We start from the raw sequence: 224,601 nt of genomic DNA, 5'->3' as shown, positions 1-224,601 counted from the left end.
GGGGCCTTCGGGGCGCATATCTCGCCGCTTCATGCGCTTGTGCTTGGCATGATCCCCGACGTGCCGCTGGACAAGGTCACCTCGGCGGGCAACGCTGCCGGCACCGGCGCGAGGATCGCGCTTTGCAATATCGCCTCACGCGCCGAAATCGAAGCTACGGTGCGCAGGATCACCAAGGTCGAGACCGCCATCGAACCGCGTTTCCAGGAGCATTTCGTCAACGCAAACGCCATCCCCCATGCTACCGATCCGTTCCCGGAACTTCTGAAGGTGGTGACGCTGCCGCAGGTCAGCTTCAACACCGGCGGCGACGAAGGCGAAGGTGGACGCAGGCGGCGCAGGCGGCGCGGCTAAGGACCCGTTTCCCGAGCGACTTTGTCGTATATCACTGCGCATGCTGCCCACTTCGATTGAAAGATGACCGGGGCGCAGATGTCTGTTGCCGCAAGATAATCATCGCCGGAAGCAACACGGGACGGTGATTAATTGTGACGGTCGGCAGTGGCCCCCCGCGCTACCCTTCGGGTCTAACCCACCAAGGAGGATCCCGCCATGTTCAGACACTCACTCGCCTTAGCAGCCCTCGTCGCCGCCGGTGCCGTCTCTGCCCAGGATGCCGTTTTCGGCACTGAAGAAGACACCGCCTATGCCGCCGAGTTGTGGTCCGTCATGGAAGAGCTTCGCATGGTCGGTGATCAGATGATCCATGCCATCCCGTACGAAGGTGTTGAGCCGCACGGCCTAATGCTCGAGACCTTCTTCACCGATGCCACGGTGGACGGTCATACCGGCACACTGGTCGTCAAACGCAACTACGGCCCCGAGGGCGTTTCGGCCGAAGAGGTGCAAGCCGATCCCCAAGGTCACCTCGGCGCGATCACCATCATGTTCCGCCGCGAGGAGGGCTACGACCCCGATAACCAGGATTGGTTCTGGGGCAAGTACCTGCCTGACGGCACGCTCGACAAGAATCCTGCCGGGATGCAGCTTGCGGGGCGGGTTGCCAAGGGCGCAGAAGCGGGATGTATCGCCTGCCACTCAGGTTCCGAGAACTATCTTTTCACCAATCCGGCCATCACCCAGTAGGCCTCTTTGGTCATGTCCCGCGGCGTGATGCGGCGGACCACGCCGCATCACGTGTTCGTGACACCACAAAACCAATCTCCGATGTGCTCCGTACTTCCTGACATCCCGCGCCGATCATGGTGCGCAGATCACAGGGAGTTACCTCATGAACCGCATTCTTCTTTCCACCGCGCTGACCGCCAGCCTCGCGACAGGTGTTTTCGCTGAAAGCCATTCCGGCACCGACAATCCCATGGTCGGCGGCGCCGCCATGTTCCCCGACAAGACCATCGTCGAAAACGCCGTCAACTCGGCCGACCACACCACGCTGGTTGCCGCCGTCAAGGCCGCCGGACTGGTTGAGACGCTGTCGGGTGAAGGCCCGTTCACTGTATTTGCGCCCACCAACGACGCGTTCGCCGAACTGCCCGACGGCACGGTCGATACGCTGCTGAAACCCGAGATGAAGGCGGACCTGACCGAGGTGCTGACCTGCCACGTTGTGGCGGCCGACGCCATGGCGACGGCGATCAAGGGCATGATCGACGATGATGGCGGCACCCACCCGGTCGAGACCGTGGGCGGCTGTACGTTGCAGGCCACCTACGATGGCGACGAGATCATGCTGGAGGACGAACAGGGCCGTACCGCCACCGTGACCATCGCCGACGTGAAGCAATCCAACGGCGTGATTCATGTGATCGACACCGTTCTGCTTCCGGCCCCAGAGGAAGACGCGATGGATCAGGCCGACATGGAGGACAACGCAGCGACCGGTGCGGACATGGCTGATGCCGATGTTCCGATGGTGGGTGGTGCGAAGATGTTTCCGCAGAAAAACATCGTCGAAAACGCCGTGAACTCGGCGGATCACACCACGCTGGTTGCCGCCGTGAAGGCCGCCGGTCTGGTCGAGACGCTCTCCGGCAAAGGTCCGTTTACTGTATTCGCACCCACGAATGACGCATTCGCCGCGTTGCCGGAAGGCACTGTCGACACGCTTTTGAAGCCGGAGAACAAGGATCAACTGACCAAGGTGCTGACCGCACATGTGGTGGCCGGAAACTGGACGGCCGCAGACCTGGTCCGTGAGGCGCGCAAGAATTCCGACCGCTTCTATCATTTCGAAACGGTTTCGGGCGATGCGCTGTCGGCCAAGGCGACCGCGGGCGGCCGCGTCTTCATCTTCGACGAGCACGGCAGCGCCTATGAAGTCACGCAAGCCGACGTCATGCAGTCGAACGGCGTGATCCACGTGGTCGAGGGTGTGCTGCTGCCCCGGTAAGCGTTCTCACCGGATGTCACAGGCCGCTCCGCAGATCGCGGGGCGGCCTCTTGCGTTGCCCCTTGGAAGCGCCCCCTCTTGCGAAGCGCAACGCCCTGCGCTATCTCAGCGGTCCAGAGCGCGGGTATGGTGAAAAGGTATCACGCGAGCTTCCCAAGCTTAAGTTACGGGTTCAATTCCCGTTACCCGCTCCATCCCCAGTTACCGATGACATCCTTCGCCGCCTCGGCCAGCGTCAGGACCTCTGGCCGCAGTGGCCCTTCCCTGTGCGCGTCCACCAGCGTCTGTGTCAGGTAGTCCGGGACCGGGCCGCGCTGTCGCGACCAAGTCAGGGAGTGCAGGACATCCCGGGCCTTTGACTCCAGCCTATCTGGCAGGTCACGCCCGGACAGAATGCCCCAGACCCCGGTCCAGAGCCGCCCCACAGACCAAGGGTTGTAGCCGCCGCCACCCAAGACCAGCAGGCGCGGCGCCATGCCCAGCACCGCATGTACCAAGTCGAAATGGGCGTTGTTGGACAAAGCCAGGCGCGCTAGGGGATCCTCAAGGACCGCGTCTGCCCCGCATTGCAGCAAGATCACCTGCGGGCGCAGCGCCTCTATTGCGGGCAGGACAACGTTGTCCCTCAAGTGCCTGAATTCGCTGTCGTTCAGCCCCTTGGGCACCGGCAGGTTCAGCGCTGCACCGCCGGCCCGGTCGGTAAAAGCACCGGTGAAAGGCCAGCGCCGCGCCTCGTGTATCGAGATCATGCGCACATCGGGCGCGCCCTGAAACGCCGCCTCGACCCCGTCGCAATGGTGCGCGTCGATATCCAGATAGAGCAACCGCGTCAGCCCCTGCGCCCGAAACGCCAGCAGCGCCAGCACCGGATCGTTGAGATAGCAGAAGCCGCTGGCGCGGTCGGCCCTGCCGTGATGCGTCCCTCCGCCGGGGTTGAAGACCACCCCGCCCTCCTGCAGAAGCGACGCTGCCAGCAGTGAGCCTCCGGCGGCAGTGGCAGGACGACGGAACATCTCGGTGAAGATGGGGTTCGACAGGGTGCCGAGACCGTGGCGGTCGCGCGCGGCCGCATCGACCTGCTGATCCGCCTCGGCCTTCTGAAGGGCTGCGAGGTAGTCGGCCGAATGAAAGGCTTGCAATGCCGCGGGCTTGGCGCGTGGGGACGTGCGGTAGGACGCCTCGGGAATCCACCCCAGCGCGCGTGACAAGTCGATCGTGGTGGGCACCCGCGGGATGCTAAGCGGATGGCGGATGCCGTAGGACGAGCCGCGGTAGATGCGCGATCCGATGAACAGCGGTGCATCGCGCTCTTTCATCTCGCGCGCAGGCTCCGCCGGGCGCGAGGGGCCAGCCCCTTGCTCGGAGGCTTCCGCCGGGCGCGTCACCCAGCCTTGTCTTCCAGCGTCAGCCATTCCTCTTCGGCCGCGGCCAGCTTTTCCTGACGTGCGACAAGGGCTTCGGTGGCTTTCTTGAACTTCACCGGCTCACGGGTGAACAGGTCTGGATCAGCCAGCAGACCTTCGAGCTTGCCGATCTCGGCCTCCAGCGTCTCGATCACGCCGGGCAGCGCCTCGAGACGATGCTTCTCGGTAAAGCTGAGCCCGCCGGCGGGCGTCCTTTCCTGCGTCACTTTCGGCTTGGAAGCCTTTGGCTTCGCGGCCTTGTACTCTGATGGCACCGACTTGTGCTGGCTTCGATAGTCGCTCCAGCCGCCTGCATAGGCGGTCACACGACCGTCGCCTTCCATGGCAATCGTCGTCGCCGCCACCCGATCGAGGAAATCCCGGTCGTGACTGACCAGCAGCACCGTGCCGTCATAATCACCCAGCAGTTCCTGCAACAGGTCCAGCGTCTCAACATCGAGGTCGTTGGTCGGCTCGTCCAGCACCAGCAGGTTGCTTTCCCGTGCCATGATCTTGGCCAGCAGCAGCCGCGCCCGCTCGCCGCCAGACAGCGACTTGATCGGAGCGCGCGCCTGCGCCTCGTCGAACAGGAACTCTTTGAGATAGCCGACGACGTGTTTCGGCTGCCCGCGCACCATGATCTGGTCGGCCTTGCCCGAGACCCGCATGTCAGGATCGCCGGTCAGGTTGTCCCAGAGCGTCGCTTCCATGTCGAGCCGCGCCCGCGCCTGATCAAAGACCGCCGGCATCAGGTTGGTGCCATGGGTGACGCTGCCCGCATCCGGCTGGACCTCGCCCATCAGCATCTTGAGCAGCGTCGTCTTGCCCACGCCGTTGGGGCCGACGAAAGCCACCCGGTCGCCGCGCTGCACTTTGAGCGAGAAGTCGCGGCAGATGAGCTTGCCTTCATAAGCCTTCGTAATCGCGTCCGCTTCAATCACCTTGCGGCCCGATTTGGATGCACTTTCCAGCGCCATCGCCGCCGCGCCCTGCCGCTTGATCATCGCAGCCCGCTCGGCCCTGAGATCGCCGAGGGCACGCACCCGGCCCATATTACGCTTGCGGCGGGCGCTGATGCCTTCCACCGCCCATCGCGCCTCGGACTTGATCTTGCGGTCCAGTTTGTGGCGGGCGGTGTCCTCCTCATCCCAGACCTTGTCGCGCCAAGATTCGAAGTGCGCGAAGCCCTTCTCTTGCCGGCGCACCATTCCCCTGTCGATCCAGAGGGTTGCGCGGGTCAGTTCATTCAGGAAGGCGCGGTCGTGCGAGATCAGGACAAAGGCCGCACGGGTCGCTTTTAGCTCACCCTCCAGCCACTGAATCGCCTCGATATCGAGGTGGTTGGTGGGCTCGTCCAGCAGCATCAGTTCCGGCGCCTCGGCCATCAGCTTGGCCAGCGCCGCGCGCCTGCGTTCCCCGCCCGAGGCGGTCGCGACCGGGCGCGCGGGATCGAACTTCAGGCCCTCGCCCGCACGCTCCACCTTGTACAACTCGCCCGGCTCCAGCCCGCTCGCGGCGAAATCACCCAGCGTGGCAAAGCCCGACATGTCCGGCTCCTGCTCCATGTAGCCGACGCTGACACCCGGCGGAACGACCCGCGCGCCGCGGTCAGGCTCGACCAGCGCGGCCATGACCTTCATCAACGTCGATTTGCCCGAGCCGTTGCGACCGACCAGCGCGACCCTGTCGCGTTCGTGCACGACCAGATCGAGATTATCGAAAACCGGATCGCCGCCAAAGGTCAGCGCAATATCGGAGAGTTGCAGAAGCGGTATCTGTGCCATGGCCCGCAGCTATTCGCACCGCAGTGAATGGTCAAGTCAGGACAGCGCCCGAAGCAGGCGCTTGCGTGCCGGCGGGATCAGCCCGATCTCGACCCCGGTGAAGACGTGAAGCGTGTTCATACGTGGGTCGACAACCGCGTGATCGCTGACCCAGCCCCCCATCAGCAGATAGGTCTTCAGCAGCGGCGGCATACGGCGCATGGCGGTCTTCATGTCGGGCTTGCGCCGAAACCTTGCGGCAAAGCGAATGACGTCGGGCGCCTTGACCTGCGGAAGCCAGCGTTTCGGAGCGAGGTGGCGTTCCCCGAGTACCGCAAAGGCATCGTGATATTCGCGCGCCTCGGTGCCTTGGAAGGAGGCGCAGCCGAACAGCAGCTTGACGTCGTTGTCATCGACATAAGCGGTCATCGCGCCCCATGCCACGCGCAACACATCCGGATCGCAGACTTCGGGGTGGACGCAGAACCGGCCCATCTCGACCATGCGACCTTCGTATGCGGTCAAGGCGGAAAGTTCATAATACTGGGCAGAATAGGATCTTGCGATCTCACGTCCATCGGACAGCGGAAGTATGCGGAAACAGCAGACGAGCCTGTCGTCACGCGTATCCTCGATCAGCACATGAGTGCAGGCGGCGTCATAGGCATCCGCGTCGCGTCCGGCATGGCCGTGAAAGGCAAGATGGCGCAGGGTCTGCGCGGCCTCGATGTCCGTCTCGGTCTCGGCAATGCGCGACCGGTAGCGGCCCATGTTCGGAACTCTCATCTCACGCGCACCCCTTCGATCCGACATGCCATATGTGATGACATGTCTGCTGCCAGACAAGTATGACGGACGGATGAAGTGAAATGACGGCATGATCAGATGCCACGATCCCGAGGTCTATTGGCCGGTCAGCCCGCCTAGATCGAGCCCGCCGATATTGCCGAACAGCCGGCGGATAAAGCCGATGTTGCCATCGCCGACCTTGGTCACACGGCGGGTCAGGGTGATCACGCGCCCGTCTTCAAGCCCGTATCGGGTGATATTGCTCACCACGCCGGACGGATCGAATTCGACGGCGACGATCTGGCGCTCCACGGTCTGTGGCGCGAGCAGCCCGAAGTGGCGCACACGGCTTCCGATGTAATAGAAGTTGCCTCCGTTCAGCACACCGCTGGTGCCGGGGTTGCCTATGGTCTCGGCCACGCTGTCGCGGGTGTCGACGCCGACGATGACGTTTTGCAGGTCTTCGTCGGTTGGCAGATAGCCGTGGTTGCGGTACTGGGACACGCAGGCCGACAGCAACAGCACGGCACAGGTCAAAGCAACGAAAACGCGCCTCGCTCCGGTTCTGCCTGTCATTGCCACCCTCTTGTTTTGCACTTGCCCGACTTTTATCTCGCTTACAGAAGGTTGGCCCCCGGTTCAAGAAAGGATGCTCCAAGGCTCATGCCCCACAAAGATCAAAACTTTTGTCATGCTTTTCCGGTCACGGCCCTGCCGCAGAACAGCCCGCAACCGTTCGATATTGTTCCGGACGAAGGCGCGCGCGCGGCACTGGCGCAGGAACTGGGACTGAGCGGCCTGCGTAAGCTGCGTTTCACCGGCGAGATCCGCAGCAGCGGCAAACGTGACTGGGTTCTGAGCGGCCAGCTTGGAGCAACCGTGGTCCAGCCCTGCGTGCAGACGCTGGCGCCGGTGACGACCCGCATCGATGTCCCGGTCGAGCGGCGTTATCTTGCCGATTGGACCCCCTCGGAAGAGCCGGGCGCCGAGACCGAGATGCCCGAGGACGTCAGCGTCGAGCCGGTACCGGCCACCATCGACGTCTGGACCGTGATGGCCGAAGACCTCGCCATTGCGGTGCCCGACTATCCCCGCGCCGACGACGCGCCGCCACTGGGCGAGGTGGTGCTGACGGAACCTGGAAAGACACCTTTACGGGAAGAGGATACCAAGCCTTTCGCCGGGCTGGCGGCGCTGAAGGACAAGTTGGGCGGCAAGTCCGGAGACTGAAATACGTTGCCTCGTGGCCGGTACCGGACCGGCACGTGACGGACTGGCGCAAGTTCGCCGGACCGTGACGCCCGGACAGAAAGGAATCGCTTGCAACATGCGGCAAACTTCGTATTTTCGCGCCCTCTGAGAGATTTGGGGTTGTATACACCGCCTGAGTGCGCGTATCTGCCCGGAAACACCCGAAACCGCGGGCGCCGCACCATCTGCGCCCCAAGAACTTGAGATTGAGCCATGGCTGTTCAGCAGAATAAAGTGTCCAAATCGCGCCGCAACAACCGCCGTGCGCATGATTCCCTGGTCGCTGCCAACCCCAATGAATGCGACAACTGCGGTGAGCTGAAGCGCCCGCATCATGTCTGCCCGTCCTGCGGCCATTACGCGGAACGTGAAGTCATTGCCGTTGCCGACGATATCGAACTGGACGACGACGCAGCCTGAGCTTCCTCAACGCAAGGCCCCTCATGACCGCGCGCATTGATCACACTGCGGCTGGACCCGGGGCCGAGGACGGCACGGTCATCCTTTCCATCGACGCCATGGGCGGGGACCGCGGTCCCGGCCCTGTCGTTGCTGGCATCGACATGTCGGCGCGCATCAATCCGGAATTGCGCTTCATCCTGCATGGTCCCGAGGACCAGCTGCGTCCCTTGGTGGACAAGCGCAGGAACCTCCGCGACCGCTGCGAAATCCGCGATGCGCAGGGCGTTGTCTCGATGGAGGACAAGCCCAGCCAGGTGATGCGCAACGGCAAAGACACCTCGATGTGGTCGGCGATCGACGCGGTGCGCGCGGGCGATGCCTCGGTCGCGGTGTCCTGCGGCAATACCGGCGCGCTGATGGCGGTTTCGATGCTGCGCCTGCGCAAGCTGCCCGGTGTCAACCGCCCCGCCATCGGTGTGCTCTGGCCGTCGCGCAGCAAGCAGGGCTTCAACGTCATGCTCGATGTCGGCGCCGATGTCCGCGCCGATGCCCATGACCTGCTGCAATACGCGCTGATGGGTGCCTCATACGCCCGCAATGGCCTTCAGGTCGACCCGCCGCGCATCGGCCTGTTGAACGTCGGCACCGAAGAGCACAAGGGCAGTCAGGTTCTGAAGGAAGCGCATGACCTGATCCGCGATCACGCAGCGGACGCGCGGTTCGACTTTGTGGGCTTTGTCGAAGGCGGCGACATCCCCGGCGACCGCGCCGATGTGATCGTCACCGACGGCTTCACCGGAAATATCGCGCTGAAGACTGGCGAAGGAACCGCCAGCCTGATCGGCGAACTGCTGAAAGAGGCCTTCAAGTACACCCCTCTGTCGCGTCTGGCTGCACTGCTGGCCCTGCCCTCGCTGAAACGGTTGCAGAAGCGCATTGATCCCCGGCGCGTCAATGGCGGCGTGTTTCTAGGTTTGAACGGAACCGTGGTGAAATCCCATGGGTCGGCCGACGAAATGGCCGTGAGCGCCGCCGTGAAATTGGCCTTTCAACTGGCCCGCGCCGGCTTCAACGAAAAAGTGGCCGCCCGGATCGCCGCCGCCGCGAAAATCGCGGAAGAGGCGCGGCAAGAGGATGCCACGGGAGAGCAGAAATGACGCGACGCGCGGTTGTCATCGGCGTTGGACACTACCTGCCCGAACGGGTGGTCGAGAATCACGAATTCGAAAAGTCGCTGGAGACATCGGACGAATGGATTCGCTCGCGCTCGGGGATCGAGCGCCGCCATTTCGCTGCCGACGGCCAGACCACCTCTGACCTTGCGACCCTCGCGGCACAGGCGGCCCTCGACGATGCCGGCCTGACCGGCGACGACATCGACGCCATCGTTCTGGCCACGTCGACCGCCGATCTGACCTTTCCATCGGCTGCCAGCATGGTTCAGGCCAAGCTGGGTATGACCCGCGGCTTTGCCTTCGACCTACAGGCCGTCTGCGCCGGCTTCGCCTACGCGCTGACGAATGCAAATGCGCTGATCCTGTCGGGCCAGGCAAACCGAGTGATGGTTATCGGGGCCGAGACCTTTTCCCGGATCATGGACTGGACCGACCGCTCGACTTGCGTACTTTTCGGTGATGGCGCCGGCGCCGTGCTGCTGGAGGCGCAGGAGGCCGAGGGTACAGCGCAGGATCGTGGCATCCTCGCCACCGATCTGCATTCGGACGGGCGGCACAAGGATATCCTCTATGTTGATGGCGGCGTGTCCACGCAAGAGACCGGCCATCTGCGGATGCAGGGCAAAGAGGTCTTCCGCCATGCCATCGAAAAGCTCGCCGCAACCGCGCATACCGCGATGGAACGCGCCGGCGTGACCGCAGACGAGGTCGACTGGGTGGTGCCGCATCAGGCCAATATCCGTATTATTCAGGGCACCGCGAAGAAGATGGGCCTGTCGATGGACCGCGTCGTCGTTACCGTTCAAGATCACGGCAACACGTCGGCTGCCTCAATCCCGCTGGCGCTGTCGGTGGGCGTCCAGCGCGGCCAGATCAAGCGCGGTGACCTGATCGTGACCGAAGCAATCGGCGGCGGCCTGGCATGGGGCGCGGTGGTGCTGCGCTGGTAATTGCCGGTTTTCGCACCGCTTTAGGCCTCTTCTGTAAGTCCTTGATATTGACTCGGAATTGATCCCCTGCCTAAGCTACGGGAAATTCAGGGGGATCTACTCATGGGCGACAAAACACTGACACGCATGGACCTCAGCGAAGCGGTGTTCCGCGAGGTCGGGCTGTCCCGCAACGAATCCGCAGAGCTTGTAGAACGCGTTCTGACGCTGATGTCGGACGCGCTGGTCTCAGGTGACCAAGTCAAAATCTCGTCCTTCGGGACCTTCTCGGTGCGCGAAAAGGCGGCTCGCGTCGGCCGCAATCCCAAGACCGGCGAAGAGGTGCCGATCGAGCCGCGCCGCGTGCTCACCTTCCGGCCGTCGCACCTGATGAAGGACCGGGTTGCCGCGGGCAACCGGCGCTAAGGATCCGGAGGCGATGCCGAGCAAATCACCCGACGCCTTCCGCACCATCTCGGAAGTGGCCGATTGGCTGCAGACACCGGCGCATGTGCTGCGGTTTTGGGAAAGCAAGTTCAGTCAGGTGAAGCCGGTGAAGCGCGCTGGCGGGCGGCGTTATTATCGTCCGGTCGACATGGCGCTGATCGGCGGGATCAAGAAGCTGCTGCACGACGACGGCATGACCATCAAGGGCGTGCAGAAGGTGTTGCGCGAACAGGGCATCAAGTATGTCTCGGCATTGTCGCCGCCGCTGGACGAGGATCTGGAGGCCATGATCGCGCCGACAGGCCAAAGTGCCCCCGCCCCGGCGGTTGAAACCGGACAGGTGCTGGACTTCACGTCGCGACAGACCCCGGACCCCGGGGACGCCGCAGAGACGTCCGACGCCGGCACAGCGGCCCCAGCCGCGTCGCCCACGGCCGCGGCCGCCGGAGACCTTTTCGACGAAAGCGACGACGGGGCTGCCGACGACGTTGCCGTAACCGCTGCGCCCGACGGGACCTCGCTGAGCGGGACGTCTCCGGCTGCGCAGGACGACACCAAGGTATCGCCGTCGACAGAAGTCGAGCCCGTCATTTCAGAAAGCGCCGCGCCTGACCTGCCGGAGTTGCCGGAGTTGCCGGAGTTGCCGGAGCTTGCCGAGAGCCGACCGGAGGTGCCAGAGCCTGACATTGCCGCATCGATCCCGCAAGAGACAGCGCCGCAATCCATAACCGCTGACGATTCCGAACCCGCCCCCCGTACCTTGAATGACGACGTGTCGGATGCGGTGCATTCGGAGCCATCCGAGGTAGCAGCCAAATCCGCGGACCTTCAACCGCAAGAGGGTTCCGAGGACCTGCCCGACTTCTTGCAGAAGCCGATGTCCGAGCGTATGGCCGAGGGCGTTTCTCCGAAGCCGGAGGCCGCCGCGGCGGAACCTGACCTCTCCGAACCTGGCGAAACCGCAAGGGAAAGGGCATCCGACGCTTCCTCGGACTTGGCCGAAGAATCCGCGCAAACCGATGCGCTGCCGACCGAGGCTGGCCCAGGCCAAGGGTCCCTGCCCGAAGACCCCCAGGATCACGAGCTGGGCGACCTAACCGGTCCGCTGACCCTTCTGACTTCGACTGAAATGCGCGCGGCACGACACTCGGCAGAGCAGATTGAAACCCTCATCATCCGCGTCCGCAACCATCAGCGCGCCATGAGCCACGCGGCCCGGGGCTGACGCCGAACATGGCGGAAATTACCTCTTGCCCCCCGGGTGAAAACAGGTATGAAGGCACTCCAGTCGGGCTATGGCGCAGCCTGGTAGCGCGTCCGTCTGGGGGACGGAAGGTCGCAGGTTCGAGTCCTGCTAGCCCGACCATTACACTCCTCCCCCATCAGACACACCCGACTGCGGCCGGCCCAATGCAACCCGGAGCCAGCCGATGACAGGTGTCCTTGCCAGCCAGCAAATTCGCGGACTGATCGACAGCGGCGCCCTGACCGGCGATCCTGCGATCACCGACGAGCAGATCCAGCCGGCCAGCCTCGACCTTCGCCTTGGCACCGTGGCCTACCGCGTGCGGGCCTCGTTCCTCACGGGCAGGGACCGCACGGTCACCGACCGTTTGGCGGAATTTGAGATGCACCGCATCGACCTGACGCAGGGTGCCGTCCTCGAGAAGGGCGCCGTCTACGTGGTTCCGCTGATGGAGAGCCTCGCCCTGCCCCCGGGCATCCAGGCCGTCGCCAATGCCAAGAGCTCGACCGGACGGCTTGATCTGTTGACCCGCGCGATCACTGATCAAGGCACCGAGTTCGACCGCATTGCCGAAGGCTATACCGGCCCGCTCTACGCCGAGATCTGCCCGCGCAGTTTCTCGGTCCTTGTGCGCCCCGGGATGCGGCTCAACCAAATCCGCTTCCGCGAGGGCGCGGCAAAACTCGACGACGACGCCCTGCGCGCCGTACACGCCGATACACCGCTGGTCGACAGCGAGCCGGTGATCGACGATGGGCTGGGCTTCTCGGTCGATCTGAAGCCAGGCGAAGGCACCCTCGTCGGCTACCGCGCCAAGCCGCACACCGGGGTCATCGACCTCGACCGGATCGGCGGATACGATCCGCGCGACTTCTGGGAAGAATTGCACAGCGACAACGGCCACCTGATCCTCGATCCCGGTGCCTTCTACATCCTCGTCAGCCGCGAGGCAGTGCACATCCCACCCGAATACGCCGCCGAGATGGCACCCTATATCGCCATGGTGGGCGAGTTCCGGGTGCATTATGCCGGGTTCTTTGACCCCGGGTTCGGCCACGACGCCGCCGGCGGCAAGGGCGCGCGCGGGGTGCTAGAAGTGCGCTGCCACGAAGCGCCCTTCGTGCTGGAACACGGCCAGATTGTTGGCCGTCTGGTTTATGAACGGATGAGCCAGAAGCCCGAAATCCTCTATGGAGCCGGGCTCAAGTCGAACTACCAGGGTCAGGGCCTCAAACTGTCAAAGCACTTCCGCTAGGCTCACATCCGCCGCATCATCCGCGCCGCGCGCCGTGCCTGCCGTACCTGTGCCTTGCTCTGTTTCGCCGTCCTGTCGTCGCCGGCGAACCGGTCGATCCCGGCATCGATGCCACGGTTGATTGCCTTGCGCAGCACCAACCGCACGACCATGTTGATCAGCTGATTTGCATTCATTGCCTCACCCTCTGTCTGCCTTTCACTGGCATACCTGTGAAACATGCCGATTTCAGGGCAGACAGCTGAAACCACGCTGGACAAAGCAACGTGATCGGCTCGCGCGCGGAAGCGGACGTCCTGATCAGTCTTCGAACAGCTCGCTCTGGCCCTCGGTGGCTTCCGGCTCGTCCTCGCCATCGCCGAATTGGGGCGTCCCGGGCAGCGGTCGGTTTTCCAGCAGCCCCGCCTGACGCAACTCTTTCAGGCCAGGCAAATCGCGCGCGGATTCCAGACCGAAGTGATCTAGGAACCCCTCAGTCACCACGAAGGTCACCGGTCGTCCTGGCGTCATCTTGCGCCGGCCGAAACGGATCCACTCCATTTCAAGCAGCTGGTCCACGGTGCCACGCGACACCGACACCCCGCGGATTTCCTCGATCTCGGCCCGCGTCACCGGCTGATGATAGGCGATGATGGCGAGGGTCTCGATCGCCGCGCGGCTCAGCTTGCGGGTCTCCACCGTTTCCTTCTGCATCAGGAACGACAGGTCCGCGGCCGTGCGCATGGCATAGGAATCGCCCACCTTGACCACCTGCACCCCGCGCCCCTCGTAACGTTTGCGCAGATGCAACAGCGCCTCCGCCGCGTCACAGCCGTGTGGCATACGTGCTTCCAGATCCCGCACCGTCACCGGTTCGGCACTGGCGAAAAGCACGGCTTCCACCATCCGCTCCTGTTCGGCCACAGGGGGCGCGGCAAACAGGCTTCTCTCTTCGTCTTCGATTTGATGGGCGTCGTCGTTCATCTATTTATCCGTGATCCGCCGCAGCTGTATCGGCTGGAAGGTGCCCTCTTGCCGCAGTTCAGCCTTGCCTTCTTTCACCAGTTGCAGCGAAGCCGCGAAGGTCGCCGCCGTGGCCGAGCGCAGCCGCACCGGATCAGATTCCCACCCGTCAGGCAGGTAGACCGAGATCTCGGTCCAGGTTCCGGCAAAGCCGATCAGCCCACGCATCCGGTCCAGCGCCTGTTCCATGGTGTAGACCGCATCCCGGTCCATCACGAAAGGTCGGAATTCATCACGGGTGCGGATACGCGCGTAGCCCTGCATCAGGTCCAGCAGCGTCGCGGTATAGGTGACCTTCTTGACCCGCTCGACCGTCTCGGGCACACCCCGGGCAAAGACGTCGCGACCCAGACGGTCGCGCGCCATCAGCTTTGCCGCCGCGCTGCGCATGGCTTGCAGCCGTTCCAGTTGAAAGGCCAAGTGCGCCGCCAATTCCTCGCCCGACGGGCCCTCTTCCTCTGGATCGGGGGGCAGCAGCAGGCGCGATTTCAGGAACGCCAGCCAGGCCGCCATCACCAGGTAATCGGCGGCCAGTTCGATGCGCAGCTTCTTGGCCCGGTCGACAAAGCTCAGGTACTGCTTCGCGAGATCGAGCACAGAGATCTTGCGGAGGTCGACCTTCTGCGTCCGCGACAGCATCAGCAGCAGGTCCAGCGGCCCCTCGAAACCATCCACGTCGACGATCAGCGCCTCGGCGGCCAGCCGGTCGGCAACGCTTTCAGGCGCCTCGGGTGTCGCGTCGAAATCGTCTTGATCCATGTCCTAAGGCCCGGCCAGCAGCGCCTCAAACTGCTGTGCCAATGCGTCGGTGTCAACCTCGTCGCCGCGGTTCCTCATGGCCAGCGCCGCATCGGCACGAAGCTGTGCACCATCACTCAGCACGCCGGCCTTGTCCGCGACGTCCTCCATCTCATCGAGATGGCCGTTACAGTGCAAGACCACGTCGCAGCCAGCTGCTATCGCCGCCCCGGCGCGTTCACCGGCGCTGCCGCTCAGCGCCTCCATCGAAATGTCGTCGGTCATCAGCAGTCCGGAAAAGCCCAGCTCTTCACGGATCAGGTTTATCATGCGGCCCGACTGGGTGGCCGGGAAATAAGGGTCGACCGCTTCAAAGATCATGTGCGCCGTCATCCCCAGCGGCATGTCAGCCAAGGCCGAGAACGGTACGAAGTCCCTGGCCCGCAGCTCATCCACCGCGGCCTGTGTATGCGGTAGTTCCAGATGGCTGTCGACGCGGCCCCTTCCGTGCCCCGGCATGTGCTTCAGCACCGGAAGAACGCCCCCGTCGAGCAGCCCACGCGCCACCGCCCTGCCGACCTCGGTCACGGTGTCCGGCGTCTCGCCGTAGCAACGGTTGCGCAGGAAACGGTGGGTCCATTCGCCGGCGACGTCCAGCGTCGGAATGCAGTTGACGTCGATGCCGAAGCCTCTCAGTTCGTCGGCCATGATCCGCGCGCGCAGGTACATGCCCTGCGGGGCCATGACGCCCAGCTTGTGCACATCGTCGAGCGGCGGTTTCCAGCGTCTCGCCAAGGGTGGCTTGATGCGCTGCACCCGTCCGCCCTCCTGATCGATCAGGATCGGTGCATCACGGCCCACGGCCTCGCGCAATTCGGCACAGAGCCCGCGAATCTGATCAGCGCTGTCGATATTGCGGGCAAACAGGATGAATCCCCAAGGGTCTGCCTCGCGGAAGAACGCCTTCTCGCCGCCGGTCAGAGCTTCGCCCCGCGGGGCGAATATGGCGGCAGAGGCGGTCACTTGGTCACCACCGGAATGCAATCGGGGCCTTCCGCAACCAGCAGCGCACAGAAGCGGCGCGCGTCGGCCAGGTCCTCGAACCCATGGGCGCGCAGGCGATAGAAGGTGCGCCCGCCGCTCTGGGCCTTCTGGATGACCTGCGCCTTGCTGTCGAAGAAGCTGGCGAACCGGGTCGAGATGCGGCGCCATTCCTCTTCCGCGATGGCAGCGCTTTCATAGGCACCGAGTTGCACCAGCCGGGTGCCCGCCGGCAGGGTCGCGACATCCACCCGCGGCTTGACCGGTGCGGCCACGGGGGCCGCGGGCTGCGCAAGGGAGGCTTTCACCACATCCGCAGGCCGCTTGCGCGGGCGCAGCGACCGACGAACACCCGGCGCGTCGATGGCGGCAGCGGTGGGGCTGCGGGTCGGTGTGACCTTGGTCTTGACCGCGGGCGTCATGACCGACGCAGAGGCGGTTAAGGGTTTCACGTCGGCGGCAATCTGATCTGCCAGCGCCTGAATCGTGGTATCCGCGATCTCGCGTCGCGGCGTGCCGCTTTCCACGCGGTTTGTCATGATTGCAGAGGGGACGGTTTCGGAAGCCGGCTGGGCGCTGCGGGCGGGACTGCGCGCAGCAAGCGGCATGACCGGTGCGTTCACCGCGTCATGCGTCGAAAGGGCCGCAGGAACTTCGGATGCGGGTATGTCTTCGTCCGCGTCCAGCCCGACCGGGCGCGGCGCTAATGCCACCTGTGCCACCGGGCCCGAGGCGCTGCCCCGTCCGGCGACCTCGTTGACCGCGAGTCCTTGGTGATCGGCTGCAAGCCCGCCGGGTTCCTCAGGGGCCACGCGCCACGGGCCTTCGGCCGCACGCACCACCGGCACGCCCGACACGTCACGAACCAGAAGCTGATATCCCCAGATGCTGACCCCGACGAGAAGCGCCAGCGACACCATGGCGCCCGCTGCGTTGGCATAGGCTCCGAAGCCCGCGACGCGCGGACCCGCTTGTTGCGATGATGCACCCTGATCGCCGTATCCCGCATGGGACCCGGTCATGTGAATATCTGCCATATTCGCCTCTCCGCTCCCTGCGATACGTGCCGCAGGGTATGCTCTGTCCGACTGCTCCGTAGCCGGGCGAGAGGTGTCTTAGCGCATCTCTTCCACCGGCGTTACGCCCAAAATACCCAAGCCCGCCGAAATGACAACCGACACAGCCCGCGCCAGAGCGATTTTGGATTGGCTTGTTGCGGGGTTGCCCTCTTGCAGGAAACGCAGCTCGGGCAGGTCATGGCCGCGGTTCCACAGGGTGTGGAATTCACCAGCGAGTTCATAGAGATAGAAGGCGACACGATGCGGTTCATGGGTGCGCGCGGCGATCTCGATCAGGCGTGGCCATTCGGCCAGCTTTTTGGCCACCGCAAGCTCGGTCTCGTGGCTCAGCTGCTCCAGATCGGCACCGGTCAAAGCCTCGTCCGAGACCTCGACCCCCGCGTTCCGCGCCTTGCGCAGCACCGAATGCACGCGGGCGTGAGCGTACTGCACATAGAACACCGGGTTCTCGCGGCTTTGCTCCAGCACCTTGTCGAAGTCGAAATCCAGCGGCGCGTCGTTCTTGCGCGTCAGCATCACGAAGCGGGTCACGTCCGGGCCGACTTGGTCGACCACGTCGCGCAGGGTGACGAAGGTGCCCGCACGCTTCGACATCTTGAAGGGTTCACCGTTCTTGTAGAGCTTGACCAACTGGGTCAGCTTGATGTCGAGCGGCGTCTTGCCATCCGACAGCGCCGAAACCGCGGCCTTCATGCGTTTGACATAGCCGCCGTGATCCGCGCCGAATACATCAATTAGCCCGTCGAAGCCCCTGGAAACCTTGTCATAATGGTAGGCAATGTCAGGCGCGAAATAGGTCCAAGACCCGTCGGATTTCTTGACCGGGCGATCGACGTCGTCACCGTGTTCGGTGGACTTGAACAGCGTCTGTTCACGCGGTTCCCAGTCCTCGGGTTTCTTGCCCTTTGGCGGCTCCAGCACGCCTTCGTAGATCAGCCCCTTTTCATCCAGAGTCTGGATCGCCGCCTCGATCAGTCCGGTGCCATAAAGCGATTTCTCCGAAAAGAAGTGATCCATCTGCACGCCCAGCAGGCCCAGATCGGCGCGGATCAGTTCCATCATCGCCTCGGTGGCGTATTCGCGCACCTCCGCCAGCCAGACCGCTTCGGGCTGATCGACATAGGCATCACTCACCTTGTCCTTCAGCGCCTCGCCCACCGGGATCAGGTAGTCGCCGGGATAGGTGCCATCCTCGAAGGCAACCTCCTGTCCGTGCGCCTCGAGATACCGCAGGTAGACCGACCGCGCGAGCACATCGACCTGCGCGCCGCCGTCGTTGATATAGTATTCGCGGGTGACATCGTGGCCGGAATAATCCAGCAGGCTGGCCAGCGCATCGCCGAAGACAGCGCCGCGAGTGTGGCCCACGTGCAGCGGGCCGGTGGGGTTGGCCGAGACATATTCGACGTTAATCCGCTGCCCCTGCCCCATGGTCGAGCGGCCGTAGGCAGTGCCTTCTGCCAGCACCGCACCGACGATCTTCTGCCAGACGGATGGTGCCAGCCGCAGGTTCAGGAACCCCGGCCCTGCCACTTCGGCCGAGGTGATGCGGTCGTCGGCGCCCAGTTTCACGGCCAGCGCCTCGGCAATATCGCGCGGCTTTTGCCTTGCGGGCTTGGCCAGAACCATCGCGGCATTGGTCGCCATGTCGCCGTGCAGCGGGTCGCGCGGCGGCTCGACCGCGACGTTGGCGAAATCGAGGCCCTCGGGCAGCGCGCCCTCGGATTGCATCTGCTCCAGAGCGGCAATCACCGTGCCGCGCAGGTCGGAAAAGAGGTTCATCGGTTTGTCCCTTGTGCTTGCCGGCGGTTTATCACGCCCGGCGCAGCCGTCAATCAGGAGGCCTTGGTCCGTTGACGGAACTGCACCGATCCAGCCATGGATCAGGCGCCCGCCGTCTTCTTCTTTTTCTTCTCCGCCACCACCTTTTCGGCCAGATCGCGGGCGATGGCGAAGGCCCCTTTGATCTTGTCGGCGTCACTCTTCCAGTCGCGGCGAACGACGATCTTGTTGTCCTTCACCTTGGCCAGCCCGCGCTGGTCCTTAATGAATTCAACCAGCCCCTGCGGCGAGGCGAACTTGTCGTTGTGGAACTGGATCGTGGCCCCCTTCGGCCCACCGTCGAGCTTGGCGATGCCGGCACGCTTGCACATTGCCTTGATGCGAACAACAAGCAGCAACGTATTGACCTCCTTCGGTAATTTCCCGAAGCGGTCGATCAGTTCGGCGGCAAATCCCTCAAGCTCCACCTTAGTGGTCAGCGACGAGAGGCGGCGGTAGAGTCCCAGCCGCACATCGAGATCGGGCACGTAATCCTCGGGGATCAACACCGGCACGCCGAGGTTGATCTGCGGCGCCCACTGGTCGTCGGCCTCTGACAGGCCCTCCATCTCCCCGGCGCGGATCTTGGCGATCGCCTCCTCCAGCATCGACTGGTAAAGCTCGTAGCCCACATCCTTCATCTGGCCCGACTGTTCCTCGCCCAGCAGGTTGCCCGCCCCACGAATGTCGAGGTCCTGGCTGGCCAGCGTGAACCCTGCCCCCAGCGTATCGAGCGAGCCCAGCACCCGCAGACGCTTTTCGGCCGTCGCGGTCAGGCGCGCGCGCGGCTTGGTGGTCAGATAGGCATAGGCGCGGGTCTTCGAGCGCCCCACCCGGCCCCGGATCTGGTAAAGCTGCGCCAGCCCGAACATGTCGGCGCGGTGCACCACCATGGTGTTGGCGGTGGGGATATCCAGGCCCGACTCCACGATGGTCGTCGCCAGCAGCACGTCGTACTTGCCGTCATAAAAGGCGTTCATCTTGTCGTCGAGCTCACCCGCCGCCATCTGGCCATGCGCCACCACGTAGGACACCTCGGGCACCTGGGTCTTCAGGAAGTCCTCGATCTCGGGCAGATCGCTGAGGCGTGGCACAACATAGAAGCTTTGCCCGCCGCGGTAATGTTCGCGCAGCAGCGCCTCGCGGATCGTGACCGCGTCGAATTCGCTGACATAGGTGCGGATCGCCAGCCGGTCGACGGGGGGCGTGCCGATGATCGACAAGTCGCGGACGCCCGACAACGAGAGCTGCAGCGTGCGCGGAATTGGCGTCGCGGTCAGCGTCAGCACGTGGATGTCGGTGCGCAACTGCTTCAGCCGCTCCTTGTGCGACACTCCGAAATGCTGCTCTTCGTCGATGATGAGAAGGCCGAGGTTCTGAAACCGGATCGCCTTGGCCAACAGAGCATGGGTGCCGATCACGATATCCGCCGTGCCCTTCGAGATCCCCTCACGCGTCAGCGCTGCATCGCGCGCAGACACGAAGCGCGACAGCGGGCGGACGTTGACCGGGAAACCGCGGAACCGTTCGGCAAAGCTCTGGTAGTGCTGGCGCGCCAGCAGCGTCGTTGGTGCGATCACCGCCACCTGCATCCCCGACATGCCGGCCACGAACGCCGCCCGCATCGCTACCTCGGTCTTGCCGAAACCCACATCGCCGCAGATCAGCCGGTCCATCGGCTGACCCGAGTGCATGTCGTCCATCACGTCCGCAATGGCGCGAAGCTGGTCGTCAGTCTCCTCGTATGGAAACCGTGCGCTGAAATCCTCGTAGGCACCGTGCGGTGGGTCCATCACCGGCGCCTTGCGCAGCGCGCGTTCCGCTGCCACCCGGATCAGCCGTTCGGCCATCTCGCGGATGCGCTCCTTAAGCTTGGCCTTCTTGGCCTGCCACGCACCGCCGCCCAGCTTGTCGAGAAGCCCTTCCTCATGGCCGTATTTCGACAGCAGTTCGATATTCTCGACCGGCAGGTAAAGCTTTGCCGTCTCGGCATATTCCAGCGCCAGACATTCATGCGCCGCGCCCGCCGCGGTGATCACCTCAAGTCCCAGGTAGCGGCCGATGCCGTGGTCGACGTGCACGACAAGATCACCGGGACTGAGGCTTTGCGTCTCGGTCAGGAAGTTTTCCGCCCGGCGCTTCTTCTTCGGGCTCCGGATCAGTCGGTCGCCCAGCACGTCCTGCTCTGACACGACGGTAATCCGCGACTTGCCGCCGTCGCCCCATGGTCCCTCGAACCCGTGCTCAAGCGCCCAGACGGCGAGATGCAGCCCGCGCTTGCCGACGCCGCTTGCATCGCGCACATGCACAGTCTCGGCCAGTCCCTCGTCCTCGATCAGGCCCGACAGACGCTCGCGCGCACCCTCGGAATAGGAGGCGATGACCACCGGACCCGCGGCCATCTTCGCCTTAACATGATCCGCCAAGGCCCCAAAAAGACTGATGTTCTCCTGCTGACGCTCGGGCGCGAAATTGCGTCCGATGCGGCCGCTCGCATCCGTCACCCCCGGACCGGAGGCCTGCGGCAGCGGATGGAACTGCAACAGTCTGCGTCCGGCGACAGCGGCCTCCCATGCGGCATCGTCCAGGTAAAGCGTCGCCGGCGGCGCAGGCTTGTAGACGGTGTCCATGCGGCTCTTGTTGGCCATTGCCAGCCGCCGGGTTTCATACTGGTCCTCGATCATCTCCCATCGCGACAGCCGCGCCGGGGTGGCCTGATCGTCCTGTGTGATGGTGGCTTGCGGCAGATAGTCGAACAACGTCTCCAGTCGCTCGTGAAACAGGCCCAGCCAGTGTTCCGCGCCCTGGTGCTTGCGCCCGGCGCTGATCGCCTCGTACAGTGGGTCGTCGCTGCCTGCGGCGCCGAACTCGATGCGGTAATTCTGACGGAACCGGGTAATCGCCGCGTCGTCGAGGATCACCTCGCTGACAGGCGCCAGCTCAACCAGGTCGAGCTTCTCCGTGGTCCGCTGGCTGACCGGGTCGAAGCGCCGCGCCCCGTCCAGCGTGTCGCCGAACAGGTCCAGCCGTACCGGCCCGCCCTCGCCCGGAGGGTATATGTCGATGATGCCGCCGCGCACCGCGTAATCGCCCGGCTCCATCACCGTGGGCGCCTGCACGAAGCCCATCCGAACCAGGAAGTCGCGCAGCCCCTTCTCGTCGATCCGGTTGCCGACGCGGGCGGTGAAGGCGGCCTCACGCAGAACGTCGCGTGCGGGGATCTTCTGGGTAGCGGCGTTGAGCGTGGTCAGCAGCACGAAGCGTTCGGGCATGCCGTGCACCAGCCCGGCCAGCGTCGCCATGCGCGCCGCCGAGATGTCGGCATGCGGCGAAACCCGGTCGTAGGGCAGGCAGTCCCAGGCCGGGAAGGTCAGCACCGGCATGTCGGGGGCGAAGAAGGCCAAGGCCGCCTGCATCGCGGCCAGCCGCTTGTCGTCGCGGGCGATGTGCATAACCGGGCCGCCGCTTTTCGCGACTTCCTGAAGGATCAGGCGGGCGTCGAAACCTTCGGGCGCGCCGCCGACAATGCGGGTCTGAGGATCGGACATCCCGCTTAACTGTGCCAGCGGCGATGCAACGTCAACCGCCGAGCGCCCCGAGCGAGAAATTCTTGTACATGCCCCACATCGCGGTCACGAAGATCGAGAAGACGCCCAGCAATTGAACGTAGAAGCGGTGCCGCACCAGCCGTTTGCGCAGCGCCGCGCCATCCAGCTGCTCGTCGGCAATCCGGCGGGAGGTGCTGATGCTCAGCAGCCAGACGAGGCACATCGGAAAGGCCATCAGAAAAACCGCCTGCGCAAATTCCACGTCGTACCAGAAACCCAGGACCACCAGACCGCTCAGCACGAAACAGGCAAACCCCAGCAGCCAAAGCCCGGCCACACCCGCAATATACAGCAAGCGTCCGGTGTTGATGCGCACCAGTTCCTCGAGATCGTACTGCATCTGCCCGCCGCGGCGGTTTGCATTGGTGACCATGTCGAAAGGCACGCCCAGGACCCAATGGCTTGCGGTCGACCACATCACGGCAAGGCCGATCCAGTACCATAGGTTTGAAAACGACCGCATGTCGATATGCTCGAAGATGGCAAGTTGCAGGTCGTTCACCGCGGGCTCCTGAATAGTGCGTCCGGTTTCCTTAACCCAGCCTTGCGCGCTTGCCCAGAGGGGTCCTTGCAGCCCTTCCCGACGCGCGTCAGGTCTGGACTTGGGCGCGCGGGCTTGGCAGGTATCGCGGGCCGCTATCCGGAGAATGCAATGACTGTTGCCCCCTATCCTGCCGCCCGTTTCCGCCGCCTGCGCAAGTCCGCCGCTGTGCGCGATCTGGTGCGCGAAAACCACCTGAGCCCCGCCGATTTCATTTGGCCGGTCTTCGTTCGCGACGGCGAGGGCATCGAAGAGCCGATCCCATCGATGCCGGGTGTCACCCGGCGGTCGGTCGACAAGGTGGTCGCAGCGGCACAAGAGGCCCACGCGCTCGGCATTCCCGCGATCTGCCTGTTTCCCTATACCGATCCGTCGCTCAAGACCAAGGACTGCGCCGAGGCCTGGAATCCGGAGAACCTGTCGAACCGCGCCACCCGCGCCATAAAGCAGGCGGTGCCGGACATGGCGGTGATGACCGATGTGGCCCTGGACCCGTACAACATCGACGGACATGACGGTTTTGTAGTCGACGGCGAGGTGGTCAATGACGCCACCGTCGAGGCACTGGTGAAGCAGACGCTCAGCCAGGCCCTGGCCGGCGCCGACATCATCGGCCCGTCAGACATGATGGACGGCCGGATCGGCGCGATGCGGCAGGCGCTTGAGAGCGCCGGCCATCATAACGTCTCGCTGCTCAGCTATTCGGCGAAATACGCCAGCGCCTTCTATGGACCATTCCGCGATGCAGTGGGCGCGTCGGGTGCGCTCAAGGGCGACAAGAAGAGCTACCAGATGGACCCCTCCAATTCAAACGAAGCGCTGCGGCTGGTGGAACGTGACCTTTCGGAAGGCGCCGATATGGTGATGATCAAGCCCGGCCTGCCGTATCTGGATATCTGTCGCCGGGTAAAGGACACCTTCGGCGCACCGACCTTCGCCTACCAGGTCTCTGGCGAATATGCGATGATCCGGGGCGCGGCACTGAACGGCTGGGTCGACGGCGAGCGGGTGATGATGGAAAGCCTGATGGCCTTCAAACGCGCCGGCTGTGACGGCATTCTCACCTACTTCGCGCCAGAGGCATCCCGACTGCTGAATGGGTGAGCGGCAAGAAGCACGCGGGATTTTATCTGATGACGTCTCGTTAGGGTCTGTGCGCTAGAAGCCTATGGGAGTACGCCGAGTGTTCCCAGTTTCAGCCCTTCGGAGACCCCTATGATCAGCAGCACCCTGTCTGTCAGCACCGTCAGCCTCGCAAGGACCGCAGCCAGCACCCAGTCGGCTGCATCGTTCGAACCAGCGCCCGAGGGCGCCCCCGACAAGCGCGGGACATCGGTGGGCCATCAGGCGAAGGCCTTGGTTCAGGCTGCCCAAGAGCAGGGTGAGAGCCTGCCGAAGAACGCCCAGGGTCTGGCGGCTTCGGCCATTGCGCGGGGCACCGACCCCGCTGCGATTGCCGCCAGCCTCGTGGGCACCAGCGGCGCAGACCTGGACGATGTTGGAGTGATCGACGGCTTTGACGATGAAGGAGGCGAAAGTGACGACGCGGCCCAGCCCATTGTCGCAGGGTCCGTGCCACAGCCACCTGCCGAGATGTCTTTTGCCTACATGAGTGTTAGCCTCACGTCCGAGGTATCCCCCTCCGATGACCAAACATCCAGCGTGATCCAGCAGGCATCCCTGTCCTATGCCAGCCTGTCGGTCGCAACCAGCTATGGCAGCAACACCGCGGCTGAGAACGCGCTCGATCTGTTGACCTGAGCCGACGAGTCTCACCCACGCTCAGCGCCGTCCCGCCGCCCGATGTAGCGTCCGCTTTCGCGGCGTGACAGTGCGCACACATCTGCCTATACTGCGCGCGACCGGCGTCAAGACCGGCACCGAGGATTTTCGAGCAGAGGTATCAGATGACCCAACTTCCCCGTCGTTCCTTCGTCCTGTCCGGGCTGGCCGTGACCGCGCTGGCCGCCTGCGGTAACGGCGTCGGCTCTCGCGGGCCCGCCATGATCGACGCCCGCGTCGATTCCACCCTGGCGCAGCTTTACGCGGACTTTCCCGGCACCCGGCAGGTGGCGGAGAAATCTGTTGGCATGCTGGTGATGCCACTGGTGACCGAGGCAGGACTTGGCTTCGGCGGCGGCTACGGCCGTGGGGCGCTCCGGATCAACGGTGCAACGGTGGATTACTATGCGCTGACCAAGATCTCGACCGGTCTGCAGATCGGCGCGCAGCAATACGCTCACGTGCTGTTCTTCATGACCAACGAGGCGCTGGAAAACTTCCGGCGTTCGCCCGGTTTCGCGGCAGGTGCCGGCGTGACCTATGCCATTCCCGACAGCGGCGGCAACCTGAGCGCTGAAACGACCACATCGCTGGCACCGATCATTGCGGTGATCTTCGGTCAGGCCGGGCTGCGCGTCGGCGCGACGCTGGAAGGCGTGAAGTATACCCGGATCATTCCCTAACAGTGGCGCGGTTCGGGGCTCTGCGCCGGACAGCAGGGCCGTCGCAATTGAGCAAGGCGTCGGCGGCGTCGGACCGCGATCGCTTAGTGATAGGTAAACTCACCCACCACGTTCTGCCACTCGCCGGAGGCCAGCATCTTTCGGTGTGAAAAACGCACCGAGTGCAACGGCCCCTCGATCTCGTCCTGCCAGAACTCGATGAATTTGAACAACCGCGGATGATCGGGGGCGGTGTCGTAATCCTGCCAGATATAGGAGTTCAACACATGGGTGTAATCGGGCATGCGGTAGAAGAATTCTGCCGTGGTCAGCCCGTAGCCACGCAGCATCATTTCCGTCTCGGACATCTGCATCTTGCACCTCGTAGTTTCTTATGTTTTTCGAATCTTGCCATCAAATTGTGACTTTTCAAAGAAAACAGTGTGTTAGCAGATCGTGCGCTTGGCTGCCAAACCCCTCGAAAGCAGGCATTGCACCCCATATCCTGCTTCTGATAGAGTGTCCGACAACAATATATAGAAACCGACAAAAAGCGGTGAAGACGACGTGAGCGACGACCCCCAAGCCCCCGACAACGAAGAAGAAAAGCCGGATCGGCCCGAGCATCACGGCCCCACCGTCTCGATCACTGACGAGATGCGGTCGGCCTATCTCGACTATGCCATGTCGGTCATCGTCTCGCGCGCGATCCCGGATCTGCGTGACGGGCTGAAACCTGTGCACCGGCGCATCCTCTATGCGATGCACGAGACCGGCAACAGCCACGACAAACCGTATCGCAAATCGGCGCGTCCGGTGGGCGACGTCATGGGGAAATATCACCCGCACGGGGATTCAGCCATCTATGACGCGCTGGTGCGGATGGCGCAGGACTTCTCGATGTCGCTGCCGCTTCTGGATGGTCAGGGCAACTTCGGTTCGATGGACGGCGATAACCCCGCCGCGATGCGCTATACCGAAGTGCGGATGGACAAACCCGCCGCCTATATCCTTGCCGATATCGACAAGGAGACGGTGGATTTTCAGGATAACTACGACGGCAAGGATCGCGAGCCCACGGTTTTGCCGGCGCGTTTTCCCAACATGCTGGTCAATGGCGCGGGCGGCATCGCCGTCGGCATGGCCACCAACATCCCGCCGCACAACCTGGGCGAGGTCATCGACGCCTGTCTGGCACTGATCGAAGACCCGGACCTGACCTCGGAGCAGCTGATCCAGTACATCCCGGCGCCGGACTTTCCGACCGGCGGGCTGATCCTCGGCCGCTCCGGCGCGCGCAAGGCCTATCTGGAGGGGCGCGGCAGCGTCATCATCCGGGCGAAGACGCGCGTCGAAGAACTGCGCAAGGACCGCTACGCCATCGTCGTCGACGAGATCCCCTATCAGGTGAACAAAGCCGCGATGATCGAAAAGATCGCCGAGGCCGCCCGCGAGAAGCGCATCGAGGGCATCGCCCACGTGCAGGACGAAAGCGATCGCAACGGCGTGCGCGTGGTGGTCGAACTTAAGCGCGACGCGACGCCCGAGGTGGTGCTGAACCAGCTGTTCCGCTTCACGCCGATGCAGACATATTTCGGCTGCAACATGCTGGCCCTGAACGGCGGCAGACCCGAACAATTGACCCTGCGCGCCTTCCTGACATCGTTCCTCGACTTCCGCGAGGACGTCGTGGCCCGGCGCACCGCCTATCTGCTGCGCAAAGCGCGGGAACGCAGCCACATCCTTTGTGGTCTGGCAGTCGCGGTGACGAACGTCGACGAGGTTGTCGCCACCATCCGCGCCTCTGCCGATGCTGCTGAAGCCCGCGAAAAACTGATGACCCGGCGCTGGCCGGCCAAGGAAATCGCGCCCTATATCCGCCTGATCGACGACCCCACCCACCCGATCAACGAGGACGGCACCTACAACCTGTCGGAAGCGCAGGCCCGCGCCATCCTTGAACTGCGGTTGCAACGCCTGACCCAACTGGGCGTCAAGGAGGTCACCGACGAGCTGGAAGAACTGGCCGGCAAGATCAAGGATTACCTCGACATCCTGTCGTCGCGCGACCGCATCATGACGATCATCTCCGAAGAGCTGCGCGAGACCCGCGACCTGTTTGCCGTGCCGCGCCGCACCGAGATCACCGACTGGGCCGGTGACATGGAAGACGAGGACCTGATCGAGCGTGAGGACATGGTCGTTACGGTCACCCAGGGCGGCTATATCAAGCGCACGCCGCTGGCCGACTTCCGCTCGCAGAAGCGCGGCGGCAAGGGCGTTTCCGGCGGCGCGCTGAAGGACGACGACGTGGTCACCACGCTGTTCGTGGCCAACACCCATACGCAGCTTCTGTTCTTCACCACTGACGGCATGGCCTACAAGCTAAAGACCTGGCGGTTGCCGCTGGGCGGGCGCACGTCGAAGGGCAAGGCCATCGTCAACATCCTGCCGATCCCGACCGGCGTCTCGATCGCCGCCATCATGCCGGTGGATCGCGACGAGGACGAATGGGACGACCTTCAGATCGTCTTTGCCACCGACAAGGGTACCGTGCGGCGCAACCGGCTGTCGGATTTCACCAACGTGAAGTCCAATGGCAAAATCGCCATGAAGTTCGAGGACGAAAACGAAGGCATGTCGCTGATCAACGCCCGCATCTGTTCGGAAGACGACGACGTGATGCTGGTGACGAACTCCGGCCGCGCCATCCGCTTCCCGACCACCGATGTGCGGGTGTTCAATTCGCGCAACTCGGTCGGTGTGCGCGGCATCCGGCTCAACAACGGCGACCGGGTGGTCTCGATGTCGGTGATCCGGCACTTCGACGCCACTTCGGAAGAGCGCACCGCGTACCTCAAGATGCGCCGCGCCATGGCCGGCCTGTCAGACGATGAGGGCGCGGACGAGGAAGAGGCGCCCGCCGATCCGAACTTCTCGAACGAGCGCTATGTCGAGATGTCGGCTGCCGAGAACCTGATCCTGACGATCACCGCCAAGGGCTCGGGCAAGCTGTCGTCGAGCCATGACTATCCGGTTCGCGGGCGCGGCGGTCTTGGCGTGACGGCGATGGACAAGGCAATGCGCGGCGGCGAGATCGTGGCCTCCTTCCCCGTCGAGTTGGACGACCAGATCATGCTCGCAACCTCGCGCGGTCAATCCATTCGGGTGCCGGTCGACGGTATCTCGTTCCGGTCGCGCAGCGCAGGTGGCGTGCGGGTGTTCAACACCGGCAAGGGCGAGGAAGTCGTCAGCGTCGCGTGGATTGCCGAACAGGGCGACGAGGAGGACGGGGCAGAAGACTAGCCCCGTTTTCCCCCAAAGGTTGAGAAAACAGCGAGCCGATGCCATTATGGGCGCAATCAGCGCAACCGGGGGGCATCTGCATCCGAAACGTCTTACTGGCCTGACGACCGGGTTTCCCGGCGGTATGACGGCCTATCCAGGCAACCTGCCCGCACTGTCAGAGTGACGCCTCAGAGCGCGTAGAGGTCCGCAAACTTCGCCTCGAGATAGCCCAGCAGCGGCACTTCAGAGGGTTCGAACCCACATGCCCTTCGTACCAAATCACGCGGCTCGTAGAGCCCGCCGTGCCGTTGCAGGTTCTCGCGCAGCCAACCCGTCGCGGTGGACAGATCGCCGGCCGCAAGATGCGCGTCCAGATCCGGCACCGCGTCCAGCAGCGAACGATGCAGGCAGCCCGCATAGACGTTGCCAAGCGCGTAGGTCGGGAAATAGCCCAACAGCCCGGCAGCCCAGTGCACGTCCTGCAGGACCCCGTTGGACGGCTTGTCCACGGCATAGCCGAAGTCCTGTTCGAACCGTGCGTTCCATGCCTCTTCAAGGTCCGAGACCTCCAGCTTGCCATGTGCAAGGTCACGTTCGAGATCGAAGCGCAGCATGATGTGCAGGTTGTATTGCACCTCGTCCGCCTCGGTACGGATATAGCCGCGATGGACACGGTTCACAGCCGCATAGAACGCCTCTTCATCCTTCACACCCAGATCGCCGAAGGCATCGCGCATCTGCCCATAAAGCCAGTGACAGTAGGCACGCGACCGCCCCAACTGGTTTTCGTAGATGCGGCTCTGGCTTTCATGCACGCCCAGTGACACGCCCTGCCCCAGCGGGCTTAGCGCATAAGCGTCGTCGATCCCCTGTTCATAGCAGGCATGGCCGACCTCGTGGATCGTCGAGTAGATGCAGTTGAACGGATCATCCGCCGCCGTCCGCGTGGTGATCCGCACGTCCGAACCGGACCCCGACGAAAACGGATGCACCGCCTTGTCTATCCGCCCGCGGTCGAAGTCGTAACCGAAGACCTCGGCCACCTTGCGCGACAGTGTCATCTGCACACCGTGATCGAAGTTGCCTGAGACCTGCGGTGGCTCAGGCTGATCGAGCACCGCCTGCCGCAAGGACACGAGGCCGGGCCTGAGCGCGTCGAACATCGCCGCGACCTCGGCGCCGCTGGCCCCCGGCTCGTAGCCGTCAAGAAGCGCGTCATAGACATCGCCCCCCTCGGCCATGTGCGCCCCTTCCTCGCGCCGCAGCGCCACCACCTCGGCCAGCACCGGAGCGAAAGCGGCGAAATCCTCGTTGCCGCGCGCCTCGGCCCATTTGCCATAGGCCACCGATGTCACCCGCGCGATCCGCGCCGCCAGCTTGCCCGGCACCCGCACCGCGCGTTTGTAATCGTGCCGGATGTGACGCAGTTGCGCCTGCCCCACCGGGTCCAGCCCCGCGTCGTCGATCGCCGCCAGCCAAGCGCCGACTTCGGGCGCTGTACGCCGGGCGTGCAGCACCTCTTCCATGGCGCCGATCTCCTCGCCCCGTTGCTCGGCGGCGCCCTTGGGCATCATGGTTTCCTGATCCCAGCCCAGCCGCCCGGCGACCTGCGCCAACGCCTCGGTCTGGCGCTGCCAGGTCATCAACTCGTCATAGGCTGTCATGTCAGACGCTCCCGCGAATGGAATCGGATGTCGGGTAACCGGCGATGAACCGCGCGCGCAGGATCAGCACCCAGAGCACCACCGCGCCCAGCTGGTGCACGATGGCGATGTGCAGCGGTGCCGAATAGACCACGGTTACCACTCCAAGAACCATCTGCAACACCATCATCGCCAGCACGGCATTGAAGGCAAACCGGGTCTGCGAATTGGGTGACTTCCGCGCCCGCAGCCAGACCACGACCCCGAAAAGTATCAACAGATATCCCGCCATCCGGTGCATGAATTGCACCAGCCCATCGTTCTCGAAGAAATTGCGCCAGACCGGCTCAAGCTCGAACGGGAACGGCGGGAAGAAGCCACCCGCCATCAGCGGCCAGTCGGTGTAGTTGCGGCCCGCGTCGATGCCCGCCACTAGCGCCCCCAGCAGGATCTGCAGAAAGGCGAAATGCATCAATCCGGTGCCCATTTTGAAGAGCTTCATCTCGCGGTTTCGGCGGCACTGCATCAGTTCACGTTCTTCGCAGCCCAGCTGAAAGACATACCAGCCCAACACGCCGAGGATCACGAAGGCCAGCCCCAAATGCGTCGCCAACCGGTAACTTGCCACGTCCAGCATGGTCCCTGTCAGGCCAGAGGACACCATCCACCAGCCCACGGCGCCCTGCACGGCCCCCAGGGCACCCGGGATCAGCAACTTGCCGGTCCAGCCCGGAGGGATCTTCCGGGCCGCCAGGAAGCCGAAGAAGCCCAGCGCCCAGACCAGCCCCACGAAGCGGCCCAGCTGTCGGTGGCCCCATTCCCACCAGTAAATGACCTTGAACTCGGAAAGCGTCATGCCCCGGTTCTGCAACTCGTACTCGGGGATCGCCTGATACTTCTCGAATTCGGTGGCCCACTCGGTGGCCGACATCGGTGGCAGCGCCCCGGTGACAGGCCGCCACTCGGTGATCGAAAGGCCGGAGTCGGTCAGCCGTGTCAGTCCGCCGACCACGATCATCGCCACCACCAGCGCGAAAAGCGCCATCAGCCAGACCCGGATTGCCCGGCGCGCGCCACGGCGACCACGGTCGATCATCCCCGTCTCGCGCGGGGGGGCGTCCTGCCGGTCGCTGCCGACTTCCTCGAAGATACTGCGTTTTTTGGCCATGCGCCTCTCCAGTTTGCGGCGGACAGTATGACGGCAGCATCGGGGCTTCAAGCGTCCCCCGGCCTGCAAACAACGGGTAAGGAATACCTCCGTCCGGAATCCCGGACTTATGGCAAGTCGGCGGAAAAGGTACCTTCAATACATCGAAAGCAGCCACCAGACACCGTTTTCAGAAAGGTCCCAGCCATGAAAAAGTTCCTGATCGCAGCCGCCATCGCCGCCTCGACCCTCGCCAGCGCAGGCACCGCCTCGGCCACCACCTTCTGGGTCGAAAAAGGCATCACCCTTAACGCCCGCACCGGCCCCGGCACCTACTACGACGTGATCGGCCAGCTCGACCAGTGCCGCAAGGTGCATGTGATCGGCTACAAGAAGGGCTGGGCCAAGGTGTCCTGGCAGGGCCACTACTTCTGGGTCGCGGCCAAATACCTGAGCAACCACAAGTGCCACTTCGGCTACAAGAAGTACCACCATACCCACAAGAACTACCACGTGAAGAAGTACTACTTCGTCACCCCCAGCTACGGCTACACCTACAGCTACGGCTACTGAGACCCGACGTCCCGATCGTGCGCGGGCAGACCGTCCCAGGATCGCGTCTGCCCGAGCCGGTCATCCGTCACGCGCCGCACGCCGTGCCCAGCGGCGTCCACGTCCATCTACCTCAAGTTGCTTCCCAAATGAGGACAATTGCCGTAGGCTGGCTCAGCCGACGAAGGGTGATCCCCGGCTCCGGCTCTGTTTTCTGACCCAAGTTTTCGCACCCGCCCCGCCAAGGGCAACCAGTTCATTGAAAGGACTTATCATGAAACGTTTTCTGACCGTAGCCTGTCTTGCCGCTGCCACGACACTCGCCGCGACCGCCGGTTCGGCGGCCACCTGGTGGGTCGAACATGGCATCACCCTGAATGCCCGCTCCGGCCCCGGCACCCATTATGACGTGATCCACACCTTCCACGCCTGCGCTCCGGTTGATGTGGTCGGCCATCAGAGCGGCTGGTCCAAGCTGTCGTGGCAAGGCCATCACTACTGGGTCGCGTCCCGGTATCTGCAGCAGCACGAATGCCGCAGCACCTCCTACACGCCGCCGAAGAAAAAGAAGAGCAGCAGCGGCTACTGACGGACATGGCAGCGGTCCGATGAACCGCTGCCGAACGTCACGGGTCTGACCAGACCTGCCTCAAGCGGATTGACCGATCGGTCAGTCCGCCCTGTCCTTCCAACGCACCATCTGCCGCATTATCCCGTGCAGCATCTGCACATCGGCCCGTGTCAGCCGCATCCGCGACCAGAGATTGCGCAGGTTGATCTTCATCCCTTCGGCCTTGGTGGGCGGAAAGAAAAAGCCTGCGTCCTCGAGCCTGTCTTCGTAATGTTCGGCCAGCTTCTCGATCTCGATGGTGCTGGCCCAGTCGGTCTTGGCCATCTCCATCGTCTCATGAGTGACCGCCGCGCTGGCGCGGCGCCATTCATAGGCCGTCAGCAAGACGCATTGCGCGAGGTTGAGCGAGGCGAATTCCGGGTTCACCGGCACCGAGATGATCGCGTTCGCCACCGCGATATCGTCATTCTCGAGCCCCGCCCGCTCCGGTCCGAACAGCACTGCCACCTTTTCACCGGCGGCCATCTTCTCGGCGGCCATCTGCATCGCGCGTTCCGGGCTGACCACCGGTTTGGTCAGGCCGCGCTGGCGAGCGGTGGTGGCAAAAACATAGGTGCAATCGCCCACCGCCTCGGCCGTGGTCTGGAAATGCCCGGCCTCGTCCAGCAGCCGCCCCGCGCCGCTTGCCATGGCCACGGCCTTGGAATTGGGCCAGCCATCGCGCGGCGCGACGACCCGCATCCGGTCCAGCCCGAAGTTCCACATGGCGCGCGCCGCGCCACCGATGTTCTCGCCCATCTGCGGACGTACGAGGACCACGGTCGGTTGCGGGCGATGTGAAGCTGTCTCTGTCATGCCCGCCCCATAAGCCGCGCGACGGGAAAGAGCAATTCCCCTGCTTCATCTTGCCGGTTAAACTCCCGCCGGAGGCATCCGACAGCAGCGGAAGGCGCAGACACATGGCCTATGACCCCGGTTTCGAAACCCTCATGCGCGATGACCTGGCCGAAGCGCTCGGCCCCCGCAGTGATGAATTGAGCGAACGCAAGATGTTCGGCGGCCTGTGTTTCATGCTGGCCGGCAATATGCTGTGCGGCGTTCACAAACGCGGGCTGATGTATCGCGTGGGCAAGGACAACGAGGAACGGGCGCTGTCGCTGGAGGGCGCGCAGCCCATGGCCTTCACCGGTCGCAAGATGGGCGGCATGATCGAGCTTTACGAGGACGATATCGACCGCGATGCCAGCCGCGCCGGATTGCTGGCGTTGGCGCTGCAATTCGTTGATACGCTGCCGCCGAAGTAGCCTTTCCGAACAATCCCTTGTATAGCACGCGGACTCACCCGTCCGCGGAGTTTTCAGATGGCCGAAACCGAGCATCCCCAGATCTACTTGATCACCCCGCCTGCGTTCGAATTGTCGAGCTTCGGCAATAACCTGGAGGCCGTCCTTGATGCGGTTCCGGTGGCCTGCCTGCGCCTCGCCCTGGCCAGCCATGACGAAGACCGCATCGCCCGCGCCGCCGACCTCTGCCGAGAGATCACCCATGTGCGCGACATCGCCATGGTGATCGACCGCCATGTGCTTCTGGCGCAGCGCCACGGGCTCGACGGGGTGCACCTGAACGACGTCCACGGAGTTCGCGCCGCCCGCAAGACCCTGGGAGAGGACGCGATCGTTGGCCTGCACGCCGGCACCTCGCGCCATGACGGCATGTCGGGCGGCGAGGCCGGGGCGGATTACGTCTGCTTCGGACCGGTGGGTGAAACCGCGCTGGACGACGGTGCCTTGGCGGAACGCGAGCTGTTCGACTGGTGGACGAATATGATCGAGCTGCCGGTGGTCGCCGAAGGCGCCTTGGACGAAGCGTTGATCCGCGATCTGACCCCGGTCACCGATTTCTTTGCCATCGGCGAAGAGATCTGGACCGCCGACGATCCCGCCGCCCGCGCCCGCACCTTCTACGAGGCGATGACCCTCTGACCCGGTGGCCGCCCGCGTCCCGGACCTGATCCGGGACCTCATGGCTGCCGATAAGGCGGAGGTCCCGGGTAAGGCCCGGGACGCGGCAATGCGTTCCGAATACCTCAGCGCTGCAGCGCCGCTTCATGCGCCGAGCGCACCGCTTCTTCCGCTGCCCACGCCAGGCTCTTGCGATCCGCGTAATCGGCTACTTTCAAGGGCGTGTGAAACACCAGCTCGGCCCGGCCGTGCCGCTTTGCCACCAGCATCGCCAACAGGTGTTCGCCGAAATCGGTGTCTCCCCACCACCCATAGAACCGCGGCTCTTCGCCTTCTGGCGGATGATAGATCAGCGTCACCGGCTGCACGTACATCTCGTCCCGCAGGGCCTCGTCAAAGAAGGCGCCGAAAAGCGTGGTCTTGAAGGGCAGCACCCGCAGGCTGTCGGTCGAAGTACCCTCCGGAAAGAACAGCAGGTGATGCCGCCCGGTCAGCCGCGCACGGAACAACTCGGTCTGGGCCTTGGCCTGCCGCCGGTCGCGGGCGATGAACACCGTGCCGGTGGCGCGCGCCAGAAGCCCGATTCCTGGCCAGGTCGCAACCTCCGCCTTGGCCACGAAATAGACGTCGCGCGCGGCGTTCAGAACGAAAATATCCAGCCACGACGCGTGGTTGGCGACGAAGGCCCCATGTTCGCGCATCGGCTGGCCGCGCAGCTGGTACCGCAGTCCGAGAATGCGCAGGACGCCCCGGCAAACCCAGACCGTGATATAGGGCGACACCGGCCTGCGAAGACCGCAAACCGGCCACTCCACCAGCCGCACCAGCATCGACAGCGCCAGACCGACGCCCAGGATTAGCAGGAACGGCAGACTGCGCCGCGCCACCCGCGCCCAGTCGCGCAGGCCTTCCGGGCGTGCCAGGGGCGGCGGCGGCCGGTCCGATATCCAGGTCGGCGTCACGCGGGACTTCCCGTCGCGGCATAAAGCCGGCGCTGCTTCTGGTTCATCCGGTCCGTATCCATCACGAGGCAGACGTCAATGGTGTTGAATGCGTGGTCGATCCAAGCGCCCTCGCCGACGCAGCCCCCCAGCCGGAGGTAGGCCTTGATCAGCGCCGGCGTCTCCAGCATCGCCTGTTTTCTGTCAATCTTCTCCGGCGGCAACAGGTCCATGCATTGGTACTGCGCCTCGCGTGCCCGGACCCGGAGCGGTTCGGGCGCAAGATGGCGGGCATGCAGAAGCGACAGCGGCTGTGCCAACCGCGAGGCATCGGTGCCATGAAAGCTTGCCACGCCGAACAGGATCTCGATCCCATGCCGCTCAACATAGGCCGCGAGCGCCTGCCAAAGGTGAAACATGGCCGCCCCGCCGCGATAGTCGCGATGCAGGCAAGAACGGCCGAGTTCCATCAGCCTGCGGCCGGAGCGCCGTAAAGCCGATAGGTCGTATTCCTCCTCGGAGTAAAATGCCCCCGCCGCACTTGCCTGATCGTCGCGCATCACCCGGTAGACGCCGACCACCGGATCGGTCTTGCGCGCCATGTCATACAGCAATAAATGGTCGAAGAACGGATCCAGCCGGTCTTGCTCAAGCTTTGCCGCGTGGTCGACCATGTCGCCGCCGCCGCCAAGCTCTTCGACGAAAACCCGGTAGCGCAGCGCCTGAGCTGCACGGACCTCGTCTTCGGTCTCGGCGAGACGGACGGTGAACTCCGGTATGCACATGGCGGTCCTGGATCCAGACGTTTCGCTGCGGTTCATAAGCGTCCCGCAAGGCAATGACAACGCTTGCGCAAAGCGGCTGACGTCGGGACCTGTTAAACCCTCGTTAACCCTTCCCTGCCTAGCCTGTCACTCGAACACCGGGTCCAGCGCGACCCGTCCTCCATCAATGACAACCTTGCCCGCTTCCCGAAAGTTGACTGTGATCTTGCCGCCGATATTCGACTGAACCTGCCCTACTCCCCAGTCCGGACGGTCAGGATGCCGGACCAGGTTGCCCGGCTCCAGCAATGCGTTCATATCTTCCATTCCGCGACCCTCCCGGAGATCAGACCCGACATGACACCCTATACGGCAAAGCTTGCCTCGCTGATAGCTTCACGCATCTGCCACGACCTGATCAGCCCGGTGGGCGCAATCTCGAATGGGCTTGAGCTGATGGCCCTTGCCGGCGGCGGCGAAGGGCCGGAGTTGACGCTGGTCACCGAAAGCTGCGAACACGCCAGTGCTCGTATTCGTTTCTTCCGGATCGCGTTTGGCGCTGCCTCGGACAACGCCCTGGTGTCGCGAAAGGAGGTCGCTTCGGTGCTGAACACGCTGAACGTCACCGGCCGCGTGACCTATGACTGGACACCCGATGGCGACCTGCCGCGGCGCGAAGTGCAATTGGCGCTGCTTGCCTTGCAGTGTGTCGAGGCTGCCTTGCCCCGGGGCGGCGCGATCGGTCTGAAATACACTCCGGGCTGCTGGACCCTTACCGGCCGGGCAGGGCGAATCGCTCCGGACCCAAGCCATTGGGACCAGATGGAATTCATTGCCAATGCGGCCGACCCGGCAAGCGTCGAACCGGTGGTGCCTGCCAACTACGTGCAGTTTGTCCTGTTGCCTGTCCTCGCGCGCGAGTTGGGCCGCAAGACTGTGATGGAACACAACGGAGACCAGATCGTGCTGACCGTATAGGTCGCTCCGTCAGGCCAATAGCCCCGTCAGTCGCGGGTCGTCCCGTCGCCCTCGACCAGATACTTGAAGCTGGTCAGCTGCTCCGCCCCGACCGGCCCACGGGCGTGCATCTTGCCGGTCGCAATGCCGATCTCGGCGCCCATGCCGAATTCGCCGCCGTCGGCAAACTGGGTCGAGGCATTGCGCATCAGGATCGCGCTGTCGATGCGCTGGAAGAACCGCGCCGCGGCGGCGTCGTCCTCGGTGATGATGCATTCGGTGTGGCTGGAGCTGTAGTCGCGAATATGAGCGATGGCCGCGTCCAGATCGGGAACCACCCGCGCCGCGAGGATGGAATCCAGGTATTCGCGACCCCAATCGTCCTCCGCCGCTGCAACAGTGCCCTCGATCTTCTGCAAGCGCGCGTCGGCGCGCACCTCGACGCCGGCATCAAGCAGCGCGCGAACCACGCCCTGGCCGATGGTGTCGACGATGTCCTCATGGATCAGCAGGCATTCCGCCGCGCCGCAAATTCCGGTGCGCCTGGTCTTGGCGTTCAGAACGACGTCGAGCGCCTTGATCGGATCGGCGGCCTTGTCCAGATAGACGTGCACGATGCCCTCGAGATGGGCAAACACAGGCACCCGCGCCTCGCGCTGCACGAGGCCCACCAGCCCCTTGCCGCCGCGCGGCACGATCACGTCGATGAAATCGGTCATCGTCAGCATCCGGCTCACCGCAGCCCGGTCACGGGTGGGCACCAGTTGTATGGCATCCTCGGGCAGCCCGGCGGCGCGCAGCCCCTCGGCCATCGCCGCATGGATCGCCTGGCTGGAATGAAAGCTTTCAGAGCCGCCTCGCAGGATGACCGCGTTGCCGGCCTTCAGGCAGAGCGCGCCGGCATCCGCCGTCACGTTGGGCCGACTTTCGTAGATTACGCCGACCACGCCCAAGGGGGTGCGCACCCGACGGATGTGCAGACCGGTGGGCCGGTCCCACTCCGCCATCACCTCACCCACGGGATCGGGCTGGTCGGCCACCGCCCGCAGGCCCTTGCAGATGGCGCCGATACGGGTCTCGTCCAGCGTGAGCCGGTCCATCATCGCCGGGCTCAACCCCTTGTCACGGCCATAGTCGAGGTCTTTCGCATTAGCCTCGATGATCCTGTCGCGGGTATTCCAGACAGCATCGGCGGCTGCGGCCAGCGCGGCTTGCTTGTCCTCGGCACTGGCATAGGCCAGCTGCGCCGCGGCGGCCTTGGCGCGGGCACCGATGTCATCCATCAGGGCGGGAATGTCTGCGAAATCTTTCATCGGATCAGCCTTTGCTGGCAATGTGCCGGAGGTCTCGTCCGCCGGCGGGGATATTTATAGACACAAGAAGCCGCGGACTAAAGCGCCATGTCGTCCCGGTGGATCAGCACCGCGCGGCCCGGATAGCCCAGCAGCGCCTCGATCTCGTCCGAGCGGTGGCCGCGAATGGTGCGGGTTTCGGCGGCGGTGTAGCGGGCCAGCCCCTGCCCCAGCTTGTGACCGTCGGGGGCGAGAATGGCCACCGGGTCGCCGCGCCCGAAGGTGCCCGCCACGCCGGCAACCCCGGCGGGTAGCAGGCTCCGGCCCTGACGCATGGCCTGCACCGCGCCGTCGTCAAGGGTAAGTTCGCCTCGCGGTTTCATCGCCGCGATCCAGCGCTTGCGGGCCTGCTGCGGATCGATATGGGCAGTGAACCAAGTGGCGTTGGCGCCGTCCTTCAGGGCCCTAAGCGGCCGCAAGGTCTCGCCATGGGTGATCGCCATGGCACAGCCGGCGACGGTAGCGGTGCGCGCGGCCATCAGCTTGGTCTTCATGCCGCCCTTGGACAGGCCCGATCCGGCATCGCCCGCCATCGCTTCGATCTCTGGCGTGATCTCGTCGATCACGTCGTAGCGTCGGGCGTGGGGGTCGAATGTCGGGTTGGCGCTGTAAAAGCCGTCCACGTCCGACAGCAGCACGAGCACGTCAGCGCCGACCGTGGCGGCCACCTGTGCCGCCATCCGGTCGTTGTCGCCATAACGGATCTCGTCGGTGGCCACGGTGTCGTTCTCGTTGACGATCGGCACCGCGCCGAGCGAGACCAGCGTTTCCAGCGTCGCGCGGCTGTTGAGGTAGCGGCGCCGGTCAGTGGAATCCTCCAGCGTCACCAGCACCTGCGCGGTGATCAGCCCGTGCGGCGCCAGCGCCTCTTCATAGGCCCGTGCCAGTTGGATCTGGCCCACCGCCGCCGCCGCCTGCGACTGTTCGAGCGGCAGATCGCCCATGCCAAGGCCCAGAACGCCACGGCCCAGCGCGATGGATCCCGAGGACACGAGGATCACGTCGGCCGATTGTTTCAGCCAGGCCACGTCTTCGGCCAACGCTTTCAGCCAATCCGCGCGCAATGCGCCGGTCTTGCGGTCCACCAGCAGCGCCGAGCCGATCTTGACGACCACCCGGCGCGCATCCGTCAGGGTTGCCACGGCGCCTCGTCCTCGTCCTCAACCTTCATCCGCAGCCGATCGTCGGTGATCTCGGCCCTCAGCGCGCGCAGCACCTCGGTCACCCCGTCGCCCGCCACGCCCGACATCAGGTGCACAGGCCCGCCGACCTCGGCCTCCAGCGTGGCCTTCGCCTCGGCGCGTTCCTCGTCGTCAAGCGCGTCAATCTTGTTGAGCGCGGTGACCCGGGGCTTGTCGGCCAGGTGCCCCCCATAGGCTTCGAGCTCGGTGATGATGGTGCGGTAATCCTCGGCAATGGTCTCCGAGGTGCCGTCGATCAGGTGCAGCAGCACCGAGCAACGCTCGACGTGGCCGAGAAACCGATCGCCGATGCCCCTGCCCTCATGCGCGCCCTCGATCAGGCCGGGAATGTCGGCCACCACGAACTCGGCGCCGTCGACACCCACCACCCCGAGGTTGGGGTGCAGCGTGGTGAACGGGTAATCGGCGATCTTCGGCCGCGCGTTCGACGTGGCCGCGAGGAACGTCGACTTGCCGGCGTTGGGCAGGCCCAGAAGCCCGGCGTCAGCGATCAGTTTCAGGCGCAGCCAGATGGTGCGCTCCACCCCGGGCTGGCCGGGATTGGCGCGGCGCGGCGCCTGGTTGGTCGAGGTCTTGAAATGCAGGTTGCCGAAGCCGCCGTTGCCGCCCTTGGCCAGCACCACCTGCTCACCCACCTCCATCAGTTCGGCGATCAAGGTCTCCTCGTCCTCGTCCAGCACCTCGGTGCCCACTGGAACGCGCAGCACGATGTCGTCGCCATCCTTGCCGGTGCGCTGCTTGCCCATACCGGGCTGGCCGTTCTTGGCGAAGAAATGCTGCTGATAGCGGAAATCGATCAGGGTGTTCAGCCCCTCCACCGCCTCGACGATGACCGAGCCGCCCTTGCCGCCGTCACCGCCATCCGGGCCGCCAAACTCGATATATTTCTCGCGCCGGAACGACACCGCGCCGCCGCCGCCGGAGCCCGAGCGGATATGCACCTTGGCAAGATCGAGAAACTTCATGGCAGGACCCCTGACTGTGTCTGCATCGCGATAGAGAAAATGCGTCCGGGCCTCAAGGCTCAGACGCATCTGTCTTGTGTCTGCTCTTTTGAAACCGGCACGTCTTGATGGCCGGATCAGCCGCCGGAATTACCTCAGCTTGCGCAGGTAGGTCCAGGTCGGCACCTGCGCGGCACGCGCCACGGAATAGCTTTCGGCATCGCCGATATAGGCGAAGCCGCAATTGGTCAGCACACGCGCAGAGGCCGCGTTGTCCTGAAAGACGCTGGCAAACATCGTGTCGTTGTCCATCGGATTGGCCTCAACCAGCGCACGGACGGCGTCCGACGCAAGTCCGGTGTTCCAGAACGCCGGCGCGACCCAATAGCCCACTTCCGACTGGTTCCGGTCCATACGCTCCAGCGAGATCAGCCCCATCAGCTCGGGTCCGCCCATACGGGTCCCGTCCATCGCCCAGACGTCTTCGGTCCTGTCAGCCGCCATGGCCCGCGTCACGAAGGCTTCGGTCACGCCCGGCGCCAGCGGATGAGGAATCGACGTGGTCATCGTGGCGACACGCTTGTCGGAGGCGTGCATCTCGATCAAGCCCATGTCAGAGCGGCGAAGCGGGCGCAGATCAACGCGCTCGGTCTGGATAACCGGTTGGACAACAACGTATTCCTGGGCGGTCATGCAGTTCCTCCTCATAAACGGCAGTCGCGGTTTCGGACCAAAGGCCCGTTCGGCACCGAAATGGCAACCGATCCGCGGGATGCCACCCCCGCAAGCCAGACAAGGTATCCGCGAAGAATGGCAAAGAAATGGCAATGCGACGATCCGCTTGCAAGACGCCCTGCCCCTCCCGGCCATGACATCTGCGAGACCAAAGAACCGTCTGCCGTGTCGAACATCTGATATTTCTACCAGAAAATGATTAACCCGTGATACACCTTCTCGGCGCATCGACAGGATGTCGCGAACGATTTCGGGGACCGGCTTGCGCCGATCCCCGAATTTGCATTGGCAAATCGTCCGGTCGACTTATTCCGCGGCCTCGGTGGCTGGCAGCACGGAAATAAAGGTACGTCCCTTGAAGCCCTTGCGGAAGGTCACGTTGCCTTCGACGGTGGCGAAGATCGTGTGGTCCTTGCCCTCGCCCACGCCTTCACCCGGCCACCACTTGTTGCCGCGCTGGCGGACGATGATGTTGCCGGGGATCGCGTGCTGACCACCGTAGAGTTTCACGCCAAGACGGCGTCCGGCCGAGTCGCGACCGTTGCGGGAGGAACCGCCTGCTTTTTTGTGTGCCATGGGTCTCTCTCCTTACTTGCCGGCCAGATCTTTGGCCTGTTCGATCCACTCGGGCTTGACCTTGACGGCATCGAAGCTGCCGGCGTCAACCTCTGCGAGCTGCGCGAAGCTGGTGATACCCGCCTCGTTCAGTTTCTTGGCGGCCGCGGGACCCACACCGGTGATCTTGGTCAGGTCGTCGTTTGCCGCGTCAGCCTTGGGCGCCTCGGCTTTCGAAGCGGCCTTTTCGGCCTTCGGGGCCGGAGTGCCGGCAACAGAGCCGGCTCCGGTGGCCGCCTTCACGCCCGACTTGTCCGCGCCTTCGGCAAGGATGTCGGTCACGCGGATCAGGGTCAGCTGCTGACGGTGGCCCTTGGTGCGCTTGGACGAATGCTTCCGGCGGCGCTTGACGAAGTGGATGACCTTGTCACCCTTGATCTGGTCGATCACTTCAGCCTGCACGGCAGCACCTGCGACGAGCGGGCTGCCCAGGACGGTGTTGTCACCGCCCAGCATCAGCACGTCGTTGAATTGAACCTTTTCGCCGGCGTCGGCTGCCAGTTTCTCGACCCGGAGCGTATCGCCCGAGGAAACCTTGTATTGCTTGCCGCCGGTCTTGAGGACTGCGAACATCCTGTACTTCCTTCGTGTTTTCCGCGTTCTGTGGCCCCGGTGTCCCGAAGTTGCGGCCCGGGCCCCTGCCCCGACCTGCCTCGAACAGCGCGCCCCTCAGGGGAGCGTCATGAACTGAAAACCCGGCGAGAGACCCGCCGGGTTGCGCGCTGATAAATCCATCCGCCGGTCAAGTCAACCACTGTGCAGGCAAAAAGCCGCCTCGGTGCGTCACAATTCCTGTGCCGTCATCTGCTGTGCAAGCGCAAGCCCCAGCGCGTAGGAGATATCGACGTACATCTTGTCAAAGCCCGCAAACAGCGCCCGGTTCAGCGCCTGGCCCGACGCGCTGGCCGCGAGGTCCACGTAGTTGCGCAGCGCCTCGTCCTCCAGCGGCTGATAGGCCATCATCATGTAGGCATAAAGCCATTCGCGGGTGTCGGTCCGGTTGTCGGCCTCGCTCTCCCAGACGACGGCGAGGATCTCCTCTTCACTCATCTCGAAGGCGCCGCCGTCGACAAGGCCGGCATAGAAGGCATAGCTCGAGTTCATCGCGCCCACGACGTTGGCGTCGATCAGGTCGTTGGTCTCGATGAAACGGCGGATCGCAGTCAGCCGCGGGTCCTCGTCGTCCTGTCCCGAGCGGCGGCGATAGGCAGCCCGTGCGGCCTCTTCGACATCCGGATCGGTCATAGCATCGCGGGCGGTGATCTCCAGCCGGACCACCTCCTGCCCTGCGTTGGAGGCGAAAAAGTCCTCCACAACCTCACGTTTCGCCCGGGTCTCTTCGGCCCAGACTTCGGCAAAGCCGTCGCGAACGGTCTGTTCCATCCGCTCGGTGTCATAGATGCGTTCCACGGCCTCGGTCCAACTGTTTCCGCCGCCTCCGGGCAGCATTTCGGCTGCGAGTTCGTTGCCGTAGCTGAGCCCCTCCTTTCGCATCACTTCGACGGTTTCGGGCAACCCCAGCCTGTCCAGCAAGAGATCGGCCGACGGTGAGATCTGCGCCGGCGCGTGTGGCACGGTGGCGATCAGCACGGCAGTGGCCAGGGCGGCGCAACGATTGAACATGTGAGGCTCCGGAAATTCGCTTTGGTGGAAACTATCCTGTGCCGCCCGGTTTTCCAAGGCGCGGCACCCGGTGAGGCCGCAGTTCGGCCCAAATCCGGGGCGCTGGAAATTTGCGCCGAAAAGTGCCCTTTGCCGCTTGCACCCTGCGAAAAAGCCGATTAAACGCACCCACCAGACCCCCGCGGAGAGGTGCCGGAGTGGTCGAACGGGGCGGTCTCGAAAACCGTTGTGGGTGCAAGCCCACCCAGGGTTCGAATCCCTGTCTCTCCGCCACTATCCCCTGAAATCACTGCGACAGTCAGATATTCACGGGTATAGTGCGCGTGTTGGAAATCTGCGCGGATCGGGCCTTAACAGTCACGCCACACCCCCTTTTCGGCTCTACCGGCTCGCGAGTAAGCGTCGTTCAGTTGTGCCCACCTCCAACGATGCCGCGCTTCAGCCTGCGGGGTCGTTCGCGATGTCCGGTGCCAAAGGGCTGCCGTCAAGAAGTCTGAGCGCATCGGCCAGCGCGGCGGACCTGAGCGAATTTGCAGCCTCTCTCAGTTGCCGTACCTTCTGACGTTGACACGGATGCGCGAACCCGCTGCCGGTCTGTGCCTGGGACATCAAGCCGTCGGCCTCCTGTAACCTGCGGAGGATATCCTGGCCGGCGTCGCCAAGCGCCGCCAGCAGCTTGACGGGATCCGGACCCCCCGCCGATGTTGTGGTGTCCATGTTTCATTCCTTCAAGGATTGCCAATCACACCCGACTGCCCTCATGCGGTCGCATGCCGCCGGGTGAAAAAGTGTCTGCTCAATCTCCTACGAACAAATGACACCGCCAGAAAAGCGAATTAGACTTTCGGTTCATCGCAGAAAAACTCATGGATGGACCCGTTGGACATTGCGCTGATCCGGACCTTTCTCGAAGTCGCCGCCACCGGCTCGTTCGTCAATGCCAGCGAACGGCTGTTCGTGACGCAATCCGCCGTCAGCCTGCGGGTGGCGCGGCTGGAGGCCGAACTGGGCAAGGCCCTGTTCACTCGGTCCAAGGCAGGGGCGGAGCTGACCCCGGCGGGGCGGGAATTCGAACGTTACGCGCTGTCGCTGATCAAGATCTGGGAAGAAGCACGGCAACAGGTGGGCGTGCCCGAGGGCTATACAAAGTCGCTGAGCATCGGCGCGCAGTTTTCGCTCTGGCCGCGGCTCGGGTTCCGCTGGATCGACGGGATGCAGGCGCGGCTGCCGACGCTGAACATTCGGGCCGAGCTTGGCATGCCCGACCGGCTGACCCGGTTTCTGGTCGAGGGCACCATCCAGATCGGCCTGATGTATGCGCCTCAGCTACGCCCGGGGCTGGCGGCCTCGCGGGCGCTGGATGAGGAACTGGTGCTGGCGGCCTCGTGGCAGGCCAGTCTTGACGAGATCGCCGATCACTATGTCTTTGTCGATTGGGGGCCGGAATTCGTCCATGCGCACGCGTTGGAGCTGCCGGACCTGACCAACCCCGGCCTGACCCTGGCCCTTGGGGCGATGGCGGCGGAATACATCGTGTCGCGCCGGGCCGTGGCCTATTTGCCGGCGCGCTATATCAAGAAGTATCTCGACGCCGGGCAATTGTTCCTCGTGCCGGACGCGCCGGTGTTTCCCTACCCGGTCTGGACGATCTGGCGCGAAGACCTCGATGATGAAATTCGCGACACGGCCGAGGCCACGCTTGTGGCAATCCAGTCACAGATCGACGCAGAACAGAGCGCAGTCATCGCCGAGCTGGTCGATATCAGCGCCACGGAGGCCGTCGAAGTGCTTGGGAACCAAGGAGAACCCATTGATACGAGCAAATCTCAATCTATCCATGATTAAAAGCAATTTTTCTTGAGCATGAGGTCCGACTAAATCCAATCCCAGCAGGAATGCTTCCGCCTCTACGGGGCCGGATCACACCACTCTGGGAAAGGATAGACCCATGAAACACCGTATCGCACTCGCCGCTTCGGTTCTGGCGCTTCTGGCCGCATCGCCGGTCGTCGCCCAAGGCGCGCTTGTCGGCGTCGACGCGCTCGACGAGCGGATCGACGACATCCAGCAAGACGTCTCCGACGATCTGACTCAGGCCGATGTGCGCGACCGCACCAACAACCAGTATGCACAAGGCTGGGACGGCAGCGTCGCGCTGGGCTTCTCGGCGACTTCAGGCAACACCGACACCGCCGATCTCGATCTCGCCGGTCGCTTCCGCTATGGCAACGGCCCGTGGAACCACACCATCGGGTTCGCTGCCGAGTTCTCCGAGGACAATGGCGAACGTAACAAGGAAGAATACTACGCCACCTATGACGTGAACCGCTATTTCACCGAGAACGTGTACGTCTTCGGCCTGGCCTCGGCCCGCTACGACGAGTTCGACTCCAACAAGATCGACGGTTTCCTGGGCTTCGGACCCGGCGTGCGCGTCATCAACGAGCCGAACCAGACCTGGCGTGTGCAGGCCGGCCCGGGCGTGCGCTATGTCGAAGAGCAGGACGGCGACAACACGACCGAAGTCGCAGGCATCTTGTCGTCGCGCTACTTCTACGGGCTGACCGACACCGTGTCCGTGTCGATGGACACCGACGTGCTGTTCTCGGAGGCCGATGCGCTGGTGGCCAATGACCTTGGCGTGAACTTCAAGGTCAGCAACAACCTGTCGACCCGCGTGTCGTACCGCACCGAATGGGACAGCGATCCCGACGCGGGCTTCGAGCACGCCGACAACACGCTCGGCGTGTCGCTGGTCTACGGCTTCTGACGCCTTCCACGTCCCTCATGAAACCTTGGGGGCGGCCCTGCCGCCCCACTTTTTCCCGCAAAGCGAGGAGGATACCCCATGACACTTATCGTGCATGAGCCTCATGCCGACGCGAATTACGTAGAGGTGTTTACCACCGAGCGCGACGGTACGGTTTTTGGCTATCGCCTGGTCGGCGCAAGCGCCGGGCCCCAGATTGCCGTGCTCGGCGGCTGTGCCACGGCCGAAACGGTCTTCGACCGCCTGATGCGCATTCCCACCCTGCCGTGGATGCGCGGCAACCTCGTGCTGATCAGGCTCGACGCGCTGGATGACAGCTTCGGCGAGATTGACGCGCTCGAACCGCTGGGCGCCATCGACCGGACGATCGCGCTCCCGATGGCCGGCGGTGGCGTGCCGACCGAGGCGGAGGTGCGCCGGTATTACCACGCCGTTCTGCGGATCTGCGCCGAGCTTGGCATGATCGCCGGCCGCGGCGTCGCGCGGGCCGGGATGCCGCATGCCGCCGAGACGGCCGAGCGCCGCGCGGAGCGACGCAGCCTGGTCCAATCCCCCGCCACCCCCCATTTGCTGTGAGAGGAGAGAGACATGAAAATGACAGCTTCCAGAAAGACCGCCATCGCAACCTTTTTTGCCGCCGCATTCGCGCTGACGGCCTGCACGACCGACCAAGCGGTCGACAGCACGGTGGGCCTCGCCGCCGGAACCGCCAAGGTCGTCGCCAAAGGCGCGGTCGGCGCCGGCAAGCTCGCCTACAAGGGCGGCAAGAAACTCACCGGTTCCGAGGAGTAGACCGCGCCGCCGCCGCAACCGCCGGATCCCGCAAACCCACAAAGTGCCCGCCGACATCGGATCGGCGGGCAAATGCCTTTGCGCCGCCCTCATGGGCGCGACAGCAATGCCTACTGCCGTCGGCGCAAGGCCCGGCAAAAGAAGGCGACCGAACCCACAGCCCTATTTCTGTAAGATTGGGCGCCGCTTCCCACAAGGAGCGCACACAGATCATTGGGCTTCGTGGTTTTCCGCGTATTCGGTGATCTGTCCGATCATCAAAAAGCTCGCTCGACTTCACGCGAAAACGGCGGAAAACCATCTCTAGTCGCAGGTGCGGAAGCGTCAACGGTCTGACACGGAGGCGGGCACAAAGCCGTATTTGGTGCGAGACTTGCAAAGTATGGCGGCGACTGTATCGTCCGAGGAGTGAGACAGCCACGGACCTAAAAGCTGGCTCAGAACGCACGCAACGTCGTGCATGGGAGGAAAAATGAGAAAATCACTTGTCGGCGCGCTTCTGGCCGCCAGCACCATCCTGTCGCCTTTGGCGGCAAATGCGCAAACAGAGGTGCAGTTCTGGCATGCCTTCACCGGGCGTCTTGGCGAACTGGTCAAGGCCCAGGTCGAGCAATTTAACAGCAGCCAGAGCGATTATGTCGTCGTTGAAAGCCACAAGGGCAACTACTCCGAGACATTGAACGCCGGGATCGCGGCCTTCCGTGCCGGCGAGCAGCCCCACATCCTGATGGTGTTCGAAGTCGGCACCGCAACCATGATGTCGGCTAAAGGCGCAACCAAACCGGTCTATGAAGTCATGGCCGAAAGCGGCGCGACCTTTGATCCCGACGCCTATATCGGCTCGGTCAAGGGCTATTACACCACGACAGAGGGCGACATGCTGTCCCTGCCGTTCAACTCGTCCACGCCCGTACTTTGGGTGAACCGCGACGCATTCGAGGCCGCAGGCGTTGACCCGGACACCGACCTCTCCACCTGGCAAAAAGTCGACGAGGTGCTGGACGCCTTGAAGGCGGGCGGAGAAGACTGCCCACTGGTCACCGCTTGGCAGAGCTGGATCCATCTTGAAAACTTCTCGGCCTATCACGACGTACCCTTTGCCTCGAAGGACAACGGGTTTGCCGGTCTGGATACCGAACTGATGCTGAACGGCGAAGCGCAGGTCGCGCATCTGACCGCAATGGGTGAGTGGGCCCAGGAGGGCAAGTTCATCTATACCGGTCGTCGTAACGAAGGCGGGGCCAACTTCCGCTCCGGAGAATGCGCCCTCTTCACCGAAAGTTCGGCCGGCTACGCGGGCATAAAGGCCGAGGCCGAGTTCGATTTCGAGGTGCGTCCGCTGCCCTACTGGGAAGGCGTAGGCAACGCACCGCAGAACACGATTATCGGTGGTGCTTCGCTTTGGGTTCTCGAAGGGCATGAAGCTGAGGATTACAAGGGCGTCGGAGAGTTTCTCGCCTTCCTGTCCTCCTCCGATGTTCAGGCACAATGGCACCAAGACACCGGCTATCTTCCGATCACATCCGAGGCCGGAGAGGCCACGCGTGCCGCCGGGTTCTATGAGGAAAACCCAGGCACCGATATCGCCGTGACCCAGATGACCGCCAAGGAACCTACGGCCAATTCGAAGGGTCTGCGTCTTGGTTCGTTCGACCAGATCCGCGGCATTATCGACGAAGAACTGGAGGCAATCTGGGCCGGAGACAAGACCGCCCAAGAGGCCATGGACAGCGCCAAGGAACGGGGCGACGCCCTGCTGCGACGCTTCGAATCCGCCAACCGTTAAGTAAGCATCGGGCAGGCTGTCAAAGCCTGCCCCTTTCCTTGCGGGGGCAAGTTTATGGAAAAGCGCGTTACCTTCCGCGGCTGGCTGCTGCCGCTGCTCCTGATCGCGCCGCAGGTCCTCATCTCGGCGGTGTTCTTCTTCTACCCGGCCGGGCAGGCCATCTGGCAGTCTCTCTTCATTCCGGATCCTTTCGGGCTTTCGTCGCAGTTCGTCGGTCTCGGCAACTTCGAGTTTCTGCTGAGCGATCCCTTCTATCGCGCATCCTTTTTGACCACCGCGATTTTTTCGATCCTTGTCACGCTGTGCTCCATGATCCCGGCACTGTTTCTCGCGGTCGTCGCGGATCGCCTGATCAAGGGATCGGGCGTTTATCGCACCATGCTGATCTGGCCCTACGCGGTGGCCCCTGCCGTTGCCGGGGTACTGTGGCTGTTCATGTTCAACACGCGCGTCGGCATTATCTCGTGGTATCTGGGCACCATGGGGTACGACTGGAACCACGTCCTGAACGGCGGAGAGGCGATGGGGCTGGTCGTCGTTGCCTCTTCCTGGGGGCGGATAAGTTACAACTTCCTCTTCTTCTTTGCCGCGCTGCAGGCCGTACCCAGATCGGTCATCGAGGCGGCGGCCATCGACGGCGCCCATTTCTGGCGTCGTTTCTTCACCATCGTCCTGCCGCTGCTGTCGCCGACTACCTTCTTCCTTCTGGTCGTGAACGTGGTCTACGCCTTCTTTGAAACCTTCGGTGTCATCCACACGATCACCGCCGGCGGGCCGCAGCAATCCACCACCATCCTCGTCTACAAGGTCTTCTCGGACGGCTTCGTGGGCCAGGATCTCGGGTCGTCGTCGGCGCAATCGGTGATCCTGCTCGTCGTCGTCGGACTTCTGACGGTGATCCAGTTCAAGTTCATCGAGAAGCGGGTGCACTACTGATGGCCAATGCCGATCCGCTCGCCGCAGCCGTGCCGCCGAAACGCCGCAAGCGCCAGCCCGATGGCATGGTCGAAAGACGCGGCGCCGGGCTTTGGCTGACGCATGTCTTCATGGTGCTTGGCGTCTTTGTGATCTTCTTTCCGATCTGGCTGGCCTTCGTCGCCTCGACCGTGACGCAGGCCGATATCATTCGCCCGCCGATGCCCGTCTGGCCGGGCGACCAGTTCTTTATCAACTACAAGAACGCTCTGTTTTCCGGCGTGAACGTGCCCGTGGCGACGATGCTTTTCAACAGCCTGGTGATGGCGGTCGGAATTGCGGTGGGCAAGATCGCCATATCGCTGCTCTCTGCCTTCGCGATCGTCTATTTTAAATTCCCCGGGCGAAGCGTGTTCTTCTGGATGATCTTCCTGACGCTGATGCTGCCGGTGGAGGTTCGCATCGTACCGACCTTCGAAGTGGTCGCCGGGTTCGGGATGCTCAACAGCTACTCCGGCCTGATTTTACCTCTGATCGCCAGCGCCACCGCGACGTTCCTGTTTCGGCAGTTCTTTCTGACAATACCGGACGAACTGGCCGAGGCCGCCCGCGTCGATGGCGCGCGCCCGATGCGGTTCTTCTGGGATATCGTGGTGCCCATGAGCCGGACCAACGTGGCAGCGCTGTTCGTGATCCTCTTCATTTACGGTTGGAACCAGTACCTCTGGCCGCTTCTGATCACCACCGATCCGGAGATGAACACCATCGTCATGGGCATCAAGCAGATGTTCCCCTCGGGCGACGACTTTGCACATTGGCCGACGATTATGGCGACGTCCATCCTCGCGATGATCCCACCGGTCATCGTTGTGGTGGGGATGCAGCGTCTCTTCATCCGCGGCCTTGTAGACAGCGAGAAGTAAATATGGCGACAGTTACCCTTCAGGGCGTCACGAAATCATTCGGATCAACGGATGTCATCCACGGGATCGATGTCGAGATCGCGGATGGCGAATTTATCGTCATCGTGGGCCCCTCGGGGTGCGGGAAATCGACGTTGCTTCGCATGGTCGCGGGGTTGGAGACGGTCACCGACGGCGATGTACTGATCGGCGGGACGCGCGCCAACGACAAGGAACCGATGGACCGCGATATCGCCATGGTCTTCCAGAACTATGCGCTTTATCCGCACATGTCGGTACGACAGAACATGGGGTACGGGCTGAAGATCGCAGGCCTTCCCAAGGCTCAGATCAACGCCAAGGTGGAAGAGGCCGCGCGGCTCTTGCAGCTTGAAGCGCTCCTCGACCGCAAGCCCCGGCAGCTCTCGGGGGGGCAACGCCAGCGGGTCGCCATGGGACGTGCCATCGTCCGCGAGCCTGCGGTGTTTCTGTTCGATGAACCGCTCAGCAACCTAGATGCCAAGCTGCGCGTGCAAATGCGGCTGGAGATCAGGGAACTGCAGGCCAAGCTCGGGATCACATCGCTCTATGTCACCCACGACCAGGTCGAAGCCATGACCATGGCCGACCGGATGATCGTCATGAATGGCGGCGTGGCAGAGCAGATCGGAACGCCGCTGGAAGTCTACGAAACGCCGCGCACGCTCTTCGCTGCGCAGTTCATCGGCAGCCCGGCCATGAACATCATGGATGCGCACGTCGAAGCTGGCGCGGTCATGGTGGATGGGAAAGCCGTCGCTGAGGCCAGCGCGCCAGATGGTCTGGTCAAGTTCGGCGTCCGGCCCGAGCACCTGACGCCCGACGATAACGGCCCTCTGGTTGTGACCGTCCAGATGACAGAGCCCTTGGGAGCGAATACCTTGCTCCATTGCCGATTGTCAGGGCATCCCGACGGCTTCACAATCAGCCTTCCCGGTGTACACGTCATGACGCAAGGAACGACACCTTTGCGCTTCTCGGTTCAACAGGGCCAATCCCACATCTTTGATCCCGCGACCGGCTTGCGACTGTTCTAGCGCAGGATCCTTCTAAGTGATCGGCTCATTCACTAAGGAAGATTTTCGGAAAATTAACCTTCCTGCGCTGACGAGCCGGACATCATCGACGAAGTGTCATCTACTTCCGTGCTGCAGCATCTAATTTTTCTAACGGATGGCAGCTCGGGGTCCTCCGCGACGGACGGCCTGACCGTCCAGATTTCGGCTGACCTGCTCCCCGACAAGTCCTCGGTTCTCAAATATCCCTGCAACTTTCCCCGCGAAATTTGTTCTAGCGCAAAGTCCGCCGTCGGCATTCGGTGCAAGTTGACCGCATGAAGCACTTAGAGAAACTCAAGGCCCATGGCCTCTTCGACGCGCGCGTACCGCGCTATACCTCCTATCCGACGGCGGCTGTCTTCACGGCATCGGTCGGAGCAGACTATTACCGGACGGCGCTCGAAACCCTCGACCCAGCCGAGCCGGTTTCCGTTTATGTCCATATCCCGTTTTGTGAACGGCTGTGCTGGTTCTGCGCCTGCCACACACAGGGAACGCGCACCCTCGGACCCGTGGAAGCCTATATCGAGACGCTGGAGGCCGAACTGGACCTGCTTCGCAATACGGTTCCGACCGGCCTGCGCATGGGACGCCTGCACTGGGGCGGGGGCACGCCGACCATCCTGCCGCCGCCGTTGATCCATCGGTTGGCCACAGCAATCCGCGCCGTATTCCCTCCGGATGAGGATTTCGAGTTCTCGGTCGAGATCGACCCGACGATGATTGACCGCGCGAAGATCGACGCACTGGTGGCCGAGGGCATGACCCGGGCGTCGATCGGCATTCAGGACTTCGACCCCGAAGTGCAACAGGCCATTGGCCGGCCGCAACCCTTCGACATCACGCGCGCCTGCGTCGATGATCTGCGCGCGGCGGGGATTACATCCCTGAACGCTGATCTGGTCTATGGCCTGCCTCATCAGACCCGGACCCGGATCACCGACACCATCGACAAGGTTCTCAATCTAACCCCGGACCGGGCGGCGCTTTTCGGCTATGCCCATGTGCCCTGGGTGTCGAAGCGACAGAAGCTGATCAAGGAGGCCGCGCTTCCCGACGATGGCGAGCGCTACCATCTTTCTACCATCGCCGCTGGAAAACTGGTCGAAGCGGGCATGTCGCCAATCGGCATAGACCATTTCGCGCTGCCGGGTGACACGCTGGCAGCGGCGGCGCGCAGCGACCGCCTGCGACGTAATTTCCAGGGTTATACCGCCGATACCTGTCAATCTCTGATCGGCCTCGGGGCTTCGTCGATCTCACGGTTTACGGACGGATACGTCCAGAACGCCCCGGCGACGGCCGCCTACATCCAGCGCATCGCCTCGGGCGGGTTCGCAGCATCGAGGGGTTATGCGCTAAGCTCTGAAGACCGTCTTCGTGCCCGCGCGATCGAGGTCTTGATGTGCAACTTCCGTATTGAACTGACAGCGTTGCAGGGCGAGTTCGGTGTCGCGGCGAACACTCTCGCACCGGAGCTTCGACGACTCGCCGATCAATTTGGGGATCTGGTGCGCCTGCAAGATGGCTGCTTTGAAATCAAGCCGGAGGGCCGCGCCCTGACCCGGATCATCGCTGCCGGTCTCGATCAGCACGTGCCTGACAGGCAGACCTATTCACGTGCGTCCTGAGGCGCCCGGTCTCGTGATCTGTACGCAGCCTCGGATCAGCGCGCCAAAGGCTGTGGTGCCCTACCCGAAACCGGATTGCCCCAAGACAAGCGCATAGAACGACGACTTCTAGGGGCGCGCAGCCCCTTGATCATCCTACGCGATAGTTCGGAGATTCACGCGTGATCTGCACGTCGTGCACATGGCTTTCCCGCAACCCCGATCCGGTGATCTTGACGAAACGGCAGTTGCTGCGCATCTCGTCGATCGTGGCGCATCCGGTATAGCCCATGGCCGCGCGCAGCCCGCCCACCATCTGGTGAATGACGGCATTAGCAGAGCCCTTGTAAGCCACCTGTCCCTCGATCCCCTCGGGCACAAGCTTGTCGCTGGCGGCATCCTTCTGGAAATACCGGTCGGCCGACCCGCGCGCCATGGCGCCAAGGCTGCCCATGCCGCGATAGGCCTTGAACGAGCGGCCCTGATAGAGGATCACCTCGCCGGGCGATTCATCCGTGCCGGCGATCATGCTGCCAACCATGGCACAGGAGGCTCCCGCCGCAATCGCCTTGGCAAAGTCGCCCGAGAACTTGATGCCGCCGTCGGCAATCACCGGTACGTCGCCGGCAGCACCCGCGCTGTCCATGATCGCGGTCAGCTGCGGCACACCCACGCCGGCCACCATCCGTGTGGTGCAGATGCTGCCCGGTCCGATCCCCACCTTCACCGCATCGGCGCCGGCGTCGATCAGCGCCCGTGTCGCCTCGGCCGTGGCCACGTTGCCGGCGATCACCTGCAATTCGTTCGACAGTTGCTTGGCGCGGGTCACCGCCTCGAGCACGCCTTGCGAATGGCCATGCGCGGTGTCGATGACCACCACGTCCACGCCGGCCTGCACCAGTTCCTCGGTGCGCTCGAAGCCGCTGTCTCCGACGCTGGTCGCCGCCGCCACCCGCAGGCGGCCGAGGCTGTCCTTGCAGGCGGTGGGATTCAGCACCGCCTGTTCGGTGTCCTTCAGTGTCAGCAGGCCGGTCAGCTTGCCCTGCCCGTCATGCACCAGCAGCTTCTCGATCCGCCGCGCCTTCATCAGCGACTTGGCCTCTTCCAGGTCCGCCGGTTCGGCCAGCATCGCCAGGTTGTCCGAGGTCATCATCACCTTGACCGGGGTGTCGTCGCTGGACGCGAAGCGCATGTCGCGATTGGTGAGAATGCCGACCACGCGGCCGGCTTCGTCCACCACCGGGAAGCCGGTGAAATTGTAGCGCTCCACGAGCTCCTTGGCGTCCGCAAGGGTCTGGTCGACCTTCAGTGTCACCGGGTTATAGACGATACCGCTTTCGAACCGCTTGACCCGGCGCACCTCGCGCGACTGCGCCTCGATGTCGAGGTTCTTGTGGATCACGCCCATGCCGCCGGCCTGCGCCATGGTGATCGCCATCCGGCTTTCGGTGACGGTGTCCATGGCCGAACTGAGCAGCGGAATGTTCAGCCGGATCGACTTGGTCACACGGGTGGTGGTGTCGGCGGTGTTGGGCAGGACATTGGACGCGGCCGGTACCAGCAGCACATCGTCAAATGTCAGCGCCTCGCGAATCTCCATCGGCGGTCCTCATGAGCAGCAGCATTTGACGCCTCCCTATTTCACGGGTTCCGGCGAAAGGAAAGAGCCCAAGGACGGGAAAGCGCCCCTGTTTTGAACGCAACGCAAAATCCGTCGACGAATTTTTACCGATCCGTCGACGGATCGGTCTTCGCCCGACCGGGAACGCACTGGTGGACGGCGACATGTCCTGTGGATACGGCCTTTCCGCAACGGCCCTGCCGTAACATAGGCCAACAGTTTCAACTCCCTGACCCCCAGCATGCATGTGAACAGCTTTGTGGGGATTTCACCGTAACGGGCTCTGCCTGAAAAAGAAACGGGGCACCCGCAGGCACCCCAGTTTCACGAACCAAGCTCATCGTTGGTACCGCTCGTTTGATTTTTCGCCTGCGGCCCGATCCGTGCAAGGGGCGAGCGCACCCGCCCCTGATCTCATTCATGTCGCGCAAACCGAATTCCTTCGCAGGAATTCCGGCGCTCAGCTACACCCGCTGGTTCCGCCGCAGGTGTTGCACTTCATGCAGGTGCCGTTACGCACCAGCGTGTAGTTGCCGCAGTCGCCGCAGGGGTCGCCCTCATAGCCCTGCATCTTCGCCTTAGTCCGCGCGTCCATCGACACCGTTCCGGAAGACACAGCCGTCGTCGTCGTCACCGAGGCGGACACAGCACCGCCGCCCTGCGCCACGTCGGGCACAATAGTCTGGAGGGTCATGACCGGATCGTCCATCTGACCGCCCCGCAGGACGACAAGCTCCTGGGGGAGGCGCTTGCGCAGGTAGCCGGTCGAGCTGATCTGCTTCAGCACCTCCAGCGATTTCGAGGCCGCGCTTTCGCTCACCTCGGTGACGTTCGAGAGCCCCTCCTCGACACCCCGGCCCAGATCGTCAAAGCTGGCGCCCTCGGGTTTCACATGGGCTAGATCGGTGCGGTCCAGATAGGACACCGCCAGCTCACGGAAGATATAGTCGAGGATGGATGTGGCATTCTTGATCGAGTCGTTGCCCTGCACCATGCCCGCCGGTTCGAACTTGGTGAAAGTGAAGGCGTCGACGAATTCCTCAAGCGGGACGCCGTATTGCAGGCCCACGCTGACGGCGATGGCGAAGTTGTTCATCATCGCGCGGAAGCCCGCGCCTTCCTTGTGCATGTCGATGAAGATCTCGCCGAGGTTGCCGTCCTCGTACTCGCCGGTCCGCAGATAGACCTTGTGGCCGCCGACGATCGCCTTCTGAGTATAGCCCTTGCGACGCTCCGGCATCCGGGTCCGCTGCGACTTCACGATCTCCTTGACGATGATCTTCTCGACGATCTTTTCGGCCAGCACCGTGGCCTTCTCCTGTGCCGAGCCGGTTTCCAGCACCTCGGCCGCATCGTCGTCGTCCTCGACCAGCGCCGCCGCCAGCGGCTGCGACAGTTTCGATCCGTCGCGGTAGAGCGCGTTGGCCTTGACCCCCATCTGCCACGACCGCTCATAAGCCGCCTGACAATCCTCGATGGTGGCGTCGTTGGCCATGTTGATGGTCTTCGAAATCGCACCCGAAATGAAGCTTTGCGCCGCCGCCATCATGTCGATGTGGCTGTTGACCGACAGGAAGCGCTTGCCCTTCTTGCCGCAGGGGTTTGCGCAATCGAAGATCGCGTAGTGCGCGGTCTTCAGGTGCGGTGCGCCCTCCAGCGTCATGGTGCCGCAGACGTGGTCGTTGGCGGCGTCGATATCGGCCTTGGCATAGCCCAAGTGGCGCAGCAGGTCGAACGTCGGATCGTTCAGCCTCTCGCCCGGGATGCCCAGCACGTCCTTGCAGAAGTCCTCGCCCAGCGTCCACTGATTGAACACGAAGCGGATGTCGAAGGCCGAGCCAAGCGCCGCTTCCACCTTCTCGATCTCCTCAGAGCCGAAGCCGTGGCCAATCAACGAGGTGTGATTGATGCCGGGCGCGTTGCCCAGAGTGCCATGACCGACGGCGTAAGAGACGATCTCTTCAACTTGGGAGGAGGAATATCCGAGCTTCTCCAACGCCGCCGGCACCGAGCGGTTGATGATCTTGAAGTACCCGCCGCCCGCGAGTTTCTTGAACTTCACAAGCGCGAAGTCCGGTTCGATCCCTGTGGTATCGCAGTCCATCACCAGCCCGATGGTGCCGGTGGGCGCGATCACCGTCGATTGCGCGTTGCGATATCCGTGCTTCTCGCCCAGTTCCAGCGCCTCATCCCAGGCACTCTTGGCAAGCTCCACCAGACGCGCATCCGGGCAGTTCTCGTGATCGAGCGCCACCGGCTTGACCGAGAGACCCTCGTAGCCTTCGGTATGCCCGTGAGCGGCATTGCGGTGATTGCGGATGACCCGCAGCATGTGCTGTTCGTTACGCTTGTAGCCGGCAAAGGGCCCCAGTTCGCCCGCCACCTCGGCCGAGGTCGCATAGGCCACGCCGGTCATGACCGCGGTCAGCGCGCCGCAAAGCGCCCGGCCCTCTTTCGAATCGTAGCCGTAACCCATGTTCATCAGCAGGCCGCCGATGTTGGCATAGCCAAGGCCAAGGGTGCGGAAGTCATAGGAAAGCTGCGCGATCTCCTTCGACGGAAATTGCGCCATGGTGACGCTGATTTCCAGCGTCAGGGTCCAAAGCCGCGTCGCGTGCATGTATTCGTCGGCCTGGAACTCACCGTCACGGTAGAAGGTCAGCAGGTTCATCGAGGCCAGGTTGCATGCGGTATCGTCGAGGAACATGTATTCCGAACACGGGTTCGACCCGCGGATCGCGCCGTCTTCTGGGCAGGTATGCCACTGGTTGACGGTGTCGTGGTACTGAATGCCCGGATCGGCGCAGGCCCAGGCCGCGTGACCGATCTGTTCCCAAAGCTCCTTGGCATCGATTTCCTTGGCGACCTGCCCGTCGGTGCGGTTCAGCAGCGCCCATTTGTCGCCGTTCTTGACCGCTTCGAGGAAGGCATTGGTCACCCGGATCGAGTTGTTGGAGTTCTGCCCCGAGACGGACGCATAAGCTTCGCTGTCCCAATCGGTGTCATAGGTCGGGAATTCGATCGACGAATAGCCCTGCCGCGCGTAATCCAGCACCCGCTTGACATAGGTCTCGGGGATCATCGCCTTCTTGGCGGCGCGGATCGCGGTTTTCAGGCCGTCGTTCTTGGCCGGATCATAGGCGTCCTCGGCCAGACCGTCCCATGCGCCGATCGCTTCGAAAATGCCGTTCAGCATCTTCTCGTGCATCTTCGAGCCGGCGACGATCGAGGCGACCTTCTGCTCTTCCTTGACCTTCCAGTTGATGAATTCCTCGATGTCCGGGTGATCGGCATCGCAGATCACCATCTTGGCGGCCCGGCGCGTGGTGCCGCCCGACTTGATGGCGCCCGCCGCGCGGTCCCCGATCTTGAGAAAGCCCATCAGGCCGCTCGACTTGCCGCCGCCAGACAGCTTCTCGCCTTCGGCGCGCAGCGACGAAAAGTTCGTGCCGGTGCCGGAGCCATATTTGAACAGGCGCGCCTCACGCACCCACAAATCCATGATGCCTCCGTCACCGACCAGGTCATCCGCGACCGACTGGATGAAGCACGCGTGCGGCTGCGGATGTTCGTATGCCGATTTCGACCGGGTCAGCTTGCCGGTCTTGTAATCCACGTAGTAGTGTCCCTGCCCGGGACCGTCGATGCCATAGGCCCAGTGCAGCCCGGTGTTGAACCACTGCGGGCTGTTGGGCGCGGCGCGCTGGGTCGCCAGCATGAACCGCATCTCGTCGTAATAGGCCTGTGCGTCCTCTTCGGTGGTGAAATAGCCACCCTTCCAGCCCCAGTAGGTCCAGGCCCCGGCCAGACGGTCAAACACTTGCTTGGACGACATCTCGCCCACGCGTTCGCCATCGGCCGAGGCAGGGGCCGAGCGCCAGAGGAACTCGGGCACGTCCTTCTCGCGCACCTTCTTGAGCTCGACAGGCACCCCGGCCTTGCGGAAGTATTTCTGGGCGATCACATCGCTGGCCACCTGGCTCCACGACGCCGGCACCTCGACATTGTCGAGACGGAACACCACGGTGCCATCGGGATTGCGGATTTCGGACGCGGTGGTCACGAAATCGATCTCTGCGTAGGCATCCTGACCCGCTTTGGTGAACCGTCTTTCGATCTTCATTTTAACCTTGCCTCTTTGACCTTGAGCCCGGCCCTTCGGGCCAGTGCGGCTTTGCCGCGAGTTTTTGCAAAACATCACCTTCCGCCGAACCCGCAATCCCGGTGGCAGCAGACGCCCAGGCAATCGCCGGTCGGCGTCGATCGGGCCCTGTGACCCTATGTGAAGGCTGTTTATCGTCCCCTGTTTCGCTGGCACTACATATTGTGCGCCTTACGACAACACCCACAATCTGACGTATTAAAGCATAGACCGTCAACAACGATTTTTTCTAAAATCAGAACAGTTTTCTCTTGACCGACCCATCACTGAAACGCTCCTCGATTCAACCCCGGCGCGTCCACAAAATCCTCCACAGGGCATGGTTCGAAAAAGTGCTTTGAAAACCGTGACGTTTGGCGCCTCCATCCCGTAATTGTCCGGGGTTTATCCCCTGCGCGATGCTGCACTTGCCGCAGCGAAGCTGTGCGTGCGCAGAAAAATCCGGAAACGTGACGAATGTGCCAGAAAGACACAGGCAAGTGCCTGTCATGACCGCGAAATGCTCAGACGCTGCCGTCCACAAACACCAGATTTGGTGGTCGCAAGGTCCGGGGGATTCGCAGAGAACCTCGCTGATAATCCGTCTGGCAAAGTGAATGGACGCTGCTTGGAACAGGTGCGTCGGACATAACGCCGGTCGGCTCGCCCCGCGCTCATGCACACATGCGGACGGAAAACGACCGGTTGCCGATGTAGAGGAAGTGGTCGGGACGGCAAGATTCGAACTTGCGACCTACGGTACCCAAAACCGTCGCGCTACCAGGCTGCGCTACGCCCCGAAACCGGCGTCTTCTTAATCGCCTCTCGCTGCAAAGAAAAGCCGCAAAGCGACCCGCGCCCTGTCAATTCTTTTGCAGAGGTCGCAGACCTGTATCAGATCGGCGATGTCAGCACGGCCAGGCAGCGCCGTCCTGCGGCAGGTCCGCATGGCGCACCACGGTCCCCTCTTCGATGCCGATTCGTTCGGCCAACCCGCCGTTGATCTCGAGCACGCTCAACACCGGCGCGCCACTGGGAATGGCTGTCCGGTCATGCGGCACCGCGTTGGAATGCACCTTCTTCACCACGCCGCGCCGGTCGATGAAGATCATGTCCAGCGGGATCAGCGTGTTCTCCATCCAAAATGCCACCGGTTGCGGACGGTCATAGACGAACAGCATACCGGCATCCTCGGGCATCTGCTCGACGAACATCAGGCCCCTGGCTCGCGTCTCGTAGGTATCGACGACCTCGACTGCAAAGGCGGTCCGCCCGAAGTCGCCCGCCAACTCGATCTGGCCGGGGGTGCAGGCGGCCGCAACCGGCCCCGCCCCGACAATCGCCAGCAATGCCGCGATCATTCGGATTTCAGAGCACTTTCCCATGGACACACCTCAACCGCCATCCGGCCACGCTTGCCTTCGATGGCACGCAGACCCAGAGCCTCGCCAGACTGCACGTCCGCCAGGCCCGAGCGGCGCAGCACCTCGACATGCAGGAACACATCCTCGGGTCGACCAAAGACATTGGCGAAACCGAAGCCCTTGCCCTTGTCGAACCACTTCACCCGCGCAGGCTCAAGTTCGGCGGCAGCGATGAGATCGGGATCCACCGCTTCGAAATCCGCAAGCGGCGGCGTACCGTCATCCTCGGGCGGCTGGATCTCGATCACCGCGACGGCCTGGATGCCGCGCGGCGTTTCCTGAACATCGACAAGCACCCGCGCGCCATCGGCGACCGAGCTTTGACCGTAGTTGCGCAGAACGTTGGAGTGCAGAAGGATGTCGGGACCGCCGGCATCGGCTATCACGAAGCCGAACCCCTTCAGCGGGTCGAACCATTTTACCCTACCCTCAACACGCGCGGGCTGATGCTCTGAACGTTCCAAGTCGGACCCTGCTCTTTCTCTTCCCTGTTAACACTTGCCTGAAAAAATCGACATAATGCAAGCGCATTTGGCTGATTTTAGAGGCTCTTGCATTTCACGCACCGTGGGATTCAGGGACTCAGACGGGTTGTCGTCCAGCTTTCGGCGGGTGATGCCCGCCGCCAGACAAACCTGTCATGCAGTCGGAATGCTCCGTCTGCCCAGAACTCGATCTCCACAGGGGTGATACGCCAGCCGCCCCAGAACGGCGGTCGCTCCGGGGCCGTGCCCTTTTGCGCGGTAATTTTCGCCACATCGGCCATCAGCGCCCCGCGCGAGGCCAGCGGCTGCGATTGCCGCGAAGCCCATGCCCCGATCCGGCTTTTCAGCGAGCGCGAGGAAAAATAGTCATCCGCCTGCGGACCGTCCTCGCGGGTCACCAGTCCGCGCACCCGGACCTGCCGGCGCAGGCTTTTCCAGTGCATCACGAAGGCCGCGGTGCCCGTGGCCTCGATCTCGTGGCTCTTGGCGCTTTCATAATTTGTGTAAAAGACGAAGGCCCCGTCCTCGATATCCTTCAGCAGGACCATTCGGGCATTGGGCAGACCTTCGGAATCCACGGTCGCAAGCGCGATCGCATTTGGATCGTTGATCTCGACCTTCTCGGCCTCGTCCAGCCACCGGCGGGCAATGACGAAGGGATCTTCTCCGGCAAAAATGCCGTCTCTGTCACTCATAAAACGCGTCCTTTCACACGTTAACTTCACCTTTCCACATAACTGCGGCAACCCATCCACACGGATAGGCTTTCGCTTGATGCGCCCCAGCGGATACCCTAAAGCCTTAACGACGTGAATATGAGCGGAGAATGCCCGATGTCGAACACGCTGATGGCCGGAAAACGCGGCCTTGTCATGGGTCTGGCAAACGACAAGTCGATTGCCTGGGGCATCGCGCGGGCGCTGGGTGAAGCCGGGGCCGAACTTGCCTTTTCCTACCAGGGCGACGCGCTGCGCAAACGGGTCGAGCCGCTGGCAGCACAGCTTGGCAGCGACATCGTCCTGCCCTGTGACGTCGGCGACGAGGCGTCGATCGATGCGTTGTTCTCGGACCTGAAGGAACGCTGGGGCAACCTCGATTTCCTCGTCCACTGCATCGGTTTCTCCGACAAATCCGAATTGCGCGGCCGCTACGTCGACACCTCACGCGGTAACTTCGCCATGTCGATGGACATTTCGGTCTACAGCTTCACCGCGGTGATGCAGCGTGCCGAAAAGATGATGCAGCCCGGCAGCTCCGCCGTCACGCTCACCTATTACGGCGCCGAACGCGTGATGCCCCACTATAATGTCATGGGCGTCGCCAAGGCCGCGCTGGAGGCTTCTGTGCGCTACCTCGCCGAGGATCTGGGCAAGGACGGCATCCGGGTCAACGCCATCAGCGCGGGGCCGATCAAGACGCTGGCGGCCTCGGGGATCGGCGATTTCCGCTACATCATGAAGTGGAACGAATACAACTCGCCGCTGCGCCGCAACGTGACCATCGACGATGTCGGTCGTTCGGCGCTCTACCTGCTGTCAGACCTGGGCTCCGGTGTTACCGGCGAGAACCTGCACGTCGACGCAGGCTATCACGTGGTCGGCATGAAAGCGGTGGACGCGCCCGACATGTCCAAGGGCTGAGCCCTTGGGCTGGGAGCATATCCTCGCCTTCAACCTGACCCTGCTGGCGGCGCTGGCCTCGCCCGGCCCGGCGCTGATGATGGCGCTGCGCACCTCGCTGGTCTCCGGACCCCGTGCCGGTATCGCCTGCGGGCTGGGGCTGGGCACCATGGCGGCCCTTTGGACCCTGCTGGCGCTTATCGGCCTCGACGCCGTTTTCGCGCTGGTGCCCTGGGCTTATCTTACCCTCAAGATCGTCGGCGCCGCCTATCTGCTCTGGATTGCCCGCGCCATGTGGCGCGACGCGCGCCGGCCTCTTGCCGCCGACAAAACAGTGCCCCGACGCCGCGCCTTCCGCACCGGCCTGCTGGTCAACCTCGCGAACCCCAAGTCGGTGCTGTTTGCCTCCGCCGTGCTTCTGGTGATCTTTCCGCAGGGTATGAGCCCCGCCGACAAGGCTCTCATCGTGGTCAACCACCTGGTTGTGGAAGCCGCCGCCTACACCGGTTTCGCGCTGCTCCTTGGCACCCGCCCGGCGCGCGACGGCTATCTCCGCCTGAAGCACATCCTCGATCGCACCGCCGCCATCGTCCTCAGCCTGCTGGGGCTTCGCCTGATCCTCAGCCGCTGACCTTGCCGTTCTCCGGTTCGGCAAACACCCGGGTGAGCCGCGGGCGGGGCCCCGCCCCCTTCCGGGCCTCCCCCTGCGTGACACTTCCTTTTGCCGGCAAGCTGCGCTAGGAGCCATGCAAAACGGAGGATCCCCCAGATGAGCGACCGTCTCCCCCACGAAAAAGGTTTCCACGTCAGCTGGGACCAGCTGCACCGCGATGCCCGGGCCCTGGCTTGGCGGCTTGACGGCCATGGCCCGGACGACGGCGGTTGGCGCGCCGTGGTGGCGATCACCCGTGGCGGCATGGCGCCGGCGATGATCGTCGCGCGCGAACTTGATATCCGCATGGTCGATACCATCAGCGTGAAAAGCTACAATCACCAGCAGCAGAGCGAACCGGTGGTGATCAAGTCCCCCGACATGGACGTCATCGGCGACGGCACCGGTGTCCTTGTGGTGGATGATCTTGTCGATACCGGCCGGACCATCGAAACCGTGCGGGCGCATATGCCCAAGGCGCATATCGCCACCGTCTACGCCAAGCCCAGCGGCCGGCCGCAGGTGCACACCTTCATCACCGAGGTCAGCCAGGACACCTGGATCTTCTTCCCATGGGACATGGCGCTGCAATACGTCGAACCCTACCGCGGCAAGGACTGATCCCGGCACGGCGCAAGGGACCAGCCGCCCCTTGCCCCTGCGCCGGCCTCCGCGTAGACAGTCGGCCAGATAAAACCGTAGGCAACAGGGGCGGTCATGGCCAAGGGCAATAGCATTTCGAAGACGCTGGTCTGGATCCTCATGGGTCTTCTCTTCGTCGGCCTCGCGGGCTTCGGCGCGACCAACCTTTCCGGCACCATCCGTACCGTCGGCGCGGTGGGCGACCAGCCGATCACCGTCGATGATTATGCACGCGGTCTCCAACAGGAAATGCGGGCCGTTCAGGCCGAAACCGGACAGGCCCTGAGCTTCCAGCAAGCCCAGTCGATGGGCCTGCCCGAGCGTGTGCTGTCGCGCCTCATCGCCACCTCCGCGATCGACAACGAGGCGCAGCGCCTCGGCATCTCGGTGGGAGATCAGGCGGTGGCCGAGGAACTGATGCAAATCTCGGCCTTTCAGGGCCCCGGCGGCGGCTTCGACCGCGACACCTATCGCTTCGCGCTGGAAACTGCCGGCATTGAAGAGGGCGAATTCGAGGAGGACCTGCGTCAGGAAACCGCCCGCGCCCTGCTTCAGGCCGCCATCGTCTCGGGCAACCGCATGCCCGACACCTATACCGACGCGCTCATGACCTTCATCGGCGAAACCCGCGATTTCACCTGGGCCGCCCTTGACGAGGACCTGCTGTCCGAGCCGATCCCCGACCCCACCGACGAACAGCTCGCCGCATTCTACGAAGAGAACATCGCCCGTTACACCCGCCCCGAGACGCGCGCCATCACCTACGCCTGGATCACCCCCGACATGCTCATCGACACGGTCGAGGTCGACGAAGACGCGATGCAACGCGCATATGACGAACAGAGCGCCCGCTTCAACCAGCCCGAGCGCCGCCTCGTCGAACGCCTCGTGATGCCCGACCAGGACGCCGCCGAGGCCGCCATCGCCCGGATCGAGGCCGAAGAAACCACCTTCGAGGACGAGGTTACCGCCCGCGGTCTGGCGCTGCCCGATGTCGACATGGGCGATGTCACCCGCCGCGACCTTGGCGCCGCCGCCGACGACATCTTCGCCGCCGAGGCCGACACCGTGGTGGGCCCGCTGGCCAGTGATCTCGGTCCCGCGATCTACCGGGTCAACGGCATCCTGCCCGCACAGGAAACCAGCTTCGAGGACGCCCAGCCGGTCCTGCGCGAACAACTGGCCCAGGACCGCGCGCGCCGCGTCATCGAGGCCCAGATCACCGACATCGACGACCTGCTGGCAGGCGGCGCCACGCTCGAGGAACTGGCCGACGAGACCGAAATGAAACTCGGTCAGATCGACTGGACCCCGCAAAGCGACAGCGACATCGCCGGCTACGACGCCTTTCGCGAGGTGGCCGCCGAGGCCGCCGAAGGCGATTACCCCGAGGTGGCGGAGCTGGGTGACGGCGGAATCTTCGCGATGCGCCTCGACGCCATCAATCCGCCCGAGCCGCAACCGCTCGACGAGGTCCGGGATCTTGTCGCCGAGGATTGGCGCCGCGCCGAGGCCGAGACCCGCCTGCTTGGGCGCGCCGAGGCACTGGCCGCCGAACTGGGCGAAGGCAAGACCTTCGAGGCCCTCGATCTCACCGCCCGGGAACAGACCGGTCAGACCCGCACCGGCACCCTTCCGGGGCTGCCTGCCGAAACGCTCGAACGGCTCTTCGCGCTCGACACCACCGGCACGCTCGCCCTGCCCCACGATGGCGGCGCAGTCGTCCTGCGGCTTGACGCGATCAACGCCCCCAACACCGAAGACCAGCAGAACCAGGTCATCCGCGGTGCATTGGTAAGCCAGGTCAACACCGGCCTGTCGAACGATCTGTTCCAGGCGCTGGCACAGGAAATCCAGTCGCGCGAAGGCATCACGATCGACCAGCAGGCGCTGAACGCCGTGCACGCCAACTTCCAGTAAGGCAGCTCAATGGCCCTGACGCCCGATTACGAGACCTTCGCCGAAGGCTACGCCGCCGGCCGCAACCAGGTGGTCTATACCCGCCTCGCCGCTGACCTCGACACCCCGGTATCGCTGATGCTGAAGCTGACCGGCGCCGCCCGCGACGCCTTCATGCTCGAGTCGGTGACCGGCGGCGAGGTGCGCGGCCGCTATTCGATCATCGGCATGAAGCCCGACCTGATCTGGCAATGCCACGGACAGCAGGCGCGGCTCAACCGGCAGGCCCGTTTCGACGGCGACGCCTTTGCCGACGAAGCGGACGATCCCCTGACATCACTGCGCGCGCTGATCGAGGAAAGCCACATCGACCTGCCCGCCGACCTGCCACAGGCCTCGGCCGGGCTGTTCGGTTATCTCGGCTACGACATGATCCGGCTGGTCGAGAACCTGCCCGACGTCAATCCCGACCCGCTGGGCCTGCCCGACGCGGTGCTGATGCGCCCCTCGGTCATCGCCGTGCTCGACGGGGTCAAGGGCGAGGTCACCGTCGTCTCGCCGGTCTGGCACACCGACGCGCAATCCGCCAAGGCGGCCTTTGCCCAGGCCGCCGAGCGCGTCATGGACGCCGTGCGCGACCTCGAACGCGCAATGCCGTCGGAAAGCCGCGACCTTGGCGAGGCGGCCGAGATCGGCGAACCGGTGTCGAATTTTGCCAAGGCCGATTACCTCGCGGCGGTCGAGAAGGCCAAGGATTACATCCGCGCCGGCGACATCTTCCAGGTGGTCCCGGCGCAGCGCTGGACGCAGGACTTCCCGCTGCCGCCCTTCGCGCTCTACCGCTCGCTGCGGCGCACCAATCCGTCGCCCTTCATGTTCTACTTCAACTTCGGCAGCTTTCAGGTGGTCGGCGCCAGCCCCGAAATCCTCGTCCGCGTCTTCGGGCGCGAGGTCACGATCCGCCCGATCGCCGGCACCCGTCCGCGCGGGCAGACCCCCGAGGAAGACAAGACGCTGGAACAGGACCTGTTGTCGGATCAGAAGGAACTGGCCGAACACTTGATGCTGCTTGACCTCGGCCGCAACGACACCGGGCGCGTGTCCAAGATCGGCACCGTGCACCCGACCGAGGAATTCATCATCGAACGCTACTCCCACGTCATGCATATCGTGTCGAACGTGGTCGGCGAGCTCTCCGAAGATCACGACGCCCTGTCCGCCCTGCTGGCCGGTCTTCCCGCCGGCACCGTTTCGGGCGCGCCCAAGGTCCGCGCAATGGAGATCATCGACGAGCTTGAGCCTGAAAAGCGCGGCGTCTACGGCGGCGGCGTCGGTTATTTCAGCGCCGGTGGCGACATGGACATGTGCATCGCGCTGCGCACGGCAGTGGTGAAGGACGAAAAACTCTACATCCAGGCTGGCGGCGGCGTGGTCTACGACAGCGATCCCGAGGCCGAGTTCCAGGAAACCGTCAACAAGTCCAAGGCGATCCGCAAGGCCGCCGAGGAGGCCGGCCGCTTCACCACCGCCGGAAATCGCTAGACGGCGCGCCGCCACTTGAGACCGCCGAGTCCCCTGCTTCTTCGGTTCAAAAATATCCTCGGGGGAGTTTGAGGGGGCAGACAGCCCCCTCAAGGCCTGCGTGGCCCGAACGCAATCCAACCTGCGTGCGTCAGCACACCGCCGGATCAGACCGCCTCAGTCCTCGCCCTGCGCCTCGGCGCGGCTCTTGCCCGACACGTCCATCGCCAGCGTCGCCGCCATGAAGCCGTCCAGATCGCCGTCCAGTACGCCCTTGGTGTCGGAGGTCTCGTGCCCGGTGCGCAGGTCCTTCACCATCTGGTAGGGCTGCAGCACGTAAGACCGGATCTGGTTGCCCCAGCCGGCATCGCCCTTGGCCTCGTGCGCGGCGTTGATGTCGGCGTTGCGCCGGTCCAGCTCCAATTGATAGAGCCGCGATTTCAACGCCTTCATGGCGATGTCGCGGTTCTGGTGCTGCGATTTCTCGGAGCTTGTCACCACGATCCCGGTCGGATGGTGGGTGATCCGCACGGCCGAGTCAGTGGTGTTCACGTGCTGGCCGCCCGCGCCCGAAGACCGATAGGTGTCGATGCGGATATCCGCCGGGTTCACCTCGATCTCGATATTGTCGTCAACCACCGGATACACCCAGACCGAACTGAACGAGGTATGGCGCTTGGCGGCGCTGTCATAGGGCGAGATCCGCACCAAACGGTGCACGCCCGACTCCGACTTCAGCCAGCCATAGGCATTATGGCCCGAGATCTTGTAGGCTGCGGACTTGATGCCCGCCTCTTCGCCCGGGCTCTCGGCCTGAAGCTCGACCTTGTAGCCATGCGCCTCGGCCCAGCGCACGTACATCCGCGCCAGCATGTTGGCCCAATCGCAGCTCTCGGTGCCGCCGGCCCCGGCGTTGATCTCCAGAAAAGTGTCGTTGGCGTCCGCCTCGCCGTCGAGCAGCGCCTCCAGCTCCTTCTGCGCGGCGCGCGTCACCAGCGAAGAGATCGCGGCTTCGGCCTCCTGAACGATCTCGGCATCGTCCTCCATCTCGCCCATCTCGATCAGCTCTAGATTGTCCGACAACTCCTGCTTCATGGTCTCGTAGGTCTGGACCTTGTCCATCAGCACCTGGCGGTCGCGCATCAGCTTCTGTGCCTTCTCGGGATCGTTCCACAGGTCCGGATCCTCGGTCATGGCATTGAATTCTTCCAGCCGGTGCGGCGCGGTCTCGTAATCCATGCGCTGCGCCAGAAGCTTCAGCGATTTCTGGATGTCCGCCACCTTGTTCTGGATTTCCGCGCGCATGTCATTCCCTGCCCTGGCTTTTCAGACCTGCCTGATACCAAGCCGCCGGACCAGGGACAAGCCACCCGATCCATCAATGGATCGGTCCTGATCCCTCAACGGATCAGCGCGGCCGGCGGTCCGTCATGCCGGCCGTCCGTACCGTTTTCGCGGCGCCGGCCGGATGCCGACGCACCGCCCCGGAGCCTGACCGATCCATTGATGGATCGGCACTGATCCGTTGACGGATCAGCCCCGCATCAATAAAGCCCGCCGGACGACAGCGTCCCAAAGCTCGCCTTCGGACCAACCACCGCCTTCTTCCCGGTGGAGGTGGTCACCTGCTTCGACGCCTCGCCACTCGGTGCGATCACCTCGAAGTTCGACCCCATGGCAAACCCGCCGTCGAACATCACGCCGAACAGCGGCTCCTCGCCCTCGCGGAAACATTCGTTGACCACGTTGCCGCCCGAAGATCCATTGGCCAGCCGCGCGCCCGAGAAACGGTCGATGGGAATGAATTCGCAGGCGTCCGGCACCTTGAAGTCACCGCCGCCGTATTTGCCGATCGCCTCCGACATGAAGCGTTGGAACACCGGCCCGCAGAAACCGCCGCCCGAGGCGCTGCGTCCCAGCGACCGTGGCTGGTCGAAGCCGATGTAGCAGCCCGCCACCACGTTCGAGGTGAAGCCCACGAACCACACATCCTTGGCGTCGTTGGTGGTGCCGGTCTTGCCCGCCGTCGGAACCGGCAACTTGACGCTGCCAGATGCGGTGCCGCGTTCCACCACGCCGCGCATCATCGAGGTCAGCTGATAGGCGGTCACCGCGTCCATCACCCGGCTGCGGTCCGACACGATGCGCGGCCCGCGCGTTGGCGCGATGGCGGGATCGTCGCAGTCGGTACATTCGCGGGCGTCGTGGCGATAGACCGTCTTGCCATACCGGTCCTGCACCCGGTCCACCAGCGTTGGCTCGACCCGCTCACCGCCATTGGCGAACATCGCGTAGGCCGCCACCATGTTGAACAGCGTCGTCTCCTCCGACCCCAGGGCGTTTGCAAGATAGGGGCTCATCCGGTCATAGACCCCGAAGCGTTCGGCATAGGCGGCCACGGTTTCCATGCCCACCTCCTGCGCCAGCCGCACGGTCATCAGGTTTCGCGACCGTTCGATCCCGGTGCGCAGTGGCGTCGGACCGTAGAACTGGTTCGACGCGTTCTTGGGCCGCCAGACGCCCTCGGGCGTATCGATCTCGATCGGGGCGTCGACAACGATGGTGGCGGGCGTATAGCCGCTGTCCAGAGCCGCCGCGTAGACGAACGGCTTGAACGACGACCCCGGTTGCCGCAAGGCCTGCGTGGCGCGGTTGAACACCGAATGCTGGTACGAAAAGCCGCCCTGCATCGCGATCACCCGGCCGGTGTTGACGTCCATCGCCATGAAGCCGCCCTGCACGTCTGGCACTTGCCGCAGCGTCCAGCGGATGAAGGCGCCCTGACCGTTGTCGCCCTCGGTCATGCGGCGCACGTGCACCACGTCGCCAACCTTGAAGTTGTCGCGGAAGTTGCCCTTGATCCAGTCGATGTCCTTGCGCGGCACCACGTGCGGCGCGTCGGCGCCCGGATCGACACCTTCTATGCCCAGCCGCAGTTGCTGGTCCTCGACCGCCAGCACCACCGCGGGGAACCACTGGCTTTCCAGCGTCACGTCGCGGGCCACCTTCACATCGGCCAGCGCCTCCTGCCAGTTGTCCAACTGGCCCGCGTCGATGCTCTTGCCCGTGCCGCGCCACGTTCCCAGTCCACGGTCATATTGCTCCAATTGCTTTTGCAGCGCGTGGGCTGCGACCACCTGCATTTCTGGATCGATCGTGGCCCGCACCGTCAGACCGCCCGAGAAGAATTCGCCCTCGCCGAAATCCTCAGACAGCTGCCGCCGGATCTCGTCGGTGAAGTAATCGCGCGGCGGCAGCGCCGTCTTGAAGCTCTCGAAATCGCCGTTCTGGACCGACCGCAGGGGCATCGCCACCTCCTGCTCATAGACCGCTTGCGAAATAAAGCCGTTCTCTTTCATCTCGCGCAGCACGAAATCGCGACGCTCTTTCAGCCGTTCCTTGCGGCGCACCGGATGATAGTCCGACGGCGCCTTGGGCAGCGACGCCAGAAAGGCCGCTTCATGCGGTGCCAGTTCACCCAACGTCTTGTTGAAATAGGTCTGCGCAGCGGCCGCCACGCCATAAGAGTTCTGACCGAGGAAAATCTCGTTCATGTAAAGCTCGAGAATCCGGTCCTTGGGCAGGCTCTCCTCCAACCGCGTGGCGAGGATGATCTCCTTGATCTTGCGTTCGATCCGCCGGTCGCCGGACAGCAGGAAGTTCTTCATCACCTGCTGGGTGATGGTCGACGCCCCGCGCACGTTGCGCCCGCGCGATTGCACCGCTTCCACGGCCGCCGCCACGATACCGCGCGCGTCATAGCCCGAATGCTCGTAGAAGTTCTTGTCCTCGGCCGAAATGAAGGCGTTCTTCACCAGATCGGGGATCTCGTCGGCCGGCACGAAAAGCCGGCGCTCCTTGGCGAATTCGTCGATCATGCGGCCCTCGGCCGAATAAATCCGGCTGATCGTCGGCGGTTTGTACTGCGACAGCGATTCGTGGCTCGGCAGATCCCGGCCATAGACCCAGAAGATCGCCCCGATCGACAGCGCCACCGCAGCGGCCCCCATGGTCACCACCGTGAAAATGCTTCCAAAGAAGGAAAGGATGAACCTCAGCACCACGCGCTCCTGTCAGTTAGGGGGTCTATATATGCCCCTCATGGCGACCCGTCAAAACACATCATCCGTTATTCTCATCGCGTGCGGAAATCAGCGCGTCACCGACGCCGGGGGCGCGCTGCCTGCCCTGCCATCGTAACGCAACGGGCAGCATCCAGACACGCCATGCATTGCATTCGCCGGAATTATCCCATTGTTTCAGGCTGCCGCATCCAGATATTGAAGAGGTCCCGCGTGACGACATCCTCCGGCGATACGCCCTATGCCTCGATCATACTGCCGATCATCGACAGGGCGGACACGCTGAAGGTCGCGATCCCGCAAGCCTGCCGGCAGAACCGACAGGATATAGAGTTGATCATCGCCTGCTCCGGCGCCACGGGCGAGGTCCTGCGGATCGCCCGGCAGGCCGCCGACCTCGACGCGCGGGTCAGGGTGCTCGATCTGCCGCCCTCCCGCGTCAGCACCGCACAGGCCCGAGCCGTCGCCCTGCGCGAAGCGCGCTCGGACCGTATCCTGATCCTGCAAGACGATGATATCTGGCTGCCGGATCAGGTCGACGTGCTGGGCGGTATGCTTGACGACGCCGACGTCGCGATCGGGCCGAGCGTGGCGCTCGACCTTTCCGGCCGGAGCATCGCCTGGTTGTGCAACTTCGCCTCGCCGTCCTACAGGGCGCTGTTTTGCGCAGGCGCGCCGAAGATGGTGTTCGAGGCGCATTACGCCTTTCGGAAGTCCGCATACCTGCGCGCGGGCATCGATTGGGCGGGTCTCGGCGCCGGCGGTTGCTCTCGCCACCTGCTTGCCGGCATGGCCGCGGCGGGTGACGCGGTCCGCTGGGCGGTGACACCCGTGGCATCTGCGGTGTCGCTGAACTCACCGGTGCGCATGCACATGTCGCAGGCAGAGCGCGCGGCCGAAATCACGGCTCATCTTGGCAGGCTCGATGCGCCGGGCGCACAGGCGACACTGTTGCAACAGGCCTCGTTCCTGCCGGTCCTTGATATCCACCTGCGCGCGGTCCCCCCCGCCCCATCTGACGATCTCGCCAGCTATCTGTCCAGACTGGGTCTGTCTCTGCCGTGTGATACGCTGGCTGGTGAGGGCCTTGCAGCGCTTCCCGTCACGCCGGATCAGGCCACTGACCTGCACCGGCTGTTCGACCTGTTTAAGGGCCGCAAGGTGGCACGCGAGGCACTGGTGCCGATGATCGCCGATCTGATGGTGCCCTTCGCCGGGCGCGAGCCGAGGCTGGCCCTGATACAGGGCGTCCTGCCAGACATCTACGGCGCCGAAGAGCGTCTGGTCCTGATCGACGCGGCAGCCGAGCGCGAGACGGACGCCTATCGCGGGGCGCTTCTGGCCATTGCACGCGCCAGTGCCTGCCTTGACATGGGACAGCCCGGCCAGGCCATCGCTGCATGGCGCAGGGCCGAAGACACGAACCGCGCCGCCGCAGGCTCCGCCACGCTTCTGGGCGCGCGCATCGCCGTGGCCGAAGGCGACCCCGATCGCGCAGCCGAAGACCTCGCTGCAACCATCGCACGGGGGCAAGGCCATGCCGGCCACAGCAAACTTCTCAGCCGATTGCGGGCCTCGGCTCAGTCAAAGCTGTAAGGTATGCCGGGATGGTCGGGCGGCAAACGCAACTTGTCGGGCGACTGCGGATCGTAGATCCTGGTCGGCAAGTTGGTGAAGCCGGCCGGTTCGGTCCCGACGTTCTTGAGCCCGTGCACCACCAGCGGCGGCACGGTCACAACGCAGCGCTGCGCCTCGCCGACGTTCAGAACGTTCAGCAACCCGTAGGTGGGGCTCTCGGGTCTAATATCGTAGAGAACAAGCCGCAGCTCGCCTTCCGTGTAAGCCAGCCGGTCGTACTGAAGCTTGTGATAGATCCAGGCCCGGACCGACCCCGGGGCAGCCGTCACCCGATAGACATGAACGATGGGAGCTTCACCCTCCTCGCGCAGGCTCAACAGTTCAACCAGATCGCCACGATCATCGCTGAAGCATACCAAGGGCCGGATCTTGACGCCGTCGATCAACCGGTCCGGCAAGGACAGCTCAGTCTGCACGGGAATGCTTCCCAGCTTCTCGTCCTTGCGGAATTCATCAAGAGACACGTTCTTCGTCATGATGGCGCCTGATCTCCCACCTATTTGGATACTGTCCTAGCCCCATACCTATCCCAGCGCACGACCGAATGGAATGACCCGCCTGCAACCCCGGAACCGGTGTCGCCTGCCAGAAGCTCCCGTGATGTCCCGGCTACTTCCGGCGAAGCGGCGCCACCGAGGCATCCGCCATCGCCCAGGCCAGCACCCCGTCGCGAATGCCCCGTGCCATGGTCGCCCGCCACTCCGGGTCCTGCAGGTCCTCAAGATCGCGGTCCGTGGATAGGAACCCCACCTCGATCAGCACGCTGGGGATATCCGCCGCCTTCAGCACCGAAAAACCGGCTTCGCGCAGGGGCCGCTTGTGTATCTGGCCCACCTCGGTCTCGATCCCCTTTGCCATCGCCTTTGCCAGCATGATCGAGCGCGGCCCGTTGTCATGTCGGGCCAGATCCATCAGCACCTGCGCCACGACGTCGTCGGAGCCCGTCAGATCCACACCCGCCAGCAGGTCGCCCCGGTCATGGCGTTCGGCAAGCGCGGCCGAGGCTTCATCCGTCGCCGTCTCCGACAGGGTGTAGATGCTGGCCCCGTGCGCCACGCCCTCGTCCAGCGCGTCCGCGTGAAGCGAGATGAAAAGGTCTGCCCCGGCCTTGCGCGCAAGCGCAACGCGGCCCTCCAGCGACACGAAGACATCCTCTTCGCGGGTCATCACCACGTCCATGCCGCCGGCCCGCACCAGCGCTTCCTTAACGTCCCGCGCCAGTTGCAGGACAAGATCGGCCTCCCTGTAACCGGCCCGCAGCGCCCCGGGATCTATGCCGCCGTGGCCGGGATCGAGCACCACCACAAGCCGCCTGTCGTCATCTGCCGCCTCGACCCGCAGCACCGGTTCGGGCAAGATCCAGCGCGCATCCGGCGCGGCACCGGCGGACGCGTCAAAGGCCTCGCGCCCGGTGTCGCGCAGCCCGATCTGCAAGACCGCCGCCGCGGTGTCGCGGTCCACCTCAAGTGCTGCGGCGTCCAGCGCCATAGGCTCCGCCAGTTCCGCCACGAAGCGCGACCAGCCCGGCTGCAAGGCCCCGAAGCGCACCGCCCGAAAGGCCCCGGTGTCGAACGCCTCGACCGGCAGTCCGCTCCAGTCCACTTCTTGGAAGTCCAGCACCAGCCGGTCCGGCTGGGCCAGCGTATAGGCCCGCCACGGCACCCCCTGGCTCAGCGCGATCTCCAGCGCGACCCCGCCGCGCGTCTCCGACACCCCGGACGCCTGCGCGTCGACCCGCGCTCTTGCCCCGAAGTCCTGCGCCGCCGCCGGCAGCACCGAAAGCCCCAGCGCCAGCGACAGCGACAGCGACAGCCCCACGCCGCGCGCGCAGGCCCTGAAAGAGAAAATGCTCATGCCTCGTGACCCTTGTGCAATGGTCTTGCCGCGAAATTACCAGCCCTGCCGCCGCCACGCAATCGGCGCTGACGCGGATGAGAGGTCTGGCCGGAAATGTACCCTGCACTCAAAGGCAGGGCAGTCCCCGACCCGGACCGATCATCCGCGCCCGCGCCCAGGGCGCGGTCATTGCCGCTTCGTAACGAGATCCGTAGACGCAGTTCAGCCCTGCCGGGCCGCCATGAACCGCGCCAGCCGGGCCAATCCCTCGCGGATATCCTCCGTCGATCGGGCGTAGGAGAACCGCAAGGTGCCGCCGCCCCGCACCGGGTCGAAATCCAGCCCCGGCGTCACTGCGACGCCGGCACCTTCCAATATCTCGCGCGCAAAGACGCCGCTGTCCTCGGTCAGATGCGACACGTCGGCATAGACATAGAACGCCCCGTCCGGCGGCGCGATCCGGTCGAACCCGGCCTTGGGCAGCCCCTCGAGCATCAGACGCCGGTTCTCGGCATAGACCGCGAGGTTGGCCTGCAATTCCGCGTCACAGCCCATCGCCGCCAGCGCGGCCACCTGGCTGACATGCGGCGCGCAGATAAACATGTTCTGCGCCAGCCGCTCGATCTTGCGCACATGGCTTTCGGGAACCACCATCCAGCCCACCCGCCAACCGGTCATCGAGAAATACTTCGAAAACGAGTTGATCACGTAAGCCTCGTCGGTGATCTCGAGCGCCGTCACCGCCTGCGCCTCGTATTCGATACCGTGATAGATCTCGTCCGAGATGAACGCCGCCCCCTTGGCCTGACAGGCGCCGACCAAGGCTTCCATGGCTTCCCGGTCCAGCATCGTCCCGGTCGGATTGGCGGGCGAGGCCACCATCAGCCCCTGCACATCCAGATCGGCGAAATCCGCCGGCACCGGTTGCAAGCGGTTCTCTGCCTTCGTCTCCAGATCCACCGCCTCAAGCGACAGTGCCTTCAGGATCTGCCGGTAACTCGGATACCCCGGCGCGCCCACCGCCACACGGTCGCCCGCATCGAACAGCGCCGTGAAGGCCAGCAGGAAGGCGCCCGAAGACCCCGGCGTGACGATCACCCGCCCCGGATCCAGCGTCACACCGTACCAATCGGCATAAAGCCGCGCGATCCGCTCGCGCAGCGCCGGCAGGCCGAGCGCCACGGTATAGCCCATGGCATCGCCCTGCATCGCGCCGGTCACAGCGTCCAAAGCCCCTTGCGGCGCAGGGGTTCCGGGCTGGCCGACCTCCATGTGGATGATGTGGCGTCCGGCCGCCTCGGCCCTCCGCGCGGCCTCCATCACGTCCATCACAATAAAGGGATCGACCTCACCGCGCCTTGAGTCTCGCATCCATACCTCCCACACTCCGCCGGAATTTCGACGGGTTGTCCGGGATCAGAGGCGAAGGGTCAATGCAGATACTCCGAAACTTCGCGGCAGGCGTGGTGATCTGGGGGCTGACGGCGTTGCAAGCCACGGCCGCCGGACTGATCCGCGATGCGGATATCGAATACGCGCTGAACCAGTTGGCACGGCCGGTGCTGCAAGCCTCGGGCCTGCCGAACTCGACACGCATCCTTGTCATCAACGACAGTTCGCTCAACGCCTTCGTCGCCGATACCCAGCACATCTTCCTGCACTCCGGGCTGATCATGAAGCTCGAAACCGCCCGCGCGCTGCAATACGTCATTGCCCACGAAGCGGCACATATCGCCAACGGCCACCTGACCCGACGCGCCGGCAACATGCGCGCCGCGCGAACCGCGGCGGGCCTCGGCCTGGTGCTGGCCGCCGCAGCCGCGGCCTCGGGCAGTCCTAATCTCGGCGCCGGGCTGGCCCTCGGCACCTCCAGCGCCGCGCAGCGCAACTTTCTCAGCCATTCCCGCGCCGAGGAAAGCTCGGCCGACCTGACCGCCCTGCGCGTCATGACGCGCGCCGGTATCGACACCGAAGGCGCGCTCGAAGTGCACCGGATCTTCAGCGGGCAAGAGGCGCTGTCGCTCGGCCGTCAGGATCCCTACATGCTGTCGCATCCGCTCACCCGCGACCGGCAACGCGCAGCGCAGGCCTTCATTGCCGGCAATCCCGCCGCGTCCGGCAGCGACCGCACCGCCGAGTACTGGTTCGACCGCGCCCGTGGCAAACTGTCGGGGTTTCTGCGCGCTCCCGGCTGGACACTCAGGCGGGCCGGAGCCAGCGTATCGCAGGATATTGCGCTGATGCGGCAGGCCATCGCCCACCACCGTGGATCGAACCTGAAGAAAGCCTTGCAAGCCATTGACGGCGCACTTGCTTTACGTCCGAAAGATGCGCTCTACATGGAACTCAAGGGACAGATCCTGCTGGAAAGCCGGCAGTTCGGTCCCGCCGTGCAGGTCTATGCCCAGGCCGCCCGCCTCGCCCCGAACGAGCCGCTGATCCTCGGTGGGCTCGGCCGCGCGCAATTGGCCGCAGGTGACGCGAAGGGCGCGCTGCAAACCCTTGAAAAGGCGCGCAGCCGCGATTTCCGCGATCCGCGTATCCTGCGCGACCTCGCGGTGGCCAATGCCAAAACCGGCAACAACGGCATGGCTTCGCTGCTCACCGCCGAACGCTACGCGCTGCAGGGCCGGCTCAAGGACGCGACGCTGCATGCCACTCGGGCCGAGGCGCTGCTGCCGCGCGGCTCCGGCCCATGGCGCCGGGCACAGGATGTGCTTTCGGCCGCCAAATCCATACGCTAGACAACAGGAAACACAGGGAAACCCATGACACGTATTCTGACCTCCACAAGCCTTGCCGCGGCGCTGGCCTTTGCCAGCCCTGCCCTCGCCACCGACCTGACCGCCATGACCGACGCCGAGCGCGACAGTTTCCGCGCCGAGGTCCGCGCCTACCTGATGGAAAATCCCGAGGTGATCCTCGAGGCCGTCAATGAGCTTGAGCGTCAGCAGGCCGCGGCACAGGAAGGTCAGGACGCAAGCCTGATCTCCGCCAATGCCGAGGCCATCTTCGACGACGGCGTCTCGGTGGTCAGCGGCAACCCCGACGGCGACATCACCATGGTCGAGTTCCTCGATTATCGCTGCGGATATTGCCGCAAGGCGCATGACGAGGTGCATGAGCTGATCAAGTCCGACGGCAACATCCGCTTCATCACCAAGGAATTCCCGATCCTCGGCCCCGACAGCGTCGAAAGCTCGAAATTCGTGATCGCCGTCGGCCGCGTGGCTGGTGATGAAGCCTATCTTGAGGCCAGCAACACGATGATCAAGTTCAATGGCAAGGTCGACGAAACCGCAGTGCGCAGCATCTCCGAAACGCTCGAGGTCGATGCCGACGCGGTTCTGGCCGAGATGGAAAGCGACGCGGTCGCCCAGCAGATCGCCGACACCCGTGCACTGGCGCTCAAGCTCAAGATCAACGGCACCCCGAGCTTCGTGCTGCCCAAGACGATGCTGCGGGGATACGTGCCGCTCGACGGCATGCGTCAACTGGTCGAAACGGCCCGCGCCGACAGCTGAATGCAGTAGGATGGGTGCTCAGCACCCATCCTACATCTCACTCTGCCGCCTGCGCCGCAGCCGCGTCCAGTTCCGCCGCCTTTTTCTCGACCTCTTCGACGATGTGCTCGATCATCTGGTCGTTGGACATCTTGTGGCTGGCCTTGCCCGCCAGATAGACCATTCCCGACCCGGCACCGCCGCCGGTGAACCCCACATCGGTCATCAGCGCCTCGCCCGGCCCGTTGACCACGCAACCGATGATGGACAGCGACATTGGCGTCTTGATGTGCTCCAGCCGCTGCTCGAGGGTCTCGACCGTTTTGATCACGTCGAACCCCTGCCGCGCGCAGCTCGGGCAGGAGATGATGTTCACCCCCCGGTGCCGCAGTCCCAGCGATTTCAGGATCTCGAAGCCGACCTTGACCTCTTCCACCGGATCGGCGGACAGCGACACCCGGATCGTATCGCCGATCCCCATCCACAGCAGGTTGCCCAGCCCGATGGCGGACTTGATCGTGCCCGACATCAGCCCCCCCGCCTCGGTGATGCCAAGGTGTATAGGCGCATCCGTGGCCTCGGCCAGCGCCTGATAGGCCGCCGCCGCCATGAAGACGTCCGAAGCCTTGCACGAGATCTTGAACTCGTGAAAATCGTTGTCCTGCAACACCTTGATGTGATCGAGCCCCGACTCGACCATCGCCTCCGGCGTCGGCTCGCCGTATTTCTCAAGCAGGTGCTTTTCCAGCGACCCCGCGTTCACACCGATCCGCATCGAACAGCCGTGATCGCGGGCCGCCTTGATGACTTCGCCCACCCGTTCGGGACTGCCGATGTTGCCCGGGTTGATCCGCAGGCAGGCCGCGCCGGCCTCGGCGGCCTCGATCCCGCGCTTGTAGTGGAAATGGATGTCGGCCACGATCGGCACCGGGCTCTCCCGGCAGATCTCCTTCATCGCCCGCGCCGACGCCTCGTCCGGCACCGAGACCCGCACGATATCCGCCCCGGCCTCCGCCGAGCGGATGATCTGGTCCAGCGTGCCCTTCACGTCCGTGGTGATCGTGTTGGTCATGGTCTGCACCGAAATCGGCGCATCGCCCCCCACGGCCACGTTGCCCACCATGATCTGGCGGCTCTTGCGGCGATAGATATTGCGCCACGGACGCACGTGATTGAGGCTCATGAGACAGGTTCCCGAAGCTGACGGCTTTGACCCGCAACCTAATCAGGATTGCGGGCAATGCAACGCAAGGTGACAGGTTATTCGCTGGCGGGGGCCGCGGCGGCGGGCGCAGGACCGACCCGCAGGTTCAACTCAGCCACCATCCGCTCCAGATCGGCGTCGCCGGTCGGATCGGCGGGAGCGTAGCGCTCGGTCAGGCTGGCCGCCGCCAATGCCACGTTCGAGGTCACCGCGCCGCGCGGCCCGGCCGGACCGTAGGTCTGGCCATTCACCGCGAAATAGACCGCGCCCGAAGCCCCCACGCGCAGGGTCGCGGCCTCGTCGGTCTGCGGAACGTCATAAGTATCGCCGGCGTTCATCACACCCTCGAACAGGACCGAACCGCCGGGCCCGCGTACCCGCACCCACGCCGGGCGCACCGCCACCAGCTGGACGCCAGGCTTGGCCGGTTCCAGCACCTGCGGCAGGATGTTCTCGATGGCCTCCTGCACCGGCATGTTGCCGGATGCCTCGGCGCTGACGGTGCTGATCAGGGGCGTCCGGTCGCCGCGGAAGCCCGCGAAGTTGCCCACCCGCGCCGGGTCCAGCGTCGAGATCGGCGCATCGCGCGCAATCAACACCGGCACATCCAGCGCCTGAGGGCGATACAGCCGGTCCATCGGCTCTTCCGCGGGCGGCGCAAAGACGCCAGCGGCGCGCACCTCGTCCGGATCGGCGGCCAGTTCCTCGGGCGAAAGCCGCCCGGCCCCCTCCAGCGGGTCCAACTCGGCCAACGCGATCGGCGTCTGGTCCACCGGGGTCAGCTGCACGCGTTGGATTTCCTGCAATACCGACCAGCTGCCGTATCCGATCCCCGCGATCAGCGTCAGCAGCACAATCATCGAACCGACGGCACCGGGCTCGATGCTGGAAAACACGCTTTCGCCCGCGGGCGTAAAGGGCATGTTGGGGTTCTTGAAGAGGTCGCGCTCGCTGTTGCCCTTGGCCGGGATCACGGTCCGGGGCTTGGGCCCGCCGGATGCCTCGGCAGACATGCCGTGCGCGGTGGTAAAGCCGCTTTCAGTACAGAATTTCCGGAAGGTCTCGTCCGGGTTCATGTTCAGGTAGCGCGCGTAGGACCGCACATAACCTGCAATGAAACCGGGGGTGTCAAAGGCTTCGGGATCGCAATTCTCGATGGCAGCGATGTAAGAGGCCTTGATCCGCAATTCGCGCTGCACGTCCAGCAGCGATTTGCCCATGGTGGCGCGTTCGCCCCGCATCACGTCGCCAAGTCGCAGATCGAAGTCGTCGAAGCTTTTCGGCCCGACGTCCAGATCTTCCGTGCTCGTGTCGCGCCTCAGCTTGCGCCTAATCATTCCGAACTGCCCCGTTCATCCGCTAACCTGCCCTTCCCCATCCCCATGGGGCGCAGTGCGATTCGTGCCGCCCTGCTTGTTAAGGTAACGCTAGCACAGAACAAGTCCAATTGCAGGGCAAACCGCCTCAGGCAGTCAGGTCGGCGCGATTCAGCGCACAATGCGACCAGAGGTCGTCCATCGCCTTGACCAGAGCATCCATTTCCTTCGGCCCGTGCACCGGCGACGGGGTGAACCGCAGACGCTCGGTGCCGCGCGGCACGGTGGGATAATTGATCGGCTGCACGTAGATGCCGTAGTTCTCCAGCAGCATGTCGCTGAGCTTCTTGGTGTGCACCGGATCGCCGACGATCACCGGCACGATATGGCTGCCATGGTCGATGATCGGCAACCCAAGCCCCTTCAGCCGCAGCTTGAGGATCTTGGCCTGGGTCTGATGCCGTTCGCGCAGGGTCTGATCGGTCTTCAGGTGATGCACGCTTGCCGCCGCACCTGCCGCCACAGCCGGCGGCAGCGATGTCGTGAAGATGAAGCCCGGCGCGTAAGACCTGATGGCGTCACACATCTTTGCGCTGGCCGCGATATAGCCGCCCATCACGCCATAGGCTTTGGCAAGGGTGCCGTTGATGATGTCGAGCCGGTGCATCAGCCGGTCACGCTCGGCCACGCCGCCACCGCGGGGGCCATACATGCCGACCGCATGGACCTCGTCGATATAGGTCAGCGCGCCGAATTCGTCGGCCAGATCGCAGATCGCCTCGATCGGGCCGAAGTCGCCGTCCATCGAATAGATCGATTCAAAGGCGATCAGCTTCGGCGCCGCCGGATCGTCGGCCTCCAGCAGTTCGCGCAGGTGGTCGATGTCGTTGTGCCGGAAAATCCGCTTCGCCCCGCCATTGCGACGGACGCCCTCGATCATCGACGCGTGGTTCAGCGCGTCCGAATAGATGATCAGCCCCGGAAACAGCTTCGGCAGCGTGCTCAGCGTCGCATCGTTGGCGATATAGGCGCTGGTGAACAGAAGCGCCGATTCCTTGCCGTGCAGATCAGCCATCTCGGCCTCGAGCCGCTTGTGATAGACCGTGGTGCCAGAGATGTTCCGCGTCCCGCCCGAGCCCGCGCCGGTGGCCTCGATCGCCTCGTGCATGGCCTCGCGCACCACCGGGTGCTGCCCCATGCCAAGATAATCGTTGCCACACCACACCGTGATCGGCTGCTCCGCGCCGTCGGGCTTGCGCCAGGTCGCATGCGGGAACTGGCCCTGCTTGCGCTCGATATCGATGAAGGTCCGGTAACGGCCTTCCTCGTGCAACCGGTTCAAAGCGACGTCAAGCTTCGCGGTATAATCCACAGTGTTGGCCACTGGGGCACCTCCGTTTTGCGTGGGGCTCCTGCCCTGCGTTTCGAACCGACCGCGACCCGGCGATCAAATTCACGTTCATGAATGCTTACAGGGCAAGGCCCCGTCTGGCAACACTCCTAAAGTCGACCCGTCACCCCGGCCTTGATCTGCATCAAGGCCACTGGACACGCCGTTTCGCTCCGTTACCCTCTGACGCGGAAAGGATACCCGCGCATGGATATCATACCCGTTCTGGACCGAATCGACCATGATCTCAATGCGGCATCCGGCCGCTTGAAGGACCTTCTTCGAATCCCGTCCATTTCCACCGACCCCGCCTATGCCGACCAGTGCAGGCAAGCCGCGGACTGGCTGGTCGCGGACCTCAGGTCCATGGGCGCCGAAGCCAGCCGACGCGACACCCCCGGCCATCCCATGGTCGTCGGCCACATCGGCGAGGGCGCGCCCCACCTGCTGTTCTACGGCCACTACGACGTGCAACCGGTCGATCCGCTGGAACTATGGCACAGCGATCCCTTCGATCCGCAAATGGAAGACACCCCTCAAGGCAAAGTGATCCGCGCGCGCGGCGCCAGTGACGACAAGGGCCAGCTCATGACCTTCGTCGAGGCCTGCCGCGCCTGGATCGCCACCCATGGCGAACTGCCCTGCAAGATCACCTTTTTTTTCGAGGGCGAGGAGGAATCCGGCTCCCCCTCCCTCATCCCTTTCATGAAGGCCAACGCCGAGGAACTCAAAGCCGACATCGCCCTGATCTGCGACACCGGCATGTTCGACGCCAAGACCCCCTCCATCGTCACCATGCTGCGCGGCCTTCTGGGCGAGGAACTCACCATCACCGGCCCCGACCGCGACCTGCATTCCGGCATGTTCGGCGGCATCGCGATGAACCCGATCCGCGTGCTGACCCGCATCCTTGCCGGTCTCCACGACGACACCGGCCGCGTCACCCTGCCCGGCTTCTACGACGGCGTGCCCGAGCTGCCCTCGGAGGTCCGCGACCAGTGGACCGCCCTCGGCGACCCCGCCGAAATGGCCCGCGACATGCTCGAAGCCGTCGGCCTCAGCCAGCCCGCGGGCGAAAACACCCGCACGGGGCTTGAGATGATCTGGTCCCGCCCCACCTGCGACGTCAACGGCATCTGGGGCGGCTACACCGGCGCCGGCTTCAAGACCGTCCTGCCCAGCCAGGCCTCCGCCAAGGTCAGCTTCCGCCTCGTCGGCCAACAGGACCCCCACGCCATCCGCGAGGCCTTCCGCGCCTACGTCCGCGACTGCCTGCCCCCCGACTGCACGGTCGACTTCCACGCCCACGGAGCCTCCCCCGCCGCCGCCATGGACACCGCCTCGCCCCTGTTCGAGGCCGCCCGCCAGGCGCTCTCCGACGAATGGCCGAACCCGGCGGTGTTCGCCGGCTGCGGAGGCTCCATCCCCATCGCGGGCTATTTCAAGGACGTGCTCGACATGCCCGCCATGCTGATCGGCTTTGCCCTGGACGACGACGCGATCCACTCGCCCAACGAGAAATACGGGCTAGAAAGTTTTCACAAGGGGATGCGGTCTTGGGTGCGGGTGTTGGGGGCTTTGACCTAGAGGACCATTGACGTCATGTTAGAATCTTTCTCAGTTCCAACTCTCTTGGAAGAAGATGTCCTAAAGATAATCAAGATGAGTGGCGGCGACTTGGCACACCCAGATGCCGATACGCGGAGAAAATTTGGTGCGGATTTTGTCCTTGGTTCTGCGGCTATCGAGTTAAAAATTCTTGACGAAGAGGGGTTATCGAAACCCAGTAGAAATAAGAGAATCTCAGATATATTTCTAGCGGATGGGAAAAATACCCCCGTAGTCGTTTTAGATCGGAGTTCTCTTTCAGAAAAAGCGAAGCGCGCCTATGATCGCGAAATCGAACGGCCTATTCAGAACGGGATAAAAAAAGCGGCAAAGCAACTAAAGCAAACCCGCCTCGAAAAACCCGAGACCGAATTATCGATCTTGATGATCATCAACAACGGCTATACCTCTATCGACCATGAGGATCTGATTAGGCTGGCACTGCATAGAGCACGTCATGACACTTCGGCAATTGACGGAATAATTGTTGGCGGATGTTATTATCACAGCGACGGATTCGACAGTTGTTTTTTGTGGCCTCTAGAATATGAGGTCATTAAACTAAAGAGTTTTCCTGAGTTTGAGGCACTTCGTTCAACTTGGAATGACTTTTCTGAACAGTATATGACGAAAATATTATTCATTGAGCAGAGTGATCCAAAGGGAAAGTTTCCTGTAAAAGACATTCAATTTGAAGTCGATGGAAGAACTTTCATCAAACCCTCCCCGCCTATGGGCGTGGAATCTCAATTCTTTCAGAGAGGGCGCCCAAGAAAGAACAGCACTGGCCTCACTACTTGCCCACCGGTTGCACTCACGTTTCCGGGACTTTCACAAGAAGAATGGAAGAAATTCGATCTTCAGCTATCGAAAAAACCGAAATGGCGCGATAGTTATACAGATTGGGTTGAAATGGAGAATGAAGCCCGGAACGAAGGGGCGATACTGCAGCCCTTCATAAGAATAAGGATTAAATTCGATGCGTGGAGACTTTGGTTGCAAGAATCATGTCGCGTACCGACGACCGACTCAGTTTTTGAGTTTGCCAACATGTTGTTCCAAGACGCAATCCAAGAACGAATTAATCTTTCCCGCGAAAAAAGGGAGCAAAGCATCTTACCAAAAAAATACGTCCTTTGCGTTACCGACGAAATTGGCCGAGATAAAGCTAATGATATTTCTCGATTGGCAATTGTTACAGAGTATTTTAATGGGAAAACGAATATTTCTCCAATAGCCGAAGACCTTCGTATCTTTCACGAGCACGCCGTCGCACTTGCGAGTGCTTACGCTGTCGCGAACGACATTGATTCTGTAATGTGGATCAAAAAATCCAAGTATGCTTGGAAGTGAAATATTTCGATCTATCCCATCAAACCGCGCGCCATTAACCCCCTGTTAACAAACCAAAAATGTTTCGCGCGCGAAACATTTGGGGGTCTCACAGGAGTCCGGAAAATCGCTCCGGCAGCACCATGATCCGGTCGTCCTCCACCCGGTCGAACTGCCAGTATCCGGTCTCCCCCCGCGCCTTCCAGCTCCGGTGCATCCCCCGCCGCACCCCGGTCAGGTCGAACGCCTCCGCCGCCCGCGCCCCGAACGCCTCGAACACCGCCCGGTCCTCCCCCCGCGCCTCCGCGAACCAGTGCCGCCCGATCGACGCCTCCTTGACTCCGGCCCCCACGGCCTCCGTCACCGCGTTGCGCCGGTTCATCGTCTCGACGTAATGCCCGAAGTCGCAGAACTTCAGATGAAACAGCAGCAGCCCCTCCGGCGTGTGCAATTTATCGGCCTGCGTAAAATGCCCCCCCCGCGCGATCTTCGCCCCCTTCGAGATAACACAAGGCTTAGAATAGTGCGGCGCCACCCGCACATGCATCCGCGGCCCCAGCACCGTCTCCCCGATCTCCTCGGTCTCGCTATCGATCCGGTGCAGCACCTCCAGCCCCACCGGCGTCAGCACCCGCCGCAAGGGCTGCTCCGCCAGCCAGTCCACCAGCGACCCGCCCTGCGCCGGGTCCAGCGCCACCAGCTCGTCCACGTCGCCGACGATCACATGATCGTAATAGCACCTCAGTCCCTGCACGATGTTGTTCAGCATCCGCCAGCGCTTCATGTCGAAGTTGGGATGCGGATCGCCCGGAATGCCGATCACGTTGCAGCCCTCGGCCAGCTGCGAAACATCCTCGCCGCGGCCGTGGTTCACCACGTAACAGTTCTCGCGCCCCAGATGCCCGCCGTAGTGGCGCAGCCACTTTTCTAGGAAGAACGCGTCGTCCCGCACCATGGTCAGCGCGGCGGCGGTATTCTGCATGTCACTTGTCCTGCTCTTGCACGGGGTTGCGTGCCCGTTTACCACTTTTCGTCAGACTAACCGGTAAATGCGCACAGGCCAAACGGCAAAGGGGCGGAATGAGCGTCACGATCCTGCATGACATGGCGGAACACGGCTGGGCGATCCGCCACAAGGGCATCGTGCCGAAGCGCTTCCAGGTCATGGGCGAGCGCTCCTCCGGCACCAATTTCGTCAAGCGCCTGATCGACGGCAACACGCCGCTGGCCAATTCCGAGGCGCTGGGCTGGAAACACGGGGTGCCGGCGATGCTGGCAATCCCGACCGACCTGACGGTGATCTGCGTGTTTCGCGCCGCCGACCGCTGGGCGCTGTCAATGCACGCCAAGCCCTGGCATACCCGGCCGCCAATGCAGGCGTTGGGCTTTTCCGATTTCATCCGCGCCCCCTGGGACACCCGCGTCGACCGGCCGAGGTATTTCCCCTGGGCCGAGGGTCCGGAATACCGCGGCCAGCCTCTGCAGGCCGACCGTCATCCGGTGACCGGGGCCAGGTTCAGCGATCTGTTCCAGCTGCGCGCGGTGAAGATGGCGACGCTGCTCAGCTTTGCCATCCGCCACCACAGCACGGTGTTCGTGCGGATGGAGGCCGTGCAGGCGGCGCCGGAGGCGTTTCTGGAAGACCTGCGCGGCGGGCTCGGGCTGCATGTCTCGGGCTATGCCTACAAGCCCGTCACTAAGCGTCTGGGGGCGAAGTTCAAACCGGCGGTGATGACCCGCCCGGCCACGCCCGACCAGATGCCAAAGGCGGACCGCGACTGGATGCGCGGACGGCTCGACCTGCGGGTAGAAGAGGCGATGGGCTACAACTACTGAGCCCGTAGCGACGAGTGAAAACACCCATCATTCCAATGACTTAAGAGGAAAGTGGCGCGGTTGACGGGGCTCGAACCCGCGACCCCCGGCGTGACAGGCCGGTACTCTAACCAACTGAGCTACAACCGCGCGTGAGGGGGTGATTAGGGGATGGTGCAGAGGGCGTCAACGGAAAAGTTTCGGTCTTGTGTGTGACGTGGGTGCGCGTCAGGTTGGGGCTGTGTGGTGAGGGTAGAGATGAGCGCGTCAGACGAGGCATATGAGGCGGCACGGGCAGAGATTGCCCGGGTAAAGGCTGCGGGTGGGACCTCGTTAGGCTTCTACGATGAGCAGTTCCGCGCGCTCGACCGGCTGCCGCCGGAGATCGGGAAGGTGGAGGGGCTGGAAATTCTCAACCTTGACCAGACGCAGGTCTCCGACATCGCGCCACTGCAGGGGCTGAGCGGGTTGCAGGTGCTCACCCTCACCAAAACGCAGGTCTCCGACATTACACCGTTGAATGGGCTGAGCGGGTTACAAGTGCTCTGGCTCAGCCAAACGCAGGTCTCCGACATTACACCGTTGAATGGGCTGAGCGGGTTACAAGTGCTCTGGCTCAGCCAAACGCAGGTTTCCGACATCGCGCCGCTGCAGGGGCTGAGAAACCTGACTTTTTTGAATATCGAGAATACGGAGGTCGAGGATCTGAGACCCCTACTGTCCGTCTCCCCTCTAAAAACCGAGGCCATAATTGCGCCGGCGAGGTCTGGGCTTCTCTATCGCAACTGTGCTGCAACGAAGAGCGACTCAAAGCTGCGTGACTTCTCAGAAATCATGGACCAACAAGAACGCTTGGCCGCGACGCTGGACTACCTGAGGACCTTGCCGGAATGGCCGGCGCCGCTTTCAAAAAATGACTTGTATCTCATTGAGCAAACTCCGCGCGTCGAGCCGACACGACCTGTCCCATCCGACCGCCCCGCGCTTGATCTGCCGGAAGCTCCGCTCGCACCGCTCATGGTCGAAATGTCGGCGCAGGGGGCGCTTGTCGCGGTGGCTCCTCCCGAAGACCTGACCGAAGCGCAGGCCGACCTTGCGAGGGACGGCTGGAGCGCGCTGAAGGAGTATCTCAATCAGATCACGCCGCTGCTGGACAAGCTCGACAACCAGATGCCGATGCTTGGGCATGCGCTACGCGCCTTGGGGCGGGCATTGGGCGATAACTTTGACGCAGCCAACCAGGTCGCGGTTGGTATGCAGGCGCATCTTATCTGTAGATTGGCCGAGGGCACAGGCGAATACCTCGATACGCAGGACGCCATTGTCATTCGGGCCTTCGCCGCGCAGACGCAGATTTACCTGACCCGGTTTTCGACCTGGCAGAGCTTCCAGTCGTTTGATGTGCCGGAGGCAGAGGTTGTTCGTCACGTGCGCGAGGACGCGCAGGTTTTTCGAAGTTTGGCCGAAGGACTGCTTGCGTCGGGTCTGGCCGGTTCGGACGTGGTGGACCCGCTGCAGGATATCGTGGCAAGCGCGACTGCCACCGAGGCGACCGCGATGGAATCGCTCGGGTTGTTGACCTCGTTTCAGAACGTGAATGTCACGATTGTGCAGGGCATGGTGAAGTCCGCCAATGCGTCGGATCCATCAGAGAAAGAGCTTTGGGAGCGGGTGCACGAAACATCCTGGGCCAAGGTTCAGGACAAGGTACTCGACTACTTGCCCGTCGCGGTGGGAACTGCCGCTGTCGCCTATTTGTTCAAACAGTCCAGCGAGCTCAATCGCATCGCCGCGCGATACCCGTCATGGTTCGGATTTCTACAGACAGCGTTGCAAACGTTCCTGGGGTAACAGCTTTGTCCGGCACCCAGCGCAGTAACAGCGGCGAAGCCGCCGCGCATTGCCGGGCCGCCCTTCCGGCACGGCGATACCGCTGATGGACGCCTGTCGCTTCGAGGGTCTGCGCCAATTGCAGGATCAAGTGGCATCCACGCTTGAAGGATCGCCGCACCTCGGCCCGGCGATGCGCGGCTTGCGCTTCATTTCGAAGGGGGGAAAGTGGCGCGGTTGACGGGGCTCGAACCCGCGACCCCCGGCGTGACAGGCCGGTACTCTAACCAACTGAGCTACAACCGCGCGTGAGGGGCGGGATAAGTTATGGTGCGGGCGGCGTCAAGCGGGTCGACAAGAAAAATGCCGGTTTTTGTGACAGCCCCTGCCCCCGGGCCTCAGCCGAACTTGGCGCGCAGGTTGTCGTGCACGGCGGGGGTGACGAACTTGCTGACGTCGCCGCCAAGGCGGGCGATCTCCTTGACCAGTTTCGAGGCGATCGCCTGGTGCTTGGCCTCGGCCATCAGGAACACCGTCTCGATGCTGTCGTCGAGCACGCGGTTCATGCCGACCATCTGGTATTCGTACTCGAAATCGGCGACTGCGCGCAGGCCGCGGATGATGACCCCCGCGCCGACGTCGCGGGCGCAGTCGATCAGCAGGTTCTCAAACGGATGGGCAACGATCTCGGTGCCCGTCTGCGCATTAAGCTTGGCGCATTCGGTCTCGATCATAGCGACCCGCTCTTCGAGCGTGAACAGCGGGCCCTTGTCGCGGTTGATCGCCACGCCGATGACCAGGCGGTCGACCAGGGCGCAGGCGCGGCGGATAATGTCGATGTGGCCTTCGGTGATCGGATCGAAGGTGCCGGGATAGAGGCCGATGCGCATAGGAACCTGCCGAATGTTCGTGTGTGGGTGCAGGGTGGGACGGGCCTAGTGGCCCATGATCATGCCTTCCAGCGCGTCCTTTTCCATCGCCAGTTCGGCGAGGCGGGCCTTGACCACATCGCCGACCGAGATCAGGCCGACCAACTCGCCACCCTCGGTCACCGGCATGTGACGGAAGCGGCCCTGCGTCATGCGGGTCAGCACGCTGTCGGCCTGTTCATCGCGCGAAGCGGTCTGCAGCTCGGTGGTCATGAACTTCGACACCGGCTCGTCGAGGCAGGTGGCACCGGAGCGGGCCAGTTCCTGCACGATGTCGCGTTCCGAGAGGATGCCGGCGGCGGTCTTGCCATCGTCGTTCGAGACCACGACGGTGCCGACCTTCTTGGCCGCAAGGATCGCCACGGCCTCGGATACCGAAATGCCCGGCGCCACGGTGAAAACGGAATCGTCCGCCTTCGATCTCAGGATTTGTTGGACCAGCATCGCCGTGCTCCTTGACTTGGGCCTTTGCTTGCAGCTTTCCCGCAAGTCCTTCTGCTGTCAAGCAATCGGCGGCGCTTATTGCGCCATGGCCTCCAATCGTGCCACTTCGGCCCGCAGCCCGTGCACCAGAGCCGCAGCGAAACGGTTCATCCGCTCCAGCCGGCGGTCGTCGGCGTGACGAACAAGGTGGAAGGCGCGGATCAGCGACACCTCGTCGGTCAGCACCTTGCGCAGGCCGTGGGCATAGGGCAGCGCGAAGTCGTGGACGATGCCGACGCCGCCGCCCTGGCTGAGCCAGTTGAGCTGGACCGAGACCGAGTTCGAGGCAAGGTCGACGCGGTCGGTCTGCATTTCGGATAGGTAATCCAGTTCGCGGTCGAAGATCATGTCGGCGATATAGCCGACGATGCGGTGGCGGCGCAGGTCGGCGACGGTGGCAAGTGGCGGCGCGCCCGCGAGATAGGCGTCGGAGGCGGCAACATGCAGGCGGTAGTCGGTGATCTTTTGCACCGAGAGGCGTCCGGCGGTGGGCGGACTTACCGAGATGGCCATGTCGGCCTCGCGTTTCGACAGGTTCACGACGCGGGGCTGGCTGAGGATCTGGATCTCGAGGTCCGGGTTCTCCTCGGCGATGGTGGCGCAGACGCGGGGCAGCAGGAAATTGGCGCAGCCGTCGGGCGCACCGATGCGGATTTGCCCGGTGAGCCGCCCTGCCCCGCCGGTCAGCGCTTCGGCGGCGCCTTGGGTGGCCTGTTCGGCGCGTTCGGCATGCGGCATGAGCCGCTGGCCGGCATCGGTAAGGGCGTAGCCTTGCGGCGACTTGGCAAAGAGCGGCTGGCCGAGCTGCTGCTCGAACCGGGCGATGCGGCGGCCGACGGTGGCCGGGTCGATGCGCAGGATGCGACCGGCGGCAGACAGGCTTTCATGCCGCGCCACCGCGAGGAAAACACGGAAATCGTCCCAGGAGTCCATCTGTAGCCCCTTGCAAAAATGCAAAACCTGTTTGGCACATTGCCGCTTCCTCGGGGGAAATTGCAAGACTAGGATCACGCTCAAACGGACACCCGAGGAGGACACCATGGACACCATCAAGAACTTCATCGACGGCCAGATGGTCGAAAGCGCCTCATCGCGCACCGCCGACGTGATGAACCCCGCCACCGGCGAGGTGCAGGCACAGGTGAAACTGTCCAGCAAGGCCGAACTGGACGACGCAGTGGCCCGCGCCGCCGAGGCGCAGAAGGCATGGGGCGCCACCAATCCGCAGCGCCGCGCGCGGGTGATGATGAAATTTGGTGCGCTGATCAACGAAAACATGGACAAGCTGGCCGAGGCCGTCAGCCGCGAACACGGCAAGACCCTGCCCGACGCCCGCGGCGATGTGCAGCGCGGCCTGGAAGTGGTCGAGGTTTGCATGGGCGCACCGAACATGCTGAAGGGCGAGTTCATGGACGATGGCGGCCCCGGCATCGACCTGTATTCCATGCGCCAGCCGCTGGGCGTGGTCGCGGGCATCACGCCCTTCAACTTTCCGGCCATGATCCCGATGTGGAAAATGGCGCCGGCGCTCGTTTCGGGCAACGCGATGATCCTGAAACCGTCTGAGCGCGTGCCGACGACCTCGCTGATGCTGGCCGAGTTGCTGCAGGAAGCCGGGCTGCCCGATGGCGTGCTGCAGGTGGTCAACGGCGACAAGGAGGTCGTGGACGCGATCCTCGACAACGACACCATCCAGGCGGTGGGCTTCGTCGGCTCGACCCCGATCGCGCACTATATCTATCACCGCGCGGCCGAGAACGGCAAACGGGCGCAGTGCTTCGGCGGTGCAAAGAACCACATGATCATCATGCCCGATGCCGACATGGACAAGGCCGCCGACGCGCTGGTCGGGGCCGGTTTCGGCGCGGCGGGTGAACGCTGCATGGCGATTTCGGTCGCGGTGCCGGTGGGCGACGAGGCCGCCGACGCGCTGATCGAAAAGCTTGTGCCGCGCATCGAGAAGCTGAAAGTCGGCCCCTACACCTCGGGCGAGGACGTGGATTACGGCCCGGTTATCACCGCCCAGGCGAAAGACCGTATCCTCGGGTTGATCAACTCGGGCGTCGACCAGGGCGCAAAGCTGGTCTGCGACGGTCGCGACCTTTCGATCCAGGGCTACGAGAACGGCTATTTCATCGGGCCGTCGCTTTTCGACAACGTCACGCCGGACATGGACATCTATAAAGAGGAAATCTTCGGCCCCGTCCTCAGCCAGGTTCGCGCCGGCAGCTATGAGGAAGCGCTGAAGCTGACCATGGACAATCCCTACGGCAACGGCACCGCGATCTATACCGGCGACGGCGACACCGCGCGCGACTTTGCCCACCGGGTGAACGTCGGCATGGTTGGCATCAACTTCCCGATCCCGGTGCCGCTGAGCTACTTCAGCTTCGGCGGGTGGAAGAAATCCGCATTCGGAGACCTGAACCAGTACGGCCCGGACGCCTTCAAGTTCTATACCAAGACCAAAACCGTGACCGCACGCTGGTTTTCGGGCATCAAGGAAGGTGGAGAGTTCAATTTCAAGGCGATGGATTAACCCGCTTACTTAATCTGTGAAATGAATTCCAAAAGAAGGGCGTGACATTTGTCACGCCCTTCGGCTTTTATACAACCATCGGTGTCTTTAACCTCCTACGGAACAGCGGCATGAACGCGATGGACTCTGGGAAATTCGTAATAAACGCGGAAGAACGTCTTGTTATTCTGCGATATTCCGGCAGGGTGACGCGGGATTTAAGCGCAAGCGCGTTTCTGGCCTATTGGCAGTTTGCGCAGACCATCGGCGATCACGATCTTCTGATTGATTACTCAAGGGCGAGTACGATAGACATCAGTTTCCCACAGATGGTCAGCATGGCAGCCCGCCGCCTGCCTTTCTATCGCAAGCTGAACCATCGCCGCGTGGCGATCTGGGCCCCGAGCGATCCGGTTTTTGGCAGCGCACGCATGTATGCCTCGCTGGCGACCAAGATCGAGACCATGGAAATCGGGGTGTTCCGCGACAAAGACGAGGCCCTGGCCTTCCTTGAGCAGGCACCGAAGCGCGAAGCCGAGTCGCAGCAATCGACGCGTGACGAGTAACTGCCCCAACGGAAACTCTTGTATTGGTTGATCTTGCTTTCAGTTTGGCCGTAAACTCCCCTTGATAGAATTAGGCGACGCTCGCGGCGATAATTCGGAGGCGATTGAAGGCTTCCGGCGGCCCGGCCCATCGGCACGGAAACCGTTTCACCACCGCTGTCAATTTACCCATTACCAGCATTCAGCGGGAGCCTTGGTGAGTTTCAGGTATCATATCGACGTTGCCGATCGGCTGTTGCTATTGCGGTTTGAAGGCCGGGTCGATAGCGCATTCATGCTGGAATATATTGACGCCATGCAATCCGATCCCGACCGATCCGCCGATCAGCATTGCCTGTGCGACCTGTCCCGGGTCACTGAAATAGATCTCGACTTTTCGCAGGTGATGGGCATGTCGTCGTCCCGCGCGGACTTCTACCAGCAATCCGAGGATATTCGGATCGGCGTCTGGGCACCATCCGACTTGGTTTTCGGGATGGCGCGGATGTATCTCACGATGTTGCAGAACTACAAAGGCATCTCGGCCGACGTTTTCCGCGGTCTGGACGAGGCGGCGGCTTTCGTCGGCTGCGATGCGACGGCTCTGGACCGGCTTTGACGAAACCGGCCACTGTCCGCGGATGTCATTGAGATTGCGCGGAACTCGCGGCTCGTGTCAGGGTTGGACCGGGACTCAGTGGCGGCAAGAGGGCAGGACGATGCAGAAACCGGATTTCACCATCGGCATCGAAGAGGAATACCTGCTGGTCGACCGCGACACCTGCGCGCTGATCGAGGTGCCCGAAGCGATGATGGCGGAATGTGAAGAGGCGCTCGCCGACAAGGTCAGCCCCGAGTACATGCAATGCCAGATCGAGATCGGCACCGGCGTCTGCGCCACGGTGGCCGAGGCCCGTGCGGATCTGCGCCACCTGCGCCAGACCATCGCCGACTGCGCCGCCAAGCACAACGCCGCGCCGATCGCCGCTTCTTGCCATCCCTTCGCGGACTGGAAGAAACAGCATCACACCGACAAGGAACGATACAACCAGATCCGGCAGGATCTGGGCGGCGTGATGCGGCGGATGCTGATCTGCGGGATGCATGTGCATGTGGGCCTCGACGATGACGCGTTGCGCGCCGACCTGCTCAGCCAGCTCAGCTATTTCCTGCCGCACCTGTTGGCGCTGTCGACTTCGTCACCGTTCTGGCAGGGCGAGGATACCGGGCTTGCCTCGTACCGGTTGTCGGTGTTCGACACCCTGCCCCGCACCGGGTTGCCACCGACGCTGAGTTCATGGGACGAATACCGCCGCTCGGTCGAGGCGCTGGTGGACCTTGGACTTATCGAAGACAGCACCAAGATCTGGTGGGACCTGCGCCCCAGCCACCGGTTTCCGACGCTCGAAACCCGGATCTGCGATGTCTGCCCCCGGATGGAAGACACGCTGACGTTGGCCACGGTGATCCAGTGCATCACCCGCATGCTCTGGCGGCTGCGCACCGCCAACCAGCGCTGGCGGGTCTACGACCGCTTCCTCATCTCTGAAAACCGCTGGCGCGCGCAGCGTTACGGCATCGAGGACGGGCTGATCGACTTTGGCCGAGGCGAGATCGTGCCGATGGCGGAACTCACCGAGGAGCTGATCGACCTACTGGCCGAGGATGCCGAGGCGCTGGAATGCACCGAAGAGCTGCACAACATGCGGCGCATCCTTGACCGGGGCACATCGTCCATGCGCCAGCGCGCGGTGCGCCAGTCGGCCGAGGCCGCGGGTGCCGACCACGACACCCAGATGCGGGCGGTGGTCACGCATCTGATCGAGGATTTCCGGGCCGACCTGTGAAGGAAACCGACCTCTATCCGCATGTGAAGGCCCTGCTGGAATCGCAGGGCTATACCGTCAAGGCCGAGATCGGCGCCGCCGACGTGGTGGCCTTGCGCGGCGGCGAAGAGCCGGTGATCGTGGAGTTGAAGACCGGCTTCGCGCTGACGCTGTTTCATCAGGCCGTGGCGCGGCAGTCGGTCTCCGATTGCGTGTACATCGCCGTGCCCCGGTTGGCCGGCAAACGTTTCCTGCGCGCGCTGAAGGAAAACAAGGCGTTGTGCCGTCGCCTCGGTCTCGGCCTCATTACCGTGCGACTTGCTGATGGCCACACCGAGATCCACCTTGATCCCGCGCCCTATCGCCCGCGTCAGGTCAAGTCCCGCAAACAGCGCTTGCTGCGCGAATTCGCACGCCGCGAGGGCGACCCCAACCTCGGCGGCGCGGCGCGGTCGGGGCCGCTGGTGACGGCCTACCGGCAGGACGCGCTGCGGATCGCGGCCTTTCTGCGCGCGGCCGGTCCGGCCAAATGCGCCGAGATCCGCGCCGGCACCGGCGTGACGACTGCAACACGGATCATGGCGGACGATCACTACGGCTGGTTCGAGCGGGTGTCGCGCGGGGTCTATCAGTTGACCCCCTGCGGCGCGGCGGCGCTCGGGTAGCATGATGAGATCCCGGAGCAGGTCCGGGAAATGGTGGTTTCGGCCCCTCGTCCCGGCCCCGCGCCGGGGCCTCCACCTTGACGGGCATACCGGCAGGACTGCCTGCTCCGCCCCGATTCACCCTTGCAACAGAACGCCCGATCCGCGATAATTGAACAACCATTCATTTCCATGGCAGAGGGGGAGCCGCAGTATGGATTTTGCACTCACCGAGGAACAGACCGCCATCTTCGACATGGCCCATGCCTTCGGGCAGGAACATATCGCGCCGCATGCCCGCCAGTGGGAGGCCGAGGGCAGCATCCCGAAGGCGCTTTGGCCACAGATCGGCGAACTTGGCTTCGGCGGTCTCTACGTCTCGGAAGACAGCGGCGGCTCCGGCCTCAGCCGTCTCGATGCGACACTTGTGTTCGAGGCGCTGTCCATGGCCTGCCCCTCGGTCGCGGCCTTCCTGTCGATCCACAACATGTGCGCCAAGATGATCGACACCTTCGGCTCCGACGATCTCAAGGCCCGCTACCTGCCGAAAGTCACCGGCCTCGAGTGCTTCCTCGCCTATTGCCTGACCGAGCCCGGCTCCGGCTCGGACGCCGCGGCGCTGAAGACCAAGGCGGTCAAGACCAACGAGGGCTACCGGCTGACCGGCACCAAGGCCTTCATCTCGGGCGGCGGCTATGCGGACGCCTATATCACCATGTGCCGCACCGGTGAGGACGGCCCGAAGGGTGTTTCCACCGTGATCGTCGACGACGGCGCCGACGGTCTCAGCTTCGGTGGTCTGGAAGAGAAGATGGGCTGGCGCAGCCAACCGACGCGGCAGGTGCAGTTCGACGATTGCGCGGTGCCGGCGGACAACCTCGTCGGTCAAGAGGGTCACGGCTTCAAGTACGCCATGGCGGGGCTTGACGGCGGCCGGCTGAATATCTCGGCCTGCTCGCTGGGCGCGGCGCAGACCGCACTGACCCAGACGCTGGAATACATGGGCGAACGCAAGGCCTTCGGCCAGTCGATCGACCAGTTCCAGGCGTTGCAGTTCCGCCTCGCCGAGATGGAGATCGAGCTGCAGGCCGCGCGGGTCTTCCTGCGTCAGGCCGCATGGAAGCTGGACACCAAGGCTCCCGACGCCACCATGTTCTGTGCCATGGCCAAGAAGTTCGTCACCGAAACCGGCAGCAAGGTCGTCGACCAGTGCCTGCAACTGCACGGCGGCTATGGCTATCTGGCCGACTATGGCATCGAGAAGCTTGTGCGCGACCTGCGCGTGCACCAGATCCTGGAAGGCACCAACGAAATCATGCGCCTGATCGTGGCGCGCGACCTGCTGAAGAACCGATGACCGACATTTCCATCCGCAAGACCGGCCGCACTGGCCGTATCACCCTGACCCGGCCCAAGGCGCTGAACGCGCTGACCTACGAGATGTGCCTTGCCATCGACGCCGCGCTGAAGGACTGGGCCACGGACGACGACATCGCCATGCTGGTGATCGACGCCGAGGGCGACAAGGCCTTCTGCTCGGGCGGCGACATCGCCGAGATGTATGCCAGCGGCACGAAGGGTGACTATGACTACGGCCGCCGCTTCTGGCGCGACGAATACCACATGAACGCGCGCATGGCCGAGTTTCCCAAACCGGTCGCGGTCTTCATTCAGGGCTACTGCATGGGCGGCGGCGTCGGTGTCGCAGGTCACGGCTCGCACCGGGTGGTGGACGACAGCGCCCGGATCGCCATGCCGGAGTGTTCCATCGGGCTGGTGCCCGACGTCGGCGGCTCGCTGCTGCTGGCGCAGGCACCGGGGCGGTTGGGCGAATACCTCGGGCTGACCGGCACGCGGATGGGCCCGGGCGATGCCATCCATGCCGGGTTCGCCGATTATTACATCCCCCGCGAGGGCTGGCCCGACCTGATCAAGACGCTGGAGCGCACCGGCGATTGGGCATTGGTCGACAAGGCCGCGCTTTCGCCGCCCGACAGTCACCTTGCGGCGCAGCAGGCGCAAATCGACGACCTGTTCGGTGGCGAGACCCTGCGCGACGTGCTGAACGCGCTGGAGCATTCCGAGACCGAGTTCGCCGCCGAGGCGCTCAAGCTTCTGAAGCGCAACTCGCCGCTCGCCATGGGCTGCGCGCTGGAAATGATACACCGCCTCCGTGGCCCCGGCGCCACCATCCGCCGCGCGCTGGAGACCGAGTTCCGGTTCACATGGCGTGCGATGGAGCATGGCGATTTCATCGAAGGCATCCGCGCCGCGATCATCGACCGCGACCGCAACCCGCAGTGGAAAGACGACCTGCATGATCTCAAGGGCCTGCGTGTCTCGCAGATGCTGATGCCCCTGGGCGACGACAAGCTGACATTCACAGAGGAATGACACCATGAAAATCGGATTTATCGGGTTGGGCAACATGGGCGGACCGATGGCCGCCAACCTTGCCAAGGCCGGCCACGAGGTCACCGGCTTCGACACCGCTGGCGTCGAGATCGAAGGCGTCGCGCAGGCAAGCTCTGCCGCCGAGGCCGCGAGGGGCCGCGAGGTGGTGATCACCATGCTGCCCAATGGCGACATCCTGCGGTCCGTCGCGGCCGAGGTCATCCCGGCGATGGACAAGGGCGCGGTGTTCCTCGACTGCTCGACCGTCGACGTGGAGAGCGCCCGCGCAGTGGCGGAAGACGCCCGCGGGGCCGGGCTGGAGCCGCTGGATGCACCGGTGTCCGGCGGCATTACCGGCGCCGCGGCAGGCACGCTGACCTTCATGGTGGGCGGCACCGACATGGGCTTTGCCGCGGTCAAGGACCTGTTCGACGTGATGGGCCAGAAGGCCGTGCTCTGCGGTCCCTCGGGCAACGGTCAGGCCGCCAAGATTTGCAACAACATGATCCTCGGCGTCACCATGATCGCCACCTGCGAAGCCTTCGCGCTGGCCGACAAGCTGGGGCTGGACCGGCAGGCGATGTTCGACGTGGTCTCGACCTCTTCGGGTTACAGCTGGTCGATGAACGCCTATTGCCCCGCCCCCGGCATCGGCCCGCAAAGCCCGGCAGACAACGATTACAAGCCGGGGTTTGCCGCCGACCTGATGCTCAAGGACCTGCGCCTTGCCCAGCAGGCGGCCGAAGCGGTGGACGCCGACACGCCGATGGGACAGGCCGCGCGCGACCTCTATGCGCAGTTCGTCGAGGCCGAGGACGGCTTGGGCCGCGACTTTTCGGCCATGTTGCCGCGCTTTGAAAGCCGGGGGCGCGGTTAAGGAACAGGGCGTGGTGGTCGGGCGTTGATTGGCAAATGACGCAGAGGACCACCATGACCCGTTTCATCTCTCCCCTCGCCCTCGCCGCGATGCTGAGCCTGCCCGCCGCGGCCCATGCCGCCCCCGTGATGCTGCCCGAGGCGGATGCGCTTTCGGTCGCGGTCGAGGGACTTCACCTTGCCAAGAACGAGGGCAAGGGGAAGGACAAGGCCAAGAAGAAGGCGAAGAAAAAGGCCAAAGCCAAGAAGGCCAAAAAGGCGAAGAAGGACAAGCAGCAGAAGGCCAAGATCAAGGTCAAGCGCAAGGACGCTAACGCCAAGGTCGAGATCAAGGACGGCAAGAACAAGGCCAAGATCGAGACTAAGGACGGATCGGCCAAGGTCGAAATCGACGGCGACGCCGAATTCACCCGTCAGGCGCTGTCGCGCCTTTCCGGTCTGGGCGTGCCGCTGGCGGTACTGGGCACGGCCGGACTGGCCGACATCCTGATCGACTGCCCCCCGGGTCTTGCCGACAAGACCATCCCCTGCGTTCCGCCGGGACAGGCCAAGAAGGGCGTGACCGCCGAGGAATGGGCCACCCGCAACGATGACGAACTGCGCGCCGCCCTGATCGAGCGCCAGCGCGATCTGGATGTCGAGATCGAGCGGGAGTACGAATTCGAACTCGAAGAGATCGAGGACGAGGACGACCGCGACCCCTTCGTCAATGACTTCGCCCTGAGCCAGGATCGCATCATCGAGATCTTCGACCTCGACCCTGCCCCGGAAGATCACGCCTATGTCGTCGTCGACGGCCGACCGGTGCTGCTGGATGATGAAAACTATCAGCGCATCCGCCTGCTGCGCGGGCTGGACGAGATCGAGGTCTACGAGGTCGACGATCTCGACATCATGTCGGTCATGGGTCACGACGGCTTGGGCGCGGCATATGACCTGCCCGAACCGCCCGCCGATCATTACTACGCGGCCGTTGACGGCGAGGTCTGGCTGATGCCGTCAAAGGCCTACGAAATGATGCAACTGCTGCGCATTGCCGCCATTGCCCCCGCCCCGCTGGTGGAAAAAGGCTGAAGCCGTAAGGCTTGGCGCATATGACAGGCTGCATTAAGATGGGCGACGTGCCGATCACGACCCTGATACCCCACTTGGCAAGACTGCGGCGTGCCGCGGTCTTCGCCATGCTGGTGTCATTGCCCGTGTCCGCCCAGGCCTGCATGGTCACCGCGACCAAATGCGTGACGCCCGGCGACAACTACATCAGCCGCGACAGCATCGTGTTCAAGAAAGCTCCGCGTCGCGCGCCGCCGGTCGAGATCGGGGACATTCTGCCCGACGAATACACCATGCTGATGAACCGCAGCCGCTACGGCCTTCCGCCGGTCGGTGACGGGTGGCACTATTATCGCGTCGAGAACCGGGTGTACCGGGTGGAATACGGCACGCGCAAGGTGCTGGAGGACGTGACGCATCTGACCAACCGGGCGTTCTTCTGACGCCCCGTTATCGCTTGTGCAACGTCCCTATCCGAACCAGATATCCTTTATCCGCTGCGACCCCTTTTTGGTCACAATATTCACCCGATCAGGTCTGAATATCTTTCTTAATGGCCGCACCATATTCATAACAACGACTATCGCGTCCAATAAGTTCACGCACCAATACGGGATTCGAATAAGCGCCTGTCGAGCGGGCGAATTGCGCCACAAGCGGCCAAGGGATCTCGCCGCCGAACATCGTAGCTTGGTCAGAACTGTCTTCGTCGCAGGTCCAAGGTCTGAAACCGTTCGGACCGACAAAGCCTTTCTGCACCTTCTCCCAATCGGATTGAGAGATCTCATACGCATTGACCTGCCCGGTCGGCGCGCCGCATACGCGTGGATAAACAACACAATCTTGTCGTTTCTCGGCGGCGAGAACCTTGGCACCAAGTTTTTTGAGCTCCTTTTGCATCTCGGCAAGAGGTACGCCCTCAAAAGTCTCGTCGCACTGTTTTGTTTCGTCGTCTTTAATGATCCAAATAGTACCCATCACATCCTTCAGAAAGTCTGTTCAGACTTCTATTGGACGGGAGCACCAACTTCCAAACAACCCACTCGGAATGTTTTAACGAAGAATTAACTACTCCGCCGCCACCTTCTGCGGTTTCAGCATCGGTTTCAGGTAATGCCCGGTGTGACTCTCGGCCATCTCGGCCACCTTTTCCGGCGTGCCTTCGGCCACGATCCGGCCACCGCCGTCGCCGCCTTCGGGCCCGATGTCGATGATCCAGTCGGCGGTCTTTACCACATCGAGGTTGTGTTCGATCACCACTACCGTGTTGCCTTGGTCCACCAACTCGTGCAGCACCTCCAGCAGCTTGCGCACATCCTCGAAGTGCAGGCCCGTCGTCGGCTCGTCGAGGATATAGAGCGTCCGCCCGGTCGAACGTTTCGCAAGCTCCTTCGACAGTTTCACACGCTGCGCCTCGCCGCCCGAAAGCGTCGTCGCCTGCTGGCCGACCTTGATATAGCCGAGACCCACGCGCATCAGCGCATCCATTTTGTCGCGGATCGACGGCACGGCCTTGAAGAACTCCTGCGCCTCTTCCACCGTCATGTCGAGCACGTCGGCGATGCTCCTGCCCTTGAACTTGATCTCCAGAGTCTCGCGGTTGTAGCGCGCGCCCTTGCAGGTTTCGCATTCGACATAGACGTCCGGCAGGAAGTGCATCTCGATCTTGATGACACCGTCGCCCTGACACGCCTCGCAGCGGCCGCCCTTGACGTTGAAGCTGAAGCGGCCCGGCTTGTAGCCGCGCGCCTTGGCCTCGGGCAGACCGGCAAACCAGTCGCGGATCGGTGTGAATGCCCCGGTATAGGTAGCCGGGTTCGAACGTGGCGTGCGCCCAATAGGCCGCTGGTCGATGTCGATCACCTTGTCGAGGTGTTCCAGCCCCTTGATCGTCTCGCAAGGCGCCGGCGTCTGGCGCGCGCCGTTCAGCCGCATCGAGGCGGTCTTGAACAGCGTCTCAATGGTCAGCGTCGACTTGCCGCCGCCCGACACGCCGGTGACGCAGACGAACTTGCCCAGCGGGAACTTGGCGGTGACGTCTTGCAGGTTGTTGCCGGTGGCCTTGACCACGGTGACCGCCTTCTTGTTGCCCTTGCGCCGGACGCTCGGCACCGCAATCTCGCGCTGGCCGCTGAGGTACTGCCCGGTCAGCGACGCGGGGTCGCGGCAGACATGATCCGGCGTCCCGTGGCTGACCACCTGTCCGCCGTGCACCCCGGCCCCGGGACCGATGTCGAAGACGTAATCCGCCTCACGGATCGCCTCTTCATCATGTTCGACCACGATCACCGTGTTGCCCTGATCGCGCAGGTTCTTCAGGGTGCCAAGCAAGCGGTCGTTGTCGCGCTGGTGCAGCCCGATGGAAGGTTCGTCCAGCACATAAAGCACACCAGTCAGGCCCGAGCCGATCTGTGACGCCAGCCGAATCCTCTGGCTTTCGCCGCCCGACAAGGTGCCGGCATTGCGGCTCAGCGTCAGGTATTCCAGCCCGACGTTGTTCAGGAAGCCCAGCCGCTCGCGGATTTCCTTGAGGATGGCGCGGGCGATCTCGGTCTTCTGCGGGCTCAGGTGGTTGGGCACCTCCTTGCACCAGTCAAAGGCCTCGCGGATCGACATCTGCACCACCTGGCCGACGTGCAGCAGCTTCTCAGGGTCGTCGGACGGCCCGATCTTGACCGCCAGCGCCTCGTCCCGCAGGCGATAGCCGCCGCAGGTGTGGCAGGCGCGGTTGTTCTGATAGCGTTCGAATTCCTCGCGAATCCAGTTCGAATCCGTTTCGCGGTAGCGGCGTTCCATGTTGGGGATGACGCCTTCGAAGACACGGCTGATCTGGTAGACCCGCCCGCCCTCGTCATAGCGGAACTCGATCTCCTCGTCGCCGGAACCGTAAAGGAAGACCTGCTGCACATAGGCCGGCAGATCCTTCCAGCGGGTGTTCTTGTCGAATTCGTAGTGTTTCGCCAGCGCCTCGATGGTTTGCAGGAAATACGGGCTCTTCCCCTTACGCCAAGGGGCCAGCGCACCGTCATAGATCTTCAGCGTGGCATCCGGCACCACGAGGCGTTCGTCGAAGAACAACTCCATGCCGAGGCCATCGCACTCGGGGCAGGCCCCGAAGGGCGCGTTGAAGGAAAACAGCCGCGGCTCGATCTCGGGGATGGTGAAGCCCGACACCGGGCAGGCAAAGTTCTCGGAGAACGTGATGCGCTCCGGGTCCTCGTCGTCGCGCGGCGCGGTCTCGAGGATGGCGATGCCGTCAGCGAGGTCCAGCGCGGTGCGGAAGCTGTCGGCCAGGCGCGTCTCCAGCCCCTCGCGCACCACGATCCGGTCCACCACCACGTCGATATCGTGACGGTACTTCTTGTCCAGCGTCGGCGGCTCGTCCAGCTCGTAGAAGGCGCCGTCGACCTTGACCCGCTGAAACCCCTGCTTACGCAACTCGAGGAACTCCTTGCGGTACTCGCCCTTGCGGTCGCGGATGATCGGCGCCAGCAGATAGCCACGCGTGCCCTCCTCCAGCGTCATGACCCGGTCGACCATGTCCTGCACCTGCTGCGCCTCGATCGGCTTGCCGGTGGCAGGTGAGTAAGGCGTACCGGCGCGGGCGAACAGAAGCCGAAGGTAGTCGTAGATCTCGGTGACGGTGCCGACGGTCGACCGCGGGTTCTTGGACGTGGTCTTCTGCTCGATCGAGATCGCCGGGCTGAGGCCGGATATGTGATCGACGTCGGGCTTCTCCATCATGTCGAGGAATTGCCGCGCATAGGCCGACAGCGACTCGACATAGCGGCGCTGGCCCTCGGCATAGATCGTATCGAAGGCGAGCGAGGATTTCCCCGACCCCGACAGCCCGGTAATCACCACGAGCTGATCGCGCGGGATATCGACATCGATCCCCTTGAGATTATGCTCGCGCGCACCGCGCACCTCGATATGCTTCAACTCGGCCATGAAACCCCCAACGCTGTCCCCGGGACAGTTAGTCATGCGGGCGCGAAAAACAATCGGCCGCGCCCGGCCATTGCCAGAACATTACCGGAACATTAACGCATCGTCACGGCATTTGTGGCAATTACCTGTGGATAAGCGGCACCGTGCCGCAGGGCCGGCCTCGGAGGGCGGTTTGTAAACGTGGTGGTCGGCAGGCTCTTTTGTTTCGGCCCGAATCCCCTATGATCGATTCATGCCTTCCGGGAAGACGACATGACCAGCAGCATCGACTATGGCAATCTCATGCACCGCGCCATGCGGGGGCTTATTCGTGAAGTGCTGGAAGGTGTTGCACGGGACGGCCTGCCGGGCGAGCATCACTTCTTCATCACCTTCGATACCACCCACCCCGAGGTCGAAATGGCCCAGTGGCTGGCCGAGCGTTACCCGCAGGACATGACGGTGGTGATGCAGCACTGGTACGAGAACCTCGATGTGGCCAGCGAAGGCTTTTCGGTCACGCTGAATTTCGGCGATGCGCCCGAGCCGCTGTACATCCCCTACGACGCGATCAAGACCTTCGTGGACCCGTCCGTCGAATTCGGCCTGCGCTTCGAGACCCAGGACGACGAAGACCCGCCGCTGGCCGCCCTGCCGGACGAGGACACGCCCGAGGCCGGGACCGACAAGGACGCCCCGCATGACGCCGAGGTCGTGAGCCTCGACAGCTTCCGCAAGTAACGGCTGCCTTGCCCGCACCGCAGTCCCGGACTTGATCCGGGACCTCCGCGGCCAACGTGATTGCGAGGCCCCGGATCAGGTCCGGGACGCTTGAGGACACCCCCGCCTCTTGTTACCGCCAACAGCGCGGTATTCCATGGTATACACCGTTGATCTCCGCCTCATTTGCGGTATTGAAGGCGCAAACCCGCATAGGAGCGCCCCGATGAGCGAGACCCGCACCGAAACCGACAGCTTTGGCCCGCTTGAGGTCCCCGCAGACAAGTACTGGGGCGCGCAGACGCAGCGCTCGATCCTGAACTTTCCGATTGGATGGGAAAAACAGCCCATCGCCATCGTCCGCGCGCTGGGTGTCATCAAGAAGGCCTGCGCCATCGCCAACCGCGATCTCGGCAAGCTCGACGACCGGCTGGCCGAGGCGATCATCCAGGCCGCGGGCGAGGTGTATGAGGGCAAGTTCGACGACAACTTCCCGCTGGTGGTCTGGCAGACCGGCTCGGGCACCCAGTCCAACATGAATTCGAACGAGGTGATCTCGAACCGCGCCATCGAGATCCTCGGCGGCGAAAAGGGATCGAAGGACCCCGTCCACCCCAACGATCACTGCAACATGGGGCAGTCCTCCAACGACACCTTCCCCACCGCCATGCATATCGCCACCGCGATGACCGCGCATGACGTGCTGATCCCGGGGCTCGAGAAGCTGCACGCCGCGATGCAGAAGAAGGTCGAGGAGTTCGACGGCATCATCAAGATCGGCCGCACCCACACCCAGGACGCCACGCCGTTGACGCTGAGCCAGGAATTCGGCGGCTACACCCACCAGATCGCCATGGGCATCCAGCGGGTCAAGGACGCGCTGGGCCGGATCTACGAACTGGCGCAGGGCGGCACCGCCGTCGGCACCGGGCTGAACACGCCCGAGGGCTGGGGCGAGACCGTGGCGAAACACATGGCCGAGATCACCGGCCTGCCCTTCGTCACCGCCCCCAACAAGTTCGAGGCGCTGGCCGCCCATGACGCCATGGTCGAAATGTCCGGCGCGCTCAAGGTGGTCGCAGCCTCGCTGTTCAAGATCGCCAACGACATCCGCCTGCTGGGCTCCGGCCCGCGCTGCGGCCTGGGCGAGCTGATCCTGCCCGAGAACGAACCGGGCAGCTCGATCATGCCCGGCAAGGTCAATCCGACCCAGTGCGAGGCGCTCACCCAGGTCTGCGCGCATGTCTTCGGCAATGACGCGGCCGTCGGTTTCGCGGGCTCGCAGGGTCATTTCGAACTGAACGTGTACAAGCCGATGATGGCCTACAACGTGCTGCAGAGCATGCAGCTTCTGGGCGATGCGGCCTCGGCCTTCACCGACAACCTCGTGGTGGGGCTCGAGGCCGACCGCGACCGGATCGAAAAGCTGATGCGCGAAAGCCTGATGCTGGTGACGGCGCTGGCGCCCGAGATCGGTTACGACAACGCCACCAAGGTCGCCAAGACCGCGCACAAGAACAAGACGACCCTGAAGGAAGAAGCCATCGCGCTGGGCTTCGTCGATGAGGAAACCTTCGATCGGGTGGTCCGCCCCGAGGACATGGTCGGCCCCAGGTAGTATCGCGATCCCCGGCACGACGTCTTCGTGTCGGGGATTGATTTGACGATGCCCGCCGAGATGCTAGGATTTTGGTCAATTGGAGGCATCACCCGTGTCGGCAAAGATCATCAATCTCAACCAGGTCCGCAAGCAGCGGGCGCGCAAGGCATCGAGGGCACAGGCGGATGAAAACGCGGTCCGGTTCGGCCGCAACGCGGCGCGCAAAAAGGCCGACGAAGCCGAGAACCGGCAACGCGACGCGACCCTTGATGGAAGCCGGATCGAGATGCCACCGGAAGATACCGATCCCGACGCCGGATCGCCTTAAAGTTATTTCAAGAGTAATGGGCTTGATTGACATTCAATGCCGGACCCGATGAGGCCTTCGCCGACCCGCTCTGATCCTCGGGCGGTTCGGAAGGGTCGCCATGCCGTGCGGACCGGTCAGGAAAATTGGAAGATGGGCTCATGATGAACGGAAGGCCGAAAAAACGATCGCTGACCTTGCGCGGGCACCGGACCTCGGTATCGCTCGAGGATGACTTCTGGCGTGCGTTCCGCGAGATCGCCCTGCAAAAGGGCCGCCCGGTCAATGCCTTGGCCGCCCAGATCGACGAGGACCGCGGCACCGACTGCGGCCTCGCATCGGCCATCCGGCTGTACGTGCTCCGCCATTACCGCAACGCGGCCTGACGCTCAGAACCCTTCCTTCTGCGCCAGCGCCCAGGCGCAGATCGGGAACGCGTCGTCATTTTCCAGATCGTCTGTCGCGCGGTCGTATACGGGTGGCCACTTGCCCACGATGTTGCGCAGCCCCGCCGCCCGGTTTCCCCATTGCTCTGACACGACATTGTCCTTGGCAAACCCGGCCTCGATCAACAGGTTCGCGAGCCCCCGCGCCGACCAGCGTGAGCAATCCACCGGCGCGCCGTGGTAGGGCACGAAAAACGGAACCGCGATCCAGAAATATCCGCCCGGGCGCAACATCTCGCGTACGTGACCGATGGCCTTGTAGGGCCGGTCGAGATGTTCCCAGACCTGGTTGGCCAGCACGATATCGCATTGGATCACCTGCCCGGCGTCGTCGTGCAGCGGACCCGTGCAGATGTCGTGCTTGGGAAAATACAGTGACTTGTAGCTCTTGAAACCGAGGTTCTTGCCCCAGACACCCGAGATTTCGACCGCGTCCAGCGCCTCGGGCCGAAGTGTCCGGATCAGGATCCGGCTTTGCTTCTGCATGAAAATTCGATTCAGGCTCGCCACGTTCAGACCTCGGATCGTTTTTCCGCAACCCTAATTCGCGTCTGTTAACCTCTTCAAGCGGCGCAAATGTGTCAGGACGATGCGCATATGCGTCACCGTCCCACCCACAAGAGCCCGACTTTGGCTTCAGGTCCTGCCCTCTTCCTTCAGCTTTGCATGTGCCTGAAGCGCGAACCGGTCGGTCATTCCGGCGATGTAATCCGAAACCGCGCGCGCCCGCAGCGTTTCGTCGCCCGGCAAGGGATGCAGCGCATCCTGCCAGGCCGCGGGCAACTGGCCCGGATCCTGCATGTAGCTGGCGAAGAGGTCCTCGACCGCCTGCCCCACGCTGCGCCGCACCTCCATAACCGAAGGCGCGCGGTACATCCGGTCGAACAGGAATCTGCGGATCTGCTGGATGTCCGCCCAGAGCCCGGCCGAGAACCTTACCACCGGCGCGTCGAGCGCACGGATGTCCTCGACCGTCTCGGCCCCCGAGGCGTCCAGCAGCGCCGCCGAGGTGTCGATCACGTCCGCCACCATCACGCCGAAAACCCGCCGCAGGCCTTCGTGGCGCCGGCGCTTGGCCTCCAGCCCCGGGTATATGCGATCCACCTCGGCGAAGCAGCCGCCGATGACCGGCAGGTCGCAGATATCGTCTTCGTTAAACAGCCCGGCGCGCAGCCCGTCGTGTAGGTCATGATTGTTATAGGCCACGTCGTCGGCAATCGCCGCCACCTGTGCCTCGGCCCCGGCATGGGTGTGCAGCTCAAGATCGTGGCGGGCGTTGTACTCAGCCAGCGCCCAGGGCAAATCGCCGGCCACCGGACCATCGCCGGGAAGGGGCGTCACCGGGCCATTGTGTTTCGCAATGCCTTCAAGGGTTTCCCAGGTCAGGTTCAGCCCGTCGAACTCGGCATAATGCTGCTCCAGCGTGGTGACGATGCGCAGCGCCTGCGCGTTGTGATCGAAGCCGCCGTAGGGCTTCATCACCGCGTCCAGCACATCTTCGCCGGTGTGGCCAAAGGGCGTGTGGCCCAGATCGTGCGCCAGCGCGATCGCCTCGGTCAGTTCCTGGGTCAATCCAAGGGCGCCCGCGATCGTCCGCGCCACTTGCGCCACCTCGATCGAATGGGTCAGCCGGGTGCGATAGTAATCGCCCTCATGCTCGACAAAAACCTGGGTCTTGTGCTTGAGCCGCCTGAAGGCGCTGGAATGAATGATACGGTCGCGGTCGCGCTGGAAGCACGAGCGGAAGTGGCTTTCCTGCTCGGGGATCTGCCGCCCGCGTGACCGTTCCGGCCGGGACGCATATAGCCTGTGCATGGATGCCTCCTTGTTCCGGGCCTGCGGGAAATCTATATTGCAGCGCGAGACACGTGAAAACCGCCGCAAGGCGGGAATACACGGAAATATGGAGAAATGTCATGCAGTTGCCGCCGAAAGTCACCGACAGGGCCTTCGCACGCCTGGCCGAGATCGGTGCCGCTGACGAGGGCAAGGCCCTGCGGGTCGCGGTCGAGGGTGGTGGATGCTCGGGGTTTCAGTACGATATCCGCCTCGACGAGCCTGCAGATGACGACCTCGTGATGGAGGGCCACGGCGAAAAGGTTGTGGTCGACAAGGTCTCGCTGCCGTTTCTGACCGAGGCCGTGATCGACTTCAGCGAAGAACTGATCGGCGCGCGCTTCGTGATCGAAAACCCCAATGCCAGCAGCTCCTGCGGCTGCGGCACGTCGTTCTCGATCTAGTTGGTGACGCGGCTCAGCGCGGGTTTGCGAAACATGGGCGTGGCCGCGGATACCGGCCCGCCGCGCTGCTGATGGTGCTGATGGTGCTGTTCAAGCACCAAGTAGATGCCCGAGACCATGACGATCATCGCGCCGATGAAGGTGCTGGCCGCCGGGACCTCGTTGAAGAACACCAGCCCGATCAGCACCATCCAGACGAACTGAAGGTTCATCAGCGGTGTCACCGCATAGGCAGTCAGATGTCTGAGCGCGATCACCAGCAGCAGCCGTGCCGAGAACAGTACCACCGCGCAGAGCGTCACCATCGTCAGGTCGAACAGCGGCATAGGCTGCCAGCCCATCGGCGCCAGCATCACCATCGACAGAAACACCGCCGCCTGCGGATAGAACACCTGCGCCAGCGAATTCTGCTCGTGCCGGCCGATGTAGCGCGCCAGCACGATTGACGCGGTGCCCGCGACCGATCCTATGAAGGCGCAGACATGGCCATAGGTAAGCGCCGACAGGTCGACCTCGACCATGCAGAGCACCCCGACGAAGCCGCAGGCCAGCGCGATCCACGCCGACACCGGAACCCGTTCGCCCAGAATAGGCCCCGACATCAGCGCCGAGAAAAGCGGCACCAGCGCGATGAACAGGAAGACCTGCGCGAAGACAAGCGTCGCAAGGGCGTGAAAGAACATCAGTGTCGCCAGCACGGTCAGCGCCGCGCGGATCGCCATGGTGCCCGGGCAAGAGGTGCGCAGGCTGCCCTTGGCCTGGTCGCGGGCCATCCGGCCCGAGCCCAGCGACATCAGCGCGATCAGAAGCGCCACGATGCTGAGCAACTGTGGTGCGTCGTAGGATTGCGCAAGGTATTTGGTCAGCGCGTCGGAAAAGGTGATGAGAACGGTATAGACTGCCATCAGGCAGATGCCGAGCACCGGCAGCGTCATGCGTCTCGGCGCCACCATCAGGCGCTGACCTTCTGTGCGCGGGAGAAGTCTTCGAAGAATGCGTCGAATTGGCCGGTCGAGGCTTCCGCCTGCTCAAGGCGATGACGCGCCGGTCCGGACAGGGCGGCCTCGATCCGGTCGCGCATGGCGGCCCAGATCTCGCAGCGCTCGCTGCCCATGTGGAACAGTTTGCGCGAAATCTCACCCAGGGCGCCGCGCGCCGCGGTCTGGCGATGAAAGCTCAATCGTCCTTTTGATGCCACGGCGGGAACGCCGGCGAACATCCCATCGCCTTTGGTGCCGGCCAGCCAATTCGCGGTCAGGAACTCATGATAGAGGTCCTGAACCGGGCGCTGCCCGGCAATCTCCTCGGTTTGTGAAACCTGAACGTCCGTCATCTTCTGCGCGACCCAATCTTCCCAAATCACCGATGGGTTGTATCCTGCATAGCGCATTGCCACGCAGATCTCAGCAAGAAGATCCAAGTTCCCGTCCAGAAAAGCCAAAATGCCTGCATTTTCGAGCGATCGCAGTGCATTCGGCCCAAGCTCCGGGTTCTTCCTGCCATATTCTGACAGGTAGAATACGATGTGGGTCAGTTCGAAGGCAGCCTTTTTATTGGGCAATGCGAAGCGTTCCGGACGCGCTATGAAGTCACGCAGACGCGCTTCAGCGTCGCCGCGATTGCCCAGCGGATCGTACCCGCGACGGCGCATAAGCCGTTGCGCCTCAAGCCGCTGGATATCTGACGTCTCTCCGCCTGCAAGATCCTGACGCATCGCCCAGGCGCACATCGCCTCGGCCGAATCGCCGCCGATCCCGAGTGCTTCGAGATCGAGCGTGAGCGACAGAATGAACCGGTAGTATTGCGGAAAGAAGGCCAGCTTCTCGCGCGCGGTGTCGTAGAAGGCGGCGTAAGGCTCCAGCAGCGTTGCCGGAACCTCTTGCCCCGTACATTCGAGAATATTCACCAGCTCGGCATTTTCCTTGAGCCAGAACACATCCTCGGGGCCGCGCCGATGCGCGGCAAAGCTGCGGATGAGCGCGCCTGCGCGCGCTGCCCGCCGTTCTTTGGGGCCGGCCACATTCAAATAGACAACGTTCGACATAGTCAGGTCCTCCGATGACTGGGAATGCGCCCGGCCCGGGCGTGTCAGTGACGCGCGGCTCTTACGAGCAGCACATCATCGCCTGAACCTGGTCACCGTCGAACATGTCGGTGCCGTCTTCGACCGAGCAGCACATCATGGTGTCGACGTGATCACCGGTCGAGATTTCGGTGGTTTCGATGACCAGTTCTTCGGTTTCGTTAATGGTTTCTTGAACAAGTGCCAGCATGGTTATCTCCTGAGCTGAGGTGTTTTACACGAGCTCAGAATTCTCCCCCTTACCGGGCATGGCAAATATTTTTTCAACCATAGCTTGTGGATAAGTCTGTTATCCACACAAATAACGGTATACATTTACCTGCAATTTTTACACAAAATCCGGTCCGCACAAATATTAATCGCACGGTCTGTTTCTTCTTAAATCGCGGGTTGTGCCGGGATCTGCCTGCGAATCGCGCGGGTGCTTCCAATTCGCCCGTCTTGTTTTCCGCCCATTGCAAAGGATAGTGTGCCGGTATGTGCAGGAGGGCGAATTGAAGATCGCGACTTTCAACATCAATGGAATCAAGGCGCGTATCAACGCGCTGACCGACTGGCTGACCGAGGCCGCGCCCGACGTCGCGCTGTTGCAGGAGATCAAGTCGGTCGATGAGAACTTCCCGCGCGAGCATTTCGAAGACATGGGTTACAACGTTGAAACCCATGGGCAAAAGGGCTTCAACGGGGTGGCCATCCTGTCGCGGCTGCCGCTCGAGGATGTCACCCGCGGCCTGCCCGGAGACGACAGCGACGAACAGGCCCGCTGGATCGAGGCGACGGTAATGGGCGACCATACCGCGGTGCGGATCTGCGGGCTCTACCTGCCGAATGGCAATCCGGTGCCCGGCCCGAAATACGATTACAAGCTGGCCTGGATGGAACGGCTGAAATCGCGGTCCGAAACGCTATTGGCAGAAGAGGCTCACGCAATTATAGCGGGAGATTTCAATATAATTCCTCAATCAGAAGATGCAGAGACGCCGAAGCAATGGGAGGGCGACGCCCTATTCCTGCCTGCGAGCCGCGCGGCATTCCGGCGAATCATCCATCCCGGCTATACCGACGCCTTTCGCGTCCGCACCCCCGGCCCGGGCCACTACACCTTCTGGGATTATCAGGCCGGGGCTTGGCAAAGAAACAACGGCATCCGCATCGACCACCTTCTGCTGACGCCTGAATGTGCCGATCTGCTTGTCGATTGCCAGATCGACAGCGCCGTGCGTGGCCGTGACAAGCCCTCAGACCATGTGCCTGTCTGGGTCGAGATCGCGGCGTGAGCCGTAGGATGGGTGCTAGGCACCCATCCCGCCGTCAGATCACCCGTTCCACGAACCAATAGGCCCCCACCAGCGCGATCACCACCGAGGCCGGCACCGCGATGAAAGGCCGGTAGAAGCTTTTGCGGCCGAACCACAGCCCCACCGCGAGGAAGGCCAGCGCGATCACCGTGAGCTGCCCCAGTTCGACACCCACGTTGAACCCCAGGAGCGCTGGCACGAATTGCCCGGCCGGCAGCCCGAATTCGCCCAGCACGCTGGCAAAGCCCAGCCCGTGCAGCAGCCCGAAGCAGAACACCACCACCGGCCGCCAGGCATGCATCCGGGGCGAGAAAATGTTCTCCACCGCGACATAGACGATCGAGGCCGCGATGATCGGCTCCACGATCGACCCCGGCACATTGACGATCCCCAGCGCTCCCAGCGCCAGTGTCACTGTGTGCGCGGCGGTGAAGGCCGTGACCTGCCACAGCAGCGGCCCCAGCCGCGTCGACAGGAAGAACAGCCCCAGCACAAACAGGATATGGTCCAGCCCCTTGGGCAGGATATGATCGAAGCCCACTGGCACGTAGTCGACAAAGGTCTGCCAGCCCGAAGCCGTACCGCCCTGCCCCGGCACGATCTCGTCGCTTGCCTCGCCGCCCTCGATGATCCCGGTATAGCCGTCCTCGACGCCCATCTGCCGCAGCACCAGCGTGCCGTAGCCATCCGGCCAGCGCAGCACCAGCGGTGCGGTGCTGCTGGCAAGCTGCCCGCGCAATGACAGGGTACTCTCACGCACGAACTCCGGATTGCCCAGCGCGCCGATCTCGACACCCGTCACCTCGAGCGGCACCGCTTCGCCGCCGCTCTCCAGCACGATCCGGTTCGCCATCTCCTCGGCCACGGGGGCAAAGCGGTCGCGCATCTCGTCCGCCGGCAGGGCGCGCAGCGTATCGTAATCGTCCGAGCGGTCGGTCGCGTCGGTGTCTTCCAGCCCGTCGAGATCAATGCCCACCGCGAAGGCCTCGGCATTGATCCGCAATCGCATTTCGACCGCGCCGTCCGCCACCGCCAGGTCGGCAATCGTCGGCATCACCTCGTGGCTTGAGGCCACCCCGGCCCCCAGCGCCGCCCAAAGCACCGCCACGGCGGCCAGAAAATTACGCATCCACACACTCCCTGCTCGAATTGCCCGCAGAATGCCGCGCATCCCGACAGGTACAACCCAAACCTACGGCTTGCGGCAGAAAAAGTTTCGCGTCACAAGCTCACGCATGACTGACGTACTCTGCATCGGCTCCGTACTCTGGGATGTGATCGGCCGCTCGGCTTCGGTCATGCGACAGGGCAGCGACGTGCCCGGCCGCATCACCCAGATCCCCGGTGGCGTGGCGCTCAACATCGCGATGACACTGCGCCGCTTCGGGTTGCGCCCGGCGCTGCTCAGCGCGGTGGGCCGCGATGTGCTGGGCGACGTGCTGGTCGGCGAATGCGAGGATATGGGGCTGGACTGCCGATACCTCTATCGCTCCGACGACCTGCCGACCGATCGCTACATGGCGGTCGAGGGCGCCAACGGGCTGATCGCCGCCATCGCCGACGCCCATTCGCTGGAAGCCGCCGACGACAAGATCCTCCGCCCCCTTACCGACGGCCGTCTCGGCAGCGCCGACGCACCCTACACCGGCCTCATCGCGCTGGATGGCAACCTGACCGAACATCTGCTGGGCAAGATCGCCCGCGACCCCGCCTTCGCCCAAGCCGACCTGCGCGTCGCGCCGGCCTCGCCCGGCAAGGCCGAGCGCCTGATGCCCTTCGTGCGACGTCCCGGCGCGGTGCTTTACGTCAACCGCGAAGAGGCGGGGATCCTCTGTCAACAGGAGTTTCCCAACGCCGAAGCCGCCGCCGCGGAACTCGTCCGGCGCGGCGCCAAACGCGCGTTGGTCACCGACGGAGGCAATCCTTCCGCTGACGCCGACCCGACAGACACGGTCACCGAATCGCCGCCGCAGGTGCTGGTCACCCGCGTCACCGGCGCCGGCGACACCTTCATGGCCGCCCACATGGCCGCCGAGGCCGCAGGACAGGACCGCGCCGCCGCGCTGCACCGCGCGCTGACCGCCGCCGCCCGCTACGTATCAGGAGAGACCCCGCATGATTGACATCCGCTATTCCGCCGAGGTCGCCAAGGCGCGTGACGAGAATCGCCCGCTGGTCGCCCTGGAAAGCACGATCATCACCCACGGCATGCCCTATCCGCAAAACCTGGAGATGGCGCGCGGCGTCGAACAGGTGATCCGCGACAACGGCGCCACCCCGGCCACGATCGCCGTGATAGAAGGCCAGCTTTGTATCGGCCTCGACGATACGCAACTCGAAGCCCTCGCCCAGACCCGTGGCGCCGCGAAGCTGTCGCGCGCCGACATGGCCGCCTGCCTCGCTACGGGCGGCACCGGCGCCACCACCGTCGCCGCCACCATGATCGGCGCGGCAAAGGCGGGGATCGAGGTCTTTTCCACGGGCGGCATCGGCGGCGTCCACCGCGGCGCCGAGCGGAGCTTCGACATCTCCGCCGACCTTCAGGAACTCAGCCGCACTGGCGTCACCGTCGTCGCTGCCGGCGCCAAGGCCATTCTCGACCTGTCGAAGACGCTGGAAGTGCTCGAAACCCTTGGCGTCCCGGTCATCGCCTACGGCCAGAAGGCCTTTCCCGCCTTTTGGTCCGCCACCTCGGCCTTCTCCGCGCCGCTGCGCATGGATGACGCGGCCACAATCGCCCGCGCCCACCGGATGCGCCGCGCCCTTGGCCTCTCGGGCGGCCAGCTGATCGCCAACCCGATCCCCGCCGAGGCCGAGATTCCCCGTACCGAGATCGATCCGGTCATTGCCCGCGCCCTCGCGGATGCCGAGACCCACGCCATCGCCGGCAAGGACGTCACGCCGTATCTGCTGCAACGCATCTACGAGTTGACCGAAGGCCGCTCGCTGACCGCAAACATTGCACTGGTCCGCAACAACGCCCGCCTCGGGGCCGAGATCGCTTGTGCATTGAACAAATTCGACGGATAACCGATCCCCGGGCCGCCCGGCCCATTGAGATTGACCCGCCGCGCACCTAGCTTTCCTGCGGGGACGACCAGGGGAACGACGGCCGCATGACCACACCATTCGACGAAGACATCCCGCCCCGGCATCGGCCGAGCTGGGTTTCGCGTTTCCGCGCGTCGTTCCTGACCGGGCTGGTGGTGATTGCGCCGGTCGGCCTGACCATGTGGCTGATCTGGTCGGTGATCGGCTGGGTCGACGGCTTCGTCCTGCCCTTCGTGCCCGATGCCTACCATCCCGAGCCGCTGCTGAACCGCTTCCTCGGGATGCGCGACCCCAACGACCCCGACTGGATACCGGTCAACGTGCGCGGCGTCGGCGTCATCGTCTTTTTGTTGTTCACCCTGTTCGTCGGCTGGATCGCCAAGGGCATCATCGGCCGCTCGCTGGTGCGCTACGCCGAGAGCCTCGTCGACCGTGTGCCGGTGGTGCGTTCGATCTACTCGGGCGTGAAGCAGATTGCCGAGACCGTCTTCAACCAGGAAGACCGCAGCTTCGAGAAGGCCTGCCTGATCGAATACCCGCGCCGTGGCATCTGGGCGATTGGCTTCATCTCGACCCAGGCCAAGGGCGAGATCGCCAAGCGCGCCGAGACCAGCAGCGGCCTGATGTCGGTGTTTCTGCCGACAACGCCCAACCCGACCTCGGGCTTTCTGCTGTTCGTCCCCGTAGAGGACGTGATCGAACTTGACATGAGCGTCGAACAGGCCGCCAAGCTGGTGATCTCGGCAGGGCTTGTCTATCCCAACGGCCAGGACCCCACCAAGCCGCAAAAGGGCTGAGTGCCCGGGTCCTTCTTCTGGCCGAAAGTATACCGTGGGAGCCGACGGCGGGGGCAGAGCCCCCGGTATCCCGTCCGCCTTAGAACCCGCATTTGTCCCGCAGAAATGCCAGCGCCACGCCCAGGCCGTCCGGCGCGATGCCGTGCGCCGTGCCTTTCATGACATGCGCAAAGACTTCCTTGAACCCGGCCTTCTGCAACGCCTCCGCCGCTTCCGGCAGGGATTGCGGCGGCACCACGTCGTCCTGATCGCCATGCACCAGCAGGATCGGCGGAAAGCTCACCGCCTCGTCCTCCAGCGCTTCGGGTGACAGCAGCCGCCCCGAGAAGCCAACGACCCCGGCCATTTCATCCTCGCGGCGCGGCGCCACGTGCAGCGACATCATCGTGCCTTGCGAGAAACCGAACAAGGCGACCTGCTCGGGCAGCACGTCCTCATCCACCATTACCGAATCGAGATAGGCGTTCAGATCCTCGACCGCGCGCGCCATGCCCGCCTCGGCCTCTTCCTGCGACGACCCGTCGATCCACGGGATCGGGAACCACTGAAATCCCATCGGCGCCCCGGCGCAGGCCTCGGGCGCGTCGGGCGACAGGAACAGCGTGTCCGGCAGGTGCTCGCCCAGCGGATCGGCCAGCCCCAACAGATCGGCCCCGTTGGCGCCGTAACCATGCAGGAAGATCACCACCGAGCGGGTGGTGCCGGATACCGGTTCCTTGCGGCCGGATGTCAAAACGCGGGTCATCGAATTCCTTCCCTGTCCTTTGCCTGCATGTAGTAGGCCCAGAGCGCCCGGGCCGCAACCGACCGCCATGGCGACCACGCTTCCGCCATCTGACGAAACGCCCGCTCCTTCGGCCGCTCGGGCAAGTTCAGCAGCACCCGCGCCGCCTCCTGCATCGCCAGATCCCCCGGTGCGAAGACATCCGCGCGGCCGAGCGAAAACATCGCGTAGACCTCTGCCGTCCAGACGCCGATGCCCTTGACCGCCACCAGCCTGCGGATCACCTCGTCGTCCGGCAGGTCGCGCAAGGCCGCATAGTCGATCCCCGCCTCTGCCAGCGCCCGCGCATAGATCGCCTTCTGCCGGCTCAGCCCCAGCGCGCGCAGGTCCCCGTCCGTAGCCGCCAGCACCGCCTCCGGCGTCACCACGCCCGCCGCCGACATCTTGCGCCAGACCGCCTCGGCCGAGGCGACCGAGACCTGCTGACTGACAATCGCGTTCAGCAGCTGGGCGAACCCGTCCGCCCGGCGCCGCAACGGCAATGGCCCGATGTCCAGCGCCGGCGCAAGGCGCGGATCGTTGCGCCGCAACCAGTCCACGCCTTCGGCCACGCAGTCGTCCGTCTCGATGATCCGCCCTACAGCCATGCCTCGATCCTCCGAACCGCTTCGCTCACGCTTCGCACCACCGGTGCCTCCGGCAATTTAGGGCGATCCAGCATGCCGACCCGCAACCCCATTTGCCGCGCCGCCTCAAGCTTCGGCCAGCCGCCCCGCCCGCCGGCATTGCGCAGGATCAGCCAGTCGATCCCAAGCCGCTGCATCATCGCCTTTTCGCCGGCCACCGAAAACGGCGCCTCGCCCGTCAGGAACCGCCCGCGCGGCAAGGGGAACACGTCGTCATGCGCGGTGATCTGACGCGCATAGACATAAACCCCGCGCAGGCAGGCAAACCGGCGCAGCGTCTCGCGCCCCGTTGCCAGCAACACCCGTTCGCCCGGCACCACGTGACGCGCGGCATCCGCCTCGCGTCTCAGCCGCACCCAGCGATCCCGACGCCCCGGCCGCCACGGAGGCCGCTCCAGCCGCAGCAGGGCCGCCCCGTCCCGGACCCCGCTCCGGGACCTCTCGGCCAGCCCTTTCGCCATGCGCGAGGAATGCGCGTCGTTGGGATGCGAGGCATCGACCACCAGCCGCACCTGCACCCAGTCGATCGCCGCGATCTTCACCACCGGCACCGCCCAGTACTGCGCCATCCGCTCTGCCACGGGCAGCACCACCACCGCGCGTCCCGCCAGCCGCGCTGCCAACGCACGCGCCTCCGCCGAGCCGCCAATGATCACGATATCCGCATCCACCATGTCGAGAGGCATAGCGTGAGCCGACGCTCCTCCGCCACCCCTTGCCGCCCCCGCGATTGCCCTATACCGCTGAGCCATGACCGAGACAGCCGCCCCCACCGACATGACCGATCACCGCCGCGCGAAACGCAATGTCGTCGTGCTGGTGCTGGCGCAGGCGATCCTCGGCGCGCAGATGCCGATGATCTTCACCATTGGCGGTCTGGCCGGGCAGTCGCTGGCCGCGAACCCCTGTTTCGCCACTCTGCCGATCTCGCTGATCGTGATCGGCTCGATGCTGACCGCCACCCCAATCTCCAATTTCATGCAGCGCCATGGCCGCCGCGCAGGGTTCTACGTCGGCGCGCTCGGCGGCGCTGCCGGCGGGCTGATCGGTGCCTACGCGCTCTACCTGCAAAGCTTCCCGCTGTTCCTCGCAGGCTCCTTCCTGACCGGTATCTACATGTCGGCGCAGGGTTTCTACCGCTTCGCCGCCGCCGACACCGCGCCCGATGACTTCCGCCCCAAGGCGATCTCTTACGTGATGGCGGGCGGGCTGGCCTCGGCCGTGATCGGTCCGCAGGTGGTGAAGCTGACGGCGGATGCCTACGTCATTCCCTTCCTCGGCACCTATGCCGCGGTGATCGCCTTCAACCTGATTGGCGCTTTGCTGTTCCTCTTTCTCGACATTCCCAAGCCCCCGGCGCCCTCGCACGATTCGCCCATTGGCCGCACGAGGTGGCAGCTCATCACCACGCCGCGCATCGCCGTCGCCGTGATCTGCGCCATGGTGAGCTACGCGCTGATGAACCTGGTGATGACCTCGACGCCGCTGGCCGTGGTGGGCTGCGGCTTCGACAAGGGCGACGCGGCCGACGTGGTCACCGCCCATGTGCTGGCGATGTTCGCGCCCTCGTTCTTCACCGGCCACCTGATCGCCCGCTTCGGGGTCGAACGCATCATGGCGCTGGGCCTGATGATTCTCGCCGCCGCCGGGGCCGTTGCGCTGGCAGGTGTCGAACTCGGCAACTTCTTCATTGCGCTGGCACTGCTGGGCTTCGGCTGGAACTTCGGCTTCATCGGTGCCACCACCATGCTGGCCTCGGCCCATTCCCCGGAAGAGCGCGGACGGATGCAGGGCATGAACGACCTTATCGTCTTTGGCGGGGTTTCCGTGGCCTCACTCGCCTCCGGAGGCCTGATGAACTGCTCCGGCAGCACCGCGCAAGCCGGCTGGACGGCGGTCAACCTCGCCATGGCGCCGTTTCTGGTGCTGGCGGGCGGCGCACTGATCTGGCTGATGCTCCGGCCCCGAAGCGCCCCCGCCTGATCCGGACGGGCCAAAATCCGTCAACGGATTTTTCAAAATTCGTCGACGAATTTTCGCCGCTCAGACCGCGCCCAGCATCGACCGCCGCAGCAGCCCCGCCTTGCGGCGGAACTCCGACAGGCCCAGCGATCCCTCGGCCACGCGGCCCGGCGCCGCGACAACCTGCCGGAGCACCGCCTCTGCCTGCCACCCGGCCCAGAGCGCCGGCCGCGCCCGTTTCACCACGTGCTTGCCCTGCCGCATCCGCAGCAGGGCTTCCTCGGCCAGCCCGCGCACCGCCTCGGGGCGGCCATCGACCAAGGGGATGCGCCCCCGCGCCTCTAGCTCCGGCACTGCCTGAAAATAGGCCGCAACCCCGGCGCCCCATGCAAAATCCCGCACCGCGGCCTCGTCCCTGGCCCCCAGACACGCCGCCGCGACCCACATCAGGTGGCCGGCCGTCCGGTCGATGTAGCTGTCAAAGGCATCGCGATCCTCAAACGCCTCGCGCCCGATATCCCAGCGTCGCGCCGCCACCAGACCGTCCAGCAGGTGCGCCTGATCGCGGCTGACCACCTGCGCCAGCGGCGTCACCACCTCGTGCCTCCGCACCACCCTGCCCGCGGCAATCTCATCCAGAGCGTCGCGCCACCACTGCAGCCGCATCTCGGCGATCATCGGCTCCTGCGTCACCCAGGGCGCGCGCGCCACCTCGAGGTTGAAGGCATAGAGCGGGAACAGCTTTTCCCGCGCCGCGACCGGGGCCGCCATGGCGCTGGCAAACCGGTCGGAATCGCCTGTCTCGACGATGGCCGCGCAGGCCTGCCAGCCGTCGATCATCCGGCCGCCGTGTCGCGGATCAGCTTCCAGCGGATCGCATCCAGCAGCGCCTCCATCGAGGCATCGACGATGTTCGGGCTGACCCCCACCGTCGACCACCGCCGCCCCTCGCCATCCTCGCTGTCGATGATGACGCGGGTGACGGCCTCGGTCCCGCCCTGGGTGATGCGCACCTTGAAATCCACCAGGTGCATGTCGTCGATCGAAGCCTGGTACTTGCCCAGGTCCCGCTTCAACGCCTGGCTCAGCGCGTTGACCGGCCCCCGGTCATTGCCCTCGTCGTCATGGCTTTCGCTGACCGAAAGGATCTGCTCGCCGTCGATCGTCACCGCCACCACGGCCTCGGACGCGCTGACGATCCGCCCCAGCGCATTGCGCCGCCGCTCCACCGTCACCCGATAGCGATCCAGTTCGAAGAACCGCTGCATCTGCCCCAACTCGTCCCGCGCCAGCAATTCGAAGGACGCCTGTGCCCCGTCATAGGAATAGCCGTCGGTTTCCCGCGCCTTGACCCGTTCAAGGATGCGCCCCAGCGCCGGATCGCCCTTTTCGACAGACAGCCCGGCATCCGACAGCCGCTGCCGCAGGTTCGATTGCCCGGCCTGGTTCGACATCGGAATGATCCGCGCATTGCCGACCTCGGCCGGGTCGACATGCTCATAGGTTGCCGGGTTCTTCAGGATGGCGCTGGCATGCAGCCCGGCCTTGTGCGCAAAGGCGCTGGCGCCGACATAGGCGGCCTGCCGCTGCGGCACGCGGTTGAGGATCTCGTCCAGCATCCGGCTGATACGGAGCAGGCCTTTCAGCGCATCGCGCCGGACCCCGATCTCGAAACCGCTGGCGAAGGGCTCCTTGAGCAGCAAGGTCGGGATCAGCGTCGTCAGGTTGGCGTTGCCGCAGCGTTCACCCAGCCCGTTCAGCGTGCCCTGCACCTGCCGCGCCCCGGCCTCGACGGCAGCAAGGGAACCCGCGACCGCGTTCTCGGTGTCGTTGTGGGTGTGAATGCCCAGCTTGTCGCCGGGAATGCCTGCCGCGATTACCTCGGTGACGATCCGGCCGATCTCTCCCGGAAGGGTGCCGCCGTTGGTGTCACACAGCACGACCCAACGCGCCCCGGCATCCAGCGCGGTCCGCAGGGTCTCCAGCGCATACTCCGGATCGGCCTTGTAGCCATCGAAGAAATGCTCCGCATCGAACAGGGCCTCGCGCCCCTGGCTTGCGATATGCGCCACCGAGCGCGCCACGTTGTCGGTGTTCTCGGCCGTGGTGATCCCCAGCGCCGCCTCGACGTGCCAGCTGTGCGCCTTGCCGACAAGACAGACCGATCCCGTCCCGGCGTTCATCACCGCCGCCAGCACATCGTCGTTCTCGGCGCTCATGCCGGCGCGCTTGGTCATGCCGAAGGCCGTCATCTTTGCGCGGGTCTTCGGCGCCGCCTCGAAAAACGCCGAGTCGGTCGGGTTCGCCCCCGGCCATCCGCCCTCGATGTAATCGAGCCCCAGCCCATCCAGAGCCTCGGCGATCCGCACCTTCTCGGCGGTCGAGAACTGCACGCCCTGCGTTTGCTGACCATCGCGCAATGTGGTGTCGTAGAGGTAAAGACGCTCCGCCATCAGAGTCCCTCCAGCTTGCCGGCATCGAAGCCCGGACCCGGCACTAGCTCGACCCCCGCCTTGCTCATCCGCACTTCCACCCCGGCGGCGATCAGCGCCTGCTTCATCGCGTCGACTTCGGAAAAATCCTTGGTTTCCATGGCCTTTTCCCGCGACATTGAAAGCTTTCCAGCCAGCGGGGTCAGATCGACGTCGATGCTATCCCATCCGCCGAGCGCTTCGCCCAGCAACCCGAGCAACGCCGCCCCGGCCTTCAGAGCCGGGGTGTCACCGGCGGCGGCAAGTCTGTGCAATTCCGCGATGGCTCCCGCCGTGTTCAGATCGTCCGCCACGACCGTCAGCACCGCCTCGGGCACATCGCCGGCATCTACATTCACCGTAAGCGCGCGCCACTTCCGAAGTACCGCCTCGGCTTCGTCGCGCTTCTTCGCGGTCCAGTCCATCGGCTTGCCGTAGTGGGTGCTGAGGAACACGAAACGGATCACCTCACCCGGGACACCTTCGTCCAGCAAGTCCCTGACGGTAAAGAAATTACCCAGAGACTTCGACATTTTGCGCCCTTCCACCTGCAGCATCTCGTTGTGCAGCCAGACACGGGCGAAATCGCCCTCGGGATGGGCGCAGCAGCTTTGCGCGACCTCGTTTTCGTGGTGCGGGAACATCAGGTCGTTGCCGCCGCCATGGATGTCGAAGGACGCGCCCAGCAGGGCGTGCGACATGGCCGAGCACTCGATATGCCAGCCGGGACGGCCGCGCCCCCATGGGCTGTCCCACCCGGGCAGGTCGTCTGCCGAGGGCTTCCACAGCACGAAGTCCATCGGGTTGCGCTTGTAGGGCGCCACCTCAACCCGCGCGCCGGCGATCATGTCGTCGATGCTGCGACCGGACAGTTTCCCATACTTGTCAAAGCTTTCCACGGCGAAGAGAACGTGGCCGTCGGCGGCATAGGCATGGCCGCGCGCGATCAGGGTCTCGATCATCTCGATCATCTGCGGAATGTACTCGGTCGCCCTTGGCATCTCGGTCGGCTCAAGCGTGCCGAGGGCGGCCATGTCGTCCAGATACCACTGCGTCGTCTCGGCCGTGATCTCGCCGATCGAGCGTCCGGTCTCTGCCGCGCGCGCGTTGATCTTGTCGTCGACGTCGGTGAAGTTGCGCACATAGGTCACATGCTCTGCCCCATAGACATGCCGCAACAGCCGGAACAGCACGTCGAACATGATCACGTTGCGCGCATTCCCAAGGTGCGCGCGGTCGTAAACCGTTGGACCACAAAGGTAAATCCGCACGTCCGCCGGATCGATCGGAGTGAAGACCTCCTTGCGACGGGTCTTCGTGTTGTGCAGTCTGATCTCGGTCATGGCCTCTCCTCGGCGCGCACGGATGCTCGCGGCGGGCTTAGCAAGATCGGTTCACAAAGGAAACAAGAGCAGGCCCGCCGACGATGTCAGCGGGTAATGCAGCGAATAATGATCGTGCGCTTGCTCATACCGGTCATGTAGCACAGGGTTTGCCGTCGGCCAAGCGCGGTTTTCCGGGTGCGCGCTGATCGCGCAGGGTGAAGACGATGCCAAGGGCAATCAGGCCGGCGCCAAGCCATGTCAGCGGACCGTAACGCTCGCCCAGAAGCAGGACGGCCGCAGCCATGCCGGTCGCGGCGGCGACATACCCGATCTGGCTGAGCATCACCGGACCGCCAAGCCGTTGCAGGCGGAAGAAGGCCGGAAAGGTTGCACCGGCGACCAGCATCTGAGCGAGGGTTTCGGTTGGTATTTCCATCAATGTTATCAAATTATTGCCGGCAGAAGTGAATGCAATGAGGCCAGCAAAGACCACGGCCGCGGTCAGGTGGCTCCAGAAGGCCAGTGCCATCGGCTCCACCCCCTGCGGCCAGTCGAGCGTGCGGTAGACATTGCCGATGGCGAGGATGACGGGGATGCCCACGGCGGCCATGGCCCAACCGGCGGATCCGCCCAGGTCGCCGCGTCCAAGCGCGACGAGCATGGCTCCGGCAAGGCCTAGCGCGATCCCGACAAGACCCGTCAGCTTGGGTGCGCGCAGGCCGAACAGCAGCGAAAGGCCCAGGGTGAAGACCGGCGAGAGGGCGAACATCATCCCGACCTGACCGGCCCCGACGTGCGGAATTGCTGCGAAAACCAACAGGTTGGCCCCAACGAAGGTGATCAGGCCAGCGAGCACCACATAACGCAGCGCGGCACCGCGCGGCAGGGCCAGCGTGCCACGGGCCAAGAGGATCGGCAGCAGGGCCAGCGAAGCTCCGACCGAGATGACGAGCGCCCACAGCGCCGGCGGCACCTGCGCATTCCCGGCCAGTTTGCCCAGCGGGAAGTTGAGGCCGGTCATGAAGCCAACGTAAAGTAGAAGAAACGTCAGAGGGTTGTTCACTGTTGCTCACCTGAAATTGGAGGGTTGTCTGCGGGGTCCGCGACGACGGTCAATCGTAGCTGACGACTTCGTATTCGACACCATCGGGACCTTCGAAATAAAACCTGCGGCCGGGTTCGTAGTCCGCGTGATTGCCCGGAACGAAGCCTGCGGACTTTACCATTGCCTCGGTTTTATCAATATCTTTCACGACGACGCCAATGTGATTCAGCGCGCCGAGGTAGGCGTATCTACGGCGCCGATCCTCGGTCCGGCCCTGCGGCGCATAAAGCGCAACGTAGCTGTCCTGCGTCCCGACATGCACCGAATGGCCGCCCATGCTCTCACCTTGCCAGCGGATGTGCCAGCCGAACAGGTCGCAGAGGATCGTTGCGGTCTTGTCGGGGTCGTCGACGGTGATGTTGACGTGTTCTAGATGTGCCATTGCAGGGCCCTTCCGAATTGTGATGGCGCCAGTGTAGGGCCTCAAGTATACTTTAGCTCAACAAGAAAGTTGTCATGACTGACAGAGGTTAGACAAATGGCGTCACGTGGTTTGACGATCGGATTCGTCGCCGGGCGCACCGGGCTCGCGGTGTCGGCGGTGCGGTATTACGAGGATCAGGGACTGGTGCATCCGACGCGCAATGCCGGGGGCCAGAGGAGTTTTGAACGGTCGGATATCCGCCGGCTCAGCTTCGTCAGGATCGCGCAGGGGCTGGGATTCTCGATCGCGGAGATCCGCGACGCCCTGGCCACGCTGCCCGACAATCGCACCCCGACCAAGGCTGATTGGACGCTTATTTCCAATGACTTCGGGCGCATACTTGATGCGCGCATCGCGCAGATGCAAAGCCTGCGGGAGAAGCTGGATGGCTGTATTGGCTGCGGCTGCCTGTCGCTGGACCGGTGCAAACTGTACAACCCCGACGACCGGGCGGCGCAGCTTGGGCGGGGGCCGCGCTATTTGCTGGGGGACACACCGGAGGATGCGGGGTGAGTTTTGTACAAATTGTACAAAACCACCCCCTGTTTTGTACAAAAGCCCCCCCGGTATCATCAGATTGCTTGTCGATGCCCCCGGAAGCGGCCACCTTGCGGCCATGTCACGAGAACGGGTCAACACGATTTGCAGGGCGCTGCCGGGGGCCGAGGTCTCGGATCCCTGGGGCGGTGGTCATGACGCCTGGAAAGTGGGTGGCAAGATGTTTGCCAATGTCGGCAGCATGGGTGTCGGGGTGAGCGTAAAGACCGAGGACGTTGATGCGGCCGCGATGCTGATCGCGTTGGGGCGCGCGGTGAAGGCACCTTATCTTCACCGGTCCTGGGTGCAGATCCCGTTCGACCGGATCGGCGACGGGCCGGACGACATCGGTGCGGACGAGCTGCGCGACCGGCTGCTGGCCTCCTACCGGATCGTGCGGGCCAAGCTGCCGAAGACGGTGCAGGCCGCGCTGGAGCCGGGACCGGCGTGAAGGTTTCGGATCGGCTGACCGGGGTGGCCGCCGGGGATGACGGCTGGGAGGTGTTCTATCGCGCCCGGCAGATGCTGGCCGAGGGCATCGCGGTGACCGAGCTGACCATCGGCGAGCATGACGTGGGCACGCATCCGAGGGTGCTTGACGAGCTTCACCGGGCGGCGCGCGGCGGACACACCGGCTATGCGATGGTGCCGGGTGTGGACGGGCTGCGCGACAAGGTGGCGGCGCGGCTGACAGAGCGGACCGGGGTGCGGACCGGGCGCGACAACGTGCTGATCACGCCGGGCGGACAGGCGGCGCTGTTCGCGGCGCTGATGGCGGCCTGTGAACCGGGGGACCGGGCGATGTTCGTCGATCCGTTCTATGCCACCTATCCGGGGACGATCCGGGCGGCCGGCGCGGTGCCGGTGGCGGTGCCTGCGCGGGCACAGGCCGGGTTTCGACCGGCGGCGGAGGATATTGAGTCAGCGGCGGCAGGCGCATCGGCGCTGCTGATCAACACGCCGAACAATCCGACGGGGGCGGTCTATGGGCGCGAGACGCTGGAAGCGATTGCGGGGGTGTGCCGGCGGCGGGACCTGTGGCTGATCTCGGACGAGGTCTATGACACGATGGTCTGGGAGGGCGCGCACCTGAGCCCACGCGCCCTGCCCCACATGGCCGAGCGGACGCTGGTGGTGGGGTCGATGTCGAAGAGCCACGCGATGACCGGCAGCCGGGTCGGCTGGCTGGCGGGTCCGGAGGACGCGGTTTCGGCGCTGATCGACCTGGCGACGCATACAACATACGGCGTACCGGGGTATATTCAGGATGCGGCGCTGTTTGCGCTGGACGAAGGTGCCTGGCTGGAGGACGAGGTTGCCGCACCGTTCCGGCGGCGGCGCGAGCTGGCGCTAGAGGTCTTCGGGGCACAGGATGTGCTGCGCGTGGTGGCGCCGGAGGGGGCGATGTATCTGATGCTGGATGTGCGGAACACCGGGATGAGCGGCACGGCCTTCGCGCGGCGGCTGCTGGAGGAGCGGCATATCGCGGTGATGCCGGGCGAGAGCTTCGGCCGGGCGGCGGCGGGGCATGTGCGGATTGCGCTGACCTTGCCGGACGAGGGTCTGGTGCGGGCACTGCACGGCGTGGTGGCCTTTGCGGCAGGGGTGCGGGCATGAACACGCCGGTATCATCGATCCGCAACCTTGGCCCGGCGATGGAGGCGGCCTGCGCGCGTGCCGGGATCGGATCGGCGGAAGAGTTGCGGGCACTGGGGGCGGACGCGGCCTATGCGCGGCTGCTGGCAACCGGGACGCAGCCTCATTTCATCGGCTATTACGTGCTGGTAATGGCATTGCAGGGCCGGCCCTGGAACGACTGCAAGGGAGAGGAGAAGGCGGCGCTGCGCAAGCGGTTCGACGCGCTGAAGGCGGAGGCGGCGCCAAGGTCGGAGTTGGAGCGGATGCTGGACGAGATCGGGGTGCGGGCGCGGCGGTGACGTGCGGCGCGGGCTTGATCGGGGATTTTTCCGGAGGTTTGGAGAGAGGCCCCGGATCAAGTCCGGGGCTGCGTTCCTGGGTGGCTGCGGGCGGCGGTGCGACCTGGCGGGGCGCTCAGAGCTTCATGCGGGCGAAAGCCCAGGCAGCGGCCATGTGGGTGATAGCGAAACGCGGGGTGCCGAGGGCGGCGTCAAGCTCGGCGGGGGTGGCGAAGCTGACCTCCATTTCCTCGAGATCGCCGGGATCGGCCTCGGCGACCTTTTCGCAATCGAGCGCGAGAAAATAGCTGCCGGCGCAGCCGCGCTGGTTGCCGTTGTCGACATAGGAGCCCAGCGGGATGAAGCGCCCGGCGGTATAGCCGGTTTCCTCCATCAACTCGCGGCGGCCGGCCTCTTCGGGGGCTTCGCCGGCGTCGACGAACCCGCCCGGAAAGGTGATCGAGACGCAGCGCGGTCCGTGCTTGTATTGCTCGAGGATCAGCACCCGGCCGTCGGGTGTCATCGGCACCACCGAGACAAAGGGGCGCAGGTGAACCTGGTAGAAGTCGTCGACCACCGTGCCGTCGGGCAATTCGACCGCTTCACGGGCGACGCGCAGGAAGGGCGGCGCTTCGTAGACGGTGTCGTGCTTGAGGGTTTTCCAGGTCTTGGCGGTCATCGGGCGGCCTCGGATTGCGGAGACGAAAATGCCGCCCCCGCGAGGGCGGCATTCAGGGCATGTAGCTAGGGCTCAGCCCACCAGTTCAAGGCCGGAGAAGAAGTAGGCGATCTCGACCTCGGCGGTTTCCGGTGCGTCGGAGCCGTGGACCGAGTTCTCGCCCACGGATTCGGCGAATTCGGCGCGGATGGTGCCGGGGGCCGCGTCGGAGGGGTTGGTGGCGCCCATGACGTCACGGTTCTTCTGGATGGCGTCGTCGCCTTCGAGAACCTGCACCACCACCGGCTCGGAGGCCATGAATTCGCACAGTTCGTCGTAGAACGGACGCTCGGCGTGGACTTCGTAGAACTTGCCGGCCTGTGCCTTGGTCAGCTGGATGCGTTTCTGCGCGACGATGCGCAGGCCGGCGTCTTCGAACTTGGCGTTGATCTTGCCGGTCAGGTTGCGGCGGGTGGCGTCGGGCTTGATGATCGAGAGGGTGCGTTGGGTGGCCATCGGGGCGTTCTCCTGTTGAAAGGCCGGGGAATGCCCCCGGCCCGCATGAAATTCCGCGGTCGCGATAGCATGGGGTGTCAGGCATGGGAAGGGGGCGTGATTTCAAGGAGCGCCTGCGGCGCGCAGGTTTTGTTGGTTGGGGGCCAGCCGCCAGGGCCCCCGGGATGTTTCCGGCCAGAAGAAGCCCCTCTGGCGCGGGGCCCGGGGCTCTGCTAGAGCGCAGCCCATGTTGACATTGAACGATATCACTTACGCGGTCGAGGGCCGGCCCCTGTTCGAAGAGGCCGGCGCGCGCATTCCGGCGGGGCACAAGGTCGGGCTGGTGGGGCGGAACGGCGCGGGCAAGACCACGTTGTTCCGGTTGATCCGGGGCGAGCTGCCGCTGGAGTCGGGCGAGATCAGCCTGCCGTCGCGGGCGCGGATTGGTGGCGTGGCGCAGGAGGTGCCGTCGTCGGAGGTGTCGCTGCTGGACACGGTGCTGGCGGCCGATACGGAGCGCGCGGCGCTGATGGCCGAGGCCGAGGTAGCGCAGGATGCCACGCGAATCGCCGAGGTGCAGACCCGGCTGGCGGACATCGACGCCTGGTCGGCAGAGGCAAGGGCCTCGTCGATCCTGAAGGGACTGGGGTTCGACGATGCCGAACAGGCGATGCCGTGCTCGGCCTTTTCGGGCGGCTGGCGGATGCGGGTGGCGCTGGCCGGCGTGCTGTTTGCGCAGCCCGACCTGCTGCTGCTGGACGAGCCGACCAACTATCTCGACCTTGAAGGCGCGTTGTGGCTGGAGAGCTATCTGGCGCGCTATCCGCATACGGTGATCATCATCTCGCACGACCGGGGGCTGCTGAACCGCGCGGTGGGGGCGATCCTGCACCTGGAGGACCGCAAGCTGACGCTGTACCAGGGCCCCTACGATCAGTTCGCGCGGACCCGGGCCGAGCAACGGGCGGTGCAATCGGCGATGGCCAAGAAGCAGCAGGCACGGGTGGCGCATCTGCAGAGCTTCGTCGACCGCTTCCGGGCCAAGGCGTCGAAGGCCAAGCAGGCGCAGGCGCGGCTGAAGATGATCGAGAAGATCGACCTGGTGGCGGCGCCCGAGGATGCGGCGCGCAAGGTCTTCACCTTCCCGCAGCCTGAACAGCTTTCGCCGCCGATCATCGCCATCGAGGGTGGCGAGACCGGTTATGACGGCAGGCCGGTGCTGCGCAAGCTGGACCTCAGGATCGACCATGACGACCGGATCGCCCTGCTGGGCAAGAACGGCCAGGGCAAGTCGACGCTGGCCAAGCTGCTGTCGGACCGGCTGCCGCTGATGTCGGGCAAGATGGTGCGGTCGAACAAGCTGCGCATCGGCTTCTTCGCGCAGCACCAGGTGGACGAGTTGCACGTCGACGAGACGCCCTTGCAGCACTTGCAACGGGCGCGGCCGGAGGTGCTGCCCACCAAGCTGCGGGCGCAGCTGGCGGGCTTCGGGCTGGGCGCGGACCAGGCCGGGACCGAGGTGGGCCGGCTGTCGGGCGGGCAGAAGGCGCGGCTTTCGCTGCTGCTGGCGACGCTGCATGCGCCGCACCTGCTGATCCTCGACGAGCCGACCAACCACCTTGATATCGAGAGCCGCGAGGCGCTGGTCGAGGCGCTGACGCTTTACAATGGCGCGGTGATCCTGGTGAGCCACGACATGCACCTTCTGAGCATGGTGGCGGACCGGCTGTGGCTGGTGTCGGACGGGACGGTGAAGCCCTACGACGACGACCTGGAATCCTATCGCCGGTTGCTGCTGTCTTCGGACAAGCCGGCGAAACCCGAGAAGCCGAAGGTGGAGAAACCCAAGCGGGCGTCGCGGGACCGGGTGCTGGCGCTGAAGGCCGAGGTGCGCAAGTGCGAGGAACGGGTCGCGAAGATCAGCGACATGCGGGACAAGCTGTCGCGCAAGCTGGCCGATCCGAAAATATACGACGCGGCCAAGACCGCCGAGCTGGCGCAGTGGAACAAGAAGTTCGCCGAGGTCGAGGACGGGCTGGCGCGGGCGGAAGCCCTGTGGATGGCGGCGCTGGAAAAGCTGGAGGCGGTGGAGGTCTGAGCGATCTGTTGACAGATGGTGAAGGCCGTGGAGGGTGAGATGATGGACAGTGCCTTTCTGATATCCGCGTTTGTCACGCTGTTCGTGGTGGTAGACCCGATCGGGCTGACGCCGCTTTTCGTGGCGATGACCTCGGGGATGTCGGCAAAGGCGCGGCGGGCGATCGCCTATCGGGCCTGCGCGGTCGGCGTGGTGATCCTGGCGCTGTTCGGGGCGCTTGGAGAATCGGTGCTGGAGTTCATCGGGATCTCGATGCCGGCGTTCCGGATCGCCGGCGGGCTGCTGCTGTTTCTGACCGCTCTGGACATGCTGTTCGAGCGCCGCACCAAGCGGCGCGAGGACAGGGCGGAGGAAGACGATGACCGGCCCGACCCCTCGGTGTTTCCGCTGGCGATCCCGCTGATTGCCGGACCCGGGGCCATCGCTTCGATGATCCTTCTGACCGGCGAGAAACCGGGGATCGAGGGCTATTTCTGGGTGCTTGGCGTGATGATGGCGGTGGTGGCGCTGGTGCTGGTGCTGTTTCTGGCCGCCGGGCTGCTGGAACGGGCGCTGGGGCGCACCGGGATCGTGGTGGTGACCCGTCTTCTGGGGATGCTGCTGGCCGCCCTGGCGGTGCAGTTCGTGCTGGACGGGCTGCGCGCTTTCGGACTTGCTTCGGGGTTGGCCTCGTAATCCGCCCTGCCCCGCCCTATCTTTGGGCGGAAGGAGTGTGCGCGTGGACAGTCTGGACGTTGGACAACTGATATATCTGGCACTGCTGCTGGGCGCGGTGCTGTTCTGGTTTATCGTCGCCAACCGCAGTGCGATGGGCAAGATGATGCAGTTCGCCCTGCTCTGGGGGTTGATCTTTCTGGGCACGGTGTCGGCCGTCGGCCTGTGGGATGACATTCGCGACACGGTGGTGCTGCGACAGGCGGTCTTTGCGGACGCCGGCCAGATCGAGGTGCCGCGCAGCCCCGACGGGCATTATTACCTGACGCTGGACGTCAACGGCGAGCCGATACGGTTCGTGGTGGATACCGGGGCATCATCGATCGTTCTGCTGGAAGAGGATGCGCGGCGGGCCGGGATCGATCCAGAGCGGCTGCGCTATACCGGCGTGGCGATGACCGCCAACGGTGCGGTGCGCACCGCGCGTGTCGTGCTGGACGAGATTGGCCTGCCGGGGATGACGGACCACGGCGTGACGGCTTTCGTCAACGAGGGGGAGATGGCCGAATCGCTGTTGGGGATGTCTTATCTGCAGCGTTTCGGGCGGCTGGAGATCTCGGGCGGGCGCCTGCTGCTGGAGCGTTGACCCGGTTGGCGGGGGCCGGTGAACGGCCCGGCTGCTTCGGGTGAATGGCGCGGCGGGCGCACGAAAAAGGCCGAGGCTGTGACGCCCCGGCCAGTTTGAGGGAAAGTGTATCGGCCTAACCGGCGGCGCGGTCGTCGGGACGGTAGCCGATGGTTTCGGAGGCAGTGAACCGGCCACCCTGCACCTTCTCGATCTTGCCGTCACGCAGGAGCTGGCCGAAGCTGCGCAGGCGGTCTTCGCGGCTCGAGTCGCCGCGTTCGACCTGGCGCACCTTGGTCATCAACTGCGGGCGCGAAAATTCGTCGCGGCCTTCGACGAAGGACATGTAGGCGGCGGCGGCTTCCAGCAGGTCCGGCAGGCTGGATGCGCCGGCCTCTTCGGCGAAGCTGGCGAAACCGCCGGCGTCTTCGTCTTCGTCCCGCTCGAGCGGAATCGACACGCGGCGCGGACGCACCGAGGCGGCAGCGGTTGCCGGGGTCTCGTCCTGCGGCAGGTCGACGCGCTGTTCGGCCACCAGCTTGAGCGGCGCGACGCGCGGGCGTTCGGTGGTGGGTTCGCCGGTGGTCGAGCGGCGCGGGCGCACCGCCTGGGCGAGATCGCTTTTGTAGGCGTCGCTGGGATCGGTGCCGCGGGCAGGTTTGTCATCGCTGCCGCGGTCGGCGCGGGTGGCGGCGACGGCGGCGCGCAGGTGCGCGATGGCGTTGCGGCGCGAGCGGCCTTCGGGTTCCTGAAGCTGTTCGTCGGTCGCGGCCAGCAGGCGCGAAACGTCACCCTCATCCTCGGCAAAGCTGTCGCGACGGTCGCGGCGGGCCATGACGCGGACCGCGCGGGTGGTTTCCTCGACCGCGTCGGAAATGGCGCTGCCGGTGTCCTGCTCGGTCTGGGTGTCGTCGCCGAATTCGGCTTCGACCTCGGCCAGTTCGCGCGCCAGGTCTTCTTCGTCCTCGGGGGTGAGGCTGGTTTCGACCGGGGCCGGATCGGCGGCGGGGCGGCGCTTGACCTTGACCACGCGGACCGGGCGGCGCGGCGCGACGCGCGTCGGCGCGGCTTCGGCGGCTTCGGCTTCAGGGGTGTCTTCGGCTTCAGGGGTGTCTTCGGCTTCGGCTTCGGGGGTGTCTTCTGCGTCGGCGTCGGCAGTTGCGGCGGTGTCGATGTCCGCCTGCGGCTGGTCATCCGCGCGCTCGGGGTCACGATCCTCCAGCCGGGCGTGGGCCTCTTCGGCGGCGGCTTCGGCGGCAGCGCGGGCGGCTTCGGCGGCGGCTTCGGCCGCGGCGCGGGCGGATTGCCCGGCAGCTTCGGCAGCGGCGCGGGCCTCTGCGGCGATGGCTTCGGCGGCAGCGCGGGCTTCTTCTTCGGCGCGGGCTTCCTCGGCGGCGGCTTCGGCAGCGCGGGCCTCTTCTTCGGCGCGGGCTTCCTCGGCGGCGGCTTCGGCGGCGGCGCGGGCCTCTTCCTCGGCACGGGCCTCTTCGGCAGCGGCTTCGGCGGCGCGCGCTTCTTCTTCGGCGCGGGCTTCCTCGGCTGCGGCTTCGGCGGCGCGGGCCTCTTCCTCGGCGCGGGCTTCCTCGGCGGCGGCTTCGGCAGCGGCGCGGGCTTCTTCCTCGGCGCGAGCTTCCTCGGCGGCGGCTTCGGCAGCGGCGCGGGCTTCTTCCTCGGCGCGGGCTTCCTCGGCGGCGGCTTCGGCAGCGGCGCGGGCTTCTTCCTCGGCTGCGGCTTCGGCGGCAGCGCGGGCTTCTTCCTCGGCGCGGGCCTCCTCGGCGGCGGCCTCTTCTTCGTCGTCCGAGGTGGGGCGGACGTCGTAGAGTTCGGCCTCGGCGGCGAGGTCGAAGCTTTCGGAGGGCGCGTCGTCGGCGTCGTCGGTCACGGCGTATTCGTCGCCGAGCGACAGCGGCGCTTCGGCGGGTTCGGCCAAGGCGTCGCCACCGTCACCGGACGCGAGGGTGGACATGACGTTGCCGACGGTGGTGTCGTCTTCCTGGCTTTCGTCGCTGTCGCGGGCGTCGGTTTCGGCGGTCTCGGCGGCGGTGTCGCTGCGGCCGACACTGGCGGCGGCCGAGGCAACAACGGCGCGGATGCGGGCGAGCTTCTCGGCGATGGATTCGGGCACGCTCGTGGTTGCCGGCTTGGCCGGTGCGACCTCAACCTCGGTGGTCTCGGCTTCGGCCTCGGAGGTGGCTTCGTCGGCGGTGTCGGCTTCGGTGACGTCTTCCGCGCTGTCGGCCTGCGGGGTGTCGTCCTCGGCGGAGACATCCTCGGCGGCGACGGGGGTGTTGTCCCCGGCTTCTTCCCCGGCCTCTTCCGGCGCGGCGTCTTGGGCTTCGGCCATGGGGGCGTCTGCCTCGTCCGCCTCGTCTGCCTCGACCGGGAGCGCGTCATCGGTCGGCGTCTCGTCGGCGGCTTGAGGTTGGACGTCCTCATCGGACCCGTCGGCGGCGGCCTCCGGGGCCTGTGCAACCGGTTCGGGCGCGGTTTCCGCCGCCGTGGCGGCGGCCAGCGACGGACGCAGCACGATGCCGTCATTCTCGAACCGGGCTTCGACCCGGCGGGAGATTTCCTTTTCGGCGATCCGGGCCAGCATCTCGGCATCCGGGGTCGGCGGCTCGGCGCCGAAGTACCTGTCGTCGGCCGCGAGATCGCGGAAATACTCGGCTATCGCCTTCATCGTCTCGAAGGATTCGTCGAAACCCTCCAGAGTGCACGAGAACGTGCCGTAAGAGACGGTCAGGATCTTGTTCGTCTGTACCATCGGTGCTCGCCTTCCAAATACCTGCGAAACCATGTTTATCATGATGGTCCCGGCCAAAGCGGCTCGAATCTGTGCCGGTCAGCGTATCATTTCGTGACCTGAATGTGACCTTTCCACTAAAATGAGGCTAATACGCCATGAATCACCCCTTTGTCCGCGCTTCCGAGCCAATATTGTTGGCAGGCGGTGGAGAGTTCCGGCATGCGGACCTGATTGTTGCGCAGAAATGGGCCAAGCGGGCGGTGGCGGCGGACAGCGGCGCGGCGGTGCTGCTGCGCCACGGGGTGACGCCGGAAGCGGTGATCGGCGATTTCGATTCGCTCGATGCGCGGACCTTCGCGGCCTTGCCGACCGAGAGCCTGTTTCACATCGCCGAACAGGACAGCACCGACTTCGACAAGTGTTTGCGCAACATCGACGCGCCGCTGATCCTCGGGCTCGGGTTTCTGGGGATGCGGCTGGATCACCAGTTGTCGGTGCTGAGCCGGGTGGCGGCGCGGCCGGACCGACCCTGCCTGCTGATCGGCGGCGACGACGTGGTGTTCCAGGCGCCGCGAGAGCTGCGCCTGGCCTTGCCGGTGGGCAGCCGGTTCTCGCTGTTTCCGATGCGCCCGGTGCGCGGGCAAAGCGAGGGGTTGCGCTGGCCGATCGACGGGCTGGAGTTTGCGCCGGGTGAGCGGGTGGGCACCTCGAACGAGGTGGTGGCCGAAGAGGTGGTGGTGCGGATGGGCGGTCCGGGGATGCTGGTGATTGTTCCGCGCGATGCGCTGGACGTGGCGGTCAGGGCTGTTCTAGCGGCGGGGTCCGCGCCATGGAGCGCTCGCGGATGACGATGTAGAGCCCGGCGGCGATGGTGATGCAGATGCCGACAGCGGCGAGGCCGTTAGGCAGGTCCGAGAAGATCAGCCAGCCGTAGAGCGTGGCCACCGGGATCTCGAGGTATTGCATCGGTGCGAGCGTGGCCGAGGGGGCATGGCGCAGCGACCATGTCACCAGGAGGTGCGCCACGGTGCCGGTGACGCCGATGGCGGCCAGCAGCCAGAGGTCCTGCGTGCTGGGGGTGACGTAATGGCTGACGTGCAGCTGGTGGCAGATCAGCGAGGCCGGGACCAGCACGACCGAGGCCATGACGCCGTTGACGGCTTGCAGCGACACCGGGTCGGTTTCGCGCGCGATCTGGCGGGTGACCAGCATGAAGAGCGCGAAGATCACCGCCACCAGCAGCGGGATCAGCGCCGGCCAGCCGACATCGGCGAAGGTGGGTTGCACCACCATCAGCGTACCCGCGAAGCCCACGACGCAGGCCCAGGCCCGGCGGGCGCCGATTTCCTCGTGCAGGACGTAGTGGCCGAGCAGCAGCATCAGGAAGGGCATGACATAGGCGATGGCGATGGCCTCGGCCAGCGGCAGGTAGCGCAGCGAGACGAAGACCGCGGCGATTCCGGCGATGTGCAAGAGCGCGCGGAGGCAGGCCAGCCAGAAGACCCGGCGCGACATCTGCCATGCGCGACCCGTTGCCTGAACGATGGCAGAGAGCACGACGGCCTGAATGAGGAAGCGGATGGTGAGGATTTCAAACAGGGGCACGGTTTCGCCCAGCAGCTTGACGATGGCGTCGCCCAGCGGGGCCAGCACACAGAATCCCAGCATCAGCAGGATGCCGAGAAAGGGATTGTCCGCAGCATGTTGTCCGGGAATCGCGACCATATGCGACGCTAGACCGGGACGGCGGCGCCGGGCAATCCCCATATGGGCGACACTCTGCCGAGCGTCACACGCGTGACGTGCGGCCAGACCGCGGGTCGGCGGGGGCTATTCGCCCTCGTCGCTGTCGGGGTCGGCCTGCCCCACCCCGCGGAAGACGAAACGGAAGGGCAGCGCCCAGAGGATGCCGAGGCTCACGTAGATCAGCAGTTCGGCCAGAAGCGACGGCCGTTCGAGCATGTTCACAAGGCTGACCGCCGCCACGATGTAGACCGGCAATCCGATGAGCAGGATCACCAGCGACCAGCGGCGGCGGGCCTTGTAGCTGAGGCCTTTGCGGTCCGCCATCGCGCTCAGTCCGCGAAAGGATCGGTGACGAGGATGGTGTCGTCGCGCTCGGGCGAGGTCGAGAGCAGCGCCACCGGGCATTCGATCAGCTCTTCGATACGGCGCACGTATTTGACCGCGTTGCCGGGCAGGTCGTTCCAGCTGCGCGCGCCTTCGGTCGACTCGGACCAGCCCGGCATCTCTTCGTAGATCGGCTTGCAGCGGGCCTGTTGGTCGGCTGCGGTGGGCAGGTAGTCGAGCGTCTTGCCGTCGAGGTCGTAGCCGGTGCAGATCTTCAGCGTGTCGAACCCATCCAGCACGTCGAGCTTGGTCAGGGAGATGCCCTTGACGCCGGAGACGGCGCAGGTCTGACGCACCAGCGCGGCGTCGAACCAGCCGCAGCGGCGCTTGCGGCCCGTGGTGGTGCCGAATTCGTGGCCGCGCTCGCCCAGCCTTTGGCCATCGTCGTCGTCCAGTTCGGTCGGGAACGGGCCTTCGCCGACGCGGGTGGTATAGGCCTTCACGATGCCCAGCACGTAGTCGATGGCGCCCGGCCCGATGCCGACGCCGGTCGCGGCCTGCCCCGAGATCACGTTCGACGAGGTGACGAAGGGATAGGTGCCGAAGTCGATGTCCAAAAGCGCGCCCTGCGCGCCTTCGAACAGGATGCGTTTGCCGGCCTTGCGCTTCTCGTTCATCACCTTCCAGACCGGCGCGGCATAGGGCAGGATTTGCGGCGCGACCTCTTTCAGCTTTTCGATCAGCGCGTCGCGGTCGATGGCCTCGACGCCCAAGCCCTTGCGCAGCGGGTCGTGGTGCTGGAGCGCGCGGTCGACGCGGGCCTCAAGCGTGGCGGGATCGGCCAGATCGGCAACGCGGATGGCGCGGCGGCCGACCTTGTCCTCGTAGCAGGGGCCGATACCGCGGCCGGTGGTGCCGATCTTGGTGCCCTTGGAGGCGGCTTCTTCGCGGGCGCGGTCAAGCTCGCCGTGGTAGGGCAGGATCAGCGGCGTGTTCTCGGCGATCATCAGGGTTTCGGGCGAGATCTCGACACCCTGGGCGCGGATGGTCTCGATCTCCTTGAGCAGGTTCCACGGGTCGAGCACGACGCCGTTGCCGATTACCGAGAGCTTGCCGCCGCGCACCACGCCCGAGGGCAGCGCGTGCAGCTTGAAGACCTCGCCGTCGATGACGAGAGTGTGGCCGGCATTGTGGCCGCCCTGGAACCGCGCAATCACGTCGGCCCGCTCAGAGAGCCAGTCCACGATCTTGCCTTTCCCCTCGTCGCCCCATTGTGCGCCGACCACGACAACATTGGCCATGCCACTTCCTTCTCTGTGATGCCAAACCCGCGCCGATATAGCGGCTGCGGCGAAGGGGTGAAACCGTGAATTTGTTTGTGCCGGGGGATACGGCCGGATCCTTGGTCGCAGTCCGGGCCGCGGGACGCTTGATCGGCCGTGCCTTGGCGCGCAAGATGAGACATGTCGAAATATGCCGACCACGATGCCTATATCGCCGCCGCACCAGAGCAATTCCGCCCCCTGCTGGCCGAATTACGCCGCTTACTGTCAGAGGCCCTGCCCGATGCGGAGGAACTGATTGCCTATGACATGCCGGGTTTCGGCTTCGGGTCGTCGATCATCGCCGGCTATGCCGCTTTCAGCAAGCAATGCGGTCTTTACGTCTCGGCCGGTGCCATTGCCGCCTGTGCCGATGACATTACAGCCGCCGGGTTGAAGGCCAGCAAGACCGGCGTCACCTTCTCGTCACGCAAGCCGATGCCGGAAGCGCTTGCCAAGGACCTCGCGCTGGCGTCGCGGCGGGAGCTTGGCCTCTGAACCGTCGCGACATGCCGCGGGCGGGTTCGGCACCCGGCCGGACCCTTGGTGGCGCAACGGGCCGGCGGTGACAGGTGGCCGCCGCCCTGCCCCGGGTTGGCGTCCCCACGGCACGCGGTGACGGGTTGCGCCTCATGGGCTTTGCGCCTACATAGCCCGGCAACACCGCAGTCCCCGCGCGAGGCCCCATGGAAAACGTCGTCCTGATCATTCACCTGCTGCTGGCTTTGTCGCTGATCGGCGTCGTGCTGATGCAACGCTCCGAGGGTGGCGGGCTCGGGATCGGCGGCGGCGGCGGCGGGGCGGTTTCGGGCCGTTCGGCGGCGACCGCGCTGGGCAAGATCACATGGGTTCTGGCCGCGGCCTTCATCGTGACCTCGATCACGCTGACCATCATGGCGGCGCAGAACGCATCGGGCTCTTCGGTCATCGACCGGCTGGCACCGCCCTCGGCAGAGGAACTGGACGCGCCGGCCACCACGCCGGCCCTGCCCGGCGACGACCTGCTGCCGCCCGGCGCGGACGACAACGCACCGCTGGTGCCGCGCGCCGACTGAGGCGCCCCTGCGCCGGGGCCATCCCGGCGCATCCACAATCCATTGTCGCAACGTTAATCACCGCAACAGCATGTTGCGGTCGGCTTGCTAAATCCACGCGAATCCCCTACGTATGGAGTCCCGTGGCACATCGGTTTTTGGGGCTTCCCAAACCGTGTGGGCAAACAGGTTATCACGGGAGTTTCCAGAGCATATGGCGCGCTTCATCTTCATCACCGGCGGTGTCGTCTCTTCGCTTGGCAAGGGGCTGGCCTCGGCCGCGCTGGGCGCCCTGTTGCAGGCGCGCGGGTTCTCTGTCCGGCTGAGGAAGCTCGATCCCTATCTCAACGTCGATCCGGGCACCATGTCGCCCTTTGAGCATGGCGAGGTCTTCGTGACCGACGACGGCGCCGAGACCGACCTCGACCTTGGCCACTACGAGCGGTTCACCGGGGTGGCGGCGCGCAAGACCGACTCGGTCTCCTCGGGGCGGATCTATTCCAATGTGCTGGAGAAGGAGCGGCGTGGCGATTACCTCGGCAAGACCATCCAGGTAATCCCGCATGTCACCAACGAGATCAAGGACTTCATCTCGATCGGCGAGGACGAGGTCGATTTCATGCTGTGCGAGATCGGCGGCACCGTGGGCGACATCGAGGGCCTGCCCTTCTTCGAGGCGATCCGCCAGTTTTCGCAGGACAAGCCGCGCGGGCAGTGCATCTTCATGCACCTGACGCTGCTGCCGTGGATGAAGGCGGCGGGCGAGTTGAAGACCAAGCCGACGCAACACTCGGTCAAGGAGTTGCGGTCCATCGGCATCGCGCCGGACATCCTGGTGTGCCGCTCGGAAGGGCCGATCCCGGCCAAGGAGCGCGAGAAGCTGGCGCTGTTCTGCAACGTGCGGCCCGATGCGGTGATCGCGGCGCAGGACATGGCGACGATCTATGACGCGCCGCTGGCCTATCACCGCGAGGGGCTGGACCAGGCGGTGCTGGATGCCTTCCAGATCTCGCCCGCCCCGCGGCCCGACCTGTCGAAGTGGGAGGACGTGAGCGACCGCATCCACAACGCCGAGGGCGAGGTGCGGGTGGCCATTGTCGGCAAGTACACGCAGCTGGAAGACGCCTACAAGTCCATCGCCGAGGCGCTGACCCATGGCGGCATCGCCAACCGGGTGCGCGTCAAGGTCGAGTGGGTCGACGCGGAGCTGTTCGACCGCGAGGATGCGGCGCCGCACCTTGAGGGATTCCATGCGATCCTCGTGCCCGGCGGTTTCGGCGAGCGCGGCACCGAGGGCAAGATCAAGGCGGCGCAATATGCGCGCGAGCACAAGGTGCCCTATCTCGGGATTTGCCTCGGGATGCAGATGGCGGTGATCGAGGCGGCGCGCAACGTCGCGGGCGTGCGCGGCGCGGGGTCGGAGGAATTCGACCACGAGGCCGGCAAGAAACGGTTCGAGCCGGTGGTCTATCACCTGAAGGAATGGGTGCAGGGCAACGAGAAGGTGTCCCGGTCCGCCGCGGACGACAAGGGCGGCACGATGCGGCTGGGCGCCTATGACGCGACGCTGAAAGAGGGCTCTCGCGTGGCGCAGGTCTATGGCGCGCTGGCAATCGACGAGCGGCACCGGCACCGCTACGAAGTGGACACCAAATACCGCGAGCAGCTGGAAGAACACGGGCTGGTGTTCTCGGGCATGTCACCGGACGGCAAGCTGCCGGAGATCGTGGAATGGAAGGACCATCCGTGGTTCATCGGGGTACAGTTTCACCCGGAGCTGAAGTCGAAGCCGTTCGAGCCGCATCCGTTGTTCAAGGATTTCGTGCGGGCGGCGAAGGATGTGTCGCGGTTGGTTTGACACCGCCGTTTCATGGGCCACTTCCGCCGCACCACCCCCTTTAACGTCTGTCCCAAGGCGCAACCCTAACGATTTCCACAGGAAATATCAGGAAGCCTTTTGCGTTTCTTGCCATTTTCATTGTCAGCCCAGCTTTCTTGAGAAACCTAACGAGGGCCTCTTCCTGACCTTTCGAAAGGCCTTCGGTTTTCCCATTTCGACAACACTTTGCGCAGATGGCGATGCCAGGAGGGTTCCGGCCAAACCATGGGGACTCTGTCCTGACTGGTTGACTGCAAAGATCGCATTTGATCCACCTTTTTCCCCCGGCAAACGCCGCGCAATGATGGTATCTGCGTAAACCATGCGGACACATGCACGTGGCTCGCGAACGGTGTCCAATGGCTTGGTCCGTTAGCGGGGCCCGGAATCAAGCCGAAAGCGCCGGGCCAGCGGCGGCCCGCCCCGTCGCACCAAAGGTGCGCCGTTTATAGTTCGCACGCCCATGGCGTGACGGGCTGCCGCTGGACCGGCTTGCGTTGCATTTGGGTGAGGGTGCGAGGTGGGTTGGAAACCCACCCTACAGGGTTTGCATAGAAGATTAGTGGTGCGGGTGAAGGGACTCGAACCCCCACGCCAAAGGCGCCAGAACCTAAATCTGGTGCGTCTACCAATTCCGCCACACCCGCATTGCGCTGCACAAGGCCCGCGCCCGCAGGTCTCTAGCAAAGCTTGAACCGGGATGCGAGAGGATTTCGCTGCTGCAGGTCCCAGAAAATTCACGACATTTACCGGATGTTGGTCTATCCTGTGGAAAAAACGAAGGCAGTGAATACAGGTACGCCCATGAAACCGAAAACGGTCGGGCGCGCAGAGTGGACAGATCCGCATCCCGGCCCCGCCGGGACAGGCGCGCTATCAACATATCAGAACAACGGACTTCTGGCCGGCACACGGCTGTGGACGCTCGATGGCGAAATGCCGGTCGAGTTCCTGACGCCGGGCGACAGGATCATCACCCGTGACGTCGGCACGGCAGTGCTGCGCGGCCTGCGGGTGATCGACGCCGAGGGCGAGACGGTGCGCATCAAGGCCGGATCGCTGGGCCATTGCCGTCCCGACGAAGACATGATCCTGCCGGCCACACAGCGCATCCTTGTGCGCGACTGGCGGGCGCGGGCCCTGTTCGGCCGCGACCAGATGCTGGTGCCGGTGGCGCGGCTGGTGGATGGCAAGTTCGTCACCAGGGGCCCGAGAGAGCCGCTGCGGCTGGTGCAACTGGTGTTCGATGCACCGCGTATCCTTTATGCCGACGGGGTCGAGGTGGAGAGCGCGGCGGCAGCCGCCCCCCAGACCGCCTAGAGGCTCAGTGCCCGGAACACGCCGGGCAATTGCTCGGGCAAGTCTTCGGCGGTCAGGCCGGGGCCGAAGCTGCGGGCGCATTCCACGTGCAGCCAGGCCGCGCATTCGGCGGCCGGCATCGGATCGAACCCGCGCGACAGCAGCCCGGCGATGAACCCCGCCAGCACGTCGCCGGCCCCGGCGGTGGCCAGCCAGGGCGCTTCGCGTCCATCTGCGGCGGCGTTGACCGCGCAACGGCCTGTGGGATCGGCGATCACCGTGTCCGGCCCCTTGTGCAGCACGACGCAGCCCGCCCGCTTGGCGGCGGCGCGCGTGGCGTCGACCTTGGACAGGGCCGCCGCGTCCCCGGGTGCCTTGCCCAACCGCTCGGCGAGGTCGGGAAACAGACGGGCGAACTCACCGCCGTGCGGGGTGAGCACGCAGCGGCCATGCAACATGTCGAAGAGCGTGTTGGGATCGGTCTCATAGGCGCTGAGCGCATCGGCGTCGAGCACCACGGACCCTTGGCGGGACGGGGGCTGAGCATCCATCCTGCCCAGCACCGCAGGCAGGAGATCGCGGGCTCTGTCCTTGCCCAGCCCCGGGCCGAGGCAGAGGGCATTGATGCGGCCGTCCTCCAGCAGCGTGAGCAATCCCGCCGCATCCTCGACCCGCGCGAGCATCAGCGCCGTGATTTGGCAGGCCACCTCCATCTGCGCCGATCCCGGCGCGCCCAGCGTCACCAGCCCCGCACCGATGCGCAGCGCGCCCCGCGCCGCCAGCCGCGCGGCGCCGGTCTTGCCGAAACCGCCGGTGAGGATCAGCGCATGGCCATGCGCGTATTTGTGGGATGCGGCGGACTTCGACAGACGCGCCAGCATCTTCGGACCGATGGTGATCCTCTCCGGGGCTGCGCTCACAATCCGATATCCTTGACCACCACTTTGCCGCACCGCGCTGGTCCATCGCCCTTTTCGTGACCGATCTTGCGCGCGTGGAAGGTGACCGTCAGCGACGCTGTCAGGTGAAACGGCTGGACGGACTGGCCGGTGTCGGCATTGATGCCGGACGGCAGGTCAATGGCGACGATCGGTGCCGTGCACCAGTTCTGCTCGTAATAGACCCGGTGCATCATTCGGGTTGCGAGGTCGGGCAGCGGGCGGTTCAAACCGGTGCCGAACATGGCGTCGATCCAGAGGTCGGGATGCGGATCGCACAGTACCGGATCGCGGTGCGTGTCATCGGTGAAGGGCCGGACGGTCCCGCAGGCCGTCCAGGCATCATGCGCGGCGAGCGCATCCGGCGGCAGGGCTTCGGGATCGCCAAGCAGGTAGACCTCGACCTGCCAGCCGTGCTGCTCCAGAAGCCGCGCCACGACGAACCCGTCGCCGCCGTTGTTTCCCGGCCCGCAGAGCACCACCGCGCGGTGCGCCCCTTGGGCCAGGTCGGGCCATGACTCGAAGACCGCCTCGACCACCCCTGCCCCGGCGCGGTCCATCAGTTCACGCCCGGTGACCTTGCCGCTGCCGATCGCCGCCTGTTCGATGGCGCGCATTTGGGCGGCGGTAAGCAATTCCGTCATGTAATTTCCCTCGGATTCAATTCTGCCTGATTTCTGTGCAAAACGCCCGTTCTTTGGGCGCCCACAGATCTCGTGCATGGAAAACATGCGATGGACCGACCCTGCCGATTGTCCCCCCCCATCAGAAGTGGTCTGAGCGGCACGAGCAAGGGTGCGAGGAGGTTTTTACATGAAAAAGATCGAGGCAATCATCAAGCCGTTCAAGCTCGATGAAGTGAAAGAGGCGCTGCAGGACGTCGGCGTCCAGGGTCTCAGCGTGGTCGAGGTCAAGGGCTTTGGCCGTCAGAAAGGCCATACCGAACTGTACCGCGGCGCGGAATACGTCGTCGACTTCCTGCCCAAGGTGAAGATCGAGGTGGTGCTGGACGACGAACAGGTCGACCAGGCGATCGAGGCCATCGTCGATGCCGCCAAGACCGACAAGATCGGCGATGGCAAGATCTTCGTCTCCACCGTCGAACAGGCAATTCGCATCCGGACCGGCGAAACCGGCTCCGACGCGCTTTAGGGGCGGGCCGCAGCCCCGGACCTGATCCGGGGCCTCCCGTCAGCCCCCCGCATCCATGAGATCCCGGACCCGGTCCGGGACACGAACACCAAGTTGAACCAAGCGAGGAACATAGACATGAGCGCAAAGGACCTGCTCAAGCTGATTAAGGATGAGGACGTGGCCTACGTCGACATCCGTTTCACCGACCCGCGCGGCAAGCTGCAGCACGTGACCGTCATCGAAAGCGAAGTCGACGAGGATTTCCTCGAAGAAGGCTTCATGTTCGACGGCTCGTCCATCGCCGGCTGGAAGTCGATCGAAGCCTCGGACATGAAACTGATGCCCGACTGCGACAGCGCCTACATCGACCCCTTCTATGCCGAGAAGACCGTCTGCGTGCATTGCTCGGTCGTCGAGCCCGACACCAACGAGCCCTACAACCGCGACCCGCGCGGCACCGCCGAGAAGGCCGAGGCCTACCTGAAGTCCTCGGGCATCGGTGACATCTCCTATTGGGGTCCGGAAGCCGAATTCTTCCTGTTCGACGATGTCCGCTTCTCGAACTCGATCAACAAGGTCTCCTACGAGGTCGACGCGCTTGACGCGTCGTGGAACACCGACACCGAATACGAGATGGGCAACACCGGCCACCGTCCGGGCCTCAAAGGCGGTTATTTCCCGGTCAACCCGACCGACGATGGCCAAGACATCCGTTCGGAAATGCTCTCGACCATGAAGCGCCTCGGCATGAAGGTCGACAAGCACCACCACGAAGTGGCGTCGTGCCAGCACGAACTGGGCCTGATCTTCGGTTCGCTGACCAAACAGGCCGACGAGCTGCAGAAGTACAAGTACGTCATCCACAACGTGGCGCAGGCCTACGGCAAGTCGGCGACCTTCATGCCGAAGCCGATCTATGGCGACAACGGCACCGGCATGCACTGCAACATGTCGATCTGGAAAGACGGCAAGCCGCTCTTTGCCGGTGACAAGTATGCCGACCTTTCGCAAGAGGCCCTGTACTTCATTGGCGGCATCCTGAAGCACGCCAAAGCGCTCAACGCTTTCACCAACCCGTCGACCAACAGCTACAAGCGTCTGATCCCGGGCTTCGAGGCACCGGTGCTGCGCGCCTATTCGGCCCGCAACCGGTCGGGCTGCGTGCGGATCCCGTGGACCGAGAACCCCAAGGCGAAACGTGTCGAAGCGCGCTTCCCCGATCCCTCGGCCAACCCCTACCTGTGCTTCGCGGCGCTGCTGATGGCCGGTCTCGACGGCATCATCAACAAGATCGATCCCGGCGAGGCGATGGACAAGAACCTCTACGACCTGCCGGCTGAAGAGCTGGAAGGCATCCCCACCGTCTGCGGTTCGCTCCGCGAGGCGATGGAAGAGCTTCAGAAGGACATGGACTTCCTGCTGGCCGGTGACGTCTTCACCAAGGACCAGATCGAAGGCTACATCGAGCTGAAGATGGAAGAGATCGAGCTTTACGAACACACGCCGCACCCGGTCGAGTTCGGCATGTACTACAGCTGCTGAGGTGGTGCCGGGCTGAAGCCCGGCCTACGCAGTCGATCAAAGGGCGTCCTCTGGGGCGCCCTTTTTGTGTTAGGCTGACGGAAAACGGAGGGACGGATGATCTTGCTGAAGATGCTGCATTACCTTGCGATGGCCGTCGGCGTGGGCTTCGGGCTTGCCGGGCTGGTGATGATGAAGGTCGCGGCCGGCCGGGGCGCGGAGGCGATGGCCACGGTCATGCCGATCCGGGTGCGGCTGGGACAGGTGTCGGCGGGTGCCTTGCTGGTGCTCTGGATCACCGGCCTGTGGATGTGGCTGTCGCTGCATGACGGCGCGCTGGGGGTCTGGTTCATCCTCAAGGTGCTGCTGGTGGTGGGGCTGACGGCGGTGGCGGTGATGCTCAACCTCGCGGCGTTCCGTGCCGGCCGCGGCGGACCGGCCCCGGATCCGGCACGGATGAAGCGGCTGGCGCAGATCGCATCGGCGCTGGCCGTGGCGATCGTGGTGATCGCCGTGCTGGCTTTTGCCTGACGCGGGGGAAATTTTCTGGACGGAACCGGTTTCGCCGCTACTCTGAACAGGGAACGATAATTGGTTAAGGGATCTCGCCATGCGCAGGTTTACCATCGCAGTATCCATCATTTTCGGCCTCTCGGCCCCGGCGCTTCAGGCCGCGCAATGCATCACCTCCAAGGGTGGCTTCAACTCCTACAAGGCCCAGCTGGCGCAAGAGGCGCAGCGCAGCGGCGTTGGCCAGCGCGGGCTGAACGCGTTGCAGTCGGCCAGCCTGTCGGGCATCACATGGCGCTTCGAATCCAACCCTTCGAGCCAGAGCGGCACCCTGCAGGGCGATCCGGCGCGGTTCCTTGCCAAGCGCTCGGGCAGTTCGGCGGATGCATTCATCCAGCGCACCAAGGCCAAGATGCGCGCCAACCCCAACACCTTCGCCTCTATCGAGCGCCGTTTCGGGGTGCCGGGGTCCGTGCTTGCAACGATCTGGGGGCTGGAGACAAGCTGGGGTGGATACCTTGGTAACACGCCGATCGTCGGCGGAGCAGTGACGCTGGCGTCTTACTGCCGGCGCCACCCCCGGTTCGAGCCGCACGCCATCGCAGCGCTGTCGCTGGTGGACCGCGGCGTGATCTCGGCCAACAAGCAAGGCGGCCCGTCGGGTGAGCTGGGCCATATGCAGTTCCTCGCCGGCAACTGGCTGAAGTACGGTGTCGACGGAAACGGGGATGGCCGCGCCGATCCCTACAACGCTACCGACGCGCTGGCCTCGGCCGCGAACATGCTGGCACGCAACGGCTGGCGGGCCGGGGCGCCCTTCGGTCAGGGCACCGCGAACTTCCGGGTCCTGTCGGCCTGGAATGACAGCGGCAACTACCAACGCGCCATCGCCTATGCCGCGGAGCGGGCGCAGTAACCGCCCTGCGCAGAAGCACATGACATCAGAGGAAGCCCGGGGCGCCTGCGTGCGGTCCGGGCTTTTTCATGCCGGCCTGCGCGACAACGGGTTCAGAACTTGCGCAGCGCCAGCACCGCGTTGAGCCCGCCGAAGGCAAAAGCGTTGGACAGCGCCACCTCGACATGCGCTTCGCGGGCCTCGTTGGGCACCACGTCGAGCGCGCATTCCGGGTCCGGCTCCTCGTAGCCGATGGTGGGGGCGATCACCCCGTCGCGGACCGCCATGATGCAGGCCAGAAGTTCCACCGCGCCGGTGCCGCCGATCAGATGGCCGTGCATCGACTTGGTCGACGAGATCATCAGCTTGTCTGCATGGGCGCCGAAGACATCGGCCACCGCCGCGCTTTCGGTCTTGTCATTGGCCGCGGTGCCGGTGCCATGGGCATTGATATAGCCCACGTCCGAGGGCGACAGCCGCGCGTCCTTGAGCGCGCCGCGGATCGCCCGCGCCGCACCGCTTTTCGAGGGCATGACGATGTCGGCGGCGTCCGAGGACATGGCGAAGCCGACCACCTCGGCAAGGATCTCGGCCCCGCGGGCGCGGGCGTGTTCCAATTCCTCGAAGACGAAGACGCCCGCGCCCTCGCCCTGAACCATGCCGTTGCGGTTGGCGCTGAACGGGCGGCAGGCGTCCTTGGACATCACCCGCAGGCCCTCCCAGGCCTTGACGCCCCCAAAGCAAAGCATCGATTCCGATCCGCCGGTCAGCATCACCGGGGCCATGCCGCCGTGCACCATTTGGAACGCCTGGCTCATCGCGTGGTTGGACGAGGCGCAGGCGGTCGAGACCGTGAAGGACGGGCCTTGCAGGTTGAATTGCATGGAAACGTGGCTTGCCGCGGCGTTGTTCATCAACTTGGGCACCACGAAGGGATGCACGCGGTTCTTGCCGTCTTCGTAGACCGAACGGTAGTTTTCATCGAGGGTGGTCATCCCGCCCCCGGAATTGCCGAGGACGACACCGGAGCGGGTGGCCAGTTCGCCCGAGAATTCGAGCCCGGATTGCGCCAGCGCCTCGCGCGCGGCGATCAGGGTGAACTGGGTGAACCGGTCGTAGAGCGCCAATTCCTGCCGGTTGAACCGGGTCTCGGGGTCGTAATCGCGCACCTGCCCGCCGATCCGGATGGCAAGGCGTTCGATGTCGGGGATGTCCAGCGGGCCGATGCCGCACTTGCCGTCGCGCATCGCGGCCAGCGTGTCGGGGACGTTGTGGGCGAGCGCGTTGATCGTACCGGCCCCGGTGATGACAACCCGCTTCATGTCGCTTTCGTCCCTCGAAGTCTTTTGCGCAGTCAGGCGGTCGCCTTCTGCTCCTTGATCAGCCGCTCGACCCCGACAACGATGGAGGCCACCGTCGAGATGTCGAAGTCGCTTTCCATGGGGGCGTTGGCGTTGAATGGGACCGAGATGTCGAAGGCCTCTTCGATGGCGAAGATGCTTTCGACCAGGCCAAGGCTGTCGATGCCCAGTTCTTCCAGCGTCGAGTCCATGGTCACGTCTTCGGGTTCCAGCACCGCCTGTTCCGCGATGATTTCGATCACCTTTTGCTTCACATCCATCGGTCTACCCCCCGCCTGACATGCCTGAGGTGGATTTAGTCACTCTGATCCGCCTTTGAAACCGCTTTTTTCAACGCCGAGAACTCGCGCATCATGCGCGGCAGGCGGCGCAGCGCCTTCACCATTTCCATCTGGCTGTCCATCTTGGTGGCCGGATAGCCCAGCAGGACGCGGTTGCCCGGGGCGTTCGACATGATGTTGGTGCCGCCGCCGGCGATTACGTTATCGCCAATGAAGATGTTGTCGCTGATGCCGACCTTGCCGCCCATCACGCAATTGTTGCCCATCTTCACCGATCCGGCGACGCCGGTCATGCCACAGAGCAGGCAGTTGTCGCCGATCTCGCAGTTGTGGCCGACGTGCACGAGGTTGTCGAGCTTGGTGCCGTTGCCGATGGTGGTGTCGCGAATGGTGCCGCGGTCGATGCAGGAATTGGCGCCGATTTCGACATCGTCGCCGATGGTCACCGATCCCAGCGAGTGGATGCGCGCCCAGGCCTGAGCCGACGTCTCGCCCTGATCGCCCAGCGTGCTGCGCGCCCGTTCGACGCCGCTTTCCTCGGGTGTGACGAAGGAGAAACCGTCGCTGCCGACGCGGGCACCAGGCTGGGCGATGAAACGCGCACCGATGCGGGCGCCATGGCAGATCGTGACCTGTTCGCGGATCAGGGCGTTGTCGCCGATGCGGGCGTCGGCGCCGATGAAACTTTGCGGGCCGATAACAGATCCGGCGCCGATCACTGCGCGGGGTCCGATGACGGTCATCGGGCCGACCTGGACGCCGGCACCGAGTTCCGCGGACGGGTCGATCACGGCGGTGGGGTGGATGCCCGCGCCGTATTGCGGCCCGGGATCCATCAGCGCCGAAAGATCGCTCATGGCATAGCGGGGACGGCTGGCGAAGATCGCAGCGTCCAGTCCCATCGCCTGCCAGTCGGCGCCGGCCCAGAGGATCGCCGCGCGCGCCGATCCCCGGGTCATCGCCTCGGCGTATTCGGGCTTCATCGCCACGGCCAGATGCGCGGGCCCGGCGTCGCCCGGCTCGCGCAACCCGTCGATCAAAATGTCGGTGGCGCCCGCTGCCTCGCAGCCGAGCGCCACCGCTATGTCGTGAACACTGTGGGTCATGAGGGGCCTCGCATATGGTGCGAGGCCGGGTTTATCCGTCTACCGAGGTCAGCGCCACCCCTGCGTTGCGCAGCGCGTCGAACACCAGCGCGTCCCGGCCGTAGACGTCGTCGCGATACATCACGCGGCCCTTGGCGTCAGTATAGGCGGTCCGGTAGATGATGTGGACCTGCACCGGCTGCTCGAGCGGAACCTGGATATTCTGACCCGACTGCAGGCGCGACTGAAAGTAATTCACCGGATCATCCGTCTGCCTGGACAGCAGTTCATAGGCAAATTCGAACGGATCGTTCAGCCGGATACAACCGTGCGAATAGGCGCGACGGTCGTGTGAGAACAGGCTCTTGGCCGGCGTATCGTGCAAATAGATGTTGTGCGCGTTGGGGAACATGAACTTCACCAAACCCAGCGCATTCTTGTTCGACGGCGGCTGGCGCAGGTTAAAGGGGAACGTCCGGATCGAATATTGGGCGAAGTTCACCTGCGAACGCGGCACCACCCGGCCACGTGCGTCGGTCACTTCCATATGGCTGGCGGCATAGCGGTTAGCGCGCAGCGACGGCAGGTATTCCTCGGCAATGATGGACCGGGGGACATACCAGTACGGATTGATCTCCATGTACTCCATAACGTCCGAGAATTCGGGCGTCTCGCGGTCACGGGTATCTTTGCCGACAACCGAGCGGGTCTCGAAGGTGACCTTGTCGTTGTCGATGATGCGCGCCTTGAAGTCGGGGATGTTCACCAGCACGTGGCGATCGCCGCGCGGGCGGTTCAACCACCGCTCACGCTCCATCGCGACGATCACCGACTTAAGGCGTTCAGTGATCGGCACGTTGAGTTCCCGCAGGGTGCTGCCACCGGCAACGCCATCGGCCTTCAATCCGTGGTCGAGCTGGAACTGATGCACGGCCTGTTCCATCGTTGCGTCGTAGCGGCCGGTCGAGGACGGCTGGAGATAGCCCATCGCGACGAGGCGGTTGCGCAATTCGATGACGGCAGGGCCCGATTGACCGGGTTCGATCGATCCGGCCCGTACGGTCGCGCCCCAGCCGCCGCTGGCCAGCTTGCGCTCAAGCTCCAGTTTGGCGCGCACGAGGCGGGTGTATTCCGGTGCGGTCGGGATGATGCTGCGGAAGAAGGCATCGGGATTGGCGGCGGCGAAGTCGCGCAGGTTGGCGAGGGGATCGCGCACAGGGACCTCGCGCTTGAAGCCCTTCGAGAGCTTGCGGGGGTCCAGCACACCGGTCTGCATGTGACGGGTGAACTGCAGGAAGATGCGGCTCAGTTCGACGTCGAGAACGCCGCGCTCGGCCCCGGTCGATACCGAGGCCATCTTGCGGCGCAACATGTCGGGATCGTAGTTCGCGGCGGGAAGGCCATAGAGACCGGCGGTCGATACCGCGGTCAGCAGCGCCGAACGACGTGCCTTGTGCAGATCGGTGTCGCCCGTCCACAGTGGCGCGAACTTGTTCTCACGATAAAAGGCGGCGATTTCCCGGTCGGTCGAAGCCGACTCGGCCACTGCCTGGGTGAAGGCCGTTACATCGGCCATTGCCGGTGTCGGATTCGCGATGAAGACTGTCGCTGCGAGTGCAAAACCTGTAAACAACCCGCGCACCGGGCTGCTCTTGCGTAAATGCGTCATTCCGTCCCTCCGGGAACCCTGAAATTACCTCTGCTCATGGTAACTGGGGCTACCCCTTTGTCTACTCACAATTTCTTAAGCTCACTGCCCTAACCTAAGGGGGTCGGGCAAGGTTCCTTGCCCGGGTCTAAAAAGATCATGGATGTGCGCAATCTTGCCATGCATCCCCCGATTTGAGCGGGTTTTTGCCCAAGAAGGACAGGTTCCCGGGAACCCGGGAATCCAGTGTTGGAGATAAAAACCGCATGTGGCATACAGATCACGCATCTGGGGAAGAGATGGCAGGTTTCGCGTAACATCGCGAACTGAACTTTTAGAGAGCGACGGACAGGCGCAATACGACATGACAAACACTCGACGCAGCGACATCTCGCGGCGTGGCCTTTTGGGCGCGTTTGCGGCAACTTTGGTAACAGCAGCACCGACTTACACCAATGCAGCAGGCTTCCTGCGCGGCGGTGGCGACATTCGGCGCATCAAGATGTACTCGGCCAGAACCGGTGAACGGCTCGACATGATCTACTGGGTCGAGGGCGAATACATCAAGGATGCGGTCGAAGAAGTGCACAAATTCATGCGCGATTGGCGCACGAATGACGTCAAATATATCGACCTGCGGACCATCGACATTCTGGCAGCTTCGCACAATCTGCTCGACGTGTCGGAACCTTACATGCTGCTTTCGGGTTATCGAAGCCCGAAAACCAATGCCATGCTCCGTTCGCGGTCCAGCGGTGTTGCGAAGAACTCCCTGCACCTCAAGGGTCAGGCCGCCGATGTCAGCCTCAAGGGCCGGACGGTTCCGCAGATCGCCAAGGCAGGTGCCGCATGCCGCGCCGGGGGCGTTGGACGCTACTCGAGCTCGAACTTCGTACACATGGATTGCGGTGCGGTCCGCAGCTGGGGCCGCTGAGCCCCACCGAATACCCTTACAGATGATGTGTTGCGCCGTCCCTTCCGGGCGGCGTTGTTGTTTGTGATCCCCCGAAGCAGTCGTGCAGGGGGTATCGCGGGCCACGGCCTTGACATGGCACCCCGGTTCCGACGTGTTAGACCTACAGCGCTCCGATCCCGTCAGGCGCGCGTATTCGAGCATGTATTTTCAAAGGAACCGCGTTGTGTCACCGACCTTCCGCCAATCGAAATTCGAGGCATTGCGCCTTTTGGGTCTGGGTGCCCTTGCCCTGATACTGGTGTCCGAGACGGTGGTCGCGCAGGATGCCGCCAAGGATGTGCCTGCGGACGCCGCCTTTGCCGAGCCGCGCGAAGACGCCAGAGCCGCCTATGAAGCCGGGGATTTCGTCACCGCACGCCGCAGGTTCACCACCTTGGCCGAGGCCGGGCACGCGCCATCGCAGGTCGATCTTGCGCTGATGCTGCTGCGCGGCTCTGGCGGGCCGGTCGACCGCGCGGCCGGCGAAGGCTGGCTGGACCGGGCCGCCGAACAGGACCACCCGGTCGCCCTTCGCATTCTTGGGCAGATCGAACGGGCGACGGCGGTCCCGCAGGCAGAGAGCACAACCGACCGGGTGCGCGATCTGTGGACGCGCGCGGCCGGGCTTGGGGACGTGCAGGCCGCCTATCTGCTGGGTGATTACCTCTTGCAGAACAGCCCCGAAGAGGACGCTGCCGAGGCGATCGAATTGCTCACCCGGGCCGCCGAGGCGGGCGATGTCAGGGCGCAGTACCGGATGTCCGAGGTGCTCAGCCAGGGCCGTCATGTCGATGCCGATCCGAAAGCCGCCATCGGCTGGCTGGCCAAGGCCGCAGAGGCGGGCGATCCCCGGGCCCAGTTCGAGCTTGCCCGCAACTTCGAGACCGGGGCCATACATACGGCGGACGGCGAGGCATCGGCAAATGTCTTCGACTGGTATCGCCGTGCCGCCGAGAACGGCCATCCGCTTGCCCAGCGGTGGATTGGCGTGGCCTATCTGCGCGGTGAAGGGGCCGAGCGCAATATCGACGAAGCCATGCGCTGGTTCGAGGCGGCGGCAGCACAGGACGAGGCCGGCTCGCAATTGAACCTTGGACTGATCCTGCTGTCCGGCGAAGTGGTCGAGCGCGACCCCGCCCGCGCGCTGAAGCATTTCGCAGCGGCCTCGGAAAACGGGCTTCCGCAGGCGAGTTTCCAGGCCGCGCGTATCCTTGAGGACGGCGATGGCGTGCCCCGCGATATCGACGCCTCGTTCCAGTTCTACCTGCGCGCGGAAAGCCAGGGGTCGGACCGGGCGCGGCGCAAGCTTGGGCAGTTGGCCGCAGCGAATTACCTCGGCGGCCGGGTCGCGCCGGGCGACACCGTGCCGTGGGTGCTGTTTTCCGCCAATGCGGGCGACACGGAGTCGCTGGACTGGTTGCTGCAGAAGGCCGGGGGCGGCATGCGCGAGGCGATGCACGGGGTCGGGCTTTACTATGCCGCGACCGAGGACGGCGCCGATGCCCCGCGCGATGCCGAGACCGCCGTAGGCTGGCTGACCAAGGCCGCCGAGGCGGATTTCCCGAAGGCTCAGCTGGAGCTTGGCCGGATGATATCGCAGGGCAGCGGCACCGAGGCTAACATGGTCGCGGCGCACAAATGGTTCAACATCGCGGCCGCGCGGGGGCTTTCGGAGGCCGCGCCGCTGCGTGATGCGCTGACCGATCTGATGACCGGGGAAGAGGTCGCGCAGGCACAGGCTGAGGCCACCGCCTTTTTCGAGCGCATCCGAAACGCGCCGGTCCCGATTGAGCGCGACAGCCAATGATGCGCCGGAAGATCGCCCTGCCCGCCGTTGTTGTCGCGGGACTGCTCGGCTGCGGATCCGCCGCGGTGGCGCAGGTGGTCCAGCCGACGTTGGAGAACCTCTACGCCTATGCCGAAGAGGGTCATCCCGAAGCCCTAGTGCGGCTGGGCCGTAAGCTGGCCGAGGGCGACGGCGTGCTGCTAAACCATGCCGAAGCCGCCCGGCTTTTCCGACAGGCCGCGGAACTGGGCATTGCCGAGGCCCAGAACCGGTACGGCCAGCATCTTTATGCCGGGCTTGGCGTCGAGCAGGACACCGAGGCGGCGCTGGAGTGGCTGCGCAAGGCTGCCGATCAGGGCGACCCGCAGCATATCCTCGACCTCGGAACGGCGCTTGAGGCCGTCAACCGCGGGCCGGAAGACCTTGCCGCTGCGGTCGGGTTTTATCGCGCTGCATCGGACAAGGGGCTTGTCGCCGCGACCACGTCACTGGCCACCCTCCACATGGCGGGCACCGGGGTCGAGCAGGACTATGCCGAGGCCAGGCGCCTGTTCGAAATCGCGGCGGACGGGGGCGACGCGCGGGCGCTCAACAACCTTGGCCTGCTGTACGTGCGTGGGCACGGTGTCGCGCAGGATTACGACCGCGCCTTCGCATTGTTCCAGCAGGCGGCCGAGATGGGCCTGACCTCGGCCATGGGCAATCTGGCCGGCATGTACGAAAACGGTTTCGGGGTCGAGCAGAGCGACGAGATGCATCGGATGTGGCTGGCGCGGGCGCAGGCCGGCCAGTCTGCCGGCGAAGTTCCGGGCGGCCTGGGCCCCGATCCTGCCATTGCGCCGCTGGATGTTGCGTCCGACGCCGTGACCGATGTGCTGGCGGCTGCGACGGGCGGCGATCCGGTCGCGCAATTCCGGCTGGCCTGGGCCTACCTGAGCCTTGATGCTCCCACCCAGACAGATCTTGAGCGGGCCCATCACTGGTTCGATCTGGCCGCGCGGCGCGGGCACGGGCCGTCGATGGCCAATCTCGGGCAGATGTATGCCCGGGGGGTCGCGGTGCCGCAGGATTTCATGCATGCCTATGCCTGGACCTCCGCCGCGGTGGCGGCCGGACAGAAGCAGCATCGCGTCACCCTGGACTGGCTGATGGCGCGGATGCCGGAAGCGCAACTGTCCACGGCGCAGGATCATGCCGCCACGCTCTGGCAACCGGCACCGGCGTTCCGTGATGCCCGCCGCTGATACGGAGGCAGCGGCGCATTCGGCCATCGCCTGTCGCGGGGCGTATTGCGCCGAGGCGGCTGATGTTCCACGCTGGCGTCATTCGGCCCGTCTATTTGCAGCGTGCCGCTGCCGCACGCCCGGAGGCTTCGATGTTCAGTGACGCAGTTGAGAACAGGACCCGCTTCTGCCTTGCAGCGCTGATCGTGCTGGTGCTGGCCTACCTGTTCTGGACCGGCTCGCGCTATCCGGCGCTGGACGAAAAGGCCATGATGAGCGGTGCGATCCAGTTGGAGGATCCGATCGGTTTCGAGGCCCGCGTGCAGTTGACCGAGGGCATGGGGCTGATCGAACGGGTCGCTGTTTCGACCATCAACTGGCTGAACACCAACAAGAAAGGCATGTTCTTCGGGCTTTTGTTCGCGGCGGCGCTGATGACGCTCTTTGCCTCGCTCAGGCGGCGATCGTTCCGGTCGCCCTGGGCCAATTCGGTGCTGGGATTGTTCATCGGCACGCCGCTGGGGGTCTGCGTCAACTGCGCCGCCCCGATCGCGCGGGGGCTGAAGGCGTCGGGGATGCGGGCCGAGACCACGTTGTCGGCGATGATCGCCTCGCCCACGCTCAACATCGTGGTGCTGACGATGGCCTTTTCGTTGCTGCCCGCCTATATCGCCGGGCTGAAGATCGCGCTGAGCCTCGTGGTGATCCTGATCGTGGTGCCGCTGGTGGTGCGCTGGGGCCTGCCCGCGCCCGACATCGCGCCGATCAAGGTGCCGGACCCCGAATTCTTTCAGGCGCCGGCCGCCGACGCGTCCGAGACCTTGCCGGCGGCGGTCCGTGCGGTGGCGCAGAGCTATGCCGCGAACCTGTGGTTCATCGTCCGGCTGACCGTGCCGCTGATGTTTCTGGCCGGGTTCCTTGGCGCGCTTGCCGGGACGTTGCTGCCGCAGGATGTGCTGGGTTCGCTGGAATTCAACCTCGTCCTGCTGGTGGTGATCGCCGCCATCGGGTTGTTCCTGCCGGTTCCGATTGCCTTTGACGTGGTCGTCACCGGCGCGCTTCTGTCGGCGGGCGCAAGCCACGGCTACGTCATGGCTCTGCTGTTCACGCTGGGGTCATTCTCGATCTACAGCCACTTCATCGTGGCGCAGGCGTTTTCCTTCCGCATTGCCAATGCCATGGCCGCGAGCGTACTGGTGCTGGGCGTGCTTGGCGGCGTCGCGGTCGAGAAATACCATGATTGGCAGTCGCAACGCGCGCTCGACATCCTGCTGGGCGCCCTGCCCCGGATCATCGCCCCGGCCGAGGCGCAATCGCCGACAGTCACCCTGACCGAACGTCCCTTCGCACCGCGTTCGGCCGCCGGCGACGCACCCTTCACCCGGTTGGAGGCCTTGGAACTGGGCATCGACAAGCCCATCGAGTTTTCCTTCAAGGACATGTGGCCGCCCTTTTGGGAAGGCCGCAGCCTTGCCGCCGCCGATTTCGACCGCGACGGTGACACCGACCTTGCCATCGCGTCGACCGCAGAGGCGCTGTACCTCTACGAAAATACCGGCGGCACCTTCCGGCGCGTGGACGTGGACACCGGAGCGCTGGAAGGGCGCTATGTCTTTAACGCCGCCTTTGCCGACATGGACGACGACGGCTGGCCCGATCTGGTGTTGGCCACTTATCTGGACGGCAACCTTGTCATCCGCAACGATCAGGGCAGCTTCGATCCCGCCACTGCCCGGCCGATCCCCAACCAGCCCGAGGCGCGGCTGACCATGGCGCTGGCCTTTGACGACGTGGACGCCGATGGCGACCTCGACATCGCCTTTGGCAACTGGGCTGCCGGCTGGTATCGGCAGGTCCCGGGCGAGGAAAGCCGCAACCGGATCGTGCTGAACGAGGGTCTCGACACGCTGGGCGAGACATTCCGCCCCCTGCCCGGCATCCCCGGCGAGACCCTGTCGATCCTGTTTTCCGACGTCGACGGCAACGGCACGGCCGATCTGTTGGTGGGCAATGATTTCGCGGTCCCGGATTACGTGTACCACGGCGACGGCACCGGCGGGTTCACCGCCGTTCGCAAGCAGTCCGGACTGATCCCGCACACCACGCAGACCACCATGGCGGTGAAGACGGCGGACCTGTTCAACACCGGCGCGACGCAGATGTATTTCGCGCAGATCGCCGGGCGGTCCTCGGGCGTGTCGGAAACGCTGAAGATGCAGCCGCTGGCGCAATATTGCGATGGTATCGTGGCCCCCGAGGCGAAGGCCACCTGCGTCCGCAACATGCAGATCAAGGCCTGGTACAAGTCCGGCAACCGCTTCGATCCCTCCTATGCCGACCGCTGCGCGGACCTCGATGAACCGGACCGAAGCGAATGCAAGGGCATGTTGGTCAAGGACATCGCCATCCAGCGGCGCGACCCCAAGCTGTGCGACCTGATCCCGGTGAGCCAGGACATCGCGCGGGCCTATTGCGAGGTGCATTTCCTGCCCGAGCGCGGCGTCACGCAGGACGAGATCGACAGCGCCCTGCCCCAGATCAAGCGCAGCAACGTCCTGCTGGCACCGGGCGCGGCCGGCTATGCCGATATCGCCGGGCAGGCCGGGCTGGACATCGGCGGCTGGTCCTGGGACACCAAGATCGCGGATTTCGACAACGACGGCTGGCAGGATGTCTATATCGTCAACGGCACATGGGTGCCGAACGAGGTCAGCCCCTCGAACCTCTTTTTCCGCAACAACGGCGACGCCACCTTTACCGAGGCGTCCGGGCCGATGGGGTTGGAAGATTACCTGATGACTGCCGCCGCCGTCGTCTTCGACCCCGATCACGACGGCGATCTGGACGTGATCACGCATCCGGTCAACGGTCCGGTAACCTTCTTCCGCAACGATACCCAGACCGGCAACGCCATCCGCTTCGTGCTGGAGGATCACGCCGGCAACCGTGACGGCATCGGCGCACGGCTGACGCTTGTCCACGGCGGCAAGACGCAAAGCCGCGAAATCCAGCTGGGTGGCGGCTTCATGTCCTTCGACGCGCCCAAAGCGCATTTCGGCCTTGCGGACGCCGAGAGCGCCGACAGCCTGACGATCCGCTGGCGCGACGGGTCGGAGACCGAGGTGCCAGGGCCGCTGAAGGCCGGGCGCGAATACGTGATACGCCGCGATGCCCGGTAATGCATGCCGGGAGCTGACGAAAACCCGGCCTCGTGATGTGTGCTGTGCGGCGATCTGCGCTAGGTAATCGCGTGACCATTGACCGGAGTTGCCTGCCCATGACCTTTCGAAAACATGCCTGCGCGCTGGCCCTTGCTGTCCTTGCCCTGCCCGGCTTTGCGCAGGACCGGCAGAGCGTGGAGCTTCAGTTCCGCAGCTGGCTGCAGGAAGACGTCTGGCCGCGTGCCGAGGCGAAGGGTGTTTCTCGCAGCACTTTCGAGGCTGCCTTCGACGGTGTGACGCTCAACTGGGACCTACCCGACCTTGTGGTGCCGGGGACCGAACCCGAGACACCGAAGACGCAGCGACAGGCCGAGTTCGGCTCACCCGGGCGATATTTCAACCGCAGTTCCGTGGACAGCGCCACAAGGATCGGCAAGCAGATGGCGCGGCGCTATGCGGACACCCTGAGGAAGGTCGAAGACCAGACCGGGGTGCCGGGGCGGATCGCGCTGGCGATCTGGGGCCGCGAAAGCGGCTATGGCCAGGTGCCGATCCGTTACAACACCTTCCGCGTGCTGGGCACCAAGGGGTTCATGAGCACCCGCGCCGAATACTTCTCGCGCGAGCTGATCGCCGCGTTGCAGATTGCCGAGGCCGGCCATGCGCCGGAAAGCGCCATCAAGAGCAGCTGGGCCGGGGCGCTGGGCCAGCCGCAGTTCATGCCGTCCAGTTTCCTTGAATACGCCGCCGATGGCGACGGCGACGGCAAGGCGGATATCTGGCGATCCGAGGTCGATACGCTGGCCTCGATCGGCAATTACCTCAAGCTGCACGACTGGGTGCCGGGGCGCGACTGGGGGTTCGAGGTCAATGTGCCCGACGCCGTGTCCTGCGCGCTGGAAGGCCCAGACAATCGCAAGCCGATCCGCGACTGGGCCGACATGGGCATCACCCGCGTGTCGGGCCGGCCCTTCCCCGATCACGAGTTGGACGGCCCGGCCTCGCTGCTGATGCCCGCTGGGCGGCACGGGCCGGCCTTTCTGGTGACGCCCAATTTCTACGTGCTGAAAAGCTACAACAACTCGGACCTCTACGCGCTGTTCGTCGGGCATGTCGGCGACCGCATCCAGTACGGTGTGGGTGACTTTCAGGGCCGTTGGGGCGATGTCGGCAAGCTTTACCGGTCGGACATCGCCCGGATGCAGCGTGCGCTGGAGGCGCTGGGCAAGGATGTGGGCGGGGCCGATGGGCTGCCCGGCTTCAAGACCCGCCGGTCGATTGGCGAATGGCAGGAGGCCAATGGCCGCGACGCCACCTGTTTCCCCGACGACGACCTTGTCGCCGCCATCACCCGATGAATCGCAGGCGCAAGGTCAGGGTGCTGCGGGCACGCCGTCACGCGGCGCGCAGCTTCTGGATCGGGGTGGGCGGGTTTTCCTTCATCCTCGGCATGATCGGCGTGCTGCTGCCGGTGATGCCGACGACCCCCTTCATCCTGCTCGCCGCCTTTGCCTTTTCGCGCGGTTCGCCGACCTTGCAAGCGGCGCTTGAGGGACACCGAAAGTTCGGCCCGATCATTCGCGATTGGCAGGAGAACGGCGCCATCGCCCGTCGCCACAAGATCCTCGCGGTGTCGATGATGGCGGCCTCGCTGGCGTTCAGCACCTGGCTGGGGCTGGATGCGCCGGTGCTGGCGATCCAGGCGGTCTGCATGGGCGGGGCGGCGCTATTCGTGCTGACGCGGCCTGACGGGCATGCGTGACTGTGCCGGGGCGCGGTGCGGCCTATATGCTGTGCCATGACAGACGTTCTGACCTTCACCGATGACGGCATCTATTGCCCCGCAGGCGATTTTCATATCGATCCGTGGCGCCCGGTGCCCCGCGCGCTGATCACCCACGGCCATGCCGATCACGCGCGGTGGGGGATGGGCAGCTACCTTGCCACCCGTGCGGCCGCGCCGGTGATGCAGTACCGGCTGGGCGAGGAGGCGAAGATCGAGACCATCGAATATGGCGAGCGCCGGCAGATCGGCGGCGCCACGGTGTCCTTCCACCCCGCCGGCCATGTTCCCGGATCGGCGCAGATAAGGGTGGAGGTGAAGGGCGCGGTCTGGGTGGCCTCGGGCGATTACAAGGTGGTCGACGACGGGCTGTCCGAGGCCTTTGAGCCGGTGACATGCCACGCCTTCATCTCGGAAAGCACCTTCGGGCTGCCGATCTTCAAGTGGACCCCGCAGGACGAGCTGGCCCGGCAGGTCAACAATTGGTGGGCCACGAATGCCGCCGAGGGCCGCGCGTCGATCATCGGGGCCTACGCATTGGGCAAGGCGCAGCGGCTGATGCGGACGGTGGATGCCGCGCAGGGCCCGATCCTGACCGCCACCGCCGTCGAGAACGTCACCGAGGTGCTGCGGGCGCAGGGCATCGACCTGCCGCCCACGGTGCGCATTACCGAGGAGGTCTCGGCCAAGACCCATCCCGGCGCGCTGATCATCGCGACACCATCAAGTACCTCGCACGGCTGGGTGCGGCGGTTTTCGGGTGCCGCCACGGCCTTTGCCTCGGGCTGGATGGCCATGCGGGGCGTGCGGCGCAGGCGCGGCACCGACCGGGGCTTTGTGGTGTCGGATCATGCCGACTGGGAGGGGCTGAACACCGCGATCAAGGCGACCGGGGCCGAGAAGATATTCGTCACCCATGGCTATACCGGTCCGTTCCGGCGTTATCTGTCGGAACAGGGGTATGACGCGCATGTGGTGGCCACGGAATACACCGGCGACGATGCGGACGATGCCGCATGAAACATTTCGCCACGCTGTTTTCCAAGGTCGACGAAACCACCAAGACCAGCGTCAAGGTTGAGGCGCTGGCCGAATACCTGGGCACCGCCCCGCCGGAGGACCGGCTCTGGGCCATCGCGTTGTTCACCGGACGGCGGCCGAAACGGGCGATCACCTCGACCCGGCTGCGGGAATGGGCGGCGGAAATCGCCGGCCTGCCGGACTGGCTGTTCGAGGAAAGCTATTCGGTGGTGGGCGATCTGGCCGAGACCATCAGCCTTGTCCTGCCCGAGCCCGCCAGCACCCGCGACGAAAGCCTCAGCCACTGGATCGCCTTCGTCAAGGGCCTTGCGGCCAAGGAAGACGAGGACCGCAAGGCCGCCATCCTCGATGCCTGGAACAACCTCGAGACCCGCGAGCGCTTTTTGTTCAACAAGCTGCTCACCGGCGGCTTTCGGATCGGCGTCAGCGCCAAGCTGATGACCCGCGCTCTGGCGATTTCGACCGGGCAGGACGAGGCGGTGCTAACCCACAAGCTGATGGGCACATGGACGCCGGAAACCACCACCTGGGACGCGCTGATCGAAAGCGATGATCCCGGTGCCGACCTGTCGCGGCCCTATCCGTTCTACCTTGCCCATCCGGTGGATGAGCCCGAGGATCTGGGCGACCCGGCCCTGTGGCATGCCGAGCGCAAGTGGGACGGCATCCGGGGCCAGTTCATCCTGCGCGAGGGCACGCATCATGTCTGGTCGCGCGGTGAGGAGCTGATGACCGACCGCTTTCCGGAACTGGCGCAACTGGCCGATTTCCTGCCCGACGGCACCGTGCTCGACGGTGAGTTGCTGGCCTTTGCCGACGAGGCGCCGCTGGGCTTCAACGCGCTGCAAAAGCGCATCGGGCTGAAAAAGGTGCCCGCCAAGGTGCTGCGCGAGGCGCCGGTGGTCTTCATGGCCTACGACGTGATGGAAGCGGATGGCGCCGACATCCGCCAGACCCCGTTCGCCGAGCGTCGCCAAAGGCTGCTCGACATGCTGGCCGACATCCCTGCCGACATCCCCATCCGCGTATCGCGCGAGGTCGTCTTCGACAGCTGGGACCATCTTGCCGAGGTGCGCGAGGAGTCGCGCAGGCACAGCGTCGAAGGGCTGATGCTGAAGCGCCGCGAAAGCCCCTATCTGGCCGGGCGCAAGCGCGGCGACTGGTGGAAATGGAAGGTGGAACCGCTGACCATCGACGCGGTGATGATCTATGCGCAGTCGGGCAGCGGTCGGCGGGCCAACCTGTTCACCGACTATACCTTCGCGGTCTGGAATGGTGACGAGTTGACCCCCTTCACCAAGGCCTATTCCGGCCTGACCGACGCCGAGTTCCGCCAGATCACCGCCTGGGTCCGCAAGAATACCCTGCAGAAGTTCGGGCCTGTGCGGCAGGTCAAGCCGCACCACGTGTTCGAAATCGGCTTCGAGGGCATCCAGCCGTCGACCCGCCACAAATCCGGCGTCGCGCTGCGGTTTCCGCGGATGCTGCGCTGGCGCAAGGACAAGCCGGTGGGCGAGGCCAACACGCTGGACGATCTGAACGAGATGCTGCGGCTCTACGGCTGACGCGCCTGCGGGCCTGCCGCAGGCGCAGGCCGGTCAGGTTGCGAAGGTGTCCTTGTACTGCGCGCGCAGGATGTTCTTTTGCACCTTGCCCATGGTGTTGCGCGGAAGTTCGTCGAGCATGACCAGCTTGCGGGGATGCTTGAACCGCGCGGTGGACTGGCGCACGGCCTCCATCAACCGGTCGGGATCCAGGGCGGCGCCGGCCTCGGGCACGATCACGGCCAGCACGGTTTCGCCGAAATCGGGATGCGGCACGCCGATCACTGCGCTTTCCAGCACGCCGGGTTGATCGTCGAGGACCAGCTCGAGTTCCTTGGGGTAGATGTTGTAGCCGCCGGAGATGATCAGGTCCTTGTTGCGGCCGACGATCTGCAGGTAGCCGTCTTCGTCGATACGACCGAGATCGCCGGTGATGAAGAACCCGTCGTCGCGCAGTTCCGCCGCCGTCTTTTCAGGCATCTGCCAGTATCCCTTGAAGACGTTCGGCCCGCGCACCTCGATCTGGCCGACGTCGCCGTCAGGCAGGGTGTCGCCGGTCTCGGGATCGGTGATCTTGAGTTCGACCCCGGGCAGCGGAAAGCCCACCGTGCCCGCCCGGCGTTCGCCGTCATAGGGGTTCGAGGTGTTCATGTTGGTTTCGGTCATGCCGTAGCGTTCCAGAATACGGTGGCGGGTGCGCTTTTCGAACTGGACATGCGTCTCGGCCAGCAGCGGCGCGGAGCCGGAGATGAACAGCCGCATATGCCGGGCGAGGTCGCCGGTGAAGCGGTCGTCGCCCAGCAGCCGCGTGTAGAAGGTGGGCACGCCCATCATGGTGGTCGCCTCGGGCATCCGGGCGATCATCTGGTCGAGGTCGAACTTCGGCAGAAAGATCATGCTGCTGCCCGCGGCAAGCGTCACGTTCGTCGCCACGAACAGCCCGTGGGTGTGAAAGATCGGCAGGGCGTGCAGCAGGACGTCATCCGCCGTGAAGCGCCATTCGTCGACTAACGTACGCGCGTTGGACAGCAGGTTGTCCTGCGTCAGCATCGCCCCCTTCGACCGCCCGGTGGTTCCCGAGGTGTAGAGGAAGGCCGCCAGATCGTCGCCCGTGCGGTCGACCGTGGCGAAGGTTTCGGGCATGTCGCGGGCCTTATCCATCAGGCTGCCGCTGCCGTCGGCGTTCAGGGTTTCGGTCCGGGCGTTAAGCTGCTGCGCGACAGCGCCGAGTGTCTCTTCGCTGCTGCCGTCACAGACGATCAGCGACGCGCCGCTGTTTTCGATGAAGTAGCTCAGTTCATCGACGGTGTAGGCGGTGTTGAGCGGCAGGAAGACCAGCCCGGCCTGCGCGCAGGCGGCATAGAGCGCGAGGGCCTCGGCCGACTTTTCGACCTGAACGGCCACGCGGTCGCCGGGGTTGAGGCCCAGCGCGGAGGCCACGTTTGCGATCCGGGCCCCTGTTGCGAGGAACGCGCTATGGGTGATCGTCCGTCCGTCGGGCAGGTGCAGGAACGGGGTGGCCCTACCAGAATGCACGCCAAAGAGGCCATCGTAGAGAGGGTTCGCCATGAGCTCAGCTTTCTTCTGTCGGAGAGAGGACGGCGGCGTCAGCCTGCGCCTTGACGTCCTTGGTGGCGACGACCTTGCAGGAGGTGACGAATACCTCGTGGTTTTGCGCGACGCGCGCCAGATCGTAAAGGTAGTTCACCATCGTGCCACCGGACTGGGCGCGCCCCTTTTCGGAGGTATCGGCGTCGCTGTGGACGGCGTGCACGACCGCGCCGTTGGCAAGGTGAAACCGGGCCACCGGATCGAGGGGCAGACCGGTCTGGGCCTTGGCGTTCAGCAGGTAGTGCGCGGCCAGGGTTTTCATCTGCGCCGGGTCAACGGCGTTCCAGCGGTGGCCCTCCTTCTCCAGCCACTTGGTGAGGCCGGGAATGGGCGACAGGGTGGCGAAGGTCTTGAGGCCGGGCAAGGCCGCCGACAGATCCGCGGCGACCTGCTTGATCAAGGAATTGCCGAACGAGATGCTGGCAAGGCCCGACTGGCAGTTCGAGATCGAATAGAACATCGCGGTGTCGGCCTCCGCCTCGGGCAACGCCTGACGGTCATCGGCCAGCAGGTCCTGCACCGACCCCGCGATGCCCTTGGTCAGCGCGACCTCGACGAAGATCAGCGGTTCGTCCGGCATCGACGGGTGGAAGAAGGCGAAGCAGCGGCGGTCCGACGGTTCGAGCCTGCGGCGCAGATCGGACCAGCTGTCGATGGCGTGCACCGCCTCGTAGGCGATGATCTTTTCGAGGATATGCGCTGGACTTTCCCAACTGATCGGACGCAGCACCAAAAAGCCCCGGTTGAACCACGAGGCAAACAGGTGGCGGAAATCCAGATCCAAGGCCGCCAGTTCCGGCTCGGACATGCCCAGCCGCAGCAGGTCGGCGCGCATCTCGACCAGGTCTCCGGTCGCGCCGGGAACCCCATTCAGGCGGCGGATCAGTTCTTGCCGGCGGGGCTCGGCGGCCTCGGCGAAGGCCCGGTAGCTGGCCTTGGAGGGATTGAGCTCGTAGTCTTCCAGCCGGGTGCGCACAGTTTCGGGATCGAGGTTCATCGCGGTTGCGACGAACCGGAAGAAGTCGAGCTTCTGCGCGTCGTCGAGCCGCTGGTAGCGCGACAGGATCTCCTTGGCGATGGCCAGTTCCGTGGTTTCGCCGGTCGCTCCGACCAGCGCCGTGGCAAGCTCGGTCAAGGGGCGTCCATCCTCGGCGCCATGCGCCTCGCGGCGGTAGCGGCGTTCGAAGACGGTCGACAGCAGGTCGGCAAGCAGGGTCATACGGCGGCCCCCATGACGATATCGGGCAGCCATGTGGCGAGGCCCGGGAACAGGCAGAGCAGGAAGATCGCCAGCACCATGCAGGCCACGAACGGCAGCGACCCGGTGAGGATGGTCTTGAGCGAGATATCCGGCGCGATGCCGTTGATGACATAGAGGTTCAGCCCGACGGGCGGCGAGATCAGGCCGATTTCCATGTTGATGGTCAGCACCACGGCGAACCAGATCGGATCGAACCCGGCGGTGGTGATGATAGGCAGCAGGATCGGTGCCGCCATCAGGATCACCGCGACCGGCGGCAGGAAGAAGCCGGCGATCAGCAGGAAGACGTTGACCGCGCCCATCAGAACCCAGCGGTTCACGTCCAGCGTGCCGATCCATTCGGCGATCGACTGGGTGATGAAGAGCGAGCTGAGCATGTAGGAGAACACCCCGGCAGCGGCGATGATGAACAGGATCATCACGCTCTCCTTGGTGCTGTCGCGCAGCACAAGCCAGATCGCGCGGGGGTGCCACATGCGGTAGATGATCACCGCGATCAGCAGGCAGAGCAGCGCGCCCACCGCCGCCGTTTCGGACGGTGTCGCGATACCGCCGTACATGGCGTAGAGCACGCCGAGGATGATGGCGAGGAAGGGCAGAACGCGCGGCAGGATCTCGAACCGCTGGGCCCAGGTGTAGCTGCCCGATCCCAGCCGGGTCGCGTCCCCGGAGCGCCATGTCGAATAGAGCGACCACGCCATGAACAGGCTGACCAGCAGGAAGCCGGGAATGACACCGGCCAGAAACAGCCGCCCGATCGAGGTTTCGGTGGCGATGCCGTAGACGATCATCGTCACCGACGGCGGGATCAGGATGCCCAGTGTCCCGCCCGCCGCGATGGAGCCAGCGGCAACCCCGTCCGGGTATCCGCGCTTGCGCATTTCGGGAATGCCCATCTTGCCGATGGCGGCGCAGGTGGCGGGCGACGAGCCCGACATCGCTGCAAACAGCGCGCAGGCGCCGAGGTTGGACACCACCAGCCCGCCGGGCACGCGGGTCAGCCAGCGCTCCAGCGCCTCGTAGAGATCAGCCCCCGCCCGGGTCGAGGCAATCGAAGCGCCCATGATGATGAACATCGGGATCGACAGCAGCGCGAAATTGTCGAGCTTGCCGAACAGGATCTCGGGCATCAGCTCAAGCGAGCGGGCGCCGTCGAAGACAATCAGAAACCCGGCCGAGACGATCAGCAGGCCGATAGCCACCGAGACGCCCGAGAACAGCACGAGGATGGTGGCGATGGCAACGATGCCACCGAGGAGAAGCGGATCCATCGCGGGTCACTCCAGTCCGAAGGGTTTGTCGACGCCGATCAGCACGGCCACAAGGTCGGCGATCAGTTGCAGCAGCAGCAGGCCGAAGCCCACCGGCAGCGCGAGATAGGGGATCCACAGCCGCACGCCCCAGACGGTGTCGGACTTCCAGCCGCGGTCCCAGGCGAAGTGCCAGTAATCATAGCCGTAATACAACATCACCGCGACGATCGAGATCGACAGAACCGAGGTCAGGATCGCCATGAAGAACCGCGGCCTTGGTGGCAGGGCCAGCGGGATCAGATCGACGTTCACATGCCCGCGCAGGCGTTGCACGTAAGGAAGGCCGATCAGCGTGGCGGCGATGACAAGGTAGATCACGGCCTCGGTCTGCCAAATGGTCGAGCCGTTCAGGACGAAGCGCACGACGATCATCTGGCAGGTGATGGCGACGGCCGCGACGATCATCGCCGCAGAGCACCAGCCGGCCAGTGTCGACAGGGCCGCGACCGCGCGCAGAAAGGGGTTGTTCCCGGTATGGGAAGCAACGGCGGAGCTATGGCCGGCCATTGGAGCCTCCAGCATTCAGTTTGGAAAGGTGGCGGGACGGCCTGTCGCCGCCCCGCGCTTGGGTCACTCGACCGACAGCGCCATGTCGAGCAGTTCCTGCCCGTCCGGAACCTCTTCGACGAAGGCCTTGTACGAGGTCTCCTGCGCCAGTTCACGCCAGGCTTCGAAGTCCTCTGCGCTCATCTGCGCGATTTCCACGCCGGCCTCGCGGAACACCTCTTCCGAAGCGGCGTCCTGCTTCTTGGCTTCCTCGAGGTAATAGGCTTCGGCCTTTTCGGCCGCGGCCAGCAGGGCGGCCTGTTGCTCTTCGTTCAAGTCCTCGAAGGCCGACTTGTTCATGAGAAGCGGCTGGTACATGAACCACAGCGCCACGTCCCCGGCGGGGGTATAGCAGGCGACCTGTTCGTAGATCCGGTAGGAGACGAAGGACGACGACGAGGTGTTGGCAGCCTGAAGCACGCCGGTCTGCATCGCGTTGTAGATTTCGGACGAGGCCATCGAGGCGATCGAGGCCCCTGCCCCGGCCAGCATCTGCTCGAACGACTTGCCCGCGGCGCGGGTCTGTAGGCCTTCGACGTCCTCGGGCGCGGTGATGCACTTGTCCTTGCCGACGAAACCGCCTGCGAGGTAGCCGTGCACCAGCACCATCACGTCATCCTCGGCCATCTTCTCTTCGAGGGCCTCCATGAAGGGCGATTGCGACAGCCGCGCCGCGTGGTCGTGGTTTTTTACCAGGCCGGGCATCAGCGTCAGGTTATAGGCGGGCTGCTGGCCGCCGGCGTAGCTGAGCGGCAGCACGGTCATGTCGAGCTGTCCCCGGCTGAGCGGCTTGTACTGCTCGCGCGGCTTGAACAGCGACTTCGACCCGAAGATCTTGATGTCCAGATCCACATCCGCGGCGGCGACCTCGTCGGCCACGATCTGCGCCACCTGGTGACGGATGTCCTGGTTGGACCACTGGTGCGACAGGCGCAGCTCGGCGGCGCCGGCCAGCGAACCGGCCGAGGCCAGCGCCGCTGCAGCCGCGGCGGTTTTTAGCATTCTTTTCATTGTTTCCTCCCAAAGATTCGTACCGGCAGAACCGGGACGCCCCCGACCCAAACACACAATGTTTTTGAGGTCAACTTTCTTGTATACAAAACTGAACATCTTGCGTTTCAGTTGACGAAAGGCTAGGACAGCGTCATGGAAAAGCGTCGCGCCGATGAGATCGCCGAAGCCCTGGAAGAGCGGATCTTCGATGGCACCTATGCCAATGGCGACCGGCTGGACGAGGTCCGCCTCGCCCGGCACTTCGGGGTATCGCGCACGCCACTGCGCGAGGCGCTGCAACGTCTGGCGCGCTCCGAACTGGTCGAGCTGATCCCGCGCCGCGGCGCCTTTGTCCGCCAGCCGGGCCCGGTGGAACTTCTGGAGATGTTCGAAGCGATGGCCGAGATCGAAGCCGCCTGCGGGCGGCTGGCGGCGCTGCGCATCTCGGACAAGGCGCTGGCGGATTTGCACGACGCCAACCGGAAATGCCAACTCGCTGTCGACCGCCAGGATCCGGACGCCTATTACACCGAGAACGAGCGCTTCCATAAGATCATCTATCGGGAGTCGGGAAACGGCTATCTTGCCGCCGAGGCGGGCGACCTGCACCGTCGGCTGAAGCCGTTCCGGCGGCAGCAGCTGCGCCTTCGCGGCCGGATGGCGCAATCCATGTCCGAGCACGAGGCCATCGTGGCTGCCCTGCAGGAGGGTCATCAGGCAACCGCTGCGGATGCCCTGCGTGACCATGTCGCCATTCAGGGTGAAAAGTTTCACAGCCTCATGGCCAACCTGAAAAAAGCGGCTGAATAAGCTGTCAGCCGTCACGGTCCGGATGCGCATCGGGTCTGGGAGAAATGGCGCACCTGAGAGGATTCGAACCTCTGGCCTCTGCCTTCGGAGGGCAGCGCTCTATCCAGCTGAGCTACAGGTGCCTGCCTTGCCTCTACCCCGAAACACGGGGGCCCTGCAACACCCTTTCGTGCAGTAAAGCGCCTGTGATCGTGCGGAAGCTTGCCATTGCGCCGACCGGAACATATTAAGAACAAATGAGCGCAAAAACCGTGGAACAGAAGCTGGCGATCCTTGCGGACGCGGCGAAATACGATGCCTCCTGTGCCTCGTCGGGCACGGCGCGGCGGGATTCGACCAAGGGCGGGATCGGGTCGACCGAGGGATCGGGAATCTGTCACGCCTATGCGCCGGACGGGCGCTGCATCAGCCTGCTCAAGATCCTGCTGACCAATTTCTGCATCTACGATTGCGCCTATTGCGTGAACCGGGTGTCGTCCAATGTGGAACGGGCGCGGTTCTCGGTCGACGAGGTGGTCAAGCTGACGCTGGAATTCTATCGCCGCAACTATATCGAGGGGCTGTTCCTCTCGTCCGGCATTATCCGCTCGCCCGATCACACCATGGAAGAGATGGTCCGGATCGCCCGCACCCTGCGCCACGAGCACGGGTTCAAAGGTTACATCCACCTCAAGACCATCCCCGACGCCGCGCCCGAGTTGATCGAAGAGGCCGGGCAACTGGCGGACCGGGTGTCAATCAATGTCGAACTTCCCACCGATGCCGCCGTCACCCGCTTTGCGCCGGAAAAGAAGCCCGAACAGATCAGGCGCGCCATGGCCGGCGTCAGGCTGAGACAGGAGGCGGCGAAGGACAAGAGCCACACCGGCAAGCGGCCGGGACGGTTTGCGCCGGCGGGACAGTCGACGCAGATGATCGTGGGTGCGGACGGATCGAACGACAAGACCATCCTGACCAACGCCACGCGGCTCTATTCGGGGTACAAGCTGAAGCGGGTCTATTACTCCGCTTTTTCACCGATCCCTGATGCCACCGCCGCCCTGCCCCTGATCCGGCCGCCGCTTCAGCGCGAACACCGGCTTTATCAGGCCGACTGGCTGCTCAGGTTCTATGGCTTTCAGTTGGACGAGATCACCGGCGCCGCGCAGGACGGCAACCTCGATCTGGACATCGACCCCAAGCTGGCCTGGGCGCTGCAGCATCGGGGGCTGTTCCCGCTCGACGTCAATACCGCGTCGCGCGACCTGTTACTGCGGGTGCCGGGGTTCGGCACCAAGACGGTCAACCGCATCCTCGCGGCGCGCCGGTCGCGGCGGCTTCGGTATGACGACCTGATGAAGATCGGGGCGCTGATGAAGAAGGCCAAGGCCTTCGTCACCTGTCGCGGCTGGACGCCGGGCGGGCTGACCGACAGCGCCGACCTGCGGGCGCGGTTTGCGCCGCCGCCGGAGCAGCTGAGCCTGTTCTGATGCACACCGTTCCCCTGCCCGAGATCGGCACCTGGGAGGCCTGGCGCGATGCCGCGCGCAGCCTGCTGATGACAGAGGTGCCGCCCGAGCAGGTGCTTTGGCAGTGGGGCGCGCGCGACAGTGACCTTTTCGGCGATGCCCCGGCCCCTTTGCCGGCTGCGACGCGGCCACCGCCGACGGTGCCCAAGGCGTTCCTGTCCGCCGCACGGCTTGCGATCTGGCACACCGACCCGCAGCGTTTCGCCCGCGCCTATGGGCTGCTCTGGCGGTTGCAGGGCAACAAGCGCCTGATGGCCGACCGCGCCGACGACGATGTGGCGCGGATCGAGGCGATGGCCAAGAACGTCAGCCGCGACGCGCACAAGATGAAGGCTTTCGTCCGCTTCCGTGACATTGGAGAGCCCAACGCGCCGCGCCGCAGCTTCGCGGCCTGGTTCGAGCCCAGCTTTCACGCGCTGGAACCGACGGCGCCATTCTTCGTCCGTCGGTTTTCCGACATGGACTGGCGCATCGTAACCCCGGACAAGACCGCGATCTTCGAGGACGGCACCCTGCGTTTCGCGCCCGGTCAGGCCAAGCCGCCGCTGCCCGAGGATGCGGCCGAGGGGCTGTGGACCACCTATTTCCGCAACGTCTTCAACCCGGCGCGGGTCAAGATCAATGCGATGACCTCGGAAATGCCGCGCAAGTACTGGAAAAACATGCCCGAGACGCGCGCCATCCCCGAGATGCTGGCCGAAGCCGAAACCCGCGTGCGCAAGATGGCCGAAGCCGCGCCGACCCTTCCGCCGGCCTTTGCAGCACCGGCCGCGCGTCAGCTGGAGGCGCATGACAGCCGCTGGCAGATGCCGCAGGAGGGTCTGGACGCCGCGATCCGCGCCTGCACCCGCTGCCCGCTGCACGAGATGGCGACGCAGGCGGTGCCGGGCGAAGGGCCACATGATGCGCGGCTGATGATCGTGGGCGAGCAGCCGGGCGATCAGGAGGATCTGGCCGGGCGGCCTTTCGTCGGGCCGGCGGGACAGTTGCTGGATCGGGTGATGGTACAAGCGGGTCTGAAGCGCAACGAGGTCTACCTGACCAACGCGGTGAAGCACTTCCGCTTCCGCCCGTCGAATAAGCGCCGGCTGCACCAGGCGCCCGAGCGCGATCATATCGACCACTGCCGCTGGTGGCTCGACCTCGAGGAAAAACGCCACGACCCGGCGCTGATCGTGGCGATGGGGGCGACCGCATTGCAGGCGCTGACCGGCAACGGCAAGGGCCTGTTGAAACGGCGCGGCGGTCTTGAGCAAAGCAGGTTGGGGCACCCGGTGCTGGTGACGGTGCATCCGTCCTATCTTCTGCGGCTGCCCGATCCGGCGCGAAAGGCCGAAGCGGAGGCGCAGTTCCGGTCCGACCTGACGGCTGCGGGGGACTACCTCCGGGCCGCGTGACGGACCGCGTCCCGGACCTGATCCGGGACCTCATGGCCCGCGTGGATGCAGAGGCCCCGGATCGGGGTCCGGGGCCGTGTGGCGGCGGATGCGACGCTCAGGCGAAGAGGTCGTGCGCCAGTTCCAGCGCGTCGATCAGCGCGTCCACTTCGGCCTCGGTGTTGTACATGCCGAACGAGGCCCGGCAGGTCGCCGTCACGCCGAGGTGATCCATCAGCGGACCGGCGCAGTGGTGACCGGCCCGCACCGCAACACCCTTCTTGTCGAGGATGGTCGAGATGTCATGCGCATGCGCCGCACCCTCGAGCGTGAACGAGAAGATCGCCCCCTTGCCCGGCGCCCGGCCCTGCAGGTTCAGCCAGTTCAACCTGTCCATGCGGCCCAGCGCATAGGTGGTCAGCGCGGCCTCATGCGCTGCGATATCTTCCATGCCGACGGCCATCATGTAATCCAGCGCCGCGCCCAGCCCGATGGTGGCGACGATGCCGGGGGTGCCGGCCTCGAACTTCATCGGCGGATCGTTGTAGAGGATGCCGCCCTTGTGCACCTCCTTGATCATGTCGCCGCCACCCATGAAGGGGCGCATTTCGGCCATGCGCTCGCGCTTCATGAAGATCGCGCCCGAGCCGGAGGGGCCGTAGAGCTTGTGCCCGGTGATGGCATAGAAATCGCAGCCGATGTCTTCGACATTGACCGGCCCGTGCACCGCCGCCTGGCTGCCGTCGATCAGCGTGGCAATGCCGCGTTCGCGCGCCGCCGCGCAGATCGGCGCGACGTCGACCCGGGTGCCCAGCACGTTCGACATGTGGGTCAGCGCGACCAGTTTCGTCTTCGGCCCCATCGCGTCGATCACGGCCTGCGGATCAAGCGATCCGTCGGCTTCGATGTCCACCCATTTCAGCACCACGCCCTGACGCTCGCGCAGGAAGTGCCAGGGTACGATGTTGGCATGGTGTTCCATCACCGACAGCACGATCTCGTCGCCGGCGGCGAGATGCGGCATGGCCCAGCCGTAGGCCACGGTGTTAATGCCCTCGGTGGTGCCGGTGTTGAGCACGATCTCCTGCTCGTCCGCGACATGCAGGAAGCGCGCGATGGTGCCGCGCACGGCCTCGTACTTTTCGGTCGCGAGGTTGGACAGGAAGTGCAGGCCTCTGTGGACGTTGGCATATTCCTCGGCATAGCTGCGCGTCACCGCGTCGATCACCGCTTGGGGTTTCTGCGCCGAGGCACCGTTGTCGAGATAGACCAGCGGCTTGCCGTTGACCTCGCGGCCGAGGATCGGAAAATCCGCCCTGATTGCGTCCACGTCATACATGCGCCGATACCCCTACAGTCGATGCCCCGATCAGGGACAGCATGATCACCAGACCCAGCGCAATGCCCACGCCCGCCATCAGCAGCACGCCCATGGCCTTGCCGATAGAGCCGAAGCGATGCGCCACGTCGATGAAATTCAGAAAAATCCAGAATCCGTATATATTGATCGCCATCAGGGCGACGAGCGCCAGTCCCGGCAGGATCACGCTCAGCACCGTTGCCGCGATCTGCACGAGGAAGCGCAGGCATTGCAGCCAGACCACGAGGACCAGCACGTCGGCCAGCTGCGCCTCGCCCCCCAGCCAATTGCCGGTCAGCGTGATGGCGAAGACGGTGATCACCGCGCCGCAGCCCAGTGTCAGCGCAAACATGAAGGGCGAGCCCAACATCGGCGGCATCGGCTGCGCCGTCGGCGCCGCCATGGTGCCAAGCCAGAAGGCCAGCGCGTTCAGCACGATGGCCAGCAGCAGACCCTGCCAGAGAACGTGTTTCGGAAGCCCGAGCGAGATCAGCCGCGCGGCCGCGACACGCGGCTGGGTCACGGTCTCGACGGTCAGATCACGCAGGATGGCCGGGGTCATGCCGGTGCCCTTTCGGCTTCGCGCAGGCCCGCGAACCAGAACCAGAGGAAGATCAGGAAGCTGAGCAGTTCCACGATCTGCGGGCCGGGGCCCTTGCCCACGAAGCCAGCCAGTAACCCGTTCAGCAGGAACAGAGGCGAGGCCGCCAGCAGTGCCCAGAACAGCGCCATGCGGGCGCCGAAGAAGGTGCCCTGCCCGCCCAGCAGACGCGCCACCAGATGCGACGCCGCCGCCAGCCCGTAGAAGATGAGCGGCGCCAGCACCAGCCATGCCAGAAGCGCGCCGCCCAGAAGCGGGTTCAGCTCCTGCTCGTCGAAATGCGCCTGACGGGCGAGCGGCGGCCATTGCGATACGAAGACCACGAAGCAGGCGGCCATCAGGATGGCCAGCGCCCTATCCTCGCGCTGCCCACCGGCAAGCCAGCGCCGGATCACGGCGCCGGGCCCCCGGTAGGTGGCGACGATATCGCTGGTCACGCTCACGTTTGGCTCAGCCCTGGTGCCGGATCAGCCAGCCTTCGATGCGGCTGGTGATCTCCTGGGCCAGGCCCTCGTCCTCGATCTCGGCCACCGCTTCGGCGAGGAAGGCCAGAGTCAGCAGGTTCACAGCCTGGTCGTGCGGCACCCCGCGCGAGCGCATGTAGAACAGTGCTTCTTCGTCGATCGCGCCCGAGGTCGAGCCGTGCGAGCAAGCAACGTCGTCGGCATAGATCTCAAGCTCGGGCTTTGCGAGGAACTGGCTGTCCTCGTCCAGCAGAAGCGATTGCGAGATCTGGTAGCCGTCGGTCTTCTGCGCGCCTGCCTTGACAAGGATCTTGCCCTGAAAGACGCCGGTCGCGCCGTTGCGCAGCACCTTCTTGAACACCTGACGGCTTTCACAGTTCACTGCATCATGTGTCACGAACACGGTGTCGTCGTGGTGAAAATCGCCGTCTCCGACACAGGCCCCCGCGACATGCGCGATTGCGTCGTCGCCGGTCAGTTCCAGCACCACCTCGTTGCGGGTCATGACGCCGTTGGCCGTGAGTGTGAAGCTCTTGAACACCGACTCGGTGCCCAGCCGCGCGAAGATATGCGTGGCGGCGCGGCGCTCGTGGTCGCGGCCCTGCGTGCGGACGTGGTGCAGCTTGCCGGTATCGGCGACGTCGATTTCCATCACCTTGTTGAAGCGCGCGGCGGCGGGGCCGTTTTCCAGAAGCGTCACTTCGGCGCCGGCGTCGACCTTCACCACGTGGTGCAGCATCGCATCCGAGGTTTCGGACTGGTGGCGATAGCTGATCGAGATCGGCTTCGACGGTGTGCCGGTCACGTGGATCAGCAGCCCGTCGGTGGCGAAGGCGGTGTTCAGCGCCGCGAGGGGCCGCGCCACAGGCGTCTGCCCGCGGGTCTCGAACCGGCCATAGATCTGCGAGGCCCAGTGTAGGTCCTTCGCTTCGGCCAGCCGTTCGATCGTCACGCCGTCCAGCGATAGGTCGTCAGAGGCCTCGGGGTCGAAGACCCCGTCGGTAAAGACGATCTTCAGCTTGTCGACCTCGTCGAAGACCGGCGGTTCATCGGACTGAAACAGCGCGGCACGCGGCGCGTCCGGCTGGATCAGCGAATCGGGGCGGGTGAACTTCCAGTATTCGTCGCGCCGTCCGGGCAGGCCCATCTCGCGCAGGCGCGCGAGGGCGTCCTGCCGCGCCGATTGCGACCAGCCGCCCTGCGGCATGTCGAGCGTGGCAAGCCGCGCCTCGGTTGCATCAAGCTTGGTTTGCGGCAATGCCATCAAGCCACCTCCTCGACCAGGTGCGCGTAACCGCGTTCCTCGACTTCAAGCGCCAGCTCGGGCCCGCCGGTCTTGATGATGCGGCCGTCCGACATGATGTGCACGACGTCGGGTTTGATGTGGTCGAGCAGCCGCTGGTAGTGGGTGATCACGAGGAAACCCCGGCCCTCGTCACGCAGCGCGTTCACACCATCGGCGACCAGCTTCATCGCATCCACGTCGAGGCCCGAGTCGGTCTCGTCGAGGATGCACATCTTGGGCTCCAGCATCGCCATTTGCAGGATCTCGTTGCGCTTTTTCTCGCCGCCCGAGAAGCCCACGTTGACCGGGCGCTTCAGCATGTCGGCGTCGATCTTCAGCTCTTTTGCCTTGGCGCGGATCAGCTTGAGGAAGTCGGTGGCGTTCATTTCCTCCTGCCCGCGCGCCTTGCGCTGTGCATTCACGGCGGTGCGCAGGAAGGTCATGTTGCCGACGCCGGGGATCTCGACCGGGTACTGGAACGCAAGGAACAGGCCCGCGGCGGCGCGCTCTTCCGGCTCCATGTCGAGCAGGTCCTCGCCGTCCAGCGTCGCCTCGCCTTCGGTGACCTCATAGCCTTCGCGGCCCGAAAGCACGTAGGAGAGCGTCGATTTGCCCGAGCCGTTGGGGCCCATGATCGCATGCACCTTGCCGGCCTCGACCGTCAGGTCCACGCCCTTGAGGATCTGCTTGTCCTCTTCTTCCAGCTGCACGTGCAGGTTCTTGATTTCCAGCATTCGTCTACCTTTCAGATAACGCCAGACGCAAAGGCGCAGCCCCGTCGAGGGGCCGCGCCGCGCCGATTTCGATTTTCGGTTTGTTCAGAAGAGTTTGATCGTCTCGCCCGCGACGAGGATCGAATTCGGTTCGCTCATCGCCGTAACGAAGCGCACCCATTCCCACGAGAATGCCTGCTTGAACAGGTCGGGCGAGAGATGAACGAAGTTGTGCATGGTGACCATGGCCAGCGCGATGCCCGCAAGCTTGAACAGCATCTGCATCTTGCCCGGCAGGTCGAACAGCAGCGAGAAGCTGAGCAGCGTGCCCAGAGCAAAGAGCACGTCCACCAGCATGCGCATGCCGGGCGTCATCTTGGGATCGGGCAGGCCCGCGAAGTGAAAGCTGATCAGTTGCGACAAGCCGAAGGCCACGATGCCCAGAACGAAGCCCAGTACCCAAATGACCGGTCCGCCGCGGCGCTCCTCCGCAGGCTCCATGTCGCTGACGGTGGTGTGCTTGGTTGCCCAAGAGCGCACGTTCTCTTCGGCCACGCCCGGCTGAGGCACCCGGCTGAACTGTCCGGCCTGAATCCGCGCCAGCCGCTGCTGAAACACGTCCTGTCCCTGGTTCGCCATCTCTGCTCTCCGCCGTTGCGTTGCACACAGCGACCAAATCTGGCGGCGGAACGCGGCAGAAATGCGACGACAATGGTCTTAATGTTGGGTTAATCACCATCATTCCCCGAGCGCAGCCACCTGCGCCGGGGCCTCCTTGCGATCCAGTTCCGCACGCAGGCGGTCCAGATCGTCCGCGTCGCAGATCAGGTGGTTCTTGTTCAGCTTGTAGCGCTGGTGCGTGGACAGGAGGGCATAGCCCTTGTCCGCAACCCAGGTCATGAAGTCGTCTTCCACGGTATTGTCGACCTCGACCATCATCACCGGCCGGCACCGCTCAAGCACGCCGCTCAGACCGGCGAGAACCGCCATTTCCATGCCTTCGACGTCGATCTTGATGAAGTCGGGGCGGACCTCGGCCAGCAGAGCATCGCCGCGATGCACCTCGAGATCGCCCTCGCCGGCCAGCATCTTCGCGCCGCCGAGGTTGCGGTCGCGGTCCTGCATGGCGAAGCCGCCGGACTGCGCGTCCGAGACGCCGACACCCAGCATGGTGGTGTCGACAACCTCACCCAGCCCGTTGACCAGCACGTTCTGCACCAGCAATTCGAAGGCCTTCGGATTGGGCTCGAACGGGATCACCTTGGCGGCCTTGAGGAACTTTGCCGCGAACAGCGTGTGATTGCCGACGTTGGCGCCGATGTCGACGAAGGTGCCGCCCTCGGGCAAGACCGCCCCGAGCCGCTGCAATTCGCTCATTTCGTAGAACCGGCCGCGCCGGTGATTGCGCTGCACGGGATCGTTTTCCATGTTCACGCAGAAGATCACCGGCTCGTCCAGCACGCGGGCGTGGACGAGCTGCAATTCCACGCTCTCGACCGGACGGCCGAGGCGCAACCGCTTGTGTATGCGCTTGATACGAGGGATCACGAGCAGACCTTTCCGAAGCCAAGACCCGCGGGCGGGGGCGGCTGCCCCTACCCGACCGAGCCTTCCAGCGAGATCGCCACCAGTTGCTGCGCTTCCAGCGCGAACTCCATCGGCAGCGCCTGCAGCACTTCCTTGGCGAACCCGTTGACGATCAGCGCCACCGCTTCCTCTTCGTCCATGCCGCGCTGGCGGCAATAGAACATCTGGTCGTCGTCGACCTTGGACGTCGTGGCTTCGTGTTCCACGCGGGACGAGTTGTTCTTGACCTCGATGTAGGGCACCGTGTGCGCCCCGCACTTGTCACCGATCAGCAGGCTGTCACACTGGGTGTAATTGCGGCTGTTCTTGGCCTTCGGATGCATGCTGACCAGCCCGCGATAGGTGTTCTGCGCGAAGCCCGCGCTGATCCCCTTCGACACGATCCGCGACCGGGTGTTCTTACCCAGGTGGATCATCTTGGTGCCGGTGTCGGCCTGCTGGTGGTTGTTGGTGATGGCGATCGAATAGAATTCGCCCTGGCTGTCGTCGCCGCGCAGGATGCAGGACGGGTATTTCCAGGTGACCGCGCTGCCGGTTTCAACCTGCGTCCACATCACCTTGGCCCGGTCGCCCCGGCAATCGGCGCGCTTGGTCACGAAGTTGTAGATCCCGCCCTTGCCGTTCTCGTCGCCCGGATACCAGTTCTGGACGGTGGAGTATTTCACCTCGGCGTCTTCCTCGACAATGATCTCGACCACCGCGGCGTGCAGCTGGCTGGTATCGCGCTGCGGCGCGGTGCAGCCTTCCAGATAGGACACGTAGGAGCCCTTGTCGGCAATGATCAGCGTGCGCTCGAACTGGCCGGTGTTCTCGGCGTTGATGCGGAAATAGGTCGACAATTCCATCGGGCAGCGCACGCCCGGCGGCACGTAGACGAAGGACCCGTCCGAAAACACGGCCGAGTTCAGCGTGGCATAGAAGTTGTCGGAGACCGGGACCACGGAGCCGAGGTATTTCTTGACCAGATCGGGGTGTTCGCGGATCGCGTCGGAGATCGAGCAGAAGATCACGCCGGCCTTCTTAAGCTCTTTCTGGAAAGTGGTGCCCACCGACACCGAATCGAACACCGCGTCCACCGCAACCTTGCGGCCCTCGGCGGGGGCCTCCTCGGCGCCTTCGACACCGGCGAGGATCATCTGCTCTTTCAGCGGAATGCCTAGCTTTTCGTAGGTCGCCAGCAGCTTGGGATCGACCTCGTCCAGCGACTTCGGCTTCTCGATCATGCTTTTCGGACGGGCGTAATAATACTGATCCTGAAAGTCGATCTCGGGATAATCGACCATGGCCCAGTCCGGTTCTTTCTTGGTCAGCCAGCGCTCATAGGCGGCGAGCCGCCATTCGGTCATCCACTCGGGCTCTTCGTTGCGCTCCGAGATCAGACGCACGATGTCCGGCGTCAGCCCCTTGGGCGCATATTCCATCTCGATCTCGGTGTTCCAGCCGTACTTGTACGTCGAAACCTCACGGACCGCATCCACGGTCTCCTGGTCGACACCTTCCTTGACCTGAGTTTGGTCGAGCGCTGCCATCATCTCACCTCCGGGTTCACGCCGCACGGGCGCGGTATTTCCTGTATGCGGTGCACCATGTTTCAGCGAAACGCAGCACATCCTCTTCCGTGTTCGAAGGCCCGAGGCTCACGCGGATCGCGCATGAGGCCTCACCCTCGTCATATCCCATCGCCTGCAATACGCGGCTGGCCTTGACCTTGCCGCTGGAACAGGCCGACCCCGCGCTGATCGCGAAACCGGCGAGGTCCATCGCCATCACCTGCGTTTCGCCTTTCCAGCCGGGCGCCACAAGGCAAGATGTGTTCGGCAAACGCGGCGCGTCTTTCCCGACTAAAATAATCTCTTTTGAGGCAGCCTCAATGGCTTTTTCTAGAATATTTCTAAGTTCGGCCACCCGGTCCCAGACGCCAGCAGCCAGATCCTGCGCCGCCGCCGCGGCCGCCGCCCCGAAGCCTGCGATTCCGATGACGTTCTCGGTGCCCGAGCGGCGGCCCATTTCCTGTCCGCCGCCGAGGATACGCGCCTCGACATCCAGACCGCGCTGCAGGACCAGCGCGCCCACGCCCTTGGGCCCGCCCAGCTTGTGCGCCGAGGTCAGCGCCATCCGCGCACCGGACCAAGAAAAGGCAAACGGCACCTTGCCGAAGACCTGCACCGCGTCGGTCAGCGCCAGCCCGTCGGGCAGATCCTGCAGCACCCCGGTCTCGCTGTTGGCGGCCTGCAACACGCTGCCCGCAGGATCCCCAACAGCCACGCGGCCCGCCGCATCCACCGAAAGGCTCTCGTCCGCCCAAGCCCGCACGCAGTCATGCTCCACCCCCGAGCCGGCCAGCGCGCGGCCCGCGAGGGCCAGCCCAGCGGCCTCGGTCGCGCCGGAGGTAAAGACGATGTCCGCCTCGCCCGCGCCGAAAGCCTCGGCCACCTGCGCGCGCGCCTTTTCGATCAGACCCTTGGCGCGGCGGCCCTCAGAATGCACCGAGGACGGATTGCCGACGACATCCATGGCCGCGATCATCGCCGCGCGGGCTTCATCGCGCAGCGGCGCGGTGGCATTATGATCCAGATAGACCCGTTTCACGCAATCTGTCCTTCATCTTGCCGGACAAACTCCGGGGGAGTCGCCGCAGGCGGCGGGGGCAGAGCCCCCTGCACGGTCTCAGCCATCGTCCACCACCGCAAACAATCCCGGCACCGCCGGACAGGGGGCCAGCGAATTCTCGACGATGTCCGACAACCGCGTCTGGTGCAGGAAGACGTAGACATGCGCCGACAGCCCCTCCCACAACCGGTTGGACAGCGATTGCGCCTTGCTGCCCGACATGCCGCCGCTTGCGCCCGCGCCCTTGTGCATCGCATCCACGGTTTCGTCGACAGCCGCCAGCACGTCGACGACGCGGATTTCGGTGGTGGGCCGGGCCAGCCGGTAACCGCCGCCGGGACCTCGCACCGAAGCCACGAGGTCCGCGCGCCGCAGCTTGACGAAAAGCTGTTCGAGATAAGGCAACGACACGCTCTGACGGGCCGAGATTTCGCCCAGGGTCACCAGCTTGTCCTGTGGTTGCAGCGCGATGTCCACCAGCGCCACCATCGCATAGCGCCCCTTGGTGCTCAGCTTCATCTTCCCTCCCGCGCCCGAGGCCCGCTGACTTGTTGACCTTGCTATGTATTCCGCTTATCTGCGGTTAGCCCGTTCCGTCGCCGGAAAGGAATTAGAACAGTTCTAAGGTAGGCAAGCATTTCTGTCAACAATGCAGCCACCTTGCGTGAGGAGTTCATCGCATATGCCCGAGGTCATCTTCCCCGGACCCGAAGGTCGGCTGGAAGGCCGCTATCACCCGCAGAAAGAGCGTGACGCGCCGATCGCCATCGTGCTGCATCCGCATCCGCAATTCGGCGGGACGATGAACAACAAGGTCGTCTACAACCTGCATTATGCCTTTTACAACATGGGCTTCACCGTGCTGCGGTTTAATTTCCGCGGCGTCGGGCGAAGCCAGGGCGAATACGATCAGGGCGTCGGTGAGCTCAGCGATGCCGCCTCTGCCCTCGACTACCTTCAGTCGATGAACAACAACTCAAAGCATTGCTGGGTCGCGGGCTTTTCCTTCGGGGCCTGGATCGGCATGCAGCTGCTGATGCGCCGGCCCGAGATCACCGGCTTCGTCTCGGCCAGCCCGCCGGCCAACATGTACGACTTTTCGTTCCTCGCGCCCTGCCCTTCGTCGGGGCTGATCATCAACGGCACCGCGGACCGCGTGGCGCCGCCGGCCGATACCAAATCGCTGGTCGGCAAGCTGCATGAGCAGAAGGGCATCACCATCACTCATTCCGAGATCGAGGGCGCCGGGCACTTCTTCGAGAACGATCACATGGACACGATGATCGACACGGTGTCGGACTACGTCAAACGCCGGCTGACCGAGACCACGCGCTGAGGGCCGGAGCATGGGCATTACCGAAGATATCGCCGACCGTCTGGCGCGTGACGTGATTGAGGCGGCGGAACTGATGGACGACGAAACCCTGGTGGCCGAAACCGCCAGGATCATGGGCACCTCTTCAACGACCACCGAAGAGGCGTTCCTGACCGCCGTGCGTGTGCGACTCGCGGAAAAGCGCGGGCGCGAGTTTCTGGAGAAGAGGGTGCGTGCCTTCGAGGAAAAGGTGAAAAAGCAGGTCTGACCGACCTGTTTTCACTTCACTGGCCATAGGTCACGCGGGTTTTTCGCCAGCGCCGCCGTCCCGCGGACTGACGCGCAGGTGGATGCCATTTTGGGATCGGACCGTCAGATGTGCGACCGGCACCGGCGGCGGGTGATCGCTCAGCTCGAAGCGGAAATGCGCCAAGAGCTGCGACAGGATCAGCGGCCCCTCGACCATGGCGAACCCGGCCCCGGTACAGACACGGCTTCCGGCTGAAAACGGCAAATAGGCGTCCCGCAGGCAGGTCTTGCCGTTCTCGGTCGCGTAGCGCCCCGGATCGAAATCATCCGGATTGTCCCACAACCGTTCGTGCCTGTGCAGGTGCCACGGGCTCAGCACGATCTGGCTGCCCGGCGCGATGTCACGGTCGCGGAAGCGTTCCGGACAGGTCGTCTCGCGCACCATCATCGGCACGGGTGGATAGAGCCTGAGCGCCTCGCGGAACACATCGCGGGACAGGCGCAGCTTCGACATGACCGCGAAATCGGGCGCCTGCCGCGGCGTGGCATCGTCCGCAGGATGGGCGGCGGGCAGCAGGGCGGCACGCGCCTCGCCGGCGATGCGGTCCTGCCATTCCGGGTAAAGCGCCATGAGGTAGAGCGTCCAGGCGAGGGCCGAGGCGCTGGTTTCATGGCCGGCGAGAAAGAAGATGGCAACCTGATCGACCATTTCCTCGGTGGTGAAACGCTCGCCGGTCTCGGGGTCGGCGGTTGTCATGATCTTGGTAGCAAGGTCATCGGGCGCCGTCCCGGCGGCGATCGCCTTCATCCGCGCGGAAGTGAGCCGGGTGATCAGGTTGCGGATGGTGGCGGCAGAGGTGCGGGTTCGGCGGCTGAAGAACCGCGGCATCCACCTCGGCAGCGGCACGAAGGCAGCGAGGTTGAGGATCGGCTGGCTGCGCTGGTACTCGCGGAACTCCGAGAAGACCCGCGCCGCGACCTCGTGTTCGATCGGGATCGAGAACAGGGTGCGGAAAATGACGTCGGCGGCTGCGTGACTGGTTTCCGCCTCGACTTCAATGACTTGGCCGCTTGTCTTCATCAATCGCGTGACCGCGCTTTCCGACGCCGCCCACATCGCCGGAAAGGTGTCGCGCAGGCGGCCGCCATCGAACGCCGGGTCGATAATGCGGCGCTGGCGCTTCCAGGTCTCGCCGTTGGTCAGGAAGACCGAGTTGCCCAGAAGCGGCCGCAGCCCCTCGCCGATCCGGTCGGATTTGGGAAAGTCGTCCGGCCGCTCCTTCAACACCGTCTTGATCAGGTTGGGCTGGTTCACAAGGTAGGACCGGAAGAAGGGCGTGCGGAACTCGGCCATCCACGCGCGGTACAGGCGCGCGGGTTGGGCCGACAGGATATCGCGGCGGAACAGCGACATGTAGCGCAGCAGCGATACCCTTTCGGCCCGCGATTTCGGTTTGGGTGGCCGGCTCATGGCGACGTCGAGGTAAAGGTGTTGACCGGACGGGTGATGCGCGATTTCGATGCCGGGCGATTGCGATACCGCTCGGCCAGGGTCTTCGGACCGGCAGTGATGCGGAAGTAGTCATAGTCCTTCGGCGCATCGAAAGCGCAGAGATACTGGAAATGCAGTCGGAAGAAGCGCCAGCGCAGCGCCTTCCAGCGTTCGGGCGACAACGACTGGCTGAAGGCGGCCGAGAACACCAGCGGCCATTTCTGCTTGTCTGTGGCCACGCCGGTGACCGCCACCGGATCGCAGAGCGCAAAGGCGCAACCGTCGCCGGGGGCGGTCACGTCGACCCAGAACACCTCGTCACGCTCCGACAGGAAGGCGAGGTCGGCACGCAAACGCCACGCCCGCGGCAGGAAGGTGACCATGGGCACGACGTGACCCAATGTCAGGAATCCGAGTTTCGGCCCGGTGTCGGTGACCCGACCCGAGCGGATCAGGTCAGCCAGCACCGAGATGCCCAGATGTGCGCCGGAGGAATGCCCGATGACGAGAACCTCGTCGACGTCCGCTTTCATCGCCGACGCGATGGTTTCGGTGAACGCGGCCATCCGGGCTTCAAGCTCGGGCGAAATCGCGCCGTGGTGACGGGCGTTGTAGGAATAGTCGTGCATCAGATAATAGACGAAAAGCTTGCCGTCCCAGCGCTTGAGAAGTTCCAGCAGACCCCAGCCCGCCGCCAGCCCCCCCACGAGGCCCAAAAGCGGACCGGCCAGACCGATCCAGGGTTGCAGTGCCTGACCGATGCGCCATCCCAGCCAGACCAGAAGCAGCGCAAGGACCGCCTGCCCCAGCATCATCACCACCGGATAGAAGGCCGCGATCACCGGGCCCTTGCAAAGCTTGGTCAACCGCCACAAGGCACCCGAGCCTATATAGGCCACGGCGGTATGGAGCATGCGCAGATAGCTCATCGCGATGCCGTGTCCCATGGAGCGCTTTACGATATCGGACCATTGCAGCACCTCGACCTCGGTCTCGACCGCGCCGTCGGGGAACTGTCCGGTCACCATCCAGCCGAAGTTGGGGGTCGAGACGCGCGGCTTGATGGTGACATCGTATCCGGAGATTTGACCCTGCCGGGCGCTTTCCTTGCGATAAAGCTCGCGGTAGCGGCGCGGATGTATGGGATCGTAACCCGGTATATAGAATACCCGGCGCCTGGCGACGCTGTCTGACCTGCCCGCACTCATGTCCGACTCTCGTGGTTTTCCATCAGGTTAAGGCCGGTTTGCGGCGAGAGTGTGGCACTGGACTTCATCGAACTCCCTGCGTACACCAACCGCATGACCGAGATCGTCGACGCCACCCACCTGTTGTGCCCCCTGCCCGTTCTGAAGGCGCGCAAGCGGCTGCAATCACTGGACGTGGGCGCGCTGCTGGAATTGCGGTCCGACGATCCGGCGGCGGTGGTGGACGTTCCGCACTTCTGCCACGAGGCCGGTCATGCCCTGATCGAGACGCGCGAGGACGCCGGCGTGCAGATCTACGTGATCCGCAAGGGCGGTTAGGTCCCCGTCTGATCCGTCGACATATCTGATCTTTCGCAACGGCGCGTCGGTCAACGGCAAACGCCCCGGCAGGTGCCTGCCGGGGCGCTGATTGTTTTCAAAACCGTCCGAGGTCAGCGCCCGATCGACCACCAGCCGCGGCGTTTGGGCTTCGTATCGGCCTCCTCTTCGGCTCCGGCGGTTGCCAGTTCCGGCTCTTCTTGCGCGCTTTCCTGCGACGGTGCCTCGCTCGGCTCAGGCTCGGCGGCGGTGTCGGCGTCAGGCTCTGCCGCGGTCGCTGCCGGTTCTACTTCGTCCTGACCGGTCTCCGGCGCGGGTTCGGGCTCTGCCGCCACCTCCGCCGGCGCCGCGGGCGCTACGGGCTCTGCCGGTGCGTCCTGACCTTTGTCTTGCGCGATCGCGGTGGCCTCTGCCGGCTCTGCCGTTTCCGACTCGCCGCCGGGCTCAGAGGTGTCGGTCACGGGCTCGGCTGGCGTGGCTTCGTCGGTGGGCGTCGACAGATCGGCATACTCCGGGGCCAGCCCCGGATCCTGCTGGACGATCGGCGCCGCTTGCGGAGCCTCGTCCTCGGACTTCGCAGACCTGCGTCGGCTGCTCGAGGTTGTGCGCTTGCGCTTGGGCTTGTCTTCGGACTTGCCCTCGCCTTCGGCGTCCTGCGCGGCGGGTTCCGTTGTCACGGCATCCTCCGCCGGGCCGGCGGTCGCGTCGCCGTCACCGTTGCTGTCGTCCTGACCCTCGTCCTGACCGTTGGCTTCGCCGTTCTTCGCCTTCCGCCGACGACGACGCCGACGGCGCTTCTTGGGTTTGGGGCTTTCTTCGTCGCCATCGGAGTCGGAGGTGCCAGCGTCTTCCGTGGCCTCCTTTGCCTCGGCTTCCGCCGTGTCGTCCTCTTCCTCTTCGACGGTCTCGTCGACGAGGTCCATGATCGTCGTATCGGCCGACACCACCGGAGCCTCGGCAACCTTGCGGGTCGCGGTCTTCAGCTTCTCGAGCGTGAAGTCCGGGCTGACCATGGCAGGATCGCCCTCGACCCTGACCGCCACGCCATAGCGCGCCTCGATCATCGCGATATGTTCACGCTTGGCGTTCATCAGGTAGTTGGCGATGGTCACCGGGCAGCGCACCAGCAATTCCTTGCAGCGGCGGCGGGTGCCCTCTTCCTCGATCTGGCGCAGCACCTGCAGGGCAAGGTTGTCGTCAGACCGGATCAGCCCGGTGCCGTGGCAATGCGAACAGGGCGCGGTCGTTGCCTCGATCATGCCGGGGCGCAGGCGCTGGCGCGACATCTCCATCAGGCCGAAGCCCGAGATGCGGCCCACCTGGATACGCGCCCGGTCGCTTTTCAGCTTGTCCTTGATCTTCTTCTCGACGGCGGCGTTGTTCTTGCGCTCGTCCATGTCGATGAAATCGATCACAATCAGACCGGCGAGGTCGCGCAAACGCAGCTGGCGCGCCACCTCCTCCGCGGCTTCGAGGTTGGTCTTGAGCGCAGTTTCCTCGATCGAGCCTTCCTTGGTGGCGCGGCCGGAGTTCACGTCGATCGCCACCAGTGCCTCGGTCACGCCGATCACGATGTAGCCGCCGGACTTGAGCTGCACCGTCGGGTTGAACATCGCGCCGAGGTAGCTTTCCACCTGATAGCGCGCGAACAGCGGCAACTGCTCGGCGTAGTGCTTCACGTTCTTGGCGTGGGACGGCATGATCATTTTCATGAAGTCCTTGGCGATGCGGTAGCCGCGCTCGCCTTCCACCAGAACCTCGTCGATGTCGCGGCTATAGAGGTCGCGGATCGAGCGCTTGATCAGGTCGCCTTCTTCATAGATCTTGGCCGGCGCGATGGATTTCAGCGTCAGTTCGCGGATCTGCTCCCACAGGCGTTGCAGGTATTCATAGTCGCGCTTGATCTCTGACTTGGTGCGCTTGGCGCCGGCGGTGCGGATGATAAGGCCCGCGCCCTGCGGCACGTCGATCTCGGCGGCGATTTCCTTGAGCTTCTTGCGGTCGGGCGCGTTGGTGATCTTGCGGCTGATGCCGCCGCCACGCGCGGTGTTGGGCATCAGTACGCAGTAGCGGCCGGCGAGGCTGAGGTAGGTGGTCAGCGCCGCGCCCTTGTTGCCGCGCTCTTCCTTGACGACCTGCACCAGCAGGATCTGGCGGACCTTGATGACTTCCTGGATCTTGTAGCGGCGCGGACGCGGCTTGCGCGGCGGACGGATGTCAGCCTCGTCATCATCGTCGGCGACCGATTCGATCTCGCTGTCCTTTTCGGACGCGGCGGGTTTGCGCGGTTTGCCGTTGTCCTCGTCGTCGTCGCCGTCGGACTCTTCAGTCTCGTCGCGGGCCTCGTCATCCGTCTGGTCGGCCTCGGCCGCATCGGGCGCGGCCGTCTCGGACGGCGCATCGGCGTCGGCGTCGGCGGTCGGCGTCTCGGCGTCGGCGATCGGTTCCGCTTCGGCCTCTGCCGAGGCGTCTGCGTCGGACGCGGGTTCACCCTCGCCGGCGTCAGCGGGCTCCTCGACCGGCGTCGGTGCCACGGTCGCCATCGGCGACAGGCCCTCGAGCGTGTCTTCGCCGTCGCCCAGGTCGATGGTCTCCATGCCTTCGACTTCGCGGCTTTCCACGGCGTCCTGGCTGGCGGTCTTCTCGGCCTTCGACGACGAACGGCGACGCGACGTGCGCTTCTTGGGCTTTTCGTCTTCCTCGTCGCGGGCGCGAATCGCCTCGGCATAGGCGCGCTCTTCCTCCATCAGCGCCTCGCGGTCGGCGACGGGGATCTGGTAATAGTCCGGATGGATTTCCGAGAAGGCGAGGAAACCATGGCGGTTTCCGCCGTAATCCACGAAAGCCGCCTGCAGCGACGGCTCGACGCGCGTCACTTTGGCGAGGTAGATGTTGCCGGCTAGCTGGCGCTTGTTTTCCGATTCAAAGTCGAATTCCTCGACCTTGTTTCCATCCACCACCACGACGCGGGTTTCCTCCGCGTGGGTGGCATCGATAAGCATTTTCTTGGGCATGTAACTTTCAAGCTTTCCCGCCCCGAAAGGGCCGCCGGGAGTGTCCCGGGCGGCGCCGCCGATTGCAGGAAATGTCCGATTGGGGCGACGATCTGCGCGGTCAGTAAAGGCAAGGGTGCAAGGCCGGTAACGGCCCCTGCTCCTGCCCTCTGATGTCTCGCGCGTTGCATCGCGTTTCTTCTCCGACGGTCCGGCACCTGCCGACCGCCCGTTTACGACCCGCCGCTTTTCGCGGTGCGGGCTGGTCTTCTTGATCTCCGCCACGCAGCGTGCGCGGTCCGGGGATCAGATCGGTCTGTCTTTGAAGGGGTCGGGCCCTAGTGCCCGCGCGACTTCGAAAACAGCGAAACTCTCGGGCAGCGGGACTGCGCCCATCTGCCTGTCGTCAACATAAGGGGGGATGGAGGGCAAATACAATGCCCAATCGTATCCGCAGGCGGGCGGCCCGCGCATTTCGGCACCGACCTACCCCGGAATGATCTCGAATTTCAGCACGTCGACCATGCCCCTGTCGGTGATCTTGAGCGCCGGGATAACCGGCAGCGCGAGAAACGCAAGTTGCAGAAAGGGCTCCTCCAGCCGGACACCCAGTGAGCGCGCGGCATCGCGCAGGGCGATCAGGTGTTCGTGCACCACCTCGAAGGGTTCGAGGCTCATCAGCCCGGCGACGGGCAGTGCAAGCTCGGCCAGCACCTTGCCACCCCGAACCACGACGAAGCCACCCTCGATTTCGGACAGGCGATTGGCTGCCACGGCCATGTCGTCATAATCCATCCCGACGCAGGCGATGTTGTGGTGATCGTGACAGACGGTCGAGGCAATCGCACCGGCCTGCATCCCGAAGCCGCGGACAAAGCCGGTGGCGATGTTGCCGTTTCGGCCATGACGCTCGACCACCGCGATGCGGGCGAGGTCGCGGCCCGGATCGGGGCGCTTGTCGCCATCGGCGATGGCGATCTCTTCGGTCAGATGCTCGGTGATGATCTTGCCTTCGATGATGCCGATGACATCGGTCGAGGTCCGGTTGCCGGTGCTGCGGAAGTCCCCGGCCGAGACCGTCGGCGCCTTGACAGAGTTGCGCCCGACCACCTCGACATGGCCGCGGGCAGCAAAGGCGGTCTCGGTCACTTCGCGTCCGGCGCAGAACACCCGCGCGGCGCGACAGTCCGCGAGCGTCTCCACGGCCACGATATCGGCCCGAAGACCCGGCGCGATCAGCCCGCGGTCCTTCAGCCCGAAGGCTTCCGCCGCCGCAAGCGACGCCGCGCGGTAGGCGGCCAGCGGCGGCACGCCCTTCTGGATCAGGCGACGGATCATGTAGTCGAGGTGCCCGTGCTCGGCGATGTCCAGCGGGTTGCGGTCGTCGGTGCACAGGCACATGTAGGCGCTGGTGCGCTCGGTCAGCAACTCGGCCAGTGCCTCGAGATCCTTCGACACCGATCCTTCGCGGATCAGCACCCGCATGCCCTTCTGCAACTTCTCGCGGGCTTCGGCGGCGGTGGTGGCCTCGTGCTCGGTCCGGATGCCCGCCGCGACATAGGCGTTGAGGTCCTTGCCGCCCAGCATCGGGCAGTGGCCGTCGATGTGACGCCCCTCGAACAGCCGCAGCTTGGCCATGGCGCGTGGATCGCGGTGGATCACGCCGGGATAGTTCATGAACTCGGCCAGCCCGATGCCCGAGGGGTGGCCCATCACCCGCGTCAGGTCGTCGGCTTCGATCTGCGCGCCGGCGGTCTCCATGTCGGTCGAGGGCACGCAGGAGCTGAGCTGTACGCGGATGTCCATCAGCGTGTGCTCGGAGGCCTGCTGGAAATAGCGGATGCCGTCGAGGCCCACCACGTTGGCGATCTCGTGCGGGTCGCAGATCGCGGTGGTGACGCCGCGCGGGGCGACGCAACGGTCGAACTCGAAAGGGGTGATGAGCGAGGATTCGATGTGCAGATGGGTGTCGATGAACCCTGGCACGAGGGTGAGGCCGGTGACGTCCACCACCTCCCTGCCCTCGTACTCCGCGCCGATTCCGACGATCCGGTCGTCGCAGATGGCGACATCGCCGGGGATCATCTGGCCAGTGACGAGGCAGAACACCTGCCCGCCGCGCAAGACGAGGTCGGCGGGTTCATCGCCGCGGCCCTGGGCGATGCGGGTTTCGAGATCGGTCATGGAAGCGCCCCCTGTCTGGTATCGGGGGCGATCATAGGGCGGCGCGCGGCAGTGTCACGTGGCGAAGCCCCGGACATGATCCGGGGCCTCACCTCGCGGTTCTGCAGGAGGTCCCGGATCAGGTCCGGGACAGGGGCGCGATCTGCAGCACCGCTGCGGCTCACTTCACCGGGTCAAGCTCGCCGCTGTCGATCTGTTCCTGTTCGATCGACTCGAAGAGCGCCTTGAAGTTGCCCTCGCCGAAGCCGTCGTCACCCTTGCGCTGGATGAATTCGAAGAAGATCGGACCGATCACGGTCTTCGAGAAGATCTGCAGCAGGATGCGGGTCTCACCACCGTCCACCACGCCCTCGCCGTCGATCAGGATGCCGTGCGCCTTCATCCGGTCGATCGGCTCGTCATGGCCTTTCACCCGGTCGTGCGACAGCTTGTAATAGGTCTCGGGCGGGCCGGGCATGAACTTGATGCCGCGGTCGGCAATCTCGTCGGTGGCGTCATAGATGTCATGCGCGCCCACCGCGATGTGCTGGATGCCTTCGCCGTTGTACTTCTTGAGGTAGGCCACGATCTGCCCGGTTTCGCCCCGGTCTTCGTTGATCGGGATGCGGATGCGCCCGCAGGGCGAGGTCAGCGCGCGCGAGAACAGGCCGGTAAACTTGCCCTCGATGTCGAAAAAGCGGATTTCGCGGAAGTTGAACAGATCGCCGTAGAAGTTGAACCACTTGTCCATGTTGCCCTTGAACACGTTGTGGGTCAGGTGATCGAGGTAGTAGAACCCGACGCCCTTGGGCTTGGACTGCGCGATCCAGTCGAACTCCTCGTTGTAGGGCGAGGTCTCGTAGTACTTGTCGATGAAATAGATCAGGCTACCGCCGATGCCCTTGATTGCGGGCACGTCCATCGTCTTGTCGTCGCCCTCGTAGGGCTCGGCGCCCTTGGCGACGGCATGATCGAATGCGTGCTGCGCATCGACGACGCGCCAACCCATGGACGGCGCGCAGGGCCCATGCTCTGCGACGAATTTCGCGGCAAAGCTGGAGGGATCGGCGTTGATGACATAGGTGATGTCGCCCTGCTGCCAGAGCTCGATCTTCTTGGTCTTGTGGTTGGCGACGTGCTCATAGCCCATCTTGCCGAAGAGATCGCGCAACTCCTGCGGGTCGGGGTGGGCGAATTCGACGAATTCGAAGCCGTCGGTGCCGGCCGGGTTGTCCTGGGTGATCTTCGATTTCGGCGCTTCGTGCGGGAAAGGACCCATGTGCTGCTCCTCCTGTGTCTGATTTGCGCGAAGGATACGTCCAAGACCGCCGGAGATGTGCGCATTTTCCGGCATGTCAACCTTCCTTTTTGCGGGACTTGCGCGTACAATCCCGCGAAGATGCGGAGATCACGCACATGATCGATTCTACCGACCGCAAGCTTTTGGGCCTGCTGCAACAGAATGCGCACCTGACCGCCAACGAGCTTGGCGAAGCGCTCAACCTGTCGCCCAGTCAGGCCGGGCGGCGGCGCCAGAGGCTGGAGGCCGAGGGCTACATCCGCGCCTATGCCGCCAAGCTGGACGCACAGCGGCTGGGGCTGGGCGTGCAGGCCTTCGTGCAGGTGCAGATGGCCAGCCAGCGGCCCGAGGAGGCGCAGAGCTTTACCAGCCTGATGCAGACCCAGCCCGAGATCGTCAGCACCTGGACGCTGACCGGGGACGCCGATTACCTGCTGCGCGTCTACTGCCACGATCTCGCCGACCTCAACGGGCTGATCCATGACGTGCTTCTGCCGCATCGCGCGGTGGCGCGGGTGCAGAGCCAGATCGTCATGGACCAGCTCAAGCAGGATGCTCCGCTGCCTCTCTAGGCACAGGGCGGAAAATAACCTGTGCAGGACGCGAACCCGCCTTGTCCTGCCCTTGCGGCACTTGCATCATGGGACCAGCACGGAAAGGACCCCCCGCGACATGGAAAGCTTCCTCTTTCAGGCCTCGATCTTCCTCGCAGCAGCGGTGATCGCGGTGCCCATCGCCACGCGCCTCGGAATGGGGTCGGTGCTGGGCTACCTGGCGGCGGGCATCCTGATCGGGCCGGTCTTCGGCTTCGTCGGCGGGTACGAGACCACCGAGTTGCAGCATTTCGCCGAATTCGGTGTGGTGATGATGCTGTTCCTGATCGGCCTCGAACTGGAGCCGCGGGCGCTTTGGGACATGCGGCACAAGCTGATCGGTCTGGGCGGGTTGCAGATCATCGTCACCACGGCGCTGATCATGGGCGGTGGCATGGCGCTGGGCCTGGGATGGCAGGTTGCGCTGGCGGTGGGGATGATCTTCGCATTGTCCTCGACCGCGATCGTGCTGCAGACGCTCAGCGAAAAGGGGCTGATGCAGACCGGCGGCGGACGGTCGGCGTTTTCCGTGCTGCTCACGCAGGATATCGCGGTGATCCCGATGCTGGCGCTGCTGCCGCTTCTGGCGGTCGGTCCGACGGCGGCCTTCAATCCCGACGGTTCGATCACCCGCCCCAAGCCGGAGGATCACGGCGAGCATGCCATGTCGCTGGTCGAGGGCCTGCCGGGCTGGGGCGTTACCCTGGTGACGCTGGGTGCGGTCGCGGCGGTGGTGCTGGCGGGCATCTACCTGATCCGCCCCGCATTTCGTTTCATCCATGCCGCGCGCCTGCCGGAATTGAACACAGCGCTTGCGCTGCTGATCGTGGTGGGCATCGGCACGTTGATGAACATGGTCGGCCTGTCGCCGGCGCTCGGAACCTTCATGGCCGGCGTGGTTCTGGCCAACTCCGAGTTCCGCCACGAGCTGGAAAGCGATATCCAACCGTTCAAGGGCCTTTTGCTGGGACTGTTCTTCATCACCGTTGGGGCAGGCATCGACTTCAACACCCTGTGGGGCGCGCCGCTGAAGATCCTTGGGCTGACGGCGGCCGTGATCTTGATCAAGGGCGCTGTTCTCTATGGTTTGGCGACGCTGTTCCGTCTGCGCAAACGTGGTCGCTGGCTGTTCACACTGAGCCTGGCGCAGGCGGGGGAATTCGGCTTTGTGCTGATCTCGTTCTCTCTGACGCAGAACATCCTGCCGGTCGGCTTGTCGCAAACCCTGCTGCTGGTGGTGGCGCTGTCGATGCTGGCGACGCCGCTGCTGTTCATCCTGTATGAGCACCTTGCCAAGCGGCTGACCGAAAGCGGCGAAGCGTTCGAAGCCGACGAGATCGACGAACAGGGGCCGGTCATCATCGCCGGTGTCGGGCGCTTCGGTCAGATCGTCAATCGCCTGGTGCAGTCGTCGGGATACAAGACCGTGGTCCTCGATCACAACATGCAGACCATCCAGCTGATGCGGCGCTTCGGGTTCAAGGGCTTCTACGGGGATCCGACGCGGCCTGAACTGCTGCATGCCGCCGGGCTAAAGGATGCGCGGGTGCTGGTGGTGGCGCTCGACAATACCGACGCGGCAATCCGGCTGACCGCCTTTGCCAGACGCGAGCGGCCCGACCTGCACATTGTGGCCCGTGCGCGCGACCGCACCCATGCCTTCAAGCTCTACCAGGCTGGCGCCAACGACATCGTGCGTGAGATGTTCGACAGTTCGCTGCGCGCGGGGCGCTATGTGCTGGAGAACGTCGGCCTGACCGACTACGAGGCGTCGGAGGCGGAGAAGGTTTTCTATCACCACGACCGGCATTCGGTGGCGGAATTGGCGAAACTGTGGCGCGACGATATCTCGGCGATGGACAACGAGCCCTATATCGCCCGCGCCAAGGAGTTGGAGCGTGACCTAGAGGCGGCCTTGCAGGCGCAATTGCAGAAGGCGGATGCGGCCTGAGGCGGACCGGTCGGCCAACGGTTTCGCCCGACCTTCGCACCCGGTACGCATGAAAAAACCCGCGCAGTTGCCCGCGCGGGTTCCAAATAGTCTCAGTCGGGCTCTCAGGCCGCGCGCGACACCAGCACGTCGTCGACCTGCTTGGCGGCCGCAACTTCGTCACCACCGCTGACGGCGGCGACTTCGCGGGTCAGACGCTCCAGCGCGGCTTCATAAAGCTGACGCTCGGAATAGCTTTGCTCACGCTGCTCATCGTTGCGGTGCAGGTCGCGCACCACCTCGGCGATCGAGATCAGGTCGCCGGAGTTGATCTTCTGTTCATACTCCTGCGCGCGGCGCGACCACATGGCGCGTTTCACGCGGGCCTTGCCCTTGAGCGTGGTCATGGCCTTTTCGATCACGTCCGGCGTGCTGAGCGAGCGCATGCCAATTTCGCTGGCCTTGTGGGTCGGCACCCGCAGCGTCATCTTGTCCTTCTCGAAAGAGATCACGAAGAGCTCAAGCGGGATGCCCGCGATTTCCTCTTTCTCGATCGAAAGGATCTGCCCGACGCCATGCGCAGGGTAGACCACGTAGTCGTTCGGCCGGAACTCAGATTTCTTCGATTTGGTCATGCAGTCCTTCCTCGCATGTTCCCACGGATGTGCCAGAGACACGAAAACCGGACGGGGATCATCATCCTCGCTGGCCGGTTTTTCAATCTGTCGCAGTCAACAGGACAGGTGCAGACGAACCTGTCCTTCATGGGGAGTAAATATCATGTAACGGGTAATATAGCACCAAAAGGATGCGATTTCCAGCATATTAGACGCAGATTCGCTTGAACCCGCCTGTAATCAGGCGGTTACATCCTTAATACGGCGCGCATCGGGCCGATTTCAGCCACTATGCGCGAATCGTTGCCGCGGCGTCAACCGCCCTCGCCCGGCGCCTCCGAGAAGTATTTCTCGAGCTTGCCCTCTTCGCCGTCGCGTTCTTCGGCCTTGGGCAGCGGGTCCTTCTTGGTGATGATGACTGGCCACATCTCGGAATACTTGCGGTTGAACTCGACCCACTTTTCCATATCCGGTTCGGTATCCGGCTTGATCGCATCGGCGGGGCATTCCGGTTCGCAGACGCCGCAGTCGATGCATTCGTCGGGGTGGATCACCAGCATGTTCTCGCCTTCGTAGAAGCAGTCCACGGGGCAGACTTCGACGCAGTCGGTGTATTTGCAGGCGATGCAGTTGTCATTGACGATATAGGTCATCGGCGCCTCGTTGCTGGCTTTGGCGCGATAGCTAAATCAGAGCGCCGGATCATTCAAGCGTGCGTCGGCGGTTAAGATCAAGGTTGCGCCGCTCGCGTTTGGTGGGACGACCTTTTCCCTCGTAAGACGGGTTCGCGGTCATGGTGTCCTGCGGTTCGAGAACTTCCGGGGACAGGTCTTCATATAGCGCCTGTGCTTCCGGGGCCGGGCCGCGGCGGGTGCCAAGCTCGACTATACGGATCACGCGCACGCGGCGCGATTGAACAAAGGTCAGCACATTTCCGGGCGCCACGAGGCGCCCGGGTTTGGCAATGCGGGTGCCGTCGATGCGCACGCCCTCGGTGGACACGGCCTTGGCGGCAAGGCTGCGGGTCTTGAAGAACCGCGCCTGCCAGAGCCACTTGTCCAGCCTCAGCTTGCCATCGGCGACCAAGGCCTAGCCCTTGTCCTTCAGCCCCATCAGCGCGGCAGCGAAGGGATTGTCCGGGTCGATCCGGTCCTTTTTCTCGGGGCGCGACTGGAACGACTTGGGCTTGTTGTCCTCGCGGCGCGGACCCTTGCCCCGACCGCCGCCTTTCGGACCCCTGCCCTTGCCGCGACCGTCCTGCTTGCCATCGCCGCGTCCGCGTGGCTTGCCGCCCTGACGGGGCTGACGCGCCCAAGTGAAGGTATAAAAGACCTCGGTATCGGGCCCGGCCTCGGCAGGATCGGCGATTTGGCCCGGAGGCAGCTCACCCGCCGCCTTGTCGACCGCCGGGATCGGGTCCTCCGGGGCGCCGTCGGCCTCGGTCGCGGCAACGCCCGCCACGTCGGTACTGTCGGTCGCCTGGGTGTCGGGGATGTCGTCGGTGGCCTCGGGGATATCCGGCTGTTGGGCCGGATCGGGCGCCTCGGCCTCGGCCGCCGGGTCGATCTGCGGCGCGGCCTCGCTGCCGGGCGCTGGATCGGGCTGGGCCACGTCCATGACCGGGACGTCCGGCTCAGCCGCTGCTCCGATGTCGCTACCCGGCGCGGCGTCGTGTTCGCTGTCGGCGACCACGGCATCGGCTGGTTTCACCTTCTGCCGCTCGCCCTTCTCGGCACGGTAGCCCAATCCCTGCATCAGGTCGGCGAACTGTTCCAGTGTCATGCCGGTGATCGACAGCATGTCGGGCTTGGCTTCGAAACCGCCACGGGTGTCCTCGGCACGCAGCATGTCGGCCAACCGTTCCAGCATGTCGATACGGATGGCACGCTGGCCGGCCTTGCGGTAGCCGGACATGGTGTCGGCCCCCTCGGGCGCGCCGGCATCGCTGGGCACGGTGACGAGGCCCGGCGGCGGCGCCTCGGGGAAATCGTCGAGGCCCTGCCACAGCGACCATAGCACCAGCCGCAGACGGGTCGGCGCGGGTTTCAGCAGCAATGGCATGAAGATGGTGAACTGGCCGAAGCGGACACCATGCTTGCGCAGTGCGCCGCGCGCGTCCTGATCGAGCGCCTTCACGTCGTCCGCCACCTGAGCGCGGGGGACGATGCCGAAGCCCTCGACCATGCGGAAGGCAAATCCTTTGGCCAACCCGGCCAGCGCCTCATCGCGGCCCAGAGCGATCAGCGGTTCGAACAGCGTCGCGATCTTGCGGTCGATGAAATGCTGCAACCGGCGCTGTACCTTCTGCGCCACGTCGGGTCCGGCCTCGTCATCGACGAAGGCCTTGACCTCGGGCTTCAGCGGATCGGAGCCTTTCACGAGCTTGCCGACCGCCTGGTCGCCCCACATAAGGCCACCTTGTTCGGTGAAGTCGATCTCGGTGTCGGGCGCGTTGTAGAAACGGTCGGCACGCAGGTGAAAATGCGGCGCGAGTGCCTGAAGCGACGCTGTCTTCAGCGTCTTTGCCTCCTGCCCTGTCGCATCCTTGTCCTGCCGAAAGCGGAACCCCTCAAGACGGCCGACGAATTCGCCCTCAACCGTCACTTCTCCAGTCTCGTTCACATCGGCCAAGAGGGCCTCCTTCTGTTTCAACCGCCGCAACAAGACACTTGTCCGCCGGTCTACAAATCTCTGGGTCAGGCGGTCGTGCAATGCGTCCGACAGCCTGTCTTCTACAGCCCGGGTGACCCCGCGCCAATGGGTTTCGTCCTGCACCCACCCCTTACGCTGAGCGACATAGGTCCACGTGCGGATATATGCCAGCCGTTTCGACAGGGTGTCGATATCGCCGTCCGTGCGGTCGATCCGACGTACCTGTCGCGCCAGCCAGTCGTCCGGAACGCGCCCCGATTGGTGCAGGTAACGATAGATAACACCCAGCAGGCCCGCATGTTCCGCATGGCTGATGCCGCGGAAGTCCGGAATGCGGCAGACGTCCCACAGCAGGCGCACGGCGTCAGGGCTGGAGGCGCGGGCGAAGACCTCGTCCTCCTGCGCCAGCGTGCGCAGCGCGCGCAGGTCGTCGGCCTCGCGCGCCTTGAGAAGCATGTCGTCGCCCGAGGGCCGTTCCAGCGCCGCGATCAGCCGGTCGATGCTGCCGAATTCAAGCGCCGCGTTGCGCCATTGCAGCTTCTTCAGCGGGGTGAAACTGTGGCTGGTGATGGCGTCGACCGTATCCTCGTCCAGCGCCGAGGCTTCGCCGGTCACGCCGAAGGTGCCGTCGCGCATGCCGCGCCCGGCGCGACCCGCGATCTGCGCCAGTTCGTTCGGCGCAAGGGGCCGCATGCGCCGGCCATCGAATTTGGTGGTGCCGGAAAAGGCGACATGGTCGATGTCGAGGTTCAACCCCATGCCGATGGCATCGGTGGCCACCAGAAAATCGACGTCGCCATTCTGGTAGAGCGCGACCTGCGCATTGCGCGTTCGCGGAGACAGGGCCCCCATGACGACCGCCGCGCCGCCCTTCTGCCGCCGAAGCAGTTCGGCAATCGCATAGACGTTCTCGACCGAGAAGCCGACGATGGCGCTTCTGGGCTGCATCCGGCTGATCTTCTTCGATCCGGTGTAGCTGAGCTGGCTCATCCGCTCGCGGCGCATGAACTCGACCCCGGGCACCAGCGCCGCGATCGGTCCGCGCATGGTGTCGGAGCCCAAGAACAACGTCTCGTGGGTGCCGCGCATCCGAAGCAGCCGGTCGGTGAAGACATGGCCGCGCTCTGGATCGGCGCAGAGCTGGATTTCGTCGATGGCAACAAAGTCGGTGCCCATGCCTTCGGGCATCGCCTCGACCGTGCAGACCCAGAACTGGGTGCGCGGCGGCACGATACGCTCTTCGCCGGTGACCAGCGCCACCACGGACAGCCCACGCACCGCGACGATGCGGTCATAGACCTCACGCGCGAGCAGCCGCAAAGGCAGCCCGATGATGCCGGTGCGATAGCCCAGCATCCGCTCTATGGCGTAATGGGTCTTGCCGGTGTTGGTCGGCCCAAGGACAGCAACCGTCCGCGCCTCAAGTGGCATCCCGCGTCCCCCGGGCTGAGTGGAAGTTCAGAGTTCGCGGCCCCGGACCGCATCGCGCAACCGATCGACGCCCTTTCGCGCCTCATCGTCATGCGGATTCAGGTCAAGCACCATTTCATAGGCCGTGAGCGCGCGCGCCGGATCGTCCAGCATCTCGAAGATCACCGCCAGCCCGCGCAACGCACCGAAGTGATTGGGGTTGAGCCGCAGCGCGGTCTCGAGGTCGCCCAGAGCAGGACCGAAGCGTTCGGCGTTGAAATAGGCCATTGCCCGGGTGTGATAGCCTTCGGCGAAATCCGGGGCGTGATCCGTCAGCGCGGTCAGGTGATCGATGGCCGTACCGTAATCATCGACATCCAGCGCGTCGCGGCCGCGCTTGAGCAGCAGATCCATCGCCGCCGAGCCCGATTTGCCCCACTCGCGGATGATCTCGCGCTCCAGCTTCGCGGCTTCGGCCGGATCGGCCTCGCGCAACTGATTCAAAAGCGCTTCGGTTTCCGCCGCCAGCACCCCCTGAGGTAGGGAATACATGACTATGAGCGAAAGTGCCGTAACGCTAGATTTGATGTGCTGTCTGATCGTGGTCATAGTGCGTCTAATGTAACGCAGCCGGTTGGGAATACCAGCCGCGATCAGTCAAAGGAGAGAGAGCAGATGAGCGATGTGGTGGCAGCGGCCGTAAAGGCGCTGAACGAGAAGATCGACGGCGGATTCGACGGCCGCGCAAAGTTCGTGATCGAAGGTGAAGGCGCTATCATCGTTGATGACGCCGGCGCCCGTGCGGCCGATGAAGAGGCCGACGTGACGATGACCGCCGATGCCGACACCTTCCAGTCGATCATGGAAGGCGATCTCGACCCGACCTCGGCCTTCATGAGTGGCAAGCTCGCCGTCGATGGCGACATGGGTCAGGCGATGCAACTGGGTCAGGCCCTGTCCTGATGACCCTGACACCGGCCCCCCTGTTCAACGACCTGCCCGGCATGCCCGCCGGCGGGTCGGCGCATTGGCTGACCGCGGATGACGGCAAGCGCATCCGCATCGGTCACTGGCGCGCGGAGGGCCGGTCAAAGGGCACGTTCCTGATCTTTCCCGGCCGCACCGAATACGTCGAGAAATACGGGCTTTTCGCCGGCGAGCTGAACGCCGCCGGGTTCGACGCCATAGCCATCGACTGGCGCGGCCAGGGGCTGGCCGACCGGTTGCTGCCCGACCTGCGCATCGGCCACGTCGATATCTTCGACGACTACCAGCGCGACGTCCGCGCGGTGCTGGAGGCGTTGCCCGCGCTTGACGTGCCGCATCCGCTTTACCTGCTAGGTCATTCCATGGGCGGCTGCATCGGGTTGCGCGCACTTTATGGCGAACATCCCTTCACCAGCGCCGTCTTCACCGGTCCGATGTGGGGCATCCGCATGTCGGCGCCGCTGATCCCCGCCGCATGGGCGATCGCATGGACCAGTCGGGCCCTGGGGCTCAGCCACCACTATGCTCCGCCCCACAGCGAAGAAAGCTACGTCGCCACCGCGCCCTTCGACGGCAACCTGCTGACCCGCGACCCCGGAATGTACGACTTGCTGCAACGCCAGGTACAGGAACATCCCGAGTTGCAGCTTGGCGGGCCGTCGCTGCACTGGCTGCACGAGGCCCTGCGCGAGACCCGCGCGCTCGCGGTTCTGCGCTCGCCGGACACGCCCTGCCTGACCTTCGTCGGCTCCGAGGAACGCATCGTCAGCGTGCCGCGTATAGTGCAGCGCATGACCGCTTGGCCCGACGGCAGGCTCGAAGTCATCGAAAACGGCGAGCACGAGGTTCTGATGGAGGGCGCCGACACCCGCCGGCGGATCCTCGACCTGATCCTTGCCCACATCGACGCTGCCCGGACGACCGCACCAAGCGCCGCCAGCGCCTGACGCAGGGGACGCCATGGCGCCTCCCTTGAACCCGCCCCCGTGACGCGCTTATGTCTGGCGGGACCTCAAGGACAAGGCTGATCACATGTTGCACCTCCCCTTCCCCGTCCGCGACGCCAATGCCGGCGGCGGCTCCAAGGACCTCGGCAATCTGCCCGAGTGGGACCTTTCGGATCTCTACTCCGGCGAAGAGGCCCCGGAACTGGCCCGCGACCTCGACTGGCTGGAAACCGAATGCGCCAGCTTCGCGGCCGACTACGAAGGCAAGCTGGATACACTGGACGCCGAGGGCCTGCTGACCTGCGTGCACCGGAACGAAAAAATCTCTTCCGTCGCAGGCCGCATCATGTCCTACGCCGGGCTGCGCTATTACCAACTGACGACCGACGGCGGCCGCGCCAAGTTCCTGTCGGACACGCAGGAGAAGATCACCAATTACACCACCCCGCTGGTGTTCTTCACGCTGGAACTGAACCGGCTGGAGGACGACCACCTCGAACGCCTGCTGGCCTCGAACGACGATCTTGCCCGGTATCGCCCGGTGTTCCGCCGCATTCGCGCGATGAAGCCCTATCAGCTGTCGGATGAGCTGGAAAAGTTCCTGCATGATCTCGGCGTCGTCGGCGACGCATGGGAGCGGCTGTTCGACGAGACCATCGCGGGGCTGGAATTCGAAGTCGACGGCGAAGAGCTGACCATCGAGGGCACGCTCAACCTCTTGACCGAGCAGGACCGCGCCAAGCGCGAGGCCGCCAGCCGTGAACTCGCCCGCGTCTTTCAGGACAACGTCAAGACCTTCGCCCGCGTCCACAACACGCAGGCCAAGGAGAAGGAAATCCTCGACCGCTGGCGCAAGATGCCCTCAGCCCAGACCGGCCGTCACCTGTCCAACGACGTGGAGCCGGAAGTCGTCGAAGCGCTGCGCGATGCCGTGGTCAAGGCCTACCCGCGCCTGTCGCACCGCTATTACGAACTGAAGCGGAAGTGGCTGGGCCTCGACCGGATGCAGGTCTGGGACCGCAACGCGCCGCTGCCGATGGAAGAGACCCGGATCGTGGGCTGGGACGAGGCGCGGACCATCGTGCAGGACGCCTATGCCGGGTTCGACCCGCGCATGGCCGATCTCGCCGCGCCGTTCTTCGACAAGGGCTGGATCGACGCCGCGGTGAAACCCGGCAAGGCCCCCGGCGCTTTTGCCCACCCCACGGTGACGGACGTCCACCCCTATGTGATGCTCAACTACCTTGGCAAACCGCGCGACGTGATGACGCTGGCGCATGAGCTGGGTCACGGCGTCCACCAGCGCCTTGCTGCCGATCAGGGCGAGATGCTGTCCTCCACCCCGCTGACCCTGGCCGAGACCGCCAGCGTGTTCGGCGAGATGCTGACCTTCCGCAAGCTGCTCGACAACGCCAAGGACAAGCAGGAGCGCAAGGTCCTTCTGGCCGGCAAGGTCGAAGACATGATCAACACGGTGGTCCGCCAGATCGCCTTTTACGACTTTGAATGCAAGCTGCACGCCGCCCGCCGCGAGGGCGAGCTTACGCCCGAGGACATCGGCGCGCTGTGGATGTCGGTGCAAGGCGAAAGCCTTGGCCCGGCGTTCGACTTCATGGAGGGGTACGAGACCTTCTGGGCCTACATCCCGCACTTCGTCCACTCGCCCTTCTACGTCTACGCCTATGCTTTCGGCGACGGGCTGGTGAACGCGCTCTACGCCGCCTATGCGGCGGAACCGGAAGGCTTTCAGGAAAAGTACTTCGACATGCTGAAGGCGGGTGGCTCCAAACACCACAAGGAGCTTCTCGCGCCCTTCGGCCTCGACGCCTCGGACCCCGCCTTCTGGGACAAGGGGCTGAGCATGATCGAAGGCTTCATCGACGAACTCGAAGCGCTGGAAGACTAGGCGCCCCCGTGAGTCGCCTGCGGGTCAAGGATCGCCGCAGGCGACCGGCGCAGCCGGCGCGGAGCGTCCTTGAGGCGCTGGCGTCTCGCAGAACACTGGACAAGGCGCGTTCAGGGCAGACCTGTCCCTGAACCGCTTCCCCAGCAAAACTCCCCGCTGTCCCCAAACACCAAACCAACCCCGGCCCACCGCGTGCCTGCGGAGGCGGGGGCGGGTGGGCGGGAGCCTCCGCAGGCACGCCTCCGACGCTGGACAAGCCACCGCGTTGCCGTCACACCACCCCCATGCTGACCCTCGACAACATCCTCACCGACCGCGGCTCGAAATACGCCGTCTCTGGGGCGCCCTGCACTTCCGAGTCCGAGGCGAAAGCGCTGGTCAGACAGCTCAGGAAACAGAAGAAGTTCGCCAAGGCGACGCACAATAGCTGGGGCCTGTTGCTGGGCGACACCCCGATCAAGAGCGACGACGGCGAAAGCGGCGCGGGCAACGTGATCCTGCGCATGCTGGAACGCGACTGCATCACCGATCACATCGTCATCGTCACCCGCTGGTATGGCGGCAAGCACCTTGGCGGCGACCGCTTCCGCCACGTCCAGACCGCCGTCCGCGCCTATCTGGAGGCTGCCGGCCTCGGCTGATACTCACTTCAGTTGGCTGTCCTTCGAGCCGCGCCGATTGATGCCGCCGCGCGCCCGGTGCGCCCCGTCCCGCTCCTGCTGGCAGTCGATACAGAGCTTCACTCCCGGAAGCGCCTGCCGCCGCGCCGCGGGGATCTCCTCCTCACATTCGGCGCAATGGGTCAGGCTCTCGCCCACAGGCGCCCGGCGGGTCCGCAAGCGGGCCAGTTCATCGTTGATCGACGCTTCGATCTGTTCGTTCACCGCGCCATCGCGCGACCATCCACCTGCCATGACATCCTCCTGCACACGCCCTTGAAATCTAGGCGTCCCGGCCGCCCGGCGCAACGATGGGCCGCCGGCATAAAATGAACCCGATTGCACGATGATGCGTTAGCCTGCCGCCATTACCGCGCCACAACAGCATCGGACAGTCCATGATCGACACCCAGACCTTCCTTCTGCGCGCCCTCGTCGCCATCATCCTCGGTGGCGTCATCGGCATCGACCGTGAGGTCAAGAACAAGCCGCTGGGCGTCCGCGCCTACATGCTGATCTCGCTGGGGGCCGCCGGGGTCTGCATGTTCTCGATCGATATGGCTTCGAAGATCGACGAGACCGGACTGGCCTTCGACCTGTCGCGCGCGGTGCAGGGCATCGTCGGCGGAATCGGCTTTCTCGGCGCCGGTGCGATCATCGGCGGAGATTCCACTGGCCGGCTCCGCGGTGTGGCCAGCGGCTCGGCAATCTGGCTGGTGGGCATCGTCGGTATCGGCGTGGGCTTCGGCCTGCTGATCGAATCCGCCGCACTGGCCATCGCCGGTCTGCTGATCCTTACCGTGGTCAACAAGGCGCGCCAGGAACTGGCCGACGAGGACGACGAGTGACTATTGCAGGACGAAGGGCTGCCTTTGCCATGTGCGCAGCGCGTTGATCACCGCCTCCGGCTGCTCCAGCGGCGCCAGGTGACCGGCGCCCTCGATCACCTCGAGCTTGCCGTAGGGGATGAGCGTCGCCAGAAACTCGTGCCGTTTGACCGGCAGCGCCGCGTTTTCCGCGCCGCAGATCACCAGCGCCGGCACCTTGCACTTGCGCATCACCGACTGCTGATCCTTGCGCCGCATCAGCGCCCGGCTCTGGCGGGTGTAGACCTCGGGTCCGAGCGTCATGCCCATGTCCAGCGCCATGGCGGTCGCATCCGCCCGATAGGGCGATACCGCCAAGCCCTCGCGCCGCAGATCGTCTTCCAGCACCTCTCGCAAACGGCCAGTTCGTGCCCGAATGATCCGCGCTTCACGCTCTGATGCGTCCTGCGGTGTTTCGCCCAAGGGCGAGGAATCGAGCAGCGCTATGCGCATGATCCGCTCCGGCGCACGGCGCAGAAGCTCCATCGCCACCACCCCGCCAAAGCCCATGCCCGCAAGTGCGAATTTCTGTGGGGCGACCGTCAGGATGGCTGAGGCGATTTCCTCGATGCGCTCGCCGGTGGTGACTGGCGCCACCATCACTGGCGTGTCTGTGCCAAGCGCCGCCAATTGCGCCGAGAAGACCCGCGCATCGCACATGAATCCCGGCAATAGAACAAGCGGTTCACGCATTGGTTCGGTCCTGCTCCCTCACCTGCCCCGCTTTGGCGCGGGATCTGGCGGCAGGATACTGCAACCACGAGCGAATGAAAGCGGGGAATTGCCGGTCGGACCCAAGGCCGGTGGTTCCCCGCCGATCCTGGGCTATCATGCCGCCAAGCGAGCTTGTCCAAGGAGGTGACGACCATGGCAGTTTCTCCACCGGTCTGCGATTTCGGCTGGCAGGCCCCGTCGTTCGATCTGCCGGCGACCGACGGCCATCGCTACGCCTTGCAGGACGTCTCGGGTCCGAACGGCACGCTGATCATGTTCATCTGCAATCATTGCCCCTACGTGAAGGCGGTGCTCGACCGGATCATTCGCGATGCCCACGACCTGCAGGACCTCGGGATCGGCGTTGCCGCGATCTGTTCGAACGATGCCGAGGCTTACCCGGCTGACAGTTTCGACAACATGAAGCGGTTGGCGGACGCGCACGACTTTCCGTTTCCTTACCTGCATGACGAGGACCAATCGACCGCCCGCGCCTATCGCGCCGTCTGCACGCCGGACTTCTTCGGCTTCGACGTGCGCGGCGGCCTGCAGTATCGCGGCCGGCTGGATGCCTCACGCAGTTCCGCCGGGCCGGAAGACCTGCGGCGTGATCTCTACGAGGCAATGAAGCAAGTGGCAGAGACCGGGCGCGGCCCCGAGGATCAGATTGCGTCGATGGGGTGTTCGATCAAGTGGAGGGCACCGCCGGGCGACAGCCCCGCCGATGAGGCCCCTGCCGGCGGGACCCTGCCGATCTGATCACCTCATGACCGCGTTTCAGACGGGTCGACGGTCAACCCGCGAAAAGCGGGGAAGTCCGCATAGCGTGTGCGGCGTTCGTCAACTGACGGCGCGGGCGTGTCGCCGCGCCGTAACAATGTTCCGCGCGGCGCGATATAGCTTGAGATGGTGCGCAGCGGTTGCGGTCGCCAGGCGATGTTGAAGGCGCAGAGCTTCGGGAAAAACCAGATCTCGGAATAATCCAGGTGGTCGTGCAGCCACCACGCCAGATCACGCCAGTCGCGGCCCTGCGCGTAGAGGTCCGCGAACCAGGGGATCACGACGGTCGCGCCGGCCACCTCGAGTTTCGGCAGGTCCCAGATGTGGCACTCCAGCGGATGATCGTTGCGGGCGCAGTTGAGACGGTTTTCATTGCCGAACCTGTTGACCGCAGGTGACCGGTATCCCGAGCGCAGTGCCACCCTGCCAAAGGTTTCTTCCATCGGATCCAGCAGGGTTTCGCACAGCTTGCGGCCACGGGCGATGGCCAGTTCGGGATGCTCGGGAATGTTCTGCAAGCGGTGAAAATTCGCGATCTCGGAATACAGGAACTCCCGCATGTAGAAATGCCGCCCCAAACGCACGCGGCCGAGCGTTTCCAGGCTCCACATGCTGGCCGGTTTCCGCATCAGCCGCAGACCCCGACGACAGCCGCTGAGGACTTGCCTCGCAGACCTATCGGCCACCCCGGCCTGCGCGACGGTCCTATGGGCGTGTCATCCATACCCGTTCCAGCGAAAGGCGCCATCGTCGGCCAAGGGTGAGAACGGGTTGAAGGCGATTTCCCAGATATGTCCCTCGGGGTCCGCGAAATACCCGTGATACCCGCCCCAGAACGCCTCTTGCGGGGCTTTCAGGATGGTGGCTCCGGCGGCTTCGGCACGCTGCATCAGATCGTTGACCTCGGCCTTCGACGCAAGGTTATGCGCCAGCGTCACCTTGCCGGACCCGAGCGTGCCCTCCGCGACCCCGATATCCTCGGCCAGCGCGGCCAAGGGATAGAGCCCGAGCGTCTGGCCAAGCAGATCGAAGGCGATCACGCCATCCGGGGTATCCACCTGCTGCCACCCCAGCCTTTCATAGAAGGCGGCCGCATTGGCCATGTCGCGGACACCAAGGGTGACAAGGGATATGCGCTGTTCCATGGTTGCCTCCGTCGGATGTCCACAGGTGAACATACCGGGAACGCTTGCGCAAGTGTCTTAGAACAGCGACCCCTGTTCCGGAGGCTTGCGCGACCCGCGGCGCTGCGCGGGCTTGCCTGTTCCCAGTTTCAGCCTGCCATCGACGAATTCGATTTCCAGCCGCGACGCGGCTTCGGCCTCGGTCTTCGTCGTGATCAGACTGTCTTCGCCATGGATGACCGCATAGCCACGCGCCAGCGTCGCCTTGTACCCCATTGTTTCGCGCAGACGGTCCATCGACTCCAGCCGGGTTCTCTGCTCCCGCAGGTGTCGCAGACCGGCCTCGGAAAGCCGTGAAGAAAGGCTTGCAAGCCGCTCTCTGCAAACGAAAATGTCACGCATCACTTGGCGCTGAGACAGGCGCAGACCCGCCAGGCGGTCCTGTTTGCCATCCACGCCCCGACGCAAGACCGGCGCCAGTCTGGACGCAAGCTGATCCAGCCGCCGACGATCCTGTGTCAGCATCCGTCGCAGGGCAGACACCTGTACCGCGCCGGACACTTCGGACAGATGCACCCGGCGACGCGCGACGCCGCGCTCAAGCGCCACGGGCAGCCTGTCGCCCCAAGTGTCCAGTCGCTGCCGGGGTCCTTCGACAAGCGTCTCGGCGCGAGGCAAGGCCCGCGACAGATCCCTGAGCCTTTGCCTACGCTGCGCCAGTCCGCCGGTCAGCGCCTGGGCAAGTCGGCCGCCCTGGCCTTCGAGCCACGCCATGAGTTCCAACCGCACCGGCACCGCCATCTCCGCCGCCGCGGTCGGTGTCGGCGCACGCCGGTCCGAGACAAAGTCTATCAGGGTGGTGTCGGTCTCGTGCCCCACCGCCGAAATCAACGGGATCTGCGAGGCCGCGACCGCCCGCGCCACGATTTCTTCGTTGAAGCCCCAGAGATCTTCGATCGAACCGCCGCCGCGCGCCACGATCAGCAGGTCCGGTCTGGGCAGCGCGCCGCCGGCGCTCATCGCGTTGAAGCCTTCAATGGCGCGCGCCACCTCGGCGGCGCAGCCGGCCCCTTGCACTGCCACCGGCCAGATCAGCACCTTGCGCGGGAACCGGTCGCGCAGCCGGTGCAGGATATCGCGGATCACAGCCCCACTGGGAGACGTGATGACGCCAATGATTTCAGGCAGGTAGGGGATGGCCTTCTTGCGATCCTGGGCAAAAAGCCCTTCGGCGTCCAGGGCTTTCTTGCGTGCCTCGAGCATCGCCATCAGGGCGCCGACACCGGCGGGTTTGATATCTTCGATGACGATCTGGTACTTGGACTGCCCGCCGAACGTCGTCAGTCGCCCGGTGGCCACGACCTCCATGCCTTCCTCTGGCCGAGTGGTCAGGCGCGACGCCACGCCTTTCCAGATCACCCCCGACAGGACCGACCGATCATCCTTCAAGTCCAGATAGATATGCCCCGATCTTGGAGTCGACACCCGGCCGATCTCACCCTTGACACGGACATGCGCAAATTCGCCCTCGATGACTCGCTTGATGGCCCCCGAGATCTCGGAGACGGAAAACTCCGGCGCGTTCACCCCCGGTTCGGCGTCGTCGATCAGGTCGGACATCACTCTGCTCTGCTTGTAACTGCTCTGGCGTGACCCTAAAACGCGCCGAGACAAAGGCCAAGCGGAGAGCCCCATGAACATCCTCATCCTCGGCAGCGGCGGGCGCGAACACAGCCTCGCTTGGGCGGCGCTCCAGAACCCGAAGTGCGACAAGTTGATCGTGGCGCCGGGCAACGCCGGGATCGCGATGATCGCCACCTGCGCGAAGGTGGATATCACGGACGCTGGAGCGGTGCTGGCACTGGCCGAGGCCGAGAACATCGATTTCGTCATCATCGGCCCCGAGGCGCCTTTGGCGGCGGGTGTCGGCGACCGGTTGCGCGATGCTGGGATGCTGGTATTCGGTCCCTCGCAGGCGGCGGCACGGCTGGAGGCGTCAAAGGCCTTTACCAAGGAAATCTGCGACGCGGCCAAGGCCCCCACTGCCGCCTACGCACATTTCACCGATGCCGAAAAAGCCAAGGATTACATACGCAAGCAAGGCGCTCCTATCGTTGTCAAGGCGGATGGCCTGGCCGCCGGGAAGGGCGTGATCGTGGCGATGGACGAGGCCACGGCGCTGGCAGCCATCGACGACATGTTCGGCGGCGCCTTCGGGGCGGCCGGCGCCGAGGTGGTGATCGAGGAGTTCATGGAAGGCGAAGAGGCCAGTTTCTTCGTAATTTGCGACGGCAAGACCGCTCTGCCCATCGGCACCGCGCAGGACCACAAGCGCGTGGGCGAAGGCGACACCGGGCCGAACACCGGCGGCATGGGCGCCTATTCCCCGGCGCCGGTTCTCACGGAAGCCTTGCAGAAACAGGCGCTTGAGCAGATCGTCGATCCTACTTTGGCCGAGATGGCCCGCCGCGGCACGCCTTATCAAGGGGTGCTCTACGTCGGGCTTATGATCAAGGATGGGCAAGCGCGGCTGGTGGAATACAACGTGCGCTTCGGTGATCCGGAATGCCAGGTCCTGATGCTGAGGCTGGGGGCGCAAGCGCTCGACCTGATGCATGCGGCCGCCGAGGAGCGGCTGCACGAGGCGCAGGTGAACTGGGCCAACGATCACGCCATGACCGTCGTGATGGCCGCCACCGGCTATCCCGGAGATTACGATAAGGGAAGCGTCATCAAGGGCTTGGACTCCGCTCCTGAAGACAGCAGCCACATGGTTTTTCACGCGGGCACCTCTGTAAAGGATGGGGCGATCACCGCCTCCGGGGGCCGGGTGCTGAACGTCACGGCGCGCGGTGCGACGCTGCAGGAGGCGCGTGACCGGGCCTATGACATGGCGGACGGGATCGACTGGCCCGAAGGTTTCTATCGCCGCGACATCGGCTGGCGCGCGCTGTGATCCTGCGTGACAAGCCCCGGCTTGGCGATCTGTTGTTCGCGGTTCGCGGATCGGTTTTTCCGCTGATCCTGCCGCGGCTGATCGGGATGACGCTTATTTCGGCCGGGGTCGTGGCCGTCGACCGTTTCGTGACACCCTTGCCGCACCCCGCGACCGCACCGTTCGCGGTGTTCGGCGTCGCCCTGTCGCTGTTCCTCGGGTTCCGCAACGACGCTGCCTATAGCCGCTGGCGAGCCGGGCGGCAGCTGTGGGGGCAGATCATCGCCGACATGCGCGCCCTTGGCCGCGAAACCGAGGTTTTCCTGACCGATACCGCCCGCCGTGAGACCGTGCTGCGGATCGCGCTGGCTTTCGTGCACCTGCACCGGGTCAACCTGCGGAAGCTCAAGGACGACGGGCAGGCTGCGACATGGGCCGGCCGGGATTTCTCGGGCACGCCGCATCCGCCCGACGCCGCGCTGGACGCGATGTCGGCTGAATTTGCGGCAGCCGCGCGCGACGAAACCCTGAACGGCTTTGGCCAGAAGGCGCTGACCGAACGGCTGGCCAGCATCGGCGCGGCCCAAGCGGGTTGCGAGCGGATCGCCAGCACGCCGCTGCCCTACGTCTATTCGCTGCTGATCTTCCGCACGACCTATCTGTATTGCCTGCTGTTGCCGCTGGCCCTGCTGGAGCCCGCGGGCTGGATGACGCCGGTCTTCGTCGCAGTGGTGGCCTACGTCTTCTTCGGTCTGGCGGAAGTGACCGAGGAACTGGCCCATCCGTTCGGCGAGACCGTCAACGGACTTTCGCTGGATGCCATGTGCCGCACCGTCGAGATCAGCCTGGCGCCGCATCTGGGCCTTCCGGCGCCAGAGCCGAAACGCCCGAAAAACTACTATCTGAGCTGAGGCTCAGAAGGGTTTGACCACCACGACCCAAAGCACCGCGATCACGCCGAGCACGCTGATTTCGTTGAAGATACGGAGGTAGAGGTCGCTTTCGCGGAACTCTCCGCTGCGCGCGCGGGCCACCATGAGACCGGTCATCACGTAATGTCCGGCAAGTGCCGCCACCAACGCCAGCTTGAGCCAGACCCAGGGCGCGAAATCCCAGCTCCAGCCCAGCCAGAGCCCGGTCAGCAGGGCGATCACGCCGAGGCCCGCCGAAAAGCGGTAGAGCCGCACCGTCAGGTCGCCCAACGGCCCGAATTCACCCAGCCGCGCCCATTCGCGCTTCCAGTAGATCAGCGCGCGGGGGACCGCGAAGATCGAGGTCATCCAGCCCATCACGCAGAGCAGGTGTATGATCTTGACCCAGTCCATCGCCCTGCCCTTTCACATGGGCCGCCCGGGGCCGGACGGCCCGCCGCTTACATGCCGATCGCGGCCTTGTACATGTCGATGATCGCTTCCTGCTCGGCGATATCGTTGGGGTCCTGCTTGCGCTCGCGCAGGATCTGACGGATCGCCTTGACGTCGAAGCCGCGGCCTTTCATTTCGGCGAAGACTTCCTTGATCTGCTCGGCGACTTCCGCCTTTTCCTCTTCCAGCCGCTCGACGCGCTCGATGAACTGGCGGAGTTCTGCGCCGGTCGCGTCGGCTTGCGAGTCGGGACCACTTGTATCGCTCATGGGGGCCTCATGTTGGTTTTGCTCGGATCGGCCCTCTGCTAGCCGGTGGCCGCCCGCCCCGCAAGGGCTTGCGATGCCTTTGGCGCTGGTTTACCGACGCGCGAACGGACAAAGCCGGAGGGCGACGCGATGGAATGGCTGATCTGGGGTGGGGCTGCGGTCTCGGTTGCCGGGCTTGCAGGGCTGGTCTGGTGCATCGTCACCGTCATCCGCGCCCGCAAGGCGGCATTGCCGGACGACGAGATGCGTGCAGTGATGCAAAAGGTGCTGCCGCGCAATCTGGCGGCGCTGTTTCTGTCCGTGATCGGCCTGATGATGGTGATCCTGGGGATCTCGTTCGGCTGAACGCGGTCCCCTTTGCGTTCCGGCGTCAGACCGGCACGTTGTCGAACTGAGCCTCGACCAGATCGTCGATCCGGTCCTGTTCCGGCCGGGCGCGCCGGCGGCTCATGCCCAGACCAAGGCCCTGCGCCTTTTCATGCAGAGCGGCCAAATGCTGACGCAGTTGGGCCCGTTCACGAAAGCCGCTGGCGGCTATCTGGGACTCGATGTTGGCTACCAGGGTTTTGTAGTCAGTTTCCGACATGTTCTCGCCTCCCCGCGATTAAGGACACACTAACACTACGACAGATTCGGGTCACCCCGACGCGCACGTTATAGTTGTTTTGCGTAAAAGTTTCATCATAGTTGACGTATGTGCTGAATTTACCGGCATTCGAATAACTTGGCGCATCCCGCGCGCCGCCTCATGCAGGCAGGCCCGGAATTTGTCCACAACTTTTTTTGCCCGTCTGGACAGCAACAACGCCGCATCCTATGAGAAAGCCATGGACATTAGACACGTCGACAAGAGCTATCACGTCTCACCTCAGATCGCGCCCGGGGATGTTCCGTCCATCGCAGCCGCAGGATTTTCGACGGTCATCTGCAACCGGCCGGATGCCGAGGTGCCGCCCGAGTTTCAGGCCGATGCGCTGCGTGCCGCGGTGGAAGCCGAGGGGTTGAACTTCCATGTCCTGCCTCTCACCCATCAGACGATGACACCCGAGAACATCGAGGCACAGATGGCGCTGGTGGACGGCGCGAAGGGCAAGGTTCTTGCATACTGCGCCTCTGGCACACGGTGTACCGTGATCTGGTCACTGGCGCAGGCGATGCAGGGCGCGATGGACACCGACGCAATCCTCGCCAGGGCCGCCGAAGCCGGTTACGCGCTCGATGGTTTGCGCCCGCAACTGGATCTGCTGCGCGGTCGCTAGGACAGCGACGGACCTTACCTCATCCCTGTTCAGGTTCCGATGGGGTCCAGTCCGGACCGCCGGCACCGGGTAACGCGGTCTGTCCCGGCGCGGGCGGGCTGTCGAAATCCAGTGGCGGCAGGTCCGGCAGGGTTTCGGGCAAATCGGTCACGGCCGGCAGGTTGGGCACCGCTGCCCCCATGACATCGGGCAGATCGGCGACTGCGGCCGGTTTGGGGTCCGGCGGCGCAGCCAGCGCAGCCGCCACAGGCGCCGCGCCCTTGAAGCGCACCGCCCAGTTGTCACCCAACCGGCCAAGGTGCGCCCGGCCGGCCAATTGTCCGTCCAGTGCACGCAATTCTGCCTTTTCCAGCAGCAGGCCGCCCAGCGGCACCACGTCGCCGGGCTGCAATGCGCCTGCCTCGGACAAGGGCAAGCTGAGCCGCGCCGCGATTACCGACAGTTCCGTCGGGACGGCGAGGAAGGTCTCCTGCGGTTCCTTGCGGACCGTGGGATCGGGTTGCTCCAAAGGTTTCTCGGCCGGCAGCAGCAGGACCATCGTGCCGGTTCTGCGTCCCAGCGCCACATCGACACTCAGCCTCAGCATGTGAAAATCCGGTGCTTCCAGGGCCAAAGACAGGGCGCGCGCGCTTTCCACCATCGCACCGAAGCGAAACCCCAGAATCCAGGCGCCGTCGTCCGGGGCCGCGTCTTGGCCCAGCGAGGCATCGATCCGGTCCAGCGCAGAATCCAGCCAGGGCGCCACCATAGCGGCATCGGTCGGCGTCAGCCTGCGCTCGGTCACGGCCAAGGTGCTGACCGCGCCCATGGTCTGCACCTCGATCAGCGACGTCACCAGCGCCCGGTCAAGCGCCACGGCCCCGCGCGCGCCATCGGGTCCGTCAAGCAGGGCCAGCAGCATGTCGTCGGGCAAGGTATCTGTCAGCGCGTCGATGCCGAGATCGGATATCTTCAGCTCCGTCACCTGCAACGGCAGCTCAAGCAACTGCGCCGCGGACCGTGCGAGCCCCAGCCGAAGCGCCCGCGCGGGCGACATCACGCGGGTTTCCTGTTCCCTGCGTGCAGCAGAGGCAAGGTCCTTCAACAGGTTCGTTCGCCGTGTCTCAGCCATGAAATCCCGGTCGGCCATGGGCCCGTTCGGCCCGTTAAGCATGGCATCGATCTATGGCGTCAATTGGTTACCATCGACTTACGATCTTCGGCGTCGCGCGCGGATGCCAAGGGCAATGTGACCCGGAAGTGCGCATTGCGGGCGCCGGACAGGTATTCGATCCTGCCCCCCAGCCGATCCATGATCTGCCGACATATCGACAGCCCAAGCCCTGCTCCGCCAGCCCGCTGCGGCGAGGCGCGGGCGAACTTCTCGAAGATGAGGTCGAGCGCCTCGGGCGGTACGCCACTGCCGTTATCGATGAAATCGACATGCACCTGACCGTCAGACCCCGTTTCGGCGCGAATCGTCAGGAAGGGCGTCTCGGCGTCGCAATACTTGCGGGCATTGGTGATCAGGTTGATGAACACCTGCCCCAAGCGGTCGAAGTCGGTAACGAGCGGCAGTTCTTCCTCTTCGGGGATGCGCAGGATGCGCAGGCTCTGGCCATCCTCGCCCGTCGCCGCCGACGCAACCGCCTTGTCGAGCGCTTCGCGCAGGATGCCGGCGCGCATGTTCAAGTTCACCTGTCCGCTTTCCAGCACGCTGAGGTCCAGCAGGTCATCCAGCAACCGCGTCAGCCGCACCGATTCGTCATGGATGATCGACGAATACTTGCGTTGCTCGTCCGGCGACACATCCTGCGTATCGCGCAGGATCTCCGAAAACGCCCGGATCGACGTCATCGGCGTGCGCAGTTCGTGACTGATCTGGCTGAGGAAGGCGTCTTTCTGCACCGACAGGCGGGTCAGCTTTGCGTTGGCCTCGCGCAGCTTCGCAGCGGTGGCGGCCAATTCCTTGGACTGGGCCTGCAGCCGGTCGGAATATTCGATCATCTGCGCGGTCTCGTCGGCCACCGCCAGAAGCTCGTGCACCGAGACCGATGCACCGCCCACGATCTGCGCCACCATGGCGTGGGCCGTGGCCGCCCCGACCGAGCCCGAAAGCTCCCGTTCAAGGCGTTGCAGGAAGTCCGGGTCCGGCTCAGGCAGTTCGCCGGGATGCACGACCCGCCCCAGTTGCCGCGCGGCTTCCTGTTCAAAGAACGCCTGTGCCTCGCGCGCACCAAGGATGCGCTGCGCCATGACCATCAGGTCCTCGGCCTGTGCGGCCCCCGCCGACCAGCTGCGCGCCGATCCGGACTGGTCAAGCACGTTGACGAATTGCGCGCCCTGCAACCGCTCCATCGGGGTCGGGAAGGTCGCCAGCGAGACCACGAAGAAGCTCACCGCGTTGAGAAGCAGGCTCCAGAACACGGCGTGGACCAGCGGGTCGAGCCCGCCGATGCCGAACAACGCCTGAGGCCGAAGCCATGTCATGCCCGCAGGCCCGGCATCCAGCACGGCCTGCGGCACCACCCCGAGACCGGGCAGGAACATCGTATAGGCCCAGAGCGTGAAGCCCACCGACAACCCGGCCAACGCGCCCAACCGCGTGGCGCCGCGCCAGTAGAGCCCGCCGATCATCACCGGCAACACCTGCGCCACACCGACAAAGCTGATCAGTCCGATCGCAGCCAGCGCCGCGCCGCCACCCGAGACCCGGTAATAGACGTAGCCCAGCAGCACGATCCCCGCGATCGAGATCCGCCGCGACAACAGCACCACGTGCCGCACGTCGCCCGAAACGCTCGCGCGGGCGCCGGATAACCGCAGCCAGAGCGGCATGACGATGTGGTTCGACACCATGGTCGCTAGCGCCAGCGAAGCCACCACCACCATCGAGGTGGCTGAGGAAAAGCCGCCGAGAAAACTGAAGATCGCGAGTGCCGTCTGCCCCTCGGCCAGCGGCAGCGTCAGCACGAACAGGTCGGGGTTTGAGCCCGCAGGCAGCCGCTCGAGGCCCATCACGGCGATCGGCACCACGAACAGGCTTATCAGCATCAGATAGCCCGGAAACGCCCAGGAGGCGGTGCGCAGATGCGCCTCATCGGCATTCTCGACGACCATCACCTGAAACATGCGCGGCAGGCAGAGGAAGGCCGCCGCCGACAGGAAGGTCAGCGTCGCCCAGCGCCCGCCATGCATCTGCCACTGGCCGATCTCGGAGGCATCGATGCGCGCCAGGGTCTCGCTTACCCCGCCCGACAGGCCCCAGACCACGAAGACCCCGACAGCCAGCAAGGCCACCAGCTTGACCACGGCTTCCACCGCGATGGCCATGACCACGCCATGGTGACGTTCGTTGGCATCCAGGTTGCGGGTGCCGAACAGCACCGTGAAGAATGCCAGCCCCATGGCCACCCACAGCGCGGTCGACACACCGCTGCCGTCGCCGGTTCCGGGTTGGCCCGCAGCCTCGGCAAAACTGTCAAAAGACAGTGTCACCGACTGCAATTGCAGCGCGATATAGGGTGTCGCGGCAATCACCGCGAGCAGCGTGACGCCCACAGCCAGCAGGTTCGACTTGCCGAAGCGCGACGAGATCAGGTCGGCGATGGAGGTCACTCTCTGGGCCCGGCCCACCCGCACCAGCTTGCGCAGAACCCACCACCAGCCGATCATCACCACCGTCGGACCTAGATAGATGGTGATATATTCCATCCCCGACCGCGCGGCATAGCCCACCGCGCCGTAGAACGTCCATGCCGTGCAATAGATCGACAGGGATAGCGTATAGACGATGGGTGAGCGCAACCAGCGCCCGCGGCCCCGCATCGCACTGCGCTCGGCCACGAAGGCCACGAGGAACAACAGCGCAACGTAGAGCGTGCAGACGATGATCAGCAGGTTGACGCTGGTCATCGGGTTCTGTCCGCACGACCGTCGCGCTCGGCGTCCTGCACCTGTTCGCGGTCGTCACGCAGGTGGAGCGACAGCAGCAGCGCCACGCCGACCAGAAGCGCCCAGAGCGAAAAGAGATAGCGGATCGCGCCCGACATGGTGACACCGTCCGACCCCTGCGACCACAGGAGGGGCACCATGATCAGCACGATCGCCAGAACCGGCAGAAACCGCGCCGCATCCTGTATCCGCCGCCGCCGATAGGTCTGACGTTCGACGAACAGATGCCCGGGCCGCGGACTCATGCCGGGACCAGCTCGCGCACCGCCTCCAGTATCTCGGTGTTCGAGAAAGGCTTAGTCATGAAGCGGCTCGCCCCGGCGGCCCGCGCGGTTTCGCGGTCCCTGTCCTGCCCGCGCGCGGTCAGGATCAGTACCGGCAGCCCCTGCCAGCGGGGATCGGCGCGCAGCTCGCGCAGGATCTCGTAACCGGATTTGCCGGGCAGCATGACGTCGAGGATCAACAGGTCGGGCCCGCGCCGCTCGACCGCTTCCATGGCGTTCTGGCCATTGGAATGCGTGAACACCTCCCAGCCGTCGCGCGACAGGAAGAAGCTGATGGCCTCGGTGATGTTCGGCTCGTCCTCGATGACGAGAACCCGTCTGCCCATCGCGCCCTCCTCCCCAAGATCGCGCCTCGCAATATCAGCCAGTTATCGGCTGATTTCCCGGCCAAGTCAAAAGGGTTTGCCGCCCATGCCGGAGCCTTGCCAGCAGCATCCGGGGCCGACGGCGGACGCAACGTCTTTGCCCGGCATGGCCTGCGTGACAGCTGCATCCTGTTGCCCCGTCGGTTCATCCGGGTCAGACTGCGTGCTGTCACAGCCGGATCGCCGGCCGGCAAGAGGGAATGCATCATGCTCGCGACACTTCGGGTTCTGATCCACATGGGATCGCTCCAGCGTCTGGTCCCGGTTTGGATGATCGGGCTTGGCCTGTTCATCGCCTATTTTTCGCCGGTGCTGCTGCTGGCCGTCCTCTACGGCATTCTGCTGCAATTCGTGGTGGAGTACGCGATGCACCGCTTCCTGCTGCACCGCGAACCGCCCACCGAACAAGGTGTCTTCAACGAGCTTTACCGCAGCCATATCGGCCACCACGAAAGACCCGACGACCCCGAGTTCTTCACCGGCGGCGACGATTGGTACGCGCTGAAGTTCGGGCTGATCTCGGTGGCGCTGCACTGTGTCGTGCTATGGCCCTTCGTCGGGCTGTGGGCGGCACTCGTCTTCTCGGCTGTCGCGATCTTCCTCGGCTCTGTCACCGCCTATACGTTCTATGAATACTGCCACACGCTGGCACATCTGAAGGTTCCGAAGGGCTGGTTCGGAAAGAAGGTGACGCAGAGCCACCTGCGCCATCACTTCAACGATCACGAGACCACCTTTCACGTCAGTTTCGGCATGGGTTGGATCGACCGGATTTTCGGCACCCCCTATGACCGCTCCGCCGCGAAGGACCGCTATGATCCGCACACCATCCTGTCGCTCGGCATGGACCCCGAGGACCTGCGGTTGGTCACAGCGCGCAAGACATACGGCGTGAATCTCACGTTGCGGTCGAAAGCGAAACAACGGGGTTAGCGTCCGGACGCCCCTTGCACGACACGGTTACTGCGGGCGGTCCCCCTACCGCGCCAGCACTGGCATTCCGGTTACACCGCGTCGCCGTGAAACCCCGCGTCCTTGTGACTGCCATCGCAAAACGGCTTGTTGCCAGATTGCCCGCACCGGCACAGGACCAGCTTGCCGGCCCGCTTGACCTTGCGGCCGGTGCCCGAGACGACCTCGGCCGGGCCGGTCAGCACCAAGGGGCCGTTTTCGCGTGCAGCGATCGCAAGAGGCCCGTCCTCGGCTTCCTTGTCTTCGGCCTCTGACGGTTCTCCGGTGGCGGTGAACCCGGCTCTCACGTGACTGTAGTCGCAATAGGGTTTTTTCTTCGACAGCCCGCACCGACAGAGCGTCACCCGCGTACACCGGTCTCCGCCCAATGTCAGATCGCCCGCCACCGCCAGGGGTCCGTTTTCCTGCACCTCAACCCGGTTGACCTTCGGCGGGGTCTCTTCCGGTCCGCCATCCCGGCGGCTGAAGGTCAGCGCCCCCGACGGACAGGTGCGGATCATTGCCGCGATCTCCTCGGCCGGGGCAGCGTCGGGATCGACCCAGGGGCGGCGCGACGGGTCGAAGACCTCGCTGAGCCGCAGGTAGCAATTGCGCGAATGGATGCAGCGCGCCATGTCGAAACTTACCGCGATGTCGCGGCCCTCGTAGGTCTTCGGTTTCGCCATGGCCGTACCTCCCTGTCAGTCGAAGATATCCTCGATCACATCGAAAGCCTCGTCGAGGAACCAGCTGACCCCGCGTTTGCGCTTCGACTTCTTCTTCTTGCGCCCGCGGTCGGCGCCGCGCAACTCCCACAGCGGGTTGGGTGTCACGCCCTTCCGCCTTTGCGGCTTCGGCATCCGCTTGGGCGTTTCGTAATCCGCCATCCGCGACGCGGGCATCTGCTTGAGATCATGCAGCGGTGCCCCGCAGGAGGCGCAGCTCAGCTCATGGCTCTTGTCACCGCGCAGGACCAGTGCCGCGCGGGTGCCGCAGTAACAACATGTGGCGATCTTCGTGCCCTGCGGCATGTGCTCTCTCCGCTCTGTCCGGGGTTCAAGGTAAGCACTGGTGCCGCGAAAGGAACCCCTCAGCCGCGTGGCAGGCTGGCATAAAGCGCCACTGCCGCGGCGTTCGACACGTTGAGCGACCCGAAAGCCCCGGCGAAGGCGATCTTCACCAGTGCGTCGCAGCTTTCGCGCGTCCGTTCGCGCAGGCCGGGTCCCTCGGCGCCCAGCACCAGCGCCACCGGGCGATCGGTACGGTCCTGCAAGGCGGTCTCGATGGTTTCATCCGCCTCGCCCGCCAGCCCGAGCACCAGATAGCCCATGTCGCGCAACTCAAGGATCGTGTCGGACAGGTTGCGCACTCGCAGGTAGGGCTGCCGTTCAAGCGCGCCGCTGGCTGTCTTGGCCAGGGCACCGGTCTCGGGCGCCGAATGCCGCGCCGGCGCGATCACCGCCCGGGCGCCGAACACCTCGGCCGAGCGCAGGATGGCGCCGACGTTATGTGGATCGGTCACCCGGTCGAGCAGCACCAGCCGCTGCGGCCCCGCGCCGCCGGCCAGGGCCACCTCCTGCACACCGCCCCAGTTCAGCGGCTTCACCTCGAGCGCCGCGCCCTGATGCACCGACTGCGGATCCAGCGGCGCCGGAAATTTGCGCGGATCGGCCATCTCCGGCGTCATCCCGCTGGCGGCAATCGCCTCGGCCAGCTTGTCGGCGGCGTTGCGCGTCACGATCAGGCGCAGCTTCTCGCGCCTGGGGTTTTCCAGCGCGTCGCGCACCGCGTGCAGGCCGAACAGCCACACCGTCTCGGCCGCCGCCGCGCGCTTGGCCTGTTCCTTCTCGACCACCCATTTCGGTTTCTTCATGCCCTGCCCTCCGGATTCGCGCGACAATGACGCCGCCGGATCCGGGGTGCAAGCAGCCACGAGGAATACCCGGCGAAAAGCCCCGCGATTTTCCCGGTTTTTCGCCTTGACCTCGCAACGGGGCATCATTAATCAGCGCCACACAGTGGGCGACAGGCCGCAAGGTGTGGCAGGGGACTGTAACTCCCTCGCGGAGACGCACGCCTGGTTCGATTCCAGGGTCGCCCACCATTTTCCCTCAGGCGAAATGGTGTAACCCGGTCCCGGCGGCCGGAAATCCTTTCCTCACGGCCGGTTCCACATGATAGTTGACCAAAGGTCATGAGGGAGGCGGCGTCATGAAGATCGCAGTGATGGGTGCAGGCGCGCTGGGCGGCTACTTCGGCGGACGGCTGGCCCAGGCCGGGCACGACGTTACGCTGATTGCCCGTGGCAGTCACCTAGAAGCGCTTCAACAGGACGGATTGCGCATCCGCAGCCAGAAGGGCGACGCGCATCTGCCCGACATTCGCGCCACCGGTGACCCTGCCGAGGCCGGAACGGCCGAGGTCATCCTCTTCATGGTCAAGAATATCGACGTCGAACCCGCCGCCGAGGCGATCCGCCCGATGCTGACCTCCGACACCATGGTGGTCACCTGTCAGAACGGCGTCACCGCATGGGAGCGTCTGGCGGCCGTCATCGGGGATGGGCATGTCGTGCCCGGGGTCGCCCGTATCCCCGGGGCCATCACCGCCCCCGGCGAGATCACCCACTCCGCGCCTTTCGACATGTTCACCTTCGGCGAGGCCAAGGGTGGCACCAGCCCGCGCTGCGACCGGCTGCACGAAGTCCTTGCCGAGGCCGGCGTCACGCCGGTGCTGCACGACAATATCCTCAACGACCTCTGGACCAAGTTCTGCGGCCAGTCCACACTGGCCTCGCTGACCACGCTTACCGGGCTGGACGTCGGTCCCCTGCGCGCCAATGCGGCCTCGTGGCGACTGTTCCGCTCTGCCATCGAAGAGGCCGTCACGGTCGCCCAGGCCGCGCAACCGGCGCTGCCCGCCGACACGGTCGAGACGATCTGGACTTTCATCCAGAACCTGCCGGACCACATGCACGCCTCGATGCTCGACGATCTGCGCAACGGCAAGCCGCTGGAGCTCGAATACCTCAGCGGCGACGTGGTCAGGATCGGCGCCCGCCATGGCATCCCGACACCGATCCACGCCACACTCTACGCGGCGCTGAAGCCCATCGCCGATCCGCTGCTTCCGGCGACAGGGGCGTAAGGCCCCTCCGCGGCCCGCTTGTCCCTTACGCCGCCATGTCCAGCAACACCGCACCCTCCCGGTGCCGTCCCTCGACATGCTGATAGGCTGTCCTGATGTCCGCCAGCGGGTAGCGCCGGTCCACCACCGGCCGCAGCCTGCCCTCTGCGATCAACCCGCCCAGCACGTCGAGGTCGGCGCGCGTGTCGCCACTGATCGCTATCGCAATCCAAGGCCCACCGCGCAGCCGCGCCCACAGCGCCTGTCCCAGTTCGCGCAGGCCGAAGTTCAACGGCACGAAGACGCCATTCCGCCCCAGAAGGTGCCGCAGGTCGCCAAACCGCGCCGCGCCCACCGTATCGACAACGGCATCGTAATTCCCGGTCACATCGCGCAAACGTTGCTGCCGGTAGTCGACGAAATCGTCCGCGCCCAGCGACCGCACGAACCCCTCGTGCCCGCCCGAGGCAACCCCCGTCACCTCGGCGCCCAGCGCCTTCGCGATCTGCACGGCATAGGCCCCGACGCCGCCCGAGGCGCCGATCACCATGATCCTTTGTCCTGGCCGCACTTTCGCATGGTCGCGCAGGAACACCAGCGCGGAAAGCCCGCCGAACGGCACTGCCGCCGCCTCCTGCAACGATAACCCCTCCGGCAGAGGCGCCACCGCGCCTGAGGCCTTGACCACAAGGTATTCCGCGTGCGCCCCCAGCATCGTGAAACCGTAGACCTGTTGTCCGAGCGCGAACTCCGTCACCCCCGCACCCAAGGCCACCACTTCGCCGGCGAAATCGCTGCCCAGCACCGCTGAGCGCGGCCGACGAAGGCCGAACATCAGCCGGCCCGGCACCGCCAGCACACCGGGAAACGCCGCCGCTCTCAGGCGCCAGTCCGCCGTGGTCACGCTGCCATGCGCCACTTTCACCAGAATTTCGCCCTTGCCCGGTTCGGGTTGGGCCAAATCCTCGATGCGAACCACCTCCGGTCCGCCGTATTCCTTGTACACCGCCGCTTTCATGTAAGCCTCCTATCGCGTTGCCGCAAAGTAAGCCATGCACATCCCTTCGGGGAATTGACCAATTCCGCAGGCCTGATATGCGTCAACGCATGGACTGGCGCAGCGTCACCTTCGACTGGAACCGGGCGCGGGCGTTTCTCGTCACCGCCGAGGAAGGCTCCTTGTCGGCCGCGGCGCGGGCGCTGGGAATGGCGCAGCCCACCCTTGGGCGGCAGGTCAGCGCGCTAGAGGATGAGCTTGGGGTCGCCCTGTTCGAACGCACCGGGCGCGGACTGGAACTGACGCCATCGGGGCTGGAACTGATCGACCACGTGCGGACCATGGGCGAGGCCGCCACCCGCATCTCGCTGACCGCCTCCGGCCGTTCGCAGGATATCAACGGGCACGTCCGCATCACCGCGTCCCAGATCTATTCCGCGTTCCTGCTGCCGCCGGTCATCGCCGAGCTTCGCGCCGTCGCTCCCGGTCTCGAGATCGAGATCGTGGCGACCAATGCCGTCACCGATCTGCGCCGCCGTGAAGCCGACATCGCCATCCGCAACGCCCAACCGGAGGACCCTGCCCTTACCGCCAAGCGCATCGCCATCGACACCGGTTGGTTCTATGCCTCCGATAGCTACCTCGCCCAGCGCGGAATGCCACGGTCGCTCGACGACCTCGCCGGCCACGAATTCATCGCAATGGACAGTGCCGAGAGCATGATCGGCGCTTTCGCCCGCTTCGGCATCGCTCTGACGCCCGACATGCTGGCGATCCGCTCGGACAACCACCTCGTGCATTGGGAACTGGCGCGGCAGGGTGTCGCCATCGGCATCGCGCCGGAGTTTCTGGGCGACACCACCCCCGGCATGACCCGCCTGCTGCCGGGGAACGGCCCGATAGAGTACCCTGTCTGGCTGGTGGCCCACCGGGAGGTCAAGACTTCGCGCCGCATCCGACTTGTCTGGGACACGCTCGAACGCCACCTGCGCGCGCGCCTGCGCAAGAAATGACGATGCAGCCCCGCTATGCGCTCTACTACACACCGCCGCCCGGCCCGCTGGCCGAGGCGCTGAGCCATTGGCTGGGCTGGGACCCCGCCGTAGGATGCGAGCGTCCGCACCCCGTTCTGCCGGGCCTGCCGCGGCCGGTGTCCGCCCTGACCGAACGGCCCCGCAAATATGGCCCCCATGGCACGCTGAAGCCGCCTTT

217 protein-coding genes, 9 tRNA genes and 2 pseudogenes (2 of these 228 running past the window's edge) are annotated in these 224,601 nt (G+C 64.5%); 111 read left to right on the top strand and 117 right to left on the bottom strand.

Annotated elements, in window-relative coordinates; genetic code table 11:
• The 5 genes and pseudogenes from AC04PT_RS02480 to AC04PT_RS02460 form a co-directional block, all read left to right on the top strand.
• Positions 1–354 carry the final stretch of an ASKHA domain-containing protein gene (locus tag AC04PT_RS02480; protein ID WP_482871905.1) on the top strand. It extends 1,695 nt beyond the left edge of the window, so 354 of the gene's 2,049 nt are visible here — the last part of the coding sequence; its start codon lies beyond the left edge, outside the window; it ends in the stop codon at positions 352–354.
• A gap of 198 nt (positions 355–552) precedes the next feature.
• Positions 553–1,086 (top strand): hypothetical protein, encoded by a 534-nt coding sequence (locus tag AC04PT_RS02475; protein ID WP_482871904.1) that lies wholly within the window; start codon positions 553–555, stop codon positions 1,084–1,086.
• Between the two features lie 145 nt (positions 1,087–1,231).
• A pseudogene (locus tag AC04PT_RS02470) lies at positions 1,232–1,789 on the top strand (fasciclin domain-containing protein); the annotation flags it as partial.
• 30 nt (positions 1,790–1,819) lie between these two features.
• Positions 1,820–2,350, top strand: coding sequence for a fasciclin domain-containing protein (locus AC04PT_RS02465; protein ID WP_482872434.1), 531 nt, complete (start codon positions 1,820–1,822; stop codon positions 2,348–2,350).
• A 120-nt stretch (positions 2,351–2,470) separates the two neighbouring features.
• Positions 2,471–2,544, top strand: a tRNA-Gly gene (locus AC04PT_RS02460).
• Here AC04PT_RS02460 and AC04PT_RS02455 read toward each other — a convergent pair.
• The 4 genes from AC04PT_RS02455 to AC04PT_RS02440 form a co-directional block, all read right to left on the bottom strand.
• A complete protein-coding gene (locus tag AC04PT_RS02455; protein WP_482871903.1) occupies positions 2,533–3,666 on the bottom strand; it encodes an acetoin utilization protein AcuC in 1,134 nt (377 codons plus the stop codon). The genes AC04PT_RS02460 and AC04PT_RS02455 overlap by 12 nt on opposite strands.
• A gap of 65 nt (positions 3,667–3,731) precedes the next feature.
• The gene (locus AC04PT_RS02450; RefSeq protein WP_482871902.1) at positions 3,732–5,537 is read right to left on the bottom strand and encodes an ABC-F family ATP-binding cassette domain-containing protein; all 1,806 of its coding nucleotides are present in this window, start codon (positions 5,535–5,537) and stop codon (positions 3,732–3,734) included.
• 36 nt (positions 5,538–5,573) lie between these two features.
• Complete coding sequence (locus AC04PT_RS02445; RefSeq protein WP_482871901.1) at positions 5,574–6,302, bottom strand: GNAT family N-acetyltransferase; 729 nt, start codon at positions 6,300–6,302, stop codon at positions 5,574–5,576.
• Between the two features lie 117 nt (positions 6,303–6,419).
• A complete protein-coding gene (locus AC04PT_RS02440; protein WP_482871900.1) occupies positions 6,420–6,881 on the bottom strand; it encodes an outer membrane protein assembly factor BamE in 462 nt (153 codons plus the stop codon).
• 87 nt (positions 6,882–6,968) lie between these two features.
• Here AC04PT_RS02440 and AC04PT_RS02435 point away from each other — a divergent pair, with 87 nt between their 5' ends.
• The 8 genes from AC04PT_RS02435 (at position 6,969) to AC04PT_RS02400 (ending at position 13,010) form a co-directional block, all read left to right on the top strand.
• Positions 6,969–7,535: a YceD family protein gene (locus AC04PT_RS02435; RefSeq protein WP_482871899.1), complete on the top strand. Its 567-nt coding sequence runs from the start codon at positions 6,969–6,971 to the stop codon at positions 7,533–7,535.
• A 234-nt stretch (positions 7,536–7,769) separates the two neighbouring features.
• On the top strand, positions 7,770–7,976 hold the full coding sequence (gene rpmF / locus AC04PT_RS02430; RefSeq protein ID WP_482871898.1) for a 50S ribosomal protein L32: 207 nt from the start codon (positions 7,770–7,772) through the stop codon (positions 7,974–7,976).
• Between the two features lie 23 nt (positions 7,977–7,999).
• Positions 8,000–9,115 (top strand): phosphate acyltransferase PlsX, encoded by a 1,116-nt coding sequence (plsX, locus tag AC04PT_RS02425; protein ID WP_482871897.1) that lies wholly within the window; start codon positions 8,000–8,002, stop codon positions 9,113–9,115.
• A complete protein-coding gene (locus tag AC04PT_RS02420; protein ID WP_482871896.1) occupies positions 9,112–10,083 on the top strand; it encodes a beta-ketoacyl-ACP synthase III in 972 nt (323 codons plus the stop codon). The genes plsX and AC04PT_RS02420 overlap by 4 nt, the downstream gene beginning before the upstream one ends.
• 102 nt (positions 10,084–10,185) lie before the next feature.
• Entirely contained in the window at positions 10,186–10,488 is a 303-nt protein-coding gene (gene ihfA, locus AC04PT_RS02415; protein WP_482871895.1) for an integration host factor subunit alpha, read from the top strand.
• A gap of 13 nt (positions 10,489–10,501) precedes the next feature.
• Positions 10,502–11,734, top strand: coding sequence for a MerR family transcriptional regulator (locus AC04PT_RS02410; RefSeq protein ID WP_482871894.1), 1,233 nt, complete (start codon positions 10,502–10,504; stop codon positions 11,732–11,734).
• Positions 11,735–11,798: 64 nt separating this feature from the next.
• Positions 11,799–11,875, top strand: a tRNA-Pro gene (locus AC04PT_RS02405).
• A gap of 64 nt (positions 11,876–11,939) precedes the next feature.
• Positions 11,940–13,010, top strand: coding sequence for a 2'-deoxycytidine 5'-triphosphate deaminase (locus tag AC04PT_RS02400; protein WP_482871893.1), 1,071 nt, complete (start codon positions 11,940–11,942; stop codon positions 13,008–13,010).
• A gap of 2 nt (positions 13,011–13,012) precedes the next feature.
• On the opposite strand, the gene AC04PT_RS02395 is transcribed toward AC04PT_RS02400, so the two are convergent.
• The 8 genes from AC04PT_RS02395 to AC04PT_RS02360 form a co-directional block, all read right to left on the bottom strand.
• Positions 13,013–13,186 carry a hypothetical protein gene (locus AC04PT_RS02395; RefSeq protein ID WP_482871892.1) on the bottom strand — a complete coding sequence of 58 codons (174 nt, stop codon included), beginning with the start codon at positions 13,184–13,186 and terminating at the stop codon, positions 13,013–13,015.
• Between the two features lie 124 nt (positions 13,187–13,310).
• Positions 13,311–13,973 (bottom strand): SMC-Scp complex subunit ScpB, encoded by a 663-nt coding sequence (gene scpB, locus AC04PT_RS02390; RefSeq protein ID WP_482871891.1) that lies wholly within the window; start codon positions 13,971–13,973, stop codon positions 13,311–13,313.
• Positions 13,974–14,771, bottom strand: a complete 798-nt coding sequence (locus AC04PT_RS02385) for a segregation and condensation protein A (protein ID WP_482871890.1) — start codon at positions 14,769–14,771, stop codon at positions 13,974–13,976.
• 3 nt (positions 14,772–14,774) lie between these two features.
• Positions 14,775–15,773, bottom strand: coding sequence for a glycoside hydrolase family 3 N-terminal domain-containing protein (locus AC04PT_RS02380; RefSeq protein ID WP_482871889.1), 999 nt, complete (start codon positions 15,771–15,773; stop codon positions 14,775–14,777).
• Positions 15,770–16,828, bottom strand: a complete 1,059-nt coding sequence (locus AC04PT_RS02375) for an SPOR domain-containing protein (protein ID WP_482871888.1) — start codon at positions 16,826–16,828, stop codon at positions 15,770–15,772. The genes AC04PT_RS02380 and AC04PT_RS02375 overlap by 4 nt, the downstream gene beginning before the upstream one ends.
• Before the next feature lie 78 nt (positions 16,829–16,906).
• Positions 16,907–18,652 carry an arginine--tRNA ligase gene (argS, locus tag AC04PT_RS02370; RefSeq protein ID WP_482871887.1) on the bottom strand — a complete coding sequence of 582 codons (1,746 nt, stop codon included), beginning with the start codon at positions 18,650–18,652 and terminating at the stop codon, positions 16,907–16,909.
• 101 nt (positions 18,653–18,753) lie between these two features.
• Positions 18,754–22,239 carry a transcription-repair coupling factor gene (gene mfd, locus AC04PT_RS02365; RefSeq protein WP_482871886.1) on the bottom strand — a complete coding sequence of 1,162 codons (3,486 nt, stop codon included), beginning with the start codon at positions 22,237–22,239 and terminating at the stop codon, positions 18,754–18,756.
• A 31-nt stretch (positions 22,240–22,270) separates the two neighbouring features.
• Positions 22,271–22,762 carry a component of SufBCD complex gene (locus tag AC04PT_RS02360; protein WP_482872433.1) on the bottom strand — a complete coding sequence of 164 codons (492 nt, stop codon included), beginning with the start codon at positions 22,760–22,762 and terminating at the stop codon, positions 22,271–22,273.
• 189 nt (positions 22,763–22,951) lie between these two features.
• On the opposite strand from AC04PT_RS02360, the gene hemB reads away from it, so the two are divergent.
• From hemB to AC04PT_RS02345, 3 genes are all read left to right on the top strand, one after another.
• Positions 22,952–23,944 (top strand): porphobilinogen synthase, encoded by a 993-nt coding sequence (gene hemB, locus AC04PT_RS02355; RefSeq protein WP_482871885.1) that lies wholly within the window; start codon positions 22,952–22,954, stop codon positions 23,942–23,944.
• A 111-nt stretch (positions 23,945–24,055) separates the two neighbouring features.
• Positions 24,056–24,601: a hypothetical protein gene (locus AC04PT_RS02350; RefSeq protein ID WP_482871884.1), complete on the top strand. Its 546-nt coding sequence runs from the start codon at positions 24,056–24,058 to the stop codon at positions 24,599–24,601.
• A gap of 146 nt (positions 24,602–24,747) precedes the next feature.
• Positions 24,748–25,305 (top strand): lipid-binding SYLF domain-containing protein, encoded by a 558-nt coding sequence (locus AC04PT_RS02345; protein WP_482871883.1) that lies wholly within the window; start codon positions 24,748–24,750, stop codon positions 25,303–25,305.
• A gap of 83 nt (positions 25,306–25,388) precedes the next feature.
• Here the strand turns inward: AC04PT_RS02345 and AC04PT_RS02340 are convergent, their stop codons facing one another.
• Entirely contained in the window at positions 25,389–25,658 is a 270-nt protein-coding gene (locus AC04PT_RS02340) for an usg protein (RefSeq protein ID WP_482871882.1), read from the bottom strand.
• Positions 25,659–25,851: 193 nt separating this feature from the next.
• On the opposite strand from AC04PT_RS02340, the gene gyrA reads away from it, so the two are divergent.
• Complete coding sequence (gyrA, locus tag AC04PT_RS02335) at positions 25,852–28,590, top strand: DNA gyrase subunit A (protein ID WP_482871881.1); 2,739 nt, start codon at positions 25,852–25,854, stop codon at positions 28,588–28,590.
• 170 nt (positions 28,591–28,760) lie between these two features.
• Here the strand turns inward: gyrA and AC04PT_RS02330 are convergent, their stop codons facing one another.
• Together AC04PT_RS02330 and ctaA are read right to left on the bottom strand one after the other, a co-directional pair.
• Positions 28,761–30,236 (bottom strand): carboxypeptidase M32, encoded by a 1,476-nt coding sequence (locus AC04PT_RS02330; RefSeq protein ID WP_482871880.1) that lies wholly within the window; start codon positions 30,234–30,236, stop codon positions 28,761–28,763.
• A 1-nt stretch (position 30,237) separates the two neighbouring features.
• Entirely contained in the window at positions 30,238–31,383 is a 1,146-nt protein-coding gene (gene ctaA, locus AC04PT_RS02325; protein WP_482871879.1) for a heme A synthase, read from the bottom strand.
• A gap of 186 nt (positions 31,384–31,569) precedes the next feature.
• Here ctaA and AC04PT_RS02320 point away from each other — a divergent pair, with 186 nt between their 5' ends.
• Both AC04PT_RS02320 and AC04PT_RS02315 read left to right on the top strand, forming a co-directional pair.
• Complete coding sequence (locus AC04PT_RS02320) at positions 31,570–31,935, top strand: SH3 domain-containing protein (protein WP_482871878.1); 366 nt, start codon at positions 31,570–31,572, stop codon at positions 31,933–31,935.
• A gap of 253 nt (positions 31,936–32,188) precedes the next feature.
• Positions 32,189–32,503 (top strand): SH3 domain-containing protein, encoded by a 315-nt coding sequence (locus AC04PT_RS02315; protein ID WP_482871877.1) that lies wholly within the window; start codon positions 32,189–32,191, stop codon positions 32,501–32,503.
• A gap of 81 nt (positions 32,504–32,584) precedes the next feature.
• On the opposite strand, the gene AC04PT_RS02310 is transcribed toward AC04PT_RS02315, so the two are convergent.
• Positions 32,585–33,340 carry an RNA methyltransferase gene (locus AC04PT_RS02310; RefSeq protein WP_482871876.1) on the bottom strand — a complete coding sequence of 252 codons (756 nt, stop codon included), beginning with the start codon at positions 33,338–33,340 and terminating at the stop codon, positions 32,585–32,587.
• 104 nt (positions 33,341–33,444) lie between these two features.
• On the opposite strand from AC04PT_RS02310, the gene AC04PT_RS02305 reads away from it, so the two are divergent.
• A complete protein-coding gene (locus AC04PT_RS02305) occupies positions 33,445–33,789 on the top strand; it encodes a TfoX/Sxy family protein (RefSeq protein ID WP_482871875.1) in 345 nt (114 codons plus the stop codon).
• Positions 33,790–33,846: 57 nt separating this feature from the next.
• Complete coding sequence (locus tag AC04PT_RS02300) at positions 33,847–34,467, top strand: thiamine phosphate synthase (RefSeq protein WP_482871874.1); 621 nt, start codon at positions 33,847–33,849, stop codon at positions 34,465–34,467.
• A 104-nt stretch (positions 34,468–34,571) separates the two neighbouring features.
• Here the strand turns inward: AC04PT_RS02300 and olsA are convergent, their stop codons facing one another.
• From olsA to AC04PT_RS02285, 3 genes are all read right to left on the bottom strand, one after another.
• Positions 34,572–35,408: a lyso-ornithine lipid O-acyltransferase gene (olsA, locus tag AC04PT_RS02295; protein ID WP_482871873.1), complete on the bottom strand. Its 837-nt coding sequence runs from the start codon at positions 35,406–35,408 to the stop codon at positions 34,572–34,574.
• The gene (gene olsB, locus AC04PT_RS02290) at positions 35,405–36,172 is read right to left on the bottom strand and encodes an L-ornithine N(alpha)-acyltransferase (protein WP_482871872.1); all 768 of its coding nucleotides are present in this window, start codon (positions 36,170–36,172) and stop codon (positions 35,405–35,407) included. Before olsB ends, olsA begins: the two co-directional genes overlap by 4 nt.
• Positions 36,173–36,298: 126 nt before the next feature.
• Positions 36,299–36,478, bottom strand: coding sequence for a DUF3553 domain-containing protein (locus AC04PT_RS02285; RefSeq protein WP_482871871.1), 180 nt, complete (start codon positions 36,476–36,478; stop codon positions 36,299–36,301).
• A gap of 30 nt (positions 36,479–36,508) precedes the next feature.
• Here AC04PT_RS02285 and AC04PT_RS02280 point away from each other — a divergent pair, with 30 nt between their 5' ends.
• Positions 36,509–37,129, top strand: coding sequence for a histidine phosphotransferase family protein (locus AC04PT_RS02280; RefSeq protein WP_482871870.1), 621 nt, complete (start codon positions 36,509–36,511; stop codon positions 37,127–37,129).
• A gap of 26 nt (positions 37,130–37,155) precedes the next feature.
• Here the strand turns inward: AC04PT_RS02280 and AC04PT_RS02275 are convergent, their stop codons facing one another.
• From AC04PT_RS02275 to AC04PT_RS02245, 7 genes are all read right to left on the bottom strand, one after another.
• A complete protein-coding gene (locus AC04PT_RS02275) occupies positions 37,156–38,421 on the bottom strand; it encodes a glutamate-5-semialdehyde dehydrogenase (protein ID WP_482871869.1) in 1,266 nt (421 codons plus the stop codon).
• A 77-nt stretch (positions 38,422–38,498) separates the two neighbouring features.
• Positions 38,499–39,602, bottom strand: a complete 1,104-nt coding sequence (gene proB, locus AC04PT_RS02270; protein ID WP_482871868.1) for a glutamate 5-kinase — start codon at positions 39,600–39,602, stop codon at positions 38,499–38,501.
• Positions 39,590–40,627: a GTPase ObgE gene (obgE, locus tag AC04PT_RS02265; RefSeq protein ID WP_482871867.1), complete on the bottom strand. Its 1,038-nt coding sequence runs from the start codon at positions 40,625–40,627 to the stop codon at positions 39,590–39,592. The genes proB and obgE overlap by 13 nt, the downstream gene beginning before the upstream one ends.
• 129 nt (positions 40,628–40,756) lie before the next feature.
• Positions 40,757–41,299 (bottom strand): GNAT family N-acetyltransferase, encoded by a 543-nt coding sequence (locus tag AC04PT_RS02260; protein ID WP_482871866.1) that lies wholly within the window; start codon positions 41,297–41,299, stop codon positions 40,757–40,759.
• Positions 41,300–41,647: 348 nt separating this feature from the next.
• Entirely contained in the window at positions 41,648–41,917 is a 270-nt protein-coding gene (rpmA, locus tag AC04PT_RS02255) for a 50S ribosomal protein L27 (RefSeq protein ID WP_482871865.1), read from the bottom strand.
• Positions 41,918–41,929: 12 nt separating this feature from the next.
• Complete coding sequence (locus tag AC04PT_RS02250) at positions 41,930–42,529, bottom strand: 50S ribosomal protein L21 (RefSeq protein WP_482871864.1); 600 nt, start codon at positions 42,527–42,529, stop codon at positions 41,930–41,932.
• Positions 42,530–42,739: 210 nt separating this feature from the next.
• Complete coding sequence (locus AC04PT_RS02245; protein WP_482871863.1) at positions 42,740–43,579, bottom strand: DUF2059 domain-containing protein; 840 nt, start codon at positions 43,577–43,579, stop codon at positions 42,740–42,742.
• 183 nt (positions 43,580–43,762) lie between these two features.
• Here AC04PT_RS02245 and AC04PT_RS02240 point away from each other — a divergent pair.
• Positions 43,763–43,852 (top strand) — tRNA-Ser (locus tag AC04PT_RS02240).
• A 165-nt stretch (positions 43,853–44,017) separates the two neighbouring features.
• Here the strand turns inward: AC04PT_RS02240 and AC04PT_RS02235 are convergent.
• Entirely contained in the window at positions 44,018–44,296 is a 279-nt protein-coding gene (locus AC04PT_RS02235; RefSeq protein ID WP_482871862.1) for a hypothetical protein, read from the bottom strand.
• Between the two features lie 153 nt (positions 44,297–44,449).
• On the opposite strand from AC04PT_RS02235, the gene AC04PT_RS02230 reads away from it, so the two are divergent.
• The 9 genes from AC04PT_RS02230 to hemN all read left to right on the top strand — a co-directional run bounded on the left by AC04PT_RS02230 (position 44,450) and on the right by hemN (position 53,472).
• Complete coding sequence (locus AC04PT_RS02230; protein WP_482871861.1) at positions 44,450–45,424, top strand: LysR family transcriptional regulator; 975 nt, start codon at positions 44,450–44,452, stop codon at positions 45,422–45,424.
• 103 nt (positions 45,425–45,527) lie between these two features.
• A complete protein-coding gene (locus AC04PT_RS02225) occupies positions 45,528–46,349 on the top strand; it encodes a DUF481 domain-containing protein (RefSeq protein WP_482871860.1) in 822 nt (273 codons plus the stop codon).
• A gap of 78 nt (positions 46,350–46,427) precedes the next feature.
• Complete coding sequence (locus AC04PT_RS02220) at positions 46,428–46,925, top strand: hypothetical protein (protein ID WP_482871859.1); 498 nt, start codon at positions 46,428–46,430, stop codon at positions 46,923–46,925.
• Positions 46,926–46,937: 12 nt separating this feature from the next.
• Positions 46,938–47,141: a hypothetical protein gene (locus tag AC04PT_RS02215; RefSeq protein WP_482871858.1), complete on the top strand. Its 204-nt coding sequence runs from the start codon at positions 46,938–46,940 to the stop codon at positions 47,139–47,141.
• Between the two features lie 472 nt (positions 47,142–47,613).
• Entirely contained in the window at positions 47,614–48,927 is a 1,314-nt protein-coding gene (ugpB, locus tag AC04PT_RS02210; RefSeq protein WP_482871856.1) for a sn-glycerol-3-phosphate ABC transporter substrate-binding protein UgpB, read from the top strand.
• 54 nt (positions 48,928–48,981) lie between these two features.
• Positions 48,982–49,863 (top strand): sn-glycerol-3-phosphate ABC transporter permease UgpA, encoded by an 882-nt coding sequence (gene ugpA / locus AC04PT_RS02205; protein ID WP_482871855.1) that lies wholly within the window; start codon positions 48,982–48,984, stop codon positions 49,861–49,863.
• Between the two features lie 65 nt (positions 49,864–49,928).
• The gene (gene ugpE / locus AC04PT_RS02200; protein ID WP_482872432.1) at positions 49,929–50,765 is read left to right on the top strand and encodes a sn-glycerol-3-phosphate ABC transporter permease UgpE; all 837 of its coding nucleotides are present in this window, start codon (positions 49,929–49,931) and stop codon (positions 50,763–50,765) included.
• 2 nt (positions 50,766–50,767) lie between these two features.
• Positions 50,768–51,820, top strand: coding sequence for a sn-glycerol-3-phosphate import ATP-binding protein UgpC (locus tag AC04PT_RS02195; RefSeq protein ID WP_482871854.1), 1,053 nt, complete (start codon positions 50,768–50,770; stop codon positions 51,818–51,820).
• A gap of 296 nt (positions 51,821–52,116) precedes the next feature.
• Positions 52,117–53,472: an oxygen-independent coproporphyrinogen III oxidase gene (hemN, locus tag AC04PT_RS02190; protein ID WP_482871853.1), complete on the top strand. Its 1,356-nt coding sequence runs from the start codon at positions 52,117–52,119 to the stop codon at positions 53,470–53,472.
• Positions 53,473–53,602: 130 nt separating this feature from the next.
• Here the strand turns inward: hemN and guaB are convergent, their stop codons facing one another.
• The 6 genes from guaB to pdxH all read right to left on the bottom strand — a co-directional run bounded on the left by guaB (position 53,603) and on the right by pdxH (position 61,817).
• The gene (gene guaB, locus AC04PT_RS02185; protein ID WP_482871852.1) at positions 53,603–55,051 is read right to left on the bottom strand and encodes an IMP dehydrogenase; all 1,449 of its coding nucleotides are present in this window, start codon (positions 55,049–55,051) and stop codon (positions 53,603–53,605) included.
• 481 nt (positions 55,052–55,532) lie between these two features.
• The gene (locus AC04PT_RS02180; RefSeq protein WP_482871851.1) at positions 55,533–59,195 is read right to left on the bottom strand and encodes a vitamin B12-dependent ribonucleotide reductase; all 3,663 of its coding nucleotides are present in this window, start codon (positions 59,193–59,195) and stop codon (positions 55,533–55,535) included.
• Positions 59,196–59,936: 741 nt separating this feature from the next.
• A tRNA-Pro gene (locus AC04PT_RS02175) sits at positions 59,937–60,013 on the bottom strand.
• Between the two features lie 108 nt (positions 60,014–60,121).
• On the bottom strand, positions 60,122–60,574 hold the full coding sequence (locus AC04PT_RS02170) for a DUF192 domain-containing protein (RefSeq protein ID WP_482871850.1): 453 nt from the start codon (positions 60,572–60,574) through the stop codon (positions 60,122–60,124).
• Positions 60,571–61,101, bottom strand: a complete 531-nt coding sequence (locus AC04PT_RS02165) for a cold-shock protein (protein WP_482871849.1) — start codon at positions 61,099–61,101, stop codon at positions 60,571–60,573. The genes AC04PT_RS02170 and AC04PT_RS02165 overlap by 4 nt, the downstream gene beginning before the upstream one ends.
• A gap of 110 nt (positions 61,102–61,211) precedes the next feature.
• Entirely contained in the window at positions 61,212–61,817 is a 606-nt protein-coding gene (gene pdxH, locus AC04PT_RS02160; RefSeq protein ID WP_482871848.1) for a pyridoxamine 5'-phosphate oxidase, read from the bottom strand.
• Between the two features lie 138 nt (positions 61,818–61,955).
• Between pdxH and fabI the strand changes: the two genes are divergently transcribed.
• From fabI to trpE, 5 genes are all read left to right on the top strand, one after another.
• Positions 61,956–62,762 carry an enoyl-ACP reductase FabI gene (fabI, locus tag AC04PT_RS02155; RefSeq protein ID WP_482871846.1) on the top strand — a complete coding sequence of 269 codons (807 nt, stop codon included), beginning with the start codon at positions 61,956–61,958 and terminating at the stop codon, positions 62,760–62,762.
• Positions 62,763–62,766: 4 nt separating this feature from the next.
• Positions 62,767–63,372: a LysE family translocator gene (locus AC04PT_RS02150; RefSeq protein WP_482871845.1), complete on the top strand. Its 606-nt coding sequence runs from the start codon at positions 62,767–62,769 to the stop codon at positions 63,370–63,372.
• Positions 63,373–63,510: 138 nt separating this feature from the next.
• Positions 63,511–64,014 carry a xanthine phosphoribosyltransferase gene (gpt, locus tag AC04PT_RS02145; RefSeq protein ID WP_482871844.1) on the top strand — a complete coding sequence of 168 codons (504 nt, stop codon included), beginning with the start codon at positions 63,511–63,513 and terminating at the stop codon, positions 64,012–64,014.
• Positions 64,015–64,110: 96 nt separating this feature from the next.
• A complete protein-coding gene (locus AC04PT_RS02140; RefSeq protein ID WP_482871843.1) occupies positions 64,111–65,955 on the top strand; it encodes a peptidylprolyl isomerase in 1,845 nt (614 codons plus the stop codon).
• 9 nt (positions 65,956–65,964) lie between these two features.
• Complete coding sequence (gene trpE / locus AC04PT_RS02135) at positions 65,965–67,476, top strand: anthranilate synthase component I (RefSeq protein WP_482871842.1); 1,512 nt, start codon at positions 65,965–65,967, stop codon at positions 67,474–67,476.
• 156 nt (positions 67,477–67,632) lie between these two features.
• Here the strand turns inward: trpE and prfB are convergent, their stop codons facing one another.
• On the bottom strand, positions 67,633–68,760 hold the full coding sequence (gene prfB / locus AC04PT_RS02130; RefSeq protein WP_482871841.1) for a peptide chain release factor 2: 1,128 nt from the start codon (positions 68,758–68,760) through the stop codon (positions 67,633–67,635).
• Between the two features lie 239 nt (positions 68,761–68,999).
• Positions 69,000–71,516 (bottom strand): penicillin-binding protein 1A, encoded by a 2,517-nt coding sequence (locus AC04PT_RS02125; RefSeq protein WP_482871840.1) that lies wholly within the window; start codon positions 71,514–71,516, stop codon positions 69,000–69,002.
• Between the two features lie 234 nt (positions 71,517–71,750).
• Between AC04PT_RS02125 and AC04PT_RS02120 the strand changes: the two genes are divergently transcribed.
• Positions 71,751–73,133 carry a glycosyltransferase family A protein gene (locus tag AC04PT_RS02120; RefSeq protein ID WP_482871839.1) on the top strand — a complete coding sequence of 461 codons (1,383 nt, stop codon included), beginning with the start codon at positions 71,751–71,753 and terminating at the stop codon, positions 73,131–73,133.
• Here the strand turns inward: AC04PT_RS02120 and AC04PT_RS02115 are convergent.
• The 3 genes from AC04PT_RS02115 to AC04PT_RS02105 form a co-directional block, all read right to left on the bottom strand.
• The gene (locus AC04PT_RS02115; RefSeq protein ID WP_482871838.1) at positions 73,118–73,651 is read right to left on the bottom strand and encodes a polysaccharide biosynthesis C-terminal domain-containing protein; all 534 of its coding nucleotides are present in this window, start codon (positions 73,649–73,651) and stop codon (positions 73,118–73,120) included. The genes AC04PT_RS02120 and AC04PT_RS02115 overlap by 16 nt on opposite strands.
• Positions 73,652–73,784: 133 nt before the next feature.
• The gene (locus AC04PT_RS02110) at positions 73,785–75,029 is read right to left on the bottom strand and encodes an N-acetylmuramoyl-L-alanine amidase (protein ID WP_482871837.1); all 1,245 of its coding nucleotides are present in this window, start codon (positions 75,027–75,029) and stop codon (positions 73,785–73,787) included.
• A 204-nt stretch (positions 75,030–75,233) separates the two neighbouring features.
• A complete protein-coding gene (locus AC04PT_RS02105) occupies positions 75,234–76,382 on the bottom strand; it encodes a pyridoxal phosphate-dependent aminotransferase (protein ID WP_482871836.1) in 1,149 nt (382 codons plus the stop codon).
• A 62-nt stretch (positions 76,383–76,444) separates the two neighbouring features.
• Between AC04PT_RS02105 and AC04PT_RS02100 the strand changes: the two genes are divergently transcribed.
• The gene (locus tag AC04PT_RS02100) at positions 76,445–77,755 is read left to right on the top strand and encodes a M48 family metalloprotease (RefSeq protein WP_482871835.1); all 1,311 of its coding nucleotides are present in this window, start codon (positions 76,445–76,447) and stop codon (positions 77,753–77,755) included.
• Between the two features lie 24 nt (positions 77,756–77,779).
• A complete protein-coding gene (locus AC04PT_RS02095; protein WP_482871834.1) occupies positions 77,780–78,535 on the top strand; it encodes a DsbA family protein in 756 nt (251 codons plus the stop codon).
• A gap of 37 nt (positions 78,536–78,572) precedes the next feature.
• On the opposite strand, the gene ispG is transcribed toward AC04PT_RS02095, so the two are convergent.
• The 3 genes from ispG to hemA form a co-directional block, all read right to left on the bottom strand.
• The gene (ispG, locus tag AC04PT_RS02090) at positions 78,573–79,697 is read right to left on the bottom strand and encodes a flavodoxin-dependent (E)-4-hydroxy-3-methylbut-2-enyl-diphosphate synthase (protein ID WP_482871832.1); all 1,125 of its coding nucleotides are present in this window, start codon (positions 79,695–79,697) and stop codon (positions 78,573–78,575) included.
• A 77-nt stretch (positions 79,698–79,774) separates the two neighbouring features.
• Positions 79,775–81,055, bottom strand: coding sequence for a helix-turn-helix domain-containing protein (locus tag AC04PT_RS02085; RefSeq protein ID WP_482871830.1), 1,281 nt, complete (start codon positions 81,053–81,055; stop codon positions 79,775–79,777).
• Between the two features lie 127 nt (positions 81,056–81,182).
• Entirely contained in the window at positions 81,183–82,406 is a 1,224-nt protein-coding gene (hemA, locus tag AC04PT_RS02080) for a 5-aminolevulinate synthase (RefSeq protein ID WP_482872431.1), read from the bottom strand.
• Positions 82,407–82,631: 225 nt separating this feature from the next.
• Here hemA and AC04PT_RS02075 point away from each other — a divergent pair, with 225 nt between their 5' ends.
• On the top strand, positions 82,632–84,011 hold the full coding sequence (locus tag AC04PT_RS02075; protein WP_482871829.1) for a M20/M25/M40 family metallo-hydrolase: 1,380 nt from the start codon (positions 82,632–82,634) through the stop codon (positions 84,009–84,011).
• A gap of 45 nt (positions 84,012–84,056) precedes the next feature.
• The gene (locus AC04PT_RS02070) at positions 84,057–85,385 is read left to right on the top strand and encodes a hypothetical protein (protein WP_482871828.1); all 1,329 of its coding nucleotides are present in this window, start codon (positions 84,057–84,059) and stop codon (positions 85,383–85,385) included.
• Positions 85,386–85,473: 88 nt separating this feature from the next.
• On the opposite strand, the gene AC04PT_RS02065 is transcribed toward AC04PT_RS02070, so the two are convergent.
• On the bottom strand, positions 85,474–86,346 hold the full coding sequence (locus AC04PT_RS02065; RefSeq protein WP_482871827.1) for a glycosyltransferase family 2 protein: 873 nt from the start codon (positions 86,344–86,346) through the stop codon (positions 85,474–85,476).
• 98 nt (positions 86,347–86,444) lie between these two features.
• Between AC04PT_RS02065 and AC04PT_RS02060 the strand changes: the two genes are divergently transcribed.
• Positions 86,445–87,200 (top strand): hypothetical protein, encoded by a 756-nt coding sequence (locus AC04PT_RS02060; protein ID WP_482871826.1) that lies wholly within the window; start codon positions 86,445–86,447, stop codon positions 87,198–87,200.
• A gap of 52 nt (positions 87,201–87,252) precedes the next feature.
• Here AC04PT_RS02060 and AC04PT_RS02055 read toward each other — a convergent pair.
• A tRNA-Asp gene (locus AC04PT_RS02055) sits at positions 87,253–87,329 on the bottom strand.
• Between the two features lie 108 nt (positions 87,330–87,437).
• On the opposite strand from AC04PT_RS02055, the gene AC04PT_RS02050 reads away from it, so the two are divergent.
• On the top strand, positions 87,438–89,030 hold the full coding sequence (locus tag AC04PT_RS02050) for a leucine-rich repeat domain-containing protein (protein WP_482871825.1): 1,593 nt from the start codon (positions 87,438–87,440) through the stop codon (positions 89,028–89,030).
• Between the two features lie 208 nt (positions 89,031–89,238).
• Here the strand turns inward: AC04PT_RS02050 and AC04PT_RS02045 are convergent.
• From AC04PT_RS02045 to AC04PT_RS02030, 4 genes are all read right to left on the bottom strand, one after another.
• Positions 89,239–89,315: transfer RNA gene (locus AC04PT_RS02045), tRNA-Asp, on the bottom strand.
• Between the two features lie 92 nt (positions 89,316–89,407).
• Complete coding sequence (gene coaD, locus AC04PT_RS02040; RefSeq protein WP_482871824.1) at positions 89,408–89,899, bottom strand: pantetheine-phosphate adenylyltransferase; 492 nt, start codon at positions 89,897–89,899, stop codon at positions 89,408–89,410.
• 45 nt (positions 89,900–89,944) lie between these two features.
• The gene (locus AC04PT_RS02035) at positions 89,945–90,382 is read right to left on the bottom strand and encodes a CBS domain-containing protein (RefSeq protein WP_482871823.1); all 438 of its coding nucleotides are present in this window, start codon (positions 90,380–90,382) and stop codon (positions 89,945–89,947) included.
• Between the two features lie 75 nt (positions 90,383–90,457).
• The gene (locus tag AC04PT_RS02030) at positions 90,458–91,354 is read right to left on the bottom strand and encodes a LysR family transcriptional regulator (protein WP_482871822.1); all 897 of its coding nucleotides are present in this window, start codon (positions 91,352–91,354) and stop codon (positions 90,458–90,460) included.
• A 106-nt stretch (positions 91,355–91,460) separates the two neighbouring features.
• Between AC04PT_RS02030 and AC04PT_RS02025 the strand changes: the two genes are divergently transcribed.
• From AC04PT_RS02025 to AC04PT_RS01980, 10 genes are all read left to right on the top strand, one after another.
• The gene (locus AC04PT_RS02025) at positions 91,461–92,960 is read left to right on the top strand and encodes a CoA-acylating methylmalonate-semialdehyde dehydrogenase (RefSeq protein WP_482871821.1); all 1,500 of its coding nucleotides are present in this window, start codon (positions 91,461–91,463) and stop codon (positions 92,958–92,960) included.
• 110 nt (positions 92,961–93,070) lie between these two features.
• Positions 93,071–93,505 carry a hypothetical protein gene (locus tag AC04PT_RS02020; RefSeq protein WP_482871820.1) on the top strand — a complete coding sequence of 145 codons (435 nt, stop codon included), beginning with the start codon at positions 93,071–93,073 and terminating at the stop codon, positions 93,503–93,505.
• A 274-nt stretch (positions 93,506–93,779) separates the two neighbouring features.
• Positions 93,780–94,103 (top strand): hypothetical protein, encoded by a 324-nt coding sequence (locus tag AC04PT_RS02015; protein ID WP_482871819.1) that lies wholly within the window; start codon positions 93,780–93,782, stop codon positions 94,101–94,103.
• A 100-nt stretch (positions 94,104–94,203) separates the two neighbouring features.
• Complete coding sequence (locus AC04PT_RS02010; RefSeq protein WP_482871818.1) at positions 94,204–95,331, top strand: carboxylate-amine ligase; 1,128 nt, start codon at positions 94,204–94,206, stop codon at positions 95,329–95,331.
• A complete protein-coding gene (locus tag AC04PT_RS02005) occupies positions 95,328–95,975 on the top strand; it encodes a DUF2161 domain-containing phosphodiesterase (protein WP_482871817.1) in 648 nt (215 codons plus the stop codon). Before AC04PT_RS02010 ends, AC04PT_RS02005 begins: the two co-directional genes overlap by 4 nt.
• Positions 95,976–96,168: 193 nt before the next feature.
• Entirely contained in the window at positions 96,169–97,311 is a 1,143-nt protein-coding gene (locus tag AC04PT_RS02000; protein ID WP_482871816.1) for an acyl-CoA dehydrogenase family protein, read from the top strand.
• The gene (locus AC04PT_RS01995) at positions 97,308–98,348 is read left to right on the top strand and encodes an enoyl-CoA hydratase/isomerase family protein (RefSeq protein ID WP_482871815.1); all 1,041 of its coding nucleotides are present in this window, start codon (positions 97,308–97,310) and stop codon (positions 98,346–98,348) included. Before AC04PT_RS02000 ends, AC04PT_RS01995 begins: the two co-directional genes overlap by 4 nt.
• Positions 98,349–98,352: 4 nt before the next feature.
• Positions 98,353–99,225, top strand: coding sequence for a 3-hydroxyisobutyrate dehydrogenase (mmsB, locus tag AC04PT_RS01990; RefSeq protein ID WP_482871814.1), 873 nt, complete (start codon positions 98,353–98,355; stop codon positions 99,223–99,225).
• Positions 99,226–99,278: 53 nt separating this feature from the next.
• Complete coding sequence (locus tag AC04PT_RS01985) at positions 99,279–100,298, top strand: hypothetical protein (protein WP_482871813.1); 1,020 nt, start codon at positions 99,279–99,281, stop codon at positions 100,296–100,298.
• 20 nt (positions 100,299–100,318) lie between these two features.
• A complete protein-coding gene (locus AC04PT_RS01980; RefSeq protein ID WP_482871812.1) occupies positions 100,319–100,720 on the top strand; it encodes a hypothetical protein in 402 nt (133 codons plus the stop codon).
• An 88-nt stretch (positions 100,721–100,808) separates the two neighbouring features.
• Here AC04PT_RS01980 and AC04PT_RS01975 read toward each other — a convergent pair whose 3' ends face one another.
• Together AC04PT_RS01975 and uvrA are read right to left on the bottom strand one after the other, a co-directional pair.
• Complete coding sequence (locus AC04PT_RS01975) at positions 100,809–101,255, bottom strand: hypothetical protein (protein ID WP_482871811.1); 447 nt, start codon at positions 101,253–101,255, stop codon at positions 100,809–100,811.
• Positions 101,256–101,345: 90 nt separating this feature from the next.
• The gene (gene uvrA, locus AC04PT_RS01970; protein WP_482871810.1) at positions 101,346–104,228 is read right to left on the bottom strand and encodes an excinuclease ABC subunit UvrA; all 2,883 of its coding nucleotides are present in this window, start codon (positions 104,226–104,228) and stop codon (positions 101,346–101,348) included.
• Positions 104,229–104,480: 252 nt separating this feature from the next.
• On the opposite strand from uvrA, the gene AC04PT_RS01965 reads away from it, so the two are divergent.
• The 4 genes from AC04PT_RS01965 (at position 104,481) to AC04PT_RS01950 (ending at position 107,220) form a co-directional block, all read left to right on the top strand.
• Positions 104,481–104,948 carry an SspB family protein gene (locus AC04PT_RS01965; protein ID WP_482871809.1) on the top strand — a complete coding sequence of 156 codons (468 nt, stop codon included), beginning with the start codon at positions 104,481–104,483 and terminating at the stop codon, positions 104,946–104,948.
• Between the two features lie 205 nt (positions 104,949–105,153).
• Positions 105,154–106,545, top strand: coding sequence for a class II fumarate hydratase (fumC, locus tag AC04PT_RS01960; RefSeq protein ID WP_482871808.1), 1,392 nt, complete (start codon positions 105,154–105,156; stop codon positions 106,543–106,545).
• 94 nt (positions 106,546–106,639) lie between these two features.
• Positions 106,640–106,855: a DUF4169 family protein gene (locus AC04PT_RS01955; RefSeq protein ID WP_482871807.1), complete on the top strand. Its 216-nt coding sequence runs from the start codon at positions 106,640–106,642 to the stop codon at positions 106,853–106,855.
• Between the two features lie 143 nt (positions 106,856–106,998).
• A complete protein-coding gene (locus AC04PT_RS01950; RefSeq protein WP_482872430.1) occupies positions 106,999–107,220 on the top strand; it encodes a ribbon-helix-helix domain-containing protein in 222 nt (73 codons plus the stop codon).
• 3 nt (positions 107,221–107,223) lie between these two features.
• Here the strand turns inward: AC04PT_RS01950 and AC04PT_RS01945 are convergent, their stop codons facing one another.
• Positions 107,224–107,766 (bottom strand): methyltransferase domain-containing protein, encoded by a 543-nt coding sequence (locus tag AC04PT_RS01945; RefSeq protein ID WP_482871806.1) that lies wholly within the window; start codon positions 107,764–107,766, stop codon positions 107,224–107,226.
• Between the two features lie 150 nt (positions 107,767–107,916).
• Complete coding sequence (locus AC04PT_RS01940; protein WP_482871805.1) at positions 107,917–109,095, bottom strand: deoxyguanosinetriphosphate triphosphohydrolase; 1,179 nt, start codon at positions 109,093–109,095, stop codon at positions 107,917–107,919.
• Between the two features lie 101 nt (positions 109,096–109,196).
• On the opposite strand from AC04PT_RS01940, the gene AC04PT_RS01935 reads away from it, so the two are divergent.
• A complete protein-coding gene (locus tag AC04PT_RS01935; RefSeq protein WP_482871804.1) occupies positions 109,197–109,520 on the top strand; it encodes a HesB/IscA family protein in 324 nt (107 codons plus the stop codon).
• On the opposite strand, the gene AC04PT_RS01930 is transcribed toward AC04PT_RS01935, so the two are convergent.
• From AC04PT_RS01930 to AC04PT_RS01920, 3 genes are all read right to left on the bottom strand, one after another.
• Positions 109,517–110,473: a DMT family transporter gene (locus AC04PT_RS01930; protein ID WP_482871803.1), complete on the bottom strand. Its 957-nt coding sequence runs from the start codon at positions 110,471–110,473 to the stop codon at positions 109,517–109,519. The two genes, AC04PT_RS01935 and AC04PT_RS01930, sit on opposite strands and share 4 nt — an antisense overlap.
• Positions 110,473–111,564 carry a DUF6902 family protein gene (locus AC04PT_RS01925; protein WP_482871802.1) on the bottom strand — a complete coding sequence of 364 codons (1,092 nt, stop codon included), beginning with the start codon at positions 111,562–111,564 and terminating at the stop codon, positions 110,473–110,475. The genes AC04PT_RS01930 and AC04PT_RS01925 overlap by 1 nt, the downstream gene beginning before the upstream one ends.
• A gap of 61 nt (positions 111,565–111,625) precedes the next feature.
• Complete coding sequence (locus AC04PT_RS01920) at positions 111,626–111,793, bottom strand: hypothetical protein (protein ID WP_482871801.1); 168 nt, start codon at positions 111,791–111,793, stop codon at positions 111,626–111,628.
• Between the two features lie 304 nt (positions 111,794–112,097).
• Here AC04PT_RS01920 and xth point away from each other — a divergent pair, with 304 nt between their 5' ends.
• A complete protein-coding gene (gene xth / locus AC04PT_RS01915; RefSeq protein WP_482871800.1) occupies positions 112,098–112,880 on the top strand; it encodes an exodeoxyribonuclease III in 783 nt (260 codons plus the stop codon).
• A gap of 34 nt (positions 112,881–112,914) precedes the next feature.
• On the opposite strand, the gene AC04PT_RS01910 is transcribed toward xth, so the two are convergent.
• Complete coding sequence (locus tag AC04PT_RS01910; RefSeq protein ID WP_482871799.1) at positions 112,915–114,030, bottom strand: HupE/UreJ family protein; 1,116 nt, start codon at positions 114,028–114,030, stop codon at positions 112,915–112,917.
• A gap of 106 nt (positions 114,031–114,136) precedes the next feature.
• On the opposite strand from AC04PT_RS01910, the gene AC04PT_RS01905 reads away from it, so the two are divergent.
• The 3 genes from AC04PT_RS01905 (at position 114,137) to AC04PT_RS01895 (ending at position 116,749) form a co-directional block, all read left to right on the top strand.
• The gene (locus AC04PT_RS01905; RefSeq protein WP_482871798.1) at positions 114,137–115,024 is read left to right on the top strand and encodes a PfkB family carbohydrate kinase; all 888 of its coding nucleotides are present in this window, start codon (positions 114,137–114,139) and stop codon (positions 115,022–115,024) included.
• Positions 115,017–115,931, top strand: coding sequence for a pseudouridine-5'-phosphate glycosidase (locus AC04PT_RS01900; protein ID WP_482871797.1), 915 nt, complete (start codon positions 115,017–115,019; stop codon positions 115,929–115,931). The genes AC04PT_RS01905 and AC04PT_RS01900 overlap by 8 nt, the downstream gene beginning before the upstream one ends.
• An 86-nt stretch (positions 115,932–116,017) precedes the next feature.
• Positions 116,018–116,749, top strand: a complete 732-nt coding sequence (locus tag AC04PT_RS01895; RefSeq protein ID WP_482871796.1) for a DUF502 domain-containing protein — start codon at positions 116,018–116,020, stop codon at positions 116,747–116,749.
• Between the two features lie 79 nt (positions 116,750–116,828).
• Here AC04PT_RS01895 and AC04PT_RS01890 read toward each other — a convergent pair whose 3' ends face one another.
• Genes AC04PT_RS01890 through AC04PT_RS01880 form a run of 3 tightly spaced genes read right to left on the bottom strand, consistent with a single transcriptional unit; the run spans position 116,829 to position 118,845 of the window.
• Positions 116,829–117,494, bottom strand: coding sequence for an alpha/beta hydrolase (locus AC04PT_RS01890; protein WP_482871794.1), 666 nt, complete (start codon positions 117,492–117,494; stop codon positions 116,829–116,831).
• Positions 117,491–118,120, bottom strand: a complete 630-nt coding sequence (locus AC04PT_RS01885) for a DNA-3-methyladenine glycosylase family protein (protein ID WP_482871793.1) — start codon at positions 118,118–118,120, stop codon at positions 117,491–117,493. The genes AC04PT_RS01890 and AC04PT_RS01885 overlap by 4 nt, the downstream gene beginning before the upstream one ends.
• Positions 118,111–118,845 (bottom strand): precorrin-6A/cobalt-precorrin-6A reductase, encoded by a 735-nt coding sequence (locus AC04PT_RS01880; protein WP_482871792.1) that lies wholly within the window; start codon positions 118,843–118,845, stop codon positions 118,111–118,113. The genes AC04PT_RS01885 and AC04PT_RS01880 overlap by 10 nt, the downstream gene beginning before the upstream one ends.
• 64 nt (positions 118,846–118,909) lie before the next feature.
• On the opposite strand from AC04PT_RS01880, the gene AC04PT_RS01875 reads away from it, so the two are divergent.
• Positions 118,910–120,142, top strand: coding sequence for an MFS transporter (locus AC04PT_RS01875; RefSeq protein WP_482871791.1), 1,233 nt, complete (start codon positions 118,910–118,912; stop codon positions 120,140–120,142).
• Between the two features lie 60 nt (positions 120,143–120,202).
• Here AC04PT_RS01875 and AC04PT_RS01870 read toward each other — a convergent pair whose 3' ends face one another.
• From AC04PT_RS01870 to AC04PT_RS01850, 5 genes are all read right to left on the bottom strand, one after another.
• On the bottom strand, positions 120,203–120,961 hold the full coding sequence (locus AC04PT_RS01870) for a squalene/phytoene synthase family protein (RefSeq protein WP_482871790.1): 759 nt from the start codon (positions 120,959–120,961) through the stop codon (positions 120,203–120,205).
• On the bottom strand, positions 120,958–122,574 hold the full coding sequence (cimA, locus tag AC04PT_RS01865; protein WP_482871788.1) for a citramalate synthase: 1,617 nt from the start codon (positions 122,572–122,574) through the stop codon (positions 120,958–120,960). The genes AC04PT_RS01870 and cimA overlap by 4 nt, the downstream gene beginning before the upstream one ends.
• Positions 122,574–123,935 (bottom strand): cysteine--tRNA ligase, encoded by a 1,362-nt coding sequence (cysS, locus tag AC04PT_RS01860; RefSeq protein ID WP_482871787.1) that lies wholly within the window; start codon positions 123,933–123,935, stop codon positions 122,574–122,576. Before cysS ends, cimA begins: the two co-directional genes overlap by 1 nt.
• Positions 123,936–124,068: 133 nt before the next feature.
• Positions 124,069–124,980: a DMT family transporter gene (locus tag AC04PT_RS01855; protein ID WP_482871786.1), complete on the bottom strand. Its 912-nt coding sequence runs from the start codon at positions 124,978–124,980 to the stop codon at positions 124,069–124,071.
• Between the two features lie 49 nt (positions 124,981–125,029).
• The gene (locus AC04PT_RS01850; RefSeq protein ID WP_482871785.1) at positions 125,030–125,404 is read right to left on the bottom strand and encodes a VOC family protein; all 375 of its coding nucleotides are present in this window, start codon (positions 125,402–125,404) and stop codon (positions 125,030–125,032) included.
• A gap of 96 nt (positions 125,405–125,500) precedes the next feature.
• Between AC04PT_RS01850 and soxR the strand changes: the two genes are divergently transcribed.
• From soxR to AC04PT_RS01830, 4 genes are all read left to right on the top strand, one after another.
• Positions 125,501–125,959 (top strand): redox-sensitive transcriptional activator SoxR, encoded by a 459-nt coding sequence (gene soxR, locus AC04PT_RS01845; RefSeq protein WP_482871784.1) that lies wholly within the window; start codon positions 125,501–125,503, stop codon positions 125,957–125,959.
• 103 nt (positions 125,960–126,062) lie between these two features.
• On the top strand, positions 126,063–126,434 hold the full coding sequence (locus AC04PT_RS01840; protein ID WP_482871783.1) for an MmcQ/YjbR family DNA-binding protein: 372 nt from the start codon (positions 126,063–126,065) through the stop codon (positions 126,432–126,434).
• On the top strand, positions 126,431–127,600 hold the full coding sequence (locus AC04PT_RS01835; protein ID WP_482871782.1) for a pyridoxal phosphate-dependent aminotransferase: 1,170 nt from the start codon (positions 126,431–126,433) through the stop codon (positions 127,598–127,600). The genes AC04PT_RS01840 and AC04PT_RS01835 overlap by 4 nt, the downstream gene beginning before the upstream one ends.
• On the top strand, positions 127,597–127,920 hold the full coding sequence (locus AC04PT_RS01830) for a TfoX/Sxy family DNA transformation protein (protein ID WP_482871781.1): 324 nt from the start codon (positions 127,597–127,599) through the stop codon (positions 127,918–127,920). The genes AC04PT_RS01835 and AC04PT_RS01830 overlap by 4 nt, the downstream gene beginning before the upstream one ends.
• Positions 127,921–128,035: 115 nt before the next feature.
• Here AC04PT_RS01830 and AC04PT_RS01825 read toward each other — a convergent pair whose 3' ends face one another.
• Both AC04PT_RS01825 and ndk read right to left on the bottom strand, forming a co-directional pair.
• On the bottom strand, positions 128,036–128,578 hold the full coding sequence (locus AC04PT_RS01825; protein ID WP_482871780.1) for an NUDIX hydrolase: 543 nt from the start codon (positions 128,576–128,578) through the stop codon (positions 128,036–128,038).
• 72 nt (positions 128,579–128,650) lie between these two features.
• Positions 128,651–129,073 carry a nucleoside-diphosphate kinase gene (ndk, locus tag AC04PT_RS01820; protein ID WP_482871779.1) on the bottom strand — a complete coding sequence of 141 codons (423 nt, stop codon included), beginning with the start codon at positions 129,071–129,073 and terminating at the stop codon, positions 128,651–128,653.
• 226 nt (positions 129,074–129,299) lie between these two features.
• On the opposite strand from ndk, the gene AC04PT_RS01815 reads away from it, so the two are divergent.
• Genes AC04PT_RS01815 through AC04PT_RS01805 form a run of 3 tightly spaced genes read left to right on the top strand, consistent with a single transcriptional unit; the run spans position 129,300 to position 132,450 of the window.
• On the top strand, positions 129,300–131,150 hold the full coding sequence (locus AC04PT_RS01815) for an ABC-F family ATP-binding cassette domain-containing protein (protein WP_482871778.1): 1,851 nt from the start codon (positions 129,300–129,302) through the stop codon (positions 131,148–131,150).
• Between the two features lie 39 nt (positions 131,151–131,189).
• Entirely contained in the window at positions 131,190–131,825 is a 636-nt protein-coding gene (locus AC04PT_RS01810; RefSeq protein WP_482872429.1) for a MarC family protein, read from the top strand.
• Positions 131,826–131,868: 43 nt separating this feature from the next.
• Positions 131,869–132,450 (top strand): retropepsin-like aspartic protease family protein, encoded by a 582-nt coding sequence (locus AC04PT_RS01805; protein WP_482871776.1) that lies wholly within the window; start codon positions 131,869–131,871, stop codon positions 132,448–132,450.
• 115 nt (positions 132,451–132,565) lie between these two features.
• Here the strand turns inward: AC04PT_RS01805 and AC04PT_RS01800 are convergent, their stop codons facing one another.
• Positions 132,566–135,193 carry a hypothetical protein gene (locus AC04PT_RS01800; protein WP_482871775.1) on the bottom strand — a complete coding sequence of 876 codons (2,628 nt, stop codon included), beginning with the start codon at positions 135,191–135,193 and terminating at the stop codon, positions 132,566–132,568.
• A 173-nt stretch (positions 135,194–135,366) separates the two neighbouring features.
• Between AC04PT_RS01800 and AC04PT_RS01795 the strand changes: the two genes are divergently transcribed.
• Positions 135,367–136,023: a thiamine diphosphokinase gene (locus AC04PT_RS01795; RefSeq protein ID WP_482871774.1), complete on the top strand. Its 657-nt coding sequence runs from the start codon at positions 135,367–135,369 to the stop codon at positions 136,021–136,023.
• Here AC04PT_RS01795 and AC04PT_RS01790 read toward each other — a convergent pair.
• The 3 genes from AC04PT_RS01790 to AC04PT_RS01780 form a co-directional block, all read right to left on the bottom strand.
• Positions 135,974–136,900 carry a DMT family transporter gene (locus AC04PT_RS01790; RefSeq protein ID WP_482871773.1) on the bottom strand — a complete coding sequence of 309 codons (927 nt, stop codon included), beginning with the start codon at positions 136,898–136,900 and terminating at the stop codon, positions 135,974–135,976. The two genes, AC04PT_RS01795 and AC04PT_RS01790, sit on opposite strands and share 50 nt — an antisense overlap.
• A 105-nt stretch (positions 136,901–137,005) precedes the next feature.
• Positions 137,006–137,245 carry a DUF2842 domain-containing protein gene (locus AC04PT_RS01785; RefSeq protein ID WP_482871772.1) on the bottom strand — a complete coding sequence of 80 codons (240 nt, stop codon included), beginning with the start codon at positions 137,243–137,245 and terminating at the stop codon, positions 137,006–137,008.
• Between the two features lie 5 nt (positions 137,246–137,250).
• A complete protein-coding gene (locus AC04PT_RS01780; RefSeq protein WP_482871771.1) occupies positions 137,251–138,546 on the bottom strand; it encodes an adenylosuccinate synthase in 1,296 nt (431 codons plus the stop codon).
• 162 nt (positions 138,547–138,708) lie between these two features.
• On the opposite strand from AC04PT_RS01780, the gene AC04PT_RS01775 reads away from it, so the two are divergent.
• The 3 genes from AC04PT_RS01775 (at position 138,709) to AC04PT_RS01765 (ending at position 141,459) form a co-directional block, all read left to right on the top strand.
• Complete coding sequence (locus AC04PT_RS01775) at positions 138,709–139,065, top strand: iron chaperone (protein ID WP_482871770.1); 357 nt, start codon at positions 138,709–138,711, stop codon at positions 139,063–139,065.
• Positions 139,066–139,253: 188 nt separating this feature from the next.
• A complete protein-coding gene (gene secG, locus AC04PT_RS01770) occupies positions 139,254–139,622 on the top strand; it encodes a preprotein translocase subunit SecG (RefSeq protein WP_482871769.1) in 369 nt (122 codons plus the stop codon).
• A 193-nt stretch (positions 139,623–139,815) separates the two neighbouring features.
• Positions 139,816–141,459 carry a CTP synthase gene (locus AC04PT_RS01765; RefSeq protein WP_482871768.1) on the top strand — a complete coding sequence of 548 codons (1,644 nt, stop codon included), beginning with the start codon at positions 139,816–139,818 and terminating at the stop codon, positions 141,457–141,459.
• 584 nt (positions 141,460–142,043) lie between these two features.
• Here the strand turns inward: AC04PT_RS01765 and AC04PT_RS01760 are convergent.
• Positions 142,044–142,127, bottom strand: a tRNA-Leu gene (locus AC04PT_RS01760).
• 157 nt (positions 142,128–142,284) lie between these two features.
• Between AC04PT_RS01760 and AC04PT_RS01755 the strand changes: the two genes are divergently transcribed.
• The gene (locus AC04PT_RS01755; RefSeq protein ID WP_482871767.1) at positions 142,285–142,800 is read left to right on the top strand and encodes a Hint domain-containing protein; all 516 of its coding nucleotides are present in this window, start codon (positions 142,285–142,287) and stop codon (positions 142,798–142,800) included.
• On the opposite strand, the pseudogene AC04PT_RS01750 reads toward AC04PT_RS01755, so the two are convergent.
• A pseudogene (locus AC04PT_RS01750) lies at positions 142,797–144,361 on the bottom strand (NAD(P)H-hydrate dehydratase). The gene AC04PT_RS01755 and the pseudogene AC04PT_RS01750 overlap by 4 nt on opposite strands.
• A 169-nt stretch (positions 144,362–144,530) precedes the next feature.
• Between AC04PT_RS01750 and AC04PT_RS01745 the strand changes: the two are divergent.
• From AC04PT_RS01745 to AC04PT_RS01730, 4 genes are all read left to right on the top strand, one after another.
• Positions 144,531–144,869: a P-II family nitrogen regulator gene (locus tag AC04PT_RS01745; RefSeq protein WP_482871766.1), complete on the top strand. Its 339-nt coding sequence runs from the start codon at positions 144,531–144,533 to the stop codon at positions 144,867–144,869.
• 117 nt (positions 144,870–144,986) lie between these two features.
• A complete protein-coding gene (gene glnA, locus AC04PT_RS01740; RefSeq protein ID WP_482871765.1) occupies positions 144,987–146,393 on the top strand; it encodes a type I glutamate--ammonia ligase in 1,407 nt (468 codons plus the stop codon).
• Positions 146,394–146,489: 96 nt separating this feature from the next.
• A complete protein-coding gene (locus AC04PT_RS01735) occupies positions 146,490–146,903 on the top strand; it encodes a hypothetical protein (RefSeq protein WP_482871764.1) in 414 nt (137 codons plus the stop codon).
• A gap of 79 nt (positions 146,904–146,982) precedes the next feature.
• On the top strand, positions 146,983–147,798 hold the full coding sequence (locus AC04PT_RS01730; RefSeq protein ID WP_482871763.1) for a lytic murein transglycosylase: 816 nt from the start codon (positions 146,983–146,985) through the stop codon (positions 147,796–147,798).
• Between the two features lie 92 nt (positions 147,799–147,890).
• Here AC04PT_RS01730 and AC04PT_RS01725 read toward each other — a convergent pair whose 3' ends face one another.
• From AC04PT_RS01725 to AC04PT_RS01710, 4 genes are read right to left on the bottom strand one after another with little or no spacing between them, the layout of a single operon-like run.
• Entirely contained in the window at positions 147,891–149,099 is a 1,209-nt protein-coding gene (locus AC04PT_RS01725) for a beta-ketoacyl-[acyl-carrier-protein] synthase family protein (protein ID WP_482871762.1), read from the bottom strand.
• Positions 149,100–149,131: 32 nt separating this feature from the next.
• Positions 149,132–149,398, bottom strand: a complete 267-nt coding sequence (locus AC04PT_RS01720; RefSeq protein ID WP_482871761.1) for an acyl carrier protein — start codon at positions 149,396–149,398, stop codon at positions 149,132–149,134.
• A 35-nt stretch (positions 149,399–149,433) separates the two neighbouring features.
• On the bottom strand, positions 149,434–150,525 hold the full coding sequence (gene lpxD / locus AC04PT_RS01715; RefSeq protein ID WP_482871760.1) for a UDP-3-O-(3-hydroxymyristoyl)glucosamine N-acyltransferase: 1,092 nt from the start codon (positions 150,523–150,525) through the stop codon (positions 149,434–149,436).
• A 31-nt stretch (positions 150,526–150,556) separates the two neighbouring features.
• Positions 150,557–152,080, bottom strand: a complete 1,524-nt coding sequence (locus AC04PT_RS01710) for a L,D-transpeptidase family protein (RefSeq protein ID WP_482871759.1) — start codon at positions 152,078–152,080, stop codon at positions 150,557–150,559.
• Between the two features lie 436 nt (positions 152,081–152,516).
• On the opposite strand from AC04PT_RS01710, the gene mepK reads away from it, so the two are divergent.
• The 8 genes from mepK to AC04PT_RS01670 all read left to right on the top strand — a co-directional run bounded on the left by mepK (position 152,517) and on the right by AC04PT_RS01670 (position 163,666).
• Positions 152,517–153,086, top strand: coding sequence for a peptidoglycan L,D-endopeptidase MepK (gene mepK / locus AC04PT_RS01705; RefSeq protein WP_482871758.1), 570 nt, complete (start codon positions 152,517–152,519; stop codon positions 153,084–153,086).
• Between the two features lie 205 nt (positions 153,087–153,291).
• Positions 153,292–154,914: an SEL1-like repeat protein gene (locus AC04PT_RS01700; RefSeq protein ID WP_482871757.1), complete on the top strand. Its 1,623-nt coding sequence runs from the start codon at positions 153,292–153,294 to the stop codon at positions 154,912–154,914.
• Positions 154,914–156,137, top strand: coding sequence for a tetratricopeptide repeat protein (locus AC04PT_RS01695; RefSeq protein ID WP_482871756.1), 1,224 nt, complete (start codon positions 154,914–154,916; stop codon positions 156,135–156,137). The genes AC04PT_RS01700 and AC04PT_RS01695 overlap by 1 nt, the downstream gene beginning before the upstream one ends.
• Before the next feature lie 131 nt (positions 156,138–156,268).
• On the top strand, positions 156,269–159,295 hold the full coding sequence (locus AC04PT_RS01690) for an FG-GAP-like repeat-containing protein (RefSeq protein ID WP_482871755.1): 3,027 nt from the start codon (positions 156,269–156,271) through the stop codon (positions 159,293–159,295).
• 98 nt (positions 159,296–159,393) lie between these two features.
• Positions 159,394–160,635, top strand: coding sequence for a lytic murein transglycosylase (locus AC04PT_RS01685; RefSeq protein ID WP_482871754.1), 1,242 nt, complete (start codon positions 159,394–159,396; stop codon positions 160,633–160,635).
• The gene (locus tag AC04PT_RS01680) at positions 160,632–161,039 is read left to right on the top strand and encodes a YbaN family protein (protein WP_482871753.1); all 408 of its coding nucleotides are present in this window, start codon (positions 160,632–160,634) and stop codon (positions 161,037–161,039) included. Before AC04PT_RS01685 ends, AC04PT_RS01680 begins: the two co-directional genes overlap by 4 nt.
• Positions 161,040–161,075: 36 nt before the next feature.
• Positions 161,076–162,080 carry a ligase-associated DNA damage response exonuclease gene (locus AC04PT_RS01675; RefSeq protein WP_482871752.1) on the top strand — a complete coding sequence of 335 codons (1,005 nt, stop codon included), beginning with the start codon at positions 161,076–161,078 and terminating at the stop codon, positions 162,078–162,080.
• Positions 162,077–163,666, top strand: a complete 1,590-nt coding sequence (locus AC04PT_RS01670; protein WP_482871751.1) for an ATP-dependent DNA ligase — start codon at positions 162,077–162,079, stop codon at positions 163,664–163,666. The genes AC04PT_RS01675 and AC04PT_RS01670 overlap by 4 nt, the downstream gene beginning before the upstream one ends.
• Positions 163,667–163,699: 33 nt before the next feature.
• Here the strand turns inward: AC04PT_RS01670 and AC04PT_RS01665 are convergent, their stop codons facing one another.
• From AC04PT_RS01665 to dctP, 5 genes are all read right to left on the bottom strand, one after another.
• Positions 163,700–165,214: a malonate--CoA ligase gene (locus AC04PT_RS01665; protein WP_482871750.1), complete on the bottom strand. Its 1,515-nt coding sequence runs from the start codon at positions 165,212–165,214 to the stop codon at positions 163,700–163,702.
• A gap of 4 nt (positions 165,215–165,218) precedes the next feature.
• Complete coding sequence (locus tag AC04PT_RS01660) at positions 165,219–166,475, bottom strand: malonyl-CoA decarboxylase (RefSeq protein WP_482871749.1); 1,257 nt, start codon at positions 166,473–166,475, stop codon at positions 165,219–165,221.
• Positions 166,472–167,788, bottom strand: coding sequence for a TRAP transporter large permease (locus AC04PT_RS01655; RefSeq protein WP_482871748.1), 1,317 nt, complete (start codon positions 167,786–167,788; stop codon positions 166,472–166,474). The genes AC04PT_RS01660 and AC04PT_RS01655 overlap by 4 nt, the downstream gene beginning before the upstream one ends.
• Before the next feature lie 6 nt (positions 167,789–167,794).
• Complete coding sequence (locus AC04PT_RS01650; RefSeq protein WP_482872428.1) at positions 167,795–168,337, bottom strand: TRAP transporter small permease; 543 nt, start codon at positions 168,335–168,337, stop codon at positions 167,795–167,797.
• A 63-nt stretch (positions 168,338–168,400) separates the two neighbouring features.
• Complete coding sequence (gene dctP / locus AC04PT_RS01645) at positions 168,401–169,387, bottom strand: TRAP transporter substrate-binding protein DctP (protein WP_482871747.1); 987 nt, start codon at positions 169,385–169,387, stop codon at positions 168,401–168,403.
• A gap of 135 nt (positions 169,388–169,522) precedes the next feature.
• On the opposite strand from dctP, the gene AC04PT_RS01640 reads away from it, so the two are divergent.
• Entirely contained in the window at positions 169,523–170,179 is a 657-nt protein-coding gene (locus AC04PT_RS01640) for a GntR family transcriptional regulator (RefSeq protein ID WP_482871746.1), read from the top strand.
• A gap of 45 nt (positions 170,180–170,224) precedes the next feature.
• Here AC04PT_RS01640 and AC04PT_RS01635 read toward each other — a convergent pair.
• Positions 170,225–170,301 (bottom strand) — tRNA-Arg (locus AC04PT_RS01635).
• A gap of 114 nt (positions 170,302–170,415) precedes the next feature.
• Here AC04PT_RS01635 and AC04PT_RS01630 point away from each other — a divergent pair.
• The gene (locus tag AC04PT_RS01630) at positions 170,416–171,648 is read left to right on the top strand and encodes a putative DNA modification/repair radical SAM protein (RefSeq protein ID WP_482871745.1); all 1,233 of its coding nucleotides are present in this window, start codon (positions 170,416–170,418) and stop codon (positions 171,646–171,648) included.
• Entirely contained in the window at positions 171,648–173,084 is a 1,437-nt protein-coding gene (locus tag AC04PT_RS01625; protein WP_482871744.1) for a UdgX family uracil-DNA binding protein, read from the top strand. The genes AC04PT_RS01630 and AC04PT_RS01625 overlap by 1 nt, the downstream gene beginning before the upstream one ends.
• A gap of 97 nt (positions 173,085–173,181) precedes the next feature.
• Here AC04PT_RS01625 and AC04PT_RS01620 read toward each other — a convergent pair whose 3' ends face one another.
• The 10 genes from AC04PT_RS01620 to iscR form a co-directional block, all read right to left on the bottom strand.
• The gene (locus tag AC04PT_RS01620) at positions 173,182–174,402 is read right to left on the bottom strand and encodes a cysteine desulfurase (RefSeq protein WP_482871743.1); all 1,221 of its coding nucleotides are present in this window, start codon (positions 174,400–174,402) and stop codon (positions 173,182–173,184) included.
• Complete coding sequence (locus AC04PT_RS01615) at positions 174,395–174,985, bottom strand: Yip1 family protein (RefSeq protein ID WP_482871742.1); 591 nt, start codon at positions 174,983–174,985, stop codon at positions 174,395–174,397. Before AC04PT_RS01615 ends, AC04PT_RS01620 begins: the two co-directional genes overlap by 8 nt.
• Entirely contained in the window at positions 174,982–175,467 is a 486-nt protein-coding gene (locus AC04PT_RS01610; RefSeq protein WP_482871741.1) for a YIP1 family protein, read from the bottom strand. The genes AC04PT_RS01615 and AC04PT_RS01610 overlap by 4 nt, the downstream gene beginning before the upstream one ends.
• Positions 175,468–175,474: 7 nt before the next feature.
• Positions 175,475–176,752, bottom strand: a complete 1,278-nt coding sequence (locus tag AC04PT_RS01605) for a SufB/SufD family protein (RefSeq protein WP_482871740.1) — start codon at positions 176,750–176,752, stop codon at positions 175,475–175,477.
• Positions 176,752–177,507, bottom strand: a complete 756-nt coding sequence (gene sufC / locus AC04PT_RS01600; RefSeq protein ID WP_482871739.1) for a Fe-S cluster assembly ATPase SufC — start codon at positions 177,505–177,507, stop codon at positions 176,752–176,754. The genes AC04PT_RS01605 and sufC overlap by 1 nt, the downstream gene beginning before the upstream one ends.
• Before the next feature lie 84 nt (positions 177,508–177,591).
• Positions 177,592–178,125 carry a hypothetical protein gene (locus AC04PT_RS01595; RefSeq protein ID WP_482871738.1) on the bottom strand — a complete coding sequence of 178 codons (534 nt, stop codon included), beginning with the start codon at positions 178,123–178,125 and terminating at the stop codon, positions 177,592–177,594.
• 99 nt (positions 178,126–178,224) lie between these two features.
• On the bottom strand, positions 178,225–179,034 hold the full coding sequence (locus AC04PT_RS01590) for an FkbM family methyltransferase (RefSeq protein ID WP_482871737.1): 810 nt from the start codon (positions 179,032–179,034) through the stop codon (positions 178,225–178,227).
• Positions 179,035–179,081: 47 nt separating this feature from the next.
• Entirely contained in the window at positions 179,082–180,602 is a 1,521-nt protein-coding gene (sufB, locus tag AC04PT_RS01585; RefSeq protein ID WP_482871736.1) for a Fe-S cluster assembly protein SufB, read from the bottom strand.
• Between the two features lie 16 nt (positions 180,603–180,618).
• Positions 180,619–181,662, bottom strand: coding sequence for a cysteine desulfurase family protein (locus AC04PT_RS01580; protein WP_482871735.1), 1,044 nt, complete (start codon positions 181,660–181,662; stop codon positions 180,619–180,621).
• Between the two features lie 78 nt (positions 181,663–181,740).
• Positions 181,741–182,202, bottom strand: coding sequence for a Fe-S cluster assembly transcriptional regulator IscR (gene iscR, locus AC04PT_RS01575; RefSeq protein WP_482871734.1), 462 nt, complete (start codon positions 182,200–182,202; stop codon positions 181,741–181,743).
• Positions 182,203–182,365: 163 nt separating this feature from the next.
• Here iscR and AC04PT_RS01570 point away from each other — a divergent pair, with 163 nt between their 5' ends.
• Positions 182,366–183,019, top strand: coding sequence for an alpha/beta hydrolase (locus tag AC04PT_RS01570; RefSeq protein WP_482871733.1), 654 nt, complete (start codon positions 182,366–182,368; stop codon positions 183,017–183,019).
• 10 nt (positions 183,020–183,029) lie between these two features.
• A complete protein-coding gene (locus AC04PT_RS01565; protein WP_482871732.1) occupies positions 183,030–183,266 on the top strand; it encodes a hypothetical protein in 237 nt (78 codons plus the stop codon).
• A 30-nt stretch (positions 183,267–183,296) separates the two neighbouring features.
• On the opposite strand, the gene AC04PT_RS01560 is transcribed toward AC04PT_RS01565, so the two are convergent.
• Both AC04PT_RS01560 and AC04PT_RS01555 read right to left on the bottom strand, forming a co-directional pair.
• Positions 183,297–184,718, bottom strand: coding sequence for a cytochrome P450 (locus AC04PT_RS01560; protein WP_482871731.1), 1,422 nt, complete (start codon positions 184,716–184,718; stop codon positions 183,297–183,299).
• Positions 184,715–185,947, bottom strand: a complete 1,233-nt coding sequence (locus AC04PT_RS01555; RefSeq protein WP_482871730.1) for a hypothetical protein — start codon at positions 185,945–185,947, stop codon at positions 184,715–184,717. The genes AC04PT_RS01560 and AC04PT_RS01555 overlap by 4 nt, the downstream gene beginning before the upstream one ends.
• 93 nt (positions 185,948–186,040) lie before the next feature.
• On the opposite strand from AC04PT_RS01555, the gene AC04PT_RS01550 reads away from it, so the two are divergent.
• Entirely contained in the window at positions 186,041–186,265 is a 225-nt protein-coding gene (locus AC04PT_RS01550; protein WP_482872427.1) for a sulfurtransferase TusA family protein, read from the top strand.
• A 113-nt stretch (positions 186,266–186,378) separates the two neighbouring features.
• Here the strand turns inward: AC04PT_RS01550 and AC04PT_RS01545 are convergent, their stop codons facing one another.
• The 3 genes from AC04PT_RS01545 to hppD form a co-directional block, all read right to left on the bottom strand.
• Complete coding sequence (locus AC04PT_RS01545; RefSeq protein WP_482871729.1) at positions 186,379–189,279, bottom strand: ribonuclease E/G; 2,901 nt, start codon at positions 189,277–189,279, stop codon at positions 186,379–186,381.
• 465 nt (positions 189,280–189,744) lie between these two features.
• On the bottom strand, positions 189,745–191,442 hold the full coding sequence (gene ade / locus AC04PT_RS01540) for an adenine deaminase (protein ID WP_482871728.1): 1,698 nt from the start codon (positions 191,440–191,442) through the stop codon (positions 189,745–189,747).
• A 160-nt stretch (positions 191,443–191,602) separates the two neighbouring features.
• On the bottom strand, positions 191,603–192,700 hold the full coding sequence (gene hppD, locus AC04PT_RS01535) for a 4-hydroxyphenylpyruvate dioxygenase (protein WP_482871727.1): 1,098 nt from the start codon (positions 192,698–192,700) through the stop codon (positions 191,603–191,605).
• A 137-nt stretch (positions 192,701–192,837) separates the two neighbouring features.
• Between hppD and AC04PT_RS01530 the strand changes: the two genes are divergently transcribed.
• Both AC04PT_RS01530 and AC04PT_RS01525 read left to right on the top strand, forming a co-directional pair.
• A complete protein-coding gene (locus tag AC04PT_RS01530) occupies positions 192,838–193,293 on the top strand; it encodes an Lrp/AsnC family transcriptional regulator (RefSeq protein ID WP_482871726.1) in 456 nt (151 codons plus the stop codon).
• Positions 193,294–193,393: 100 nt separating this feature from the next.
• Positions 193,394–195,265 (top strand): monovalent cation:proton antiporter-2 (CPA2) family protein, encoded by a 1,872-nt coding sequence (locus AC04PT_RS01525; RefSeq protein WP_482871725.1) that lies wholly within the window; start codon positions 193,394–193,396, stop codon positions 195,263–195,265.
• Between the two features lie 104 nt (positions 195,266–195,369).
• Here the strand turns inward: AC04PT_RS01525 and AC04PT_RS01520 are convergent, their stop codons facing one another.
• From AC04PT_RS01520 to AC04PT_RS01500, 5 genes are all read right to left on the bottom strand, one after another.
• On the bottom strand, positions 195,370–195,879 hold the full coding sequence (locus tag AC04PT_RS01520) for a CarD family transcriptional regulator (protein ID WP_482871724.1): 510 nt from the start codon (positions 195,877–195,879) through the stop codon (positions 195,370–195,372).
• Positions 195,880–196,175: 296 nt separating this feature from the next.
• A complete protein-coding gene (fdxA, locus tag AC04PT_RS01515; protein WP_482871723.1) occupies positions 196,176–196,514 on the bottom strand; it encodes a ferredoxin FdxA in 339 nt (112 codons plus the stop codon).
• Between the two features lie 49 nt (positions 196,515–196,563).
• The gene (locus AC04PT_RS01510; protein WP_482871722.1) at positions 196,564–196,947 is read right to left on the bottom strand and encodes an RNA-binding S4 domain-containing protein; all 384 of its coding nucleotides are present in this window, start codon (positions 196,945–196,947) and stop codon (positions 196,564–196,566) included.
• Positions 196,948–196,950: 3 nt separating this feature from the next.
• Positions 196,951–199,944 (bottom strand): helicase-related protein, encoded by a 2,994-nt coding sequence (locus tag AC04PT_RS01505; protein ID WP_482871721.1) that lies wholly within the window; start codon positions 199,942–199,944, stop codon positions 196,951–196,953.
• Positions 199,945–199,971: 27 nt separating this feature from the next.
• Positions 199,972–200,475 carry a tetratricopeptide repeat protein gene (locus AC04PT_RS01500; RefSeq protein ID WP_482871719.1) on the bottom strand — a complete coding sequence of 168 codons (504 nt, stop codon included), beginning with the start codon at positions 200,473–200,475 and terminating at the stop codon, positions 199,972–199,974.
• 123 nt (positions 200,476–200,598) lie between these two features.
• Here AC04PT_RS01500 and AC04PT_RS01495 point away from each other — a divergent pair, with 123 nt between their 5' ends.
• The 4 genes from AC04PT_RS01495 to AC04PT_RS01480 all read left to right on the top strand — a co-directional run bounded on the left by AC04PT_RS01495 (position 200,599) and on the right by AC04PT_RS01480 (position 204,404).
• A complete protein-coding gene (locus tag AC04PT_RS01495) occupies positions 200,599–200,886 on the top strand; it encodes an SCP2 sterol-binding domain-containing protein (protein WP_482871718.1) in 288 nt (95 codons plus the stop codon).
• Positions 200,886–201,857, top strand: a complete 972-nt coding sequence (locus tag AC04PT_RS01490) for an alpha/beta fold hydrolase (protein WP_482871717.1) — start codon at positions 200,886–200,888, stop codon at positions 201,855–201,857. Before AC04PT_RS01495 ends, AC04PT_RS01490 begins: the two co-directional genes overlap by 1 nt.
• Before the next feature lie 85 nt (positions 201,858–201,942).
• A complete protein-coding gene (locus tag AC04PT_RS01485) occupies positions 201,943–203,763 on the top strand; it encodes a M3 family oligoendopeptidase (protein ID WP_482871716.1) in 1,821 nt (606 codons plus the stop codon).
• 284 nt (positions 203,764–204,047) lie between these two features.
• Entirely contained in the window at positions 204,048–204,404 is a 357-nt protein-coding gene (locus AC04PT_RS01480; protein WP_482871715.1) for a YigZ family protein, read from the top strand.
• 3 nt (positions 204,405–204,407) lie between these two features.
• On the opposite strand, the gene AC04PT_RS01475 is transcribed toward AC04PT_RS01480, so the two are convergent.
• Positions 204,408–204,677, bottom strand: coding sequence for a DksA/TraR family C4-type zinc finger protein (locus AC04PT_RS01475; RefSeq protein ID WP_482871714.1), 270 nt, complete (start codon positions 204,675–204,677; stop codon positions 204,408–204,410).
• A gap of 143 nt (positions 204,678–204,820) precedes the next feature.
• Between AC04PT_RS01475 and AC04PT_RS01470 the strand changes: the two genes are divergently transcribed.
• Positions 204,821–205,270, top strand: a complete 450-nt coding sequence (locus tag AC04PT_RS01470) for an MgtC/SapB family protein (protein WP_482871713.1) — start codon at positions 204,821–204,823, stop codon at positions 205,268–205,270.
• Here the strand turns inward: AC04PT_RS01470 and AC04PT_RS01465 are convergent, their stop codons facing one another.
• Complete coding sequence (locus tag AC04PT_RS01465; protein ID WP_482871712.1) at positions 205,271–205,981, bottom strand: alpha/beta fold hydrolase; 711 nt, start codon at positions 205,979–205,981, stop codon at positions 205,271–205,273.
• A gap of 174 nt (positions 205,982–206,155) precedes the next feature.
• Here AC04PT_RS01465 and AC04PT_RS01460 point away from each other — a divergent pair, with 174 nt between their 5' ends.
• Positions 206,156–206,761 (top strand): thioredoxin family protein, encoded by a 606-nt coding sequence (locus AC04PT_RS01460; protein WP_482871711.1) that lies wholly within the window; start codon positions 206,156–206,158, stop codon positions 206,759–206,761.
• Between the two features lie 5 nt (positions 206,762–206,766).
• Here AC04PT_RS01460 and AC04PT_RS01455 read toward each other — a convergent pair whose 3' ends face one another.
• From AC04PT_RS01455 to xseA, 3 genes are all read right to left on the bottom strand, one after another.
• Entirely contained in the window at positions 206,767–207,393 is a 627-nt protein-coding gene (locus AC04PT_RS01455; RefSeq protein WP_482871710.1) for a hypothetical protein, read from the bottom strand.
• Positions 207,394–207,498: 105 nt separating this feature from the next.
• Positions 207,499–207,927: a VOC family protein gene (locus AC04PT_RS01450; protein ID WP_482871709.1), complete on the bottom strand. Its 429-nt coding sequence runs from the start codon at positions 207,925–207,927 to the stop codon at positions 207,499–207,501.
• Between the two features lie 57 nt (positions 207,928–207,984).
• Positions 207,985–209,526 carry an exodeoxyribonuclease VII large subunit gene (gene xseA, locus AC04PT_RS01445; RefSeq protein WP_482871708.1) on the bottom strand — a complete coding sequence of 514 codons (1,542 nt, stop codon included), beginning with the start codon at positions 209,524–209,526 and terminating at the stop codon, positions 207,985–207,987.
• Between the two features lie 73 nt (positions 209,527–209,599).
• Here xseA and purD point away from each other — a divergent pair, with 73 nt between their 5' ends.
• Entirely contained in the window at positions 209,600–210,862 is a 1,263-nt protein-coding gene (gene purD, locus AC04PT_RS01440) for a phosphoribosylamine--glycine ligase (protein WP_482871707.1), read from the top strand.
• Positions 210,859–211,752 carry a bestrophin family protein gene (locus AC04PT_RS01435; RefSeq protein ID WP_482871706.1) on the top strand — a complete coding sequence of 298 codons (894 nt, stop codon included), beginning with the start codon at positions 210,859–210,861 and terminating at the stop codon, positions 211,750–211,752. Before purD ends, AC04PT_RS01435 begins: the two co-directional genes overlap by 4 nt.
• Before the next feature lie 3 nt (positions 211,753–211,755).
• Here the strand turns inward: AC04PT_RS01435 and AC04PT_RS01430 are convergent, their stop codons facing one another.
• Both AC04PT_RS01430 and AC04PT_RS01425 read right to left on the bottom strand, forming a co-directional pair.
• The gene (locus AC04PT_RS01430; protein ID WP_482871705.1) at positions 211,756–212,166 is read right to left on the bottom strand and encodes a CopD family protein; all 411 of its coding nucleotides are present in this window, start codon (positions 212,164–212,166) and stop codon (positions 211,756–211,758) included.
• Positions 212,167–212,213: 47 nt separating this feature from the next.
• Positions 212,214–212,474, bottom strand: a complete 261-nt coding sequence (locus tag AC04PT_RS01425) for a DUF2312 domain-containing protein (protein WP_482871704.1) — start codon at positions 212,472–212,474, stop codon at positions 212,214–212,216.
• A 129-nt stretch (positions 212,475–212,603) separates the two neighbouring features.
• On the opposite strand from AC04PT_RS01425, the gene AC04PT_RS01420 reads away from it, so the two are divergent.
• Entirely contained in the window at positions 212,604–212,819 is a 216-nt protein-coding gene (locus AC04PT_RS01420) for a hypothetical protein (RefSeq protein WP_482871703.1), read from the top strand.
• 25 nt (positions 212,820–212,844) lie between these two features.
• Here the strand turns inward: AC04PT_RS01420 and AC04PT_RS01415 are convergent, their stop codons facing one another.
• The gene (locus AC04PT_RS01415; RefSeq protein WP_482871702.1) at positions 212,845–213,060 is read right to left on the bottom strand and encodes a hypothetical protein; all 216 of its coding nucleotides are present in this window, start codon (positions 213,058–213,060) and stop codon (positions 212,845–212,847) included.
• A gap of 241 nt (positions 213,061–213,301) precedes the next feature.
• Between AC04PT_RS01415 and AC04PT_RS01410 the strand changes: the two genes are divergently transcribed.
• The gene (locus AC04PT_RS01410; RefSeq protein WP_482871701.1) at positions 213,302–213,733 is read left to right on the top strand and encodes a protein tyrosine phosphatase family protein; all 432 of its coding nucleotides are present in this window, start codon (positions 213,302–213,304) and stop codon (positions 213,731–213,733) included.
• Between the two features lie 19 nt (positions 213,734–213,752).
• Here AC04PT_RS01410 and AC04PT_RS01405 read toward each other — a convergent pair whose 3' ends face one another.
• Genes AC04PT_RS01405 through AC04PT_RS01390 form a run of 4 tightly spaced genes read right to left on the bottom strand, consistent with a single transcriptional unit; the run spans position 213,753 to position 218,276 of the window.
• Entirely contained in the window at positions 213,753–214,844 is a 1,092-nt protein-coding gene (locus AC04PT_RS01405; protein ID WP_482871700.1) for a FliM/FliN family flagellar motor switch protein, read from the bottom strand.
• A 59-nt stretch (positions 214,845–214,903) separates the two neighbouring features.
• Positions 214,904–217,627 (bottom strand): ATP-binding protein, encoded by a 2,724-nt coding sequence (locus tag AC04PT_RS01400; protein ID WP_482871699.1) that lies wholly within the window; start codon positions 217,625–217,627, stop codon positions 214,904–214,906.
• A complete protein-coding gene (locus AC04PT_RS01395; protein WP_482871698.1) occupies positions 217,624–217,911 on the bottom strand; it encodes a hypothetical protein in 288 nt (95 codons plus the stop codon). The genes AC04PT_RS01400 and AC04PT_RS01395 overlap by 4 nt, the downstream gene beginning before the upstream one ends.
• Positions 217,908–218,276 carry a response regulator transcription factor gene (locus AC04PT_RS01390; RefSeq protein ID WP_482871697.1) on the bottom strand — a complete coding sequence of 123 codons (369 nt, stop codon included), beginning with the start codon at positions 218,274–218,276 and terminating at the stop codon, positions 217,908–217,910. The genes AC04PT_RS01395 and AC04PT_RS01390 overlap by 4 nt, the downstream gene beginning before the upstream one ends.
• A 246-nt stretch (positions 218,277–218,522) precedes the next feature.
• On the opposite strand from AC04PT_RS01390, the gene AC04PT_RS01385 reads away from it, so the two are divergent.
• A complete protein-coding gene (locus AC04PT_RS01385) occupies positions 218,523–219,248 on the top strand; it encodes a sterol desaturase family protein (RefSeq protein WP_482871696.1) in 726 nt (241 codons plus the stop codon).
• 71 nt (positions 219,249–219,319) lie between these two features.
• Here the strand turns inward: AC04PT_RS01385 and AC04PT_RS01380 are convergent, their stop codons facing one another.
• The 3 genes from AC04PT_RS01380 to rlmB are packed head-to-tail and all read right to left on the bottom strand — an operon-like array spanning position 219,320 to position 221,139.
• Positions 219,320–219,952, bottom strand: coding sequence for a CDGSH iron-sulfur domain-containing protein (locus AC04PT_RS01380; protein WP_482871695.1), 633 nt, complete (start codon positions 219,950–219,952; stop codon positions 219,320–219,322).
• Between the two features lie 15 nt (positions 219,953–219,967).
• Positions 219,968–220,297 (bottom strand): hypothetical protein, encoded by a 330-nt coding sequence (locus AC04PT_RS01375; protein ID WP_482871694.1) that lies wholly within the window; start codon positions 220,295–220,297, stop codon positions 219,968–219,970.
• Between the two features lie 59 nt (positions 220,298–220,356).
• Positions 220,357–221,139, bottom strand: a complete 783-nt coding sequence (rlmB, locus tag AC04PT_RS01370; RefSeq protein ID WP_482871693.1) for a 23S rRNA (guanosine(2251)-2'-O)-methyltransferase RlmB — start codon at positions 221,137–221,139, stop codon at positions 220,357–220,359.
• A 147-nt stretch (positions 221,140–221,286) separates the two neighbouring features.
• Here rlmB and AC04PT_RS01365 point away from each other — a divergent pair.
• Both AC04PT_RS01365 and AC04PT_RS01360 read left to right on the top strand, forming a co-directional pair.
• Positions 221,287–221,370 (top strand) — tRNA-Tyr (locus tag AC04PT_RS01365).
• A gap of 107 nt (positions 221,371–221,477) precedes the next feature.
• Entirely contained in the window at positions 221,478–222,413 is a 936-nt protein-coding gene (locus AC04PT_RS01360; protein ID WP_482871692.1) for a ketopantoate reductase family protein, read from the top strand.
• Positions 222,414–222,438: 25 nt separating this feature from the next.
• Here AC04PT_RS01360 and AC04PT_RS01355 read toward each other — a convergent pair whose 3' ends face one another.
• Positions 222,439–223,410 carry an NAD(P)-dependent alcohol dehydrogenase gene (locus AC04PT_RS01355; RefSeq protein WP_482871691.1) on the bottom strand — a complete coding sequence of 324 codons (972 nt, stop codon included), beginning with the start codon at positions 223,408–223,410 and terminating at the stop codon, positions 222,439–222,441.
• An 89-nt stretch (positions 223,411–223,499) separates the two neighbouring features.
• On the opposite strand from AC04PT_RS01355, the gene AC04PT_RS01350 reads away from it, so the two are divergent.
• Together AC04PT_RS01350 and AC04PT_RS01345 are read left to right on the top strand one after the other, a co-directional pair.
• Entirely contained in the window at positions 223,500–224,402 is a 903-nt protein-coding gene (locus AC04PT_RS01350; protein WP_482871690.1) for a LysR family transcriptional regulator, read from the top strand.
• A protein-coding gene (locus AC04PT_RS01345; protein ID WP_482871689.1) for a DUF1045 domain-containing protein crosses the window boundary here: on the top strand, positions 224,399–224,601 show its start. 517 nt of this gene lie beyond the right edge of the window; the window shows 203 of its 720 coding nt (coding positions 1–203); its start codon is at positions 224,399–224,401; its stop codon lies off the right edge, out of view. Before AC04PT_RS01350 ends, AC04PT_RS01345 begins: the two co-directional genes overlap by 4 nt.

This window comes from Litorisediminivivens sp. KMU-197 (genome assembly GCF_056858395.1).
Note: the sequence above shows the minus strand (reverse complement) of the source record. Positions and strands in the feature narration are given on the sequence as shown.

Coding starts and splice junctions, on each gene's coding strand:
- plsX (WP_482871897.1), top strand. CDS start 8,000: ATGACCGCGCGCATTGATCACACTGCGGCTGGACCCGGGGCCGAGGAC.
- AC04PT_RS01785 (WP_482871772.1), bottom strand. CDS start 137,245: ATGGCGGACCGCAAAGGCCTCAGCTACAAGGCCCGCCGCCGCTGGTCG.
- sufB (WP_482871736.1), bottom strand. CDS start 180,602: ATGGCAGCGCTCGACCAAACTCAGGTCAAGGAAGGTGTCGACCAGGAG.
- AC04PT_RS02285 (WP_482871871.1), bottom strand. CDS start 36,478: ATGGAAGATATGAACGCATTGCTGGAGCCGGGCAACCTGGTCCGGCAT.
- AC04PT_RS02385 (WP_482871890.1), bottom strand. CDS start 14,771: ATGGATCAAGACGATTTCGACGCGACACCCGAGGCGCCTGAAAGCGTT.
- AC04PT_RS01875 (WP_482871791.1), top strand. CDS start 118,910: ATGACCGAGACAGCCGCCCCCACCGACATGACCGATCACCGCCGCGCG.
- AC04PT_RS01430 (WP_482871705.1), bottom strand. CDS start 212,166: ATGGACTGGGTCAAGATCATACACCTGCTCTGCGTGATGGGCTGGATG.
- AC04PT_RS01415 (WP_482871702.1), bottom strand. CDS start 213,060: ATGTCGGAAACTGACTACAAAACCCTGGTAGCCAACATCGAGTCCCAG.
- AC04PT_RS01355 (WP_482871691.1), bottom strand. CDS start 223,410: ATGAAAGCGGCGGTGTACAAGGAATACGGCGGACCGGAGGTGGTTCGC.
- AC04PT_RS01630 (WP_482871745.1), top strand. CDS start 170,416: ATGAGCGCAAAAACCGTGGAACAGAAGCTGGCGATCCTTGCGGACGCG.
- gpt (WP_482871844.1), top strand. CDS start 63,511: ATGAGCGACCGTCTCCCCCACGAAAAAGGTTTCCACGTCAGCTGGGAC.
- AC04PT_RS01900 (WP_482871797.1), top strand. CDS start 115,017: ATGATTGACATCCGCTATTCCGCCGAGGTCGCCAAGGCGCGTGACGAG.
- AC04PT_RS02115 (WP_482871838.1), bottom strand. CDS start 73,651: ATGACGAAGAACGTGTCTCTTGATGAATTCCGCAAGGACGAGAAGCTG.
- uvrA (WP_482871810.1), bottom strand. CDS start 104,228: ATGGCCGAGTTGAAGCATATCGAGGTGCGCGGTGCGCGCGAGCATAAT.
- AC04PT_RS01950 (WP_482872430.1), top strand. CDS start 106,999: ATGAACGGAAGGCCGAAAAAACGATCGCTGACCTTGCGCGGGCACCGG.
- AC04PT_RS01615 (WP_482871742.1), bottom strand. CDS start 174,985: ATGACCCCGGCCATCCTGCGTGATCTGACCGTCGAGACCGTGACCCAG.
- AC04PT_RS01475 (WP_482871714.1), bottom strand. CDS start 204,677: ATGGCAGGTGGATGGTCGCGCGATGGCGCGGTGAACGAACAGATCGAA.
- AC04PT_RS01680 (WP_482871753.1), top strand. CDS start 160,632: ATGAATCGCAGGCGCAAGGTCAGGGTGCTGCGGGCACGCCGTCACGCG.
- dctP (WP_482871747.1), bottom strand. CDS start 169,387: ATGAAAAGAATGCTAAAAACCGCCGCGGCTGCAGCGGCGCTGGCCTCG.
- AC04PT_RS02310 (WP_482871876.1), bottom strand. CDS start 33,340: ATGACAGAGACAGCTTCACATCGCCCGCAACCGACCGTGGTCCTCGTA.
- AC04PT_RS02195 (WP_482871854.1), top strand. CDS start 50,768: ATGGCGACAGTTACCCTTCAGGGCGTCACGAAATCATTCGGATCAACG.
- AC04PT_RS01390 (WP_482871697.1), bottom strand. CDS start 218,276: ATGGGCAGACGGGTTCTCGTCATCGAGGACGAGCCGAACATCACCGAG.
- AC04PT_RS01975 (WP_482871811.1), bottom strand. CDS start 101,255: ATGGGTACTATTTGGATCATTAAAGACGACGAAACAAAACAGTGCGAC.
- AC04PT_RS02350 (WP_482871884.1), top strand. CDS start 24,056: ATGATCAGCAGCACCCTGTCTGTCAGCACCGTCAGCCTCGCAAGGACC.
- AC04PT_RS01565 (WP_482871732.1), top strand. CDS start 183,030: ATGGGCATTACCGAAGATATCGCCGACCGTCTGGCGCGTGACGTGATT.
- AC04PT_RS02455 (WP_482871903.1), bottom strand. CDS start 3,666: ATGAAAGAGCGCGATGCACCGCTGTTCATCGGATCGCGCATCTACCGC.
- AC04PT_RS01670 (WP_482871751.1), top strand. CDS start 162,077: ATGAAACATTTCGCCACGCTGTTTTCCAAGGTCGACGAAACCACCAAG.
- AC04PT_RS02420 (WP_482871896.1), top strand. CDS start 9,112: ATGACGCGACGCGCGGTTGTCATCGGCGTTGGACACTACCTGCCCGAA.
- AC04PT_RS01780 (WP_482871771.1), bottom strand. CDS start 138,546: ATGGCCAATGTTGTCGTGGTCGGCGCACAATGGGGCGACGAGGGGAAA.
- AC04PT_RS01500 (WP_482871719.1), bottom strand. CDS start 200,475: ATGTATTCCCTACCTCAGGGGGTGCTGGCGGCGGAAACCGAAGCGCTT.
- ispG (WP_482871832.1), bottom strand. CDS start 79,697: ATGAGCCTCAATCACGTGCGTCCGTGGCGCAATATCTATCGCCGCAAG.
- AC04PT_RS01935 (WP_482871804.1), top strand. CDS start 109,197: ATGCAGTTGCCGCCGAAAGTCACCGACAGGGCCTTCGCACGCCTGGCC.
- purD (WP_482871707.1), top strand. CDS start 209,600: ATGAACATCCTCATCCTCGGCAGCGGCGGGCGCGAACACAGCCTCGCT.
- AC04PT_RS01775 (WP_482871770.1), top strand. CDS start 138,709: ATGTCGAAATATGCCGACCACGATGCCTATATCGCCGCCGCACCAGAG.
- AC04PT_RS01360 (WP_482871692.1), top strand. CDS start 221,478: ATGAAGATCGCAGTGATGGGTGCAGGCGCGCTGGGCGGCTACTTCGGC.
- AC04PT_RS02000 (WP_482871816.1), top strand. CDS start 96,169: ATGGATTTTGCACTCACCGAGGAACAGACCGCCATCTTCGACATGGCC.
- AC04PT_RS01995 (WP_482871815.1), top strand. CDS start 97,308: ATGACCGACATTTCCATCCGCAAGACCGGCCGCACTGGCCGTATCACC.
- AC04PT_RS02395 (WP_482871892.1), bottom strand. CDS start 13,186: ATGAATGCAAATCAGCTGATCAACATGGTCGTGCGGTTGGTGCTGCGC.
- AC04PT_RS02400 (WP_482871893.1), top strand. CDS start 11,940: ATGACAGGTGTCCTTGCCAGCCAGCAAATTCGCGGACTGATCGACAGC.
- AC04PT_RS02060 (WP_482871826.1), top strand. CDS start 86,445: ATGAGCGTCACGATCCTGCATGACATGGCGGAACACGGCTGGGCGATC.
- AC04PT_RS01965 (WP_482871809.1), top strand. CDS start 104,481: ATGACCAGCAGCATCGACTATGGCAATCTCATGCACCGCGCCATGCGG.
- AC04PT_RS01665 (WP_482871750.1), bottom strand. CDS start 165,214: ATGGCGAACCCTCTCTACGATGGCCTCTTTGGCGTGCATTCTGGTAGG.
- AC04PT_RS02305 (WP_482871875.1), top strand. CDS start 33,445: ATGGCCTATGACCCCGGTTTCGAAACCCTCATGCGCGATGACCTGGCC.
- AC04PT_RS01480 (WP_482871715.1), top strand. CDS start 204,048: ATGCTGACCCTCGACAACATCCTCACCGACCGCGGCTCGAAATACGCC.
- AC04PT_RS01920 (WP_482871801.1), bottom strand. CDS start 111,793: ATGCTGGCACTTGTTCAAGAAACCATTAACGAAACCGAAGAACTGGTC.
- AC04PT_RS01465 (WP_482871712.1), bottom strand. CDS start 205,981: ATGCGTGAACCGCTTGTTCTATTGCCGGGATTCATGTGCGATGCGCGG.
- AC04PT_RS02170 (WP_482871850.1), bottom strand. CDS start 60,574: ATGATCGCGGCATTGCTGGCGATTGTCGGGGCGGGGCCGGTTGCGGCC.
- AC04PT_RS02320 (WP_482871878.1), top strand. CDS start 31,570: ATGAAAAAGTTCCTGATCGCAGCCGCCATCGCCGCCTCGACCCTCGCC.
- AC04PT_RS02315 (WP_482871877.1), top strand. CDS start 32,189: ATGAAACGTTTTCTGACCGTAGCCTGTCTTGCCGCTGCCACGACACTC.
- AC04PT_RS02140 (WP_482871843.1), top strand. CDS start 64,111: ATGGCCAAGGGCAATAGCATTTCGAAGACGCTGGTCTGGATCCTCATG.
- AC04PT_RS02440 (WP_482871900.1), bottom strand. CDS start 6,881: ATGACAGGCAGAACCGGAGCGAGGCGCGTTTTCGTTGCTTTGACCTGT.
- guaB (WP_482871852.1), bottom strand. CDS start 55,051: ATGGAGATTCGCGAGGCGCTGACATTTGACGATGTGCTGCTGGTACCG.
- fabI (WP_482871846.1), top strand. CDS start 61,956: ATGTCGAACACGCTGATGGCCGGAAAACGCGGCCTTGTCATGGGTCTG.
- fdxA (WP_482871723.1), bottom strand. CDS start 196,514: ATGACCTATATCGTCAATGACAACTGCATCGCCTGCAAATACACCGAC.
- scpB (WP_482871891.1), bottom strand. CDS start 13,973: ATGAACGACGACGCCCATCAAATCGAAGACGAAGAGAGAAGCCTGTTT.
- AC04PT_RS02360 (WP_482872433.1), bottom strand. CDS start 22,762: ATGCGGTCGTTTTCAAACCTATGGTACTGGATCGGCCTTGCCGTGATG.
- AC04PT_RS01485 (WP_482871716.1), top strand. CDS start 201,943: ATGTTGCACCTCCCCTTCCCCGTCCGCGACGCCAATGCCGGCGGCGGC.
- AC04PT_RS02465 (WP_482872434.1), top strand. CDS start 1,820: ATGGAGGACAACGCAGCGACCGGTGCGGACATGGCTGATGCCGATGTT.
- AC04PT_RS01830 (WP_482871781.1), top strand. CDS start 127,597: ATGAACACGCCGGTATCATCGATCCGCAACCTTGGCCCGGCGATGGAG.
- AC04PT_RS01420 (WP_482871703.1), top strand. CDS start 212,604: ATGGAATGGCTGATCTGGGGTGGGGCTGCGGTCTCGGTTGCCGGGCTT.
- sufC (WP_482871739.1), bottom strand. CDS start 177,507: ATGCTGGAAATCAAGAACCTGCACGTGCAGCTGGAAGAAGAGGACAAG.
- pdxH (WP_482871848.1), bottom strand. CDS start 61,817: ATGAGTGACAGAGACGGCATTTTTGCCGGAGAAGATCCCTTCGTCATT.
- AC04PT_RS02020 (WP_482871820.1), top strand. CDS start 93,071: ATGAACGCGATGGACTCTGGGAAATTCGTAATAAACGCGGAAGAACGT.
- AC04PT_RS01620 (WP_482871743.1), bottom strand. CDS start 174,402: ATGTATGACGTGGACGCAATCAGGGCGGATTTTCCGATCCTCGGCCGC.
- AC04PT_RS01385 (WP_482871696.1), top strand. CDS start 218,523: ATGCTCGCGACACTTCGGGTTCTGATCCACATGGGATCGCTCCAGCGT.
- AC04PT_RS01930 (WP_482871803.1), bottom strand. CDS start 110,473: ATGGTGGCGCCGAGACGCATGACGCTGCCGGTGCTCGGCATCTGCCTG.
- AC04PT_RS02215 (WP_482871858.1), top strand. CDS start 46,938: ATGAAAATGACAGCTTCCAGAAAGACCGCCATCGCAACCTTTTTTGCC.
- AC04PT_RS01885 (WP_482871793.1), bottom strand. CDS start 118,120: ATGGCTGTAGGGCGGATCATCGAGACGGACGACTGCGTGGCCGAAGGC.
- rpmA (WP_482871865.1), bottom strand. CDS start 41,917: ATGGCACACAAAAAAGCAGGCGGTTCCTCCCGCAACGGTCGCGACTCG.
- AC04PT_RS02095 (WP_482871834.1), top strand. CDS start 77,780: ATGACACGTATTCTGACCTCCACAAGCCTTGCCGCGGCGCTGGCCTTT.
- AC04PT_RS01375 (WP_482871694.1), bottom strand. CDS start 220,297: ATGCCGCAGGGCACGAAGATCGCCACATGTTGTTACTGCGGCACCCGC.
- AC04PT_RS02035 (WP_482871823.1), bottom strand. CDS start 90,382: ATGCTGGTCCAACAAATCCTGAGATCGAAGGCGGACGATTCCGTTTTC.
- ihfA (WP_482871895.1), top strand. CDS start 10,186: ATGGGCGACAAAACACTGACACGCATGGACCTCAGCGAAGCGGTGTTC.
- lpxD (WP_482871760.1), bottom strand. CDS start 150,525: ATGACCCACAGTGTTCACGACATAGCGGTGGCGCTCGGCTGCGAGGCA.
- AC04PT_RS01735 (WP_482871764.1), top strand. CDS start 146,490: ATGATCTTGCTGAAGATGCTGCATTACCTTGCGATGGCCGTCGGCGTG.
- AC04PT_RS02110 (WP_482871837.1), bottom strand. CDS start 75,029: ATGAGCATTTTCTCTTTCAGGGCCTGCGCGCGCGGCGTGGGGCTGTCG.
- AC04PT_RS01815 (WP_482871778.1), top strand. CDS start 129,300: ATGTTGACATTGAACGATATCACTTACGCGGTCGAGGGCCGGCCCCTG.
- AC04PT_RS01640 (WP_482871746.1), top strand. CDS start 169,523: ATGGAAAAGCGTCGCGCCGATGAGATCGCCGAAGCCCTGGAAGAGCGG.
- mepK (WP_482871758.1), top strand. CDS start 152,517: ATGACAAACACTCGACGCAGCGACATCTCGCGGCGTGGCCTTTTGGGC.
- rlmB (WP_482871693.1), bottom strand. CDS start 221,139: ATGAAGAAACCGAAATGGGTGGTCGAGAAGGAACAGGCCAAGCGCGCG.
- AC04PT_RS01880 (WP_482871792.1), bottom strand. CDS start 118,845: ATGCCTCTCGACATGGTGGATGCGGATATCGTGATCATTGGCGGCTCG.
- AC04PT_RS02030 (WP_482871822.1), bottom strand. CDS start 91,354: ATGGACTCCTGGGACGATTTCCGTGTTTTCCTCGCGGTGGCGCGGCAT.
- AC04PT_RS01380 (WP_482871695.1), bottom strand. CDS start 219,952: ATGGCGAAACCGAAGACCTACGAGGGCCGCGACATCGCGGTAAGTTTC.
- AC04PT_RS02445 (WP_482871901.1), bottom strand. CDS start 6,302: ATGAGAGTTCCGAACATGGGCCGCTACCGGTCGCGCATTGCCGAGACC.
- ugpB (WP_482871856.1), top strand. CDS start 47,614: ATGAGAAAATCACTTGTCGGCGCGCTTCTGGCCGCCAGCACCATCCTG.
- AC04PT_RS02225 (WP_482871860.1), top strand. CDS start 45,528: ATGAAACACCGTATCGCACTCGCCGCTTCGGTTCTGGCGCTTCTGGCC.
- AC04PT_RS01690 (WP_482871755.1), top strand. CDS start 156,269: ATGTTCAGTGACGCAGTTGAGAACAGGACCCGCTTCTGCCTTGCAGCG.
- AC04PT_RS02280 (WP_482871870.1), top strand. CDS start 36,509: ATGACACCCTATACGGCAAAGCTTGCCTCGCTGATAGCTTCACGCATC.
- AC04PT_RS02435 (WP_482871899.1), top strand. CDS start 6,969: ATGCCCCACAAAGATCAAAACTTTTGTCATGCTTTTCCGGTCACGGCC.
- AC04PT_RS01890 (WP_482871794.1), bottom strand. CDS start 117,494: ATGACCCGCGTTTTGACATCCGGCCGCAAGGAACCGGTATCCGGCACC.
- hemB (WP_482871885.1), top strand. CDS start 22,952: ATGACTGTTGCCCCCTATCCTGCCGCCCGTTTCCGCCGCCTGCGCAAG.
- AC04PT_RS01790 (WP_482871773.1), bottom strand. CDS start 136,900: ATGGTCGCGATTCCCGGACAACATGCTGCGGACAATCCCTTTCTCGGC.
- AC04PT_RS02085 (WP_482871830.1), bottom strand. CDS start 81,055: ATGATTAGGCGCAAGCTGAGGCGCGACACGAGCACGGAAGATCTGGAC.
- AC04PT_RS02340 (WP_482871882.1), bottom strand. CDS start 25,658: ATGCAGATGTCCGAGACGGAAATGATGCTGCGTGGCTACGGGCTGACC.
- AC04PT_RS01985 (WP_482871813.1), top strand. CDS start 99,279: ATGACCCGTTTCATCTCTCCCCTCGCCCTCGCCGCGATGCTGAGCCTG.
- AC04PT_RS01925 (WP_482871802.1), bottom strand. CDS start 111,564: ATGTCGAACGTTGTCTATTTGAATGTGGCCGGCCCCAAAGAACGGCGG.
- AC04PT_RS01650 (WP_482872428.1), bottom strand. CDS start 168,337: ATGGCCGGCCATAGCTCCGCCGTTGCTTCCCATACCGGGAACAACCCC.
- AC04PT_RS01505 (WP_482871721.1), bottom strand. CDS start 199,944: ATGCCACTTGAGGCGCGGACGGTTGCTGTCCTTGGGCCGACCAACACC.
- AC04PT_RS01495 (WP_482871718.1), top strand. CDS start 200,599: ATGAGCGATGTGGTGGCAGCGGCCGTAAAGGCGCTGAACGAGAAGATC.
- AC04PT_RS02105 (WP_482871836.1), bottom strand. CDS start 76,382: ATGCGAGACTCAAGGCGCGGTGAGGTCGATCCCTTTATTGTGATGGAC.
- AC04PT_RS01910 (WP_482871799.1), bottom strand. CDS start 114,030: ATGCGTAATTTTCTGGCCGCCGTGGCGGTGCTTTGGGCGGCGCTGGGG.
- AC04PT_RS01720 (WP_482871761.1), bottom strand. CDS start 149,398: ATGGATGTGAAGCAAAAGGTGATCGAAATCATCGCGGAACAGGCGGTG.
- AC04PT_RS01605 (WP_482871740.1), bottom strand. CDS start 176,752: ATGGCATTGCCGCAAACCAAGCTTGATGCAACCGAGGCGCGGCTTGCC.
- secG (WP_482871769.1), top strand. CDS start 139,254: ATGGAAAACGTCGTCCTGATCATTCACCTGCTGCTGGCTTTGTCGCTG.
- AC04PT_RS01395 (WP_482871698.1), bottom strand. CDS start 217,911: ATGAGTCCGCGGCCCGGGCATCTGTTCGTCGAACGTCAGACCTATCGG.
- rpmF (WP_482871898.1), top strand. CDS start 7,770: ATGGCTGTTCAGCAGAATAAAGTGTCCAAATCGCGCCGCAACAACCGC.
- AC04PT_RS02075 (WP_482871829.1), top strand. CDS start 82,632: ATGGATATCATACCCGTTCTGGACCGAATCGACCATGATCTCAATGCG.
- glnA (WP_482871765.1), top strand. CDS start 144,987: ATGAGCGCAAAGGACCTGCTCAAGCTGATTAAGGATGAGGACGTGGCC.
- AC04PT_RS01655 (WP_482871748.1), bottom strand. CDS start 167,788: ATGGATCCGCTTCTCCTCGGTGGCATCGTTGCCATCGCCACCATCCTC.
- AC04PT_RS01810 (WP_482872429.1), top strand. CDS start 131,190: ATGATGGACAGTGCCTTTCTGATATCCGCGTTTGTCACGCTGTTCGTG.
- ugpE (WP_482872432.1), top strand. CDS start 49,929: ATGGTCGAAAGACGCGGCGCCGGGCTTTGGCTGACGCATGTCTTCATG.
- AC04PT_RS01765 (WP_482871768.1), top strand. CDS start 139,816: ATGGCGCGCTTCATCTTCATCACCGGCGGTGTCGTCTCTTCGCTTGGC.
- obgE (WP_482871867.1), bottom strand. CDS start 40,627: ATGAAGTTTCTCGATCTTGCCAAGGTGCATATCCGCTCGGGCTCCGGC.
- mmsB (WP_482871814.1), top strand. CDS start 98,353: ATGAAAATCGGATTTATCGGGTTGGGCAACATGGGCGGACCGATGGCC.
- AC04PT_RS02330 (WP_482871880.1), bottom strand. CDS start 30,236: ATGACAGCCTATGACGAGTTGATGACCTGGCAGCGCCAGACCGAGGCG.
- AC04PT_RS02220 (WP_482871859.1), top strand. CDS start 46,428: ATGACACTTATCGTGCATGAGCCTCATGCCGACGCGAATTACGTAGAG.
- AC04PT_RS01400 (WP_482871699.1), bottom strand. CDS start 217,627: ATGACCAGCGTCAACCTGCTGATCATCGTCTGCACGCTCTACGTTGCG.
- AC04PT_RS02410 (WP_482871894.1), top strand. CDS start 10,502: ATGCCGAGCAAATCACCCGACGCCTTCCGCACCATCTCGGAAGTGGCC.
- AC04PT_RS01825 (WP_482871780.1), bottom strand. CDS start 128,578: ATGACCGCCAAGACCTGGAAAACCCTCAAGCACGACACCGTCTACGAA.
- AC04PT_RS01800 (WP_482871775.1), bottom strand. CDS start 135,193: ATGGTACAGACGAACAAGATCCTGACCGTCTCTTACGGCACGTTCTCG.
- AC04PT_RS02475 (WP_482871904.1), top strand. CDS start 553: ATGTTCAGACACTCACTCGCCTTAGCAGCCCTCGTCGCCGCCGGTGCC.
- AC04PT_RS02245 (WP_482871863.1), bottom strand. CDS start 43,579: ATGTTCAATCGTTGCGCCGCCCTGGCCACTGCCGTGCTGATCGCCACC.
- AC04PT_RS01550 (WP_482872427.1), top strand. CDS start 186,041: ATGACCGAGATCGTCGACGCCACCCACCTGTTGTGCCCCCTGCCCGTT.
- AC04PT_RS01410 (WP_482871701.1), top strand. CDS start 213,302: ATGGACATTAGACACGTCGACAAGAGCTATCACGTCTCACCTCAGATC.
- argS (WP_482871887.1), bottom strand. CDS start 18,652: ATGAACCTCTTTTCCGACCTGCGCGGCACGGTGATTGCCGCTCTGGAG.
- AC04PT_RS01560 (WP_482871731.1), bottom strand. CDS start 184,718: ATGAGCCGGCCACCCAAACCGAAATCGCGGGCCGAAAGGGTATCGCTG.
- AC04PT_RS01425 (WP_482871704.1), bottom strand. CDS start 212,474: ATGAGCGATACAAGTGGTCCCGACTCGCAAGCCGACGCGACCGGCGCA.
- AC04PT_RS01685 (WP_482871754.1), top strand. CDS start 159,394: ATGACCTTTCGAAAACATGCCTGCGCGCTGGCCCTTGCTGTCCTTGCC.
- AC04PT_RS02180 (WP_482871851.1), bottom strand. CDS start 59,195: ATGAAGATCGAAAGACGGTTCACCAAAGCGGGTCAGGATGCCTACGCA.
- AC04PT_RS01895 (WP_482871796.1), top strand. CDS start 116,018: ATGACCACACCATTCGACGAAGACATCCCGCCCCGGCATCGGCCGAGC.
- AC04PT_RS01450 (WP_482871709.1), bottom strand. CDS start 207,927: ATGGAACAGCGCATATCCCTTGTCACCCTTGGTGTCCGCGACATGGCC.
- mfd (WP_482871886.1), bottom strand. CDS start 22,239: ATGTCCGATCCTCAGACCCGCATTGTCGGCGGCGCGCCCGAAGGTTTC.
- AC04PT_RS01940 (WP_482871805.1), bottom strand. CDS start 109,095: ATGCACAGGCTATATGCGTCCCGGCCGGAACGGTCACGCGGGCGGCAG.
- coaD (WP_482871824.1), bottom strand. CDS start 89,899: ATGCGCATCGGCCTCTATCCCGGCACCTTCGATCCGATCACCGAAGGC.
- AC04PT_RS01570 (WP_482871733.1), top strand. CDS start 182,366: ATGCCCGAGGTCATCTTCCCCGGACCCGAAGGTCGGCTGGAAGGCCGC.
- AC04PT_RS02450 (WP_482871902.1), bottom strand. CDS start 5,537: ATGGCACAGATACCGCTTCTGCAACTCTCCGATATTGCGCTGACCTTT.
- AC04PT_RS01625 (WP_482871744.1), top strand. CDS start 171,648: ATGCACACCGTTCCCCTGCCCGAGATCGGCACCTGGGAGGCCTGGCGC.
- AC04PT_RS01470 (WP_482871713.1), top strand. CDS start 204,821: ATGATCGACACCCAGACCTTCCTTCTGCGCGCCCTCGTCGCCATCATC.
- AC04PT_RS02050 (WP_482871825.1), top strand. CDS start 87,438: ATGAGCGCGTCAGACGAGGCATATGAGGCGGCACGGGCAGAGATTGCC.
- AC04PT_RS02345 (WP_482871883.1), top strand. CDS start 24,748: ATGACCCAACTTCCCCGTCGTTCCTTCGTCCTGTCCGGGCTGGCCGTG.
- fumC (WP_482871808.1), top strand. CDS start 105,154: ATGAGCGAGACCCGCACCGAAACCGACAGCTTTGGCCCGCTTGAGGTC.
- AC04PT_RS01405 (WP_482871700.1), bottom strand. CDS start 214,844: ATGGCTGAGACACGGCGAACGAACCTGTTGAAGGACCTTGCCTCTGCT.
- AC04PT_RS02100 (WP_482871835.1), top strand. CDS start 76,445: ATGCAGATACTCCGAAACTTCGCGGCAGGCGTGGTGATCTGGGGGCTG.
- olsB (WP_482871872.1), bottom strand. CDS start 36,172: ATGTGCATACCGGAGTTCACCGTCCGTCTCGCCGAGACCGAAGACGAG.
- AC04PT_RS02015 (WP_482871819.1), top strand. CDS start 93,780: ATGCTGGAATATATTGACGCCATGCAATCCGATCCCGACCGATCCGCC.
- AC04PT_RS01850 (WP_482871785.1), bottom strand. CDS start 125,404: ATGGCACATCTAGAACACGTCAACATCACCGTCGACGACCCCGACAAG.
- AC04PT_RS01755 (WP_482871767.1), top strand. CDS start 142,285: ATGAAACCGAAAACGGTCGGGCGCGCAGAGTGGACAGATCCGCATCCC.
- prfB (WP_482871841.1), bottom strand. CDS start 68,760: ATGCGCGCGGAAATCCAGAACAAGGTGGCGGACATCCAGAAATCGCTG.
- ctaA (WP_482871879.1), bottom strand. CDS start 31,383: ATGGCCAAAAAACGCAGTATCTTCGAGGAAGTCGGCAGCGACCGGCAG.
- AC04PT_RS02230 (WP_482871861.1), top strand. CDS start 44,450: ATGGACCCGTTGGACATTGCGCTGATCCGGACCTTTCTCGAAGTCGCC.
- AC04PT_RS01980 (WP_482871812.1), top strand. CDS start 100,319: ATGACAGGCTGCATTAAGATGGGCGACGTGCCGATCACGACCCTGATA.
- AC04PT_RS01455 (WP_482871710.1), bottom strand. CDS start 207,393: ATGTGGAGCCTGGAAACGCTCGGCCGCGTGCGTTTGGGGCGGCATTTC.
- soxR (WP_482871784.1), top strand. CDS start 125,501: ATGGCGTCACGTGGTTTGACGATCGGATTCGTCGCCGGGCGCACCGGG.
- trpE (WP_482871842.1), top strand. CDS start 65,965: ATGGCCCTGACGCCCGATTACGAGACCTTCGCCGAAGGCTACGCCGCC.
- xseA (WP_482871708.1), bottom strand. CDS start 209,526: ATGTCCGACCTGATCGACGACGCCGAACCGGGGGTGAACGCGCCGGAG.
- iscR (WP_482871734.1), bottom strand. CDS start 182,202: ATGAAGCTGAGCACCAAGGGGCGCTATGCGATGGTGGCGCTGGTGGAC.
- AC04PT_RS01710 (WP_482871759.1), bottom strand. CDS start 152,080: ATGGCCGATGTAACGGCCTTCACCCAGGCAGTGGCCGAGTCGGCTTCG.
- ugpA (WP_482871855.1), top strand. CDS start 48,982: ATGGAAAAGCGCGTTACCTTCCGCGGCTGGCTGCTGCCGCTGCTCCTG.
- cimA (WP_482871788.1), bottom strand. CDS start 122,574: ATGGCGGAGCGTCTTTACCTCTACGACACCACATTGCGCGATGGTCAG.
- hemN (WP_482871853.1), top strand. CDS start 52,117: ATGAAGCACTTAGAGAAACTCAAGGCCCATGGCCTCTTCGACGCGCGC.
- AC04PT_RS02025 (WP_482871821.1), top strand. CDS start 91,461: ATGGACACCATCAAGAACTTCATCGACGGCCAGATGGTCGAAAGCGCC.
- AC04PT_RS01725 (WP_482871762.1), bottom strand. CDS start 149,099: ATGAAGCGGGTTGTCATCACCGGGGCCGGTACGATCAACGCGCTCGCC.
- AC04PT_RS01530 (WP_482871726.1), top strand. CDS start 192,838: ATGATCGATTCTACCGACCGCAAGCTTTTGGGCCTGCTGCAACAGAAT.
- AC04PT_RS02275 (WP_482871869.1), bottom strand. CDS start 38,421: ATGAAAGATTTCGCAGACATTCCCGCCCTGATGGATGACATCGGTGCC.
- AC04PT_RS01555 (WP_482871730.1), bottom strand. CDS start 185,947: ATGAGTGCGGGCAGGTCAGACAGCGTCGCCAGGCGCCGGGTATTCTAT.
- ndk (WP_482871779.1), bottom strand. CDS start 129,073: ATGGCCACCCAACGCACCCTCTCGATCATCAAGCCCGACGCCACCCGC.
- AC04PT_RS01490 (WP_482871717.1), top strand. CDS start 200,886: ATGACCCTGACACCGGCCCCCCTGTTCAACGACCTGCCCGGCATGCCC.
- AC04PT_RS01945 (WP_482871806.1), bottom strand. CDS start 107,766: ATGCAGAAGCAAAGCCGGATCCTGATCCGGACACTTCGGCCCGAGGCG.
- AC04PT_RS02065 (WP_482871827.1), bottom strand. CDS start 86,346: ATGCAGAATACCGCCGCCGCGCTGACCATGGTGCGGGACGACGCGTTC.
- AC04PT_RS02300 (WP_482871874.1), top strand. CDS start 33,847: ATGGCCGAAACCGAGCATCCCCAGATCTACTTGATCACCCCGCCTGCG.
- AC04PT_RS01905 (WP_482871798.1), top strand. CDS start 114,137: ATGACTGACGTACTCTGCATCGGCTCCGTACTCTGGGATGTGATCGGC.
- AC04PT_RS01745 (WP_482871766.1), top strand. CDS start 144,531: ATGAAAAAGATCGAGGCAATCATCAAGCCGTTCAAGCTCGATGAAGTG.
- AC04PT_RS01545 (WP_482871729.1), bottom strand. CDS start 189,279: ATGCCCAAGAAAATGCTTATCGATGCCACCCACGCGGAGGAAACCCGC.
- cysS (WP_482871787.1), bottom strand. CDS start 123,935: ATGACCGAGATCAGACTGCACAACACGAAGACCCGTCGCAAGGAGGTC.
- AC04PT_RS01660 (WP_482871749.1), bottom strand. CDS start 166,475: ATGACCCTGCTTGCCGACCTGCTGTCGACCGTCTTCGAACGCCGCTAC.
- AC04PT_RS01460 (WP_482871711.1), top strand. CDS start 206,156: ATGGCAGTTTCTCCACCGGTCTGCGATTTCGGCTGGCAGGCCCCGTCG.
- AC04PT_RS01870 (WP_482871790.1), bottom strand. CDS start 120,961: ATGATCGACGGCTGGCAGGCCTGCGCGGCCATCGTCGAGACAGGCGAT.
- AC04PT_RS01525 (WP_482871725.1), top strand. CDS start 193,394: ATGGAAAGCTTCCTCTTTCAGGCCTCGATCTTCCTCGCAGCAGCGGTG.
- AC04PT_RS02235 (WP_482871862.1), bottom strand. CDS start 44,296: ATGGACACCACAACATCGGCGGGGGGTCCGGATCCCGTCAAGCTGCTG.
- AC04PT_RS01675 (WP_482871752.1), top strand. CDS start 161,076: ATGACAGACGTTCTGACCTTCACCGATGACGGCATCTATTGCCCCGCA.
- ade (WP_482871728.1), bottom strand. CDS start 191,442: ATGACCGATCTCGAAACCCGCATCGCCCAGGGCCGCGGCGATGAACCC.
- AC04PT_RS02375 (WP_482871888.1), bottom strand. CDS start 16,828: ATGGCAGATATTCACATGACCGGGTCCCATGCGGGATACGGCGATCAG.
- AC04PT_RS01730 (WP_482871763.1), top strand. CDS start 146,983: ATGCGCAGGTTTACCATCGCAGTATCCATCATTTTCGGCCTCTCGGCC.
- AC04PT_RS02260 (WP_482871866.1), bottom strand. CDS start 41,299: ATGACCGCCCAGGAATACGTTGTTGTCCAACCGGTTATCCAGACCGAG.
- AC04PT_RS01520 (WP_482871724.1), bottom strand. CDS start 195,879: ATGACCAAATCGAAGAAATCTGAGTTCCGGCCGAACGACTACGTGGTC.
- AC04PT_RS02010 (WP_482871818.1), top strand. CDS start 94,204: ATGCAGAAACCGGATTTCACCATCGGCATCGAAGAGGAATACCTGCTG.
- AC04PT_RS01840 (WP_482871783.1), top strand. CDS start 126,063: ATGTCACGAGAACGGGTCAACACGATTTGCAGGGCGCTGCCGGGGGCC.
- AC04PT_RS01695 (WP_482871756.1), top strand. CDS start 154,914: ATGCGCCGGAAGATCGCCCTGCCCGCCGTTGTTGTCGCGGGACTGCTC.
- hppD (WP_482871727.1), bottom strand. CDS start 192,700: ATGGGTCCTTTCCCGCACGAAGCGCCGAAATCGAAGATCACCCAGGAC.
- AC04PT_RS02250 (WP_482871864.1), bottom strand. CDS start 42,529: ATGTTCGCAGTCCTCAAGACCGGCGGCAAGCAATACAAGGTTTCCTCG.
- AC04PT_RS01350 (WP_482871690.1), top strand. CDS start 223,500: ATGGACTGGCGCAGCGTCACCTTCGACTGGAACCGGGCGCGGGCGTTT.
- AC04PT_RS01595 (WP_482871738.1), bottom strand. CDS start 178,125: ATGGCGAACCAGGGACAGGACGTGTTTCAGCAGCGGCTGGCGCGGATT.